Here is a 219,308-nt window from a genome sequence, read left to right on the forward strand (position 1 = left end):
GAATCTTCACCAAATGAACACGACCGTGCGATGAAATGTCCGGATAGAGGGCGGAACGCCGTGACTTGCTGACGTATCGTCAGATGTACGCATGGTGGTGGAGCTGCGCACACACCGTGCCGAACCTCCCCGGAGGGTCGGACCGCAGCCCTCAGTACCAGTTGTGCGACTGCCAGAACGACCACGCCGCACACGGGCTGCCGTACGTCTGGTTCATGTACTGCAGCCCCCACTTGATCTGGGTCGCCGGGTTGTCCCGCCAGTCCGCGCCCACCGACGCCATCTTCGAACCCGGCAGCGCCTGCATCAGCCCGTACGCACCCGAGGACGCGTTGGTCGCGTGCACGTTCCAGCCGCTCTCGCGCTCCACGATGTTGTTGAAGCACTGCAGCTGCCCGGCAGGCACGATCTGCGCCGCGATCTGCTGCGGCGTCCCGCTGTACGTCTTCGCGAGCGGCGGCGCGGACGCGGAAGCGGCGGGCTTGCCGGTCGGCAGCGCCTGGCGCTGCTGATCCCGGGACGCCGCCTCCGCCCGCGCCTTCGCCTCCGCCGACGCCTTGGCCTGCGCACTGGCACTGGCACTGGCGCTCGCCTCGGCCTGCGCGCCGGCACTGGCGCTCGCCTCGGCCTCGGCCCGGGCCTTCGCCTCCGCCTCTGCCTGCGCGCTCGCACTCGCACTGGCGCTCGCGCTCGCCTCGGCGGCGGCCTGCGAAGCCAGGGCGTCCGTCGCGAGCTGCTGGTCGCTCGCCGACGCGGGCCTGGCGGCGGCCTCGGCTGGGGTCGAGTGCTGCGGCAGGGCGACGGCCAGCGCCGAGGCGCCCGCGACCGCGAGCGTCGCCACACCCGTCACCACCGCGCGGCGGTGACGGCGGAACTTCCCCGAAAGGCTGGGCGTGCGGTGCTTCGGCATGGCGATCTCTTCTGGTACGGGCCGGACGGCCGGGGGACACGGCGGCCCGCCGACCGGCACCCGCTGCGCAGTCGTGGGGGCACGGCGCAGCGCGGCAGTCGGTCGACTGCGGCAGCAGGGCGGTGGCCGGCGGAACCGGCCGGACCGCCCGGCGGACGGGGAACATTCTTGGCAGATCACGGAGAGTGGCCCAAAAAGCCCGAAAACTATGGCCCGTAGTAGCCGGGACGGCGGCAGGCGGGCCGCGGACCGCCCCGGGCCGGCCTGCGACGGGCCCGGTGCGACGGTCGTCCGACGGCCACCGGATTGCCGCTGACCTGCGAAGTTGCGGTAGCCTTCGGTGGTCGGGCAGCGAGCCGCGAGCGCCACCCGACCGGCGCCTCGACCCACCCACTATCGAGGACCGTAGAAGCCCCCCGCGATGTGGGCGGGCTCACAGGAACCGAACGCGTCCGGGCACACCCCGCACCCGCCCGGCCACGCCCGGTGGACTGCACCGGCACCCCGGTCACAGCGCGCGATCACCACGCCCCGATACTGGCCGCATGGTGATCGCGGTGGTGGGGATTGCGGCGCTCGGCCTGCTCGGGGCGGCGCACTGGTACGTGTGGCGACGACTGGTCCGCGACGTCTCGACCCCGCGCAGCCGGTACCGGCGGGCAGGCACCGTGCTCGTCGTCCTGCTGCCCGTCCTCTCGCTGCTGGCCCTGGTCGGCGGCCGCGCCTTCCCGCTCGCCGTCGAACGCTGGTTCGCCTGGCCCGGCTACCTCTGGCTGGCCGTCCTGCTGTACCTGCTGCTCGCGCTGCTGGTCGGCGAGGTGCTGCGCCCGCTGCTGCTTCGCCTCCCGCGCCGCCCCTCGCGCGATCGCGAGGACCGGCCGGCGGAGGAGCTCGCGGCCGAGCCCTCGGACGAGCCTGCGGTGGAGGACGTCACGGTGGCCGACTCGGCGTCGCGGTCGCGGCGGCTGTTCGTCTCGCGAGTGGTGGCCGGGGCGGCCGTCGGAGTCGCCGTCGGGGTGGTGGGCAACGGCGCGTACGGGGTGCTGCGCGGGCCGCAGGTGAAGCAGGTGACGGTGCCGTTGGCGAAACTGCCGCGGGCCGCGCACGGCTACCGGATCGCCGTTGTCAGCGACATCCACCTCGGCCCGATACTCGGCCGGGCGCACACCCGGCGGATCGTCGACACCGTCAACGCCACCCAGCCCGACCTGATCGCCGTGGTCGGCGACCTGGTCGATGGCACCGTCCCCGAACTCGGCCCCGCCGCCCGCCCGTTGGCGGACCTGCGGGCCAGGGACGGCGCGTACTTCGTCACCGGCAACCACGAGTACTTCTCCGGCGCCGCGCCGTGGGTCGACTTCGTCCGCGAACTCGGCGTCCACCCGCTGGAGAACGCCCGCGTCGAACTGCCCTGGTTCGACCTCGCCGGGATCAACGACATCGCCGGCACCGCGCAGGGCCAAGGCCCCGACTACGAACGGGCGTTGGGCGACCGCGACCGCGGCCGCGCGGCCGTCCTGATGGCCCACCAGCCAGTGACCGTCCATGACAGCGTCCGCCACGGCGTCGACCTCCAGCTCTCCGGCCACACCCACGGCGGCCAGCTCTGGCCCGGCAACTACCTCGCCGAACTGGCCAACCCGACCGTGGCCGGCCTGGAGCGGTACGGCGACACACAGCTCTACGTCACCCGCGGCGCGGGCGCCTGGGGCCCGCCCGTCCGGGTCGGCGCGCCGTCCGACATCACGGTGGTCACGCTCGCCTCGCTCCAGGCCTGAGCCGCCGCCGGGTGGCCGGGCGGTCGGGCGGTCGGGTGGCCGGGTGGCCGGGTGGTCGCGCGGCGGAAAACCGTTGGCAGGGACGGTTGCCGGTTCGGCAGGATCTCCGGCATGGAACGAGAGCCGCAGCAGGAAGAAGGAGTGCCGGTCGACCGGCTGGCGTTCAGCGCGGAGCAGTGCGTGGCGCTGGTCGCCGACAACCACGGCCGACAGCTGGACTGGACGGCTGCCTCCCTGGCCGAACTCGACGCGGTCTGTGCCGAGTTGATCGCCCCCGAGCCGCTCGGCGAGGCGCGGATGGCGATGTGGTGGTCGCTGGTCGCCTGCTACACCGGCGAGGTGATGGTCCGCAGCTACGGGGGCGAGTGGATCGACGCCGGCGAGGACTCCGCCGGCCCCGCCGTCCGGGTGCTCGGCCTGACGGCCTTCCCCTTCAACACCGCGCACCGAGTGCTCAGCGGCGAAGAGGGGAAGAGCCTGGCGTCCTCGGTCGGCATGATCCCCGGGCTCTCCCGCCACCGCGGCCTCTCCGACTGACAGTGCGGCTCAAGGGTGCATGCGCGCACCCTTGAGCACCTTGTCGACCGCGTTGCGCGGCCCGTGCAGCGCCAGCCCCACCAGATCGAGCCCGGCCGTCGGCACCGCGCGGACCGCCGCCCGGTTGTCGCGGTCGTTGCCGGTGCCGAACAGCTCGGCCGTGAACACCGCCACCGGCAGCGAGCGGGACAGTGCCCGCGCATGGGCGGACGTCAGCAGCTCGCCGGCGCCCTCGAACACCAGCACCGGCTGACGGAACATCGGCAGGTACGCCGTCCCGTCCGCGTCCGCGTACGGCTCGCCGATCAACTCCGGTACGGCGGTGCCCAGTCCGCTCACCAGGAAAGCCGTCACGTTCAGGCGCTGCCAGGGCTGGAGGTCCTCGCGCAGCAGGACGGCGATCTTCGTGTCGAAACGGAGAACGGCCGGGGTGCTGGGGGCACTGGGCAGGGTGTGGGTGTCCATGGAGTGAGCGTGCCGTCCCGGGCGCGGCCAGGTCTTGTACGTTCTTTGCATGACAGCGGCGGCCCGGCAGGAGATCACCGCCTGGCGGCCGCGCGTCCCCGGCATCGTCGAGGTACTGCACGCGCACCTCACCGAACACCGCTACCCCATGCACGTCCACGACGCCTGGACGCTGCTGATCGTCGACGACGGCGCCGTCCGCTACGACCTCGACCGCCATCGCCGCGGCACCCCGCACGACACCGTCAGCCTGCTGCCGCCGCACGTTCCGCACAACGGGTCGCCGGCCACCGAGGCGGGCTTCCGCAAGCGCGTCCTCTACCTCGAACTCGGGCAACTCGGCGCGGAGTTGATCGGACCGGCGGTGGACGGGCCGGACCTCGCGGATCCGCTGCTGCGACGGCGGGTCGGGCAACTGCACGCGGCGCTCGGCACGCCGGGGGAGGAATGGGAGGCGGAGAGTCGGCTGGCGCTGATCAGTGCGCGGCTACGAGAGCTGCTCCGACCCCGAACGGCGGTGCCCGCCGCGCCCGTTGACCGCGGCCTCGCCCACCAGCTGCGCGACCTGCTGGACGCCCGGCTGACCGAGCGGACCACCCTCGACGAAGCCGCGAGGCGTCTCCACGCCCACCCCGCCCACCTGGTCCGCGCCTTCACCACCGCGTTCGGCCTGCCCCCGCACCAGTACCTCACCGCCCGCCGCATCGACCGTGCCCGCCACCTCCTCCTCGACGGCCACCCCCCGAGCACCGTCGCCACCACCCTCGGCTTCCACGACCAGCCCCACCTCACCCGCCACTTCCGCCGCATCCTGGGCACGACGCCCGGACGGTTTGCGCGCGGGGTGCGATAGGGGTCGGGGGTTGCGCTGCGCGCGGCCAGCCTGCGGCGCAAGGAGCCCGGACCCGCCCCGACGCAGGAGTCGGGCGAGGTCGTCGGGATCCTGTGGGCCCACGCCCTGCCCGGCGGCGCACTCCAGCACGTCACCGTCGTCTGCAAGGCCGATCAGGTCGACGTCCTGCTCTATCTCCTCACCCGGCATCCCGCCGACGGCCCGTCGACCTCCGTGTGCACCGCCCACTCCCTGCTCGCCCGCAGCTACCGGGCCTCACCGCTGCTGGCCTGCCGCTACCACCTGCCGACGCCGACCGGCTGAACTCCCGTCAGGGGACGGGTGGCCGACGTCGGCGGCCTGCCCGGTCATTCGCTCGGTGGGCCGGCCTCGCCGTGGCGGGCGACGAGGGCCCGCATGGACGTCAGGAAGCCCTGGACGGCGGCGAGTTCGGCGGGGGAGAGGCCGTCCACCAGGGTGGCGGTGTCGGCGATCAGCGGGCCGAAGTAGCTCTCGCCGAGGGCGACGGCCTGCTCGGTGACCTCCAGCAGGACGCGGCGGCGGTCGTGCGGGTCGCGGGTGCGGCGGACGTGGCCGAGGCGTTCCAGGCGGTCCAGGGCGGCGGTGGTGCCCGCCGAGTTGAGGCGCAGCTCGCGGCCGAGCAGGCCGGGGGTCGCGGGGGTGCCGGAGCGGGCGGCGTCCAGCAGGGCGATCAGGGCGCGCAGGTCGGTGGGGTGGAGCCGGTTGCGCCGGGCGAAGTCGGCGGCGAGCACCTCCAGGTCGACGGTGAGCGCACGGAGGTGATGGACCGTCTGCAGGCCGTGGCGGTCCGGGAGTTCGGCGGTCATGCGGTGCGGGCCTTTCGATGGGGTGCCTTCGGGGGCGGAGACGCACATGCATATTATCTCGCCGAGCGAGAGACTTGCTCAGCGAGAAAACCCTGCCAGCCGGAGGCTGCCGCCATGGCGTTCGACCGTTCCGCCTTCCTGTCCGCGTACGACACCCTGCTCGACCGCTGGCCCGTACCGGTCGAGCCGATCGACCTCGACACGCCGTACGGCACCACCCGGGTGAACGCCGCCGGGCCGACCGACGGACCGCCGCTGGTGCTGATCCACGGCGGCGGCTCCACCGCGGCGAGCTGGTGGGCGAACGTCGGCGAACTCGCCTGCGAGGCGCGGGTGTTCGCGGTCGACCGGATCGGCGAGGCGGGCCGCTCCGCGAACGCCGGCGACCGGCCGCTGCGCACCGTCGAGGACCTGCACGGCTGGCTGGACGCCGTCCTGGACGGGCTCGGCCTGACCAGGACCGACCTGTGCGGGCACTCCTACGGCGGCTGGATCGCGCTGAGCTACGCGCTGCGCCGCCCCGACCGGATCGACCGCCTCGCCCTGCTCGACCCCACCGGCTGCTTCACCGGCTACTCGCCCCGCTACCTCCTGCGCGCGGCGCCCATGCTGGCCCGCCCGACCGAAGCCCGCGCCCGCGCCTTCCTCGCGTGGGAGACCGGCGGCATCCCGCTCGACCCGGACTGGACGCGGCTCCACGGCCTCGCCGCGACCTTCCCCGCCGCCCGCCCGATCACCGGCCCCCGCCCCACCCCCGAGGCGCTCGCCACCCTGCGCGCCCGCTGCCTGCTGCTGGTCGCCGCGGACAGCCGCCCCCACGACCCGCGCACCCTCACCGCCCGCGCCGCCCGGCTGCTCCCGCAGGCCGAACTCCGCACCCTGGACGGCGTCTCCCACCACGCCCTGCCGTACACCCGGGCGGAGCGGCTGAACGCGGAGCTGACGGGCTTCCTGGCGCGTTAGGTGTACTGACCATGGAGGTTGGTGACAGGGTTCACGGTCGGGTGGTCTTGAAACGAGTGAGGGCCTTCTGGCCTGGTGTGGATTGCGACATCTGCACCGGCGACCAGAAAGGCCCTCATGCCACACCGTAACGCACCCCTGACCGAGACCGGACGCCTGCGCCTGGCCCGCTGCGTGGTCGAGGACGGCTGGCCGCTACGACGGGCCGCCGAACGCTTCCAGGTCTCACCGACCACCGCCAAGCGCTGGGCCGACCGCTACCGCGCGCTCGGTGAGGCCGGTATGGAAGACCGCTCCTCGCGCCCGCACCGCAGCCCGCGCCGGACCCCGACCCGAACCGAACGACGGATCGTCAAAGTCCGCGTCCTGCGCCGCTGGGGACCCGCCCGCATCGCCTACCTGCTGAACCTCAACCCGGCCACCGTGCACCGCGTCCTGACCCGCTACCGGCTCGCCCGCCTCGCCCACCTCGACCGCGCCACCGGCCGGGTGATACGCCGCTACGAGCACCGCGCGCCCGGCGAGCTGGTCCACGTCGACATCAAGAAACTCGGCAACATCCCCGACGGCGGAGGACACCGCGCCATCGGCCGCGAGGCCGGCCGCAGGACCCGCTCCGGCGCCGGCTACAGCTACGTGCACAACGCCGTCGACGACCACTCCCGCCTCGCCTACAGCGAGATCCTGTCCGACGAACGCAAGGAGACCGCCACCGCGTTCTGGACCCGGGCGAACGCGTTCTTCGCCCGGGCCGGGATCACCGTCCGACGCGTGCTGACCGACAACGGCGCCTGCTACAAGTCCCACCACTGGCGCGACACGCTGACCCGGGCCGGCATCACCCACAAGCGCACCCGCCCCTACCGGCCCCAGAGCAACGGCAAGGTCGAACGCTTCAACCGCACCCTGCTCGACGAATGGGCCTACGCACGGCCCTACCGCACCGAACAAGAACGCCGAGACGCCTACCCCGCCTGGCTCCACACCTACAATCACCACCGCGGACACACCGCACTCGCAGGCAAACCACCCGCCAGCCGCGTCCCCAACCTCACAGGACAGAACAGTTAGGGCCTGTCTGACAAGATCGGCCGGACGGGCCCCGGACCCCGCGGCTACCAGCTGGTGCGCAGGCGGTAGGAGGGGGTGAGGTCGCGGACCTCCGCGGAGCGGACCACCTCGCGGCCGAGGACGGGCCGCAGGTGCTTGTCGAGCAGGCGCAGCACCTCCTCGGACAGCCGGGCCTTCAGTCCCTCGGGCCGGCCCGGCAGCAAGCCGATCGCGATGTGCACGAAGGCCGTCAACTGGCCGTCGGCGTCGTCCACCCAGGTCTCCGCGGCCTGTCGGAAGAACGTCTTGCACACGCCCCGGGACGCCACCCACTCGCGCACCATCGGGTGCAGCTCGCGGACGAATCCGGGGCGGTCGAAGGAGTCGGCCAGCTGTGGCGAGTAGTCGACGGTGATGTGGGGCATGGCAGGACCTTCTTCGCGCAGATGCTTGGCTTCTACACCTGCCATTCAAGCCCCGCCCACCTCCGGGCCCGCGCCCGGGGTCCCACATGCTGGACGCGCCGGGGTGCGGTCAGTCGACGGCGGGCGCGGACCCGGCCGGGGTGTCGTGGATGCCCAGGCGCAGGTGCTCCACGTGGTAGAGGGCCTGGTCGAGGAGCTCGGCGACATGGTTGTCGTACAGCGCGTAGACGATCGAGCGGCCGTGGCGCTCGCCGGTGACCAGGCCGAGGTTGCGCAGCAGCCGCAGCTGGTGCGAGCAGGCGGAGGGCTCCAGGCCGACGGCCTCGGCCAGGTCGCCCACCGAGCAGGGCCCTTCCTGGAGCCGGGCCAGGATGTGCAGCCGGGAGGGGGTGGCCAGGGCCTGGAGGGTGGCCGCGACATCGGCGGTTCCGACGGCGTCCAGGCGTTCGCGGGTGGTGGCGCTGCTGGCGGTGTCGATTCCGTGGCCCATGGGCCCATCATACCGGTGACACCTGAAGACCTGTTCAGATGTTCCGGTATGGTGAAAGTGTCGTCCTCCCCATCGGCGAAGGGTTGCCCCGCCATGTCTTCCGTCCTGGACCGGCGCCCCGCGCCGCCCACCACAGGACCACGCCCGGCCCCGCCGAAACGGCGCACCCGCGTCCTGGCCCTGCCGGAGGCCCGGTGGGCGCTGGCCGCACTGGTGCTGTTCCTGATCGCCCTCCCGCTGGACCTGGCCGGCGCCCCCGCCTGGGCCTGGGGCCCGCTGTACGCCCTCGCCTACGCCACCGGCGGCTGGGAACCCGGCTGGGCAGGCCTGCAGGCACTGAAGGAGAAGACCCTCGACGTCGACCTGCTGATGATCGTCGCCGCGCTCGGAGCGGCCGCGGTCGGGCAGGTGCTGGACGGCGCGCTGCTGATCGTCATCTTCGCCACCTCCGGCGCGCTGGAGGCGATCGCCACCGCCCGCACCGCCGACTCCGTGCGCGGCCTGCTCGACCTGGCCCCCGCCACCGCGACCCGGCTGACCGCCGACGGCGAGCAGACCGTCCCGGTCGAGGAACTCGCCGTCGGCGACACCGTGCTGGTCCGGCCCGGCGAACGGATCGGCGCCGACGGCCGGGTACTGGACGGCGCGAGCGACGTCGACCAGGCCACCATCACCGGCGAACCGCTGCCCGTCGCCAAGCACCGCGGCGACGAGGTGTTCGCCGGCACCCTGAACGGCACCGGCGCACTCCGCGTGCGCGTCGAGCGCGACGCCGCGGACACCGTCATCGCCCGGATCGTCGCCATGGTCGAGGAGGCGTCCGAGACCAAGGCCCCCACCCAGCTGTTCATCGAGAAGGTCGAACAGCGCTACTCGCTCGGCATGGTGGCCGCCACCCTCGCCGTGTTCGCCGTCCCGCTGGCCCTGGGCACCGCGTTCACCGACTCGCTGCTGCGGGCGATGACCTTCATGATCGTGGCCTCGCCGTGCGCGGTGGTCCTCGCCACCATGCCGCCCCTGCTGTCCGCGATCGCCAACTCCGGCCGGCACGGCGTCCTGGTGAAGTCCGCCGTCGTGATGGAACGCCTCGGACAGATCGACACCGTCGCCCTCGACAAGACCGGCACCCTCACCGAAGGCGCCCCCCACGTCACCGACATCCGCCCGCTGCCCGACTCCGGCCTGACGGAGCACCAACTGCTCGCCCTGGCCGCAGCCGCCGAACACCCCAGCGAGCACCCGCTCGCCCGCGCCGTCGTCGACGCCGCCCGCGAGCACCGCCTCCCCCTCGCCACCGCCACCGGCTTCACCTCCACCCCCGGCGTCGGCGTCACCGCCACCGTCGACGGACGCACCGTCACCGTCCACGCCCCCGACCGCGACTGCCCCGCCACCACCGACCCGGTCTCGGAACTGGAGGACGCCGGGCGCACCGCCGTCGTGGTCGCCACCGACGGCACCCCCGTCGGCGTGCTCGGCCTCGCCGACCGGCTGCGCCCGGACGCCGCCGCCACCGTCCAGGCCCTGACGGCGCTGACCGGCGCCGCCCCCGTGCTGCTCACCGGCGACAACCCGCGCGCCGCACGACGCCTGGCCGAGGACGCCGGAATCGGCGAGGTCCGGGCCGCCCTGCTGCCCCAGGACAAGGCCGCCGCGGTCAAGGAGTGGGCGCGGGCCGGACGGAAGGTCCTGGTGGTCGGCGACGGCGTGAACGACGCGCCGGCGCTGGCCGCCGCGCACACCGGCATCGCGATGGGCCGGGCCGGCTCCGACCTGGCCCTGGAGACCGCCGACGCGGTGATCGTCCGCGACGAGCTCGCCACCGTCCCCGCCGTGGTGGCGCTCTCCCGGCGGGCCCGCTCGCTGGTGGTGCAGAACCTGGTGATCGCGTCGGTGTTCATCACCGTCCTGGTGGTGTGGGACCTGGTCGCCACCCTGCCGCTGCCGCTCGGCGTGCTCGGACACGAGGGATCGACCGTCATCGTGGGCCTCAACGGCCTGCGGCTGCTGCGCGACGGCGCATGGCGGCGCGCCCGTGCGGAGAGCCGCCGATGAGCCGCCGCGCCCGCGAGAAGGCCGCCGCCCCCGCCCCGCAGACCGCGGCCCGCTGCACCGTGACCGTCTGCCGCGGCTGCTGCTGCGGCACCCCGAAGATTCCCCGCCTCGACCACGCCGCCCAGCTCGCCGGCCTGCGGACCGCCCTTGCCGGAACGGCGAACGTCCGGCCCGTCACCTGCCTCGACGCGTGCGAGCACGGCAACGTGATCGTCGTGCAGCCCTCCGCGGAGGGTCGGAAGGCGGGCGGCCGGCCGGTGTGGCTCGGACTGGTCAACGACCTGGAGGCGACCGCCGACATCACCGCCTGGATCGAGGCCGGCGGCCCCGGCCTCGCCGAACCCCCGGCCGTGCTCGACCTGTACGCCTTCCAGCCCTCGCGCCGGGTCCGCGCCGAACTGGAGGACCGGTAGCGCCGCTCCGGCCGCTCCTGCGGGAGCGGCCGGACCGGCCCTCGGACCGCCCCCGCGATCGACATGATGCCGCGTCGAAAGCAGCACATCGGCGGGGCAAATCCGGGCGCGGCCGTTGGCCCGGCCGGAGCGGGGAGTGTAGGAATGGGCGTATGACCCGGTTTCGGGCAGCACCCGGCGGACCAGGCGCGGCGGGCCACACCTCCCCGCGCCGGACGCCCATGGGCCCCCACCCGGCGCCCCCGTCCGCAGTGACGTTCCCCCAGGTCGGGCGGTGCGGATGAGCCAGGAAGCGCACGGGAGGCGCCCGTCGGCGGGCGCCGAGGCGGCCGTCGTCCGGGAGGGCCTGCTGCTGATCGACGCCGACCGGCGGCTGCTGTACGCCAACGACGAGGCCCGCCGGCTGCTGAAACTGCCCGCCGACTGCGAGAGCCGCCCGCTGCGGGCGCTCGGCCTGCCGGCCGACCTGCTCGCGCTGCTGGACGGCGGACGCGACCTCACCGACGTGTCGGTCGCCGTGCCGGGCCGCACCCTCGGCCTCGACCTGCGCCACACCGACCGGGCCGGCGGCCCGGCCTGCCGGATCGCCACGCTGCGCGACACCGCCGTCCTCGCCGACCCCGACACCGCCCGCCGCCGCCTGGAACTGCTCTACCGGGCCGGCGCCTCCATCGGCACCACGCTCGACATCACCCGCACCTGCCAGGAACTCGCCGCCGCGCTCGTCCCGGCCTTCGCCGACTACGCCTGCGTCGACCTCTGCGAAGGCGTCCTCGACGGCGGCGAACCCCGCCCCGCCCGGAACGGGACGATGCACCGCGCCGCCCTCACCGGGATCACCGCGCAGCCGCCGCTGCTGCCCCCGGGCGCGTCCGTGCCGGTCGTCCCCGGCACCCCGCGCGCCCGGGCCGTCAGCACCGGCCACCCGGTGGTCGAGCCCGACCTGTCGGCGGCGCTGGACGTCTGGGACGACGTCCGGCCCGGCGCCGTCGACGCCATGCGCGACGAGCAGGTGCACACCCTGATCGCCGCGCCGCTCAACGTGGGTGACACCATGCTCGGCCTCGCCACCTTCTGGCGCGCCCGCCCCCGGCCCGCCTTCGACGAGGAGGACGGCGCGCTCGCCGAGGAACTGACCACCCGGGCCGCCGTGCTGGTCGACAACGCCCGCCGCTACACCCGCGAGCACACCATGGCCGTCGCCCTCCAGCACAGCCTGCTGCCCGCCGGACTGCCCGAGCAGCAGGCCCTGGAGGTCGCCTCCCGCTACCTGCCCGCGCAGGCCGGCGTCGGCGGCGACTGGTTCGACGTGATCCCGCTGTCCGGCGCCCGGGTCGCCCTGGTGGTCGGCGACGTCGTCGGCCACGGCGTGCACGCCGCCGCCACCATGGGACGGCTGCGCACCGCCGTGCACACCTTCTCCTCGCTCGACCTGGCCCCCGAGGAACTGCTCGGCCACCTGGACGCCCTGGTCAACCGCCTCGACCAGGAGAACCCCCGCCCGGACGGCGCCGAACGCCCGATCACCGGCGCTACCTGCCTGTACGCCGTCTACGACCCCGTCACCCGGCGCTGCAGCTTCGCCCGCGCCGGGCACCTGCCGCCCGCCGTGGTGCACCCCGACGGGCACGTCGAGATCCCCGACCTGCCCGCCGGGCCGCCGCTGGGCATCGGACAACTGCCCTACGAGACCGCCGAGTTGGAGCTCCCCGAGGGCAGCCGGCTGGTGCTGTACACCGACGGCCTGGTGGAGTCCCGGTCGCACGACCTCGACCACGGAATGAAGCTGCTGCGGGCCGCACTCGCCCACCCCGGCCGCAGCCCGCGGGAGACCTGCGACGACCTGCTCGACGCGCTGCTGCCCACCAGCCCCGCCGACGACATCGCCCTGCTGGTGGCCCGCACCCGGGCGCTGCCCGCCGACCACGTCGCCGACTGGGACGTCCCCGCCGACCCGGCCGCGGTCGCCCGGGTGCGCGCCGCCGTCACCCGCCGACTGGAGGACTGGGGCCTGACCGAGCAGGCCTTCGCCGCCGAACTCGTGCTCAGCGAACTGATCACCAACGCGATCCGGTACGCCAGCGGACCGATCCGGGTCCGGCTGCTGCGCGACCGCGCGCTGATCTGCGAGGTCTGGGACGGCTCGGCGACCTCCCCGCACCTGCGGCACGCCACCGACACCGACGAGGGCGGACGCGGCCTGTTCCTGGTCGCCCAGCTCGCCGAACGCTGGGGCACCCGCTACCCCGCCAGCGGCAAGGTCATCTGGGCCGAACTGCCGATCGGCCCGCGGTACGGCGGAGCGCCCGGCGAGACGTTCGAGGTGGGCGAGGCGCTCGACGGGGGAGAGCCGCTCACTCCTCGCACAACTCCTTGAACAGCTGCAGATCGGTCCGCACCGCCTCCTCCACCGCCCGGCTCTGCGCGAACCCGCGCGGACCGCCCAGCGACTCCTTCAGCTCCTCCGGGTCGTACTCCAGGCGCACCTGCACCTGCGTGTGCGCGGCGTCCAGCGGGCGCAGCGCGAACGTGCCGCGCAGCGGCGGGCCGTCCACGGTCTCCCAGCTCATCACCCGGCCGCGGCCGTGATCGGTCAGCTCCGCGTCCACCTGGTGCCGCTCGCCGCCGAACTCCACCTCCAGCTCCGCGTGCCGCCGCCCCCGCGCGCTGGCGTGCACCACCCCGCCGACGAACTCCGGGTACTCCGCCACCCGGTGCAACTGCGACCACGCCGTCCCCACCGGGGCGGTCACCTCGATCTGCTCCTCCAGGGTCCGCATCGCGCGCACCTCCGCATCCTCGACGCTCCTTCCAGCCTGCCAGCGTCGACCGCACACCGCCCCCGACGGGCGAGTGCTCGTCGGGGGCGGTGGCGGTTCGGAGGGGAGTGGTCAGTCCTGCGGGAAGGCGCCCTCGAACGCGGCGGCCAGCCGCAGGTACGGCACCGCCTCGGCGTGCCGGCCCTGGCGCTCCAGGACGCGGCCGAGGACGAGGTGCGCATAGTGCTCCACCGGGTCGCGCTCGATCACCTCGCGCAGCTGCTCCTCGGCGCGGCGCAGCTGGGCGGAGTGGTAGTACGCCCGGGCCAGCAACAGCCGCGGGCCGACCTGCTCCGGGGCCTCCTCGACCAGCTCGGCGAGGATCCGCGCGGCGTCCGCGTACGCCTTGGAGTCGAAGAACAGCTGGGCGCGCACCCAGCGCTCGGCGACCGTCCCCTCGTGGAGGCTCGCCTGCTCGGTCGGCAGGCCCGTGGTCCGGGGCCGGAAGTCGGTGGTCATGCCCTGCTCCTTCCCGTTCCCGGGGCCGTCGTCGGATCCCCGGTGCCGGGCCTCCGCGGCCCGGCAGGTGGTTGAACATTCACCTACCGAGGTCTATTCCGGGGTCGTTCCGGGGTCGTTCGGGGTTCCGCTCCGCGGCCCGGGGAGCGCGATCAGGGCTCCGCCGCCAGGTCCAGCATCCGCAGCATGAACTCCGCCGGCAGCGCCGGGTTCGCCGCGGCCGCCCCCGGACACGCCCCCGGCTCCAGCAGACCCAGCAGCACCTCCAACGGCAGCCGCGGATCACCGGCGGCCGCCCGCGCCACCGCCTCGTCCGGATCCTCCGCCAGTCGTGCCAGCACCTCCGGCGCCAACTCCGGATCCCGCAACGCCGCCAGCCGCAACGCCGGCTCCGGCCGCTCCGCCCACGTCGCCAGACCCGGCGCGGCGAACCGGTCCAGGGCCGGCAGCGAGGACGGACCCAACAGCTCCGCGTACACCGACCGCAGCAACGCGCCCGGCGCGTCCGCACAGTGCTCCGCCAGCGCGAGGCGCACCGCCGGCTCCGGATCCTCCGCCAGCAGCGCCACCGCCTCGCCCGGCAGGTGCTCCAGCGTCGCCACCGCACGCCGCACCAGCGGATGCGCCGAGCGGGCCAGCCGCAGCAACTCCGCCGGATCGCCCTGCCGTTCGGCCACCCACGGCAGCTCCGGCGCCGCGTCCGACGCCCCGAAATCCACCGCGGAACGCTGCTGCTCCGTCAGATCCGGCCGTATCGACACCGCCAGGCGCACCGCCGCGTCCGGGTCGACCGCCAGCGCCAGCGCCAGGTCCGTCGGCAGCTGCGGATTGCCCGCCGCCGCCCGGCGGATCCGCGGGTCGTCGTCCAGCACCAGCCACTCGCCGAGCGCCCGCTCGATGGCGGCCCCCGCCGCCGTGCGCTCCCGGCGCACCGGGTCGCTCTCCGCGATGTACCCGGCCAGCGTCACCGGCAGCGGACGCTCCACCCGCAGCGCGCGCTGCACCGCCGCCCGCACCGCCGGATCGCGGTCCGCCCGCAGCGCCGTGCGCACCCGGGCCGGCAGTCGCGCCCAGCTGTCCGCGCCCACCGCCGCCGCCCGCACCAGCGGCGAGCCGTCCTGCGCCAGGCCCACCAGCAGCTCCTCCGGCAGGCCCACGGCACCCGGCACCCGGCGGCGGGTGTCCGGATCGCGGTCGTCCGCCAGCGCCGTGAGGGTCCGCTCCGGCAGTGGCACCCGGTGCGCCGCCGACGCCGCGGCCCGGCGCACCCGGCGCTCGCGGTCCCCGGCCAGCACCGCCAGCACTGCCGGCGACAGCCCGGGCCGCTCCGCCAGTGCCGCCCGGACCCACCAGTGCGGGTGCCGCAGCGCCGCCTCCAGCACCCGGTCGGGCAGCTCCGGCCGACGCGCCGGCCAGCTCGCGCCCTCGCCCTCGGACGTGTAGTTCAACAGCCGGACCAGCACCTCGGACGGGGCCGCCGGATTGGTCGCCAGACCGGCGCGCCACGCCCTTCCCGGCACCGGGCCGGACAACGGACGCCAGACGGCGGCGGGCTGATGGGCGCTCAGATCGAGCACGTGTAGTACCTCCCCCGGAACGGCAAACGTCACCGAGCCTACCCGCGTGGTGGCGCTCCGTGCACGGGATCACACCAGGCCCACACCCTTGGAATGCGGGACAAATCCCAGGATGTGGGAAGTGTGTGCGCGATGCGGACCGCCGGGGGAGAAAGCGGACCGGCCGCCCCGCTTTCGTGGCACCCGGTGCCAGGAAAGAGGGGCGGCGGTGCGTCAGGAACGGGGTACCAGGCGGAAGGTGAGCACCCGCCCGCCCTCCTCGCTGGTCACCAGCTGCACCCGGGCTCCGATCGGCACCGCGCCCGGCAGCCCGCCGAGCACCGACGCCTGCACGGTGAAGCCCTCGTCCAGCACGATCAGGTACGGGCGCCCGAGCAGCGGGCCCCGGCGGGTCGGGCGCAGCAGGCGCTGCACCGTCCCCTGCCCGGACGCCACCGCCGGCTCCAGGTCCGCCGACCCGCACACCGGGCACAGCAGGCAGGTCACCGCGCTGGCCGAGTGGCACCAGTGGCAGCGGCGGTAGTGCAACTCGGTCTCGGCGGCCGGAAGTTCGGGCCGGCCCCGGAACGCGGACGGGGCGAAGTGCGAGCCGAACGGGTCGGCGGCGAGATCGAGGGGGCCGGGGGTGCCGTCGAGGCCGACGGTGATCGTCGGGGCCGTCGTCGGCGCGGCCGGGGCGAGCGTGGGGGTCATGGCCGTCTCCTTGCTGAGCCGGTGTGCGCCGCCGTACCGCCACCCGGGCGGGCGTGCGGTCGGGGCGGTCTGCCAGAAGGGACGGTATGGCACTCAGTGCCCCGTGTAAAGGTACCGAGTGCCAGTCGATACGTCAGATCATCGGTGTGACGGACGAGGCGCGCCCGGACGGCCGGCGGAGCGGCCGGTCACTGCTCCAGGGCCGCCTCGACGCCCTGCACCACCCGCCACATCGGTGTGCCCCGGCGGGCCACCATGACGACCACTTCTTCGTCCTGCGACTCCGACCGGCCCTCGGCCGCGCCGTCGCCCCAGGTGTCGACGACCAACTGCAGCGCCTCGTCCACCGCCGCGCCGACGTCGCCCTCGCCGCCCGAGCGCAGCCAGGACCGCAGCGCGAAGTTGTGCGCCGCGACCACCGCCGCCGCGATCACGTCCGCGCGCAGCGCGCCGTCCGCGCGGGCCGCGTAGCGGGTGCGCAGATGGCCCGCCAGGGTGCGCTCGTAGCGCCACACCACGGAGAGCTCGTGGGTGCGCAAGTTCGGTACCTGCTTGGTCAGTCGGTAGCGGCCGACGGAGAACGACGGGTTCCCCGCGTACATCCGCAGCACCAGGCGGGCCGCGTCGCAGACCTGCGCCACCGGGTCGCCCGACGGGTCGGCCTGCTCCAGGAACGTCGTCATGTCCGCGAGGCAGCCGTCGTGGTCCGGGAAGACCACCGCCTCCTTCGAGGGGAAGTACCGGAAGAACGAGCGCCGGCCGACCCCCGCGAGCGAGACGATGTCGTCGACCGTGGTCTGTTCGAAGCCCCGCTCCGAGAACAGCTCGAACGCCGCCTCCACCAGGGCGTCCCGCATCGTCGGCCGGGTCGCCGTGGTTCCGCCCTGCTCATGCACCTCGCTCATACCCGGACGGTAGCACCGACCCGGGCGGGAAGGCTGGGCGAGACGATACTCAGTGTGCATAATCGAGGGTACTGAGTGCCATCACCGAGGAGACTGCCATGACCCAGGACTTCGACCTCTACCGGCTGGGCGAGGAGCACGAGATGCTCCGTGAGTCGGTGCGTTCGCTGGCGGAGGCGAAGATCGCCCCGTTCGCGGCGGAGGTGGACGAGGAGGGGCGGTTCCCGGCGGAGGCGTTGGAGGCGCTCCGGTCGGCGGATCTGCATGCGGTGCACGTGCCGGAGGAGTACGGGGGTGCGGGTGCGGATGCGCTGGCGACGGTGATCGTGATCGAGGAGGTGGCGCGGGTGTGTGCGTCCTCCTCGCTGATTCCGGCGGTGAACAAGCTGGGTTCGCTGCCGGTGCAGTTGTCGGGTTCGGAGGAGTTGAAGGCGAAGTACCTGGGTGCGCTGGCCCGGGGCGAGGGGATGTTCTCGTACTGCCTGTCGGAGCCGGAGGCGGGTTCGGACGCGGCGGGGATGAAGACGCGGGCGGTGCGGGACGGGGACTTCTGGGTCCTGAACGGTGTGAAGCGGTGGATCACGAACGCGGGGGTGTCGGAGTTCTACACGGTGATGGCGGTGACGGATCCGTCGTTGCGGTCGAAGGGGATCTCGGCGTTCGTGGTGGAGAAGGGCGACGAGGGGGTGTCGTTCGGTGCGCCGGAGAAGAAGTTGGGGATCAAGGGTTCGCCGACGCGTGAGGTGTACTTCGACGATGTGCGGATCCCGGCGGAGCGGATGATCGGTGCGGAGGGGACGGGTTTCGCGACGGCGATGCGGACGTTGGACCACACCCGGGTGACGATCGCGGCGCAGGCGCTGGGGATCGCGCAGGGGGCGTTGGACTATGCGAAGGGGTACGTGAAGGAGCGCAGGCAGTTCGGGAAGGCGATCGCGGAGTTCCAGGGTGTGCAGTTCATGTTGGCGGACATGGCGATGAAGCTGGAGGCGGCGCGGCAGCTGACGTACGCGGCGGCGGCGAAGTCGCAGCGCACGGAGGGTGATCTGACGTTCTTCGGGGCGGCGGCGAAGTGCTTCGCGTCGGACGTGGCGATGGAGGTCACGACGGACGCGGTGCAGTTGCTGGGCGGGTACGGGTACACGCGGGACTACCCGGTGGAGCGGATGATGCGGGACGCGAAGATCACCCAGATCTACGAGGGCACCAACCAGGTCCAGCGCATCGTCATGGCCCGCAACCTGCCGTAAGCGGCTGACAGACTCTCAGGCGCCCGTCCGCGGGGTCGCTTCCACGTGCAGGTCACTGCACGCGGCGCGACCCCGCCGGCGGGCGCCTTCGTTCTGCGTCGGTGAGCCGCCGGAGTGAACGCGTCCAGCGTGTGGGTCATTGAGCGTATTTGACGGATTTTCAGACGAGATGCTCGATTGTATGGTCGCGGTGAGTAGCCACTCGTGTGCGCTGCGTGCGCAGACTCACCGTCAGATCGATCGAGAGGACCCGTCATGAGACGCCGTCGACCCCCCTGCGAACGCGCGCACAGACGTTATGGGCCGGCGGCGATCCGCAGCCGTCTCGCGCGGGCGTCAGTGCCGCTGGCCGTCGTGTTCGCCACGGTCTCGGCGTCTTTCGCGGGGCCCGCCACCGCGCACCCGCCGGCGGCTGCGAGTGGCCGTCAGCTGCCGGTGACGCTGTCCAAGACCGGAACCGACCTCGTCACCGGCAGCACCACCCAGACCGGGCACGGCGACACCGTCCGCTGGGTGGTCTCCGCGACGAATCCGGACGGCGCCCCGGTCGATGCCACGATCACCGACGTGATCCAGGGCGGACCGGGCAGCTCACCGCAGAGCCAGACATATGTGCCCGGCTCGCTTCAGGCGCCGCCCGGCTTCACCAAGCAGTGGTCGACCGACAACGGCGCGAGTTTCAGCGGCACCGACCAAGGCGTCGCGACCAACGTCGTCCAGGCCCGCAACCCGGAGCTCGCGTCGCCCGCGACCGGCCTGGCGGTATCGATCCCGCCGCCGTTCACGCCGATCAACACGGCCACCGGCGGCGACGGCTTCACCCCGATCCTGTACACCGCCACGATCAACGGCGTCCAGACGCCCGAGATCTGGAACATCTACCACCACGGTTTCGCCAACCCGGAGAGCGTGGTCTGTACCGACCTGCTCACCAACGGCCCCTGCCCCACCCCGGACGGAGCCCCCGCCACCTGGCCCCAGGCGCTGAACTCCTCGGTGCCCGGAGCGACCACCGGCGACCTCGGCAGCACCCGCACCCCGACCTACGTGCAGATCGGCTCCAAGCTGTACTACGCCGCGATCAGCCGGGACACGCTGGGACTGATCGGTGTCGGCTGCATCGACCTCCAGGCCCAGGCCAGCTGCGGCTTCACCGCGCTGCAAACCGGTTCCGGGCTGGTCGTGGGCGGTGTCGTCCAGGCGCCGAACCAGAACCTCTACGCGGTGTCCGGCACCGGCGAGATCCTCTGCTACGACGCCGCCGCCAACGCCCCCTGCGGCACCTTCGACATCGGCCTGCCGCCCAACGAGGGCCAGACCGCCTTCAGCGGCGACTACGCCGGCATCATGCGGACGATCGAAGGAAAGATCTACGTCACCGACAACACACTGGCCCCGGCGCCCACGGTGATGTCCTGCTTCGACCCGTCCACGAACACCGCGTGCACCGGCTGGGCCACCCCGAAGACCGTGGTCACCCCGACCACCGCCGACGAACCCGCCCGGGCCGACAACGTCTTCGAGGTGCACGACGCGGCGGGCACCGTCACCGGCGTCTGCACGATCGTCGGCGGCTTCTACCAGGAGGTCACCCCGCCGGTCGGCACCGTCGTGTGCTTCGACCTGGCCGGCAACCCCATCGCCGCACCCCCCGGCCTCACCACCCTGGTCGGCACCAACGTCGCACCCGGTGAGGCCAACTTCCAGGTGCCGCTCACCATCACCGCCCCCAACGGCCACCTGGAGACCGAGTTCCCGCTCTGGATCTACCGGGGCGTCACCCCGACCCTGAACAGCACCTCCTACTGCTACGACTGGACGACCCAGAGCCCCTGCTCCCAGTACGGCACGGGCGGCATCGTCAACGGCCCGCCCAACGTCAACGGCGGCAACACCAGCCCCTACGGCTACGCCTACGACGGCCAGTGCAAGTACAGCCTCGGCGACACCGGGTACCTGTTCTCGCTGGACCCCGTCACCGGCGCCTCGCCCTGCCAGAAGACCAGGGCGCAGGCCGTGCTCAACCCCGCCGCGTTCTACTGCGACGGGGCCACCGGACACGTCAGGTCCTACGGCGCGGTCAGCCTCCTCGGCATCGATCCGAGCACCGTCGACTTCACCCAGTCCTCGGTGACGGTGCTGGCGGCGGACGGCAGCACCATCGGCACCTTCCCGTTCGACCCCGCGACGGAGACGGCGGACATCTCCTCCGTCCCGATCGCCGACTCGCCGATCCAGGTCGTCGCCAACATCACCCTGCTCGGCGGAGGCTCGTTCCCGCCCGGCAGCAACCCGCAGATGCAGGTCACCTTCGTCGGTGACGCCCCGCAGATCTGCTTCGAGACGAAGGTGGCCGCCGACTGCTCCGTCACCGCCGTCTCCAACCAGGCCACCGCCGTCACCAACGGCCAGACGCCGGTGGCCTCCAACACCGTCACCCTCCAGGTGAACCCGGGCCCGGACTGCGCCCCGATGGTGAAGATCATCAAGGAGGTCTGCGCCTCGACCAACCCCGGCGACTGCGGCCCGGGCGGCCCAGGTCCATGGGGGAGCACAACCACCATCCCGCCGGGCGGCACCGCCTTCTGGCGCATCACCGTCACCAACCCCGGCCCCAGTGACGTCGCCGGCGTCACCCTGACCGACCCCGTCACGCCCTCCTGCGAGGCCGGCGGCCCGTTCGACCTACCCGCCGGCACCGACCACCAGATCTTCTGCGACCTACCCGGCGTCACCCAGGACACCGTCAACACCGTCTCGGCCACCTACATCACCCCGGACGGCACCGTGCACACCACGCCGCAGGCGGAGGCGAGCGTCGTGGTGGCCGGCGCCGGGGCGTTGGCCATCGAGAAGACGCCGGATTCCCCCGGTCCGTTCCGCGAAGGCGACACGGTCTTCTACACGTACACCGTCACCAACACGGGCACCGCGCCCGTGCACAACATCGTCGTGATCGACGACCACGTGCCGTCGGTGACCTGCGACCGGACGGACCTGAACCCGGGGGAGAGCACGCTCTGCCACGGCAGCTACCTGGTGACGGCCGCGGACGTGCCGGTGGGCCATGTGACGAACACCGCCCACGCGGAGGGCACCGACTCCGGGGGCCAGCACGTGGTGAGCCCGCCGGTCGAGGCGACCGTCCCGGTGGTGGGCGTGGCGAAGCTGACGATCGAGAAGAAGCCCGACAACCCCGGCCCGTTCCACCTGAACGAGGTCGTCGACTACACGTACACGGTGACCAACACGGGCACCGCGACGGTGCACGACCTGATCGTGAACGACGACCACGTGGCGTCGGTGACGTGCGCCCCGACCGTACTGGACCCGGGACAGATCGCGACCTGCCACGGCAGCTACGTGGTGACGCCCGAGGACGTGAAAGCGGGCCATGTGACGAACACGGCGCACGCGAGCGGTCTCGATCCGCTGGGCGAGACGGTGGAGAGTCCGCCGGCCGAGGCGACCGTCCCGGTGTTCGGCGAGGTCCTGCTGGTGATCGAGAAGACGCCCGACAGTGCCGGTCCGTTCCACCTGGGCGAGACGGTCTCCTACACGTACACCGTCACCAACACCGGAACGGCCCCGGCCGAGGACCTTGCGGTGATCGACGACCACGTGGCACCGGTGACCTGCAACTCGACGGTGCTGCTCCCGGGGGAGAGCACGCTCTGCCACGGCAGTTATGTGATCACGGAAGCGGATGTGAAGGCCGGGCACGTCACCAACATCGCCCATGCCGAGGCCACGGATCAGCACGGGCAGCGGGTGACGAGCCCTCCGGCGGAGGTCACCGTCCCGGTGGTGGGCGAAGCCGCGCTGGTCATCGAGAAGACGGCCGACAGCGCCGGACCGTTCCACCTCGGCGAGACGGTCCTCTACACGTACACGGTGACGAACACGGGCACCGCGCCCGTGCACGACCTGATCGTCAACGACGACCACGTGGTGTCGGTGACGTGCGACTCGACGGTGCTGGCCCCGGGTGCGAGCACGCTGTGCCACGGCAGTTACGTGGTGACGGCCGCTGACGTGGCGGCGGGTCAGGTGACCAACACCGCCCACGCGGAGGGGGTGGACCCGCAGGGCCAGACGGTGGTGAGCCCGCCGGCCGAAGCCACCGTCCCGGTGGTGGGCGAGGCCGTGCTGGCCATCGAGAAGACGGCGGACAGCGCCGGTCCGTTCCGACTGGGCGACACCGTCAGCTACACGTACACGGTGACCAACACCGGTACGGCGGAGGTGCACAACCTCACGGTGGTGGACGACCACGTCGCAGGCGTGGTGTGCAACACCGCGGTGCTGCTGCCGGGTGCGAGCACGCTGTGCCACGGCAGTTACGTGATCACGGCGGCGGATGTGGCGGCAGGGCATGTGACCAACACCGCCCACGCCGACGGAATCGACCCCCAGGGCCAGGGCGTGAAGAGCCCGCCGGCCGAAGCCACCGTCCCGGTGGTGGGCGAGGCCGTGCTGACCATCGAGAAGACGGCGGACAGCGCCGGCCCGTTCCGTCTCGGTGAGACGGTCCTCTACACGTACACGGTGACCAACACGGGCACGGCCGCCGTGCACAACCTGACTGTCGCGGACGACCACGTCGCGTCCGTGACCTGTGGCACGACGACGCTGAACCCGGGGCAGAGCACGCTCTGCCACGGCAGCTATGTGGTCACGGAGGACGATGTCCTGGCCGGGCACGTGATCAACACCGCTCATGCGGAGGGCACGGACCCGCAAGGCCAGACGGTGGTGAGCCCGCCCGCCGAGGCGACGGTTCCGACGGTCGGCAAGGCCGAACTGGTCCTCCAGAAGGCAGCCGACAGCGCCGGACCGTTCCACGTGGGCGACACCGTTCCCTACACCTACACGGTGACGAACACGGGCACGGCCGCCGTGCACGACCTCTCCGTCGCGGACGACCACATTCCGACCGTGACCTGTGACACGACGACGCTGAACCCCGGCGAGAGCACCTTCTGCCACGGTTCGTACGTCATCACCGCCGCCGATGTGACCGCCGGTTCCGTGACCAACACGGCCCACGCGAACGGCACCGACCCCGTGGGGCAGCCCGTCCAGAGCCCCCCTGGTGAAGCCACCATCGAGATCCTGGGCGACGCCCAGCTGACCATTTCGAAGACGCCGGACAGCGCCGGCCCGTTCCGTCTCGGTGAGACGGTCGTCTACACCTACACCGTGACCAACGCCGGGACTGCGGTGGTGAGCGCGCTCGTCGTGACGGACGATCACGTCGCGTCGGTGACGTGCGACTCGACGACGCTGGCCCCGGGTGCGAACACGCTGTGCCACGGCAGTTACGTGGTGACGGCCGCCGACGTGACGGCGGGCCATGTGACGAACACCGCCCACGCCGAGGGCACGGACCCACAGGGCCAACTGATCCAGAGCCCGCCGACGGAAGCCACCGTCCCCGTGGTCGGCATCGCGGAGTTGAGCCTCCAGAAGGCGGCCGACAGCGCCGGCCCGTTCCATGTGGGTGACACCGTCACCTACACGTACACGGTGACCAACACCGGTACGGCGGCGGTCAACTCCCTGACCGTTGCAGACGATCACGTCGCGTCGGTGACGTGCGACTCGACGACGCTGGCCCCGGGTGCGAGCACGCTGTGCCACGGCAGCTATGTGGTGACGGCCGCCGACGTGACGGCGGGTCATGTGACGAACACCGCTCATGCGGAGGGTACGGATCCACAGGGGCAGACGGTGGTGAGTCCGCCGGTCGAGGCGACGGTGCCGGTGGTGGGCGAAGCTCTGCTGACCATCGAGAAGATCGCTGACAGCGCCGGCCCGTTCCATGTGGGAGACACCGTTACGTACACGTACACGGTGACCAACACGGGTACGGCGGCGGTCCACAACCTCACGGTCGTGGACGATCACGTGGCCTCGGTGACGTGCGACGCGACGACGCTGGCGCCGGGTGCGAGCACGCTGTGCCACGGCAGTTACGTGGTGACGGCCGCTGATGTGTCGGCGGGTCATGTGACGAACACCGCTCACGCGGAGGGCACGGACCCGCAGGGCCAAGCGGTGGTGAGTCCGCCTGTTGAGGCCACTGTTCCGGTGGTGGGCATCGCGGAGTTGAGCCTCCAGAAGGAGGCGGACAGTGCCGGTCCGTTCCACGTGGGTGACACCGTCAGCTACACCTACACGGTGACCAACACCGGTACGGCGGTGGTGAATGCTCTCAAGGTCGCCGACGACCATGTGGTGTCGGTGACGTGCGAGACGACGACGCTGAACCCGGGTGCGAGCACGCTGTGCCACGGTACGTATGTGGTGACGGCCGCCGATGTGACGGCGGGTCATGTCACGAACACCGCTCATGCGGAGGGCACGGACCCGCAGGGCCAGACGGTGGTGAGTCCGCAGGCCGAGGCGACGGTGCCGGTGGTGGGCGAGGCGTTGCTGACCATCGAGAAGATCGCTGACAGTGTCGGCCCGTTCCATGTGGGCGACACCGTTACGTACACGTACACGGTAACCAACACGGGTACGGCGGCGGTCGGAAACCTCACGGTCGTGGACGATCACGTCGCGTCGGTGACGTGTGATTCGACGACGCTGGCGCCGGGTGCGAGCACGCTGTGCCACGGCAGTTACGTCATCACGGCCGCCGACGTGACGGCGGGTCATGTGACGAACACCGCTCACGCGGAGGGCACGGACCCGCAGGGCCAGCAGGTGGTGAGCCCGCCCGTCGAGGCGACGGTGCCGGTGGTGGGCGAAGCCCGGCTGACCATCGAGAAGATCGCTGACAGTGCTGGTCCGTTCCATGTGGGTGACACCGTCACTTACACGTACACGGTGACCAACACCGGTACGGCGGCAGTCAGCAACCTCACGGTGGCGGACGACCACGTTGTGTCGGTGACGTGTGGCACGAGGTCTCTCAACCCCGGCCAGAGCACGACGTGCCACGGCAGTTATGTGGTGACAGCCGCTGATGTGTCGGCGGGTCACGTGACGAACACGGCTCACGCGGAAGGTACGAACCCGCAGGGGCAGACGGTGGTGAGTCCGCAGGTCGAGGCGACCGTCCCGGTGGTCGGCGAGGCGTTGCTGACCATCGAGAAGATCGCCGACAGTGCCGGCCCGTTCCACCTGGGCGACACCGTGACCTACACGTACACGGTGACGAACACGGGTACGGCGGTGGTCCACAACCTCACTGTCGTGGACGACCACGTGGCCTCGGTGACGTGCGACGCGACGACACTGAACCCGGGTGCGAGCACGCTGTGCCACGGCAGTTACGTCATCACGGCCGCCGATGTGCAGGCCGGTCATGTGACGAACACAGCTCATGCGGCGGGTACGGATCCGCGGGGTCAGGAGGTGGTGAGTCCGTCGGTGGAGGCGACCGTCCCGGTGGTGGGCGAGGCGCAGTTGTCGATGGAGAAGAAGGCCGACACCGGCGGTCCGTTCCACGTCGGTGACACCGTCAAGTACACGTACACGGTGACGAACACGGGCACGGTGGTCGTTCACGGCGTCGTGGTGGTGGACGATCACGTTCCATCGGTCACCTGCGACGCGACGACGCTGGACCCGGGTGCGAGCACGGCGTGCCACGGCACGTATGTGATCACCGCCGCCGATGTTCAGGCGGGTCATGTGAAGAACGTCGCTCACGCGAGCGGGGTCGGTCCCGACGGCCAGTCGGTGGTGAGCCCGCCGGGCGAGGTGGATGTTCCCGTGGTGGGCGAGGCCCAGTTGTCGGTGGAGAAGAAGGCCGACACCGGCGGTCCGTTCCGGGTGGGTGACACGGTGCGGTACACGTACACCGTCACCAACACGGGCGCCGTGGTCGTTCACGATGTGACCGTTGCGGACGACCGTGTCGCGTCGGTGACCTGTGATGCGACGACGTTGAATCCGGGTGCGAGCACGGTGTGCCACGGCAGTTACACGATTGCGGAGGAGGATGTCGAGGCGGGTCATGTGACGAACACGGCCCGTGCGGGTGGTGTGGACCCGGAGGGTCGCCCGGTGGAGAGCGGGCCGAGCGAGGTGACGGTGGAGACCACTTCCGGTGCGTCGTCGCTGTCGATCGTCAAGCAGGCCGATGTGTCGGGTTCAGCGAAGGTGGGCGACACCGTGACGTACACGTACACGGTGACGAACACCGGGACGACGGTGCTGACGGATGTGTCCGTCAACGACGACCGGGTCGCGCACGTCACCTGCGATGCGACGACGCTGGAGCCGGGTGCGAGCACCACGTGCCGCGGCACGTACGTCGTCACGGCGGAGGACGCGAAGGCCGGTCACGTGACCAACACGGCGACGGCCTCGGGTCGTGACCCGCAGGGGCAGTTGGTGGAGAGCCGGCCGGTGTCGCTGTGCGTGACCGTGTCGGAGTGCCCGGAGAAGGAGAAAGGCGAGGGTTGCGTGAAGGTTCCCCGTCCGACGGTGCCGCCGAAGCACGGCGGTGGGGGCGGTCACCTGCCGGACACGGGTTCGCCCGCGGGTCTCGGCGCGGTGGGTCTGGCCGGTGGCGGGCTGCTGACGCTGGGCGGTGTGCTGCTGTACCGGGCACGGCGCCGCGCGAACGCGGACCGGTTCGTGGGGTAACACCCACGCAGTTACCGCTCGTTCGGTGAAGCGACCGCCCTCGGGGCCTTCGGGCTCCGGGGGCGGTTCGTGTCGTGGTGCGACCGGAGTTGACGCCGAGTCGGGGCGTGGCCCCGGTCACATCGTGGGGTGGGGTGGGGCGGTCGGGGTGGGGGTGAACTGGCGTGATGGGTGGGGAGGTTGGCCGAAATGTGTGGGGTGGCGGGGGAGGGGGCGGGTAGGGATGGTCTCGACCCCGGGGGATGGGGGACATAAGGTATGCCTTAGCTTACTGAGCGGCGCCGGGGAACAGCCTCGGGTGTCCGTGGAGTCCGCCGTACCTTCGTCCCTGGAGTGAGCATGCCCGCCCGCCGTACGACTGCCGCGACCTTCCTCGTTCTCGCCGTGGCGAGTGCCGCGTTGGTGGGGTGCTCGAAGAAGGACGACGGGAAGGTGTCCGCGGACGGCAGCGGGCCGGTGCAGGTGACGGCGACGGACAGCAAGTGCGAGCTGTCGAAGACCTCGTTCCCGGCCGGGCACGTCGAGCTGGCGGTGGCGAACAAGGGCAACAAGACGACCGAGGTGTACGTGTACGCCGAGGGCGACAAGATCGTCACCGAGCGGGAGAACATCGGCCCGGGCACCAAGGTGAGCATCAACGCGGAGATCAAGGCTGGCACCTACGAGGTGGCGTGCAAGCCGGGCATGACCGGTGACGGCATCCGGCAGAAGATCACGGTGACGGCGGCCTCGGGGGCGCCGGCGAAGACGGACGACCGGCTGACGCAGGCGGTCGCGGACTACCGGAAGTACGCGCAGGAGCAGGCGGACGCCACCATCCCGGTGGTGGAGCAGTTCGCGGCGGCGATCACCGCGGGTGACGTGGAGAAGGCGAAGTCGCTGTTCGCCGCGTCCCGCCTGGGCTGGGAGCGGACCGAGCCGGTGGCGGAGAGCTTCGGTGACATCGACCCGAAGACCGACGCCCGCGAGGACGCGCTGGAGGACGGTCAGCAGTGGACCGGCTGGCACCGCCTGGAGAAGGCGCTGTGGGCGGACGGCAAGATCGGTGACGAGGAGAAGACCCTCGCCGCCCAGCTGGTGACCGACCTGAAGGACTGGCAGAAGCGCGTCCCGAGCGCGGAGATCACCCCGACCGGCATGGCGAACGGTGCCAAGGAGCTGCTGGACGAGGTCTCCAAGAACAAGATCACCGGCGAGGAGGACCGCTACAGCCACACCGACCTGTCGGACTTCGCCGCCAACGTGGAGGGCGCCCGCCAGGCCTACGAGCTGCTGAAGCCGGTCGCCGCCGAGAACGACCCGACGCTGTCGAAGACCCTGGACGCCGAGTTCGAGAAGATCACCGGCCTGCTGGGCAAGTACCGCCAGGCCGACGGCACCTACACCTCGTACGACAAGGTGACCGAGGGCGAGCGCAAGACCTTCTCCGACGCGGTGAACGCGCTGAGCGAGCCGCTGTCGAAGCTGGCCGCCGCCGTCGTGGTCAAGTGACCGACACAGCCCACGTAGGCGAAGTAAGGGCAGCGTAAGCTAAGCCGCTGTCAGCAGGTCACTTCCGAGCAGGTCACTTCCGAGAGGGAACGTCAGAGATGGACGCCGAGAACGAGCAGCAGGCGGCTCCCGCCGAGACCGGTGGGGTTCAGCAGCGGGCCGGGCTCAGCCGACGGGCCGTCATCGGCTGGGCCGGCGCGGGTGTCGCGATCGGTGCGGCCGGGGTGGGCACGGTGGCTGCCGCGACCATGGGGAGCGACACGCCGGCCGCCGCGGCGCAGAGCCAGGACGTGCCGTTCTGGGGCGAGCACCAGTCGGGGATCTCGACGCCCGTTCAGGACCGGCTGCACTTCGCCGCGTTCGACGTGATCACCGAGGACCGCGACGCACTGGTCAAGATGCTCAAGGAGTGGACGAAGGCGGCCGCCTCGATCACCGGCGGCCGTGAGGTCGGCGGCGGCGCGGTCGGCGTGGTCCCGCAGTCGCCGCCGGACGACACCGGCGAGGCGCTCGGCCTGCCGGCGTCCCGGCTGACGCTGACCATCGGGTTCGGGCCGACGCTGTTCGAGAAGGACGGCCAGGACCGGTTCGGCCTGAAGGCGAAGCGGCCCGAGGCGCTGGTGGACCTGCCGAAGTTCAAGGGCGACCGGCTGGAGGCGAACCGCAGCGGCGGCGACATCTGCATCCAGGCGTGCGCGGACGACCCGCAGGTCGCGGTGCACGCGATCCGCAACCTGGCCCGGATAGGCATGGGCGTGGTGAACGTCCGCTGGTCGCAGCTCGGCTTCGGCAAGACCTCGTCGACCACGCCCGACAGCCAGACCCCGCGCAACCTGATGGGCTTCAAGGACGGCACGCACAACATCGCCGGGACGGACGCGGACGGGCTCGGCAAGCACGTGTGGGTGGCGCCCGGCGACGGCCAGGACTGGATGACCGGCGGCTCGTACCTGGTGGCCCGGCGGATCCGGATGACCATCGAGACCTGGGACCGCGCCTCGCTTCAGGACCAGGAGGACACCTTCGGCCGCACCAAGATCGAAGGCGCCCCGTACGGAAAGCAGAAGGAGCGTGACGCGCCCGACCTGGCCGCGATGCCCGCCACCTCGCACGTGCGCCTGGCCCACCCGGACAGCAACGACGGGCTGATGATCCTGCGCCGCGGCTACTCGTTCACCGACGGCACCGACGGTCTCGGCCGCCTGGACGCCGGCCTGTTCTTCCTGGCGTACCAGCGCGACACCCGCAAGGCGTTCGTGCCGCTGCAGACCAAGCTGGCGGCGAGCGACAAGCTGAACGAGTACATCACGCACGTCGGATCCGCCCACTTCGCCTGCCCGCCCGGAGTCCGCAAGCCCGGCGAGTGGTGGGGCCAGACCCTGTTCGGCTGACCCCCCGCCCCTATCACCCTCACGCCCCCACCGAGGAGAACCGCCGTGTTCGCCAACTACCTGATCGGCCTTCGAGAAGGCCTCGAAGCCAGCCTGGTGGTCTGCATTCTGATCGCCTACCTGGTCAAGACCGGCCGCAAGGACCGGCTCGGCCCGGTGTGGATCGGCGTCGGCAGTGCCGTCGCGGTGTCCATGGGCTTCGGCGCGGTGCTGCAGTTCGGCTCCAACCAGCTGTCCTTCGAGGCGCAGGAGGCGCTCGGCGGCAGCCTGTCGATCCTCGCGGTCGGTCTGGTCACCTGGATGGTGTTCTGGATGAAGCGCACCGCCCGGCACCTGAAGAGCGAGCTGCACGGCAAGCTGGACGCCGCGCTGGCGATGGGCACCGTCGCCCTGGTGGTCACCTCCTTCCTGGCCGTCGGCCGGGAGGGCCTGGAGACCGCGCTGTTCATCTGGACCGCCGTCCAGGCCACCGGCGACGGCTGGAACCCGCTGGTCGGCGCGATCCTCGGCCTGCTCACCTCGGCCGTGCTGGGCTGGCTGTTCTACCGCGGCGCGTTGAAGATCAACCTGGCGAAGTTCTTCACCTGGACCGGCGGCATGCTGGTGGTCGTCGCCGCGGGCGTCCTCGCCTACGGCGTGCACGACCTGCAGGAGGCCGGCTGGATCCCCGGCCTGCACGAGCTGGCGTTCGACATCTCCTCCACCATTCCGGTGGACAGCTGGTACGGCACCCTGCTGAAGGGCGTGTTCAACTTCCAGCCGAACCCGACGGTGGTCCAGGTCGTGATCTGGCTGCTGTACCTGACCCCGACGCTCTACTTCTTCTTCCGCAAGCCGAAGGCGACCGGCACCGCGCCGAAGCCCGCCCCGGCGACGGAGGCGAAGGCCGCCTGACGGTCGGCAGCCTCCAACAGAACCGCCCGGGTTCCGCAGACGATGCGGGGCCCGGGCGGTTCGGCGTTTCCGGGGGTGCTAGGAGACGGAGAAGACCGACGCCCAGTTCTGGCTGGCGGAGTTCGCGTTGGCGGTGTTGGCGGTGACCGCCTGGCCCGCGGTGGCGTTGCCGTCCAGGACGAAGCCGGTGGCCGGGTTGGTCACCGTGTAGGTGCCGACGGGGTTCTGGGTGACCGTCCAACGCTGGTTGGCGCCACCGAGGTTGATGGCCGTCAGGGAGATCTGGCCGCCGGGGACGGCCGGTGCGGTCAGGTAGAGCGGGATCGGGCAGCTGTCGAGGATCCGCACGGTGCCGTCGCCGTTGGCGACGAACTTCCAGCGCTGCGAGGCCATGGTGGTGTTCAGGGTGGCGAACACGGCCACCGACGGGATGCTGCCGCTGCAGGTGCCGTTGCGCTGGAGGGCGACGCCGCCGCCGTTGCTGAGCGCGTGGTAGCCGTTGTCACCGACCACGGTGGGGCCGTAGTTGATGGCGCTGCTGTCCAGCGCGGTCAGCGCGGCGCCGGTGGTGGAGAGCGGTGGCACGGCCGTCGGACGGACGTTCTTGAAGTAGTCGCCGAAGGTCGCGGGCGTGTGCGAGGTCAGGGTGGCGATCGTGCGGTCCCAGCTGCCGTCCACCTGGTTCCACAGCTGGAGCAGCGCGCCGTCCACGTTGCCCTGCACCTGGTCGCCGGTCTGCCAGCCGTAGGCGGCGGTGAACGGGTAGGACGAGCCGTCCGACCACACGTAGCGCTGGTCGCCCTCCAGGTAGGCGGCGACCGAGTCGGCGAAGCCCTCGGTCCAGGCGCAGGTGGCGGAGGACGTGTACTGGATGTAGTGCGGGTTGCAGTTGGTGACGGCCGGGAAGGTGCCGTTGTAGAGCCGCTGCTGGAAGAAGTGCCCCGTCTCGTGCAGCACGGTGTGCTCGGAGTCCGGGTCGGCGTCGGCCAGGTGCAGGGTGTTCGACAGGTCGTACCAGGCGCCGTCGGTGGAGCCCGCGTACCACTGCTCGGTCAGCATGGTGCAGGTGGCGGCGTTCGCCTCGCTCGTGGTCCAGCACGGGGTGGTGGAGTTGGCCCGGCGCGACCAGAGCAGGTTGACGGTGTCGAAGGCGTGCCAGGCGCGCTGCGCGGTGGTCGGCTTGACGGCGCCGAGGGCGACGCCGGTCGATATGTTCGACAGGGTCGGCGTGTTGAAGGTGTAGACCGTGCCGGTGTTGTCGGCGGTCCGCCAGACGTGGTTGTTCTGGGCGGCGAAGTGTACGTACAGGTGATCCATCGAGGTCGTGGTGACCGGGGTGTAGCAGAGGTTGAACGAGCCGTCGGCGGCGCCGGTCAGCTGGGTGTCGGTGTTCAGCTTGTGGTCGGTGTCGGTCGACTTCTCCCGGCCCCACAGCTCGACGGTGGCGTTGCGGGCGGCCTTGGTCAGGGTCGGCTTGGAGGTGCCCGCCTCGGCGGACTGGTAGTCGTACTGGAGGTTGCCGCTCAGGCAGATCGGCGACGTGGCGGAGGCGACTCCCGCCGTGAGCGGGACGATGCCGGCCGCGGCGAGCAGGGCCGGCACCAGGAGGCGCAGCGCGGTGGTGGGGCGGTGAGACATGGACGTCCTTCCAGGCGGGTTGCCCGGACCGCGGGACGGCGGAGCGGGCGCACGGAGTCCGGGTGGGGGCCCGGCTCCGGCCCGTGGCGCGCCGTGGGGTGACGAGGCGTCAGCGGGCCGTGAGCCATCGTCCTGTCAGCGACACGCCGTTCACCAGAGGCGTGCGGAATCACATATTCCGATTGTGGGCTCAGTGCGCGCGCCGGGCGCAAGACGGCTCGCGCGCACGCCGCTGAGCGAGCTGATGCGCCGTCAGGCGGCGGGCCACGTGTTCAGGGCGAAGTCGACGATGCGGTGCAGGTGTTCGGCCGGGGTGCCGTCGGAGGCGCGGACGGCGAGGCCGTGGGTGAGGGTGGTCAGGTAGTCGGCGAGCACGGCGGGGTCGGTGCCGGGCGCCAACTCGCCTGCCTCGGCGGCCTGTTCGAGGCGGGCGCGGAGTGCGGCGCGGCCCTCGGCGCGGCGGGCGGCGGTGTCGGCGCGGACGGCGGCGGAGCCTTCGCCGGTGGCCAGTGCGCCGTGCACCAGCAGGCAGCCCGGGCTCTCCTCGTGCGTGACCGCGGCGACGGTGCCGCGCAGCAGGTGTTCGGCGACAGCCCGGCCGGTGGGCTCGTCGAGCGCCTCCCGGACGTGTCGAGCCGGCCCGCGGTGGTAGTGGTCCAGGCACTGGCGGAACAGCGCCTCCTTGTTGCCGTACGCGGCGTACAGGCTGGGCCGGTTGATGCCCATGGCCGCCGTCAGGTCGGACAGCGCGGTGCCCTCGTAGCCGTGCCGCCAGAACACCTGCATGGCGCGCTCCAGCCCGTCCTCCAGGTCGAACGCGCGCGGACGGCCCGTCATGTCGCCCTGCCTTCCGTGGGTTTCGGTCGAGTTCTGTACCGATCGATATGATAGCGTCCCTGATGTGTACCGAGCGGTACAGATATCGGAGGGGAACCGTCATGACGCTCACCACTGCCACCTTTGCGCCCGACGTACTGGCCGGCCGCACCGCACTGGTCACCGGCGGCTCGCGCGGCATCGGCGCGGCCACCGCGCTGGCGCTGGCCGCGGCCGGGGCGGACGTGGCGATCAGCCACAGCGGATCGGCGCCGCGCGCGGAGGCGGTGGTCCGGGAGATCGAGGCGCTCGGGCGGCGGGCCGTCGCGTACAAGGCCGACCAGGCGGACCCGGCGCAGGTCGCCGAGCTGGTCGGCGCCGTCGCGGCGGACTTCGGGCGGCTGGACGTCCTGGTCAACAACGCGGGTGTGATCGCCACCGGCCTGGTCGACGAGCCGGTCGACGAGGAGGCGCTGGCGCGGCAGTACGCCATCAACGTGCGCGGGGTCGCGGCCGCGATCCGGGCCGCCGCACCGGTCATGGGCGACGGCGGACGGATCGTCACCATCGGCTCCAACCTGGCCGTCCGCCCCACCCGGCCCGGCACCGCCGACTACGCGGCCGGGAAGGCCGCCGTCACCGCGTACAGCCGGGCCGCCGCGCTGGAGCTCGCCCCGCGCGGGATCACCGTCAACGTGGTGCAGTCCGCCTCGGTGAACACCGAGATGAACCCGGAGGACGGCCCGAGCGCCGACGCCCAGCGCGCCCTGAACGCGCTCGGCCGCTACGGCCGCCCCGAGGAGCTCGCTGCCACTGTGGTGTTCCTGGCCACCCCTGCCGCCGCGTTCATCACCGGCAGCGTGCTGGCCGTGGACGGCGGCTTCTTCGCCTGAGCGGGCGCCCCGGCCCTGCCGCGTGGCGGTGGGGCCGAGGGTCCGTCAGGAGAGCTGGCCGGGCGGGAGGGTGGCGATGCCGGCGGCCAGGAAGGACATGGCGGCGTCCAGGTGGGCCTCGGTCGGGCGGAGGTAGAGCTCGCAGACGACGGCGGCGGCGGTGGCGGCGACCATGCGGGGGCCGAAGTCGTCGGGGGCGTCGCCGCGTTCGGCGGCGAAGATCCGGGCGCCCTCCTGGATCGCCTCGGTGAGGCGACTGTTGGCGACGGCGCGCAGCTGGGGGTTGCGGTCGAGCATGGTCTCCCAGAGTGCGTCGAACTCGCTGTCGCCGGGGTTCTCGGCGAGGTCGGCGCGCAGCCAGTGCTCCAGGGCCTCCAGCGTGGTGGTGCCGGCCTCGCGGTGGTTGAGGGCGTGGCCGAGGCGGTCGGTGAACTCGGCGAGGTGGGAGGTCGCCAGGTCGAGCTTGGTCGGGAAGTAGAGGGTGACGGTCCGGGCCGACACCTCGGCCCGGTCGGCGATGTCGGCGATCGTGGTCGCCTCGAAGCCGCGCTCCGCGAACAGCTGGTAGGCCGCTCGCAGGATCGCCTCCCGGCGGCGGGCCTTGCCGCGTTCCCTCGCTCCCTCGGTCATGCGAGGCATGGTAGCCGATTTTACCGGTGGCAGTAATTTTGCAGTCGACTGCAAAGTTACCTTAGGGTGCAAAAATCCACTGGTTCTGAGCACGAGGGGGCGCGATGGCGTCGGTCCTGTACGCATGGGGACGATGGGCGGTCCGCCGCCGAGGCCGGGTGATCGGCCTGTGGCTGCTGCTGCTCGCGGCGATCGGCGCCCTCGGCACCACCCTGGCCGGGCCCACCAGCACCGAGTTCACCGTCCCCGGCATCGAGTCCCAGCAGGCCCAGGAGCTGTTGGAGCGGAAGCTGCCGGAGTCCGTCGACGGCACCGCCCGCCTGGTGATGGCCGCGCCCGCCGGCCAGCGCCTGGACACCCCCGCCGCCAGGGCCGCCGTGGGGGAGAGCCTGCACCGGGCCGCCGGGATACCCGGGGTGGTGCACGTCGCCGACCCGTTCGAGAGCCACAGCGTCTCGCCGGACCTGCGGATCGCCTTCGCCGACGTGCAGTTCGACCGCCCCGCGCACGACGTCCCGCAGAGCGCCAAGGACGCGCTGACCGACGCGACCGCGCCGCTGCGCGAGGCCGGACTGCAGGCCGAGTTCGGCGGCAGCGTGATGGAACCGGCCTTCGAGGTCGGCGGCCCCGCCGAGGTGATCGGCGTGCTGGTCGCGTTCGCCGTGCTCGCCGTCGCACTCGGCTCGCTGGTCGCCGCCGGGCTGCCGCTGCTGACCGCGCTGGTCGGCGTCGGCATCGGCGTGCTGGGCGCCCAACTGCTGGCCAACGTGGTCGAGATGACCGGCACCGCGACGGTGCTCGCGCTGATGATCGGCCTCGCCGTCGGCATCGACTACGCGCTGTTCATCATCGCCCGGCACCGCGAGCAACTCGCCGAACCCGGCAGCGAGATCGAGGAGTCGGCGGCCCGCGCCACCGCCACCGCGGGCAGCGCCGTGGTGTTCGCCGGCGCCACCGTGATCATCGCGCTGGCCGCGCTCGCCGTCACCGGCATCCCGTTCCTGACCGTGATGGGCCTGGCCGCCGCCGCGACCGTGCTGCTCGCCGTGCTGGTCGCCGTCACCCTGGTACCGGCGCTGCTCGGCCTGCTCGGCGAACGCCTGCGGCCGCGGCCGAAGGCGAAGGCCGCCGAGAAGGCCGCCGCGAAGCCGGCTCGCTCCTGGTCGGCGGCCTGGGCGCGCGCCGTGACCCGCAAGCCGCTGCTGGTGCTGCTGGTCGGTGTGGTCGGGCTGCTCGCGCTCGCGCTGCCCGCCCGCGACCTGCGGCTCGGCCTGCCCGGCAACGCCTTGCAGCCCGCCGCCAGCACCCAGCACAAGAGCTACGACCTGCTCAGCGAGGGCTTCGGCCCGGGCTTCAACGCCACCCTGGTCGCCGTGGTCGACGCCACCGGCATCCCGGCCGACCGGCGCGAGTCCGCGCTCACCGAGCTGCACGCCACGCTCTCCGCCGACCCGGGCGTCGCCGCCGTCGGCAGGCCGACGGCGAACGCGGACGGCAGCACCGTCGCCGTGCCGGTCGTCCCCCGCACCGGGCCGGACGACCGGGCCACCAGCGACCTGGTCGACCGGCTGCGCGCCCACAAGGCGGACGTCACCGCGAGCGGCGGCACGCTGTACATCGCCGGGGCGACCGCCGCCGCGATCGACGTGTCCGGCAAGCTCGCCGACGCGCTGCCGCTGTTCGTCGGCCTGATCGTGGTCCTCGCGCTCGCCCTGCTGACCGTCGCGTTCCGTTCGGTGCTGGTGCCGCTGAAGGCGGTGCTCGGGTTCCTGCTGTCGGTGGCCGCCGCGCTCGGCGTCACCGTGTGGGTGTTCCAGGACGGCCACCTGAACGGCCTGCTCGACATCCCGTCCGCCGCGCCGGTGACGAGCTTCCTGCCGGTGCTGCTGATCGGCGTGCTGTTCGGCCTCGCGATGGACTACGAGGTGTTCCTGGTCAGCCGGATGCGTGAGCACCACCAGCACACCGGCGACGCCGCCGGGGCCGTCGCGCACGGCGTCGCGCGCAGCGGACGGGTCGTCACCGCCGCCGCGCTGATCATGGTCGCGGTGTTCGGCGGGTTCGTGTTCAACCACGACCCGATCATCAAGTCGATCGGATTCGCCCTGGCCGTCGGCGTGTTCATCGACGCCTTCGTGGTCCGGATGACCCTGGTGCCCGCCGCGATGGCCCTGCTCGGCGCCCGCGCCTGGCGTCTGCCGCGCTGGCTCGACCGGATCACCCCCGACGTGGACCTGGAGGGCGCCGGTCTGCCCGCCGCCGAGGTCCGGCCGGCCGCGAAGGTCGCCGAACGGGTCTGAAGGAGCAGAACACGGGCCGGGCCCGGGAGTCGCGACTCCCGGGCCCGGCTCACTGCTGCTCGGGTCAGCAGGGGACCACGGCGTTGACGGTGACCGGGGACGGGCCCCAGCCGAACTTGCTGACGCCGAAGGTGCCGCTGACGGTGGAACCGCAGGCGACGGTGCCGGTCGGGCCGTTGACGGTGACCGTGCTCGCGAGGAAGTTCACGTTCTGCGCGATCGAGCCGAGCGAGGAGCCGCCGACGACCGTTCCGGAGAGCGTGGTGGAGAGCACCTGGGGCTGCGGCGGGAAGTCGGGGGTGGGCGGGCCGGCCAGGGCGACCCGACCGAGGAACTGGACGCTGCCGCCGGTGATCGAGGCGCAGACCTGGGTCATCAGCCCGGACTGGAGCGACCAGGGGCTGCAGGTCTCCGTGGCAGTGGTCGTGGCAGTGGTGGCGGCCTGGGCGGGAGCGGCTGTCAGGGCGCCGACGGCGGCCATGCCTGCGGCGAGCAGGGTCAGTCCCTTGATCGAACGTCGGTTCATCGTGCGTTCTCCTCCATGTGGTGGTGCCCAGCTGAGGCACGTGGTAGTGAGGTATCGCATGTGATATTTCACATGCGCCATGACATAACCTGCCACAGGTTCGAATGCTGGCGATGTCATTCGGTGAGGAAATGGTGTGCTCGACCGGAAAATGACCTTCGATGGCGAGATTGCGCTGTGATTGCCGACACTTGGGGAAGCCTTGGCAGGGCCACCCCGAAATCTTCGGATACGAGCCGTCCCCCTCCGGGCACCCGGTCGGTCGATCCGACGACACGAGTGCCCGGAGGGAGTGGGAGCCGATCGGCGACTATGCCGCGGCCGGGCCGTACACCATGTGCACGGTGCCGCCGGCGAAGGCCCGGCAGGAGAGCAGCGTCAGCTCGATCGGGCCGGCGAGCTCGTCGAACAGGCGCATCCCGGCGCCCCGGGCCACCGGGTGAACGAACAGGTTCAGCTCGTCCAACAGGCCTGCGGCGAGCAGTTGGCGCACCACCGAGACCGAACCGGACATGCCGATCGGGCCGCCCTCCTCCTGCTTCAGCGCCGTGACAGCCTCGATCAGCCCGCCCTTCAGCTGCTCCGAGTTGCGCCAGGTGAAGGAGAGGTCCTGGCGCGAGACCACGATCTTGCGGGTGTCGCCGATCGCCTTCGCCATCCCGGCCTCCTCGCCGCCCGCTTCCTCGACGGCCGGCCAGGCGCCCGCGAACACGTCGTAGGTGGTGCGGCCCATCAGCACGGTGTCCGACGCGCCCAGCAGCGCCCCGACCGCCGCGCCCAGCTCGTCGTCGAAGTACTTGAAGTGCCACTGCTCGGGGGACTCCACGACGCCGTCGGCGGAGATGAACAGACCGGCGGTGATCTTCCTCATGGGGTGGTGCTCCTTGCTCGTTCTCGGTGTGTTGCTCGCTTACAACCGGTCAGACGGGGCCCGCGCACCGAACTCATCGGTCCCGGCGAAGAAATCCGAAAAAACTTTTCTCGGACCCGTCCGTTGCTCCACCGATGAGTCCGCGAGCGTCGACCGGTCATCACCGGCATGCACACCGAAGACACCGTCGAGTTCGACGTACCGCCGCAGCACGCCGCCCGCCCCTCGCTGGAGGAGCAGTTCACCGCGCTGCTGGACGCCCACCGCCCGCCCGCCCGGATCGCCCTGCTGGTCGGGAACGTACTGCGGCCCGCCCCCGGCGACCTCCAACGCCTCTGCAGGCTGGGAGTACTCGCACGGCGGGCGGGCCACCAGGTGGTACTGCGCAGCGTCGGCCCCCGGCTGAGGCTGGTGCTCGACCTCACCGGGCTGGCCGACACCCTCCACGAGGGCTGACGCGATGTCAGAGCCGCGGATCCTCCGTCAACCGCATCGGCAGACCCCACAGCGGGAACAGCCGCTCCACGTCCATGTGATTGCTCATCGTGGCGATCCGGCCGTCCACCACCTCCAGCACCGTGATGGCCCACGGCGTCCAGCCGTTGCCGTCCTCGGCCGACCGGTACTGGGCGAACGCGGGCGAGCCGTTCGCCTCCACCGGCAGCAGCCGCGAGTTCGCACACCCGCGACCCGGACCGCGCCACCACACTTCGAGCTCCTCGATGCCCCGCAGCCACATCCGGAACGGCGGCATGTTCAGCACCGCGTCGTCGTGCAGCACCCGCTTCAGGCCCTCGATGTCGAACGACTCGAACGCCTGCACGTAGCGGGCCAGCAGCGCCCGCTGCGCCTCGTCCAACGGCTTGAAGGTGTCACCCGCCGTCGCGCCGCTGTCCGCCAACGTCGCCCGGGCGCGCTGCAGCGCGCTGTTCACCGACGCCACCGACGTCTCCAGCAGCTCCGCCGTCTCCGCCGCCGACCAGGCCAGCACCTCACGCAGGATCAGCACCGCGCGCTGCCGGGCCGGCAGCTTCTGCAACGCCGAGACGAACGCCAACCGGATCGACTCCCGGCCCAGCGCCACCTCCGCCGGATCCCCCGCCAGCACCCGACCGTCCGGCACCGGACCCACCCAGATGTTCTCCTCCAACTGCGTCAGATCCGGCGACCCCGCCGGGCACGGCGACGTCAGATCCATCGGCCGCGCCCGCCGCTGCGCCGCCGGCCCCATGTCCAGGCACACATTGGTGGCGATCCGGTACAGCCACGTCCGCAACGCGGCCCGGCCCTCGAACCCGTCGAACTTCGACCAGGCGCGGACCATCGTCTCCTGCACCGCGTCCTCGGCCTCGAAAGCCGACCCCAACATGCGGTAGCAGTACGCCGTCAGCTCCCGCCGGAACGGCTCCAGCTGCTCCGCAACCCCGTCACGATCCATGATCACTGGCACGTCGGACACCCTAGACGGCGGCACCGACAATCCGGCGGCTGCGGCATCATGACCGGGTGGAACTCGACGCGCACCGCAGCGAACTGACGGTCCATTGCTACCGGATGACCGGCTCGTTCCAGGACGCCGAGGACCTCGTCCAGGAGACCCTGCTGCGCGCCTGGAACGCCCGCGACCGCTACGACCCCACCCGGGCCGATGCTGTACGCCCGCTACCGGCGCAGCTGAGCGGTCCGTCGTCGACCTGCGGGGGTGAGGAGTCCGTGGCAGCCTGGCACTGCCCGGAACCGTCCGATTGCAGGGAGTAATCATGGGCATGAGCGACAAGTTCAAGGACAAGGCCCGGCAGGCGGAGGAGCAGGCCAAGCAGCGTCTCGGTCAGAAGTCCCCGCAGGGCGACGACCAGCAGAAGGCCGCCGACCGGCAGCAGGGGCAGCAGGGCATGGACGAGCAGCAGGACGAGGAGCAGCAGTAAGCGCCTACGGGCACGTGCGAACCGGCTCCCGGCACGGTCTTCGTGCCGGGAGTTCGTGCGGGCGTCGAAGGCTCGCGTCCAGGCCGGGCATCGAGGGCTCGCGTCCAGGGCTGGTGTCGAGGGTCGGCGTCCAGGCCTGGTGTCGAGGGCTGGCCTGCGGCAGCGGTGCGGAGTAATTTAGTTCACATCAGCTAATTGTCATCTGGCTTCCAGGGGTGGGGCGGGAGATGGCCGACGTGACCAAGGGACCGGGCGGGCCGGGGCGGATCGGGGTGGAGCATCCGCGCTACAAGTGGATCGCGCTGTCGAACACCACGCTCGGCATGCTGATCGCCACCGTCAACGCCTCGATCGTGCTGATCTCGCTGCCGGCGATCTTCAACGGCATCCATCTGAACCCGCTGCAACCCGGCAACGTCAGCTACCTGCTGTGGATGCTGATGGGATACATGCTGGTCACCGCCGTCCTGGTGGTGACCCTCGGGCGGCTGGGGGACATCTGGGGGCGGGTGCGGATCTACAACGCGGGCTTCCTGATCTTCACCGCCACCTCGGTGATCCTCTCGCTCGACCCGATGGCGGGCGGCGGCGGAGCACTCTGGCTGATCGGCTGGCGGGTCGTCCAGGCCGTCGGCGGCGCGATGCTGATGGCCAACTCGGCGGCGATCATCACCGACGCGTTCCCGGCCCGGCAGCGCGGCATGGCGCTCGGCGTCAACATGGTGGCGGCGATCGCCGGTTCGTTCGTCGGACTGGTGCTGGGCGGCCTGCTCGCCGAGTGGAACTGGCGGTCGATCTTCTGGGTCAACGTCCCGATCGGCATCATCGGCACCGTCTGGGCCTACCGCTCGCTGCACGAGACCGGCATCCGCCGGCCGGGCCGGATCGACTGGTGGGGGAACATCACCTTCGCCGTCGGCCTGACCGCGCTGCTCGCCGCCATCACCTACGGCATCCAACCGTACGGCGGCCGCACCATGGGCTGGACGAACCCGTGGGTACTGACCGGACTCGTCGGCGGCGCCGCCGTGCTGGTCGCGTTCTGCGTCATCGAGACCAGGGTCGCCGAACCGATGTTCCCGCTGCGGCTGTTCCGCGACCCGGTGTTCGCCGGCGGCAACCTGGCCACCCTGCTCGGCTCCGTCGCCCGCGGCGGCCTGCAGTTCATGCTGATCGTCTGGCTGCAGGGCATCTGGCTGCCGCTGCACGGCTACGACTACGCGGACACCCCGCTGTGGGCCGGCATCTACCTCGTCCCGCTGACCGTCGGCTTCCTCGCGGCCGGCCCGATCGCCGGATACCTCTCCGACCGGTTCGGCGCCCGGCTGTTCGCAGCCGGCGGCCTGGTGGTGATGGCCGGCTCGTTCGCCGGACTGCTGCTCCTGCCCACCGACTTCGGGTACCTCTGGTTCGCTCTGCTGGTGTTCCTGAACGGCCTCGGCGGCGGCCTGTTCGCCGCGCCGAACACCGCGCTGGTGATGTCCAGCGTCCCCGCCGCCGACCGGGGCGCCGCCTCCGGCATGCGGGCCACCTTCCAGAACGCCGGCATGGTGCTGTCCATCGGCGTGTTCTTCTCGTTGATGGTGGCCGGTCTGGCCGGCTCCCTACCGGGGGCCCTGAGCAGCGGACTCACCGCCCAGGGCGTCTCCCCGGCGGACGCCCACGCAGTCGCCGGGCTCCCACCCGTCGGCACGCTGTTCGCGGCGTTCCTCGGCTACAACCCGGTCCGTGAACTGCTCGGCCCGCACGTGCTGTCCGCACTGCCCGCGTCCAACGCGCAGACACTGACCGGACGCGAGTTCTTCCCGCACCTGATCTCCGGGCCGTTCCACGACGGACTGATGGTGGTGTTCGCGCTGGCCATCGCGATGTCGCTGGTGGCCGCCGTCGCCTCGCTGCTGCGCGGCCGGGCGGCGGAGCGGGGAGCGGTCGCCCAGGACCCGGCCGTCGCGCGGGAGACGGCGTGAACGGATCGGCAGGGCACGGGAGTTCGGCGGTCGGGGGCGGGCTCGACCCGGCCGCGGTGGTCCGGCTGCGGCTGGTCGTCGCGCGCCTGCACCGGCAGCTCGCCCAGGCGTCCGACCGGCAGGACTTCACCTTCGCGCAGCTCTCCGCACTGGCCCGGATCGAGGCGCACGGCCCGATCCGGCTCGGCGAACTCGCCGCCCGCGAACGGGTCGCCGCCCCGTCGATGACCCGCACCGTCACCCCGCTGGTCGCCTCCGGCCTGGTCACCCGGCTGCCCGACCCGGAGGACGGACGCTCCGCGCTGGTCGAACTCTCGCCCGAGGGCGTCGAGTTGCTCGCCGAGATCCGCCAACGCCGCTCCGAGGTGCTGGCCCGTCGCACCGCCGAGCTCGACGCGCGGGAGCGCGCCGTGCTGCTGGAGGCGCTGCCGGTGCTGGAGCGGCTGGTGGCCTTCGAGGACTGAACGGGTCGTTGGTGCCGATGAATTGACATATCGCCAGGCCCGGCCCGGCTGTCGACGCGTCGTGGTGCCACGTCGGTCGGCGGGAGGTCGTCCGGCCCCTCGACAAGGCGAACGGCGATCCGCTATACCGGTCGGGTACGGATGTTCGCCACCTTCCGGAGCCGGAGAACCGATCCGATGCAGGCGCAGCTGCTGGTGCTGGAGCACGAGCCGAGACTTCGACACGCCAGTGCGGTGGGGATGTTCCTGTTCGTCGCCGGCCTGCCGACGCTGCTGGTCGCCGGTCTCCCCGGTGTCCCGACCACGGCGAGGGTCGTCGTCGGGCTGTGCTGCACGGCGATCGGGGCCTGGCTCGGGGTCCGGGCCGAACGGGCCGTCGTGGTCTGCGAGTCCGACGGGATACTGATCCGGGGGTTCGTCCGCAGTCGGTGCATACCGGTTCGCGACGTCGTCGGCCTGCGGGGCATCCACCTGTACTGGTGCAGCCCGCGCGGGCGGCTGCGGCGGAGCAGGCTCTCCAGTTTCGCCACTACCCATCAGGCTCCGCGCTCGGTCCACGACCGCAACGAGGCCTACCTGAACGAGCTCTCCCGGTGGCTCGACCACGCCGTGTACGGCGGGCTGAGGCGCCGGGCGAAGCAGGCCCGCCACCTCGACGACGACGCCCTGGCCAGGGAACTGCGACTGGCCACTGTCGCGCAGCGGTGGGAACGCCGACTCCTGCGCGGGCTCGACCTCTCGGAGTCGACGGTCTGGGACGACCTGGTGACGAGCGCCGCGACCGAGACGAAGCGCCGGGCACTGCCGAGGTGAGAGCCGGCCCGAGCCGCCGTGTCCACCCGAACCACCGTGCCCACCCGAACCACCGTGCCCGCCCGGCCGGCGAGGAACGGCAGGGCGGGACGGCGGGGCAGCAGTCACCAGCGTCGTGGCCGCGGCCGGGCCCCGGCAAGCCGGTTCGCGGGGAATGGCCGGGCGACCGTCGGCCTGGCCGGAGACATTCGCCCGGCTGCCCGAAAAGGGTGCCCGATCAGGACACCTGTGCGGCGATGCCGTCCAGCACGATCTCCAGGCCGGCCTCGAACTCCGCGCCGGGTGTGGGGTGTTCGCCCTCCACAATGAGCTCCGCCAGGCGCGGGTGGCGGCCCTCGTCCAGCACCCGCCGCAGGTACGGGGACATGGCATCCCGCCACTGCTCCTCCGAACGGCCCTCCGCCCGGTCTGCCTGACGCTCCGCCAGCTCGGTGCGCAGCGCCCCCACCAGGTAGGCGTGGAACGCGGCCGCGGCCCGGCGCAACGCGGCGGGGCGGCCGGTGAGGTTCGGCACGGTGCTCAGCACCGAGAGCCTGGCCTCCAGCGCGGCCAGGGCATGCGGCCCCAAGTGCGGTCGGCCGCCCAGCAGTTCCGGGAACCACTCGTGCCGCAGCGCGGCCCGCCTGGTGCGGCCGGCGATCAGGCGCAGGCCCGCCCGCCAGTCCGGCGGGAGGTGGGCGGCGGGTGGGACGATCTCGGCGTAGACCGCGTCCGCCATCAGGTCGAGCAGCTCGTCCTTGGTGTCCACGTACCCGTACAGCCGCATCGGGCCGACCTCCAGCGCCGCCGCCACCCGGCGGATCGAGACGCCCTCCAGGCCGTCCGCGTCCGCGAGTTCCAGCGCCGCGCCGACGATCAGCTCCCGGCTCAGCGGGTGCGGCGTCCGGCGGGCCGGTGGCTCGGGGCGGGCCCAGATCGGGGTGGACCCGGGATCGACGGGCTGACGGAGTGTCATGGGTTGTTCTCCGATCGGGCGGTGGCGGGCGGCCGGGCACTGTCGATACAGTGTATCGAGCAATACGGTGTATCAGCCAGCTTGGGGGAGAAGCATGTCCGCAGAGATAGCGACAGACATCGGCATCGTCGGAGGAGGCCCGGGCGGCCTGACGCTGGCCCGGCTGCTCACCCGGCGCGGCATCCCGGTCACGGTGTACGAACGCGATGCCGGGCCGGACGCCAGGCTCCAGGGCGGCACCCTCGACCTGCACCTGGAGACCGGCCAGCGCGCCCTGCGCGAAGCCGGCCTGACGGAAGCCTTCCGCCGCCACGCCCGCCCGGAAGGGCAGGACCTGCTCCTGCTCGACCACACCGGCACCCTGCTGTACCGCGAGGACACCCCCGCCCCCGCGCCCGGAGACACCCCGCCGAGGCCCGAGATCGACCGCACCGACCTGCGCGCGCTGCTGCTCGGCTCCCTGCCGACCGGCGCCGTCCGGTGGGCGCACACCCTGCGCCACGCTACGCCCGCCCCGGCCGGCGGCTGGCAGCTGCACTTCGCCGACGGCGGCACCGCCGAACACCGCGTCCTGGTCGGCGCCGACGGCGCCCGCTCCCGGCTGCGCCCGCTGCTCACCCCTGTCGAGCCGCACCACCTCGGCGTCAACACCGTCGAGGGCGTCATCCCCGCCGTCGACCGCACCCACCCCCAACTGGCCGCCGCCGTCGGCCGGGGCAGCTACTGGGTGATCGGCGACGGCCGGTCGGTCGCCGCACAGCGCTGCTCCGACGGCCGGGTCCTGGTCCACCTGTCCTTCCACGGCCCCGCCGACTGGCTCACCACCTGCGGCATCCCCTTCGACCGCCCCGCCGAGGCCCGCCCCGCGCTGCTGGAGCCGTTCGCCGACTGGACGCCCACCTGCCGCGCGCTGATCGCCGCCTGCGAGGGCGAGCTGACGCCCCGTCCGCTCACCGCCCTCCCCGTCGGCCTGCGCTGGCCGCACCGCCCCGGCCTCACCCTGCTCGGCGACGCCGCCCACCTGATGCCGCCCGTCGGAAACGGCGCCAACGCGGCGATGCGCGACGCCCTCGGACTCGCCGACGCCCTCACCGCCCACCCCGCCGACCCCGGGGTGGCGCTGCGCGCCTACGAGGACGAGATGTTCGCCCGCACCGCCGAGGTCGCCGCCGAGTCCGACCGGGTGATGAGGCTGATCCACTCACCGGCCGGCGCACGGGGCGTGGCCGCCTTCTTCAACGGCGAGGGCGTGGCGGACGGGTAGGCCGCTTCGGGCGGGCCCCGGCGGTGGTCCGGTCACTGGACCAGGAACCAGCTCTGGTAGGGATTGGTGCGATTGCAGCCCTCCTCGCGAAAGAGGTACGGGCTGTTGTTGCCGTTGTCCAAGCAGGAGCGGACGGCGAAGTTGAAGAACTGGGTGCCGATCGCCCCCTGCGTCATCGCCCAGATCTGGTACGGGTCCTGGCTGTTGCAGGACTTCATCTGCACCGTGGAGGCGCTCATCGCCCGGACGCAGCGGCCACTGCTGTCGTTGCGGAGCTGGACGTTCGGGTAGCCGGTGTCGGGGGCGGCGGACGCGACCTTCCAACGGCTGTTGGCCGCCGAGGTGCTGTACGTGGTCGAGCTCAACTCGTAGCTGCCGTAGACGCTGCCGAGGTGGTGATCGATGAACTTGCTGCTGCCGATGACGAGATTGTCCACGTTCACATAGGCGTTGGCCGTGCCGGAACCGGCGACCAGGGAGACGAGTGCCGCCGCCGTGCCGAGCGCGGCCGCGAGACGCAGCTTCATGCTCCGACCCTCCGTGGGGGATGGGGCCTGGACTTCCGCCTCCACGCTAGCCGCAGGCGACCCGCCCGCGGCAGCGGCGGGCGGGGCGTGGGCGGAGTGTTCGGCGCGGCGGAGCGCCCCGGGGGCGTGGAGGACGAGCGGCCGGATCTGGGATCCTTGCGGTATGAGCACACCTTCGAGCACGCCGCCGGACGGACTGCCCCGCTACCGCGTCCTGACCGGCCCCGACGACGCCGCGTTCTGCCACCGGGTCAGCGAGGCGCTCGCCCTGGGCTACGAACTGCACGAAGGGCCCGCCGTCACGTTCGACGGCGAGCGGGTCGTCGTGGCACAGGCGCTGCTCTGGCCGTAGCCGTCGCGGCAGTCCTGACGGGTTCAGCCGGCGGGCAGCAGACGACAGGGGTGGACCAGGTAGGGGCCGAGCAGGCCCTCGCGGTCGCCGTCCTTGTAGGCGATGGCGAACCCGGTCAGACCGTCGCCGTCGGTGCGGAGTTCCAGGCCGAACGACGGGCTGTTCAACCGGGCGTCGACGGTGGGGAGTTGGAGGTCGGCGGCGAGGCGGGCGTCCCAGCGGTGGGAGGCGGCCGCCGGGACGGTGACGGGCGGGAGATCGGCGAGTGCGACGCGGACCTGACGGTCCGTCAGGACGTCCAGGCGCAGCGGGATCTCGCCGTCCGGGGTCTCGATGCGGCCCGCCCAGCCGCCCGGGGCGAGCGTGAAGTCCCGGGCCCGCTCGGTGACCGGCTGGAGGTGGCCGGAGTCGAACTCCGGGGCGACGGCGTCCATCAGATGGCGGACCACGGCGTTGCGGGCGGACTTGTCGGTGGAGTTGGCCAGGACGGCGAAGGAGAGCTCGCGGTCGGGCAGGTCGATCATCATGGTGGAGACACCGCCCATGCCGCCGCCGTGGCTGGAGATCACCGAGCCGCCCTCGCGCTGGACGATCCGACCGAGACCGTAGTCGAGACGGTCGGTGATGGCCGGGCCGTCCAGCACCGCCGCGGCCGTGGCCGGCCGGAGCAGCCCCGCGGAGCGGCGGGCGAACAGCGCGATGTCACCGGCCGTGGCCCAGCCCGACCCGGCGGCCAGGTGACTGCTGCGGCAGTCGGGGTACGTGCGGCCGTCCGGGGTGTAGCGCCGGGCAACGGGCGCGGGGCCGGGGTGGACGTCGCCCAGCTCGAAGGACGTCAGACCGAGCGGCTCGGCCACGTGCTTGCGCAGGTGCGTGCGCAGGGACTGGCCGGAGACCTGCTCAAGGAGCTCGCCGAGCTGCCCGTACCCGAGGTTGGAGTACTCGAAGTCACTGCCCGGCGGGCGTACTTGGCGGAGGTAGGCGGCCGGGTCGATCGGTGACGGCTCGTCGCCGTAGTGGAAGTCGTAGTACGCCGGGAACCCGCCCCGGTGCTGCATCAGCTGACGCGGCGTCGGCACCGTCGCCCACGGGTGACTGCCGGGCACGGGCGCGTCCAGGTCGAGCAGGCCGCGGTCGGCGGCCAGACACACGGCCACGGCCGTGAACGCCTTGGTGATCGAGGCGAGACCGTAGGCGGTCTCGGGGGTGGCGGCGCGACCCGCCGCGACGTCCGCCAGCCCGTAGGCCCGCGCGAACACCAACTCCTGACCCTGCGCCACGGCCACGCTCACCGACGGACACCCGTGCGCCGCCAATGCCTGCTCGCAGAACTCGTCCAGCCCGTCTTCCAGCACGCTCATGCCCTCCCCGCCCACCGAAAACTGTTCCGGGACGGATGCTAACCGCCGGCCGCGGAACTGGTGCGAAGGGGTGGGCTGTTGGGGACCGAGGCGGGTGTTGTGGGGTGGGGTGGGGTGAGGGGCGGGCGGGTCAGGGGTGCGGGGTGGCGCGGAGGGCTACTTCGAGTTCGAAGCGGGTGTCGGGGGAGGAGAGGGACGGGCCGAAGAGGCGGTGGACGCGGTGGAGGCGTTGGCGGGCGGTCTGGGGGTGGATGCCGAGGCGGGCGGCGACCTGGGGGGCGGTGCCCCGGCCGGTCTGGAGCCAGGCGAGGAGGGTGGCGGCGAGGCGGTCGCGCTGTTTGGGGGTGAGCGGGGCCAGTGGGGCGAGGCGGCGTTCGGCGATCAGGCGGACCAGCGCGGGGTCGGTGAGCAGGAGCAGGTCCGCGAGGCGGTCGCGGCAGTCGACCGGCTGGTCGGGGGCCTGCGGGAGGGAGGCACGGACCAGGCGGGCCCAGCGCAGCGACTGCGCCGCCAGGGCGGGTGGCACCGGCGGGCCGATCACCGCGCCGCGGCCCTGGAGGGCGGCGGCGATCCGGGGGTCGGTCAGGGCGGTCGCCGGGTCGGGCAGCAGCAGGTGGGGCTGCGGGGCCTCCAGGTTGATCAGGACGTGGTCGGGCAGTCGGCCGCCGCCCGCGGGTCGGGTGCCGAACGAGGCGATCCGGGCCAGCGGTTGACGGGCCGTCGGAAGCGGCGCCGACGGGCCCGACGGGCGCGGGTCGAGCGAGACGCCGGCGAGCAGCACGGGCAGCGGCCAGTCCGCGGACTGTGCGGCGGCGGTGAGTTCGGCCGGATCGGCGGCGCCGGACAGCAGCAGGTCGAGCAGCCGGTGCCGGGCTCGGCCGAGCGCGCCCGCCCGGTCGGTGCGGGCGTCCATGTAGCCCTGGACGCTGGCCGCCGCGACCTCGTCGATGTGCGCGAACACCGCCTCGGCCAGCGTGACGAGCTGCTCCGGGTCGAGGCGGTGGCGGCGAGCCACCCGGGCGTAGCGGCGCCAGGCGATCCGGGCGCCGAGGCGGAACGCCGCCTGCAGGGCGTCCAGGCTGCGGCCCTCGGCGAGTTCGCCGCGGCCGAGCGCCCGGTAGACCCGGACCTGTCGCGGGCCGGCGGCGGGCAGCCCGGCGACCCGGTCGACGAACTCGGCGAGCGCGGTCTCCACGCCCTGCTGGATTCCGGCGCCGAATTGGCCGGAGAGCGGGCGGGCGAATTCGGGGACGGCGGACCTGATCTCCCGGATGATCTCGGCCGCCAAGGATTGCTGCTCCGCCCTGAGTTCGGCCGATAATTCGCGCGGAAGTCCCTCCCAGGGCCCAGCCAATTCCGATCCTCCCGGTAGCGATAATCCGTTCCAACGGGGGTCCCGTGCACACCCGGCGGCGGTCGACGACAGGGGGAGTATGCGGCGAGGCCACGCACCGGTCAATAGGTCCGGCGCAGTCGTGCGGGCCTCGCCGGGGACGCCGGACGGGCGGAAACGCTCGCCGTCGTGACAGTTCCGGAGGAGGACGGGCGCGATTCCTGGCACCCGTCGATGCCCTTTTCCCGGCCCGGAGGGCGAGAAGTCGGTGCATCGTCGGAGAAAGAGCCTGCCGGGCCGACCGTGGGCGATGGAATTCCGGGCCGGCCAGGAAGTACGGCCAGGGTGCGGAATGCGGGGAAAGCGGAGAGCGACGGGGCTCGTGAACTCACCTGCCAGGAAGGCGGGTTGGGGAGGATCAAAGGCCTTCGGCGCGAGCTGCGGGGGTGCGCAGGCCCGGTGCCAGCAGCAGGGTGACGGCGAGGGATGCGGACGCCAGGACGGCGATCGCGGTGGCCGGCGAGGTCCGTTCGGCGAGCGCGCCGGCCAGGGCGGCGCCGACGCCCTGCACGGCGAGCAGGCCCGAGCCGTGCAACCCGAAGGCCTGGCCGCCGAGTTCCTCCGGGGTCAGCGCCATCAGGCCACCGGGGCCGGCCTGTACCTGCTCGCCGCCGCCGTCGCCCGGTTCGGGCTCGCCGCCCGGCCGCCGCGCCTGGCGGGGCGCGCCTCGATCGCGGAGACCTGGCGGACCAACGCCCGGCTGTGGTCCTCGCGCCCCCGCCGGTCCGTCTACCTGGCGCTCTGGGTGCCCAACGGGCTGGTCGTCGGCCGCGAGTCGCTCTACGTCCCGTACGCGCCGGAGGACGCCGGGCTGCTGTTCGCCGCCGGTGCCGTCGGCATGCTGGGCGGGGACGTCGCGGTCGGCCGTTTCGTCTCCCGGGCGTGGCAGGCCCGGCTCGGCGTCCCGCTGTACCTGCTGCTCGCCGGCCGCGCCCTTCCTGCTGTTCGCCCTGCGCCCCGCGCTGCCCGTGCTGTTGGGACGGCTGCTCGGCCCGGCTCGGGCGGACGTCCTGGTGCTGCTCGGCGCTCCGAAGACCACCACCCAGCTGGTCGCGCTGACCGGACAAGGGCTGGGCTCGGTCGGGCGGCACCTGAAGGTCCTGTTCGACGCCCGACTGGTGCAGCGCCGACGCGCCGGACGGTCCGTGCTCTACTTCCGCACCGACGCCGGCGACGTCCTGGTGCGGGCACAGAGCGACGGCGGCTGACGGAACTGGCGCGTTCTCGACGGTGCCGGGCCGTGCGGGGCGGGTGGTTCGCGGTCAACCTGGGTTGCCGCGTGCCATCCGGATGCCAAACCGGACGGAGTCAGTCCCAATCCTGATGGGGCCAAGATTCACCTGATCGGGTGCACCCTCGGCTTCGTGCGAGGACTTGGGAGTGGCGAAGATCTACTGTTCGGGAGGCGGTGGGCGGCACGGCGACCAGAGGTCCCTCCGAACCCTCCAGCCACACCCTTTCTCTTTGCCAAGACCCCACCACACCCACGGATCTGACGGCATGTCAGCTCACGTGGCGAGACGAAGGAGAACCCGGCCCGATGTCCGTGGACAGCAGCCCGGAGACTCAGCAGGCGCAGCGCCAGCAGACCAGCCTCACCACCGCCGCCGCACGCAACCTGGCGACCACCACCAAGTCCGCACCGCAGATGCAGGAGATCACCTCCCGCTGGCTGCTGCGGATGCTGCCCTGGGTGCAGACCTCCGGCGGTACCTACCGGGTCAACCGGCGCCTGACCTACACGGTCGGCGACGGCCGGATCGAGTTCATCCAGACCGGCGGCGACGTCCGGGTCATCCCCCGGGAGCTCGGTGAACTCGCCCTGCTGCGCGGCTTCGAGGACGACGACGTGCTGTCGGCGATCGCCGACCGGTGCGTGCAGCGCGAGTTCCGGGCCGGGGAGACCCTGGCCGAGCGCGGCACCCCGTCCGACAAGATCCACCTGATCGCGCACGGCAAGATCAACCAGATCTCCACCGGCAAGTACGGCGACGACGCGGTGATCGGCGTCCTCGGCGACGGCGACCGGTTCGGCGAGAACGCCCTGCTGGACGCCGACGCCAGCTGGGACTACACGGCCACCGCCAAGACCTCCGGCACCCTGCTCACCCTCAGCCGGGCCGACTTCCAGTCGGTGCTCGCCCAGTCCGAGAGCCTGCAGGCCCACATCCGGGACTTCGCCAGCCTCCCGCTCCAGCGGCAGAACGAGCTCGGCGAGGCCGAGATCGCGATGTCCGCGGGCCACGAGGGCGAGCACCTGCTGCCCACCGCGTTCGTCGACTACGAGCTCAAGCCGCGCGAGTACGAGCTGTCTATCGCACAGACCGTGCTGCGGGTGCACTCCCGCGTCGCGGACCTCTACAACCAGCCGATGAACCAGATCGAGCAGCAGCTCAAGCTCACCGTCGAGGCGCTCCGCGAGCGCCAGGAGCACGAGCTGATCAACAACCGCGAGTTCGGTCTGCTCTCCAACTGCGCTTTCAACCAGCGGATCCAGACCCACTCCGGCCCCGCCACCCCCGACGACCTGGACGAGCTGCTCAGCCGCCGCCGCGACTCCGAGTTCTTCCTCGCCCACCCCAAGACCATCGCCGCGCTCGGCCGGGAGTTCAACTCCCGCGGCCTGTACCCGGACACGGTCGACCTCCAGGGCCACAAGGTGCCGGCCTGGCGCGGCGTCCCGATCCTGCCCTGCAACAAGATCCCGATCACCCCGGAGAACACCAGCTCCATCCTGGTGATGCGTACCGGCGAGCACAACCAGGGCGTCGTCGGCCTGCACCAGACCGGCATCCCCGACGAGTACCAGCCGAGCCTGTCGGTCCGCTTCATGGGCATCGACGACAAGGCCGTCATCAACTACCTGGTGACCGCGTACTACTCCGCGGCCATCATGGTGCCGGACGCGCTCGGCGTGCTCGAGAACGTGGAGATCGCCGTCCGCTGAGGCGGCGGCCGAGAACCGGCACGAGGAAGATCACGGCGGACCGCTGCAGGCCGTAACCAAACGGCGGTCCGATCGGTTGAGGGTGCGTCGGATTGATCATGCAGTTCCGTTTCTGCGACGGAACAGCATCGGTCTTCCGACGTGCCCTCGACTGCGCTCCGGCTCGAAAGCGGTGCCGGTTCGATCGTCCACAGCCACAGGAAGGTTGGACCATGCCCATGCAGCGGAACGACCGGCCGCCCGCGCACCGCGGGGCAGCGGCGGAGACCTTACCCACCCCGACGGCGCGCCGCGGCGTCCGGGCGGTGGGGCTGCGGACGGCCGGGGCGTTCGCCGGGGTCGCCGTGATGTGCGCGGTGCTCACGGGCGCCACCCGGACCGCCGCCACCGACACGACCGCCTACGAGCGGGACGACGGGCGGCGGTTGGAGATCTGCGTCCACGTGCACAGCTCCGTCGACGCTGCCGGAGTGCACGTCGAGGTGGACGCCGAGGGCGGGGCCGACGTCGCGCTCCCGCTGCACCCGCTGCGCGGGTCACAGGGGGACGAGGGGGGCCGGGGGAACCCGGGGGGACGAGGGAGCAGCCACGGGGGTGGCCACGGCGGGGGAGACGACCAGGGCGGGGACGACCAGGGCGGGGACGGGCACGGGCACCACTGCCACCCGCGGCCGACACCCACTCCTACGCCCAGCCCTTCGCGCAGTTGCTCGCCAACTCCCAAGCCGAGCCCGACAGTCGAGCCGAGCCTGACGCCGAGCCCCACGCCGACGCCGGCACCGAAACCCACGCCGGTGCCCACACCCACACCGGCCCCGCCGAAGCCGCAGCCCGCGCCCACCCGCAGCGCGGCGCCGATCGTGCCCGCGCCGCCCACCCCCGCAGCGACGACGCCCGCCCCGAGCCCCGTACCGAGTCGGCCCGTGCCGCAGGCGTCCGTCCACCTGCCGCCGCCGCTGGTGCACGCCGCACCGCCCACCCGCCACGGCAGTTCGACCACCACCCGGATGCTGGTGGTCACCGTCCCCGCGGTCATCGCCGTGGCGGCGTTGCGCCCGAGCGGGAAGTCCCGGGCCGCCGCCCGCCGCGGCCGTTCCTGACGAATCGTCAAGTCACGTTCATTCCAGTCAAGTTGTCGATGCAAGCAACAGGGAAGGACCTGTCATGTCCGAATGGGTGGCGCTCGCCATCGTGATGGCCGGGGCGTGCCTGGTCGTCGTCGCCGTGGTGCTGCTGAGGCACCGCAAGGTCGCTCTCCACGAGGACACCTCGGAGACGCCGGACGTCATCGAGTACATCACCATGATGATCGGCGTCGTGTACGCCATCGTGCTGGGCCTGGCGATCGCCGGCGTCTGGGAGTCCCGGTCGTCCGCGCAGGACGACGTGCAGCGCGAGGCCCAGGCGCTGCACGAGGTCAGCGCGCGGGCCGAGGTGTTCCCCGCGGACTTCCGGGCGACGGTCGACAAGGACGTCGACGGCTACGTCTCGTTCGTGGTGAACACCGAGTGGCACCACATGCGCACCCAGGGGGAACTCTCCCCGGAGGGCACCGACCTCCTGGCCAAGCTGCGAACCGACGTGGCCTCGCACGCCCCGCAGAACGACATCGAGGCGCAGGCCTACCAGGCGATGATGGACAAGATCGCCACCGCCGACGAGGCCCGCAACTCCCGTGGCGGCAACACCGGTCCGACCATGCCCGGCGTGGTCTGGTTCGGCCTGATCGTCGGCGCCGTGGTCACCGTCGGCATGCTGTTCGCGCTGCAGATCCGGCGCTCCGGGCGGGAGTTGGTGCTGGCCGGCACGTTCAGCGCGCTGATCGGCTTCCTGCTGTTCCTGATCTGGGACTTCGACGACCCGTTCGGGCGCGGCATGTCGGTCACCACGCAACCGTTCCTGGACCTGTTCCCGTCCCTCAACCAGTAGTCCGAGCGGTGGAGATGGAGAACATCCGGCCACTCCGGGCCGATTCGCACATTACGCTGGGGGCGGCCGCCCACGCGGGGACGGGGGAACGGTCCCGGGCGGCCGACGAGGAGGCCGCGCAGCGGGACGCCACGGGCGGAACGGGCGCGGCGGCACAACGCGCAACGGGGAGACGGGGCATGGGGGCGCAGGACACCGAGGGGTGGCGCCGCGGCGAATCGCATGCGGCGGCGACGGGTTCGGCAGGGGCGGGTGCGGCAGCCGGGAGCAGGTACGCGCGGGTGGAGCGGGAGCGCCGCTTCCTGCTCGCCCGGGTCCCCGCGCCCAGTGCCGTCACCTGCGCCCGGCTGATCACCGACCGGTACGTGGACGGCACCCGCCTGCGGCTGCGTCACGTCGAGCGGATCGACACCGGGGAGTGCGCCCACAAACTCACCCAGAAGATCCCGGCGCCGCCCGGTGCCACCGGCCCGGTGCGGGGTCTGATCACCAGCATGTACCTGTCGGGGGAGGAGTACTCCCTGCTGCTGGACGTGCTGCCCGGCCGGGTGCTGACCAAGACCCGGCTGAGCGTCCCCCCGCTGGGCATCGACGTGTTCGACGGCCGGCTGCTCGGACTGGTGCTGGCGGAGGCGGAGTTCGAGACCACCGAGGACGCAGAAACGTTCGTGCCCCCGGCGGGTTGTCTGGCCGAGGTCACCGACGACCCGCGCTTCACCGGCGGCTCGCTGGCCCACGCCGAGCGCGCCCAGGTGCGCGGCTGGCTGGCGGACTACGGGCTGCTGCTGGCCTGAGGTTTCCCGTCCCGGGCCGACTTCAGTCGCAGGGAAGGGAATTGACGAGTGTCGGGGCCGCTGGTCGGTTGTGCGAAGTGGTGTTTCGTGCCCCCTCCCGGAGGCCAGTACGGTCCGGTCCATGGACGTGAATTTCAAGTCGGCCGAAGAACTCACCGCTGCCCTGCGCGCCGGTGAGGTGACCTCGGCGGAGCTGACCGAAGCGGCGATCGCCCGCATCGAGCGGGACGACAAGCCGATCAACGCGATCTGCGTGCCGGACTTCGACCGGGCCCGGGCCGCCGCGCACAGGGCCGACCGGGCGCGCGCCCGCGGCGAGGACCGGCCGCTGCTCGGCATCCCGGTGACGGTGAAGGAGTGCTACGACATCGCGGGGTTGCCCACCACCTTCGGCATGCCGCAGCACCGGGACTTCGTGCCGGCCGAGGACGCGCTGCAGGTGTCGCGGCTCAAGGCCGCCGGCGCGGTGGTGCTCGGCAAGACCAATGTGCCCCGCGGGCTGCAGGACATCCAGAGCTTCAACGAGATCTACGGCACCACCAACAATCCGTGGAACCACGCCCGCACCTCCGGCGGATCCTCCGGCGGATCGGCGGCGGCCCTGGCGTCCGGGTTCGGCGCGCTGTCCATCGGCTCCGACCTGGCCGGTTCGCTGCGCACGCCCGCGCACTTCTGCGGCGTCTACGCGCACAAGCCGACGCTCGGGATGCTGCCGACCCGCGGCATGGTTCCGCCTCCCGGTCCGGCCCTGCCGACCGAGCTCGACCTCGCCGTGGTCGGCCCGATGGCGCGCACCGCCCGTGACCTGACGCTGCTGCTGGACGTCATGGCCGGGCCGGACCCACTGACGTCCGGCGTGGCGTACCGGCTGGCGCTGCCGCCCGCGCGCCACGAGCGGCTGGGCGACTTCCGGGTCCTGGTCGTCGAGGAGCATCCGTTCATCCCGACCGGGTCCGCCGTACGGGCCGGCCTGAACCGAGTGGCCGACGCGCTCGCCGCCGGCGGCGCCCGCGTCGACCGGCACAGTCCGCTGCTGCCCGATCTCGCCGACACCGCGGCCCTCTACATGCAGTTCCTGTTCTCCGGCACCGTCGCGCACTTCCCCGTCGACGAGCGCGAGCAGTTGCAGGCGCGCGCCGCCGCGCTGGGCGCGGACGACCGGAGCCTCGACGCGGCTCGGCTGCGGGGCATGGTGCTCAGCCACAGCGACTGGCTGGAGCTGAACTTCCGCCGCGAGGTCCACCGCCACGGCTGGCGGCAACTGTTCGCCGAGTACGACGCCGTGGTGTGCCCGATCACGCCCACGCCGGCGTTCCCGCACGACCACCACCCCCACCCGTTGGAGCGCCTGCTCGACATCGACGGCGTCGGGTATCCGTACTTCGACCAGCTGGTCTGGGCCGGCGTGGCCACCATGCCCGGGCTGCCGGCCACCGCCGTGCCGACGGGGCCGTCCCCCGAGGGCCTGCCGGTGGGCGTGCAGATCGTCGGCCCGATGTTCGAGGACCGCACTCCGCTGCGGCTGGCCGAGCTCCTGGAGCGGGAGATCGGTGGCTTCCGGGCGCCCAACTGAGGGGGGCTCTTCCCGGCCGGATGATGTACAGGCAAACTGTACCTTCGGCGGCCGGGAACCTACGCTGGCCCCATGAGTGAAGACCGGGAGGCCGCACCGTCCGCCGTGCAGGCCTCGCAGCAGGTGCGATCCGTGATCGGCCGGCTGCGCCGGCGCATCAGAGCCGCCGCCGGAACGGGCGACCTGACGCTCACCCAGGCGTCCGCGATGGGGCGGCTGCTGGACAGCGACGGACAGGGTCTGACCACCAGCGACCTGGCGGTCGCCGAAGGCATGCGCCACCAGTCGATGGCCACCACCATCGCCGCGCTCACCGCGCAGGGCCTGGTGGAACGCCGCCGCGACCCCGACGACGGACGCCGGATGCTCATCGTGCTCACCCCCGAGGGCCGCCGCCGCGCGGAGGACGGCCGACGGGCGCGCGGCGAATGGCTCGCCGCCGAACTCCAGGCCAAGTGCACCGAAGCGGAGCGGCAGACCGTGATCGCGGCCATGGCCGTCCTGGAACGACTCGGCCACGACTGACGGTCCGGCCCGGCTCCTTCCAGGGCCGTCGTCGACCTGCGTGCCGCGCCCGCCGGTCGACGGTCGACCAGGAGCGGCGCGTCGGCGAGACTGAGGGCCTGGCGCCCCTTGGAGGAGTTGTGATGCAGGTAGCCGTGGTCACCTTCGACGGTTTCAACGAACTCGACAGTTTCATCGCCTCCGCGTTGATCAACCGCTGTCGCAAGGACGGCCTGGAGGCCTTCCTCACCACGCCCACCCCCGTGGTCACCTCGATGAACGGGGTGGAGGTGACCGGGCAGCGCCCGATGGAGTTCGTGACCGAGGCCGACGTGGTGCTGATCGGCAGCGGGGTGAAGACCCGCGACGTGGTCGCCGACGACCGGCTGATCTCGCGGCTGCCGCTCGACCCCGCACGACAGCTGATCGGCGCGCAGTGCTCGGGCGCCCTGGTGCTCGCCCGGCTCGGCCTGCTGGACGGCATGCCCGCCTGCACGGATCTCACCAGCCGGCCCTTCGTCGAGGCCCGCGGCGTGACGGTGCTCGACACGCCGTTCCACGCCGAGGGGAACATCGCCACGGCGGGCGGCTGCCTGGCGTCCCAGTACCTCGCCACCTGGGTCGTCACCCGCGCGCTCGGGGAGAACGCCGCCCGCGACGTCCTCGGCTACGTCGCCCCCGTCGGCGAACAGCAGGAGACGATCGAACGCGCGCTGCGCGCCGTACGGGTCGGCGAGGTCGCACTGGGCTGACGAGTCGTGCCCTGTCCGGGCCGGCGACCCGACGGGCCGTCGGCCCGGACCCGACGGCTACCGGTCGGTGAACCCGCCGGAGACGGCGAGGCCGTCCATGTAGTCGCGGGCGTGGATGATCAGACCGTCGCGGACCCGGATCACCAGCAGCCCCGCGATCGCGAACTCGCCGTGTCCACCGGCGATTTCACCCCGCACCTGCTGTTCGACCACCAGCACCTCCGGATCGGTCGACCGGTGCACGGCGGTCTCCTCGATCTCCGTCGGCCGCGCCGGAGTCGCGGACCACGCCGCCCGGTACCCCGCCCGGATCGCCTCCCGCCCCTCGTACCGAGCCGGAAAACGGGGGAATCGGAACGGGAACTCGTGGACGCCGTCCGGCGCGTAGAGCTCGGCCAGCGCATCGGCGTCCAGATCGAGCATCGCCCGCCGGTAACGGGCCAGGATGTCCAACAGCGGTTCGGCCATGGCGGTACCCCCAGGTGTTCGTTCACGGGTGGATCGGTCTCGCACCCTACGCCTGCCTGACGAGACGTCACCCGAGAACCTGACAGCCGGACTCACGCGGTCGAGCGCCGGGCGGGCCACCGCCCCGGCGGTCGGTGAAATCCGGGTGCTTCCGGAGACGGCGCCCGGGACACTGACGCCATGACCGCCGCCGCGTCGCCCCGCCCGCTCCGCCCGCGTGCCCTGCGGCCCGGAGACCTCGTCGTCATCGCCGCGCTGTCCGGTCCGCTGTCGGCCGGGTACGAGCCGCACGTGGCGCGGACGGTGGCGGTGTTCGAGCGGATGGGGTTCCGGGTGCGCCGGGCGCCGCTGCTCGAAGTGGGACGCCGCCACTGGTGGAGCGCGGCCGCGCCGGCGGAGATCGCCGCGGAGCTCAACGGCCTGCTGCGCGACCCCGAGGTGCGCGCGATCGTCGCGAGCGACGGCGGCCAGACGGCGCTCGGCTACCTCGACCTGATCGACGTCGAGGCGATCCGGGCCGACCCCAAGCCGATCCTCGGCTACAGCGACATCTCCCTGCTGCACCTGGTGCTGCACGCGCGCACCGGCCTGGTCGGGTTCCACGCCGACATGGCCGTCCCCGGCTTCGGCGGACACTGGCGGTCCGCGCCCGCGGCGCGGCAGGCGGAACTCGAAAGGCTGTACGGCGCGTTGCTGACCAGCACCGAGGCGATCGGCGCGCTGCCCACGAGCCCGGGGTGGGAGTGCTGGCGCCCCGGACGGGCGGAAGGGCGGCTGATCGGCGGGGTGATCAACCGAATCGTGCTGGCGCAGGCGACGCCCTTCGCGCTGCCGCTCGAACGGTTCGACGGCGCGGTGCTGTTCTGGGAGGAGATGGGCGGCCACGCCTCGTACGTGTGGAGCTACCTGCAGGTGATGCGGCACTCCGGCATCCTCGACCGGATCGCCGGCATGGTCGTGGGCGTGCCGCGCGAGATCGCCGGACTCGAACCCGGCGCGTCCCCGACGCTGCGCGAGATCGTCCTCGACGTCCTCGGCGACCGCGACATCCCCGTCCTGGGCAACGTCGACATCGGGCACGCCGGCCCCAACCTGCCGATGCCGGTCGGCGTCCGCGTCGGACTCGACGCGCAGCGGCGGACGTTGGCGCTGCTCGAACCCGCGGTGGGCCGGGAGCCCGGGCCCTGACTGGCCGTCGGCGCGGCGGGTGGAGCAGGATGGGCGGGTGGAGATGCCCAGGACGGTGCCGGAGATCGCGGCGGAGAACGGATTCCGGCTGCGACGCTGGGAGCCGACGGACCGGGAACTGCTGCGGGAGGCCGCCACCGACCCGTACATCCCGCTGATCACCACCGTGCCCGCCCCGTACTCCGATGCGGAGGCCGACGCGTTCGTGCACCGGCAGTGGCGGCGCACCGAGATCGGCACCGGCTACCCGTTCGTCATCGAGGACCCCGCCGGGCGGGCCGTCGGCAACGTCGGCCTGTGGGTCGGCGAACTGCCGCTGCGCGGCTGCGCCACCGCCGGCTACTGGGTGGCCGGCGGCCACCGGGGCCGGGGTGTCGCGCTCGCCGGGCTGAACGCCGTCACCGCCTGGGCGTTCGGCGAACTGGCCGTCCCGCGAGTCGAGTTGTACGTGGAACCGTGGAACACCGGCTCGCTGCGCACCGCCGAACGGGCCGGCTACCGGCGCGAGACGCTGGTGCCCGCGCACCAGGAGGTCGGCGGCGAACCGCGCGACATGTGGCGCTTCGCGCTGCCGTAGCGGTGCGGGGCGTCACGCTCCCGACACGTTGAGGTAGTAGTGGTTGCGGGGCTCCGGCCGCATGGCCCGGGCCGATTCCGCGACCTGCCGCGCCTGGGCGGCGGACAGCCGGCGGGCCTCCCACAACAGCGCCGCGGCGTCCACGGCCTCCGGCGCCGCCGCCGGAGGCGGCTCGGGCAGCGCGACACCGGTCAGTGCGGACAGGTCCTGGGCGTCGATGCCCAGCAGTGCGGCGAAGTCGAGGACCAGCCGGGGCGTCAGCTCCGCCTCTCCGCGGCCGATCAGGCCGTAGGTGCTCGCCGCCAGATAGGAGGGCGTCAGCACCGCGAGCACGTGGGCCAGGCCGGGCAGCGAGAGGTTCCGGTGGCGGAACATCCGGATCACCCGTCCGCCCGGGCTGTCCGACTCGGCGCCGAACTGCGTCGGCCGGGTGTCCGCAGGGCGGTCCTGCTGAGGCAACGACCGTATGTGCTGCAGGAGTTGGTGCCGTTCGGCGGCCGGGAGGTGGACCCCGTCCTGCACGATGTGCGAAGCCGAGCGCCCGGCGGCAGGGTCGCACGCCGTCAGCTCGTCCGGGACGGACACCCCGGCGAGGACGAACAGGTCGACCGCGTGCAGCCCCAGCGCGCCGGCCAGCGGACGGAGCAGGCCCGCGTCCGGGGACGCGCCGGCGAGCAGCGCCCGGAGGTCCGACGTCGACAGCCCCGCGCGGTCGGCGAGAGAGGGGACGTCGAGGGCGCGGCGGTCCAGCAGACGCCGCAGGCCGGCGCCGAAGTCGAGGGGCTCCGTCATGGCCGGCAGCCTACGGGCGCGGCAGGGGCGACGGGCAGTAATTCGGATGAATGACGGGGGGAGTGCGGCTGGCATCCGCCCCATGACCGTCGAGCACGTCCTTCCCGCCCTCACCCTCGCACCGATCGACGTGGACGACGCGGAGTTGCTGCACGCCTGGTGGTCCGAGCCCGTGACGGCGCACGAGTCGGGCCACTGGCCGCGACCGCTGTCGGCGATCCGCGAGCGGATCGAGAGCGACATCGAGGACTCCGACCAGGACGGCTTCCTGATCCTGGCCTCGGACGAAACCCCGGTCGGCGCCGCCTTCCTGACGGATCAGAACATGTCCGACGGCGCCGCCGCTGTCCGCCTCCTCGTCGACCCGGACCATCGCGGCCGCGGCTACAGGCAGGCCGCCCTGCACGCCCTGACCGACCTGGCGTTCGGCGAACTCCCGCTGCACCGCCTCGAAGCGCTCCCGCACACCGACAACGCCCTCGCGCTCGGCGTCCTCGCCCGCGCCGGCTTCACCCACGAGGGCGTCCGGCGCGCCGCCTGCCTCCACCGCGGGCGGCGCTACGACCTCGCGATGCTCTCCCTGCTCCGCCCCGAATGGGAGGCCCAGGACCGGCCGCGGTCCTGGGAGCTCTGACGGGGCATCAGCCCGGAGGCCTCCGGCTGCGTCGGCTACTGTGACTCGGCATGACCGAATCCGAGAGCGAAATCGGCGAGGACCTGGTCCGCGCGCTGCTGCGGGACCAGCATCCGGACCTGGCCGAGCTGCCCGTCCGTGAGGTGGCGGGTGGCTGGGGCAATCAGATGTGGCGTCTCGGGCCCGAGTTGGCCCTGCGGATGCAACGGATGGACACCGGACCCGAGCCGCAGCTCAAGGAACGCCGGTGGCTGCCGATGCTGGCCGCGCGGCTGCCGCTGCCGATTCCGGTCCCCGTGCGGGACGGCGCGCCGTCCGAAGCCTTTCCCAAGATCTGGACCGTCATGACCTGGGTCGAGGGCACGCCGCTGGACCACGGCGTGATCACCCGCGACGACCACGCGGCCGAGACACTGGCGGCCTTCCTCCGGGCCCTGCACGTGGCGGCGCCCGCCGACGCGCCGCCCGCCGGCGACTTCGGCGCCCACCCGAAGGACTGCACGGGCGGCTTCGAGCACTTCCTCCAAGCCGCCGCCCCCGCCGACCTGGTCGACGAGATCCGTGCGGTGTGGGGCGAGGCGGTGGCGGCGCCGGGATGGGAGGGCCCGCCGGTGTGGGTGCACGGCGACCTGCACCCCGCGAACGTCGTCGTCGCGGACGGGACCCTGGCGGGTGTCGTCGACTTCGGCGCGCTCTTCGCCGGCGACCCGGCATGGGACCTGGCGGCCGCCTGGCTGCTGCTCCCCGCGGGCGGCGCCGCACGGTTCTTCGACAGCTACGCGCAGGCGGACGGGGCGGCGGTGCGGCGAGCACGCGGGCTGGCCGCGATGAAGAGCCTGTTCCTGATGTCGATGGGCCGGAACGGGGACCTCGGCCTGCCCGGTGGCAAGTCGAACTGGGGGCCCGTCGGCAGGTCGGCACTCGACCGCGTCCTTCAGGGCCTCTGACGTCGGTCCCTCACCGGAGCGGACCGAACCGGAGCGGACCGGCCGGGGGGCGGGCCGGGCGGGCCGGGCGGGCCGGGCGGGCCGGGCCGCAGGCGTCACTCCACCTCGGCGCTGCCCTCGCGGTAGATCTTCGCCGAGGCGATGCGGCCGTCGCGCAGCCGGTAGAAGCCCGCGACGGAGCAGACCCGCCGCTCGCCGTCGACACGCAGCGTCTCGACCAGCTGGCAGGCCGCGCGGTCGCCGCCCACCAGGAGGTTCTGCACCGTCAAGGTCGGCAGCAGGTCGGCCATGGCGGCGGCGAACAGCTCCGCCAGGGCGGCGCGGCCGCGGACGACCGTCGTGCCGGTGATCCAGACCGCGTCGTCGGTGAAGCCGGCCATGAGCGCGTCGACGTCGCGGTCGTTGAAGGCGCGCACGTGCTCGTCGATGGCGGCGGCGACAGCTGAATCGTTCACCGCCGCAGTGTGCCGCGGCCGCGCACCGTGCGTCGCGGGAATTTCCGGCAGCGGTCGATCCACGTGTTGCCCGGACCGGACGGTGCTGCGGTGCGTACCGTGGGAGCGGTGAACGAGGTGACGCCGACGCCCGAGCAGGCGGACGACATTGCGGCCCAGCTGCGGGTGCTGGCCGGAGCGCGGGACCGGCTGCAGGGGCTGCTGTCGGCGGTGCTGGCCATCAGCGGCGACCTGGACCTGCCGGCGGTGCTGCACCGGATCGTCACGACGGCGATGGAACTGGCCGGAGCGCGGTACGGGGCGCTCGGCATCCTCGCCCCGTCCGGGGACCGGCTGGAGCAGTTCGTCACCGCGGGGCTGTCGCCGGAGGAACGGGCGGCGCTGGCGGGCATCGACTTCCCGCGCGGCCGCGGGGTCCTCGGCCACCTGATCCATCACCCGGAGCCGCTGCGGGTGATGGACATCGGCGCGCATCCGGCGTCGGTGGGCTTCCCGCCCGGGCACCCGCCGATGCGCACCCTGCTGGGCGTCGCGATCACCGTCCGGGGCAAGATCTACGGCGACCTGTACCTGTCGGAGCGCCGGGACGGACTGCCGTTCGACCAGGCCGACGAGGCGGTGGTGCAGGCGCTCGCTGGCGCGGCCGGCATCGCCATCGAGAACGCCCGCCTGTTCGGGTACATGCGGGACAGCGCCGCGCAGTTCCAGCGGCTGCTGCTGCCCACCCTGCCCGACCTGTCGCCGTTCACCGGCGCCGCCGTGTACCGCACCGCCGCCGACCCCGCCGGAGTCGGCGGGGACTGGTACGACGCCGTGATCCTGCCGGACCGGGCCTGCGCGGCTGTCATCGGCGACGTGGTCGGCCACGACCTGAACGCCGCGGCCGCGATGGCCCAGGCCCGCAACATGCTGCGCGCCCTGCTGTACGACCGCCGCAGCCCGCCCAGTTCGGTGCTGAGCCAACTCGACCGCACCGTCCAGGACATCACCGACCTGCCGGTCACCACCGCCTGCCTGGCGCGGATCGAACCCGCCGACGGGGACGGCTGGACGGTCCACTGGAGCACCGCCGGGCACCTGCCGCCGCTGGTCCTCGACCCCGACGGGCGGACCTGGTACCTGGAGGGCGAGCCCGGCATCCCGATCGGCGTCGACCCCGACGTCCCCCGGCCCGACCACAGCCATCCGCTGCCCGGCGGAGCCACCGTGCTGTTCTTCACCGACGGCCTGGTCGAACGCCCCGACCGCGACATCGACGAGGGCCTCGACGCCCTCGCCGCGCTCGTCGCCGCGCACGCCGACCTGCCGCTCGACGAACTCGTTCGGACCCTCGCCGACCTGCACCCCGGCGACGGTCACGACGACATGGCCGTGCTGGCCGTCCGCACGCCGACCCGGACCTGAGGACTGACGGTCCGTCATGGCCGGCCGCCCCGGCGGGGAGCGGGCGACGGTCCGCCGGTAGCGTGCGTGGACATGCGGAAGAAACTGGTGGAGCAGGCGTTCCGGGCCGAGGCCGGGGCGCTCGGGGCGGCGTTGGCCGGGCTGGGCGCGGCGGAGTGGGCACGGCCCACGCGCTGCGAGCCGTGGACGGTGGTCGAGCTGCTGGCGCACGTCCGGGTCGCGGTCGGGCGGGTGGAGGCGATGCTGGCCGAGCCCGAGCCCGAGCGGGCGGAGGTGACGGCGGTGGGGTACTACCGGCCCGACGAGCGGTTCGACGCGGCCACGAACCGGGCGCGGATCGCGCTCGCCCGTGACACGGCGGGCGGCGACAGCGACCCGGTCGCCGCGTTCGAGCGGACCTGGCAGGCGGTGGCGGCCCGGTTCGAGGGGGAGACCGAGGCCCGCGTGGTGCGGACCAGGCACGGCGATCCGATGCTGCTCACCGAGTTCATGATCACCCGGGTGGTGGAGTCGGCCGTGCACGGCCTGGACCTGGCCGATGCGCTCGACCGCCCGGCCTGGCTGACGGACCAGGCCTCCGACGTGCTGGAGGAACTGCTGCTGACGGACGTCGACGGCGCGTCGGTGCGGGCGGCGCTCGGCTGGGACCGGGCGACGCTGCTGCGCAAGGCGACCGGCCGGGCCGAGCTGGATGCGGCGGAGCGGGCGGAGGTGGCGCGGGCCGGGATCACCTGGCTGACGCTGGGCTGAGCACGAGGAGTCGGGCAGTCAGCCAGTCAGCCAGTCGGGCAGTTCGGACAGTCGGGCAGTCGGCTGGAGGGGGCGGGCACGGCCTCCCGGGCCGCGGCGACGCTGCGCCGTGCCGGGAGGCCGTGCCGACGACGCGCCGCTACGCCCCGATGGGCTCCGCGTGCGGCCACCGGGCGGTGGGCAGCTCGGTCGCGGGGGCGGACGGCGCGGCGGGACGGTGGACGGTGAACTCGAAGTCCCGGTGCGCCTTGGCGCCCAGGCCCGGTGGCAGCACGATCAGGCCGTCGGCCGTCAGGCGCCGCACCCGGGGCCGGCTGAGGCCGAGCCCGATCATCAGCAGCCGCTCCACCCGGATCGGCGCGGGCAGGTCGAAGGCGACCCGGATCCGCAGCGGGGCGGGGGAGCCGAGCGCGTACAGCGGGGTGCGGGCGTCCGACTCCCAGGTGACGGACCAGTCGAGGCGGTAGCCGTTCTTCGCGGCCAGCGAGGCACTGATCGTCAGCTCCCGTACCACGGCCGGGTCGTTGGTCTCGTACGACACCAGCCGGGACGGCTCCAGCGCCGAGACGTGGACACGTTCGTGGACGGGGACCTTCGAGGTGCGGTCGCAGCCGGCGCAGCTCAGCAGCAGCCAGAGGTCGAGCAGTTTGCCGCTCGCGTTGACCCGGATCCTGCCGGAGGGGCGGTGCCGGGTGCTCGGGCAGTCCGGGCAGGGGCGGACGACGGCGGGCAGGGCGAACTGGCGCACGGCCCACCGGGCCTTGCGGGAGGTATGCATGAAGGTGTGATGGCTTTCAGGACTGGGCGGGAGCGCTCACCGGCCGGCGCGCAGGCCGGACCGGGCCCCCGCGGTTCGGCGGGTGCACACGAGGGCGCGAGTCGTGGCCCCGGGGCCCGGCAGAGGGCGGCGAGGTCGACCGCGCGACAGGTCGGCTGATAACTGCGTGGCATCCGCTAAAAGTCCATGCGGTGATCGTGATCCACGGCGGAGTCCGACGGCAACTCAATTTCCGTCGCCGAGCGGAGGGTTCGGGCGCGATGGATATGCTGAACGGATGATCGAATCGAGCAAGCCCGTCGAGCTGGTGATCTTCGACTGCGACGGCGTCCTGGTGGACAGCGAACGGATCGCGGTCCGCGTCCAACGCGAGGTCGGCGCGCAGCTCGGCTGGCCGCTCACCGAGGACGAGGTGGTGCGGCACTTCATCGGACGCTCGCACGCCGCCGGCCGGCAGGTGGTCGCCGAACGGCTCGGCGAGAGCACCGCCGCCGCCTGGGAGCAGCGGTTCGAACAGCGGCACCGGGAGCTGGTCGACACCGAACTGGAGCCGGTGGACGGCATCGTGGAGGCACTCGCCGAGGTCGCCGCAGCCGGCCTGCCGCACTGCGTGGCATCCAGCGGAACGCACGAGAAGATGCGGCACACCCTCGGCCGGACCGGCCTGTACGAGCGCTTCGAGGGGCGGATCTTCAGCGCCACCGAGGTGGCCCGCGGGAAGCCCGCACCCGACCTGTTCCTGCACGCCGCGCAGCGGATGGGCTTCGCCCCCGAGGTGTGCGCCGTCGTCGAGGACAGCGGCCCCGGCACCCGCGCCGCCCGCGCCGCCGGGATGCGGTGCTTCGGCTACACCGGCGGCCCCACCGGCGCGGACGCGCTCACCGGCCCCGGCACCGTACTGTTCTCCGACATGCGGCAGCTGCCCGAACTGCTGCGCACCAGCCACGGCTGACACCCCGTCGCCCCCACCGAAGGAGCCCGCTCCATGGCGCAGGCCGAACTGCCCGCCGGCTGCACCGCACGGCCGATCGACCCGGACACCGACCTCCCCGCCGTCCAGCACCTGGTCAACACCTGCGAGCGCGCGCTCGACGGCACCGCCACCACCGACGCCGGCGCGCTCGCCGCCGTCCTGGCCCGCCCCGGGCTCGACCCCGCCGCCGACACCCTGCTGGTGCACACCGGCGACGGCCGACTCGTCGGCTGGGCGTGGACGGACCGGCGCACCGACGCCGACGTACACCCCGAACACCGCGGCCAGGGCCTCGGCACCGCCCTGCTGCGCTGGATCGAACAGCGCGCCCGCGAACGCGGCACCGCCGAACTCGCCCAGATCGTGCCCGACCGCGACCCGGCCGCCACCGCACTGCTGACGGCCCACGGCTTCCGCCCCGACGTCACCAGCTGGCTGCTCGCCATCGACCTCGCCGACCTGCCCGCCGACCTGCCGCCCGCCCCCGAAGGCCTCACCGTCCGCCCCTTCCGGGCCGGTGACCCGGCCGACGAGCAGGCCGCGCACCGGCTCACCGAGGACGCCTTCGACGAATGGCAGCAGCGCCGCAAGGACTTCGACGAATGGGCCGCGAACACCGTGCGCCGCCCCACCTTCGCCGCCGACCGCTCCCCGCTCGCCTTCGCCGACGGCCACCTGGTCGGCGCGGCCCTCGCCCTCGACCTCCCCGACACCGGCGAGGGCTACGTGGAGACCGTCGCCGTCCACGCCGGCCACCGCCACCGCGGCATCGCCCGCCACCTGCTGCGCCACACCTTCCACGCCTGCCGCACCGCCGGCCTGCGCAGCTGCACCCTCTGGACGCACTCCGCGACCGGCGCGCTCGACCTCTACCTGAAGGCCGGCATGACGGTCCGTCACAGCTCGACCGTACTGAAGAAGACCCTGGCCTAGGCAGCTTCGTTCCCCGCGGCTGCCGCGTCGCCCGCCCGGAGATCATCCAGAAGCGGAGAGCACCGGCCGAAGCGCCGTTCCTACGTCGGATGACGGATGGGCGACGGCGCGCGTTTTTCATGCTTGTCAGGTTTCTGATTTAGCGTCAACCTTATTTTGGCAAAGGCGAGTTGATGGACCGGGGTGGTGCGGTGAGCCGCGCGCCCATGGGGGGACGGGGGGACGGAGATGGCTGTACGGCGGAAGGTCTTCCGGGGGGTGGCCGCGGGGGTGGCGGCCCTGTTGCTGGGGGCGGGGAGCGCGGTGCCGGCGGTGGCGAGCGCTCCGGAGGGGGTGGTGCAGGGGGCCGGGACGCCGGGGGCGATCGCCGGGAGCTACCTGGTGGTGCTCGCTCCGCAGAAGGCGGGGGCGACGGCGGAGGCGGTCGCACCGCTGGGGGCTTCACTGGCCGCCCGTTACGGCGGCGTGGTGGGGCGGACCTACGACACGGCGCTGCGCGGGTTCTCGGTGCGGCTCCCGGAGCGTCAGGCGCGGCGGCTCGCGGCCGATCCGGCGGTCGCGCTGGTGTCGCAGAACCACCGGGTCTCGGCGGACGGGAGCCAGGCGGGGCCGCCCTCCTGGGGGCTGGACCGGATAGACCAGCGGCGCCCGCCGCTGACCGACCGCTTCGACTACCCGGCCGGCGGCGGGAAGGGGGTGACGGTGTACATCGTCGACACCGGCATCCGGATCAGCCACGAGGATTTCGGCGGCCGGGCCTCGTACGGGTTCGACGCCGTCGACGGGGACGCCGTGGCCGACGACGGCCACGGGCACGGCACCCACGTGGCCGCCACCGCGGTGGGCGCGACGTACGGGGTGGCCAAGCAGGCCTCGGTGGTTGCCGTCCGCGTGCTGGACGACGGCGGGAGCGGCACGATCGAGCAGGTCGTCGCGGGCGTCGACTGGGTGACCTCCCACGCGGTCAAGCCCGCCGTCGTCAACATGAGTCTGGGCGGCGACCCCGACGAGGTGCTCGACACCGCCGTGCGCAACTCGATCGCCTCCGGTCTGACGTACACGGTCGCGGCCGGAAACCAGGGCCTCGACGCCTCGCAGCACTCCCCTGCCCGGGTGGCGTCCGCCATCACAGTGGGTGCCACCGACCTCGAGGACGACGTCGCCTGGTACTCCAACTACGGCCCGTTGGTGGACCTGCACGCGCCCGGCGACGAGATCACCTCGGCCGGGATCGCCTACGACGAGGACTCCGACGTCATGTCGGGCACCTCGATGGCCTCGCCGCACGCCGCGGGCGCCGCCGCGCTCTACCTGGCGGACCACCGCACCGCGACACCCGCCCAGGTCTCCACCGCGCTGACCTCGGCGGCCACCAGCGGATCCGTCGGCGCGCTGGAACCGGGCACCCCGGACCGGCTGCTGTACACCGGCACCATCCCGAACCGGCCGCCCGGTCCGCGGTTCACCAACGACACGGACACCCCCGTCGAGGAGGCACCGCTCCTGTCCGCCATCACCGTCACCGGGGTGGCCGGGCGCGGCCCGGCCAACCTCGACGTCGCCGTCGACATCGTCCACGACTGGCCGTACGACCTGGTCATCGATCTGATCGCACCCGACGGCACCACCTACCGCCTCAAGGACGCCGACTTCAGCGGCCCGTTCAACGACGTCCACCGGCTCTACGGCGTGGACGCCTCCGCCAGGATCGCGAACGGGGTGTGGCGGCTGCAGGTGACCGGCGGATCGGAGTACTTCGAGGGCTACCTCGACCGCTGGGCGCTGCAGTTCTGACACCCGGCGCGTCGGCGGCGAGGGCCGCGATCACCGGACGGCGGCGTCGAGCAGGGCCAGCAGCCGGTCCGCCTGGCGGGCCGTGGTGCCGGGCGGGTTGCGGGCCTCCGTCGCCGGGTCGGTGGACAGGAACACCAGCCACAGCAGGGCGAACAGGCGCCGGCACTCCAGCAGGCGGGCCCGCTCGGCGGGGGACAGCGCGAAGCGGGCCAGGAACGCCGCCGCGTTCAGGTCGGTGTCCACCCAGGCGGAGAGGTGCTCGACCAGCTCGGCCAGCTCGTACGGGCGGTCGCTGCGCCCCGAGTCCTCGAAGTCGACCAGCCGCACGTCCGCGCCGTCCCACAGGAAGTTGGCGAGGTTGCCGTCGGCCTGCCCGAGCACCGGCACCGCCGTCGCGGCGCCTGCCAACAGCCCCGCCTCCGCGCCCGCCAGCCAGCGCACGCCGGCCGCCAGCGCCGGCATCGAGGGCTGCACCGCGCGGCGGCGGATCGCGGCCACCGAGTCGCGGACGTACCAGCGCCGCTCCGGAAGAACGGCCGCCGCCCCGGGCGGGACTGCGCGCAGCAGGCGGTCGGTCGCGCGGGCCAGGGCGTCCAGTTGAGTGAGCGTCAACTCGGCCCCGCGCAACGGGACGCCGGGCAGCCTGGTCATGACGACGGTCCGTCCGACCAGGGACAGCGGGCGGGGCGCGAGGCCCGGCGCGTGCCGGTCGAGCAGGGTGAGGGCCAGCCACTCGCGGGCCGGGTCGCCGTCGGCGTCCGGGCGGAAGCGCTTGCGGACGGTGTCGGGGAGCAGCTCGACACCGTGGGTGGTCCACTGCGAAGTCATGGCGTCAGCTTCCGTGAGCGGCCGAGCGGCCGGTCGGGCAAGTAGCGTACGGCGGTCGGTGCGGGTCACTAGGGTAGAGGCCGGCGGCACACGGACGACGAGGGGCGGCACCGACATGGTGGGGACGGAACTGGCCGAACTGGCGGCCTCTGGCGCGACAGCACTGGTCGGGGCAGTGGCCACCGATCTCTGGGGACAGGTCCGGGACCGGGTCGGGCGGCTGCTCACCCGCGGCCGGGAGAGCCGGGTGGAGGCCGCCCGCATCGAGCTCGCCTACGCCGAGGTGCTGGACGCCGAGGAGAACGGCCGGCCGGAGATCCGCGAGACCGTCCGGCAGGACTGGGAGCACCGACTGCTCACCGTGCTGCGCGAAGACCCGACCGCCGTCGCCGAACTGCGCGCCCTGCTGGACGAGATCGCTCCGCAGGGCGACGGGCGGCGGGTCGAAGTGACCACGATCCACAACGAGATCAGCGGCGACGTGCACGGCATCGCCCTGCAGATCGGCCGGGTCGACACCAGCAATGTGACGATGCGACAGCCGGGTGATCAGACCTCCTGATCGTCGAGTGCGGCCAGCAGCTCCGGACCCGACCAGGACGGCGGGGTCGGCGCGGACTCGGCGGCCCGGACCAACTCCAGCAGCCGCCGGTTCGCGGGCGCGGCCAGCCCGTGCCGCGCGGCGAGAGCGAGCACCTCGCCCTGGAGCTCGTCCACCTCGGTACGGCGACCACGCTGCAGGTCCTCCCACATCGACGACCGGGCCTGCGCATCCACCCGCAGACTGGCCGCCGCGAGCTGCCGGAACAGCAGGTCCGGCAACCTCAGCACCGCGGGCATCCACCCCGCCGGCGCCGGCCCGAGACGCGCCGGCGCCAAGCCCGCCGCCCGCAACGCGGCCAGCCCCTCCCGCTGGCACCGCGCCAGCACCAGCCGGTACGGCCGGGAACCGAGCTGCTCACGCAGCGGCCGACCGGACAGCGCGTTGACCGCGTTGTTGAGGTTCATCAGCAGCTTGGCCGCCTGCACCTGCGGCATGTCTCCACGCAGCTCCACCGGGAGGCCGGCGGCCCGCGCGGTCTCGGCGAAACACTCGGCGGAGGGGGAGTGCGCAGCGGGCGGCTGTTCGGGGGTGACGGTGTGTTCGAGCATCAGGCGGCCGTCGGTGCCCTGGTGGAAGGCGGCCGGGCCGGTGCGGACCACGTTGTACGGGACCATGCCGGCCAGGACCCGGCGGCCGGGGAGGGCGGCGGCGAGCAGGCGGGCGTTGTGCAGGCCGTTCTGGAAGCTGATCACGGTGGTGCGGTCGTCCAGGTGCGGGGCGAGCTCGCGGGCCGCCTCGGCGGTGTCCGCGGACTTGACGGTGACCAGGACGTAGTCGGCGCCGGCCGCAGCCGCGGCGTCCGTGGCGGTGGCGGGCCGGGCGTGCAGCCGGCGGGTGCCCGGTCCGGTCAACGTCAGGCCGGTGCGGTCGAGTTCGGCCATCGCGGCCGGACGGCCGATCAGCGTCACGTCGGCGACGGAGGCGAGCGCGCCGCCGAGGCGGCAGCCGATGCTGCCCGCGCCGAACACGGCGATCCGCAACGGCGGCACGGAACGGTCTTCGGGCACCGGAGGCTCCTTCGTCGACGGCAACGGCCCCCGAGGTTACCGCTCGGTCACCTGCCCGGTCAGCGCCACTGGCCGCACTGAGGGAACGTCAACCCGGGGTGGCGCGGGGCCGGCCCGCTGCGCCGTCGTCGCTGCCCACCGGTGTCCGCCGAGTGTCCGACCCGCTGTCAGACCGCGGTTGCCCGGCCCGTCACCGCCGCAGCGGCCCCGACGGTGCGTCAGTTCGAGGGCCGGTCGTCCGCAGGAACGTGGCGGGTGGCGAGGAGGGCGGCCACGTCGTCGTCGGCGGGGCCGCCGGCGTAGTGGCGGAGGTCCCGGCGGAGGCTGTCGAGGAGGCTCGGGGAGGATTCGGCGGTCCAGCGGGCGAGGCGGTCGGTGAGGGGGTAGAACTCGCCGGTGCGGTCGCGGGTCTCGGAGACGCCGTCGGTGTAGAGGAGGACGCGGTCGCCGGGGCCGAAGGGGACGGTCTGGGTGCGGTAGTCGGAGGCGACCAGCGCGGAGAGGTTGAGCGGGGGCAGCGGCAGGTCGGGTTCCAGGAGTCGCACGCCGTGGGGCTGGATGAGACCGGGCGGCGGGTGGCCGCAGTTGAGCAGGCGGGCCTCGGGGCGGTCGTCGGGGATCTCCAGCAGGACGGCGGTGGCGAAGCGTTCGGCGGCGTCCGGGGACGAGGCCCGTTCGGCGTACCGGCTCAGGCCGGTCTCCAGGCGGCTGGCGAGCGCCGGCAGGTCCTTGGAGTCGTAGGCGGCCTCGCGGAACGAGCCGAGCAGGGCCGCCGCCATCTCCACCGCCGGCAGGCCCTTGCCCTGGACGTCGCCGAGGATGATCCGGACCCCGAACGGGGTGCGGACCGCCTCGTAGAAGTCGCCGCCGATCTGGGCCTGTTCGGCGGCCGCGTTGTAGTAGAGGTCGAGGTCGACGCCGTTGATCCGGTCCGGCAGCGGGCGCAGCACCACCTCCTGGGCGGTCTGCGCCACCGAGCGGACCATCGCGAGGTCGCGTTCGCGGTGCACCCGCTGCCCGGCGGTGTACGCGGCCGCCAGGGTGACGGTGACGGTCGCGGCGATGACCGAGGCGGCGGACGCGCCGACGCTGTGGTCCCGGATCAGGGCCAGCACCACTTCGGTCAGGACTGCGAGGAGGCCGATCATCAGCGTCCCCAGCGGGCCCCAGCTGGCGGCGGCGAGCGCGGGCGCGGCCACCACGAAGCGGTCGTAGCGCTGACCGGCCGGGGTCTCGGAGTCGGCGGCCGCCGCCAGGGCGATCAGCAGGAACGGTGACAGAAGGCTGATGGTGCTCAGGACCGGGCGGGGCCGAGCCGGATCCGGTTTGTCGGTGATCGTGGGCATGACCCGGTGAACGGTACCCGGGAGAGCCGCCCGGGTGTGGGAGGCGCGGGCGGGCGGCACCGCCCGGACGATCACCGGGAGGCGGGCTCAATGGTCGCCGTCACCATGCCCGTCGGCCCGCCGGTGGTGCGCCGGGCCATGGGCGGCCGTCCGGCGCGCGCCGATGATTCACGCCAACCGTGCTCGCCCACCCCCCACCCCGGTGCGAGCACACACCGAGAGCCATCGAGAGCGGAGCCCCCACATGGCACGACACACGAGCAGGGCAGGACGGATCGGACGCTGGGCGAAGGCGCTGGTGGCGGGAGCGGTGCTGACCGCCGGCATGCTGACCGGCGCGCCGCAGGCCTCCGCGGCCGGACTGGGACAGGTCACCGGGTTCGGCAGCAACCCGGGCAACCTGGCGATGTACAGCTACGTGCCGAGCGGACTGGCCACCGGCAGGCCGCTGGTGGTCGCGCTGCACGGCTGCGTCCAGAGCGCCACCGACTACTACAACAACTCGGGCTGGGCGCAGCTCGCCGACCGCTGGGGCTTCGCGGTGGTCTTCCCGCAGACCGGTGCGACCAACAACGCGCTGTCCTGCTTCTCGTGGTTCGACAGCAGCAAGGACACCCGGGGCCGGGGCGAGGCGCTGTCCGTCAAGCAGATGGTCGACAAGGCGGTGGCGCTGTACGGCAGCGACCCGTCGCGGGTGTACGTGACCGGCCTGTCGGCGGGCGCGGGGATGGCCGCCGATCTGCTGGCGGACTACCCGGACGTGTTCGCGGGCGGCTCGATCGCCTCCGGCCTGCCCGCGCAGTGCGCCACCGTGCAGTCCGCCGCGTCCGGCTGCCAGAACTCCGGCCAGAACCTGACGCCCGCTCAGTGGGGCGACAAGGTACGGGCGTCCAACCCGGGGTGGACCGGGCCGTGGCCGCGGGTGGCGATCTGGCACGGCAGCTCGGACACCACCGTCGCCCCCGTCAACGCGACCGAGCTGCGCGACCAGTGGACGAACGTGTGGGGCATCCCGCAGACCGCCTCCGTCACCCAGGCGCTGCCGGGCAGCACCACGTTGAGCGTGTACAACGACAGCACCGGCAGGCCGGCCGTCCAGCTGTACAGCGTGTCGGGGATGGGCCACGGACTGCCCGTCAGCCCGGGCAGCGGCACCGCCAACTGCGGCCAGGCCGGCGCCTACTTCCTGAACACCATCTGCTCGTCGTACTGGACGGGGCTGTTCTGGGGTCTGGACGGCAGCGGCGGCGACAACGGCGGCGGCACCCAGCTGCCCGCGCCGGGCGGACTGGCCGTCACCGGCACCACCGACACCACCGTCTCGCTGAGCTGGAGCGCGGTGGCCGGAGCGGCGTCCTACACCGTGTACCGGGGCGGCGCGCAGGTCGGTGCCGCGACCGGCACCGCGTACACAGACAGCGGCCTGGGCGCGGGTACCGGGTACACCTACACGGTGGCCGCGGTGGACGCCAACGGCGCGGTGGGGAAGGCGAGTTCGGCCGTCACCGCGACCACCACCGGCAGCGTCTTCACGCCGAAGTGCTGGACGGACAACAACTACAACCAGGTCGCCGCGGGCCGCGCCCACCAGAGCGGCGGGTACGCGTACGCCAACGGCTCGAACCAGAACATGGGGCTGTGGAACCTGTTCGTGGTTCACACGTTGAAGGAGACCTCGGCCGGCTTCTTCGTGCTCGCGGACTCCGGTTGCGCCGCGTGAACGATCGTTAACGCCACCTGACCAGCGGCGATGCGGGCTCCGTCGGATCCTGGGCGGGGCCCGCCAGAGTGTCAGGGGGGTGGCGAGACGTCTGACAGATTGAATGATTGTCCTTCGTCACAGTGGCGACCAGACTCGTGCACCTCACATTCGTGCCGACACCCGATTGCCAAGGTGAAAATGACCGCCATCCCCGTGGCCCCGCCGGAGACCCGGTGGGCAACGCCCAAGCGCGTGAGCCTGGTTCCCCTGGTCGCCCTGATCTTCTTCGGCGTCTCGGGCGGCGCCTACGGCATCGAGCCGCTGTTCTCGACGTCCGGGCCCGGCATGGGAATCCTGCTGATCCTGATCGCGCCGCTGATCTACAGCGTTCCGCATGCCCTGGTCTGCGCCGAACTCGGCACCGCCATCCCCGTCGAGGGCGGCTACTACCACTGGGTCAAGCGCGGCCTCGGTCGGTTCTGGGCCTTCCAGCAGGGCGTGCTGCAGTGGGTGTGCAGCTTCGTCGACATGGCGCTCTACCCGGTCATGTTCACCTCGTACCTGTCCAGTCTGATCAGTGCGGTCGCCCCCGGCGAGCACGTGCTGTTCGAGATCGCCGGGCTGAAGATCGACCTGAACTGGGTGATCTGCGTCGGCGTCATCGTGATCTTCACGCTGCTGAACCTGATGGGCGCGGGCTGGGTCGGCGACTCCTCGGTGGTGTTCGCGATCATCTGCCTCACCCCGATGCTGATCCTCACCGCGATCGGCGGCTACCACCTGCTGACCGACGGCATCAACCCGGTCTCCCAGCTGACCGCCGAGGAGGGCCAGTCCACCTGGAACGCCTTCGGCTCCGGCCTGTTCATCGTGATGTGGAACTACTCCGGCTGGGACTCGGTCTCCACCGTCGCGGGCGAGATGGAGAACCCGAAGAAGCACCTGCCGAAGGCGCTGTTCTGGGCCGTCCTGCTGATCATCGTCGGCTACCTGCTGCCCTCGCTCGGCGCCCTCGCGGTCGGCGCGGACGGCGACAACGGCTGGAAGAGCTGGAAGGACGGCGCGTTCTCCGACATCGCGGGCCAGCTGGCCGGCCCCTGGCTGCAGTACACCGTCACCATCGGCGGCCTGTTCGCCTCGGTCGCGATGTTCTCCGCGCTGCTCGCCTCCTACTCCCGGCTGCCCTCCGCGCTCTCCCGCGACGGCTACCTGCCCGGGTGGGTCTCCAAGGAGAGCAGGCGCTACAAGATGCCGATGGCGTCGATCATCGGATCGTCCGTCATCTACGCGCTGTTCTGCTTCTCCAGCTTCAGCAACCTGGTGATCTTCGACGTCTTCCTCACCAACATCGGCATCCTGCTGGAGGTCGCCGCGCTGATCATGCTGCGCATCCGCGAGCCCGAGCTGGAGCGCCCCTACAAGATCCCCGGCGGCTGGTGGAGCATCGGCCTGATCACCGTCAGCCTGACCGCCGTCAGCGTCTGGGCCGCCATCGAGCAGTACGACGAGGAAGGCGCCAAGGCCGTCGTCCTGTGCCTGATCGTGGTCGGCATCTCGCTGGTGCTCTACCCGCTGCTGTCGCTGCGCAAGGCCGCCAAGCAGTCCGCCGCGCTCGACCGGGCCGTCGCGAACGGGACGGTGCCCGGCGAGGTCTACGGGCTGTCAGGGTCGCAGCGGGACTCGGCACACAGTGACAAGGCCGCCACCGCCACCGGAACGGATAGCGTCGAGGCATGATCAACAGCTTCGCCCTGCACGTCCCGGACGCCGAGCTGGAGCCCGAACCGCTCGACGCCGAGCAGATCGTCTCCGGCACCCCCGAGGTCACCGGCAAGGTGGTCTGGGAGTCCGCCGACGGCCGCCAGATCCGCGGGATCTGGCAGATCACCCCCGGCGTGGTCACCGACACCGAGGCCGACGAGATGTTCGTCGTGCTCAGCGGCCGGGCCACCGTCGCCTTCGCGGACGGCCCCGTCCTGGAGGTCGGCCCCGGTGACCTCGCGGTGCTGCGCGAAGGCGACCGCACCACCTGGACCGTCCACGAGACGCTCCGCAAGGTCTACACCATCAACCTCGGCCCGGAGGCGGCCGAGAACGAGGACCGATAACCGCCGCACAACGGCACAGCTGCCGGCCCGACCGCCCCCACGGCCGGGCCGGCCACCCTCCCAAGGCAAGGAACCGAGAACATGGACCCCGTACACGCCCTGCGGGACGCCAAGCCCACCCCGTTCTGGCTGGAGGACCCCGGTCGTCCGCAGGCCAACTCGGCGCTCACCGGAGACGTCCGCTGCGACCTGCTGGTCGTCGGCGGCGGCTACAGCGGCCTGTGGACCGCGCTGATCGCCAAGGAACGCGACCCCGGCTGCGACGTGGTCCTGATCGAGGCCCAGGAGATCGCCTGGGCCGCCTCCGGCCGCAACGGCGGCTTCTGCGCCGCCAGCCTCACCCACGGCCTCGGCAACGGCTTCGAGCGCTGGCCGAACGAGCTCGCCGCGCTCGAACAGCTCGGCGCCCGCAACCTCCAGTTGATGGAGGAGGCCGTCACCAAGTACGGCATCGACTGCGACTGGGAGCGCACCGGCGAACTCGACGTCGCCACCGAGCCGCACCAGGTCGAGGAGCTCGCCGAACTGTACGAACTCGCCAAGGAGTACGGCGACTACGAACTGCTGGACGCCGACGCGGTGCGCGCCCAGGTGAACTCCCCGACCTACCTCGGCGCGCTGTGGGACAAGGACGGCGTGGCCATGCTCCACCCCGCCAAGCTCGCCTGGGGCCTCAAGCAGGCCTGCGAGCGGCTCGGCGTCCGGATCTACGAGCACACCAAGGCCACCGACATCGCCGAGGTCGGCCCCGGAATGGCCGTGCGCACCCCCTACGGCAAGGTGTTCGCCCGCCGGGTCGCGCTCGGCACCAACGTGTTCCCCTCGCTGGTCAAGCGGATCCGCCCCTACACCGTGCCGGTGTACGACTACGCGATGATGACCGAACCGCTCAGCGCCGAACAGCTCGCCTCGATCGGCTGGCAGGGCCGGCAGGGCATCGGCGACAGCGCCAACCAGTTCCACTACTACCGGCTGTCCGCCGACAACCGGATCCTGTGGGGCGGCTACGACGCGATCTACCACTACGGGGCGAAGGTCCGCTCCGAGTACGACCACCGGCCGCAGACCTACCAGACCCTCGCCCGGCACTTCTTCGAGACCTTCCCGCAGCTCGAAGGCCTGCGCTTCACCAACGCCTGGGGCGGCGCGATCGACACCTGCACCCGGTTCTCCGCGTTCTTCGACACCGCGTACCACGGCAAGGTCGCCCTCGCCGCCGGCTTCACCGGCCTCGGCGTCGGCGCGACCCGGTTCGGCGCCGAGGTCATGCTCGACCTGCTGGCCGGCCACCCCACCGAGCGCACCACCCTGGAGATGGTCCGCCGCAAGCCGCTGCCGTTCCCGCCCGAGCCCGTCCGCTGGGCCGGCATCGGCATCACCAAGTGGTCGCTGGACCGCGCCGACCGCAACGGCGGACGCCGCAACCTGTGGCTGAAGACCATGGACACCCTGGGCCTCGGCTTCGACAGCTGACGCCCCGACACCTCCGCCGGCCGCCACTCGCCCTCGCGAGGGCGGCCGGTGGCGTTGTCACTCCGGGACGGACTCGCCCGCGGCGCGGGCCGCCGCGCGGGCGGCCCGCTCGACCCGGTCGTGATGGGCGGGCCACCAGTCGGGGGAGACGTCGGGGAGGACCGGGTCGCCCGGGCGCAGGCCGGTGGCGCCGTCGAGGAGTTCGCGGACCACGTCGAGCTGGCCGGCGTGGCGCTGCGTCTCGGCGACCACGTGGAGCAGGATCCGGCCGAGCGCGAGCCGGCTGTGCGGGGGCCACGGGACCCGGCCGACGGCGTTGAGCGGGAGGGCGTCGACGGTGGCGTCGGCGTGCGTCCAGACCCGGCGGTACTCGGCGATCAGCGTCTCGCGGCTCTCCTCCGGGCGGGCCCACAGATCGGCGTTGGGCTCGGCGGCGCCCGCCACCCACAGGCCCGGTGCGCCCTCGAAGGGACGGTCGAAGGTCTCGCCGAAGTAGACGGCCTCCGCGCCCGTCAGGTGCTTCACCATGCCCAGCAGGTTCGTCCCCGACGGCGTCACCGGGCGGCGGACGTCGTACTCCGACAGGCCCTCCAGTTTCCACAGCACCGCCTCCCGGGCGTCCTGCAGATAGAGCTTCAGATCCCTTTTGGAGTCGTCCGGTTGCTTGGTCATGGGGCGGAGTGTGGCCAAGCCCGAAAGCCGGTCGCAAAGGGTTTTCACACTCCGGTAACGTTCGGATCATGGCCATCGACCAGGAACTCGTGGACGCCGCGATCGAGCTGACCAGCCGTCGCTTCCCCGGGCAGGAGTGGGCCGGCGCGGCCGCGCTGCGGCTCGACGACGGCACCGTGCTGACCAGCACCGCGCCCGAGCCGCCGAACAACGCGGTACGGCTGTGCCACGAGACCGGGGCGATCTGCGAGGCGTACAAGCTGGGCCGCCGGGTGGTGGCCTCGGTGTGCGTCACCGCCGCCGACGAAGGCCGCGGGTTCTGGGTGCTCGCCCCGTGCGGCGTCTGCCAGGAGCGGCTGTTCGCCTACGGGCCCGACGTGGAGGTCGGCGTGCCCGTCCCTGCGGACCCGACGCGGTGGACCACCATGCGGCTGCGCGACGTCCAACCCCACTGGTTCGCCCGGGTGTGGCCCGACGAGGTGTGGCCGTACGAGGGAGCGCCGTCCGCCGGCTGAGGGCCGCCGGTCGGTGACAGGCCGGCCGCCGCGGGGCCCGGGTGGTCAGTCGGTGATGGCGAACACCAGCAGCCCCTCCAGGGGCTCCGGGACCACCTCGACGTGCTTCACGACCGCCCGGGGCGGGCCGTGCCGCATCCAGGTCACCATCTCCGCCACCGGCGCGTCGTCCCCCTCGAACACCGCTTCCACCCGCCCGTCCGGCAGGTTGCGCACCCAGCCGACCACGCCGGCCTGCGCCGCCGCCCGACGACAGGAGTCGCGGAAGAACACGCCCTGCACCGTGCCCGAGACCAGCACCCGCCGCCGGATCACCCGCACCCACCTCGCCCCGCTCGCCGCCACTGCCCGCACGAGATATACCGCAGCCGGGGCGGCGCGCGGTGGCAGACAGGGCCGTCAGTTCGCGACGGCCGCACGCTCCGGGACGGCCCCGGCGGGCTCGTGGTCGTCGATGGAGCGGCTGAACGGGCGCCAGGCGAACAGCGTCAGCGCCGCCATCACCACCGCCGAGAACCAGAACGGGCCGGTCAGGCCGAAGGCACGGGCCAGCGGGCCGCCGATCAGGGCGCCCAGGGCCGAGCCGCCCACCGCGAGCGCCATGAAGACGCTCATCACCCGGCCGAACAGCTCGCTCGGCACCGCCCGCTGCACCAGCGTCCGGTCCACGCCCATCCACACCGCGCCGTGCACGCCGAACGCCGCCAGCACCAGGCCCGCCACCCAGGCCGAACCGGCCAGCGCCAGGCCGACATGCGTCAGCGTCTCCAGCACCAGGCCCACCCGCAGCAGCACCGAGGACGAGAACCGGGCCTGCAGGCGCGGCGCCAGCACCGCCCCCACGAGACCGCCCACCGCGCCGGACGCCATCAGCACGCCGTACCCGAACGCCGACAGGCCCAGGTGCTCACGGGCGTACAGCACCATGACGGAGAACCCGGCGATCAGCGTCACGTTCATCAGGCACAGCGCCAGCGTCAGCGTCCGCACCGCCGGCTGCCCCCACAGCCAGCGCGCCCCCTCGGTGAGCTGACGGCGCATCGGCAGCCGGGGCACGGCGGCCGGCGGTGCGGGCTCGTCGCGCGGCAGCAGGCGCAGCATCGACAGCAGCGCGGCCGCGCCGGCGAAACTCGCCGCGTCGACCGCCATCGGCAGGCCGGCCGCCACCCCGAACAGGGCCGCGCCCAGCGGCGGGCCGCACAGCTTGTTGAGCACCGAATAGGCGGCGAAGATCCGGGAGTTGGCGTGCGGCAGCTGCTCGGACGGGACGACAGCGGGCACCAGCGCGGAGGACGCGTTGTCGCCGAGCGCCGCGCAACTGCCCAGCAGCAGGCCGACGGTGTAGATCAGCGGCAGCGAGGCCGCCCCCGCGAACACCGCGCCCGCCAGCACCGCCGTCAGCGCGGCCCGCGCCGCGTTCATCGCCACCGTCAGCCGCCGCCGGTCCACCCGGTCCACCAGCACGCCGCTCACCGGGGCGAGCAGCAGCCACGGCGCCTGCTGGACGAACACCGCCAGGCCGACCAGCACCGGATCCCTGGTCAGCGACGTCACCAGCAGCGGGGCCGCCGCCGCGACGATCCCGTCCCCCAGCGTGGAGACCGCCGACGCCGACCAGAGCACCCCGAACTGCCGCCCCAGGCGACCTACCTGTTTCATCCCGCTCCACCCCGGATCGCGCCCGCATCCCGAAAACGCCCGACGCTAACCGCCGGGGCGGCCAGGGCGCACGTGGTTTTCCGGTCCGGCGGACGGCCCGGCGGTCGGCACCGTGGCCGGTGGAGTGCGGGCGGTGCCGCGGACGGCGTGCGGGCGGTGCCCGGTGGGGGGCGGGCACCGCCGGTCATGGGGGGTTACTGGCCGGTGCGGCCGTCGAGGCGTTCGCGGAGGAAGTCGGCGTGGCCGCAGTGGCGGGCGTACTCCTCGATGCGGTGGACCCACAGGCTGCGGGCCGGCTCCTGGACGCTGCCGATGCGGGCGGCCATGTCGGGGTGCTTGGCGAACTCGGCGTCGGTGGCGGCCTGTTCGCGCTCCAGGTCGGCGATGGCGCCGTCCACCGCGGACTGCTCGGGCCGCACGCCCTCGAAGTCGCCGTCCGGGTCGCCGTACAGCTTGGGCGCCGGTTCGCCCGGGGCGATCCAGTTGCGCCAGTCGCGTTCCACCTCGGCGAGGTGACGGAGCAGGCCGAGCAGCGACATCGTCGACGGCGGGACGGACCGGGTGGCGAGCTGCTCGGGCGACAGGCCGTCGCACTTCATCCGCAGCGTCAGCCGGTAGTTCGTCAGGTAGTCCTGGAACGTGGCGAGTTCGCCGTCCGGGCTCGGACCGGCCGATTCGCGGGGGTCGTCGTCCGGGTCCACCCACATGTCGGGATAGACGCCCGCCTTGGTCCAGCGCTCGGGAAGCTGTTCGTTCATCGTCCGGATGATTCCGGCCCGCCCCGCCGTCCGCAAACGAATTTCAACCCCCCCTCGGCCGACAGGGTGTCGGAGAAGTGCCCTAAGGTGCGCCAGTGATCTTCAGACGAGAGAAGTCCTCCGGCCTCGCCGACGCCCTGACCGAGCTGGAACAGGGCGTTGCCGCACGCGACGGGGACCGCACCGAGCAGGCGTTCGGCGCCGTGATCCAGGCCCTGCAGACCGCCGACGACCCGGCGGAGTTCGCGGCGGCCGGACCGCGACTGGCCGCGCTGCTGCCGCTGTTCCCGCCGATCGGGCCGCGGGCGATGCTGGCCACCACGGCCGGGTTCTGCGTCGAGCAGGGCGCCGACGCCGCGGCCTGCGCGGAGCCGATCCTCGCCCAGGTCCGCGACGAACTGGCCGCCGCACTGGAGTTCGCCGCCCGCTGGCGCGCCACCGGCCCCGACGAACTCCCCGAGCCCGACGAGGAATCGATCGACGAGGCGCTGCTCGCCCGCGTCGGCGACGACCAGTACCAGGCCCTGCGGCTCGCCCAGGCCTGGTGCACCGTCGAGCAGTGGCAGGCGCCCGCGCTGGCCGTGCTGGGCCGCAGCACCGAGGTCCGCCGCCGGCACGGAGCCGCGCTGCTGCCGCTCTCCCGGGAGCTGGAGGCGCTCGAACAGCACGACCTCAAGTGCCTGTCGTCCATGCTCGCCGTCCTGGACGACGAGCCCCTGCTGGTGCTGCACCGGCCGACCGGCACCGGGTACCAGGTCCGGATCGGCGGCCTCGGCGACAACTTCCAACTGCACACCCTGCTCGCACACGTGCTGATCGGCGGCGGCCACCTCCCCGGCACCGCACCGTCCGCGGACAGCGTCCACCTCGCCGGCGACCCCGCGCCCGCCGACGGCAGCCGCAGCGGCGCCGTCGCCACCGGCGCGTTCGAACTGTTCGGCGCCGACGGCACCCGGATCTGGAACGAGGGCACGCCCGACGACATCCCCGTGGTCGACGGCCACCGCCTGCTGGTGCTGGACGAGCCGAGCTACGCGCGCAGTTGGAACGCCGACCGGTTCTTCCCGATGCTGCCCGGCCGGGTCGAACTCCTCCGGGTGCTGCCCGCCGAGGAGACCCACGCCTGGCTCGCCCGCACCACCGGCTGACACCCGGGCGACAGCCGACCGTCGCCCGACCGCCACCGGGGCGGGCGACGGGGCCGGTAGGATCGGGTGGCGCTGACAACGTTGACATACCGTCGGCGCCACACCCGGCCAAGCCCGCCGACCCCGTCGATCCCCGTTGTGGAGCACCCCCATGCCCTTGGCGCTCGTCGCCCTCGCCATCACCGCGTTCGCCATCGGCACCACCGAGTTCGCCGCCATGGGCCTGCTCCCGCAGATCGCCGACAGCCTGCAGGTCTCCATCCCGAAAGCCGGCTGGCTGATCTCGATGTACGCGCTCGGCGTGGTGATCGGCGCCCCGCTGCTCACCGTCGGCGCCGCCCGACTGCCCCGCAAGGCCGTCCTGGTGGGCCTGGCCGCGCTGTTCACCGCCGGCAACCTGCTGTGCGCCGTGGCCCCCACCTTCGGCTTCCTCGCCGCGGCCCGGCTGATCGCCGGACTCCCGCACGGCGCGTTCTTCGGCGCGGGCGCCGTCGCCGCCGCCGAACTGGTCGCCCCCCACCTGCGGGCCCGCGCCGTCGCCGTGATGTTCTCGGGGCTGACCGTCGCCAACATCATCGGCGTCCCCGCCGCCACCCTGCTCGGCCAACACCTCGGCTGGCGCGCCGCGATGCTCGTCGTGGTCGCCATCGGCCTGCTCGGCGCCGCCGCCATCGCCCGCCTCGTCCCGCAGCTGCCCACCCACCCCGGCGCCGGACTGCGCAGCGAACTCTCCACCTTCCGCAGTGGACAACTCTGGCTCGCCCTGGCCACCGTGGTGTTCGGCTGCGCCGGACTGTTCGCCTGCTACAGCTACATCACCCCCACCCTCACCGAGGTGGCCGGCTTCGCGGACTCCTCCGTCACCCTGATCCTCGCCCTGTTCGGCGTCGGCATGACCCTCGGCAACGTCATCGGCGGCTACGCGGCCGACCGGGCGCTGCGCCCGTCGCTGTGCGCCGCGTTCCTCGCGATGTCGGGCGCGCTCGCGCTGTTCGCGCTCACCGCGCACGCCCGCTGGTCGGCCGCCGTGACGGTGGTGCTGATCGGCATGGCCGGGTTCGCGGCCGTGCCCACCGTGCAGACCCTGGTGATCCAGAAGGCCCGCAGGGCGCCGACGCTGGCCTCCGCGACTGTGCAGGGCGCGTTCAACCTGGCCAACGCGGGCGGTGCGTACCTCGGCGGAGTCGCGCTGTCGGCCGGTCTCGGCTGGACGTCGCCCACGCTGGTCGGGGCGGGCCTGGCGATGATCGGGTTCCTGATCGCCGCCGGGTCGTGGGCCGCCGACCGGAAGGCGCCCGTCGCGGTGGTTGACCAGTCGGTCGTGGCGGAGCCGGCTGGGGCTGCGCTGCACTGACAGGGCGTCGGCCGGGACACAGGACGGGGGCGTGGGGACGGACGGGGGACGGGGGACGGGGGACGGGGGACGGGGGACGGGCTGGCGGTATGATCACCGGATTTCCGTGCCGACGGTGGGGTTGTTGCGGCTGCCGTCGCGCGGACCCCCCTCGTGAGGAGCCTCGATGCCCGGTCCCGACACCGCCACCGCCCGAGGCCGGGTCGGCGTGATGCTGCCCCGCGACCTGCCCGCCCGCGACCTGATCCCGTTCGCGCGCCGGGCGGAGCAGCTGGGCTTCGACGAACTGTGGGTGGTCGAGGACCTCGGCTGGCGGGGCGGCGTCGCCCAGGCCGCCACGGCCCTGGCCGTCACCGAACGGATCACCGTCGGCATCGGCATCATGCCCGCCGGCGCCCGCAACGTGTGCTTCGCCGCGATGGAACTCGCCACCCTCGCCCAGCTCCACCCCGGCCGGGTGGTCGCCGGCATCGGCCACGGCATGCCCGGTTGGATGCGCGCCGTCGGCGCCTGGCCGGCCAGCCCCGTCACCCTGCTCAAGGAGTACACCACCGCGCTGCGCACCCTGCTGCGCGGCGAGCCCGGCCCGGCCGACGGACGCTACGTGCAGTGCGCGGGCGTGCAGTTGACGGAGCTCCCGGAGGTGGCGCCGCCGGTGATCCTCGGCGTCCGCGGCCCCAAGTCGCAGGCCGTGGCGGGCGAGGTCGCCGACGGACTGCTGCTCGCCGAACCCGCCGCCCCCGCGTACATCGAGAGCTCGCGCCGCCACCTCGGCCCCGGCGCCACCGTCGTCACCTACGACGCCGCAGCGGTTGACGAGGACGAGGACGTCGCGCTCGACCGGGTCCGCGAAGGCCTGGCCGCGGTCGGCGAACCCGACTGGGCCGCCCACCTCGCGCCCCTCCCGTTCGCCGCCGAACTCCGCGCCCACCGCGAGGCCGCCGCCGACGGCCCGGAGTTCGCCCGCACCCTGCCCGCCGACTGGGTCCGCGCCCTCGCCGTCGCCGGCACCCCCGCCCAGGCCCGCGCCGCCATCGCCGCCCGCCACGCCGCCGGCGCCACCACCGTCGTCCTCACGCCGGTCGGCCCCGACGCGCCGGGCTCCCTCGAGTCGCTGGCCCGAGCCCTGTGACGAAGCTGCGCGCCGTCGGCTACTGGTGGTCCGCGCAGGCACCGCACCTGCCGCACCCGGCCCGGATGGTGGACGAGAGCTGGGACGGGGAGGAACGGTCGCTGGTCGCCGAACGCGTTCGCGGTCGGCGGTGGCAGCTGCGGGGCGGGGGCGAGGCCGGTGACGTCGCGGGCCGGGTAGAAGAAGGTCAGCATCAACTCCCGTACGGGGACGGAGGAATCCCAGGGATCACGCCGGGACGTGTCGACGAGGTACACCGACCGGCACCCCACCGGGTGACGGCCGGTCGGCGCGGGCAGGGTGAGGACGACGTCACCGGGGGCCGCAGCCGCAGCGCGGGCAGGTCGGGCGCCGAGTCTCAGGGTCAGTGCGGCCGAGCCCAGGAGCAGGGAGCGTCGGCCGATCGGGAAGTCGGGGGTCATGCCCGGCATGGTGGCCCGCCGGGTCGGACGGCGGCGATCCTTGAGGCTCTGGGCTCAAGGATGGCGCCCGCCGACACCAAGGGGGCACCGTGATCCGGATCCACTTCGCGCCGGAGGACTTCACCCGGGTCCGCCTCGCGCCCAGGCCCGCGCCGCTCCAGGAACTGAACGTCGCACTCGGGATGATGTGCCGTCAGGACGGTGAGCTGCTCCACGGCGTCTGGCGACGACGGCTGCTGCGCACCCTGCCGCAGGCGGTTCTGCCGCTCGCGGACCTCGTCCCTGCCGGGCGGCCGCCGAGCTTCCTGGACGTGGTGACGGACTCGCTGCCGGACGCGCTGGAACAGCTCCGCTCGACGCCGGCCGAGGTGGTCGCCGCCGAGTTGGAACGTGTGTACACGCGAACGCCCGTTCCGGCGTGGATCGGTGAGCTGCGGCGCGGTGACGCCGGTGCGTGGCGGCTGGTCCTCCGGGCGCAGCGGGCGGCGTTCGAGGCGCTGCTCGGACCGGTGTGGGAGCAGGTGCAGGACCTGCACCGCGCCGAGTTCGTGCAGCGGGCCGTGCAACTCGCCGAGACCGGCACCGGTCCACTGCTGGCGGGGCTGCTACCGGGCACCCGGCTGAGCGGCGGAACCTGGGAACTGCCGGGCGCGCCAAGGGAGATCCGCCTCGACGGGCGCGGGCTGCTCCTGCTGCCGAGCTTCCACGGGGCCGGCGGGCCGCTGCTGTCGGACCTGCCGGACCGCCCGGTGGTGCTCACCTACCCGGCCGGGCCCGGCCTCCCGCCGCAGCCCGGCGGCCCCACGGGCCCGCAGGCGCTGGCCAAGGTGATCGGGCCGACCCGCACGGAGCTGCTCCACCAGCTGTCCGAGGACCGCACCACGACCGAACTGGCCCGCCGCCTGCGGGCGCCGCGACGGTCTCCGCCCACACCGCCGCCCTGCGCGGTGCGGGGCTGATCTCCACCGCCCGCGCCGGGAAGGCGGTGCTGCACCGCCGCACCGCGCTCGGAAGCCTGCTGGTCGGGGAGTGACGGCACGTCGGGGCGAGGACCGCCGGAAGGGCCGGCGGCAGGGGGAGCCGGGCCGGGTCGGCCCCGGCGGAGAAGCGTAGGACCTGGTCGGCGGCGACCGGGTGGGTCACCCCGGGGTCGGTGGCAGCGCCGTCTGCACCGCGGCGTGCCCGGCGCATGCCGCGTCAGGGGAGGAGTCCGGCATCAGGAAACCCGGCCCGGAAGGCGAACTCCCGTGCCCCGTGCGCCGCTTAGTCGAAGCCGACGCGTACGGCAGGGGAGCGGACCGGTTGGTGGGCAGAGTCAGGCAGGGGCGGCGCACCGGGTCGCTGCGGTGTCGATGGCGATCGGCTCGTGCCAGGAGGCCAGGCCGAGCAACTTGGAGCCCAGTTCGGTGAGTCGGGCGGTGGGGTAGCGGTTGGACTCGGGCAGGACCGGGTCGCCCACCAGCGTGCGGTTCCAGCGGGGGGTGTGCAGGTGGCGCCAGGAGTCGACGCGGGACTTGCGCAGCCGCTCGTGCTCCTCCAGCGCGGGCATCATCGACAGGTACTGCACGGCGCGCACGCCCTGCTCGGAGCGGTTGCGCGCGACACCGTGCGCCAGCAGGCCGTTCCAGATCAGCAGGTCGCCGGGGTGCAGGTCGGGGCGGACGACGGGCAGTTCGGCGCGGTCGATGTCGGGCCGGACGGAATCGCGGTCGGCCGGCTGGGCGAGCCTCCACGGCTCGAACTGCCGGAACAGCTCCGGGCTGCAGTGGAAGCCGCCGGTCTCCGGCGAGGTCTCGTTGAGCGCGATGATGCCCTGCACGCGCTGCGGCGGGACGCCGAGGGTGGTGTCGATGTCCCAGTGCAGTTCGACGTCGTGGCCGCGGCCGGCGGGGTCGATCAGCGCCCGGTCGCGGTTGCCGCGGTTGGGCGGGTTCAGGTTGAGCCGGTCCAGGGTCACCCACAGCTCCTCGCAGTCCCAGATGTCCACGAAGGCGTCGTAGACCCGCTGGTGCTGCCGGCTGTCCCAGAGCAGCTGGTGGTGGTACGCCTCGACGAAGCCGTAGACGTGCAGCTGCTGGTCGAGTGCGGACCGGAACGGGCGGTCCGTGAACCAGCTGTCCGGGTCCTCGGGGTCCAGGCCCTGGAACTGCCAGGCGAAGTCGAGCATCCGGCGGGCGTGCTCGGCCGGCACCGCCTCCCGGACGATGACGTAGCCGTAGGTCTGCCAGTGCGCGAAGTCCTCCCGGGAGAGCACGCGCAGCGGACGGGACTTGGCCAGTTCGCGCAGGGTGTGCTGGGCGAGGTACGACTCGCCGTCGGCGCTGAAGTACGGGCGGTCGCTCGCGGCCCGGAACAGGTGAGAGCGGCGGGACGGTACGGACATAGAGAGCCCCTCCAGGGAGCCGGGCGGAAGGAGGAGGAACGGGGGCCCCGCACGGGAAGGCGGGGCGGGATGCGCCCCGGACCGGGCACGGTGGCCGCCGCAGCAGGGCCGGGCAGGGGATGCGGCGGGGAAGGGCGGCGCCGGGAAGGCGTCGCGGCCGCTGCCGATCGCCACATTGGTCCAGACCACAAATCTTGTCAAGTTCCTGATCGGTAACCGGGGGCGACCACGAGGTCGAGTCCGGTCCGGTGACGGGTCGGTTCGGACGAGCGGCTCGGGACCGACCCAATGTCCCCTTCGGCTCCGCTCCCTGACGGAGCGTCGATCCGGGACCGCAGGTACGAAGCCCCGACCCGGCCCGTGCCTACGAGAGATGATCGAGGCTCGGCACCCCGCCGCACGCCGTCGCTCCGACCCGTCCGCCGGCAGGATGGCGGACGGGCCGGCCGTCCGCCGGAACCGACCGGGCCGGCGGAGTGCGATGCCCCGGCGACACCCCGGCCAGGCTCTCGCCGGGGTTTCGCGAGTGCCCGGAAAACGACCGACCCCCGTGCCCCGCGACGGGCACACTGAAGCGATGCTGACCGACCACTGGCCGCTCGCCGGACTGAGCGTGCGCACCCCGCGCCTGGAACTGCGGCTGCCCACCGAACCCGAACTCGCCGAACTGGCCGAGGTCGCCGCCCGCGGCGTAGTCAAGCCCGGCACCCGCCCGTTCCGCTCCACCTGGTCCTACGGCACGCCCGTCGAGCGGGCCCGCTCCGTCCTGAAGGCCCACTGGCGGTCCCAGGCCGACTGGACGCCCGAGGAGTGGGCGCTGGTCCTGGTGGTCTTCGCCGACGGCCGGCCCGTCGGCGTCCAGTCGCTGCGCGCCAAGGAGTTCGCGATCCGCCGCGAGATCCTGTCCGGCTCCTGGCTGGGCATCGAGCACCACGGCCGGGGCCTGGGCACCGAGGCCCGCGTCGCGATGCTGCACCTCGCCTTCGCCGGCCTGGCCGCCGAGTCGGCGATCTCCGCCTCGTTCACCGACAACGCCGCCTCCGTCGCGATCTCCCGCAAGCTCGGCTACCTCCCCGACGGCGTGGAACGCGAGAACCGCCACGGCGAACTCGCCCTCACCCAGCGCTTCCGCCTGGACCGCGCCGACTGGCAGCCCACCCGACGCCCCGACATCGGGCTCACCGGCCTCGCCCCGTGCGCCGAACTGTTCGGCATCTCCGCGGACGAGTGAGGAACTGCCGCTCCCGGCGCGGACGTTGGACGGAACGAAGGTCGGACGGACGACGGAGCGGTGATGCTGCCCTACTTGATCGCGCTGGCGGTGCTGGCCGGCGTACTGACCCTGCTCGGCCTGGCCGGGCAGGCCCTGCGGCGGCACCGCGGAGCCTCCGCCGCGGTGGGCGGCATGCTGGCCGCCTACGAGGAGGCGGTGCGCGGTACCTCCTACGCGGCGCACGCCGAACTGTTCGCCGAGGCAGACCGGAAGATGCCGATCGAGGTGCCCGGCGGCCGGTTCGAGGGCCGGGCGCTGCTCGCGGACCGGGCGGCCCGCCCCGCGCGGGGGCGGTGGCGGACCGTCAGGGCGTGGTGGCGGCGGGGCTGATCGTCAGGGTGCGGTGGCGGGGCTGATCGTCACATTGAGGTGCTTCATGATCGGCTGGTCGCTCTGGCTGCTGTAGTCGCCCAGTGCGCACAGCACGTTCATCTCCGGCATGTACCCGGCCGCGCAGCCGCGCGGCAGGTCGTAGGGGACGGCCAGGTAGCCGTGCAGCGCACGCGTCGAGCCGTCCCGGGCGGTCGCCACGATGTCGACCGGGTCGAGCTCGGCGAGCCGGCGCTCCCGCATGTCATGACGGTTCATGAACACCAGCGTGCGCAGGTTCTTGACGCCCCGGTAGCGGTCGTCGTCCGAGTAGATGGTGGTGTTCCACTGGTCATGCGAGCGCATCGTGCCCAGCACCAGCGTCCCCGGGCCCGGCAGCACGTCCGGCAGCGGCGCGGTGGAGAACTCCGCCTTCCCCGACGGGGTGAGGAAGACCAGCTCACGGGCCGGCTGCCGGATCCGGAACCCCAGCGGCAGCCGGACCCGGCGGTTGAAGTCCTCGAAACCGTCCAGCACCTTCGCCATCGTGTCGCGGATCCGGTCGTAGTCCTCCACGTACCACTCCCACGGCGTCGCACTCCCCGGCAGCGCCGATCGCGCGATCCCCGCGACGATCGCCGGCTCGGACAGCAACTGCGGGGACGCCGCCCGCTTCCGCATGCCCACCGACAGGTGCACCATGCTCATCGAATCCTCCACCGAGGTGGCCTGCACCCCGCTCCGCTGCCGGTCCTGCTCGGTGCGGCCCAGACACGGCAGGATCAACGCCCGCCGCCCGTGCACCAGATGACTGCGGTTCAGCTTCGTCGACACCTGCACCGTCAACTCGCAACGGCGCAGCGCCCGGTGGGTGAACTCGGTGTCCGGCGCGGCCATCGCGAAATTGCCGCCCATCCCGACGAACACCGACACCTCGCCGCGCGCCATCGCCCCGATCACCCCCACCGTGTCCAGCCCGTGCTCGCGCGGCGGATCGATCCCGCAGACCTTCGCCAACCGGTCCAGGAACGCCGGCGCGGGCCGGTGGTCGATCCCGCAGGTCCGATTGCCCTGCACGTTCGAATGCCCGCGCACCGGCGACGGCCCCGCTCCCTCCCGGCCCAGGTTCCCGCGCAGCAACAGCACGTTGAGGATCTCCCGGACGGTGTCCACCCCGTGCTCGTGCTGCGTCACGCCCAGACACCACGAGAAGATCGACCGGTCCGCCTCCCGGTACACCCGCGCCGCCTCCAGCAGCTGCGCCCGGCTCAGCCCGCTCTGCCGCTCCAACTCCTCCCACGGCGTCCGCTCGCACAGCTCCCGGTAGGCCGCGAACCCCGTGGTGTGCCGCTCGACGAACTCCTCGTCCAGCGCCCGCGGATCGTGCCTCGCCTGCTCCAGCAGCGCCTTCGCCATCGCCCGCAGCAGCGCGAAGTCCCCGCCGATCCGCACCTGCAGGTTGAGCGTGCTGGTCGCGGTCGCGCGCATCAGCGCCATGTTCGCGAACTCGTGCGGCACGATGGTCCGGGTCGCCGCCGCCTCCACCAGCGGATTGACGTGCACCACCTGCGCGCCCCGCCGGTGCGCGTCGGCCAGCGCGGTCAGCATCCGCGGCGCGTTCGACGCCGCGTTCACCCCCAGGACGAACAGCGCGTCGGCCGCCTCCCAGTCCTTCAGATCCGCGGTGCCCTTCCCGGTGCCGAGCGAGGCCGTGAGCGCCCGCCCGGACGCCTCGTGGCACATGTTCGAGCAGTCCGGGAGGTTGTTGGTGCCCAGCTCACGGGCCAGCAACTGGTACAGGAACGTCGCCTCGTTGCCCAGCCGCCCCGAGGTGTAGAACGCCGCCCGGTTCGGATCGTCCAGACCGTGCAGCACCCCGCCGACCAGATCGAACGCCTGCTGCCAGTCGATCGGCCGGTACTTGTCGGTCTCCGGGTCGTACACCATCGGCTCGGTCAGCCGGCCTTGGTCCTCCAACGCGAAATCGCTCCACCCCGACAGCTCGGTGACGGTGTGCGCCGCGAAGAACTCCCGCCCGACCCGCTTGCGCGTCATCTCCCACGTGACGTGCTTGATGCCGTTCTCGCAGATGTCCAGGTGCAGGCCCTTGTAGTCGTCCGGCCACGCACAGCCCGGACAGTCGAACCCCCCGTCCTCGTGGTTCATCCGCAGCACCGCCCGCGGCCCGTCCACCCACTCGCCCGTCCGCGCCAGCACCCGCGTCACCGACTTCGCCGCACCCCACCCCGCAGCCGGATGCCGGTACGGCTCCACCCGCGGCTCGGCCCGGTCCGGTTCCACCTGCGGTTCGGCCCGGGCCGGCTCCTCGGTAGCGGTCACGGCGGCACTCCTGGCTCTGCGAGAGGACAACGGCCCGGTCGATCCTGCCCTCCCCGCCCGTCCGAGCCGGCCGTCCACGCCAGGCCGCCCCCGCGAACCACCCGGGCGGCGGCCAGGATGACGGCACGAACGAAGCAACGCAGCCGACCGCCGCACCGTGGCCGCCGGCCCCGCCCGGCGCGCTCGACCGGCTGGTCGAACTGTGCCAGGACGACGGTCCGACCGGGTTCCCGGCGTCGGCGATGCCTGACGCCGCATGGGTGCTGAACGCCATGTACCAGCGCGAGGACGACCCCGGCCGGACAACCCGTGAGGACCGGGAGCCGCTCCTCGCCCCGCCGACCGACTGCACCGGCGGCGGACTCGGCCGCGCCGAACACCCCGCCGAGGCGGGTGGTGACGACGTGTTCGGTCCGGAAGTCGGCGAGGCCCAGCGCCACCGGGCTGTGTTGGGCCAGGCGGGGGTGTCTGTGGCCGCAGGACCGCAGCCTCCTCGCCGACCCCGAACTCGAGGCCCTGCGCCTGCCGTGGGACGACTGACCGCTGCGCCTGCCGCGGGCGGCCCGACCGGCCGTCACCACACCGGCGGCTGCACCAAGTCCCGGCCGCCGCGGTGCCAGGTCGGGACGTAGTCCTCCGGCGGGGACGGCAGGTTCGCCAGGCAGGCGTCCGAGCAGGCGTTCACCAGCAGGGGCAGCACGTCGGCGCCGGAGGCGTGCAGGGATATCCACGCCTGCCGGAGCTCCGCGACCGGGCCGTCGCAGACGCTGCACGCCCGGACCTCCGTCGCACCCCACACGCCCGGGTCCAGCGCCCCCGGCTCCATGCCGCCGACCGGCTCCGCCAGCGCCGGGAACCCCGGCCGGAACTTCTCATTGCCGTACAGCGCGCGGGTGCTGACGGTACTGCCGCGCAACGCGGGCAGCCGCGACAGCTCGTACGGGAACCAGTGCAGCCGGTACGAGGTGTACGGCTCGAACACCTCCAGGCTGCGCATCCCCCCGATCTCCGCCGGAATCCGCACCAGGTTCGACCGGTACAGCACCAGCTTCCGCACCTCGGTCAGCGTCCCGATGCTCGCCGGCAGCGTCACCACCTGCCGCCGCTCCTCCGCGGACATCTCCGTCAGCGGCGCGAACTCCTCCCGCCCGTCCGCCGCCGCCTCCTCGATCAACTCCAGCAGCCGCAACCACCCCGGTGCGGACGTGTCCTGACGCTCCGGATGGAACCACACCGACCGGCAGTCCAGATCCGCCCCGAGGCATCGGCACCGGTCGGCCACCGGCTGCTCGACTTCCCGGGCCACCCCGGGGAAGTGATTCGAAAACAGGTGCGGTGACTCTTCGGTGCTCATCCCCGCACCCTACTGCCGACCGAATCCCGGCCCCGACCTGTCCTGCCCCGGGTTCGGGCCGCTCGCCGGCACCGAGGTGCGGATCGCGGGCCTCTTCGGCGGCGGCCTCCACTCCACCAGCGAGGACTGATGGACCGTCGAGGTGGTCGGCCCGGACTGGCCGCACCATCGCGTCATCCTGTCGGTCGGACGAGCGCAGCCGGCGCTGATCGCAGGCGGCAGGCGGGGGTGCTGTTCAGGCGTGGGCGGGTTCCGGGGCGCGGTTTCGGGTTCGGGGGGTGCGTTCGTCGCGGGTGGTGGCTGCGGACACCGCGCATGCCGCCAGGGCGAGCGCTGCTGCCGCGAGCGGGAACCAGCGGCCGCCCAGGAGGCCGATCGCCGCCGAACCGGCGACGCCGCCGGCTGCTGTGCCCAGGTACAGGGCGCTGCTGTTCAGGGAGATCAGCAGCGGCGCGTTGGCCGGGTCGATGGACGCCAGGCGGTGCGGCAGCGCCACCGACACGGCCCATCCTGCGAGCGGGACCACCAGGGCGTACCCGAGGGCCCCCGGCATGGAGCGGCCCAGCCACGGCAGGGCCGCGAACGCGGCCGCCGCGGCCGCCGAGCCCACCACCAGGACCCGGCGTACCCCGAGGCGGTCGACCAGGCGTCCGCCCAGCCAGCTGCCGGCCACCGACATCACGCCGGAGGTCAGCAGGATCACGCTCAGTCGGCCGCTGTCGCCGCCGGTGGCGCCGGAGACGGCGGTGGCCAGGTAGATGTAGACGCTCTGGAAGGCGAGGAAGAACACCAGCGTGGTGGCTGCCGCGCCGAGGACCCGGGGTCGGCCCAGCGGTGCGAGGCGTGCCCGCAGGGTGGGGGCGGCGACGGGGGAGGGCAGGTCGCGCAGCAGGAGGGCCAGGCCGGCGAGCGCGGCCAGGCCGAGGGCGGTGACCAGCCACATCGTCAGTCGCCAGTCGGTGCGCCCGACCCAGGTGCCCAGCGGCACGCCCAGCGCGGTGGCCACCGTCATCCCGCCGAGCACGGTGGCCAGCGCCCGTCCGCGTCGCTCGGGGGCGACCAGGGTGGTGGCGACCGCGTTGGCGGTCGGCGTGTAGAGGGCGGCGCCGGCCGCCGCCAGCACCCGGGTGGCCAGCAGGAGTCCGTACGTGGGGGCGAGTGCGCTGAGCGCGTTGGCCGCGCTGAACACCGCGAGCGCGGTCAGCAGCAGGCGCCGGCGCGGCCAGCGGGCGGTGAACGTGGCCAGCACCGGGGCCAGCAGCGCGTAGCCGAGCGCGAAGACGGTGACCAACTGGCCGGCGGCCGGCACCGACACCTTCAGGTCGGCGGAGGCCGGGCCGAGGATGCCGGCCACCACCATCGAGTCGGTGCCGACGGCGAAGGTGCCGAGGGCGAGCAGGAGCAGGCGTACGGGCATGGGAAGGCCCCCCGGGGCGCAGGAAACGGTTCGTCGTGCGGGCGGCAGCACTGCTGCACGCTCTGTTGGATATGCATGCAACAGTTGGACGCTCGTCAAACATTCGAGGATGGGTGGATGATTGTCAAACCATTCCGATCCCGACCCCGGCCCCGGCCCCGGCCCCGAGGAGCACGCGCCACCATGAGCGACACCGAGCGGCTTCCCCAGCCCGCCACCGCAGACATCGACCTCGTCACCGTCCTGCACGCCCTCGGCGACCCCGTGCGCATGACCCTGCTGCTCAGCTACGCCGACGGCGCCGAACACTCCTGCGACCCGCACGGCCTCGGCCTGGACCACCTCCACAAGTCGACCGTCTCCCACCACATGCGCGTCCTGCGCGAAGCGGGCGTCACCACCACCCGGGTGGCCGGCCGCAACCGCTTCGTCAGCCTGCGCCGCACCGACCTCGACGCCCGGTTCCCCGGCCTGCTCGACGCACTCCTCCCGGCCGCGGCCTCCTGACCGGCCGGGCAGCGGGCACGCTTCGCCGCGCTCCCGGTCCGGGCGCGGCTTCTCAGGACCGCACGGCGCCCGGGTGCTGCCGCGCGCCGATCACCCCCGAAGGGTCGAGGCGTTCGAGTCGGGCCAGGCACTGCCCGATCGCGGCGGCCAGGTCCTCGGCGCTCACCGGGTACTCCTCGGGCCCGGTGGACAGCAGCTCCTCGACGTTGCCCTCGCCGTCCTCGACGGCGACGGTGGCCTGCAGGTCGGTGCCGGCGGCGCCGAAGTCGACGGACAGGTGGAGGAGCAGCGCCAGGCCGTCCGCCAGCTCGATCAGCAGGCCGTCCGTGTAGGAGGCCTCGTCCGGCCGGTCCGAGTACTGCCAGGCCGGGCCCAGCGGCCGGCGCCCGTGCACCGCGCCGGCGGGGGCGTTCTCCTCCCAGGCGCGGGCCAGTGCCTTCAGGCGGAAGTGGGCATCGCGGAGCGCCACTGCCAGGGCGACCGCGGCCTGCCCGCTGGTGTTCATCAAGTCCGGTCCCGTTCCTCGCTGTTGACGGTGGGCGAAGCGCACTGCCGGGTCCGGGAACGGTTCCGGTGCCGACGGTCTCCGCATGCCCGCGAGCATAGGGCGTCCGTCCCACCCGCCCCCTGGTCACCACGGGTGGTGCGGCCTCACAATCGGCAGGATGAATCAGACGCGTACGACCTCAACCGACTGGTCCGGCCTGGCCCGTGGGCTCGACGGCACTCTGCTCCGGCCGGGGGAGGAGGGGTACGGGGTGGCCCGGCTGCCGTACAACTCCCGGTTCGAGGTGCATCCGCGGGCGGTGGTGTTCGCGCAGGGGGTCGAGGACGTGCGGGAGACGCTGGCCTTCGCCCGGCGGCACGGGCTGCCGTTGGCGGCCCGCAGCGGGAGCCACAGCTACGGCGGGTGGTCCACCAGCCCGGGGATCACCCTCGACCTGGGGCGGATGAACGCCGTCGCCACCGGGGCCGGGACCGCGACGATCGGCGGCGGTGCGCTGCTCATCGACGCCTACGACGCGCTGCTCGCCGAGAACCTGAGCATTCCGGCGGGGAGCTGTCCGACCGTCGGCATCGCCGGGTTGACGCTCGGCGGCGGGCTCGGATCGGTGTGCCGGGCCTACGGGTTGACGTGCGACCGGCTGGTCTCGGCCGTGGTGGTGACCGCGGACGGCCGGATCAGGCAGTGTTCGGCGGAGCGTGAGCCGGAGCTGTTCTGGGCGTTACGCGGTGGTGGGGGCGGGAACTTCGGGGTGGTCACCGGGTTCACCTTCCGGACGCACCCCACGACCGAGGTGACCAGGGCTTCGCTGCAATGGAGTTGGCGCGATGCGGCCCGGGTGGTGGACGCCTGGCAGCGCTGGGCGCCGACCCGCCCGGACGAGGAGTGGTCCTGTCTGGGGCTGAGCGCCGAGCCGACCGGCGGGTGCACGGTGGCGGTGAGCCTGTACGTCCTCGGTGACGGGCCGGACGTCGCCGACACCCTGGTCGCCGCCGTGGGGGTCGAGCCGGTCGAGCTGCGCAGCGAGGTCATCTCGTACCGGGAGATGATCATGTCGATGACGGGCAGTCAGGGCACCGTTTCGCAGCTCCACCTGACGGGCCGGACACCGGACGCGGTGCTCGACCGGCCGCCGTTCGTCGCGGCGTCCAACTTCTTCCCGGTCCACCTGCCGGCCGCGGGCATCCACGCGCTGGTCGCCGCCGTCGCCCGCCGCGCGGCGGACGGCGGACCGGGCTACGTCCTGCTGGACAGCCTGCGCGGGGCCGTCGGCCGGGTGGCGCCCGACGCCACCGCGTTCGTCCACCGCGACGCGTTGTTCTCCGCGCAGTACCACTGCACGTTCGACCCCGGTACCCCGGCCGCCGCCCTGGACCGGGCGGCCCGCTGGCTGCGGGGCCTGCGGCGCGCGATGCGTCCGTGGGCCGGTGACAGCGCGTACGTCAACTACGCCGACCCGTACCTCGACGACTACGCCCGGGCCTACTACGGGGCCAACCTCCCGCGGCTCGTCGCCGTCAAGGCGGCCTACGACCCGGACGGGTTCTTCGACTTCCCGCAGGCCGTCCCACCTCGGCGGGCCGGTGCGTCGCCGAGGTAGGCTCACGGGCTGTGAACAGGCTGAACGAGGGCGGGAAGACGCGGCATCTGGTCCTTCATGACTACGGCATGGGGGGTCTGTGGTGGTGGGTGTGGGCGGGCTCGGCCGAGGAGATCGTCGAGGCGTGCGCCGAGGTCGAGGTGGTCACGGAACCGGACCTCGTGAAACGCGTCGAGACGTGGAGCGTGGCGGAGATCCACCTCGACGACCCGGAGCCGAATCCGCTGACGAGCTTCCGCGCCAAGCGGGACGCCCAGCGCGGGCAGCCCGGGTTCGGCGCCCTGGTGGGGCGGGACCGGGTCCATCTGCGCTCGCCGGAAGGCGAGGACGGCGAGGTCTACCTGGACGAGCTCGGGCCGGACGGGCGGCGCGTGCGCCAGATCGAGCTCCGCGCCGACGGCGATGCGATCAGGACGACCGTCGAGGACTGGCTGTTCAACCCGCCGTCCGACCTCTACGACCCGCAGTACGCGGCGCTGGAGATCGGCCGGGACGAATTCGAGGACGCGTGGCGACGGGCGCGCCGCGAGCCCGCGGTGTGAGCGACGGCCGGTCCGGGGCGCCGGCCGGGCCCCCGACGAGGGGCGGCCCGGCCGGCACCGGCTACTGACGGACCGGCATCACTTCAGGTGCCGGGCGAAGAAGCGCGCACCGGCGTCGAGTTCGAAGTGCGGGACGCCGGTGTGCCCGCCCATGTTGGCGTGCAGGGTCTTCTCCTCGGAGCCGAGGGCGTCGAACAGGTTCAGGGCGGCCTGCCGGTCGTTGCCCTCGTCGTCCCACTGCAGCAGGACCTGCAACGGGACGGTGACCCGGCGGGCCTCCTCGAACATCGCCCCGGGCACGAAACTCCCGGCGAACAGGTTGGCGGCCGCGATGCGCGGCTCGACCACCGCCAGCCGGATGCCGATGGAGATCACACCCCCCTCGTAGCCGACCGGGCCGCCGACCTCGGGCAGCGACAGACAGGCGTCCAGGGCGGCCTGCCACTCCGGGACGGCCTGTTCGACGAGCGGCAGCACCAGTGCGTCGACGATCTCGTCGCCGACCGGCTCGCCTGCGGCCAGCGCCCGGCGCAGGCTCGCGCGAGCCTGCTCGACGGCGGGCAGGAGGGGCCGCTCACCGCTGCCGGGGAGTTCGACGGTGGCCGCGGCGAAGCCGTACTCGGCCGCGTAGTGGCGGGCCCGCGCCGCGAGCCGGGGGTACATCCGGCGCAGCCCGAGCGGGGGATGGCCGATCAGGATCAGCGGCGCCGGTGCGGACGTCACGGCGGGCATCCACAGGATGCCGGGGATCTCGCCGAGGGTGAATTCGCGTTCGAGGACGCCGTCGTCGTGGCGCTGCTCGGAAGTGAAGTGCACGGTCGTGCCTTTCGGGAGTGCGGTTGAAACGGCGCTCCCGGACGACCTATCGTCCGACCGTGACCCCGGAGGGGAGCACCCACGTCGATATTGCGTTCACGGGTACCACCTCCACGTTCTCTCGCACGGCCTTCGGAAACCTAGCAGTGGCCCCGCCGCTCCGCCAAACGGTTTTCGGCCGCGGGCCGTGCGGGACCTCGGACGACAACCGGAGGCGAAGACCGTGCTGGTGTGGATCAACGGGCCGTTCGGCGGCGGCAAGACGCAGACCGCCCACAACCTGGCCCGCCGACTGCCGGGTGCCGCCGTCTGCGACCCCGAACAACTCGGCTTCGGCCTGCACCGCATGCTGCCGCCCGCGCTCCGCGGCGACTTCCAGGACCTGGCCGCACGGCGCGCCGGGGCCGTCGAGACGCTCGACCTCGCCGTCCGGCGCCACCTCGGCCCGGTGATCGTCCCGATGACCGTCACCGAGCCCGCCCACTTCGCCGGGACCGTCGGTCGCTTGCGCGAACTCGGCTACGACGTACGGCACTTCACCCTGCTCGCCGACCGCGCCACGGTGCTGCGCCGCCTCGCCGAACGCGAACCCGTGCACCACCTTCGCCGCCTCGCCGGGCTGCCCGCGCCGGCACGCGGTGAGAGCTTCGCCGTCGGCCGCCTCGACGACAGCCTGCGCCGCCTCGCGGACCCCGCCTTCGCCACCCACCTGCACACCGACCGACTGACCGTCACCCAGGCCGCCGACCGCATCGCCCACCTCGCCGGCCTGCACCCCGCGCCCGACACCGACACCGCCCTGCGTGCCACCCTCCGCCGAGCCGCCGTCAAGATCCGCCACCTGCGCCTCGACTGAGCGGACCTCGAACCGGGGCTTGCGGGTCGGCGAGGCCGATCCGGTGCGGGTCCGCCGGGCAGCGGGCGCGTGCGGGGCGAGCCGATCGGACAGGCGGCGCACCGACACCGGCCGCCGGGGACAGCGCCCGGGGCCGGTGTCGGAAAGCGGTCACCAGATGGGGGCGAGGAGTTCACCGGTGGTGGCGTGGTGGACGGCGATGGCCTCGACGGGGCACATCTCGGCGGCCTCGGTGAGGGTGTGGGAAGGGGCGGCAGTGGGGTGGACGGGGGTGGCCCGGCCGTTGGGGGCGAGGGCGAGGGCGTCAGGGGCGGTGCGGGCGCAGAGGCCGCTGCCGATGCAGCGGGTCTGGTCGACCGTGACGACGACTGGGTCGGGGCTCACCAGGCCACGTCCAGACGCAGGGGGCTGCGGGTGAGCAGGCCGGTGCGCCAGGCGATGTCCTCGACGGGGGCGGCCAGGCGCAGGTCGGGGAGGACGCGGGCCAGGTGGTGCAGGCCGAGTTCGAGTTCCATCCGGGCCAGCCAGGCACCGAGGCAGTGGTGCGGGCCGGCGCCGAAGGTCAGGGACGGGACGCCGAGGGGGGAGAACAGGTCGGTCGGGCCCGGCGGGTAGACGGCCGGGTCGTGGTTGGCGGAGCCGGCGTCGCAGGCGATGATCGCGCCCTCGGGGATCAGCACCCCGCCGATCTCCACGTCGGCGACGGCCCGGCGCAGCAGCCCGGGCGCGGAGGTGCGGTCGCCGAGCGGGACGGTGCGCAGGATCTGCTCGGTGGCCGCGGTCGCCGCCGACAGGTCCTCGCCGACCCGCCGCCAGGCGTCCGCGTGCTGCGGGTCGAGCAGGTACACCAGCGCGTTGCCGAAGCTGGTCATGGTGGTCTCGTGGCCGGCGATCACCAGGCCGATGGTCAGCGAGGTCAGCTGCTCCTCGGTGACCCCGCCGGTCTGGTCGGCGGCCTGCACCAGCGAACTCACCAGGTCCTCGCCGGGGTTCTCGCGGCGGGCCACCACCAGCTGGTAGCCGAACTCGCTGAACTCCCGGATGGCGGTGCGGATCTCGTCCGCGGTGTACGCCGTGGTGGACAGCGCGTGGTCGCTCCAGTGGCCGAGCCGGTCGATGTCCAGCCCTTCCAGCTCCATCAGCCGGCTGATCACCCGCACCGGCAGCGGCTTGGTGAGGGCGGCGACCACGTCCGCGGGCGAGCCGGAGGCGGCCAGCTCGTCGACCAACTCCCGTACCACGCCGTCCACCCAGGGTCGCCAGCGTTCGATCGCGCGGGGCGTGAACGCGCGTTGCACGGTGCGGCGGATCTGCTGGTGGTCGGGGCCGTCGCTGTTCAGCATCGACGCCGGGTCGTCCAGGATGTTCGGCGTCAGCGTCAGCGGCGGCGCGTCCGGCGCGTGCAGCGTGGCCCGGCCGAAGCCGGGGTGCGCCAGCGCCTGCCGGACGTCCGCGTGCCGGCTCAGCACCCACACCGGGGTGCCGGTCGGCAGCGCCGCCTGCCTCGGCGGGCCGGGCTCGGCGTGCAGCAGGCAGTGCAGGGGCACCAGCGGCTGCGCGTCGGGGGCCTCGGGGTGCGCGGCGGTGGTCAATTCGGTCCTCCTGGCGAGTGGCTGCAGGCTGCCGACCGGCAGCCACTCCCGACCGTATGCGGTGCACCGGCCCCGCAGCAGCATGGAAACCAGCCACCCCTGGAATCCCAACTGGTGGGCAGGAAACGGAAATTGGTTCGACAGGGTGAGGGGTCGTCAGGGAGCGACGACGGCCAGCGCCTCGATCTCGATCAGCAGGTCGGGCCGGAACAGCGCCACCACCTGCACCGCCGAACTCGCCGGCAGCCGCGCCGGGTCGACGTACGCCTCGCGGGCTTCCCGGATCGCCGGAAGGTACGCGATGTCGGTGACGAAAATGGTCAGCTTGACGACGTCCGCGAAGCCTGCACCGGCCGCCGTCAGGCAGCGGTCCAGGTTCGCGAACACCTGCCGGGCCTGCGCCCGCGGGTCGCCGTCGCCGACCACCCGGCCCTGCTCGTCGAGGGCGACCTGGCCGGAGACCTGGACCAGCCGGCCGGTGGCGGCGACCACGTGGGTGTAGTTGGCGGCCGGGGCGACACCCGGCGGCTCGGTGATGTGGGTGAGGTGCGAGGAGCTCATGGCGATCATCCTCGCCCAGCCGGGCCGCCCGGCGCACCCCGATTCGGGCCGCGTCAGTCCTCGACCTGCGGCAGCTCGCGCAGGAACGGCCGGTCGCTGCCGGGGAGTCGGTCGAGCGGGCCGGCCGCCCGCAGCACCACGTCCAGCACCGCGTCCGGGTCGCACGCGTAACCGCCGCTCGCCCAGGCCGCGTTGGCCTCCACCACCGCCCAACCGCCGGGCGTGCGGCCGACGTCCACCACCGCCGCGCTCGGCAGCGGCGCGCACTCGGCGGCGGCCGCCAGTACCTCGGCGGCGAACCCCGACAGCTCGGAAGCGCCCGACTCCGGTGCACCGACGGACAGTTCGCCGTCACGGGAGTAGCGGGACGCCGCCCGCACCGCGCCGTCCAGGACGAACAGCCGGTACTCGACGGCGAATCGCACCACCTCGCTGACCAGCACCGGCACGTCGCCGTCCAGCAGTTCCGGGCCCGGCAGGTCGCTGCCGCGGTCGTAGACCCGGGCCGCGAAGTGCTTGTCCGCCGGGGCCTTCACGAAGGCCGGCCCGGACAGCCGGCGGGCCGCCGCGAGGGTCGTCAACTCGACGGTGCGACCCGTCAGTTCACGGGGCAGCGCGGACAGCCAGTCGGCCGACGGCTCCAGCAGGCCCAGCCCGAGCGCCCCGCCGACCGCGTCCGCGAACAGCGGGCCGCCGTACAGGTGGACCTGCTGCCCGCTCAGCTCCTGCGGAGCCCGCCAGGAGGCCGCCGTGAACGCCCGCAGGCCGCGCCGGCCTGCGGCGGTGCGCAGCTGCAGGCCGGTCTCGTTGATCCGCGGCGCGAGCAGCAGAGTGGCGGTGGTGGAAGTGGTCATGGCGGCGATCATGACGTGTCGACAGGCCTCCTGGCCAGGGGATCTACCCGGCCGGGAGGTTCGTCGGAGCGGGCCTGACCGGGCTCAGCAGGCGGGCGGGCGCTCCGGGCAGTCCCAGTCGCCGGCGTCGACCGGCGCGCCCGCCCCGTCGGTCGGGTGGTGGCAGGCGCCGTGCGGCCGCACCGTGACCGAATCCGGCCGACGAGCGACCGAGAACAGTTCGTGCGGGCGGAGCGGGCCCGCCCACGGGCCGTCCTCGTCCGGTGCGGGGGCGACCAACGCGAACACCCCGCCCGGAGGAATCCAGCAGGCGTCCGTCCACGGCTCCACCGTCAACTCCGGCGCGGAACCACCACCGTCGTCCACCAGCAGCCGTGCCGTTCGACCCTCGACGGCCATGCTCGGTCCCCTCCCGCGTCCGGCCGCCCCGTGCCCCGGGACGGTGTGCCAGCCACCGGCGGCCGGGCGGGCCACCGGGGTGGCTCAGAGGGTACGGCGCATCGCCAGCCGCGGCCAGCGGTCCAGTCCGTGCGCCGCCTCCCGCGCCCGCACCTCGCGCAACTCCGGCCCGAGCAGGTCCTCCGGCACCGGCCGGAACCCGCAACGCTCGTAGTACGGCGCGTTCCACGGCACCTCGGCGAACGTCGTCAGCGTCAGCGCGGGCAGCCCCTCAGCCCGCGCCACCTCCGCCGCGTGCTCCAGCAGCGCCCGCCCGACACCCCGGCGCGCCGCGTCCGGATGCACCGACACCTGCTCCACGTGCAACGCGTCGTCGACCCGCTCGGCGATCAGGTACGCGACCGGACGGTCCTCGTCGTCCACCGCCACCCAGGCCTGCCCCGCCTCGACGAAACGCGTCAACTCCTCAACCGACAGCGGCTCGTCCTCCGCGATCTCCGCCATCCCCACCTGGTGGAACCACCGGCCGGCGGCCCGCTCGATCTCCTGGAGCACCGACAGTTCCGCGACCTGTACCGTTCGTACCTTCATACGCCCATTGTGCCCGGCCCCGACGCCCGCCCCCGCCCGCCCTGTTCCGTCAGGCCGGCGGCTCGGCGGCGAGGCGGCCGGAGCGGATCGCGGCGAGCAGGGCCGCGTGGTCGGCCTCGGAGCGGTCGGCGTAGGCGACGGCGAACGCGGCCAGGGCCTCGTCCAGGCGGTCGTCCTTGCCGCAGTAGCCGGCGATCAGGGCCGCGTCGGCGGTGTGGGCGTGGGCCCGGGCCAGCAGGGCGCCGGTCAGCCGGCCGTAGTCGTCCAGCTGGTCGGGCGTCAGGGCGACCGGATCCACACTGCCCTTGCGATTGCGGAACTGGCGTACCTGGTAGGGGAGTCCGGCCACGGTGGTCCAGCCCATCAGCGGATCGGACACCACCTGCATGCGCTTCTGCCCGAGCACCACCCGGCGGCCCTCGTGCCCGCCCTCCGCCGGCACCGGGAACCCGGCCCGCACCAGGTGCGGCAGCAGCACCGACGGGCGGGCCTCCTTCACCTGGAGCACCAGCGGCCCGCCCCGGCGGTCCGTCAGCAGCACCACGTACGAGCGGGTGCCGACACTGCCCGTGCCGACCACCCGGAACGCCACGTCCTGCACCCGGAACCGGGCCAGCAGCGGATGCAGCTCCGCCGGCACCGTGTGCCGGTACGAGGCCAGCGAGTCCGCTATCAACCCGGCCTGACGGTCCGTTAGTTCAGCCAGGATCGGCGGGGCCGGCGTGAACCGCCAACCCCCGTCCCCGGTACGGACGGTGGAGCGGGCCGCGAACTTCGCGCCGGTGTTGCGCAGCGCCTTCGCCGACACCGCCGCCAGCACCTCGCTCAGCTCGTGCGCGTCGGCGAACTCCACCAACTGGTGGTCCGCGATGGCGTCCCAGGCGTTCCACGCGTCCAGCGCCGGCAGCTTCGCCAACCGCCGCATCGTCCGCCGGTACGTCGCCGCCGCGTCGAAGGCCGCCCGGCGGCAGGCGGGTTCGTCCGCGCCCAGCTGGCGGCCCGCCAGCACCAGGCTCGCCACCAGCCGCTTCAGGTCCCACTCCCACGGGCCGGGCACCGTCTCGTCGAAGTCGTTCAGGTCCAACGCCAACCGGCCCCGGGCATCCCCGTACAGGCCGAAGTTGGCCGCGTGCGCATCCCCGCACAGCTGCGCCGTGACACCGCTCACCGGCGTGGTCGCCAGATCGTGAGCCATCAGGCCGGCCGAACCGCGCAGGAACGCGAACGGCGACGCCGCCATCCGCCCCACCCGCAGCGGCACCAGCTGCGGCAGGCGGCCCGCGTTCGCCGACTCCACCGCCGCCACCACCTCCGGCCGCGCCGACGACGAAACCAGCAGCGAGTGCGACTCCAGCGGCACCCGCTCGCGCAGCAGCTTCCCGCGCCGCTTCGGGCCTTCCGCCGACAGCGCCGGATCCACCTCCGCCCACTGCGCGGCCGGCTCCCGGCCCGGGAACGCGGAACCCTCCCCGGCGAATCCGTCCACCGTGAACTCCCGTGCGAACGACGAAAGTTGCCCGCCCTCTCCGACCTCCACCGCCGACACCCCGGACTCCCTCCGCCACCGTGCCACACCCGACAGGGACCGCCCCCACCAGCGGTGACGCTACCCGGCCCGGCCCGCACCCCCACCGGGCGGGTCCGTCGCCGGCCGCCGAACACCCGGCCGTACCATGCCGACATGGCACACGACATCCACAACCTCGACCCCGCGTACCTCGCCTTCTGGCGCGACTACCACCTGTGCACGCTCACCACGCTGCGCCCCGACGGCAGCCCGCACGTCGTGCCCGTCGGCGCGACCTTCGACCCCGGGACCGGGATCGCGCGAGTCATCAGCAGCCGGGAGAGCCGGAAGGTCCGCAACGTGCTGGCCGCCGGCGAGGCCGGGCAGCGGGTCGCCATCTGCCAGGTCGACCGGGCCCGGTGGGCCACCCTGGAAGGCCGCGCCGTGATCCGCCAGGACGCCGCCTCGGTCGCCGACGCCGAGCGCCGCTACGCCGAGCGCTACCGGCAGCCGCGCGAGAACCCCGAGCGGGTGGTCATCGAGATCACCGTCGACCGGGCCCTCGGCCGCGCCTGAGCGCCTTCGGGCTTGGGCGCCTTCGGGCTTGGGCGCCTTCGGGCTTGGGCGCCTTCGGGCTTGGGCCGGCGGACCGGAGGCCGTCAGGCCCGGGCGGTGACGACGTGGAAGGTGACGGTGGCCAGGAACGGGCCGGCGGCGAGATGCGCCAGCCAGCGGTCGGCGTCGGCAGCGGACAGGTAGCCGGCCGCGACGGCGCGGCGGGTGACCCGTTGCAGGCCGAGCACCCGGTCGGCGGTGGCCACCTCGCGGAACACCGGGGTCAGCGGGTGGACGTCGACCACCTCGAAACCGGCCTCGGCCGCCAGCCGGGGCAGTTGACTGCCGATCCGGGCGTTGCGCACCGCATGGTCGGTGACGTACCGGGTGTACGCGGCCGTCAGCGACGGCTCCGGGTGATCGACCGTCAAGGTCCCCCAGTCCGGCTCGCCCAGCACCAGCAGGCCACCGGGACGCAGCACCCGGTGGGCCTCGCGCAGGGCGAGCGCCGGATCCGCGACGTGCTGCAGCACCCGGTCGGCCCGCGCCCGGTCGCAACTCGCGTCCGCCATCGGCAGATCGTGCACGTCGGCGAGCCGCACCGCGACCTGGAACAGGTGCGCCGTCCGGTCGGTGGCCGCGTCCGCCGCCTCCCGGTCGTGGTCCACCCCGTACACGGTGCCCTCCGCGCCGACCGCCTCGGCCAGCGCCGCCAGATCCGTGCCCGGGCCGCACCCCAGGTCCACCACCGTGTGACCGCGCTCGGCGGCGAGCGCCGTGAGCATCGTCGCCTTGTAGTGCAGACCCGGATCCGAGACGGCCAGTCGATCCAGGTAGGCGATCGGGTCGGGCGGCACGGTCTCGAACACACGGGAGGTCATGACCGGAAGTCAATCAAACCCGGACCCACCAGGGGAAGCGTCTTCCCCCAGGACAAGGGGCGTACGCCGGGGAGGCCAGGGAGGTCGACGGGGGAGCGGCGGCGCGCTCCCGGCCCCGGCGGGACCGGCCTCAGGAACCCGACGGCAGGGGGACGGTGAGCTGGGTCTCCGAGTCGAACGTCCGCGCCGCGTCGAAGGTTCCCGTCAAGTCGGGGTGACGGCCCAGCAGTTCGTGCGCCTGCGCGAGCGCGGCCGGCTCCAGGCGACGGGTCAGACCCAGATGCGGCATCCAACGGCCGGGCAGATACCGCGGATCGGGATCCGGTGCGGCCGCCAGCAGCCGCCACACCTCGCGGTGCAGCTCCACCAGCGCCGGGCTCGGCACCACGCCCCAGGTCAGCACCCGTCGCCGGCTGCGCGCGGCGAACGACAGCAGACCGGCGAACCGCACCTCCAACGGCAGCGCGCCCGCCAGCAGTTCACCCAGCTCGGCGAGCCGCTCCGGCTCGATCGCGCCGCACGCCGCCAAGGTCAGGTGCGGCCGGTGCGCCGGATGCGGAAGGTCCGCCAACGAATCCACCCCGCCGTCGGCCAGCTGCCGCCACACCGTCCGTACCGCCCGGTCCAGCGCCGGTGCACAGGTCAACTCGATGGTTCGCATCGCCCCACGGTAAGGCCTGCCCCGGCCGTACCCGTGAGCGCCCCGTGTGATGGGCTGTCCGGATGCGCACCATTGACCCGTCCTCGCCGCACCGATCGTTGAACAGCCGTGAACTGATGGACCGTCGGGAGGGGTGGAAGGCCCGGGCCGGCTGGGTGTCGGCCGCCGTGGCGGTCCTCGGGTCGGGTCTGGTCGTCCCCGGCCTGCTGCCGGCCGCCGCCGGGGCGCTGCTCGGCGGTGCGCTCTACACCGCGCTGCTGCACACGCTGCTGATGGCCGCCGCGCCGCGCCTGCGGCCGTGGACGGCCGGCGCCGCCGCGCTCGCCGCCGGCTGGGCCGTCGAACTGTTCCAGCTCACCGGCGTCCCCGAGTCGCTCGCCGCCCGCAGCCGGCTGGCCCGGCTCGCCCTCGGCACCACCTTCGACGCCTCCGACCTGCTCGGCTACACCCTCGGCGCACTCGCCGCCGTTGCGGCCCACCTCGCCGCGCGCCGCCTCGCCCGGCGGATCGCCCGTCGGACAGCCCGACGCCCGGCGGCGGGGCGCGCCCGGCAGGTCGGGTAGCGGCAGGTAGGTCGGGTAGCGGCGGGTCGGGCAACGGCCGGGGCAAGCGCGGCGTGTCGGGCGGGCGCGCGGTACGACGCGCCCGAGGGCAGATGGGTACATTTGGGACATTCGGGAGCAGAATCAGGCTTCGCGCGTCCACGCACAGAAGGCCGAACCGCCTTCGGAAAGGGTCTCCATGTACCCCGCCCTCAGCCCCGCCGTCCTCGCCGAGCTGCGCCGGCCGCGCCCGTACCCGGCGGTGTCGATCCTGATGCCCACGCACCGGCGGGAGCCGGACAACGCGCAGGACCCGGTCCGGCTGCGCAACCTGGTGGCCGAGGCGAAGGAGCGGGTCCAGAACGACCCCGCGGTCGACCGGGCCGTCCGGATCGACGTCCTGGGGCAGCTCGACCGGGCCCTCACCGAGGTCGACCTGGTGCACGCCGAGGACGGCCTGGCGATCCTCGCCGCGCCCGGCGAACACCAGGTGTGGTCACTCGGCCGTACCGCCCCCGCCCGGGTGGTCCTGTCCGACACCTTCCTGACCCGCAACCTGGTCGCCGCGCAGATCGCCGAACGCCCGCACTGGGTGCTCGCCGTCGCCGCCGACCGGGTGGTGCTGTGGGGCGGCACCCAGGAACGCGTCACCGAGGAGAAGGCGTACGGCTTCCCGCTGGTCCGCGAGTACGACAACCCCGACCCGGAACGCCAGGAGCAGATCGGCGACACCCCCAGCACCTTCCGCGACGAGGAGACCAAGACCTTCCTCCGGCAGGCCGACACCGAGATCGGCAAGGTGCTCGCCGCCGACCCCCGCCCGCTCTACGTGGTCGGCGACGCGCCCGCGCTCGCCCTGCTGGACGCCGTCGGCCCGATGGCCAAGGAATCCAGCGCGCAGCTCCCGCACGGCGGCCTCGCCCAGGGCGGCGCCGAGACCGTCCGCCAGGTGGTCGAACCCGCCGTCCGCGCCCACGCGGACCAGGAGATCTCCGACGCGCTCGCGCAGCTCGACAAGGCGCGCGGCCGCAAGGCCTTCGCGGCCGGCCTGGACGAGGTCTGGCAGACCGTCGGCGAGGGCCGGATCGCCCTGCTGGTCGTCGAGGAGAACTTCCGCACCACCGTCCGCGACGACGGCGACCACCTGGTGCCCGCCGAGGCCGACCAGCCCGGCGCCCGCGAGGACATCGTCGACGAGGTCATCGAACGCGCGCTGGACGCGGGCGCCAAGGTCAGCTTCGTCCCGGACGGGACCCTCTCGGACGCGGGGCGGATCGCGGCGGACCTGCGCTACTGACGCTGCGAAACAGGGGCGCGTGGAGGGTATCCCTCGGGAGGTACCGCCACGCGACCCTGATGGTGCAGCCCCCAGTTGTGCAGCCCCCGGTTGTGCTCGCCTCTCAGAAAGTGTTGGGTAATTGATCAACTGCGCGTTGTGATGCGGTGGTGGTGATCTCCGTGGCGGCCGGTCCGCGAAGATCGCCGCCATGTGTGTCTGTGCGTGCAAGCCGTCCTACAACTCGTCGTTGACGGATGCTCAGTGGGCGGTGATCGAGCCGCTGCTGCCGGAGCGGGATCCGCGCCGGGCCGGTCGTCCGCTGAAGTTCCCGCGTCGGCTGGTGGTGGACACCGTGTTGTACGTGCTGGTCAGCGGCTGTGCGTGGAGGCTGGTGCCGCACGACCTCGCGCCGTGGGACGTGGCCTACCGGTGGTTTCGTGCGTGGACGGCGGACCGCACGTGGGACCGGGTTCACGACGTGCTGCGCGAGCGGGTCCGGGTGGCGGACGGCCGGGATCCGCAGCCCTCGGCGGCGGTGCTGGATTCGCAGTCGGCCCGCAGCCACCAGGGCGGCGAGGCGATCGGCTACGACGCGGGCAAGCGGGTGCGAGGCCGGAAGCGGCACTTGCTGGTGGACACCTGCGGGCTGGTGCTGCGGGCGGTCGTGCACGCGGCCTCGGTGCAGGACCGGGCGGGTGCGAAGCTGGTCCTGGCCGGTGTCCGGGAGTTGTTTCCGCAGGTCGGGCTGGTCTGGGTCGACGGCGGCTACGTGAACGTCGTCGATGCCGGGCTGGTCGGTTGGGCGGCGGAACGCGAAGGCCTGGAGCTCGTCGCGGTGCCGCGGAATGCGGATGTGAAAGGCTTCCGGGTGCTGCCCCGCAGGTGGGTGGTCGAGCGGACATTCTCCTGGCTGGGGCGGTGCAGGCGGTTGGCACGGGACTACGAGCGCAAGACCGCGCATGCCGAAGCGATGATCAAGGTCGCCATGATCCGTCTCATGGCCGCCCGCCTCGCCGGCGAGGAGATCGCACCGCGCGGCCCCATCGAGACCGAAGCAGCCCGCCGCCTCGCCGACGACCTCAAGAACGAGTGATCACCCGATTACCCAACACTTTCTCAGCCGGTGGACGCCCCGAGGATCGTGCCGACCGCGTAGGTCACGCCCATCGCGATGCCGCCGCCCAGGACGTTGCGCAGCACCGCCCGGCGCGGGTCCGCGCCGCCGAGGCGGGCGCTCGCCCAGCCTGTCACCACCAGGGCCGCCAGGACCGCGACCACCGTGATCCACACGCGATGGGTGGGCGGCGGCAGGACGATCGCCAGCAGCGGCAGCAGCGCACCCACCGTGAACGCGGCGAAGGAGGCCCACGCGGCGTGCCAGGGATCGGTCAACGCCTCGGGGTCGATGCCGAGTTCGGTCTCCGCGTGGGCGGCCAGCGCGTCGTGCGCGGTGAGCTGCACCGCGACCTGGTGCGCCAGTTCCGGGTCCAGGCCCTTCGCCTCGTACAGGCCGGCCAGTTCGGCGAGCTCCGCCTCCGGCGTCAGGTGCAGCTCCCGCCGCTCCATGGCCAGCGCCGCCTGCTCGGCGTCCCGCTGGGTGCTCACCGACACGTACTCGCCCGCCGCCATCGACAGCGAGCCCGCCAGCAGGCCCGCCAGACCCGCCGTCAGCAGTTCGGTGGAGGTGGCGTTCGCACCCGCCACACCCACGACCAGGCCTGCCGTCGACACCACGCCGTCGTTCGCGCCCAGCACTGCTGCCCGCAGCCAGTTCAACCGGTCGCCCAGCGCACCGCTGTGCGCCTCGCCGTGTTCGATCGGGCCCTGCCCCTGAGAAGCCGTCATGACCCCAGTCTGCCCGTCGACGCCCCGGCAGACCCGCAGCGGCGGCGGGACGCCGGGGAGCGCGTCGCGAGGAGGTGCGGAGTTCTCAGGCGGCGGACAGGCGGCGGGTCAGCTCGCGGTGCACCTGGCGGGTGGTGAGGCCCAGGGTGTGCAGGGCGAGACGGCCCGGTCCCGAGGCGTCCGACTCCAGGACGGCCAGCAGCAGGCGCTCGGTGAGCAGGCCCGCCCCGGCCGATGGGTCGGCGAGGCGCTGGTGGACCCGCGCCGCGCCCGCCGCGAACGGCGGGAACTCGCCGCGCGGCACCGGCGGCAACGGCCAGGCGTGGTCCTCCCAGGCCTGCACCAGCGCGGACTCCCACGCCTGCTGCGACACGCCCAGGCCCGCGAGCACCGCGGGCGCCGTGCCGTCGGCCGCCGTCAATGCCAGCAGCAGGTGGCCGGTGTTGGTCTCGCGGTGGCCCAGCAGCCGCGCCCGCTGCCGGGCCTCGTCCAGCAGTGCGTCCGTCTCGTCCTCCGCCGCCTGGGCCTCCTCGGAGCGGGCGCCGGCCGCCCCCGCCGGGCCCGCCGTCGCGAGGCAGTGTTCCACCAGTCGGTGGCCCAGCTCGGTCAACTCCCGTGCCAGCCGGTGCGCGTACGCGATCCGCTCGACGTCCGGGGCCCCGGCCGTCTCGGCGTCGACCCGGGCCACCCACCCCGCAAGATCCAGATCTGTCATGTCCACCAGGCTGCCCGGGGCCCCGCCGCCCGGTCAAACCGGCCGAGGAATGGTCAACGGCGGCTCACCGCAGTGCCATCAGAGCGTGGTCGGGTCCGGATTGCCCTGCGGGCTGCCGGTCCACCAGTTCCCCGGCGCCTGCGGATCGCTGCTGGTCCAGTACTCGACGATCGCGGTGACGAACTCCTCCGGGGACAGCGCGCCGTCGCCGTCCCGGTCCAGGTGCGCGAACGCGGTGTCCGCGTCGACGCGCCGCAGCTGCGGGAAGTGGCCGCGCTGGAAGAGGAAGAACTCGTCCTGGTCCACCACCCCGTTGCCGTCCGCGTCCGCCACCGCCAGGAACGCCCGGGCCAGCCCGCCGAGCGCCGCCTCGGCCACCGCCGGATCGTCGGCCAGCGCCGCGGTCGACTCCAGGAACTGCGCGCGTCTCATCGCCCGTGCCCCGTCGGGCAGTTGGGGCAGGTGCACCTCGCGCCAGATCGTCAGGTACGCGTCCACCACCCGCTTCTCCTGCGGCGACCCGGCCGGGTGGCCCAGCGAGCGCGCCACCGACTGGCCCATCAGGACGTGGTCCTGTTCGGTGAGCAGGCCGTCGCCGTCCGCGTCGAGGTGGTCGAAACCGTGGCTGATCTTGGCGATGAGCAGGTCCTCGGACACTGATGACCCTCCGCTGGCAAGGAATTGACGGAGAGTCAGTTTAGGGGCCGCGTCAACGGGCGGGGCGCGGAGGGCGTGATCGGCGCTTGACCTCAAGCGGACTTGAACTTCTAGGCTCGGCCGCATCGACCTGAGACCAGGGGAGGACCCGGCCGTGGAGTACACGCACAGCGACGCCGAACTGATCAAGCAGCCCATCGGGTACTGGAGTTGGGCGGCCTACAAGGCCGTCGTCACCCGCACCCGCGGGGCGTTGGCCGAGCTCGGCACCAACCAGCCGCAGTGGTGGGTGCTCGCCCAGCTCGCGCACGCCACCGAACCGCGCAGCCGCACCGAGATCTCCGACCTGCTGAGCGGCTACCTCGACGCCGGGCCGGAGGCGATGGAGGCCGAGATCGACCTGACCGTCGAGCGCGGCTGGGTCACCCAGTCCGCCGACGGCCTGCTCGCCCTGACGCCCGAGGGCCGGGCGCTGTTCACCAAGGCCGCCGCCCGCCAGGACGAACTGTGGGCCGAACGGCACCGGGACATCTCCGACGAGGAGTACCTGACCACGATGAAGGTCCTGCAGCGGTTCATCCACAACACCGGCGGCCGGGCCTGGCACCACTGACCGCCCGCCGCCCGCCGCCCGCCGCCCGCCGCCCGCCGCCCGCCGGTCGCCCGGCGGTAGGGTCGGACGGACCACACCGCCGTGCCCGGGAGCTGCCGATGCGTCACGCCGACGATCCGACCGACGCCCGGATCAGGACCCACGGGCGCGTCGCCACCGTGCTCGCCCTGCTCGGCGACCGGCAGCTGGGCGAACTGCTGGACGCCGCGGGCGAGTCGGGGCCCGTCGCCGCCGGGATCGGCGGTCGGGCGGGCGCGGTGGAGGTCGACGGCACCCGGGTCTTCGTCAAACGGGTGCCGCTCACCGACCTGGAACTCGAACCGGCCCACGTCCGCAGCACCGCCAACCTGTTCGAGCTGCCCGGGTTCTACCAGTACGGCATCGGCTCCACCGGCTTCGGCGCCTGGCGCGAGCTCGCCGCCCACGCCCTCACCACCCACTGGGTGCTCGACGGCGCCTACGAGGGCTTCCCGCTGATGCACCACTGGCGCGTGCTGCCCGACACCCCGCCGGCCGGCTTCATGGACGAGTTCGGCGGGGTCGACGGCGCCGTCGCCCACTGGGACGGACACCCGGCCGTGCGCAGGCGGCTGGAGGCGCTGGCCGGCGCCTCGCACAGCCTGGTGCTGTTCCTCGAACACCTGCCGCACACCCTCGCCGACTGGCTCCACGACCATCCCGATCGCACCGGCGCCCCGCAGCTGTGGGCGGCCGAGGAACTGGCCCGCGGCACCCGGTTCATGAACGAACGCGGCTTCCTGCACTTCGACGCGCACTTCCGGAACGTGCTCACCGACGGCCGCCTGATCGCGTTCGCCGACTTCGGCCTCGCCCTCGGCGAACGCTTCGACCTCACCCCGGCCGAGCGCCGCTTCCTCGCCGACCACCGCGGCTACGATCGGCACTACACCGCCGCCCACCTGCTCCAGCACCACCTGCTGGACCGCTACCGCGGCGAGCGCGAACGCACCGACTTCCTGCGCGCCTGGCTCGCCGGACACCGCCCCGCCACCGTGCCCGGACCCGCAGCCACCCTGCTCGACCGGCACGCCCCGACCGCCGTGGCGCTGGACGGGTTCCACCGCCGCCTGCTGAGGGAGAGCAAGCTCACGCCCTACCCGCGGGCCGAACTCGAACAGGCGGCGACCGACCGGCGAACCGTCAGGCCTTGACGAGCTCGCCGGACTTCGCCCAGTTGTCGTGCAGCCGGTCCAGGTACGACCGGGCCTCCGGGCCCGGGTTCGCGCCGCGCGCGAACGCCAGCATGTTGCCGGCGCCCGTGTTGTAGCCGAGCGCCATCAGCTCGTTCCGGTTGTACGACCCCGCCCACTTCGCGGGCAGCTGCGCCCCCAGGTCGTGCAGGTGCCAGGCCGCCGCCTGCACCGCCAGCGCCGGATCGTCCGGCAGGTCCTCCCACGGCCGGGCGGCGAACGACCGGTTGCGGCGGCACTCCTCGTACGCGGCGCGGTGCATGTTGGCGATGCCGAACGAGGCCTCCGGCTTCATCTTCTGCCAGGCCCGCTCGACGTCCGGCCCGTGCGGCTTGTACGACTCGTTGAACAGGATCGCCATCACCAGCTGCGGGTCGACCCCCGCCTCGGCGGCGTACTTGCGCACCTCCGGGACGAACCGCGGCGGCGAGTAGTCGGCCGAGCCGCGCGGCGTCGACGAGGAGTCGGGCGAGGGCGTGCCCGCCGACGGGGCCGGGGCGGAGGCGGCGGGCGGGGCCCCGGCCGCCGGGGCCGCGGAGTCGCCGCCGCGTTCGTACAGCCAGATGCCGAGCACCGCCAGGGCCAGCACCGCCCACGGCCATTTCGCGCCGCGCTCCGCCACTGCCGGGCCTCCTTCTGTCCGGGTCCGCCTGCCCGGCCACCGGTCCGTCGCCGACCGGCGGCCGTGTCCTGCCGACGGCCTGCTGCGTTCTGCCAGGTGTCGCCCGCGGCGGGCGGCCCGCCGCGACGACCTGGGGGTGAGCTTACGTACCCGGAATGAATTTGTATGCTTCGCTCCAACCTCTACATGCGTGTAGAGGAACCGGACGGCGTCCGGTGTGCGTCTGTCAGGCCGAACCGGCCGAACGTCGCACCGGCGACGCGGCAGTGGACAAGGGGTGACCATGACCGGGCGAAGGCCGGCGCGCTCGCGCGGCGCGACACCGCTGTGGCGGGACGAGTACGGGCAGCAGGCGCCGACGCCGACCCCCGGACCGAGCGGGACGTCCATGCCGGCGCAGCGGGCCGGACGGCGGCAGCCGGAGGGCGCGCGCCGCGCCTCCGGGCGGCAGTCGGATAGCGCTTACCGGGCGTCCGAGCGGCAGTCGGAAAACGCTTACCGCGAGCCCGGGCGACGCGTCACCGAGCAGCGCCGGACCGGGGCGCAGCGGCGTTCCGGCGAGGGGCGCCCGGCCGCGGCCCCGCGGGCCGAGCGGCGCCGGTCGGCGGCCGCGTCCTCGAACCGGATGCCCGCGGTGCTGCCGGCGCTCGGACTGCCCGTGCTCGGGGCGCTCGCCGACGAACTGTTCGGCGGCGGACTCGGCTGGCTCTACTCGACGTGCGCGGTGCTCGGCGCGGGCATGGCCGCGCTGGTCGCGACCCGGCGCGGCTGGTGGTGGATCGTCAGTGGCGCACCCGTGGTCACGCTGACGGTGGCCTGCGCCGTCGACTACCTGGCGCGCAGCGACCGCTACCAGGGCGCCGGACTCGCCACCCAGGGCCTGCGGCTGGTCAGCGGTCAGTTCTGGCCGATGGTCGCCGCCGTCGCCGCGGCGCTGCTCGCCACCGTCGTCCGCACCCGCCGCACCCGGAAGGCCCACCATGGCTGAGCAACGCAGTGCCCGACGGGGCGGCGCCCGCCCGTCCCGCCCCGCCCCCCTGGTGATCGCCGGCCGCACCGTCGCCTGCGGCGTCTCGCTGGCCGTGCTCGCCGTCAGCGGCTTCGCCTGGTACACCGTCAACGACCTGAACGGCGTCACCCGCTCGCACGCCCTGGACGAGGCGAAGAAGAACGCCCCCAAGCACCTCGACAAGTCCATCAACCTGCTGCTGATCGGCCTGGACAGCCGAAAGGACATGGACGGCAACGACCTGCCGAAGGAGTTCGTCCAGGACGAACTGCACGCCGGCTCCAGCGAGATCGGCGGCTACAACACCAACTCGCTGATCGTGCTGCACATCCCGCCCAGCGGAAAGGTGCAGGCGGTGTCCATCCCGCGCGACGACTGGGTGCAGACGTACGGCGCGGACGGCAAGATGCACAAGATCAAGGAGGCGTACGGGTACGCCAAGGACGCCGCCGAGCAGAAGCTGCGCGCCAAGGGCGTCAAGGGCGCCGACCTGGAGCACCAGAGCCGCGAGGCCGGGCGCTCCGCCACCATCCAGACCGTGCAGAAGCTGCTCGACATCCCGATCGACCACTTCGCCGAGGTCAACCTGCTCGGCTTCTACGACATCGCCAAGGCCGTCCAGCCGATCACCGTCTGCCTGAACAAGCCCGTCAACGACCCGATCGTCTCCCGGGTCACCGACAGCAAGGGCAACGTGATCAGGCCCGGCGGCGGCACCGGCCTGCAACTGCCCGCCGGCGAGAGCCAGTTGGACGCCGCCCAGGCGCTCTCCTTCGTCCGCCAGCGGCACAACCTCACCAACGGCGACCTCGATCGCACCCACCGGCAGCAGGCCTTCATCGCCTCCGTCGAGTACAAGCTCAAGCAGCAGGGCGTGATGGACGACCTCGGCAAGATGCAGTCGCTGCTCGACGTGGTCAAGAAGGACGTGGTGATAGACGACGACTGGCAGATCCTCGACTTCGCCCAGCAGGCGCCCAACCTGACCGGCGGCAACGTCGAGTTCAACACCCTGCCGATCGACAAGTTCGCGAACATCGGCGGCCAGGAGGTCAACCAGGTCGACCCGGGCAAGCTGCGACGCATCGTCAAGCAGCTGTTCGGCCAGGCCGCCGCCGACCCCGCGCCCGCGCCCGCCGCCACGACCGACGCACCCGACGCCGCGCCGCCCGCCAACGCCGCCGACACCACCGTCGACGTGCTCAACGGCTCGCCCGTCACCGGCGCGGCCGCCGACGAGTCCAAGGCGCTGACCGCGCTCGGCTACCGGGCCGGAAAGGCCACCAACTCCGACACCAGGCCGAAGACCACCACCGTCAAGTACGGCGCCGGGGCCAAGGACGCCGCCCAGCAGATCGCCACCCGCTACGGCGCCACCGCCACCGCCTCGACCGCCGTCCTCGCCGGCCACGTCCAGATCACCCTCGGCACCGAGTACACCGCCCCCGGCGGGACGCCCACCGCCGGCGCCGACCCCAACCCCGCCGCGACGCTCCAGATGCAGGGCCCGCCGGTCAAGGCCGGGGGAGTGCCCTGCGTGGACTGACACCCGCCCGGAGCCCGCAGGGACGAGAGAAGGCCCCCGCCGAAGCAGCGGGGGCCTTCGCGTCGGTCGAGGGGCGGGTTACCAGGGCGTGGCGGCCTTCGCCAGCAGCAGCAGCGCCACCGCCGCGTTCAGCGCGAAGACCGCGGAGGCCGCCGTGCCCGCCGCCGCGACCATCGCCGCCAGACCGGCCGGACTGGCCGGCGGCGGCCAGGACTCGCCCAGGGCCGGGCTGAGCAGGGCCGTCACCCGGCGGGGGACCGGGCCCGGGGCGGCGAACGCCGCGAACGACGGGGCCGGCCCCGCGGAGCGCGTCACCAGCGCCGCCCGGGCCACCGCGCGGGCCGTCAACCGGCGGTCGCCCACCGAGCCCGCGGCCTCCTCGTCCGCCCACCGCTCCGTCGCATAGCCGACCGCCTTCTGCAACGGTCGCAGGAACGGGTTGACGCAGCTCGCCAACTGCGCCGCCAACAGGTAGCGGTGGTGACGGTTCGCCAGGTGCGAGCGCTCGTGCGCCAACAGCGCCCGCTGCTCGTCCGCGTCCAGGCTGTCCATCATCGCCGTCGACACCACCACCCGGCCCGGCACGCCCGGCACCGCGTACGCGTACGGCTCCGGGTCCGGCAGCACCACCAGGTCCGAGTCCAGCGGCATCGGCGCCAGCGCCCGCTGCGCCCGCGCCCGGATCCGCAGATGACGGCGCAACGAGCGCGAACACGCCGTCAACACCGTCACCAGGCCGACGACCGCGGCCGTGCCCACCTCCTCGTGGAACGGCACCGCCGTCCGGATCTCCGGATCCGACCAGCTGTCCGGCAGCGGGTTGCCCGGAATCTGCGCGGTGCCCACCACGAACAGCAGCCCCAGCGCCAGTGTGCTGCACACCGCCATCGACACGCCGATCCAGCTCAGCAGCCGCACCGCGCGACGCGGGTGCAGATGGTGCTCCGCGAGCCGCGCGATCGGCCACGACGTCAACGGCAGCACCAGCGGGAGGAAGACGAAGAAGCCCATGGATCAGCCCCCGCCGCCCCGGCCCGCGCCGCTCCCCGGCGGGTCCGCCGCGTTCAGCAGCGACCGCAGCAGCTGCTCGTCCTCGGGCGTCAACGCCGTCACGAAACTCGCCAGCACCGCGTCCCGGTCCGGCTCGGTGTCGAGCAGCCGGCGCATCCGGCGGGCCGTCAGACCCGCCGCCGCGTCCGCCGCCGCCGACCACACGTACGCCCGCCCGACCCGGCTGCGCGACACCGCCTGCTTCGCCAGCAGCCGCGACAGGATCGTCATCACCGTGGTGTACGCCAGCTCGCCGCCCAGCTGCTCCTGCACCCAGGACGCCGTCACCGGCCCCGGCGCGCCGTGCAGCACCGTGAGCACCTCGGTCGCCAGCTCACCCTGGCCGCGGCGCCGCCGGCCGCCCTCCTCGCCGTCACCGGACTCGCCCATCTCCGGATCGGGGCCCGCCAACTCCATCGGAGACTCCCTCCGCCGCGGCCGCCCCGCGCTCGACTCGGACTGTTCACCCCCATCCTAGGGGCCGCCCACCCGGCGGGACGGAGCGGGAAAGCGTTTACCGACCACGAACAAACAATTGACCGAGGACCCGCTATGGTGTGCGGCACCTGCGGTGATCATGTCTCGCCGCGCCCTCCCCCCACCTCGTTCCGCCCTGTTCCGCCGTGTTCCGCCCAGGAGAGCCCCGTGTCGCACCGCCGCACCCGCGCATCGTCCCGCCGCCCCCGGGGCCGCCGTGCCGTCCTGCTCTCCGCCGCCACCGTCCTGGTCATCGGCAGCGGCGTCGCCGCCCTCGCCGCCACTGCCAAGGACCACCCCGCCCCGCGCGCCGCCGAACCCGCCGCGAGCGCCCCCACCGACCCGGACACCGCACCCGCGCCCGGCGACAGCGCCTCCCCGTCCGCGTCCCCCTCCACCGCGGCCTCCCCGTCGGCGTCCGCCTCCGCGAAGCCCTCCGGATCCGCCTCCCCGTCGGCCTCCGCCGGCGCCACCGCCCCCGCGGCCGCCCGCAACGCCGCACCGGCCGCCAAGCCCGGCACCGCCCCCGCGACGTTCACCGGACTCGCCTTCGACACCTGCACCGCACCCCCGCTCGCCACCATGAACGCCTGGTACGGAACCTCCCCCTACGGCGCCGCCGCCGTCTACATCGGCGGCAGGAACCGAGGCTGCGCCCAGCCCCAGCTCACCGCCGGCTGGGTCGGCTCCGTCACCAGCACCGGCTGGAAGCTCGTCCCGCTGTACGTCGGCGCGCAGCCCCCGTGCCAGACCGGCAACAGCCCCGAGAAGCTCACCGCCGACACCGCCACCACGCTCGGCACCAGCGACGGCAACGACGCCGTCGCCAAGGCCGCCGCCCTCGGCATGCGCGCCGGCAGCACCCTCTACCTCGACGTCGAGGCCTACAACACCGCCGACACCGGCTGCGCCGACGCCGTTCTCGCGTACACCCAGTCCTGGAACCGCGCCGTGCACAACTCCGGCTACTGGGCCGGGTTCTACGGCTTCGCCTCGTCCAGCGCCGCCGGCATCGCCCAGGCCGCCGGGGCCGGCGCCGCCGACCTGCCCGACGCCCTCTGGTACGCCCGCTACGACGGCGCCGCCGACACCACCGGCAGCTTCCCGTTCGCCGGCGGCCTGTACACCGGCCACCGCCGCGCCCACCAGTACCAGGTCAACCAGAAGGAGACCTACGGCGGCGCCGCCCTCACCGTCGACCGCAACGCCTGGGACGCGCCCGTCGCCGTCGTCGGCTGACGGCCCGTCGGGGCAGGGGAGCCGGCGATGCCGGGGTGCGCTAGCGTGCCGCTGTGAACAGCGAACCCACGGACCCCGGCACCCTGTCGGCCATGGACAGCACCGCCGGATACGCCGACGCCGCCGAAGCCCTGGTCGAACAGTACGAGAGCGTGAGCTTCGCGGAGGTCCACCGCGAAGTGCTCCACCTGTTCCCGACCCGGCCCGCCGCCGTGCTCGACATCGGCGCGGGCAGTGGACGCGACGCCGCCGCCCTCGCCGCCGCCGGGCACCGCGTCACCGCCGTCGAACCCACCGCCGCGATGCGCGAACTCGCCCGCGCCCGGCACGCCCGGCACGCCGTCGACTGGGTCGACGACGCACTCCCGCAGCTGCCCGAACTCACCGCCCGCGCCGACCGCTACGAGCTGATCCTGCTCACCGCCGTCTGGATGCACCTCGACGCCGAACAGCGCGCCGCCGCCATGGCCACCCTGGCCCGCCTGCTCGCCGACGGCGGCCGGATCATCCTCTCGCTGCGCCACGGCCCGGTGCCGCCCGGCCGCCGGATGTTCCCGGTCGGCGCACCCGAGACGGTCGCCCTGGCCCGCGCCAACGGGCTGGCGCCGCTGTACCTCGCCCACCGCGAGGACCCGCACGCCAGGGCCGGCGTCAGCTGGACCTACCTCGCGCTGCACGCCGCCGACGAGCCGTCAGCTTCCGTCCCCGGGGCGCGGGACGGGCAGGGCCTGGCGGGAGACGGCGTCAGCAGGTCGTAAGGTGGAGACGCCCGGCGCCCGGCGGGTCGGCCGCGCGGCGTCGGCACCCATGACCGGCACGGCCCCGACGGCCGAGCACCGAGGGAAGGACGACCTGCGCCATGGCAGCTGACATCCGGGTGGAGCCCCTGGGCGACCGCGAATACCTGGTCCGGGTCGAGCAGGGCTCGGCCCAGGCCTCCACCCAGGTCCGGGTCACCGACGGCGTGTTCGACCGGACCGGGCTCCCGGAGGTCGAGGAGGGGCGCGTGGTGCACGAGACCGTGGCGTTCCTGATCGAGCGTCAGCCCGTGATCGACATTCCTCCGATGATCGACCTGGACGACCTCGCGGACGCCTACGGCGACAGCTACCTGGAGGAGCTGGAGCGCCGCCTCGGCAGCCGCTGAACGGGACCCCTGGGCGGAGGCTCAGGCAGCCGCTGAGCGGCCCCCTGGGCTTCCGTCGGACCATCCCCGACGACGGCGCCCCGCCCGAATCGCAGGCGGCCACCGCCCTCCGGCGGCTGGCCCGGCAGGATCCCAAGCGGCACGCCCGGGTGGTCGCCGGGAGCCGGGAGCGTGCCGAGGAGCTCGGATACCGCTGGCCGTACCCGAACTGACCGGCCGTCATCTGTTCGGCCGCCGGGGTCGCCGGGGGCTGCCCGGATCCATCGGGATTGCGGGATTTGCGTAGATACCGGCAGGTCAAGCAGGCTCTACGCATGAGCACACCCGTGTACCGGGGCCCCGCCCTGCTGCTGGCCGACGGACTGGAGATCCCCGTCCAGGTGGAACTGACCGGAAACGTCCCCGAACTCGGCCTGCCCGGTTGGACCGGGGTGCTGGAGAGCGGGGACACCCGGTTCAGCGCGGGCAGCGTGCGCTCTGGGCGGTTGCGGCTGCCCGGCGGGTGGGAAGGCGGCTTCGCCGTGATGCGCCGCCTGCTCGGCGTCTCCACCGTGTGGGTGCGCGGCAACGACGTCGAGGCCTCCCCGGCGGACTGGCCCACCGGCTGACGGCGAGTCACCGGAAGAGGGCAGCGGCACGGGTCGACGGGGGCGTGCAAGGGGCGCGAGGTCGGCGCGGGGTGTCGTGGCGCGCGCGGTGGGTGCGCGGTCGGTGCTGCATCCGCGAGTGGTCCGACGGCGAACGGCTGTCGCTCACCGGGGTCGACACGCTACGGTCTGTGTTCTGGAGGTGGACGATGACCGAGCAGCAGACCTGCCCGGGCTGCGCCGGGGCGCGCGGCACGGAGAAGACCGAACACTCCGTGGAGACCGACGGCCAGGGGTGGCAGCAGCCCGTGCGGCGCACCTTCTGGTCGCCGTGCACGGTGTGCGCGGGCTCGGGGGTGGTGCAGCGATGAGGCTGGTCTTCGTCTGCCAGAGTTGCGGCTGCCACTACCTGGTGCCGCCCGCCCTGCACTACCCCGACGGCGGCCGGGCCAGCGCCGTCTGGTGCTCGGTGTGCCAGGCAGCGGCCGCCCGCAGCGGCACCGCCGAGCCCACCGAACTCGCCGCCGTCGCCGTCCTGCTGGCCGTCCGCGCCCTCAAGGCCGCCCTCGCCGGCCGTGAGCAGTCGCGCCGCGACCAGCCGCGCCGGGACCGCCGGCCGACCCGCCCCACCCCCACCTCCCGCGGGCGCACCCGCCCCACCGGAGCCCGCACCCGCCTGGCCTGACCGGCGCGGCCCGGGCGCCGGTACGATCCTGCGGCCGGCTCAGGCCCAGCGCCCGGCCGCGGCCGCCTCGCCGACGAACTGTTCGAAGGAGCGGGGCGGTCGGCAGAGGGCCTGCTGGACGCCGTCGGAGACGGTGGCGCCGCGGCCCTCGCGGACGTCCACCAGCAGGCCGGTGAGCAGCCGGGCGGTCGCCGCCGGGACGCCGTCCTCGGTCAGCCGGTCCGCGAACGCGGCGGCGGGGACGTCGAGATGACGGATCGTCCGGCCGGTCGCGGCGGCGATCACGTCGAGCGCCTCGCCGAAGGAGAGCGCGGCCGGGCCGGTCAGCCGATAGGTGCGGCCGCGGTGGCGATCCTCCGTCAGGGCGGCGGCGGCGACCGCGGCGATGTCCTCGGCGTCGACGAACGGGGTGCGCCCGTCGCCGGTCGGGGCGGCGAGCGTGCCGGAGCGGACGCCCGGCAGCCAGAACGACTCGCTGAAGTTCTGCGCGAACCAGTCGGGCTGCAGGATCGTCCAGTCGACGCCGGAGCCGCGGACGGCCTGCTCGGCCGACTTCAACGGGCGGCCGTCGTCGGCCCCGTCCACTCCGTACGCGGACAGCAGCACCAGCCGGGTCACGCCCGCCGCGACCGCCTCGGACACCAGGCGGGGAATGCGGTGCCGCCGGCCCGCGCCCGGGCGCAGAGCGGGCTCCAGCAGGTACATCGCGCCGACCCCGTCCAGCGCGGGCCCCCAGGTCGTCGGATCGTCGAGGTCGAACCGGACGTCGCCGCCGGTGCGGCACGCGGTACGGACGGGCAGGCCGTCGGCGGACAGCCGACGGGCGATGCGGCAGCCGGTCGTGCCGGTGCCGCCGAGAACCAGGATGCTCTTCATACCCCTCAGCCAACCGCGCCGAGTTCGGACGATCCATGGGAGATCGTCGCGCAGACCTTTGTGATCGTCTAACGTGGCATCACATGGACGTTCTGAGCGATCTGCTGCACCGGGCCCGCGCCACCAACGCGCAGATCCGGCAACTGATCCAGCGGCCCCCGTGGGCGACGACCTTCGCCGACGCCCCGCCGCTCACCGTCGTCGCCACCCTCGGCGGCCGGGCGAGCGTCCGGCTCGACGACGACCCGGGGGCCGCGCCCGTCCGGCTGGCCGCCGGAGACATCGCACTGGTCAGCGGCACCGCCCAGTACACCATCGCCGACTCCCCGGACACCCCGCCGCAGATGGTCGTCCGCGACGGGCGCAAACACCTGATCGACGCCGACGCCCCCGCCCAGCAGCCGCTCGCGCCCCGCACCTACGGCGACGGGCTGCCCGGCGCCACCACCCTGCTGCGCGGCGCGTACGAGATCCGCGGCGAGGTCGGCGAACGTCTGCTGCGCACCCTCACCCCGCTGGCCGTGGTCCCCGCCGGGCCGCGCACCCGCGCCGTCCTGGAACTGCTCGCCGCCGAGACCGCCCACGAGGCACCCGGCCAGGACGCCGTCCTCGAACGGCTGCTGGACCTGGTCCTGGTCCTCGCGCTGCGCGAGTGGTGCGCCCGTCCGGACGCCCGAGTGCCGTCCTGGCACCGGGCGTTGGCCGCCCCCGCGATCGGTGAGGCGCTGCGGCTGCTGCACGAGAACCCCGGGCACCGCTGGACGGTGGCCGAACTCGCCGCGAAGGTCGGGCAGTCCCGCGCCACGTTCGCCGCGCACTTCACCGCCGCCGTCGGCGAACCCCCGCTCGGCTACCTCACCGGCTGGCGGATGACCCTGGCCGCCGACCGGCTGCGCGACACCGACCGCACCGTCGCCGCCGTCGCACGCGAGGTCGGCTACGAGGACGCGTTCGCCTTCAGCACTGCCTTCAAACGCGCCCGCGGCGCCAGCCCCGCGCACTGGCGCCGCGCCCACCGCTCCGCCTGACGGCTGCTCCGGCTGACGGCCTGCTCAGCCGCCCGGCCGGCGGACGGTGCGCGGGCCCAGGGGAGTGGCGCCGAGCGCGGTGACGCGCTCGCGCAGGCCGCGGTCGGCGGTGACGACCAGGCACCGGCGGGAGGGCTCCCCGGCGACCAGTTCGACGATCCGGTCGTCACCGCTGCCGGGAGCGGACTCCACCCGGACACCGGGCGCCGACTCCACCCCGCGAGCGGCGCCCTCCACCACCAGAACGACCGTCAGCGGGCCCGGCAGCTCGGGGAGTCCGTCGCGGGCCACCGCTGCCAGCGAGTCGCGCAGGCGCTCCGCCGCGCCGCGCCGATCGCGCCACCAGCCGTCCGGGACCGAGCCGACCACGTTCGCGCCGTCCACCACCAGCAGGGGCGGTCGGGGATCGGCCGGGCCGTCGAAGTTCTCCATGGGCGTCAAGACTGCCACGGTGCGCCGGCGCTGTGCTCGGTGATGCGCAGGCCGTGGGGGAGGCGAAAAGGCGGTGTAAAGGCGGTTTTTGAGGGTTGGTACGAACCAGTCACTACTGGGCGGTATTGTCTGTGCGGCAATCCCGTACGAGCATTCGCTTTTCCCGATCGGACCCCCCTCTCATGAATCACGGCACCATGGCCCATCTCGACGGTTTTCAGTACGGGTGGGTGAACCCGGTCGTCGCGTATGCCATCGCGTGCGTGGGCGCGGCCATCGGGCTGCGGTGCACGGCCCGGGCCGTGACACTGCCCTCGCGGAAGCGGGCCGGCTGGCTGGCGCTGGCGGCCGGCGCGTTCGGTTGCGGAATCTGGTCGATGCACTTCATCGCGATGCTCGGCTTCATGGTGGACGCCTCCACCCTGGTCTACGACATTCCGCTGACGCTGCTGAGCCTGCTGGTCGCGGTCGTCGTGGTCGGCCTCGGCATCGGCTACGTCGGCTACCGCGGCAGCGGCACCGGCACCTTGCTGACCAGCGGCGTGCTGACCGGCTGCGGCGTCGCCGTGATGCACTACCTCGGCATGGCCGCCATGCAGGTCGAGGGCGCGGTCTCCTACGACACCCTGCTGGTGGTCGCCTCGGTCGCCATCGCGATCGCCGCCGCCACCGCCGCGCTGTGGATGACGCTGCACATCAAGGGCCTGTCGGCGGCGCTCGGCGCGGCGCTGATCGCCGGCGTCGCCGTGGTCGCGATGCACTACACCGCGATGGCCGCCGTCACCGTCACCCTGGACGGCCGCGCCGCCAGCACCGGCGTCCCCGCCTCGCAGTTCGCCCTGCCGGTGGCCGTCGGCATCGTGGTGGTGCTCGCCGTCGCCGGCCTGGCCGTCGCCTTCTCCCCGCAGGACGACGAGCCCGGCGCCGGCCCGGCCGTCGAGCCGATCCGGGTCGACCTGTTCGGCCAGGAACGCCGCTGACCGCAGCGCCCCCGCCGTACCCCGTCGCACCTGACGCCGCCCGACTCCCCGGGCGGCGTTCGGCGTTCCGGCCGTTCGGGGCGGCGGCCGGGAGGTCGGCCGGGCTCAGGGCGACGCGGTCGACGGCGCGGGCAGCCGGGCGTCCTCGGGTGTGACGGCCGTCGCGGCAGCCAGCCGGGCCGTGCCGAAGTGCCGCTGCGCGTACGCCGCGACGGTGGTCGCCGCGCCCAGGGCGAGCCAGCCCAGCGGGCCGGTGGAGAGCACCGCGCCGGTCAGCAGCAGCGGGCCCGCCGCCTTCTCGGTGGACTGGGCCATTCCGGCCACGCCGAGGTACTCGGGGCGGGCCCGCTCCGGGGCCAGCGCCACCGACAACTCCCAGGACACCACCGAGCGCAGCAGCTCCGCGAAGGTCACCAGCACCGCCGCCGCCAGCAGCAGCACCGAGGCGAGGACCGGCCCCGGGCCGTGCGCCGCGGCCGCCGCCGCACAGCAGCCGAGCACCGTGAAGCCGTACATCGGCACCGCCCGCACCGCCTGACGGGGCGTCCGGACCCGGGCGGAGACCCGCAGCTGCGCGACCACCACCAGCACCGTGTTGATCGCCAGGAACGCCGGGACCAGCGCGTGCGGCGCACGGGTGGCGTGGATCAGCCAGAGCGGCAGGCCGACGTTCAGGATCGCGTCGTCGATGGTCAGCGCGCAGTCCAGCGCGACGAACCGCAGGTAGCCGCCGTCCCGCCAGGGGCTCGGCCGGGCCGCGGAGCCGGCGTCCGGCGCCGGCTGCCCGGACCCGGCGACCACCCGGCCCTCGTGCCGCGGCTCCCGGACGCCCGCGACCAGGGCGGCCGACAGCAGGAAGGAGAGCACGTCGGCGAGCAGCAGCGCCCGGTACGCGGCCGGGGTGCCGACCGCGAGTCCGATCGCGGCCAGGCCCGCGCCCGCCGCGTACCCCGCGTTCATCGCCGTCCGGGACAGCGCTCGGTACACCGAACGCCGGTCGCCCGCCACGTCGGTGGCGAACAGCATCTCCATCGCCCGCGCCGCCCGGTCGCCCAGCGCGGTCACGGCCACCAGGCCCAGCAACGCGCCGAACGAGGAACAGAGCAGCACCGCCGCCAGCGCCACCGCCCGCAGCAGGTGACACCCGATCAGCACCCGCCGGCCCCCCAGCGACGCGGCCAGCCGTCCGGCGAGTGGCGAACCGGCGATGCCCGCCACCGAGGCGACGCCGAGCAGCAGCCCGACCTGTCCGGCTGTCAGCCGCTCCACCTCGGTGAAGTACAGCACGCACGCCGCCGCCCACACCCCGGACCCCGTCCGGTCCGTGAACACCACGGCCAGCATGGTCCGCCCGGCCGCCCCGCCCGGCGGATTCCGCAGCTGCGCCCACAACCCGGCCCCGCCACCGCGTTCCCTGCTCGCCGTCCCCACCGTCGCCACCCCGTTCCCACCGCTGTTCGATCCGTACCGGGAGCACTCTGCCCGAGAAATCTCTTGATATCAAGATGCTTGATGTCGAGATGAAAATCAGTGGTCAACCGGCCCCGGCGGGCGGCAGAATGCCCCGATGCGCACCCCGCACTCCTCCGACCCCGAGCTGTGCGGCGCGTTCAGCGCCGAGTGGACGCAACGGTGCCCCGGGCCGCAGTGGCCCGGGGCACCCGTGGTCGGCGGTGCTACTCCGGCAGTGCTACTCCGGCAGCAGGTTGTACTCGCTCAGCAGTTCGCCGATCTCCGACGTCTCCAGGCGGGCGTTCAGCCGCTTGCGGAGGACGTGCGGGCCGGGGAGGGACACCGGCTTGCCGTCGCGCAGGCGGCTGGCCGCGTTGAGGAGGGCGCGGACGTCGTAGGTCGAGCCGAAGACCTCGGGGACGCCGCGTTCGACGCCCAGCAGCTGGTAGGCCGCCTCCATGCCGGTGCGCACCGAGTACTCGGTGGTGAAGATGCAGTCGCGGGTGGTCTCCGCGAACTGGCCGATGAAGGCGAAGTTCACCGCGCCCGGCGGCACCACGTCCGGACGGTCACCGGCCTTGCGGGGCATGAAGAACGAGGTGACGTACGGCATCATCACCGGCACGCACTTGGCCGCCTCCGCCGCCAGCTCGTCGATCTGTTCGATCGGCACGCCCAGGTGGTACAGCCACTCGCGGGTGATCTCCTCGCCCGTGCACTCCTGCATCGGCTTCTTCACGTAGTCGCCGGGCACGTCCACGAACAGCGAGTACAGCCAGACCACGATCTGGTCCTTCGGCTGCTGCTTGAAGTGCGGCTGCCGGTTCACCGTCCAGCTCAGCAGCCAGGACGAGTCGCGGACGGTGACGATGCCGCCCGTCACCACTCCGCCCGAGAACGGGTCGCGCTTGCACACCTTCTGGATGTACTCGGGGATGCGGCGGTCCAGCGTGGTCACCGTCGCCGACTCCCACTTGGTCTGCGGGACGTGCGCGCCGAACACGTCCGGGCGGCCGAAGTCCGGGTGCTTGGCCGCGATCCGCCGCCACAGGTCCCAGGCCGGCGCCGGGCCCTCGTCCAGTTTCGCCGGGGTGTGCTGGTCGCCGTTGTCGGAGTTCTCGGTCAGCGAGCCGATGGTGGTGAACAGCAGGTCGTCCGCGGTCAGTTCGACGCCGCCCGGCTCGCCGCCGGAGATCCAGTGCAGCGCCGTCGCCTGCTTGCGGCCGTCCGCGAAGGAGAAGTCGACGTCGGTGACCTCGGTGTCGTACCGGAACACCACGCCGTGGTCCATCAGCCACTTCACCAGCGGCAGCACCAGCGACTCGTACTGGTTGTACTTGGTGAACTTCAGCGCCGAGAAGTCCGGCAGCCCGCCGATGTGGTGCACGAAGCGGTGCAGGTAGAGCTTCATCTCCAGGGCCGAGTGCCACTGCTCGAAGGCGAACATGGTGCGCCAGTACAGCCAGAAGTTCGACGCCAGGAAGTCCTCGCCGAAGACCTCGTCGATCCGCTTGCCCTCCATCTCCTCGCGCGTCGCCATGAAGACCTTCATCAAGTCCCGCTGCGCCCGGTCGGTCAGCGCGAACAGGCCGTTGGTGCCCGCGTCCCGGCCCTGCTGGTGGGTGACGCGCTGGAGGGAGAAGTTCGGGTCGTCCTTGTTCAGCCAGTAGAACTCGTCGAGGACGCTCGCCCCCTCGATCTCCATCGACGGGACCGAACGGAACAGGTCCCACAGGCACTCGAAGTGGTTCTCCATCTCGCGGCCGCCGCGCACCACGAACCCGCGCTCCGGCTCCTTGATGCCGTCCAGCGCGCCGCCCGGGATCCGCTGCTGCTCCAGGATCGTGATCCGCTCGCCAGCCATCTGCCCGTCCCGGACCAGGAACGCCGCGCCCGCCAGCGACGCCAGCCCGGAGCCCACGAACCACGCCCGCTTGTCGTCCACGCCGGCGGGCTTGCGGGGCCGTGCGAACGCCTCGTAGTTGCCGCTGCTGTAGTACATCGCGCGCTCCCTCATCCGTCGCTCCACAGGGCCGACCAAGATCGCCGGCCCCGAGGCCCACCCAACCCGTCCTTATGTCGGCGCGCACGGCGGGATGCCCGCATTGCGCCGTTCAGGCGAAATGGGCGGCCCGATGCTCCGGCCGGTTCCGCGCGGGGCATTGACACCCGCCGCGCCACTGCGCAGGGTCGGCAGCAGGCCCACGCCGACAGGAGGAGGACACCTCCATGACTGGTCCGACCGCCCTCACCACCAGCTGCGGCGCGCTCTACTTCACCGACCGCCACGGCCATCCCTTCCAACTGCGCTCCGCCCGCCACCCGGACCGCTGGCAACTGCCAGGCGGCGACAGCACCCCCGGCGAGACCCCCTGGCAGACCGCCCTGCGCGGAGCCCGGGAACACCTCCGACTCGACATGAGCGACGACGAGTTGACCGTCCGGCGCCGCCTGCTCGCCGTCCTGCACCACACCCCCGCCGCCGACCGCCCGCTGGCCAGGACCGGCTTCGTCTTCGACGGCGGCACCCTCGACGACGACCGACTCCACCGCATCCGCCTCACCGCCGAGCACACCGACTGGGCCGTCGACACCCTGTGGCGCTGGCGCAACCGGATGCGCCCCCAGGACCACCGCCGGCTGATGCTCGTCGACCGCGCCCGCCGCGCCCGCACCACCCTGTACGCCGAACACCCCGACACCGGCGCCGACGCCTTCGAGGGCGTCCTCGTCCTGATCACCACCCCCGGCCGCGACCGCGTCCTGCTCAACCTGCGCGACGACCACCCCGGCATCGCCTGGCCCGGCCACTGGGCCCCGATCGGCGGCTGGCGCGAAGGCCACGAGAGCGCGCACGACTGCGCCACCCGCGAGATCCGCGAAGAAGCCGGCATCACCGTCACCGCGCTGCGCCCGCTGCCCGCACCGCGGCACCCGCTGATCGCCGACACCACCACCGTGCTGCACGCCGTCTACGACGGGCCCGAACGCGCCCTCGTCCTCGGCGAGGGCCAGGCGATCCGGCTGGTACCCCGGGAGGAGATCCCCGCCCTGCGCACCCCGCCGTACGTGGCGCACTACCTGGCCCACCTCTGACCGTGCGCCGCCGGCCCCGCCGCGGATACCCGGACGTTCCTGACGTTCCGTCACGGTGGCGGGGCCGTACTGCCGTGGTGGATCAGGTAGTTGACGGAAAGTCAATGGTCGGTGTCCGGAGGTTCGGTGTGATCGGTGTGCCGAGTGGATAGGCTTGCCGACAGCACGGCCGCAGCGGCCGCTCCACCGAGGGGGAATCCACACCACAATGTCGTACCTGCGCACCTTCCTGCCCTGGATCGTCTTCGCCGTGATCCCGTCCTCCCAGTGGCAGTGGGCCGCCCTGGCCGGTCTGGTCGTCGCCGCGGCCGTCATCCTCCAGCAGCGCAGGGCCGGCGCCGCCTACGACGCGCTGATCATCGAGCTCGGCTCGGCGCTGTTCTTCGCCGTGCTCGCCGCGATCGCCTTCGCCGACCCGCACTCCGGCGTCCGCGACTACTCCGCGACGCTCTCCTCCGCCTGCCTCGCCCTCATCGCCGGCACCTCGCTGCTGATCGGCAAGCCCTTCACCCTCGGCATCGCCAAGCGCAGCACCCCGCCCGAGATCTGGCCGCTCAAGCCGTTCATCCGGGTCAACGTCATCATCACCTCGGTGTGGACCGGCGCGTTCGCGGTCACCGCCGTCGTGCTGGCCGTCCTCGCCCACGGCGGCCACGGCCACTCGCTCGCCTCGCTGCTGGTGCAGATCGCCGGCTTCGTCGTCCCGATGGTCTTCACCGTCCGCTACGTCGCCCTGGTCCAGTCCCGTCGACCCGACGGCCCGTCGGGTCAGCCGCAGTCCGGCCGGTAGGCGACGGTCGGCACCAGCCGACTCCACTCCTCGGGGGGCAGCGGGGCGCGCAGCACGGCACAGGCCCGCGCCACCGCCGCCTCGGGGTCGAGGCTCCACAGCGGGGCGGCGCCGTCGTCGCCGCCGACCAGCGCCCGGCCGTCGGGCAGGAACGCGAGGCCGTTCAGTGCCTGCGCCGGGCCGGTGAGGGTGACGACCGGGGCGTTCGGACGGGCGGGATCCCACAGCCGCAGCCGGCCCTCGCGGCCCACCGTGGCGAGGGGCCGGCCGTCCCCGGTGAACGCCAGCGCCAGCACCGTGTCGTCGTCCGACCGGTACGGGTCCGGCTCCCGCCGTTCGCCGGTGCGGGTGTCCCACACGTGCACCAGCCGGTCGTTGCCGGCGGTCGCCAGGTAGCGGCCGTCCGGGCTGACGGCCAGTCGGTACACCAGGTCCAGGTGCTCGAAGGCGCTCTGCCGGACCGGCCCGCCCGGATCGGCGACGGTGAGCAGCCGGACGCGCCGGGAGTCGCCGGTGAACGCCAACTCCCCGCCGTCGCCCAGGAACACCAGGTCGCTGACGCGGTCCTCACTGGCGGGCCGACGCACCCGCAGCGGCGAGCCGTCCGGCGGGCCGAGCAGCACCTCGCCGCTCCTGGTGCCCACCGCCAGCAGCGACCCGTCGGGGCTGAGCGCCACCGCCGACACCCGGCCGGCCACCTGCAGCGAGGCCCGCACCGCCCCGTCGGCCGCATCGCGGACCTGAACCGCCCCGACCGTGGCGCTCGCCACCGTGCGGCCGGCCCGGTCGAAGGCCAGCCCCGTCACCGCACTGCCCGACGGCCCCGAGACGGCGATCGGCCACGGCACCGGCCCGCCGACGTCCCACAGGGCGAACCGCCCGTCGGCCGTCCCGAGCGCCGCCCGGTTCCCGGCCACGGCAACGGCCGTGACCCGCGGACGCTCCGGCCACGGCGCCAGATCGGTGCCGCGCCGCAAGTCCCAGATCAGCACGCTGCCGGACGGCGCGGTGACGCCGGCCGAGGTGACGACCGTGCGGCCGTCGGCGCCGACCGCCACCCCCAGCAGCAGGGTCGGATGGCCGCGCAGCTCGGCCGCCACCCGGCGGGTCGCCACCTCCCACACCAGGGCCGTGCGGTCGGCGCCCGCGGACACCAGCGTGGCACCGTCCGGCGTCAGATCCAGCGCGTCCACCGGCCCGACATGACGGTCCGGCAGGTTGACGGCCTCCCACTGCTGCGGCGCACCGTCCGTACTCGGCCCGCCCGTTGACGGTGTGTCGGCGGGCGGGCGCCACAGCCGGATGCCACCCTGCTCGCTGCCCACCGCCAGCAGCCCGCCGCCCGCCGCGAACGCCAACGACCGGGGCGACGGCGAGCGGCCCGCGAACACCACCGGCGCACCATCGTCCGGGCGGGGCGGCGCGTCCACGTCCCGCACCAGCACCGCGCCGCCGACGTCCGCCGAGGCCAGCCGGCGACCGGCGCCGAACGCCAGGCCCTGGACCGCCCCCGCGTGGCCCGCCAGCGTCCGCACCGGCGGGGCCGCGCCCGCGTCCGTCCGCCACACCCACACCTGCCCCGGCAGCGCCCGGTCGCCCGAACCCGCCGCGAGCAGCGCGCCGTCGCGGCTGAACGCCAGGCGCTTGGCCTGGGCAGGCGCACCCCGGCCGTTCACCGGCATCACCGGGGCGGGCAGCGGAATCCGGTCGGCGACCCGCCACAGCAGGATCCGGCGCCGCTCGTCGCCCGTGAGCGCGGCGGCCAGCACCGCTCCGTCCGGGCTGAACTCCAGGTCCTGCACCGGGTGCCCGACCTCCCCCTGGAGCTCCACGACCCGGGCGGTGGTCGCGGTGTCCCACAGCGTCACCCGGCCCCGCGAGTCACCCGTGGCGACCAGCCGCCCGTCCGGGCTCAGCGCCAGCCCGTTCACGCCGAACCCGAACCCCGGGATCCGGCCCGCCAGGTACTGGCCCTGGGTGCTCAGCACCGCGTCGTCCGCCGCCCGGCGCAGCTCCGGGATGCCCGCCCCGGTGATCCGGCGCGCCGACACCGACTGCAACAGCGCCGCGTACGGATCACGGGTCGCACTGCGCTGCGCCTCGGTGAGCAGCGTCAGCGCGCTGCGGCCGTCCGTCGCCCAGACCGCCCGGCGGTGCTCCTGCCACAGCAGCCCGCCGGCCAGCACCGCGGTGACCAGCAGCAGGGCGAGCGCGCCCACCAGCCGACGGCGGGTCCGGATCCGGCGGCGCTCCGCCCGCCGCTCCCGGTCGGCGCGGTGCGCGGCGGCGGCCAGGAACTCCCGCTCCACCGGCGCCAGACCGCGCCCGCCGGCGGATGCCGCCCAGGCCCCGACCACCTCCAGTCGGCTGCCCCGGGGCAGCAGGGCGTCCTCCCGGCCCGACGCCGCCCACGACTCGGCGTCCTGGGAGAGCTGCTGATGCAGCCTCAACTCGTCCCGGCCCGCCTCGATCCAGCCGCGCAGCCGGGGCCAGGCCCGCAGCAGCGCCTCGTGGGAGAGCGTCGCACCGGACGCGTCCAGGGTGAGCAGCCGGTCGTCCGCGAAGGACGCCAGCACCCGCTCCACCCGCGCCGGGTCGGCGTCGGCCGCCGCCAGCTGCGCCGACTCGGCGCGCCGCCGCGCGACCTGACCGTCCGGGCCGAGATGGACCAGCCGCAGCAGCACCCGGCGGGCCGTCGCCCGGGCCGGCCCGTCCAGCCGCGACCAGGCCCGCTCGGCGGTCAGCGCCACCGCACCGTGCAGCCCGCCGATCGCCCGATAGCCTGCCAACGACAGTGCCCGGCCGGTGCGCTGCTGCCACATCGCGTGCAGCGCGTGCGCCAGCAGCGGCAGCGCCCCCGGGTCGTAGGCGGGCCCGTCCCGGGCGCCGTCCAGGCCCAGGTCCGCCAGCAGCACCTCCAGCAGGCCCGGCTCCAGCTCCAGCCTGGCGGTGCGGGCCGGCGCGGTGATCGCCCGGCCGAGCTCCTCCGCACTCATCGGCCCCAGCGCCAACTGGCCGCGCCGCACCGCCGCCAACACGCCCTGATGCGCCAACAGATGCCCGTACAGATCGGCCCGCAGGCCCAGCACCACCAGCCGGCCCCCGTCCGGCCCGGCCTCCTCGCACAGCCGGTCCAGGAACGTCCGCCGCTCACCGGGATCGGCGCACAGCGTGAACAACTCCTCGGCCTGGTCGACGATCCACACCGGGCAGGCGCCCCCGGCGAGCGCCGACAGCCGCGCCAACGGCTCCGCGGTGGGGGAGAACACCTCCGCGTCGACCGTGCCCAGGCCCGGCAGCGCGCCGCGCCGCAACGCCGGCACCAGACCCGCCCGCAGCAGCGAGGACTTGCCCGCACCCGACGGCCCCACCACCACGACCGGGCCGCCCCGGTCCGCCGACCGCTCGCCCAGCAGCCCCAGCAACTCCGCGCGCGCCCGGTCCCGGCCGTGGAACCAGCGCTCGTCCTCCGCCCGGAAACTCGCCAGCCCCGGATACGGGCACTGCCCGCGCACCGCCAACTCCAGCAGCGCGCCGCCCGTCCGCAACGCCTGGTCGCAGGCCCGGGCGAAATCCGCGGTGGGCGGCTTGTCGCCGCTCTCGACCTTGCTGATGTGGCTCTTGTCGTAATGCACCCGACGGGCCAGATCCCCCTGCGAGAACCCGGCCGAGCGCCGCCGCTCCCGCAGCACCGCCCCGAACCCGCCGCCCTCCGCCGGCGGCCCGCCCTGGCCGGGCACCCGCCCACGATCGCCCTCGGTGTGCACCGCAGACCCCGCCTCCGTCGACTCCACCCCACCCAACGAGCCCGCCCGACACCGGACACGCGACACCGCGACGGCCCCCCGGTTCGAGTGAAACCGCAGGCCGGAGGGGTTGTCGAGGTGCCGGGCCCGGAGGACAACAGGCAACCGGTGCGCGCGCGGCGGCCGGTGGGCAACGCTGTCATCGGGGCCGGGACAACCACCGGCCGCACCAGCCACCCTGACGCCCGGTCACCACTCCACGAGGAGAACCCGACGTGACGTCCACCCCCGCCACGCTGCGCCGCGCCACCGTCCTCGCCGTCGCGGCCCTCGCCCTGGCCCTCCCCGCGCTCGGCCCGGCCACCGTCGCCGACGCCGCGGACGGCCCGCAGGCCTACGCCGTCCACGGCTTCGACAGCTCCCACTACAACCACGAGACCAAGAACGGCGAACAGGCCTACGACTGGCCGGCGATCGTCCGCGGCGGCCGGCAGTTCGTCTACCTCAAGGCCACCGAAGGCACCGGCACCGCCGACCGCTGGTTCACCCCCGACCTGGACGGCGCCCGCTCCGTGCACCTGATCCACGGCGCCTACCACTACTACCGCCCCGACCAGGACGGCGCCGCCCAGGCCGACCACTTCCTCGACGCCCTCCGCGCCGCCGGCCACACCGGCGGCAGGCCCGGCGAACTGCCGCCCGCCGTGGACATCGAGGAGTGCGCCCGAGACGGCCACCCCCTCGAACCCGCGCAGGTCAAGGCCTTCCTCCAGCGCGTCGAACACGCCACCGGCACCGCACCCGCCGTCTACACCCGCAACGGCATCGCCGACCAGTGCCTGCGCGGAATCCAGGACCTCGCCACCCACCCCGGCTGGCTCGCCCGCTGGGGCAGCACCGAGCCCCGCCCGCTGCCCGGCGCCACCGCCTGGGACTTCTGGCAGCACAGCAACCACGCCGAGATCCCCGGCACCGTCGGCCACCCGATGGACGCCGACGTCTTCCACGGCGACCGCACCGCGCTGCGCCGCCTCGCCCACCAGAACTGACCGACCCGCAGCACCCCGCACCCCCGGAAAGGACACCTCGTCATGAACCGCACCCACCGCTGGACCGCCGCCCCCGCCCTCGCCCTGCTCGGCGCACTCCTCCTCGGCGCCCCCGCCGTCGCCGCCCCCGTCACCGACACCGGCACCGGCACCAGCCGGGCGCAGGGCCTGCGGGCCGCCGACGCCCCGAAGCTCAGCCGCGCGGAGGAGATCCGCCGCGCCAAGGTCTGGCTGACCGCCAACAACGGCAAGCCCGTCCCCTACAGCCAGAAGGAGACCTGGTCGGACGGCTACCGGCAGGACTGCTCCGGCTACGCCTCGATGGCGCTGCGCCTGCCCAAGTCCGGCCCGAACACCGTGGCGCTGAAGAACGACGGCTGGACCAAGGCGATCAAGATGTCCGAACTGCGGCAGGGCGACCTGGTCATCAAGGCCAACAGCAGCGACCCCGACCACCGGCACGTCGTCATCTTCGACAGCTGGGACAACGGCAAGCACACTTCGTACCACGCCTACGAGCAGGCCGGCGGCGTCGGTACCCGGCACGCCTCGCACACCTACGGCCTCAAGGACGGCGACAACTACCACGCCTACCGCCCGGTCAACCTGACGGACTGACAATCCGCGCACCGCGCCCGGCCGTCGGGGTCCCCGGCGGCCGGGCCCTTTTCGGTCCGGAATTCAAAAAATCTCGCAAAGGGGTGGTAGCGAATTCCACCCGAAGTGCCAAGAACAGGGATGCCAAGTTGAAAACTGTTGACGCCCCGAGGAGTCGGTGCTCGGGCCCGACATGCCGTGCCACCTGCGTGGACCGCGGTCCTGAGGATTTCCTTAACCGGCTCCATTGACTGCCCGTCAGCGGCTCTGCTTTGCTTCTGGCCGCGGACAGTCAGGAAATCGGCGCGGTGAATTCCGGTGCCGGTACCCGGTTCTGACCGTCCCGCTCCCGCCCCAGGTTTATCGGCCGCGCTGCGCCCCACCGAGGTGCGGGCGGCCGGAGGAGAGAGGCCCCCCACCCATGGGATTTTCCCCCACTGCCATGCGGTCGAGGCTGACGGCGCTGACCGGCGCCGCCTCGCTCGTGATCGCCGCCGCCGGAATAGCCGCTGCCGCGGCCCCGGCGAACGCCTCCACCCCGCAGCCGGCCGCCGCGTCCGCGGCGGTCTCCGGCCAGGCCCACCACGGGTCCGCCGGAACCGGCGGCATCTCGAACGAGTTCAACCCGTTCAGCCCGGCGCTCACCGACAGCACCATCCCGGGCATGAAGCAGTACGCGAAGCAGAAGCAGCAGCTCATCGCGAACCAGCCGCAGGCCGCGGCCACCGGCCAGCAGACCCTGTCGTACGGCGGCGGCGTCGACGGCATCGGCGTGCAGAGCGGCCACTCCAAGGTGTACCTGGTGTTCTACGGCACCCAGTGGGGCACCCAGGGCACCGACGCCAACGGCAACCTGACGTTCTCCAACGACACGGCGGGCGCCGCGCAGGCCGCGCAGAACATGTTCAAGGGCATCGGCACCAACGGCGAGACCTGGTCGGCCGACCTCACCCAGTGGTGCGACGGCCCGAACGTGGCCTCCGGCGCGGTCAGCTGCCCGGCGAACGCCGCGTTCATCCCGTACCAGACCGGCGGCGTGCTCTCCGGCGTCTGGTACGACAACGCGGGCGCCTCCCCGGCCTCCTCCACCGGCCACCAACTCGGCGTCGAAGCCGTCAACGCGGCCGCCCACTTCGGCAACACCACGGCCGCGGCCAACCGCGACGCGTACTACGTGGTGCTGTCCCCGAAGGGGACCAACCCGGACAACTACCAGAGCCCGACCCAGGGTTACTGCGCCTGGCACGACTGGAACGGCGACACCACGCTGACCGGCGGCGCCGTCAGCTCCTCGTACGGCGACATCGCGTTCTCCAACCAGCCGTACAACATCGACATGGGCTCCTCCTGCGGCGTCGGCTTCGTCAACTCGCCCGGAACCCTGGACGGTTGGACGATGACCCTCGGCCACGAGTGGCACGAGATGATGTCCGACCAGAACCCGGCCGGCGGCTGGACCAACCACGTCTCCGGCTCCTCGTACAACGGCCAGGAGAACTCCGACGAGTGTGCCTGGCTGCAGCCCGGCACCGCCGGTGGCGCCGCCAACGTCAGCTTCGGCTCCTTCGGCACCTTCGCCGAGCAGGCCAGCTGGTCGAACGACACCAACTCCTGCGCCATCACGCACGCCATCCTCACCCACGGCGGCGGCACCACCAACACCGTCACGGTGACCAACCCCGGCAGCCAGAGCGGCACCGTCGGCACCGCCGCCAGCCTGCAGATCCGCGCCACCGACTCGGCGTCCGGCCAGACCCTGACCTACGCGGCGACCGGCCTGCCGGCCGGCCTGTCCATCAACTCCTCGACCGGCCTGATCTCCGGCACCCCGACCGCCGCGGGCACCTCCTCGGTGACCGTCACCGCCACCGACACCACCGGCGCGGCCGGCTCCACCAGCTTCGGCTGGACCGAGGCCGGCAGCGGCGGCGGCACCTGCACCGCGGGCCAGCTGCTCGGCAACGCCGGCTTCGAGACCGGCACCGCCGCCCCGTGGACCACCAGCACCGGCGTGGTCGACAACTCCGCCTCCGAGGCCGCCCACAGCGGCTCCTGGAAGGCCTGGCTGGACGGCTACGGCTCGGCCCACACCGACACCGTCTCGCAGACCGTGACCATCCCGGCCGGCTGCAAGGCCACCTTCAGCTTCTGGCTGCACATCGACACCGCCGAGACCGGCACCACGGCCTACGACAAGCTGACCGTCCAGGCCAACTCCACCACCCTGGCGACCTACTCCAACGCGAACGCCGCCACCGGGTACGTCCAGAAGTCCTTCGACCTCTCGTCCTACGCCGGCCAGAGCGTCACCCTGAAGTTCACCGGCACCGAGGACGCCTCGCTGCAGACCAGCTTCGTGATCGACGACACCGCGCTCAACGTCTCCTGACGCGGCACCACCCCCCTCGGGGGCGCCGGGGCGGGCCCACTGCGGGCCCGCCCCGGCGCCGTTGCGCGCAGCGGATCCGACCGGGCCGCCGCCGCGTCCAATCCGCGCCCGCCCGCCCGACCCGTTCAGAGATCCGGAGCCCAGCCATGACACCGAAGCCCCGCAGAACCGCCGCCGCAGCCCTGCTCGCCCTCGTCGCACTGAGCGGCTGCGGGTCGGCTGCCACCGTCGCGAGCCCCGCTGCGCACCCCGCGCCCGGACTCGTGGTGCTCGACGAGTCCGCCGACCGCACCCGGATCACCGTCGCCCCCGGCACCACCGTCCGCACCGAACTCCACAACACCTACTGGTCGCCCGCCACCAGCACCGACCCCGGCCTGCTCGCCCCCGCCGGACAGCCCACCACCGCCGCCGCGCCCTCCTGCCGCCCCGGCAGCGGCTGCGGCACCGTCACCACCGCCTTCACCGCCCGCACCGCCGGCTCGGCCCGGCTGACCGCCCACCGCACCAGCTGCGGCGAGGCCCGACCCTGCCCGCCCGGCCAGCAGGACTACACCGTCGACGTGGACATCGCCGCCCGCTGACGACTACAGCGCCCGTCCGGGCTCGGTGACGGCCCGTCAGAGCAGCGGTTCGACGGGGGAGAGGACACCGAGCCGGTCCTCCAGCTGCTGGGCGGCGGCGAGACAGAGGTCCTCGCGGAACGGCCGGCCCACCAGCTGCACGCCCGTCGGCAGGCCGCCGGCCGGCCCGGTGGGCACGGCCACCGCCGGGGCGCCGACGAAACTGGTCAGCGAGCACAGCCGCATGGCGGAGGCGACCCGGTCCCGGCTCTCCTGGTCGCGGGACTCCAGCCCGGGCTCGACCGGCGGCTCGGTGAAGACCGGGCCGAGCAGCAGCGGGTACTCCGCCAGGAACTCCGCCCACGAGCGGCGGATGTTCATCCAGGTGCCCATCAGGGCGATCAGCCCGGCCGCGTCGAGCTGCGGCGTGCGGCGCATCGCGAAGTCGATGAAGCGGTCGCCGCCCTCGCCGAGCAGCTGACGGACCACCGGCCAGGACGGCGTGAACTCCGCGACGGTCAGTTGGTGGAAGGCGTCGTACGCCTCGTCGAACCGGGGCACGTCGGGCACCTCGCGGACGTCGTACCCCGCCTCGGCCAGCGCCCCCGCGGCCCGCTCGACCGCGCGCCGGACGGTCGGGTGCACGCCGCGCCCGCCCGGGTCGGCGACCACCGCGACCTTCACCGGACCGTCGACCGGACGGCCGTACAGCGGCGCGGGGACGGCCCGCGGATCACGCGGGTCGGGCCCCGCCAGGCACTCGAACGCCAGCCGCAGATCGGCCACTGTCCGGGCCAACGGGCCGTCCGTGACCAGGATCTGCGACGCCGGGCCGGGATCGTCCGGGCCCAGCATCCGCTGGTCGGCGGCGAACCGCCCCGCGGTCGGATTCAGCGCCGCGACGCCGCAGAACGAGGCCGGAATGCGGATCGAGCCGCCCGAGTCGTCGCCCAGCCCGAGCGCGGCCATCCCGGTGGCGACCGCCGCCGCGTCGCCGCCGCTGGTGCCGCCGGGCGTCCGCCCCGCGTCCCACGGGTTCAGCGTGTCGCCGTACAGCTCGTTGCGGGTGTGCATGCCGGAGAGGATCAGCGACGGCATGTTGCTGTGGCCGATCGGGACCGCGCCCGCGGCGCGCAGCCGGGCCACCGGAATCGCATCGGCCCGGGCCGTCAGGTCGGCGAACCGCCGGATGCCGAAGGTGGTCGGGTACCCCTCGACCCGGATGCACTCCTTCACCGTGAACGGCACGCCGGCCAGCGGCCCGAGCTGCTCGCCGGCGGCCCGGCGCCGGTCGATCCGGCGGGCCTCGGCCCGGGCCCGGTCGCCGAACATCTGGGTGACGGCGTTGATCCGCGGGTTCACCGCGGCGATCCGGTCGAGATGGGCGTCCATCACGTCGAGCGCGGACACCTCGCCCGCCCGGACGGCAGCGGCGAGCGCGCCGGCGGAGAGCTTCCACATGGTTCTGTCCTCCTCAGCCTTTCCGATGCGGTTGCATCGGAACAGGACCGCACCCTAGCCCACGAACCGATACACTCGCATCGAATAAAGCCGTCGCCCGGGAGGCCGCAGCAGATGCCCAAGCAGGTGGACCACGACGAACGCCGACGCCTGATCGCCGACGCCGTCTGCGCCCTGATCGACGAACAGGGCCTGGAAGCCGCCACCCTCCGAGACGTCGCCGCCCGCGCCGACGTCTCCATGGGCGCCGTCCAGCGCTGCTTCCGCACCAAGGGCGAGATGCTGCAGTTCGCCCTCGCCCACATCGGCCACCAGGTCACCACCCGCGCCCACGCCCGCCTGCGCGCCGCCCCCGCACAGTCCCCGGCCAGCACCGTCGGCCACCTCGCCCACGAGATCGCCCTGCTGAAGACCCGTCACCGCGCCCAGGCCCGCACCTGGCTGGCCTTCCTCGCCGCCGCCGCCGTCGACCCCGCCCTCGCCGCCGGCCTGCGCACCAGCTACACCGACCTGGAGACCCTGCTCACCGACCTGATCGCCGCCGCCGTCGACACCCCCGACCCCGCCCACCACGCCCGCACCCTGCTCGCCCTCACCGACGGCCTCACCGCCCACGTCCTGATCGGCCAGCGCACCCCCGAGGAAGCCGAACACCTCCTGCACGCCCACCTGTCCCGCCTCTGGGCCCACCCCGGCGAGTAGTCTCCCAACTCTCCGCCGCAGCACCGGAAAAGCCCGTGACACCCGCACGCGGCCCCCGGACGCCGGCCTGGCACCCGCATACCCGCCGACCCGGGAGGAACCACCGTGGCACTCGCCCGCAAAGGCGCCCGCCGCATCGTCGTCGACGGCGTCGCATACCGCTGGCACGTCAGCCGACGGCACCTCTGCTGCGACTACGAAGGCCACACCCTCGGCTACGTCGCCGAACACGCGACCCGCCCCGGGGCCACCCTCGTGGTGGAGACCGGCCGCCCGGCCCGCCTCCGGCCCGACCTCGTGCCCGCCGACCTCGTCCTGCCGCGCGAAGTCGCCACCGGAATCCGCACCGCACGCGCCCGGGGCTGGACCCCCACCGAGCCCGGCTCGCCGTTCACCCTGCGACTGTCCGGCATCGCTCCGGATCAGGATTTCTGATACACCGTCAGGACGACGGCCGCCTCGGGACAGTCCTTCTCGATGGTGACGGCGCACCGCAAGGTCGCGTGATGTTCTGGAACGGACCCGGCAGGCCCGGCCCCGGGCCCGCCCCGAACCAGGAGCACCTCGTGAACCCGCCACCGCCGTACCGCCGTTACGCCCTCCGCCGCTGCGCGGTCCCGGTCGCCGCCGGCGCTCTGCTGCTCGGCGCGCTCGCCCCGACCGCCGCTGCCGCCGCGCCCGCCACGGCCTCCGCCGAGGCCAGGCCGGCCGACATCGTCCAGCAGCGGCTGGACGCGCTGGTCGCCGGCGACAAGCTGCCCGCGGCGCTCGCGGCCGTCCGGGGACGCGACGGCCGGACGCGCGACTACACCTCGGGCGTCGGCGACCTCGCCACCGGGGCGAAGGTCCCCGTCGACGGGCAGGTCAGGATCGGCAGCAACACCAAGACCTTCGTCGCGGTCGTCGTGCTCCAGCTGGTCGCGGAGGGCAAGATCCAGCTGGACGCCTCCCTCGACACCTACCTGCCCGGCCTGATCCACGGCGACGGCATCGACGGAAAGGCCATCACGGTCCGTCAGATACTCCAGCACACCAGCGGGTTGGCGGACTACGTCCCGTTCGTCGACCTCGCCGGACCCGACCAGTACATCGAGCCGCGCGAGCTGCTCGACATCGCCCTCGCGCAACGCCCGGACTTCGCCCCCGGCGCCGGCTGGAAGTACAGCAACACCGGATACCTGATCGCCGGACTGATCGTCCAGAAGGTCACCGGACGACCCGTCGGCGAGGAGATCACCAAGCGCGTCGTCGACCGGATCGGCCTGCGCCACACCTACTTCCCCGCCCAGGGCGACATGACCGTCCGCGAGCGCCACCCGCACGGCTACGTGCTGCCCGAGGAGCCCGGCGGCCAGCCGTACGACATCACCGAGATGGACCCGTCCTGGGCCTGGGCGGCCGGTGCGATGATCTCCACCAACACCGACCTGAACCGCTTCTTCGCCGCCCTGATCGGCGGTCGACTGCTGCCCCCTGCCCAGCTCGCACAGATGCGCACCACCGTCCCCGCCGAGTACATGGGCCCCGGTGCGCGCTACGGCCTCGGACTCGCCAGCCGCCCGCTGCCCTGCGGCGGCCTGTCGTGGGGCCACGGCGGCAGCCTCCCCGGCTACGTCACCCGCGGCGGCGTCACGGAGGACGGCCGCGCGGCGAACATCGCGGTGACCGCGGCCCCGTCGCCCGAGGCCAGGCAGCGGGTGGCCGACGCGGTCGACGCGGCGCTGTGCCGCTGAGTCGCTGAGCCCGCTGTGCCTCTGAGTCTCTGAGTCGCTGAGCCGCCCTCCGGACCGAGTGGCTGCCGGCTCCGGACGCGCGTCGACCCGCGGTCGGCCGGCCGCAGGGGCCGTGACACGCGGGTCGACGAGTACGGGGGCGGGTCGGGCCGGCTGTCCGGCGGACGGGGGAGCCCGCCGGACACCCGGCCCGGGGCCGGTTCCTAGAAGTGGGCGCCGGAGTCGAGGAAGGAGCCCGAGACGCCGTTGTCGTCCGCCCAGACCCAGAAGGCGTGGTGCTCGACCCCGTTCTCGTCGACGAAGGATCCCGTGTTGGCGAAGCCGGCGCCGGACTCGTTCGCGATGAACTGGGACTTGTTGAAGTGGGCGTCGAAGTCATCGGCGGAGGCGAGTCCGGCGCAGCCGATCACCAGGGGGGCGGTGAGGGCGCCGAGGGCCAGGACACGCTTGACAGCACGCATGAGAAATCTCCTCCGAGTAGGTGTGCGGCGGCAGGACCCAGCGGCGGCCCGGCCGATTCCAGGACGACACGGGCCGCAGGGGCCCGCAATGCGGCCCTGCGCCCATGTGGTCCTGACGGAGAGTCAGCGTCCCCTGTGTCGACTGGGGAGGGGCGGGTCGAAGCTTCACCCCTGGGTGGCCGCTCGTCCGGCGCAGGCGGACGGTTCCCGGCAGATGATCCGACGACCGGTCAGTGACCCCCGAAGTGCTGGTCCCGCCACCGGTCGACCTCTCTCCGGTGCGCCTGACGGTCGGTCACTCGCCTCCGTCCCCTGATGCCGAGTCAGAGGGTCGGTGGCCCGGGCGGCATCCCGGGTTCGCGCATCCGAGCGATTCCCTAGGCCCACTAATAGTACAAACTGATAACCGTGCGTAGCGGCGGCACATAGTCAAGGCATGACGAGACCATTCCGCGGACCGGGGCGGCCGAGATCCCGCACGGCCCGCTTCATCAGTGCCGCAGCCGCAGTCGGCCTGGCCGCCGCAGGGCTGAGCACCTCATGGGGCGCCCAGGCCGTAGCGCCGACCCAGCACCGCGCCGCGCCGCCGGAGAGCGTCCGGGCCGGAGCCTCCACCCTGCTGGAGGAGGACTTCACCGGTGCGACCGCGGACCCGCGGTTCGTCGCCGTCGGCTCGGCCTGCCTGACCGGCGGACCCGTCACCACTCCGCTCCCGCCGGACGGCCGCCGGCTGACCGGCTGTCCGATCCCGGAGACGGGGCCGGTGCCGCCGCTGGACAGCGCACCCTTCGGCTACCTGCGGATCACCGATGCCGCCAACGACCAGAACGGCGCGGTGCTGTTCGACCAGGCGCTGCCGGCCAACGCCGGCCTGGACGTGCAATTCGACCAGTGGCAGTACGGCAGCACCACCCCCGCCACCCCGGCCGACGGAATCTCGTTCTTCCTGGTCAACGGTGACGTCACACTCACCCACCCCGGCGCGTTCGGCGGCAGCCTCGGCTACGCGCAGAAGCTGCCCGACGACAACCCCGCCAACCCGTTCCTGCCCGGCGTCGACAGCGGCTACCTCGGCGTCGGGCTCGACGTGCTCGGCAACTACTTCGGCGACTGGGAACACCGCGGCAACGGCTGTCCCCCCGGCGAGCGCTCCCCGTCCGGCACCGGCTTCCGCATCCCGGCGCCGGGCAGCAACATGGTCACCGTCCGCGGCCCCGGCGACGGCGTCGAGGGCTACTGCTTCATGACCGCGACGACGAGCAACTTCACCACCAACGGCCCGTGGCCGTCCACCCTGCCGGGCACCCTGCAGGGCCCGCTGACGTTCCTCCCGCCGGACGTGACGCCGCCCCAGGCCCAGACGCTGCTGGAGCCGTCCCGCCGCCGGGTGCACGTCCGCATGACCCCGGCGCCGTCCCCGGTGCTGACCGTCGGCGTCGACTTCAACGACGGAGCGGGCGAGCGCCAGGTGCTGACCACCCCCGCGCCGCAACCCGTCCCGTCGACCTACAAGTTCGGCTTCGCCGGGTCCACGGGCTCCTTCACCGACGTGCACCTGATCCGGAACGTGGTGATCGGCACCTCCGTGGCGCTGCCCTCGCTCAACCTGGTCAAGCAGGCCCACCGGCCGCTGCCCGCCAACCTGACGGTCGGCACCCCGGTCGACTACGACTTCGTCGTCACCAACTCCGGGAACGTGCCGATCGACAACCTGACGGTCAACGACCCGAAGATCGGCGGGATCAGCTGCCCGGTGACCACGCTGGCCGTGGGCCAGACGGTCACCTGCACGGCGACCTACGTGGTCACTCCCGCGGACGGGGCCGCCGGCCACATCGCCAACACCGCGCAGGCCACCGGAACCACACCCGGCGGCCCCGTGACGTCGCCACCGTCCTCCGAGGACATCCCGGTGGTGACCCCGCCGGGCATCGAGGTCGTCAAGCAGGTGGATGCCCCCGGGCCGTTCCACGCCGGTGACACCGTCCCCTACACGTACATCGTGAGCAACACGGGCGGCACCGGGATCACGGACGTCCACGTCCAGGACGACCGGATCACCAACATCACCTGCGACGTCACCACCCTCGCCCCGCGCGGCAGCCCCGGCGACGTGACCAAGTGCCACGGCACCTACGTGGTCACGCCGGAAGACGCGGGCGTGGGACAAGTCACCAACCACGCAACCGCGTTCGGCACAGCCGCCGGCGTGCCGATCAACTCCGTGGAGACCCAGGCGACGATCGACGTCATCGGCCCCTCCTCGATCGCCCTGGCCAAGGAGGCGGACACCCCGGGCCCCGTCCACGTCGGTGACACCGTGCACTACACGTACACCGTGACGAACACCGGCCGGACCGTGCTCGACAACGTCTTCGTCAGCGACGACCACTCGGCGGACGTCACCTGCGACACCACCACCCTCAACCCCGGCCAGAGCACCCTCTGCCACGCCGCCTACCTCGTCACCGAGGCCGACCTGGCACTCGGCAGCCTCACCAACAGAGCCCAGGCCGTGGGCAGCGAGCCGCTGGGCGAACAGGTCGTCAGCCCGCCGGAAGAAGTGACACTGCCCGTCGTCGGCGTCGCCGAGCTGGGCATCGAGAAGACGGCGGACTCCGCGGGTCCGTTCCGGCTGGGCGACACCGTCAAGTACACGTACACGGTGACCAACACCGGTACCGCGACGGTGCACAACCTCGGTGTCGTGGACGATCGCATCGCGCCGGTGACCTGCGACACGGTGGTGCTGAACCCGGGTGCGAGTACGCTCTGCCACGGTTCCTACGTCATCACCGCCGCGGATGTTGCGGCCGGTCACGTGACCAACACGGCGCACGCCGAGGGTGTGGACCCTGAAGGCCGGACGGTGCAGAGTCCTCCTGGCGAGGCGACCGTTCCGGTGGTGGGCGAGGCCGAGCTGGGTATCCAGAAGACGGCCGACAGCGCCGGTCCGTTCCACGTCGGTGACACGGTCGACTACACGTACACGGTGACCAACACCGGTACGGCGGCGGTGCACAGCCTGTCTGTCACGGATGACCACGTCGCTGTGGTGACGTGTGATGCGACGACGTTGAATCCGGGTGCGAGCACGCTCTGCCACGGGTCGTACGTCGTGACGGCGGCGGATGTGTCGGCCGGCCATGTGACGAACACGGCGCACGCCGAGGGCACGGACCCGCAGGGCCGGACGGTGGTGAGTCCTCCTGGTGAGGCGACCGTCCCGGTCCTGGGTGAGGCGCTGCTGACGATTCAGAAGGCGGCGGACTCGGCAGGTCCGTTCCATGTGGGTGAGACCGTGGACTACACGTACACGGTGACGAACACCGGTACGGCGGCGGTGCACGATCTGGCGGTGTCGGACGACCACATCGCTTCGGTGACGTGTGACGTGACGACACTGAACCCTGGTGAGAGCACGTTCTGCCACGGCAGTTACGTGATCACGGCGGCGGATGTGTCCGCGGGCCATGTGACGAACACGGCTCGTGCGCACGGTACTGATCCCGAGGGTCGGGATGTGCAGAGTCCTCCTGGTGAGGCGACGATCGACATCGCGGGTGACGCGGTGCTGACGATCGAGAAGGTGGCGGATTCCGCTGGCCCGTTCCATGTGGGTGACACCGTCAACTACACGTACACGGTGACCAACGCGGGTACCGCTCCGGTGCACGACCTGGATGTGAGTGACAACCTGATCGGGTCGGTGACGTGTGACAGGACGACGCTGCCGGCCGGTGAGAGCACGCTCTGCCACGGGTCCTACGTCGTCACCGCTGCGGATGTGCAGAACGGTCACGTGACGAATACGGCTCACGCGAGCGGCATCGATCCGGAGGGCCGGCCGGTGGAGAGCCCTCCTGGTGAGGCGACCGTTCCGGTGGTGGGCGAGGCCGAGTTGGCCATCGAGAAGGTGGCTGATTCTGCGGGCCCGTTCCATGTCGGTGACACGGTTTCCTATACCTACACGGTGACGAACACCGGCACCGCTGCGGTGCACAACCTCACGGTCGCAGATGACCACGTCGCGGTGGTGACGTGCGATGCGACGACGTTGAACCCGAGTGCGAGCACGCTCTGCCACGGTTCGTACGTCGTCACGGCGGCGGACGTCTCGGCGGGACACGTGACCAACACGGCGCACGCCGAGGGCACGGACCCGCAGGGCCAGACGGTGCTGAGCCCTTCGGCGGACGCGACCGTTCCGGTGGCGGGCGAGGGTCGGCTGACCATCGAGAAGACGGCTGACAGCGCCGGCCCGTTCCACGTGGGTGAGACCGTCACCTACACGTACACGGTGACGAACACCGGTACGGCGGCGGTGCACGGTCTGACCGTGACGGACGACCATGTCGCTGTGGTGACGTGTGATGCGACGACGTTGAACCCGGGTGCGAGCACGCTGTGCCACGGTACATATGTCGTTACTGCTGCTGATGTTCAGGCCGGTCACGTGACCAACACCGCTCACGCGAACGGCACCGATCCCGAGGGCCAGCGGGTACAGAGCCCGCCGATCGAAGCGACCGTCCCGGTTGTGGGCGAAGGCGAGCTGGCCATCGAGAAGACGGCCGATGCCACGGGTCCGTTCCATGTCGGTGACACCGTGAACTACACGTACACGGTGACCAATACGGGTACGGCGGTCGTCCACAACGTCACGGTGGCGGACGACCATGTTGCGTCGGTGACCTGTGGCACGACGACGCTGAACCCCGGTCAGAGCACGCTCTGCCACGGCAGCTACGTGATCTCGGCAGCCGATGTGCAGGCCGGCCACGTGACGAACACCGCTCATGCGGCCGGTACCGGCCCTGAAGGCCGGACGGTGCAGAGCCCTCCCGGTGAGGCCACTGTTCTCGTGGTGGGCGAGGCGCTGCTGTCGATTGAGAAGACGGCCGATGCCACGGGTCCGTTCCACGTGGGCGACACCGTCAACTACACGTACACCGTCACCAACACGGGTACGGCGGTCGTTCACAATGTGAGCGTCGCGGACGACCACGTCACCTCGGTCACCTGCGACGCGACGACGTTGAACCCGGGTGCGAGCACGCTCTGCCACGGCAGTTACACGATTGCGGCGGCGGATGCCGCAGCGGGTCACGTGACGAACACGGCGCGCGCGAACGGCACCGATCCCAATGGCGGGGCGGTGCAGAGTCCGCCGGCCGAGGCTACGGTCACGGTCGTGGGCGAGGCGCAGTTGTCCATCGTGAAGAAGGCCGACAGCGCGGGCCCGTTCCGGGTGGGTGACACGGTCGACTACACGTACACGGTGACCAACACCGGTACGGCGGCGGTGCACAGCCTGTCTGTCACGGATGACCGTGTCGCGTCGGTGACCTGTGATGCGACGACGTTGAATCCGGGTGCGAGCACGGTGTGCCACGGCAGTTACACGATTGCGGAGGAGGATGTCGAGGCGGGTCATGTGACGAACACGGCCCGTGCGGGTGGTGTGGACCCGGAGGGTCGCCCGGTGGAGAGCCCGCCGGGCGAGGTGACGGTGGAGACCACGTCCGGTGCGTCGTCGCTGTCGATCGTCAAGCAGGCCGACGTGTCCGATTCCGCGCGTGTGGGCGACACCGTGACGTACACGTACACGGTGACGAACACCGGGACGACGGTGCTGACGGATGTGTCCGTCAACGACGACCGGGTCGCGCACGTCACCTGCGATGCGACGACGTTGAATCCGGCTGCGAGCACCACGTGCCACGGCACGTACGTCGTCACGGAGGAGGACGCGAAGGCCGGCCACGTGATCAACACGGCGACGGCCTCGGGCCGTGACCCGCAGGGGCAGCTGGTGAAGAGCCGGCCGGTGTCGCTGTGCGTGACGGTCTCGGAGTGCCCGGAGAAGGAGAAGGGCGAGGGTTGCGTGAAGGTTCCCCGTCCGACGGTGCCGCCGAAGCACGGCGGTGGTGGTGGCGGTCATCTGCCGGACACGGGTTCGCCCGCGGGTCTCGCCGCGGCGGGCCTGGCCGGCGGCGGGCTGCTGACGCTGGGCGGAGTGCTGCTGTACCGGGCACGGCGCCGCGCGAACGCGGACCGGTTCGTGGGGTAACACCCACGCAGTCACCGCTCGTTCGGTGAACGACCGCCCCCGGGGCCCACGGGCTCCGGGGGCGGTCCCCTGCCATGCGAGGTTGGGGGCGCAGTGTTGGATCGGTGGTCGAGTGCCGGTTCGCGGCCGTCCGCGCCGGATCGCGCGGGGGTGTGCTGCGCTGGTCGGGTCCTACTCGCTTGTGGGTCAAGTCCCGGTGGGGGATGGGGTGTTCGGAGGGGATGGTGCGGCTAGGCGGTGGGGCGGGGATAGCCGGAAGGGGTGACTTGTGATCTAAACCCTGGTGGGGGCGGGCAGTTCATTGGCGGGTTGTTTCGTATGGAAGCAATTGCCGGTGCCGTCGGCCGCGCGGTCGCGTGTGGGGCGCGGTGGGCGGGACACGAGCGGAAGAGGCAGAAGCCATGGCCATGGTTCAGACCGGTAGGTTGCAGCTGAACTCCACGCATCCCACGGAGGTGACCGGTGGGAACACGTCGACCTTCACCCAGGTCACGTTCCCCTCGCCGTTCCCGGCCGGTGCGAGTGTGATCGTCGTGCCGTTCGTGCAGACGTTCAACGGCCCTGACACGCCGGGCCTGCGGATCGCCGATGTCACCGTCACCGGCTTCAAGATCCGGATCAACGAGCTCGTGGGCTCGGGCAGGGCGTTGTCCGACGGTCCGCACACCACCGAGACCGTGGGCTGGATCGCCAGCACCGTGTGATCCCGCGACCCGACCGCCCGTCCCTCTCGGTGGCCGTCCCCTCCTGGCGGCCGTCGGGAGGGACGGGCTTGTTGTGGTGTCGCGTCGCGGTGTTCGGGGGCCGGTTGTGGTGCGTCCGGCGGCCCTGGCGGGTGGGTGGGCTGTCAGTCCTGGGCGCCGGTCCGGCTGACGATGCGTTCTTCGAGGGCCGCGGTGGAGTAGACGGCCTCGGGGTCGGCGGCGATCTGCTGCGGGGTGGGTTCGCCGGTCGGGGGAGTGCCGTCGGGGCCGACGGCGGGGAGGTACTTGAGGAGGACTTCGCGGATGCCGAGGTAGGCGCCGGTGGTGGAGTCGAAGATCAGGGCGACGCGCTGGGTTCCGTTCATGCCGACGACGGCGACGCCCGTGCGGCCGGTGGCGTCGACCTGGTCGGTGACGATCGAGGTGCCGGGGAGTTTCGCGGCGGCCTTCATCAGGGCGCCGGCCACGGCCGGGGGTGCGGAGACGTTCTGGAAGATCTGCTGGATGTCGCCGAAGGCGAGCTGCGCCCGCATGGTGTCGGTCATGTCGGAGGGCGGCGAGACCTGCTTGGTGCGGTCGGCGTCGAGGAGGAGCTGCTTGATCCGGTCGGGGTCGGTGGGCAGGGAGGCGACGAAGCGGTAGGTCTCGCGACCGGGGAATCCGGCTTCGACGCGGGTGCCGTCGATGACGGGGAGTCGGGCAGGGAAGCGCTGGAGTCCGTCCGGGCCGCTCTGGCCCAGGCCGGTCATGGTGGGGTCGACCACCGCTCCGTCGGCCTTGCCGTCGACGGACCACCAGATCTTCCGTTCGTGACGGGGGAAACGGCCGCCGTCCTGGATCTCCCGGGTGTAGGTGAACTGTCCGTCCCCGGCGTGCGGGTCGGGGCGGGCGGCGACGGCGTCGGCGGCCCGGGCGAAGAGGGTGGCGGCGTCGCTGTGCTCCGCCTGCGACGCGCCCGAGGGCGTCGGGGCGGTTGCGGGCGTCGATGCGGCTGCGGTGTCGCCCGTTGCGGGGGAGAGGGGCGTGCTGCGGGTGCCGGACTGCCCGGGCAGCAGGAGGGCGGTGGCGGCCACGGCGCCGGCGGCGATCGGCGAGGCCACCATCCAGACCAGCTTCCGGCGCGGCTTCGGCGCGTGTTCCGCGCGGGCGATCTCGTTCATCAGGTGCTCCTTCAGCAGCCGGTGGCGGTCGGCGGCGAGCATCTCGGGCTCGGCGTTCATCGGATGTCTCCCTGCGTCGACCTGGCCGCGACCAGGCGGCCGTCCGGTACCTGTCCGCGGCCGGCGGCCGGTTCCCTGTGATCCGTCAGTTCCTTCTCGGCGAGGTCGCGCAGGCGGCCGCGGGCGCGTGAGAGCCGGGAGCGCACGGTGCCGACGGGCACCCCGAGCGCCTGCGCGGCCGAGGCGTAGTCCAGGCCGGCCCACACGCACAGCCCGAACACCTCCCGCTCGCTCCGCCGCAGCCGTCCCAGTGCCCGGCGGACGGCGGCCGGCTTCTCCCCGTCGTCGAGACGGGTGACCAGCTCCTCGGCGAAGTCGGGCACGATCTCCTGCGCGGGCAGCCGAGCCATCGCCGCGCGGTGGCGGCGTCCGGCCCTGGCGGTGTTGCGCAGCACGTTGGTGGCGATCCCGAACAGCCAGGGCCGCACCGAATCGCCCTCCTCGTGCAGCGAGGTGCGCAGCCGCCACGCCTCCAGGAAGGTCAGCGACACCGCGTCCTCCGCCGCCGTCCAGTCCCCGAGCGCCCGCAGCGCGTACCCGTACACGGCGCCGGCGTGCTCGTCGAAGAGCTCCCCGAACGCCTCCTGTGCCCCGGCGCGCAACCGCGCCCGCATCGAGAGTTCCACACCCCCACCTGTCCGCAGGCGCACCAGGGTTCCACCTTTTCCCCGACCGGTGCTCGCGGGGTCCTGACGCACCGTCGGCAGGCCCCGGGGCAGCGGCCGACGGACCGTCCGGTGGGGTCAGCGTGTGTCGTCGCGACGGAGTCCGCGGTCGGGTGCGCTCATGTCGCCGGTGCGAGGGGTGCCGTCGGCGAGGGCGTAGCGGAGGTGGACGGTGCCGGCGGGGGCGGCTGCCGGTGGGGTCAGGAGGGTGAGGTTGGTGGGTACCGCGCCGGTGTCGAACACCTTCTTGCCGACGCCGAGGACGATCGGGTGCACCCAGAGGTCGAGGCGGTCGAAGAGCTTCTCGCGCAGGAGGGTCTGCACCAGGTTCAGGCTTCCGACGACCTTGACGTGCTGGTGCCGGTCGCGGATCTCGTGCACCGCCCGGGCCAGGTCGGCTCCGAGCAGGGTGGATCCGGCCCAGGGGAGGTCGGGGGTGCCGCGGGAGGCCACGTACTTTGGGACGCTGTTGAAGAGTTCGGCGATCTCGCCGTCCTTCTGGTGCGGCCAGTAGGCGGCGAAGAGGTCGTAGGTGCGCCGGCCGAGCAGGAGGGCGTCGGTGCCCTCGTACGCGGCGCTGATCTGCGCGCCGGTGACGTCGTCGAGCAGGGGCGCCTGCCAGCCGCCGAACGGGAACCCCGACGGGTCCTCGTCGGGTCCGCCCGGCGCCTGCCCGACGAGGTCGAGGGTGGCGAACAGTTCGATGTGGATCAGGCCCATGGCTGCACTCCCGGTGAGAGGTTTCGGTCGCCCCCGTCGAGATGTAGACCCGGCGGGGCCGGAAAGCCCGGCCGCCACGCCGACACCCGCCGCCCCGCTGCCGGGCGGGCCCGTCACAGGCCCGCCCGGCAGCCCGTTCCCGAACGCCGGTCAGCCGGTCAGCCGGTTCCGTCGGGGTTGTGGACGGTGAGCTCGCCGTAGGCGGACAGGGCTCCGGCCGGGTCGCCGGGGGTGGGTTGCAGGACGGCGTCGAGGAAGGCGAGGGTGGCGGCGGCCGTGGTGCGGGGGCTCTCGGTGCGGCCGAGGGAGCCGACGAGTGAGGGCAGCGGCGGCAGGTAGAGGGGGCTGTCGGTGAAGCTGAGGTGGGCGGTGCGGGGCACGGTGAGGCGGTAGCTGGTGGCGGTGTCGAGGGTGAGGGCCTCGGTGAGGCGGGGCAGGTAGCGAGGGTCGGTGTCGGGGGTGGGAGCGGAGGTGAGGGCGAGGGCGGGCTGGTGGAGGGCGGGGGCGGTGGGGCCGTGGGGGTAGCCGTCGAGGTCGACGACGGTGCCGATGCGCGGGTCGTGCCGGGCTGCCTGGAGAGCGGCGGCGCCGCCCATGGAGTGGCCGGCTGCCGCGGTGCGGGCGGTGTCGAGGCGCCCTGTCAGCGGGTCGGGGACGGTGCCGCGGTCCAGGTTCTGCAGCTGGGTGAGGACGAAGCGGAGGTCGTCGGCGCGGACGGCGGTCCAGTCGGCCGCGAGGCGCTCGTCGGTGTCCCGGTCGCCGCTGGAGGTGGTCGCGGAGCGGATGGTCCGGCCGTCCTCGAGGACGACGGCCGCGCTGTCGTAGGGGTGGTCGAGGGCGGCGACGACGTAGCCGTGGCTGGCGACCTCCTCCGCCCAGGCGGTGTTCTGGGTGCGGGCGCCGCCCGAGCCGGGGGAGAACAGGACGACCGGCCAGCGCCGGTCGCCGTCGGCGACGGGCGCGTCGGTGCGGGCGTGGGTGCGGGCGCGTGTCGTGCCGTCGAGCAGGAAACCGGGCAGGCCTGCACCGTGGGCGAGGGCGTCGGCGACGGTGCGGGCCTCCTGCTGGGTGCGTCCGAGGTAGCGGGCTCCGGGCGTGCTCGTGGGGCTTTTCCGTGCGGGGTACCAGAGTTGGACGACGACGGTGCGCCGGTCGGCGGGGTCGGGGGTGAACGTCTCGGCGCGGTCCGGGTCGGACCACTGCACCACCCGGGTGCCGACCGCGAAGGGGCCCGACGGCGCGGGGAACACGGGCACGGGGAACGCCCACGCGGCGATCGGCCCCGAGGCGATCAGTGCGGCGCAGGCCGCCGAGGCCGGCACCGCCAGCCACCACCTGGCCCGCCACGCCGGTCGGCCGGGACGGCGCCGGCGCGACGCCGGCAGGAGACGCGAGAGACGCAGGAGGGGCGAGAGCGCGAACGGCAGCGTCGCCGCGGCGCCGGCCAGGACCGGCAGCAGCTGCCAGCGGACGCCCACCGCGCCCAGCACGGCCGCGGACACGGCGAGAGCCGCGGTCGCGGCGATCGCGGTTCGCCCACGGGCGGCGGGCGGCAGCCAGCGCGCCGCGACGAGCGCGAGGGCGCTCAGTACGGTGAGCAACTCCAGTGGGGACATGGACAGTTCGGGGATGATCTCGGTCACCCCGTCATCGTCGGGGCGGCGTGCACCGCGGCACATCCGCCGCCGGTCGCCGCCGGATGCCTCCCGCGGTCGCACGCGGACCCGCCGCCGAGCAGCCGTCTTGCGACCCGGGGAGCAATGCGGACTCCTCCTCGGGTCGTACCCGGGCGCGGCGCTCTCCCGCCGGGGGATCATGTGCGCGGCCGCGCCTGCGTCCTACCGTGGCCCCAACGCACCGGTGCCGAAAGGGGCCCGGGGCCGCTGTACGGCAGGGCTGACCGACGAGGGGGACGCGTGGTGGGGACCGAGACGGTCGAGGGACCCGGCAGCAGCACCCGCCCGGCACGCCACCGGACGGGCGAGCGGCCGACAACGGAGCCCGACCCCGACGGTCGCCGCAGCCCCCGGCTGCCGTCCGCCGCCCGCGTCCTGCTGTCGTCCGTCGCGCCCGGTTCGCTGCTCGTGCCGCTGTTCCTGGTCCTGCTGCTGCTTCATGTCGTCCTCACGTACGGCCGGGGGGAACTCGTGGTGGCCGCGGTCCTGACCGTCGCCCTGGTGCTGCCGCTGGTGTGGCTGCGCCGGGCACCCGGGGCGGTGTTCGCGGCGGTGGTGGCGGCGGCGTTCGTCCAGTGGTGGGCGGGTGTCCAACTGCCTGCGGACGCCGCCCTGTTGGTGGACCTGTACGCGGTGGCCGCGGACGCGGGGCGGCGTGCCGTGTTCGTGGCGTGCGCGGTCGTGGAGGGCGGGGCGCTGCTGGCATGCCTGCGCTGGGCGACGCCGGGCGCGTTCCTGGCGCCCTTCGCGGCGCTGACCGCGGCGGTGGTGGCGGCCGCCGCGCTGGGTGTGAACGCGCGGACCGCCCGCGCCTTCCTCGTGGCGTCGCAGGAGCGGGCCGCGCGTCTGGAGCAGCAGCGGGATCAGCAGGCGCGGCTGGCGGTGGCCGAGGAGCGCAGTCGCATCGCCCGGGAGATGCACGACATCGTCACCCACAACCTGTCGGTGATGGTCGCGCTCACCGACGCCGCCCTCCATGCGCGGGACCACGCGCCCGAGGCCGCTGCCACGGCGATGCTCCGCGCCTCCGAGACCGGCCGACAGGCCCTGGTGGACATGCGGCGCTCGCTCGGCGTCCTGCGCACCGACGGGCCGGGCGCCGACGGGCCGGGCGCCGAGCGCCGTCCGCTGCCCGGCATCGGTGACCTTCAGGAGCTGACGGAGCGGATGTGCGCCGCCGGGCTGCCCACCGTCCTCGACCTCCGCGGCGCCCACGACCGGCTGCCCGCCACCGCCCAGCTGACCGTCTACCGCCTGGTGCAGGAAGCGTTGACCAACACCCTCAAACACGCGCCCGCCGGTGCCCGCGCCGAGGTCCGCCTCCAGTGCCGGGCCCGGTCCGTCACCGTGGACGTCACCGACAACGGCCCGTGCACCACCCCGCCCCGTCCCGAAGCCGCGTCGGGCCACGGGATCCCCGGCATGCGGGAACGCGCGGCCGCCTACCGCGGGACCCTGCGCGCCGGACCGCTCCCGGGCGGCGGCTGGCACGTCCACGCGCGCCTGTTCCTCGACAGCGCGGAAGCGGCGACCGCATGACGATCCGCGTCCTGGTCGCCGACGACGAGGCACTGCTGCGGATGGCCTTCACCACCATCCTCGACGCCCAGCCCGACATGACCCCGGTCGGCGAGGCCACCGATGGCGCCCACGCGGTGCGCCTGGCCCGGGAGTTGCGCCCCGACGTCGTCCTCATGGACATCCGGATGCCGGGGATGGACGGCATCGAGGCGACCCGGCGGCTCACCGACGCCTGCCCGCTGAGCAGGGTGCTGATCCTGACCACGTTCGACCTGGACGAGTACGCCTTCGCCGCGCTGGACGCCGGGGCGTCGGGCTTCCTGCTGAAGAACACCAGGCCCGACGAGCTGCTCGCGGCGATCCGCAGCGTGGCGGCGGGCGACGCGGTGCTCTCCCCACGGATCACCCGCCGCCTGCTGGACGACGTCCGCCCGCACCTGGCCGGGGCCGCTGCGGCCGGCCGTCACGAGGAGCGGCTGGGGCGGCTCAGCGCTCGCGAGCGGGAAGTCCTGGTCGAGGTGGGCCGGGGCCTGTCGAACGCGGAGATCGCGGCCCGCCTCCATCTCGCGGAGGCGACCGTGAAGTCCCACCTGGGCCGGATCCTGCACAAACTCGAACTCCGCGACCGGATCCAGGCCGTCGTCCTCGTGCACGAGAGCGGCCTCGTCCCGCTGCCCTGACCCGGTGTCACTCCCCGTTCCGGTCGAGGACGGCGAGCTCGGCCACCACCGCGCGGTGGTCCGTCCCGGCGAGGGTGTACTCGGCGACCGACACCGCGCGCAGCGCCCGGCCGTGCAGGACATGGTCGATCTGGATCACCGGCGGCAGGCGGGGGAAGTCCCGGTTGTGCTCCGGCCAGGTCGGCATCAGCCCGGTCCCCAGCTCGGCGTGCGTGTCGGTGAGCCCGGTCGCCAGGAGGCTTCGCATCGGCGCGTGGTCGAGCGTCGCGTTGAAGTCGCCCAGCAGCACCGCGTCGCCGCTGCTGCGCCCGGCCGCGGCGTCCCGCAGCTCGTGCATGCCCGTCGCCCACCGGCGGGCGTCGCCCAGCGGGTAGTAGGTGTGCACCGCCACCAGCTGCACCGGTCGGCCGCCCACCGCGACCGTCACGTTGACGGTCGGCCACGCCGGATCGCCCGCCCCCGTCACCGGCAGCCGGGTGAAGAGCGCCGTGTCGGACCCGGCGGGCATCTCCCGGTGGGGGAGCAGCTCGCGGATGCCCGCCGCGTCCAACGCCTGCGCCGCCGAGACGCTCAGCTCCTCCACCGCCAGAGCGTCCAGGCGCTGCGTGCGGACCAGGTCGACGAGCGCCGTCGGCGAGACTCCGCCCAGGTAGGCGTTGCTGGTGGCCACCCGCAACCGCGGTGCGCCGGCCGGTGCCTGCGCCCCGTCGGCGACCACGCGCGGGAGCAGCCACCACAGCTGCAGCCCCACCAGGAGCACGGCCAGGGCCGTGAGGACCCAGCGGCGCAACCCGGCCAGCACCGCCGCCGCCGGCACGGTCAGCAGCGCCGCGTACGGCAGGGCCGCCATCGGCAGGGCCAGGACCGTCCCGTCGTCCAGGCCCAGGACGCGGACCACGGCGAGCGCGGCCGGCCCGAGCAGCAACACGACGCACAGACCCGTCAGGGCCGCACGCCACCGCCGCCGCCGGCGCGGTGTGCCCTCACCGGTCTCCGACGTGCCGTCAACCACGATGCTCCTCCTGCGGGATGCCGGTGGCGGCCGTGATCACCGGCCGCCGTCGTGGGGAGAGGACGACGGCGGCCGGAGCGCGGTTGCGGGCCGGGTCGCCGGGTGAGTGGTTGGCGTGCGATGTGTTCCTGGTGTGATGTCATACTGGCGCGTCCGGGAGGCTGTTCGACTCGGCGTTGCGTGTGGGGTGCGTGAGGGACGGCTGTCGGCCGCGACGGCCCGGGCGGCCGGTCGGGCGACCCGGCGAGGTCGTTGCGGCCGTGCCCGGGCGAGAGCTCCGCGCTCCGATCGCAGAGACCGACTCAACGACCAGGTGAGGGCAGTGACTGCAACCGATCGAGCCGGGCAACGGTCCTGGCACTGGTACGGCGTGGCCGGGCTGGCCTCGGTCGTCGTGCCGGCGGTGTTCCTCCGGGCGCTGCGCCTCGCCGAGTGGCAGGTGAGTCACCCGGTGATCGTCCCCGACGACGGCTCTCCCGGGGGCGGGAACATGGGGAGCGTGGTGGCCGTGCCGATCCTCGGCCTCGCGCTGCTCGCCGGGCTGCTCATTCCCGTGCTGTGGGGTGCGGCGGCCGTCCGGGCCCGGGGAGGGAGAACCGTCGGGACCCTGCCGACGCTCACGATGGTCCTCCAGGGCGTCGGTCTGCTGTTCGCCTTCGCGGCCGCCCGCGCCCTGCCGCACGGTCTGCCCTGGGGCGCGGCCCTCGTCGCCTCGGGACTGCTCGCGGTGGCCGTCGTGCGAGTGCCTCGTCGGCCCGGCCGGACCGCGGCCGTTCAGTAGGGCCTCCGCGCCACCGGCCCGCGGGCGGTGCACCCGACGCGCGGTCACCTGCGAGGATGGGCAGGCAAACCCGCAAATCAGCACAGCGTCAGAAACGAGACGGCCTTGTCCAACGTCAAGCTGCACACCAACCACGGCGACATCGTGATCCGCCTCAACGCGGAGAAGGCTCCCGCGACGGTGGAGAACTTTCTCCAGTACGTCACGGACGGCTTCTACAACGGCACGGTGTTCCACCGCGTGATCGACGGCTTCATGGTCCAGGGCGGCGGAATGGAGCCGGGCCTGCGTCGCAAGGAGACCCGCGCCCCGATCCTCAACGAGGCCGACAACGGCCTGAAGAACACCCGCTACTCGGTGGCCATGGCCCGCACCTCGGACCCGCACTCCGCCACCGCCCAGTTCTTCCTGAACGTCGCCGACAACGCCTTCCTCGACCACACCGCGAAGTCCGGCCCCGGCTGGGGCTACGCCGTGTTCGGCGAGGTCGTCGAGGGCCAGGAGGTGGTCGACGAGATCAAGTCCGTGCCCACCACCTCCAAGGCCGGGCACGCCGACGTCCCGAAGGAGGACGTCGTCCTGGTGAGCGCCGAAATCGTGGAGTGACCCCCGGGGCGCGGCCGCGCCCGCCCTCGGGGAGCGGCGGACTCCCGTGGCCCGCGCCCCGGTGAGACGTCGGGTGTCACCGGACGTGATCCTGCCGGGGCGCCGGGGTTCGGGCCCGAACCCGGACTGCGGAGCCCGGTACACAACGGACTGCCGCCACCGCTGCGCCGCGGGTCAATGCCCGTCCGGAGACGGTGGGAGCGCCGGCGAGGTGCGGGCCGAGGGCCTGGCCGACGGCGGTCGCGTCCCGCCATGCCCTGGTCGGGTCTCCCGGAAGCAGCGCCCAGCCTCGATCGGTCAGTGCCGTCGAGGTGGATGTGGGCGCTGAGGGTGGGGGCGAAGGTCCCGGGGACGCATTCCATGACGACGAGGACCTGCTCGGACAGGCCGATGGCGCGGGCCGGGTCGCCGGTCGCCCGGTAGGCGTTCGCGCGGTTGTTGGGCGGTGCCGGGATAGGGGCGTCGCTGAAGACGCGTTCGCTGCCGAGCGCAGCGCATCCGAACAGGTCGGTGTCGCGGTCCAAGTCGCCGGCCGCGTCGGTGCCGGCGGGACGGGAGAACGCCTCCCGCCGCCGCTGCGCCGCAGGCCCGCCGCCCACCTGGGGCACCACTGGCCGGAGTCGAGCCGCGGACTGTCCTTTGCCTGAGCGGTGGGAGGGCGCGGACGGGGCCGGCGGCGTCAGTGGAGCCTCCCAGCGGCTGCCTGAGGACGTGCACGTGCTGCGGCCTTCGCGCCGCCGGCCTTCCCGCGCGCCGCGCCGGCGGCGTCCGTGGAGGCACCCGCCGGTGTCCAGGGCCGGGAGCGGCCGGGCACATTGCTCGCGGGCCTGCCCGACCGGGCAGCAGGCGCGGAGTCGATGGCGCGTCACTGGAGTCCCGCCTGCTGTCCGTCCGCGGTGTCCGGTGGCGTTGCCGGAGGGACGTCGACGCTCTCCGGCCACCCGGGGGAGCGGGAGCGCGGTGGTTGCCCGCCGCGTCCTGCCGGCGCGGCGGGTGCCCGGTGACGTCGCGGGTGGGTCCCCGATGCCGTGACCGCCGGGGTAGCAGGAGCGCCGGTGTGGCACGCTGTGGCCGGCGCGGGCCTGGTGCCGTCGGTGGGATCCGGGGGCCCGCCGCGATCCTCCTGGCCCTCTGCCTCCGGTCTCCCGCTTGCTGCCTGCTTGCCCGGCCCAGGGTCGTCCTGGCACTGCCGGGTGGGAGTTGGGTGCTGCGGTGGTCCCTGGCCCTCCCGCTGGTTTCCCGCTTGCTGTCTGTTTGCCTGGCCCAGGGTCGTCCTGGCACTGCCGGGTGGGAGTTGGGTGCTGCGGTGGTCCCTGGCCCTCCCGCTGGTCTTCCGCTTGCTGTCTGTTTGCCTGGCCCAGGGTCGTCCTGGCACTGCCGGGTGGGAGTTGGGTGCTGCGGTGGTCCCTGGCCCTCCCGCTGGTCTCCCGCTGCCTGCCTGCTTGGCCTGCCCGGCCCAGGGTCGTCGAGCATCGCCGGTGGGGCTTCGATGCCCTGGCTGCCCGGGGGAAAGAGGGCCTCGGAGCGGGCTCGGTGCCGTCGGTGGGACTCGGCGCGGTCCTTCCCCCGCCCACCCCGGCCTTTGCTCCGGGTATCCCGGGCCCTTTGTCTCCTGCTGTCGTGGCGGTGTCAGCGCTCAGTGCTCAGTGGTGTGTTGGGCCAGGCGGGCGGTGAGGCCGTCGAGGATGGCGTGGAGTCCGAAGTGGAAGGTGTTCTCGGGGGCGTCGGCGTAGCCGGTGGTGCCGATGCGTTCGCGTAGGCGGGGGTAGGGGGCGGCGATCCGGGCGGCGTGGGTCATGGTGTCGGCGAGTGCTTGTCGGGCGTCGGTGCCGTTGCGGGTCAGGCGGCGGGTGAGGGCGATTTCGGAGGCGGGGCCGAGGGCGGCGCCGAGGGTGAAGAGGAGGAGGGTGGCGGCGGCCTGGTCGGCTTCGGTCGGGGTGAAGCCGGCGCGTTCGTGGAGGGCGAGGGTGTGGTCGTCGACGCGGGCTTTGTTCGGTCCGTAGAGCAGGTGGCTGCCGAAGGCCTGGCCGAGCCAGGGGTGGCGGGTGAGCATGGCGTGGGTGGCGGTGGCCATCGCGGTGGTGGCGGTGCGCCAGTCGGTGGTGTCGAGGTCGGGCAGGGCGATCTCGTCCCAGACCGCGTCGCCGGCGAGGCGGACCAGTTCGTCCTTGGTCTTGATGTGCCAGTAGATCGCGGTGGCGGCCGAGCCGAGGCGTTTGCCGAGGCTGCGCATGTTGAGTCCGTCCAGGCCCTCCTCGTCGAGGAGGGCGATGGCGGCGCGGACGATCTGGTCGGCGGTCAGGGTGTCCTTGGGCATGCCGCTCACCCTACTAGTGCTTGAACTTAGTTCAAGAAGTGCCTTGCGAGCCCCTCGAAGCGCGGGCTAACGTCCCACTTGAACTTAGTTCAACTCGGAAGGGGAGCAGAGATGCAGCAGATGACACAGGGCCGGCTTTCCGCGTTCACGGCGAGGGCGGCGCAGGAGTTCGGCATCCCCGGGCTGGCAGTGGGCGTCCTCGTCGAGGGCCGGGAGAGCTACGCCTCCCACGGGGTGACCAGCGTCGACAATCCGCTGCCCGTCGACGAGCGCACGCTGTTCCACCTGGCCTCGGTGACCAAGACCTTCACCGCGACGGCCCTGGTGCGGCTGGCCGCCGAGGGCCGGGTGGACCTGGATGCGCCGGTGCGCCGCTACGTTCCCGAGCTGCGGCTCGTGGACGAGCGCGCCGCCGAGCGGATCACCGTGCTGAACCTGCTCAACCACACCGGCGGGCTGGACTGGAACCTGATCGACGGTGACGACGACGACGGCTCGCTCGCCGGGTTCGTCGCCCGGATGGCCGACCTTCCGATGATCGCCGAGCCCGGCACCCGCGCGTCCTACAGCCAGGCCGGCTACAACCTGGCCGGGCTGGTGGTCGAGAAGGTCTGCGGCATGCCCTTCGAGAAGGCCGTGGCCGAACTCGTCATCGACCCCGCCCACTTGACGGACACCGTCTTCGACGAGGCCGACGTGATGGTCCGCCGCTTCGCCGCCGGCCACAACCGGGACGAGGACGGGACGCTGCGCACCGCCCGGCCGTGGAAGGCGTTCAGGCCCGGCACCCGCGGCAACAACCCGGGCGGCGGCGCCGTGTCCTCGGTGGCCGACCTGCTGCGCTGGGCCCGCTTCCACCTCGGGGACGGCGCGGGCGCGCTGCCCGTCGAGGCCCTGCGCGGGATGCGCGAGCAGACGGTCGCGCTGCGGGCCAGCACCCTGGGCGACGGCTTCGGCATCGGCTGGTTCCTGCGCGAGGTGGGCGGCCTGCAGGCGATCGGCCACGGCGGCTCCGGCAATGGCCAGTTCGCGGAACTGCTGATCGTGCCCGAGCGCGACTTCGCCGTCGTCTCGCTGTCCAACGCCGGCCCGCAGGGCTACCCCTGCAACCAGGCGGTCGTGCGGTGGGCCCTGGAGCAGTACCTGGGCGTCGTGGAGAAGGACCCGGAGCCCGTCCCGTTCGACGGGCGGCGGGCGCGCGAGGTCGCCGGCCGCTACGAGATCGACGCGATGAACCTCGACGTCGCCACCGACGGCGGCCGACTCACCCTCGCGGTCGGCATCAAGCCGGAGATCCGCGCCGCGTCCGACACCGAGATGCCCCCGGACCACCCGGCCGCCGCGATCGGCTTCCTGCCCGGTGACGGCGACGAGTACGTCATCACCGAGGGCGGCCTGAAGGGGCAGCGCGGCTTCTTCGGCCGGGACGCCGACGGCACGGTGACCGGCATCGACCTGGCCGGCCGCCTCTTCGGCCGCACCCAGGCCGGCTGACGGTCGGCAGGGGTCGCCGTCCAGGGGGTGCGGCGGCACGGAGGGCGACCCGGCTCAGTCGACGTCGGCGTCGCCCATGACGTGGAGGAGGCGGGACAGGACCCGGAGGCAGGCGTCGATCTCGGTGTCGGTGAGGTCGTCGGCGGCCCGGCGGAGGACCGCGCGTTCGCGGTCGAGCACCGCGGTGATGGCGGCCCGGCCCGGTTCGGTCAGCCGGATGAGGGACGACCTCTGGTGGGCCGGGTTGGGGACGGGTTCGACCAGGCTTCTCGCGGCCGCGTCGTTGACCATGCGCTGGACGAACTGGCGGCTCAGCGTCTGGGCCCGCCCCACGACCCGGACGCGATGCGGCAGTTGGCCGTCCACCCGAACCGGTGGATCCGCCGCAGCGTGGCCCGCGCGCCCCGGCTGCCCGCCGACGTCGCAGCCCGGCTCGGGCGGGACGAGGACCGAGTGGTGCGGCTGTTCCTCACCGAGTCCTGCGCCGACGCCCCCGCCGAGACCCTGCTGGACGTGTGGAGTTGGTGGCCGGGCAGCTTCTCCTTCCCCGGCCGGCCCCGCAACCACCCCAACTTCCCCCGCGACGGCCTGCGCCGCCATGCCCACGACCCCCGCCCCCGGTTCCGGCTGCTCGCTCTGGACGACCCCGCCGCACCGACCGCGCTGGCCGTCCTCCTCGCCGCCGACCCCGACCCGGCGGTCCGGGCCCGCGCCGCCGAGGACCCGCGCCTGCCGTCGGCCACCGTCCTCGCCCTGCTCGACGACCCCGACCTGACGGTCCGTCAGGTCGCCGCCCGCCACCCGGCACTGCCCGCCGCGACGCTGGCCGCCCTGCTTCGCGACCCCGCCACCGCCGAGGACGCCGCCCGCAACCCCGCCGTCCCACTGCTGGTAGCCCTGCGGATGGCCGCCTGCTGAGGGGGTCGCGCCCGTCCGATCGCATCGCGCCCGTCGCCGAACGGCCGTCGGCCGCCCGGGACGCGGGCAGCGTCGGCGGTTCGAGGAGGTCCCCGGCTGCGGGCTTCAGCGGAGGATGCCGACGAAGCCGTCTCCTCCCTCCGAGCACGCGAACGTGCCCGTGCAGCACGGTTCCCATCCGGTGGCCGCGTCGAGCAGGGTCAGCTGTGACCACCGGTCGACGGGCCGGGGGTTTCGGCGGAGCCACAGGCCCAGCTGGGACACCGTCAGGTCGTCGGCGGTCGGCGAGGACGGGCGGGTGGGGCCCGGCAGTGCGGCGGCGACGTCCTGGGCGGGGTGTCCGAACAGGTCGACGCCGTCCCATGCCACCGCGTGCGTCGCGGGCGTGTCCGGAGACGTGTCGGCCTCGACGGTGATCAGGGTGAGACGGTCGGCGCGGTCGGGGCCTCCTGCCGCGACGGTCACCACGATGTTCCCGAAGGCGGCGACGGTGTTCCAGCTCCGGTCGAAGAGGATGCCGCAGAGCCAGGCGTCGTGGGCGTGCCGCAGCTGCTTGTAGTCGGCGCGGGTCAGCGTCATGCACTGTCTGCTTCGGTGGCTTCCGGGCACCGCTGCGAGCGTCATGGCGGCCTCCTCGGCCGTCGCCCCGAACCTGAGCGTCCCGGCTCCGGCCGGCAGGACCACGCCGATCCCCGGCAGCAACTCCAACATCGGCCCATTGTGCCGTCCAGTGCTCCGGGCCTTGACGGGGGTGGTGGCTGTCGACGCGGCACTGCCTCGGCAGCGCAGACCGAAGGTGTCCGTGTCGGTCCGCGCGAACCGGCGGCAGAATGCGGCGTGCTGCGCACATCCTGCCTGGTCGGGCCGCCACGGATGCGGGAGGAGAGCCCGAAAACCCTTCGCGTCGGGCGGTGTCCACCCGACAGAGTTGATCTCGTCCGGTTCGCGGACATTCCGAGAAGGGGAGGACGAAACCGCCATGTCCACACTGCGGGTGACCGCCGAGCGCCTGACCATCCTGGAGCACCCGAACGCAGACGCCCTGGAGCTGGCGCAGGTCGGCCTCTACCGGGCCGTCGTGGCCAAGGGGGCGTACCGGACCGGGGACTTCGCGTGCTACATCCCCGAGCAGTCGGTCCTGCCGTCCGAGCTGATCGAGGAACTCGGGCTGACCGGCCGGCTCGCGGGCAGCAAGGCCGACCGGGTCAAGGCAGTGCGGCTGCGCGGCGAGCTGTCGCAGGGCATCGTCTGCCGCCCCCGAGCCCTGGCCGAGGTCGACCTGCCCCGGGCGGCCGAGGAGGGCGTGGACTTCGCGGAGCTGCTCGGCGTCACCAAGTGGGTGCCACCGGTGCCGACTTCGATGAGCGGCGAGGTCGAGGCGGCGCCCGACCTGCTGCCCTGGGTGGACATCGAGAACCTCAAGCGCTTCCCCGACGTCTTCGAGCCGGGCGAGCCGGTGGTGGTCACCGAGAAGCTGCACGGAAGCTGCTGCCTGCTCACCTTCCACGCCGACACCGGTACGGTCCAGGTCTCGTCCAAGGGGATCGGGGCGCAGGGGCTCGCGCTGAAGGAGGACGGGCGGAACCTCTACTGGCGTGCCGTCCGCGCCTACGGCATACCGGAGTTGGCCGCCCGGATCGCCGACCGGCTGGGGGCGAGCCGGGTCGGGATCTTCGGCGAGGTCTTCGGGGACGGCGTGCAGGACCTCGGTTACGGTGCGAGCAGCCGTACCGAGCAGCCGCCCGGGTACGCGGCGTTCGACGTCTCGGCGGTGATCGACGGTCAGCTGCACTGGCTGGACGCGCCCCGACTGCTCGCCGGCGAGCTGCCGGTGGTGCCCGAACTGTGGCGCGGACCGTTCGACGCGGAACGCGTGCTGGAGCTCGCCGAGGGCCGCGAGACCGTCACCGGGCGGCACCTGCACACCCGGGAGGGCGTGGTGGTCCGGCCGGCGGTCGAGCGCCACAGCCCTGTCCTGGGCGGCCGGGCGATCGTCAAGGCGGTCGGTGGCGGCTACCTGACGCGCAAGGGCGGCACCGAGTACGAGTGACGGGCCGCGCAGGACGAACGGGGGCGAGGCTTCGGCTCGACGGCTGAAGCCCCGCCCCAGTGGGCGTGACGTACTGGGTTCGCTCCTCGGTGCCGGTGCCGGTGCCGGTGCCGGTGCAGGGGCCGCGGCGCTCCGGAGAGCGGACCTGCGGGGTGATCGTCGGATCGAGCGGGGTCAGGTCAGCAGCGCACGGTGGCGCCGCCGTTGCTGAGGTAGGCGCCGTACACCTTTCTCGATTCGGGCGGTCTTCCGGCCCGGGGGAGCTGCTGTGTCCCGCGGTCCCCGGCCCGTCAAGCGTCGTCGCGACCGCGCCGCCGCCCTGGCCACCGGCGTCGCGCTCGCAGTCGACGGCGTGCCGGAGCGGTCGCGGGTGGCTGGACCTCGGGCGGGGCCGTTGGGCGGGGACGTCAGGGCGCCGGGTGCTCCGGGCCCTCGACGTCGGCGAGCAGTTTGCGCAGGAGCCCGTCCAGGGTGGCCTGCTCCTCGCGCGAGAGGGCGGAGAGCAGCGCGGTCTCGTTGGCCGCGTGGTCGGTGAAGGCGGCGTCCACGAGGGTGCGTCCGGCCGCGGTGAGGGCGATGCGGACGCTGCGCCGGTCCGCCGGGTCGGTGCGGCGTTCCACCAGGCCCGCCGATTCCAGCCGGTCGATCCGGCTGGTCATGCCGGCCCGGGACATCAGCAGCAGCGCGGCGAGTTCGGAGGGCATCAGTTCGTACGGCGCGCCGGAGCGGCGCAGGGTGGCGAGAACGTCGAACTCGCCGCGCTGGAGGCCGTGTTGCTTGAACACCTCTTCGACGACCCGCCCCGCGAGCAGCGCGAACCGGCCGAGGCGGCCGACGGTGCCGACCGCCGTCAGGTCGAGGTCCGGGCGCTCCCGGCTCCACTGGTCGAGCATGACGTCCACGTGATCCATAGGGGCATGTTATTCGATGGGAGATAGTTAGACGTAGTACTATCAGCCATGGAATTATCAGAGCGCTCACTGTGGGGAGAGGCCAATGACGTTGATCGGACCGGAAGCCGTGGTGGTGCGGGGCGACGAAGCCGAGACCGTCGGAATGCTCGGCGGCAAGGGGCGGCTGCTGGCGGACTCCAGCGCCACCGGCGGCGCCCTGAGCACCCTGCGCGTCACGCTGGGGCGCGGCAAGGACGGCGCCACTCCGCACTACCACGGGGGCTCCTCGGAGCTGTTCTTCGTCGTCGACGGCTCGGCCCAGGTGCTGGTCGGGAACGAGGTGGTCACCGCCCGGAGCGGCGACCTCGTGGTGGTGCCGCCCCATCTGCCGCATGCCTTCGCGGCGGCGCCGGACTCCGGGGCGGACCTGCTGATCGTGATCACCCCCGGGGTGGAGCGCTTCGACTACTTCCGCCTGCTGGAGCGGATCCGCGCGGGCGAGGCGACGGTCGAGGAACTGCTCGCCAAGCAGGACCTCTTCGACAACCACTTCCTGGAGTCGCCGAGTTGGCGCGACGCCCGGGAGGAAGCCGCCCGGTCCGAGCCGTAGACCGCCCGGCACCGAACTCGGCCCGACACCAGGGAAGGAACCCCGTGACCGACACCCGCACCATCACCAACCCGCCCGGCCTGCACGACCCGACACCGTTCGGCTACAGCCACGCCGCCTCCGCGCCCGGCGAACCGGTGTTCATCGGCGGCCAGTACGCCTCCGACGCCAGCGGTCAGGTCGTGCCCGGCGACTTCGCCGCCCAGGTGGAGCTCGCCCTCGCCAACCTGCGCACCGCGCTCGCCGGGGTCGGCCTCGGCTTCGAGCACGTGGTCCGGCTCGGCTCGTACATCGTCGACCACGACCTAGAGAAGCTGGCCGTCCTCGGCAAGGCCCTGGCCGGGGCCTGGGGCGACCGGCTGCCCGCGCAGACGCTCAGCGGGGTCGCCTCGCTCGCCCTGCCGGGGATGCTCTTCGAGGTCGACGCGGTCGCCGTCCGGCCGACGGCGGGCGCAGCGGGCTGACCCACCCACGCGCAGGGGTCCCACCGACCGGTGGGACCCTTCGTCGTACCGCCGCCGTTCGAGCCGGCGCGGACCGCTCACATGGCCCGGGTCGCCGCGCACAGCCGTCGTTCCATGATGTGGGGGCCGTCGCTGAGGAACTGCACCCGCAGGAACGGACCCTCGCCGGTGGCGGCCGTGTCGAGGGAACGCCGGCGTGCGATCACCGGAGCCTCCCTCGTCGCTCCGGTCCGCGCCGGTGCCAGGTTCGAGAACGGCGTCCTGGTCGAGCACGGGGAGGCCGGTGCGGGCGGCATGACGGGCCCCTGCCCCGGCACTCGGCCGGTCGACGCGGCACCGCGGATCGGGGCCGGGCAGTACCGCGGGTGGGGGGCGTTGTCAGCGGCCGCCCGCTGCGGGGGCGAAGGGGCCGTCCAGGGCCGCCCATTGCAGGAGCAGGATGGTCTTGCCGTCGATGATGCGGCCGTCGCGGGTCATGGCAAGGGCCTCGGCGAAGGGCAGTTCGAGGACCTCGATGTCCTCGCCGTCCTCCTCCAGCCCGCCGCCGGTCCCGGTCCGGTCGGCCGGCGTGTAGGGGGCGGCGAAGAAATGGAGGCGTTCGGTGACGGAGCCGGGACTCATGTAGGCGTCGAGGACGTGGATGAGCGGGCCGAGGGTGACGCCGAGCTCCTCGGCGCTCTCGCGGCGGATGGCGGTGGCCGGGTCGTCCGTGTCGAGCAGCCCTGCGGCGGCTTCGACGAGCATGCCGTCGGGGTGGTCGTTGACGTAGGCCGGGTAGCGGAACTGGCGGGTGAGCAGGACACGGCCGCGTCCGGTGTCGTAGGGCAGGACGACGGCGCCGTTGCCGCGGTCGTAGGTCTCGCGCTGCTGGGCTTCCCAGCGGCCGTCGCGCCGGCGGTAGTCGAAGGTGGTGCGGCGCAGGACGTGCCAGCCCCGGGAGGTGAGTTCGACCTCGCGGACCCGGACGTCGGGGTTGCGGTCCAAGCCGCGTCCGGCCTGGTCGAGGCCGGTGCGGCCGCGGTGGTCGGGGGCGTCGATGCCGGGGCGGCTCGTCACACGCTCTCCCGCTGGGTGCGGCGGGGGATCTCGGCCACGTCGTGGTAGACGGGCAGGCCGCGGCGGCGGGCGGTGGCGACGTCCTGGTCGGCTCCGGCGGAGGCGCCGGGCAGGCGCAGCACGGCGTCGCAGTGCGCGAGCAGGCGGTCGGCGGTCGGGTAGAGCACCTGCTCGGCGAGGGGGTCGGTGGGGCCTGCGCCCGCAGAGCGCAGGACGGGCAGCGCGATCCACTCTCCGATCACGGGGAGGTGCCCGGTGGCGAAGACGGGCCACGCGGCGGCTTCGAGGCGGGCGAGGTTGGCGGCCATGGCCTGCGGGTCGCCGTCGGTACCGGAGCGGTAGGGGCCGGCGATCAGGATGAGCATGGGCTCGCCGGCTACGGGCTTGTCGGTCATGGGCGCTACGATACATGCAGAAACGTGCAAGAACAGGAGAGATTACGGATGCTGGCTGCTGAACGGCGCGACCACCTGCTCGGTCTGCTGGCCCGCGAGGGCAAGGTCGTGGCCAAGGACGTCGCCGCGGACCTGGGGATCTCCGAGGACAGCGTGCGGCGCGACCTGCGCGATCTCGCCGCCGAGGGACTGTGCCAGCGGGTCTACGGCGGCGCGCTTCCCGTCTCACCCGCGGTGGTGGACTACGCCGCCCGGCAGAGCGTGGCCCAGGACGGCAAGCGGAAGGTCGCCTCGGCGGCCGCCGCCCTGGTGCGGCCGGGCGGCACGGTGATCCTCGACGGCGGCACCACCGCCCTCGCCGTCGCCCACGCGCTCCCGCGGGATCTGACCTGCACCGTGATCACCCACAGTCCGACGATCGCCGCAGCCCTGCTCGACCATCCGCAGGCGGAACTCTTCCTGCTCGGCGGCCGGATCTTCAAGCACTCGGCGGTCGCGTGCGGCGCGGCCGCGGTCGAGGCCGCGCAGAACGTCTCCGCCGACCTCTGCCTGCTCGGCGTCACCGGCGTGCACCCGGAGGCGGGGCTGACCACCGGCGACGCCGAAGAGGCGGCGATGAAACGCGCCCTGGCCGCGCGGGCCGCGGACACCTACATCCTCGCCTCCTCCGAGAAGATCGGTACGGCCTCGCGGTTCCGGGTGCTGCCCTGGGAGAAGACCAGCGGCCTGATCACCGACGCCGACCCCCACGACGCGGTCGTCGAGCAACTGAAAGCGCTCGGCCTGGAAGTCCTGCCGGCCAACTGACAGCTGCGAGCCACCACGGGATCGCGGGCCGGCCGGGCCCTCGACAGCGCCCCCTACCGGGTCGCGATCGGGTGGGTGGACCGAAGCCGGAGGTCGAACAGGTCCGCCTGCCTGCCGTTCGGTCCAGGCCGGCCGCCCACCACACCACGAGGGTGCGGCCGCCCGTCGCGTCCTGGTCCACCGGCACGGTCAGCGGCGCGCCCGCGAGGCCGATCGCCACGGCCGAACGCCGGTCGCGCCACGGCCGCCCCGCCCTGCGCCCGGACGGCACCAGCCGCGCCGAGCAGCTGCCGGGCGGCGACCGCCGACCGCCGGCCTTTCGGCGGGTGGCCTCCGCGGCGTCGAGCTGCCGCATCAGCAGAGCGACCTGTTCCTCGGCCGCACGCACACGGGCCCTCGCCAGGAGCAGGAGCAGGAGCAGGAGCAGGAGCAGGACCAGGGGCAGGAGCAGGACCAGGGGCAGCACGGTCGCGACCCATGCGCTTCAGGTGCCAGCACGTCTCCTCGGCCCTCCGAGCTCGTGGGCCGTCGCCGCCCGGGTGCAGCCGGTGTCCGCAGCCCGTTCGCGGGCTCGCCCGGGCCGGAGTTCCCCGCCGCATCGGCCGGGAAAACCGCTGTCGGGCGAAGGGATCACGGTGGTAGAAGTACCGCCGTGCACAAGACTCCGGAGTTTCCCGATCTGCTGCGGCTGATCGACGAACGCGCAACCGCCTTCCGCGCCGCGATCGCCGTCGCGCCCAGCCTCGACCTGCCCGTGCCGACCTGCCCCGGGTGGACGCTGTTCGACCTGGTGCAGCACATCGGCGAGGCCCGCCGTCGCTGGGCCGCCACCGTCGCCGCCGGGCCGGACGCCACCTCCAGGACCCCCGCCCAGGGTGACGCGGTCGCGCCGCAGGAGCGCGAGGACGTGCTGGCCTGGCTGGCCGCCTCGACCGAGCTGTTGCTGGCGGCCCTGCGGGAGGCCGGTCCGGACCAGGGCTGCTTCACCGGCTGGGGTGTCACGCAGACGCCGCACACCGCCGGCGGCGTCGCCCGGCACCAGGTCCAGGAGATCGCGGTGCACACCTACGATGCCCAGCTCGCCGTGGGCGACCCGGCCCCACTGCCGGTCGAGGTGGCGCTCGACGGTGTCGAGGAGAGCCTGTTCATCGCCAGCTTCACGAGGAGTGCCTGGCCGCACAAGCCCACCGCCTTCGACTTTCACGCCACCGAGGGCCGCTCCTGGCGCCTCACGGTCGACGGGGACGGCGCACGGACCACCCGGCTGCCCGCCGTCGGCGAGGCCCCGGAAGCGGCAGGCCTCTCCATCCGCGGCACGGCCAGTGATCTGGTCCTCTGGCGGTACGACCGCATTTCGGCGGACTCCCTGCAACTCGACGGGGACCCGGAGCTGCTCGACCTGCTCTTCGCCTGGGAACCGGAGGACTGGGCGTGACGACGGGCCACCACGTACGAACCTGTCGCTGAATCGCGAACGGAATCTGCCAGGCGCAGGGCTCCCGCCGGGGTCGGCAGGACGGCGCCGTCGACATGCGGTTCGACGGCAGCGAGCACCGGGTGCCGGGGTGCGGCGGGCCCCGGCGCCTCGACCTCCCACCCGGACGGGCCGGGCGGGGGCGAGGGGGTACTCGCGGGCGAGGGCGGGCAGGCGGGGGGTCGCCGGCCTTCCCCCGACGGAGGGATCCCGAACGTTCTCCCGCTCGGCACCGCGCGGGACATGGCAGCTCAGCCGGCGCGCGCAGTCCACTTCGGCGGCGTCCACAACCGGGCACTGGCGCTGCCGACCTGGATCAGCGTTCCGGTATGCCGGTCCTGACGTGTCGGGCGGAACCCGTCGATCGCGAACACCTGCCGTCCGCTGGTGATGTCGACGCCCTGCAGACCGGCCTCGTCGGCGATCAGCAGGTGCTCCCCGTCGGTGAAGAAGCCGAAATCGCCGACCGGCCAGGGGAACGTCGCGACCGCCTTGATCCATCGGACGCCCGGCGAGCGCAGTTCGGTCGAGGTGGGGTCGAGGACGTGGACGGTACCGCTGCCGGCATCGTCGCGGTCATGCACCGCGATCCGCCCGTCGTCGATCCACACCACCGGCCGGTTCCACTCCGAGACCTCGGGATACACCGCATAGCTGGGCCCGTCCTCGGACTCGTACGGGTTGTCGTGCAGCCACGCGGTCAGGCTCCACACCGCCGGCATCCCCCACGGCTGCCACACCCAACCACCGTCGTAGACACGAGTCCCGTCGGGACTCAGTGACAGCGCGCCGTGGAAGTAGTCGAGGTCGTGCTCCGCATCCTCCTCGTCCCTTTCCGGGCTGTCCCGCGCCGTGAGCACCTCGCCGGACGCGGGATCGGTGACGTCCAACCGGTTCCAGTCGGTGCGATGGACGGCAACCGTCCGGCCGCCGTGTTCGGCGAACGCCAACGCGAACGGGACGGTCTCACAGCAGTAGTCCCCGCCGTCCAACTCCAACGCCGGCGAACCGGTGGTGAGATCGACGACGGTGCCGTACCGACCGCGGTCCTGAACCACCGCCGCCCAACGGCCGCATCGGGACACATGAAGCCGCAGTCGAACGCCGCCACCGCACTCGGACGCCGGCCCCTCCTCCCGATACCGGGCCACGTCCCGCACCTCGCCGGTCGTCGGCGTCCACCGCGCCAGCCGCCCGCCCTCGGACAGCACCAGCCACGCCGACCCCGCGTCACCGAGGACCGCCGGCAATGCCGCCACATCCACGACCGGCCGCAACGCGTCGGGAACGGCCACCTCCACCGTGATCGCCGCCATACTGATCCCCTCGGTTCGCCCGTGCGGCCCCTCGCGGCAACGTGAACAGCAACGATGCGGCACCTCATCGGCAAAGCCGGCGAGCGCCACGATGCCGGTCACGGCAGCGAGACCAGCACGGATCTGGTCCAAATCGGGCTCATTCTCGCGCAGGTCCGCCCCGGTGCCGTCCGGCGAGAAGCCCCCACCGGCCGTCATGACCGGACCGACCCCACCGAGCACAGCCCCCGACAGGCCCAGAAGAGCCGAACCGCCCGGCGAACATCCGGCCGGGCACGGCAAAGGCCCGGTTCCTCCTCGCAGTGGAGCCGCGCTCTCGCGCTTCCCCGCCGAGGCCCTCACTTGACACCTTCGGCTCGGCCACGGCGGCGGCCCCCGCGGCCACCGGCCCGGCGTCGGCCCGATCCCGATCGTGACGAGGAGGTCCCGCCGGTCCGCCTCCGGGTCCGGCCGGCCGACACGCTGCGCCCGCACCCACCGGCCGAGCTGCTCGCCCCCGCACACCGTGTCCAGCGGCAGCACGGTCCAGCCGGCCAGGCCGTCGGCCCCGAGCCCTCGTCGCGACCCGTGGCACCGCGAAGGTCTCGCGGGTGCGCACAGCGGTGCCTGCGACGGCGACCTCGCCGGCGTCGAGCAGCGCCCGGCGCAGCAGGCGTATGGGCGATGTCGGCTCGCGTGGGGTGGTGCGACATACGAGGCTTCTCATCACAACCTCGCTGCCTCGAAGTGATCGGATCGGGGTGTCTGCTGGGGTTTGTCATGAGTTGCCGTCAAGTGTCGTGTCGCACTTCCGGGTTGTCGCGTGAGAGTGCGGGGCGCTTTGTTGTGAGGAGAGGTGAACCCGCGAATGAGTGCTCGTACGCGTGGACAGGGCGATCTGCCGTGGTACCGGGTCAGCCGTCAGTGGCCCGTGGCCGTGTTCAACAGGGCCACGGCCGGTGGGACGATCCCGGTCGGTGCCGGCGGTCCGTCCGACCCGGTCGGCTCGGGCGGACGGCGCGGAGAGCGCGCTGCGGGGGCGGTGTCGATGGGGGGCGCCCTGCTGTCCGGCATGGCGCTGTTGGCGGCCGCGGCTCCACCGGTGGCCGCCGCGCCGGCGGAGGCCGTGCCGGTGCGAGCACAGGAGGCCGATCCGTCGCAGACCTTCACCTTCACCGGCGCTTCGCAGACCCTGACGGTTCCGGCGGCGGCGGTGGTGACGATCACCGCGGACGGCGCGGGCGGCGCCGACAACACCGGCACCCCCTGTTCCGTCACGGGGACCGGTGGGACAGGGGCGCGAGTGGTGACCACCCTGCCGCAAACCACCACCCCGACGACCTTCACCGTCAACGTCGGCGGCACCGGCGGCAAGGGCTGCAACGGTACCGGGACGGGAGGTGCCGGCGGGTTCAACGGCGGCGCCCCGGGAGGGGGTTTCCCGCTCACCGGTTTCAAGTTCGAAGGTCCGGGCGGGGGCGGGGCCTCCAGCGTCAGCACGGGCGGCTCCCTGCTGGTGGTCGCCGGTGGCGGCGGCGCCTCCGGCGGCACCGGAGCGGGCTCCACCGGAGGCAACGGAGGCAACGGCGGGACGACGCCGGATGCCACCGGCGGTACCGCGGGAAGTGCCACCGGCCCCGGGGCCTCACCCGGGCAGGGCGGGGGCGGCGGCAGCACCAGCACCAGCACCGGGGGCACCGGCGGGGCCGCCGGCACCGCTCCACCCTGTGCCGCGCTGTCGGGCGGACCGGGAAGCGGGTTCCTGGGCGCCACGGTCGGCACCGCCGGCACCGGCGGCACCTTCGACGGCGGCTGCGCCGCCTCTGTCATCGGTACTGGCGGTGGCGGCGGGGGCGGGTACTTCGCCGGCGGGGGCGGCGGCAGCGGCGGCGTCAACAACAGAGGCACCTCGGCGGGTGGGGGCGGTGGCGGTGGAGGCAGCAGCTTCGCCACCCCCACGGGTACCGGCACGAGCTACACGCCGTCGACGATCGGGACGGCGAACCACAACGGCCAGGTGACCATCTCCTACGTCGTCCCGTCCTTGACCATCACCAAGACCCACACCGGGCACTTCACCCAGGGACGGGACGGCCTCTACACCATCACCGTCGGCAACGCCGCCGGGGCCGCCCCGACCGACGGCACCACAGTCACCATGCAGGACACCCTCCCCGCAGGGCTCAAGGCCGACAGCATCAGCGGCACGGGCTGGACCTGCGACCAGAGCACACTCACCTGCACCCGCAGCGACGCCCTCCCCGCCGGGAGCAGCTACCCGCCCATCACGCTGCAGGTCGATGTCTCCTGCAGCGCCGACGACGACGTCACCAACGTCGCGGTCGTCACCGGAGGCGGCGACACCACCCCCCACACCGCCACCGACCCCACCAGGATCAAGCACCACCGGCACGACGAACACGACAAGTACGACATGCGCTGCGACCGCCACGAGCACTGGTAGACCAACCGACCCAGGAGCCCGCGTCATCCTCGACAACCACCGGAACAGCGCCCCGGACGGGCTCACCGCCCTATTCAACGAGGACCACGAACCAGGTGCGGCGCCCACCAGTGCCGCACCGCTTCACACCCGCATGCTCCCACCCAGGTCACACCGCCGCCCCACCAACAGCCCCACAGAACACTGCCGGCCGACCCCGCACGCCGCGAGGTCGGCCAGCAGCATCCGACGGAGCGACAGGCCGTCCACACCCACCCGACGCCGCGCCCGGCGAGCTGCACGAGCCGACCTGACGTCACTTTCGGCTCTCGGGCCTCCTGGTTGTCGAGCCAGGCGCCCAGCGCATTCCCAGCCCGGTGAGGCGTTCTGTCCTGTGTCAGTGAAGTTCGGCCGGTCTCAGCGGAGTTCGACGGGGCCGATTTCGTCTCATCGAACTTCGACCGTCGTCGGGTCAGGAGTCTTGTCGGGGCCGGGACTTAGGGTGCCGGGCTGTGGACGCCGAAGATCTCGGAAGGCCGGGATCGCTTGTCAGGGGCCACGCCCGGTGCCCGGCGCCACGCAACCCCAACCGCCTGCCGTCGGACTCTGACCAGGGCAGCTCATCCGACCCGGAGGACCTCGCTGCGCAGTGCGCGCGAGCAGTGCCGGGGCGCCCTGGTCGTCGGTGTTGGTAGCGGCATCGGCGCCGCTATCGGTGGACGTGTGGATTGCCGGCGGGACGGGGCGGGCGACCGGCTTCGCATCGGCGGGGCCGTCGCCTGCGAGAGCGGCTCGGCTGTGCGGGGCGCCGGTCGGGCGAAGACCGTGCGGGTCGGCGGGTCGCTGCCGATCCCGGCGACCGGCCGGCCTGTCCCGTCGCAGTCCGCGGTGGCGTCGATGCCGGATACGGTGATCAGGACGCGGTGGGGCGCGTGCTGCCGGCCGGCGGCGGGCGCTCGCCGGCGCCGCCCGCCACGATTCCCAGGACGTCGCCATCGCCCTCGACGGCGGCCTCCAACCAGTGCCCGCAGGTGCTCGTCGCCGGTCTGCTCGACGTCCACTGCCGCAGAGCAGAACAACGCCCGGAAAACGCGCCGGGGTCTGCCGGGCAGAAGGGGCGGTCGATCGGGCTTCCTGGACCGGATCGTGGCGGACCGGCCCTGGCCCGCCCCCTGGGGTCGCAGGCGCTCAGGCCGGCTCGCGGACCGGCCGGGCGATTCTGAGCCACCCCGCGGCGGTCGGGCTCGGCGGTGAGGACCGACCGGTCGAAGACCGGGGCGTCGGCGGTCGGCTGTTGGCGGGGCCGGAGGGTCAGCAGACGACCATGACAGTGAACGGGCGGTCGTCATCGACGGTCTGGCTCCCACTCGAAGACGGCGTCGCCGTGCGGACGAAGATGTGCATGGCATCCGTCCAAGTGACCATGATGGACGCGCTGCCGGGCCCCGGATCGGAGGAGCCGTTCGAATTGACTGTGCCGATCAGGCCGCATGCGTTGACGTCGTTCTCCGTCGTCAGGAGGTAGCGGCCGATGCCGGAATGTTCGACTTCCGTGACGCCGCTCGCCCGGAGGAGATTCCCGTCGCCATCGACCTTGGCGTACGTCGTGACGACCGGCAGTGCCTGCTCCTTCTTCGCCGGCTCAGCCGACGCCACCCAGCCCCCGGCCACGAGGGCGACGGGCAACGCCCCCAGTGCAACTTTCCTGAACGCGTTCATCTTGGCTCTCCTCGAAGCGGGTTCGGCAATGCGACACGAGGAGATGTCACCGACCCGAGCCCGGATGAAAAGGCCGCCGGCCGTTGACCACTCCAACGGGTCTTGAGTTCCAGCCTCCGAACCGTTCGGTAGGACCCCCGAGCAGTCAGGCGTACGGTCTGCCGCCCGACCTGCTCGCCCGGGAACGGGGCTGCCACTGGCCCGGGACGCCGGGACGCCGGGACGCCGGGACGCCGGAACGCCGGGATGACTGGCCCGAAGCCTCGCCGTTTTCGAACGCGCTGGTCAAAGCAGGGCCGGCGCGACAGTCCTCCGCGGCGCCGGACGGTGTCCGGGCGGAACTCCGGGCGCTCATCGAGCGGCCGCGGCCGGCGTGCCGGGATCGTGCCGAACGACCGCGCCCGGGAAGGCGGCGTCGCGGCCGGTCCGGCGGTCAGCCGCAGTCGGGGCCCGGTCGGCCGTGACCTCCCGGTCGACCACGACCGCGCCCGCCTCGTCGCCGAAGCCGCTCGCACTCCGACCGTGACCCGCTTCCCGCGTGAGGCGGAGCCGCATGCCCGCCCGCCCCCGAACTCCGGCACTCTCGCCCCGCCGCGCCCCTTCCCGTCCTGTCATGTCCGGTCGCGCGGACCTGCGCCGATCGAAACCGCGCGGCTCACCCCTCGGTCGGGAGCAGACCCGGCCGCCGCCCGGCCGGCGTCATCCGGACCGCGGTCGCGTTCACCGCCTCGCACAGGCGGCGGCCGACTCACATCCTTCGGCGCGGGCCGCCCCCACTCCATCAGCATCGGCTCGACGAGCTGCCACTGACCGCCCCTCAGGCCCCAGGGACACCTGCGTCGTTCCGTCCCGGTCGAGGAACAGCGCGGACACGGCCCGGCCGACACGAGGTCGTGGAACCGAGTCCGTACTGTCACGACCACAGCCGGACAGCCGGGGCAATCTCCTGTCGAACGCCCTCTTACTGGGCGTTTCACCCGTAGTTGGGATGGTGCATCCCGATTTTCGGGGAGCTCGGGCTGCTGGTGTTCGGTGACGCTTGGGGTCCTGGTGGCAGGAGTGCCACTGTTGCACCTATGTCCGCCGGAACTGCGCGGTTCCTCCTGTCTCGTCCCAAGAAGTCGAGCGCACTGGCTTTTGTCCCTGGGATGCCGCGAGTCCTGGGAAGTGCGTCGATTCCGCAGTATGCCGTTGTCATGACGGATCGTCGACCGTATCCGAGCGACCTGTCCGACGCCCGCTGGGCCCTGGTCGAGCCCACCCTCACCGCCTGGCGCCGGGCACGCACCGAGCGCGCCCTCGCGTTCGGCCGGCCTCCCGAGCACGAACTGCGCGACCTGCTGGACGCGATCCTCTACGTCGACCGCACCGGCATCCCCTGGCGCTACCTCCCCCACGACTACCCGCCCTGGGAAACGGCCTACGCCTACTTCGCCCGATGGCAGAAGGAAGGCGTGTTCGAGCATCTCAACGGTCTGCTGCGGCGTCTGGTCCGCACCGCCGAGGGCCGCGATCCGGAGCCGACGGCGTGCATCGTCGACTCGCAGAGCGTGAAGACCTCCACGAACGTCCCCGCCTTCTCGCAGGGCGTCGACGCCGGCAAGAAGATCGTGGGCAGGAAACGCAACATCGTCACCGACACGATCGGCCTGCTGCTGATGGTCCTGGTCACCGCCGCGAGCGTGCAGGACGGCACCGCCGGCAAGCAGTTGCTGACCGCGGTCGCCACCGAGCACCCTGCCGTCCGCAAGGCCTGGACGGGCATGGGCTACAAGAACGCCGTCGTCGAACACGGCGCCACCCTCGGCATCGACGTCGAGATCGTCCGCCGCGACCCCTCCACCAAAGGATTCGTCGTCCAGCCCCGTCGCTGGGTCGTCGAACGCACCTTCGGTTGGCTGATGAACCACCGCCGTCTCGCCCGCGACTACGAAGCCCTCCCCGCCCGTTCAGAAGCCATGGTCCACGTCGCGATGATCAGCCTCATGACCCGCCGACTCACCGGCGAAAACACCCCCACCTGGCGCGGAACCTGACCATCGGAATCCGGGGTGAAACGCCCAGTTACTGCGTCACTCGAGCCGCGGCCCTCGCCAGGCGTGTCGTAGCCTGACCCGCACGCGGGCCACGGCGCACCGCCGGCCTGTGGTTCTACCAGCCGTTCATCGCCCGGACGTCTCCGGAGAGGGCGTAGCGGCGGCAGGCGAGGATCTCCTCGGTGGTGATGCCGATGTCGTTCGCGAGACGGGCGAGGCCTGCGTCCTCGGCCTGGCGGTCGCCGATGTAGGCCGGTACTACCTCGAGGGCGAGCGCACCGATGCCGAGCTGGGCGGCGCGCTGCTGGGTGGCCAGGTCGTGGCCGGCGTCCACTTGGCGGCGCCAGGCCTCGGCGGTGATGCCGTTCGGGACGGGGCGCTCATGTCTGATTGGGTGTTTTGGCATGTCTGGCCTGGTAAAGGGTCATGGGGGTGATGAGGGACTCAACGGAGTCGTCGATGTGGATATGCCCCATGAAGTAGAGGACCACGGTCAGACCCCAGAGGGCGCCCAGGGACAGCATGAGGGAGAACTGAGAGACTCGCTTGATGCGCATCGCCAAGGTCGTCGTGTCTCTGGCCAGGAGCAGGGAAGCAGCCACGGTCACAGGGATCAGGAGGGCGACGACATCTCCCCCGTTCATCGGGTGATCGCAGTCGTAGGTGGCAATGCCGAAGTACACGATCAGGGAGAGTGCGGCGAGAGTGGCAGCGACCACGCCGCGGGTTGTCCATCGGCGTAGGAATGGCTGGCGTAGACGGCACTCGATCCAGATTCTTCCGTCTCGCTTCTGCCTCGAATCGTAGCGGGCGTACTGCTCGTCGGTCTTGTGTTCGGCGTCGGGGGTTTGGAGACGATCCTCTTCCCGTTCAGCGACAGCGATGGTGGCGCTGGGTTTGAATTCGACGCTGCTGTCCGAGATAGATATGTGGACGTGATTCGTGGCGGCGTCGTGGAAGGTGAGGTAGGTAACGGCTGTGGGGCGCAGCCATCTGCGGTTCCACGGGGGTGCGGTCGGGTCTCCGGCTTTGCCGAATGAAATTTCGCGCCGCTCTTTGATGTCGATCACGAAGGGTTCATTGATCGGGACCCTGCAGCTTGCCATGATTTCCCATCGTGTCCCGCAACCAAAGTAGTAACGCAGCGCTTGTTCGATTTCTGGCTCTCGCTTTCTGCTATGTGCCGTCCGGATGAAATCTTCGAGCTTTCTCATCGTACTGAGTGCCCTGTCTTGGTCGAGTTGATAGTCCCGCATGAAGTTGGGAATGACCAGTAGGGGATGCTCGGCGGAGCTGGTGCGATCACTGCGGACGTATTCCTTGGCGCAAGATCCGATCGACTTCGAAAGATTCCTGAGCTTGAGGAAGGCGTTTCCGTCGACTTGCTGTCGGGGACCGCGTAGTTTCTCCTGAAGGTAGTAGTCGTCTAGCGGGTCAGAAATTCGCTTGAGAAGCGTATGGCGATATCTGTGATGCTTGAGAGTCTCTTTCAGAGTTGCTGGATTGAAGAGGAAGATCGCGGCGAGGAGATCTTCGAGGTCGTCGTCGATCAGATTCGACGGGCATAGGTCTCGTAAGTATTTCGCCTGGATGCGGCTAACTTCCCCGCGAGGGAGGCGGTGCGCGGCTTCCCCCGCCGCTTCGATGGTGAAGTTGACAGACGTTACCTTCGGCATATCAATGATGGGTAGAATCAGCCGCGCTTTACCGTCATCGCCGAGAGGGGCAGGGAATCCGTTCAGTTGCTTTAGTGGCCGCACCAGGACCTCGCGCTCCCGTTCGGACCATAACGCGCTGGAGAGGGAGATACGGACCACCGATCTGGAGCGCCAGGCTGGCTGGTTCTTGAGTAGCCAGAAGGTGAGCGGCTGGAAGTCCTTGACGTCGCTCCAGACCGGATGCCACTCGACGCTCGGCCTGTCCGGAGGCTGCGGGGGTAGTGCCCACATAAGATCCCCCATCCTCGTCTGCTTGGGCAGTGGAGCTGTGTTCGACCCTGCGCCCTTCGTTCGTGCACCGCATCTCGGCGCGCCTGCGCACTCATCTGCTGGCGACGCCTCAACAATCCACCCTCGTGATCGTGTTACGAGTTCGTAGCGCGCCGTCAGGGTGCCGTACTTGCCGAACTCGCGGCCTTCGGGGTTCCGGCCGAAGTCGGTGAGGTCAAGCATCCGGGTCTCGTTGCGGCGCACGCCGTACGCGCAGGCGGGCACCGCACCTGTTGCACTCGCAGCAGGCTGCTGGAGGCTGCGGTCGACCTGTACGTCGACCGGCGGGTCCTTGCCGCGGTGCTCGCCGAAGAGCGCCGCCAGTGTGAGCGGCTGGCCCGTTTCGTCAGCCGCTGGTAGCCGAACCGGCGAAGTTGGGTTGATATACCCCAGTTTGTGACCGAGCACGCTAGTTTGCGAACGGCTGGGCAGTAGCGGTTGGTCCGGGCAGCGACAGAGCAAGCTGGTTTGCGAGTCTGGAGCACAGTAGTTTGCGAGCGTGGGCTTGGTTTCGTCACTGTTTGTGATGCATGGGGTGTCGTCGTTATCTGGGGTTGAGTTCGTCGGCCATCGCCGTCCACCAGCGCAGCAGCACGCCGCGGACCAGGTGGGCGAAGATTGCCAGGGTCATCGGTAGGTCGGCCGCCAGCCACGTCGTGTCCCCGGATCCGTGCAGGCCCTTCGCGAAGTGCTCGGCCGGCAGGCCGTCGTCGGCAACGGGCGGCGGGATGAGCAGCGGCCAGGGGAAGGCGACGCCACCGTGCAGGCGGGAGGATCGGTGCCCATACACGGTGTTGAGGGCCTTACTCATCTTCGTCCAGGACCAAGGCAGTTGAGCGCCCGGATCGGCCGTGCGCCCGGGCGGGGGCTCGGGGAGGAATGCCTTGGTAAAGGCGAGGAAGCGGCTGGTAGCGCCGATGAGGTGGCCGAACTCCGTGGTTGCCGCCTCGACGAGCAGCTGCTCGCCGCCGGAGGCGAGCAGGGCCTCTGAGGAACGGGGGAACTTCGCCTTCACGAGCAGGGCGTAGTCCACTGTTGCGGCCTGGTGGGCGGCCGCGGCGACCTCGACCGCGCTGACGAGCATCAACCAGGCCAGCTCTGGCTCGCCTTCGGCCATCCACAGGGCGTCGGCGTACTGCCGGGCGGCCCGAACCAGGTCGACGGTCTGCTGCGGTTCCAGGCGGGGCAGCGACTCCAGGTATCCGCGTACCGGCGCGAAGTCGGCTTGGGCGTCAGCCAGCCCTGGGAGGACCGGCGATGCCCAGGGTGAGGCAGGTGCGTTCGGCGCGATCCGCCCGGCCACCTTGTAGGTGTTGATGCACCCGTCGGGGAGGCGGCGACGAATTATCGGGTCATCGCCGCGCAGCCTGATTCCGAGGATCAGCGACAGCAGCGCCGTGATCTCCTGGTGGATCGACAGGCCGGTCCAGGCCTTGCTGTCCGAGACTGAAGATTCCCCTACCGGGTCGCGGAACCAGCTGGCCAACTCCAGCACCGGGCGAAGCTGGCCAGCCTCGTGGCCGGTGGGTGTTGCGAGTGCGGTGATGATGGCGCTCTTTGAATTTGGCTCTGACCGGAGTTCCGTGAAGCTCATGGTCGGGTGAGGATCCGGGTCCGGAGGAGTCGGAAGGAGGCCCGGCCGTACATGGCTCTTTTGAGTGTTTTGACCCGGTTCACGTTGCCTTCGACCTTGCCGGAACTCCATTCGAGGGTGAGGCCGGCGGTGACGGCGGCGAGGTCCTGGCGGAGGAAGCCGGCGAACGAGCGCACCGGCGCGGGGGCGTCCTGCTCGGCCTGGTCGATCCAGTCCGGCAGGAGGGCGCCGAAGCGGTTGGTCATCAGGTCGTGGAAGCATCGGGCCAGGTCGTAGGCCCTGGCGATGTCCGGGCAGGCGATCCTGACGTCCAGCAGCCTGTCCTGCTCGCGCTCGGTGAGGGTGCCGGTCGGCCGCATGATCCAGGAGGTGATCCGGCGCGGGCTGGGGATGTCGGCGCGGACGGGTTCGGCGGTGCCCTCGCGCAGGGAGGCGACGTAGCGGCGCACGGCCAGGACGCTGCCGCGGTAGCCGCGTTCGGTGATCTCGCGGAACAGTTGCTGGGCGGTGGTGCACCCGGCGGTGAACCGGCTGTTCAGGTAGGGCTTGAACGGGTCGAGCAGCCCCTGCTTGCTCGCACCGAACTCCCTTGCTGAGACGAGGAGTTCGTCCAGCGGGGTGGTCTTGAAGCGGCGGACGGTCTTGCGGTCGAGCCCCAGGTGGCGGGCGATCGCGCTGATCGTCCACTTCTGGTCCAGCAGGCGGTGGACGTCCGCGTGGCGGTCGCGGGTGCGCTCGACGATCGGGGTGCGGGGCAGTTGCAGGACCGGCAGGTCGATCGCCGGTGGCTCCGGAGGCGCCTCCTGTTCGGCGTGTTTGCGCAGGCAGGAGCGGTGCTGGTGGCAGGTCTTCTCGACCGCGGCGGACAGGTTCTGCAGCAGGTGCCACCTGTCGGCGACCTCGACCGCGCCGGGCGCGGCCTCTTTGATCGCCCGGCTGTAGGCGCTGGCGCGGTCGCGGCAGAAGATCTCGGCGCCGGGGTGCTCGCGCAGCCAAGCGGCGAAGGTCTCCGAGGTCCGGTCGGGCAGGACGTCGACGACGCGGCCCGTCTCGACGTCGACCAGCAGGGTGCCGTAGGTGCGGCCCCGGCGGAAGGCGAACTCGTCGACGCCGAGCACCCGCGGCGCCCGCTCCGGCACTTCGGGGGCCGACAGCAGTCCGAGCAGCCGGGTGCGGCCGGCCGCGACGCTGAGCTTGCGACACAGCCGCTCGCCGGCGCGGCCTCCGAGTTCAACGGCGACGGCCCGCAGCCACTCCTTCAGTCCGGTGCTGGAGCGCAGGTGACGCTCGCTCAGTCCCCGGACCTGCTCGACGAACGTTCTCCGCCTGCACCGGAGGCGGTCGCAGAAGTACCTGCGCACGCGCAGCCGTATCAGCAACTTCCTTCCTGCCAGAGGGCGTTCGGCCACCGTGCGCCAGTACGTGGAGTGGACCCGCCGCCCCCGGATCCCGCAGTCCGGGCAGCGGACGGCCGGACCGCACGCGGCGACCTCGACCAGCACCAGGTCCAATCCGGCGGTCACCCGCTCCAGTTCAACATCGACTCCGGGGAACAGCACGTCTTCGATCGAATCGAGAGCCACGTGAAGGTCATCCCGCAGCGAAACGATCCTGCATTCACGCCGATGACCTGGTCTTTCACGGAACTCCGGTCAGAGCTAAATTCAAAGAGCGCCATCACGGGCTACTACACCGCGCTCGCCGCGGCCGAGCGGATGCTCATGCGCGGCTTCACCACCGTCCGGGACATGGCCGGCGACGTCGCCTCGCTGCGGCAGGTCCTGGACGCGGGGACGTTCCCCGGCCCGCGCATCTACCCCAGCCAGGCCGCGATCTCGCAGACCTCCGGGCACGGCGACTTCTCCGACGTCTACGAGAACGCGAGCACCTTCTCCTGCGGCGTGCACGCCCGCGCCGAGCAGATCGGGTTCCTGCGCGTCGCCGACGGCCGCGACCAGGTGCTCGCGGCCGCACGCGAGCAGCTGAAGAAGGGTGCCTCCCAGATCAAGGTCATGGCGGGCGGCGGGGTCGCCTCCGCCTACGACCCGCTGGACGTGCTGCAGTACACGCCGGACGAACTCAAGGCCGCGGTCGAGGCCGCCACGGACTGGGGCACCTACGTGGCCGCGCACGTCTACAACGACGAAGGCGTCCGCCGCGCGATCGCCGCCGGGATCAAGTCGATCGAGCACGGCCACCTGGTCGCCGGCGCCGAGACCGTCAAGCTGATGGCCGACAGCGGGGTGTGGCTGAGCACCCAGCCCTTCCTCGAAAACGACCACGAGTACCCCAACCCGGAGAGCACCGAGAAGAACAAGCAGGTCTGCGAGGGCGTCGCGAACTCCTTCACGTGGGCGCGGGAGCAGGGCGCGAACATCGCCTTCGGCACCGACCTGATGCTCGAACCGGAGAAGGCCGGACTGCAGAACGAGATGCTCACCCGGCTGTCCACCCACTTCGACTTCAAGCCCGTCGAAGCGCTGAGGATCGCCACCTCCGGCAACGCCGAACTCTTCCGGCTCGCCGGCGAGCGCGACCCCTACAAGGCGGCCCCCCTCGGCCGGATCACCGAGGGCGCCTGGGCCGACGTCCTCCTCGTCGAAGGCGACCCCACCCAGGACCTCACCGTGCTCGGCAACCCGGACAAGAACCTCGCCGTGATCATCAAGGACGGCCGCATCTACAAGAACACCCTCGGGTGACGACCTGGGGCCGGGAGCGCCGCATCGACGGCAGCTGGTCCGACGGGTTCAAGGTCGACCTCCCGCGCAACGGCTGACAACTGCCCGCCGGCCGGCCCGTCCCACTACTTACGGGGATGGGCTGGGCCGGCCGGTGGCCGAGGCAGCCAGGCCGGCAGCTGGCTGGGCGGCGTACCGGTCGGCGCTGCGGCGTCCGGTGAGCGCGGCGTTGGCCTTCAGCAGTGCGGGTACCAGCCCGTAGACGGCGGCGGGGACGAGGATCGCCGTCAGGACCAGGGTCCGCAGGTAGACGGGCAGCGGCGCGAGCACCGGCCCGAGCAGGACCGACAGCAGGGTGATGCCGGGGTAGATCGCCAACCAGGTGATGAGGGCCCGGCGGTGCACGGAAGGGGGGTTCACGACTGCTCCTCGGAGACCAGGGGAGCCCAGGTGGGCTTCCGGGTGCCTGTGCCTGCGACGATGCAGCCGACCGGGCCCGGCGGGCAAAGTCCTTTGCTCTTCTGTCAAAGTGGGAATCATGGACGGCAGCGCCGATCGCCCCCTGGACACCGTGGGGCCCCGGCTGCGTGAACTGCGTCGACGGCGAGGCACGACACTGACCGCCGTCGCCGAGGCGACGGGGATCTCTCCCAGCACCCTCTCCCGACTGGAGTCCGGCAAGCGGCGCCCCACCCTGGAGATGCTGCTGTCCCTGGCCCAGGCGTTCGATGTCGCTCTGGACGACCTCGTCGGAGCCCCGCCCACGGGCGACCCACGGGTCCACCTGCGCCCGCAGGCCGTCGAGGGGATGACCGTCGTCCCGCTCACCCGCCGCCGGCCGGGCGGAGGCATCCAGGTCTTCAAGATGCTCATCGCCCCTGCCTCGCGCGCCCCTGCGCCGCGCACCCACGAGGGCTTCGAGTGGCTGTACGTCATCGAGGGCCGGCTGCGTCTGGTCCTGGGCGACCGTGACTTCGTCCTGGCGCCCGGCGAGGCGGCCGAGTTCGACACCCGCACCCCTCACTGGTTCGGCACGGCCGACGGCCGGGCCGTGGAAGCCCTCTCCATGTTCGGCGGCCAAGGCGAACGCGCTCATCTGCGGACCAGCCATGACAACGGGCCGCCCCGCGGTGCGGAGCCGCATCGGGCACGACCTCCGGGAGACCGGCCGGCCGGTTGACCGGCGTCCCGGTCGACGCGGTGACCTCGGCGTCGGATCAAGCGAGGCAGCAGACGGCCGCGCGTCTGCCGGGGGCTGGGCGCGCGGCCGTCGGCATCGCGTCAGGACGCGGGGACCAGGACGCAGTGGGTGCCGCTGAAGATGGTCGGCATGCACTTGTTGCAGTGGATGCACAGCGACGGGGTGTCGCGGTCGGCCTGCATGCGCGTCAGCAGGTCGGGTTCGCGCAGCAGTGCGCGGGCCATCGCGACGAATTCGAAGCCTTCGTCCATCGCCCGGTCCATGGTGTCCCGGGTGCTGATGCCGCCGAGCAGGATCAGCGGCAGGTCGAGCGCCGCCCGGAACTGGCGGGCGCTGTCCAGGAGATAGGCCTCCTCGTAGGGGTAGCTGTGCAGGAAGTGCTTGCCGGCCAGTTGGATGCCGAGGCGCATCGGCTGCGGCATCGCCGCGGCGAACTCGCGCAGCGGGGCGTCGCCGCGGAACAGGTACATCGGGTTGAGCAGCGAACTGCCTGCGGTCAGTTCGAGCGCGTCGACGGTGCCGTCGGCCTCCAGCCAGGACGCCACTTGCAGGCTCTCGTCGAGCCAGAAGCCGCCCGGGACGCCGTCGTCCATGTTGAACTTCGCGGTCACCGCGATCCGGTCGCCGACCGCGTCGCGGACCGCCCGGCAGACGTTCCGGGCGACCTTGGCGCGGTTGGCGAGCGGGCCGCCGAAGCCGTCCTTGCGCTTGTTGATCCGCGGGCTGAGGAACGAGCTCGCGAAGTAGTTGTGGCCGAGGTGGATCTCCACTGCATCGAAGCCGGACTCGATCGCGTACTTCGCGGCGTCCGCGTGCGCGGTGGTGATCCGTGCGATGTCCGCGGCCGACGCGGCTCGGGTCAGGCCCCGGGCCTGCGGGTTGACCGACAGGCTCGGGGCCAGCGCGGGCCGCCGGTTGGACCGGCTGTTGGCGACCGGGCCGGCGTGCCCGATCTGCGCGCTGACGGCCGCGCCCTCGGCGTGCACCGCGTCGGTGAGCCGTCGCAGGCCGGGCAGCGCCTCGGGGCGCATCCAGATCTGGTCCCGCTCGGTGCGGCCTTCGGGGGCGACCGCGCAGTACGCGACGGTGGTCATTCCGACGCCGCCGGCGGCGTGGGATCGGTGAAAGGCGATCAGTTCGTCGCTCACCAGGGCGTTCTTGGTCATTCCTTCGAAGGTGGCGGCCTTGATCACCCGGTTGCGCAGGGTCAGCGGGCCGAGCTTCGCGGGGGCGAACACCTCGGGGGTGGTGGACATGCGGGCTCCGGTTCGGGAGGGCGGTGGGGGAAGTCCGGATGGGGCCGGTCAGAGCGTCAGGGCCGTCGGCTGGCCGTCGGGGCGCATTGCCGCGTCCGTGCCGCCGTCGACGTACAGCGTCGCGCCGGTGGTGAACCGGGCCTCCGGGCGCAGGAACTGGTGCACCCAGAACGCGATGTCCTCCGGGGCGCCGAAGACGCCCAGCGGCATCGGGGTCGGGAACTTGTCCGCGTCCAGGTCGTCGGCGGTGCCGGTGGAGCCCAGCATCAGCGGCGTCACCACCGCGCCCGGTGCGATCACGTTCAGCAGCACGCCCTCGCGCGCCCACTCCGGTCGCACCGCGGTCCGCCGCACCCATCGGGCCAGCGCGAACTTCGACGTCGCGTACGCCGAGATGCTCGGCGAGGTCGCCGCCAGTTCGGCCGGCACGCCCTGCTGTGCGATCCGGGCGTGCTCGCGCGCCGTCTCCTCGTCGCCCGCCAGTAGCAGGTCGACGAGCGTCGGGTCGATCATCGGTACGGTGCTGGACGAGTTGGAGCCGATCACCACCGCTCGCGGTGCCCGGGCCCGCGCCAGCACCGGCCGCAGGCCCTCCAGCAGGGCCGTCGGGCCGAAGTAGTTGATCGAGGCGACCGCCCCCGCGTCCTTCATCGCCGGCCCCACGCCCGCGACCGCGGCGACGCCGTCCAGCGTTCCGCAGCTGGCCGCGGTGATCTCGGCCACGGCCGCCGCCCGGCCTTCCGCCGTGCCGAGATCGGCCAGGACGTCCGCGTCGCGCAGGTCGACGCCGATGACGGTGTGCCCCGCCTCTCGGATCACGGCGGCGCTGGCGGCGCCCATGCCGGAGGCGGAACCGGTGACTGCGTAGATACCCATGGCGCGGGCCTTTCGAGGTGGTGCGGATCGGACCGGGCGATGGCGGTCGAAGTGCCTCGCCCAATCGACTTTCAATCAATGATTGGACAGTAGCTCAACTGAGCCGGAACGCCCAGCGCCTGCCGCCGCACCTCACGAACGGTCCCGGCTTCGCCGCGCCAACGCCGGTTCCGTTGCGGCGCGGACAGTTGCCGTGGCGTGTCAGCCGCCCTCGGCGAAGCCGTTCTCCGCGGCGTACTTGTCCTGGAAGGTGCGGTCGGGGTCGTACTTGCCCTGGAGGTCCTGCCAGGTGCCGGGGCGGTTGTGCGTCAGGTGGGTGATGACCGTGGTGGCGCCCTTGGCCTGTTCTGCGGCGCAGTCGCGGCACGGTCCGTCCAGGGCTTCCGGGATGCCTTGCTTCAGGTCGGTGGCGGAGGGGCTGCAGGGGCCTTGGTCGAGGAGGCACTTGACGTGCGCGTCGGCATCGCGGTCGCCGGGTTCGGTCGAGAGCGCGTCGTAGCGGGCGTTGCCGCTCGCGGCGGCGGCCCGGTGGGGTGAGGGGGGAGGGTCCTGGTGGGGCGCGAAGGCGGTCACGGTCGCGAGGACGGGGCCGGCGAGGGCCGTGACGAGGAGGGCGCTCTTCAGTGGCATGGGGGCTCCGTTCCGGGGCGGTGTCAGGTGCGGGTGACGGTGAACTCGGCCGGCCCGTCCTGGGTGGCGACCATGCCGGTGATGGAGGTGACCCGGGTTCCGCTCGCGCAGATCAGGTTGGTGCTGACGCCCTCCCCGGAGTAGGAGCTGAAGAAGATCTGCCCCCGCCCTGTCGTGTCGGTCCGCACCTCGAAGTCGGCGGTGGTCTGACGGCTCTGTCCGGCCGTCACGATCTCCACGCTGAGCATGTTGTCGTTCACCTTGACCGGGGCGACGGTCATGGCCCTGGAGACCCCGTCCAGCACGGCCGAGCCGACGAACGGCGTGTCCAGGACCAGTGCTCCGACGTAGTCGGTGTAGAGACCCCCGCAGCTGTAGGTGACGGCGGACGCCGGCGCGGAGGCGGTGGTGGTGGCGAGCGCGAGCGCGGCGGCCGCGCAGCACGCGGCGCCCGTCAAGACACGGTGCATGGCGGGTTCCTTCCTCGGGTTTTCGCGCCGGTGGCGCGGATCCGATGTCCATCGAAGGCCGATCCTCGCCGAGGCGCAGGGCTGTGAGGGCCGAATGGCGGAGGGGCGGAACGGGCGCGGTGACGGTGCCGGCCGGTCGGGCGCGCGGCGGTGTCGCCGTTGCGGTGGGCACCGCCGCGATGCGGTGAAGGGCGCAACCGGGAACCGAGACCTAAAGTGACGCTCAGTCACTGAAAGTGACAATCAGACGATAGGAGAAGCACATGAACGGATCAGTTCGTATCGCGGGGATTCCGCTCGGGCTGGCCTCGCTGGTCGCCGCCTGCACCGGAATCTCCGCCGTCGCGCCGGCCGCCGCGGCGGACCTCACGAGGACGGAGGTCGTCTGCACGGCCCAGGCCGAGGAGAACTACAGCCCTGCCATCACCAGCGCCGTCCATGACAGCGCGATCACCGGAACCATTAAGCTCCTCAGCTGCACGGAGAGCCTCATCGACGTGGACACCGGGGCCACCATCTCCGCGACCTCGCACACCGGAACCCTCGCGGACCCCGTGGCCCTCGGCACGTTCGACAACGTGGTCCTCGCCAACGGCACGTGCACCAGCCTGCCGGTGTCGCCGCCGACCATCAGCGGCCAGGTCGACTTCACCTGGTACGACCCGACCGGCGGTACCGGCGTCCTGCAGATCAACAACCCGCTGACCAGCACCGTCAACGGCGACATCGTCTTCGCCGCTACCCACGACGACTTCACCGCCACCAGCACCCGGTACCCGGGGTACCACATCGTCGCCGCCGGACTGGGCGACCCCGTGCATCAGGGCTCCTGCGCTCCCGGCCAGAGCGGCGTCACCCAGGTCACCGGAGCCATCCAGTTCACCTTCACCTCGCCCTGATCCTTCCGCCGTTTCCGTGCGGGTCGCCCGGGCGACCCGCACGGAAACGACAGGTGCGGGCAGGCCTTCCCACCTTCGTGCCGTCAGCAAGCCCGGGCGTGCTGGCGGATGGCGGCCCACACCTGGTCGACCGTCGCTTCGGTCGCGTAGGGCGATCCGAACACGGCCCGCAGCAGGGGGCGCCCTTCCACCTCGGCGGGGGTGCACACCAGGCCGATATCGGCGGCGAGTCGGTCGGCCAGGGCGCGGGTCTGCTCGTCGGTGCCGTACCGGAAAGCCACCAGAGCCAACTCGTGCGACACCAGCTGGAATCCGGGTTCCCGGTCGATCGCGCGGGCCAGACGGTCGGCCAGGCCCACGTCGTGGCGGATGGCGGCCCGCAGGCCTTCGAGGCCGTAGGCGCGCATCACGTACCAGAGCTTCAACGCGCGCATCGGGCGTCCCAACGGGATCTGCCAGTCCCGGAAGTCCACCACGGCACCGGACTCCGTGGCGGGGTTGCGCAGGAAGGCCGGACGGATCGCCATCGCCTCGGTCAGCGACGCCCGGTCCGATGTCCACAGGACGTCGCAGGGAGTCCCGGTGCGCATCCACTTGTGCGCGTTGACGGCGTAGGAGTCGGCAGCCTCCAGACCGTCGTTGAGCGCACGGTACTCGGGGCACAAGGCGGCGGAGCCGGCGTAGGCGCCGTCGACGTGCAGCCACACGCCGTACCGGCGGCAGACGTCCGCGACGGCGGGCAGGGGATCGAACGCGCAGGTGGCCGTCGTCCCCGAGGTGGCGACGACCACGGTCGGAACGAGGCCCGCGCGGCGGTCCGCATCCAGGCGGGCCGCCAACGCGTGGGGGTCCATCGCGCCGGTGCCCGCCGTGGTGGCGATCTCCACCGGTTCGCCGAGCCCCGCGATGCGAACCGCCTTGGGGACACAGGAGTTGGCCTGGCCGGTGCAGTAGGCCCGGTAGCGGCCGTCCACACCGTCGGTGCGCCAGCCGCCCCCGGAAGCGCGGTGCAGTGCGGCCACGACCGCGACCAGGACCGCGGACGACGCCGAGTCCTGGATCACCCCGCCACCGGTGCCGCCGCTGTGCAGGAAGGACTCCGGCAGGCCCAGCGCCTTGGCCAGCCAGTCCACGACCACCTGCTCCAGCTCGGTGGCCGCCGGCGAGGTCGACCACATCATGCCCTGCACTCCCAGCCCCGCGGTGACCAGTTCGGCCAGCACCGAGGCGGGCGAGTTCGCCGTGGGGTAGTAGCCGAGGAACGCGGGGTGCTGCCAGTGCACCAGGCCCGGGACGACCACCGACCAGGTGTCGGCGAGGATCCGCTCCAGCGGCTCGCCCCGCTCCGGCGCCGAGGCGGGCAGCGCCCCCGCCGTGACGCCCGGAGCATGGGCGGGCTCCACCGGAAGGGCCAGCGACTCCAACGCCGCCCAGTGCGCGGTCAGCCGTGCCACGGCCTGGGCGGCCGCCGACTCGAAGTCTTCACTCACAAGGCCGACCGTAGGCGAAGAACAGCGGTTCCTCCTGTTGTGTCGGAGCCATGGAACAACCCGCCCTGTGCCTCGCACCGCCACACCTCCTGCCCCCCTCCCTCCAGGCCCTGCGCAGCGCCGAGCCCGGTGGTACGCCCTGCACCGGTGCACTGCACGAGCCACTGGCGGACAGTCAGGAGGCGAACTACGACGCCTTCTTCGGGATCGTCCGCTGCGGCGAGGCACCGGCCGCCCGTCTCCTCACCGCCCTGGAACGGACGCTGGCCACCCTGCTGCCGCTCACGGACGGGACAGCCGCAGGGCGCTTCGAGCGGGCCATGCGCAGTCTCGGCCGCCCCCTGCCCGCCCCCGCCGGGGACGCGCTCACGGCGGAGGCCGGCCCCCAGGCCCGGTGGATCCACGGACACCGCCTGTTCCTGACGCTCACACAGGCGGCCGTCGTCGGCCTGCAGCACGCCGCCGCCGCACCCGCACCGTGCGCGGCGGACGGCGTCGAAGTCGCCGCGGCCTTCCTGCGGGCGAGCTCCGCGGCACTGCGGCTGACCGCTTCGTTCACCCCCGACGACTACCGGAGGACCGTGCGCCCCTCGATGGCGCCGCCGCAATGCCCCGCGCCCGGTTTCAGCGGGCTCTGGTCGGCCGACCACCGAGCCCTGGTCGACCGGCTCCGCTGCTGGGGTGAGACACCCGCCGTGCCCGGGGACGGGCGGAGGCGCGCGGACCCGGCCCTGAAGGCGGCCCTCGACGAGGTCTACCGCTCGCACATCGGCGTGTGCGCCCGCTTCGTCGGCACCGCACCCTCGCTCCTGGGCGGCTCGGACGACTCGCTCGCGACCCTCGGCAGGCTCGCCCGCGCTCGGCGCAACCTCCTCGACGCTCCGGGGCGGCCCCCCGGAGGCGGGCGTCGACACCGGTGGTAGGGGCGGCCCCCGGGTCGGGCATTCCGCGGACGCGTTCGTGCCCACCCCGGAGCGGGGCGGGCACGGGCCGGGCGGGTTCGTCAGGCGATGCTGAAGTCGTTGGTGGCGCCGAACACTTCGGTGGTGTCCCGGTTGCAGCCGCTGCCGACCGGGTCGAACAGGGTGCTTCGGGTGACCGTCTTGCCGAGGCCGCTTCCGGCGGTGACGACGCCGTTGCTCTTCATCCGGGTGCGGATCAGGTTGCCGCGGGCCTCGTGGGTCGCGACCACCTGGCGGTACTCCACGGTGGTGGTGTCACCGGTGTCCCAGGTGTAGGTGACCGTCTCGGTGCTGAACCCCGGGAACGGGTCCTGGCAGGTGGAGTCCCAGATGACGGGGGCGTTCTGGTTGAGGGTGCTGCTCGCGCTGCCCGAGCAGCCGCGGTAGCTGATAGTGGGCAACGGCGCGGACACCGGCACAGCCCAGCGATCGAACAGGTGCGCCGACGACGGTGACCACGGCGGTCCGCCGGAACGTGAATGGACCGCCTGGCCGGACCGAGGCAGAAAAGCGGCCTTCCCACAGGGTGAAGTAAGGCCGAGGACCGCTTTCAGCGTCGACCTGCTGCTCGAACCGGGAAGGCCGGGCAGCCAGACGAGATGCTCGTCTGGCTGCCCACCAGACGTCAAGCGGCTTCCGCGGCCCGATGACGGTCAGCACCTTGTTGGGCCACCGCCGCGCTCCCAAGGTGCGGCATGGCCGGCGAAGCGCCCGGCGTATTCAGCCTCCAACCTGCTGCTTCGCTGGGACGGCGCGGTCGAGCCGCTGGCCGGCTTTGCAGCTGTGGACGCCGAACCGGACGACGTTCAGGGGATCGAGACCCCGGGCGGTGCGTCGGTGCTGCCGGAACGTCGAGGGCGCCGCACGGGCCGGGACGCCTCCCGGGAGGTCGATCGGGGTTCCGGCCATCGGCTGACGCTCGCACCTCCATCGGCGTGTCCTCGGAGCGCAGCGACCGATTCGATTCGGTGTGCGACCACGATGGGTCGGTGCCCGATATACGAGCTTTCTTCCGTCGTCCGCCTGTCGCCGTACCTGTCCTGGCACTCCTGAGTGCCTCGACGGTCGCCGCCGCCCCCTTCGCCGGCCGCGCGGTGCCACCGCCCGGGGTGGAGACCTCCGTGGTGACGGTGCGGACCGGCGGGGACCGGACGGCCGCGCAGGCGGTGGCCCCACTGGCCGGCGTACGGCTGGGCCTGTACGCGGACGAGGCGTCCGACGTCCCGGTGGATCCGGGTTGGGGCGTCTGCGTCGCCGACGCGGACGGGGACTGCTCCTTCGTCGTGCCGGACACCGCAGACGGCGGGGCCAACGCGGGCGCGCGCTTCTGGGTGCGGCAGCTCCCGGACGGCGTGCCCGCCGGGTGGTTCGCCAACCCGGTGCTGCGCACCGGGCCGGGCAGCGGCAGCGACTCGATCGCCTCTGTTTACACTTTCCGGACTCCGGCCCTGGCGGCCGGCCGGACGTACGCGTCGACCGAACCGGCCCCGACGGCTTCATGATCAGTGACGTCTACGGCACGAACTACACCGCCTCCGGCGGCGTGTGGCAGGACTCCCGGACCAACCCCGTCCCCACCGTCGGCTGCGGCCTGGACGTCGCCGTGGTGCTCGACCTGTCCGCCTCCGTCGGCAGCGCGCTCCCGCAGCCATCCAGCACCTCCGCCGAAGAGGCGACGTTGGGCATGCGATTTGCCCGGAAGCTCTTTGGGCTGAATTCGTTCCGAAGAATACAGAATGACTATTCAGCTACTTTTAGTAACGATTGTGCACTACCTGGTAGTAGGTGTGGCGCAGGTCACATGCAAGCTGGGACGGTCTTCACGGCCCAACCGCCTGACGCCACAGGAGAAACCATGTCCCTGCGCCTTGTCGCCACCGGTGCCGCCACCTCCACCTACTCCCCGGGCATCACCTCCACCGCCTCCAGCCAGACCGTCAATGTCACCGCGGCTTTCGTCGGCGCCGTGTGTGCGGACAACGCGCTGCTGTCGCTGCTCACCGACTCCATGTCGGGTTCCTTCACCACTTCGTGCGCCGGTCCCACCAGCAGCGTCTCGCTGACCGGCACCCTCACCTGGTCGGACCTGAGCACGTCCACCTATACGATCAGCAGCTTCACCCGTGAGACCGTCTCCGGCCACTCGGTCGCCCACTACTCCGGCACGGTCGACGCCGGGTGCGCGCACTACGCGGGCAAGCAGATCGATCTGCTGAAGATCCGCCTTGCCGCCCAGCTCACCGCCTGCTTCTCGGGCGGCAGCGTGACCTCCAGCACCGGCACCGACATCGTGCAGATCTCGGGCTGATCCCCGCATGTTGCCCGAGGACCTGCGCACCGTGGTCCTGGCCCGGTTGGACGCGCTGGAGGCCCGCGTGCGGAGCCTGGAAGTGATGCTCGCCGCAGTGGACAGCAAGGTCGACCGCAACCACCAGGAGCACCTCACCGCCGCGCACCGCTTCCGCACTGACCTGGACCGTGTCAGGGAGAGGACGGAGATCTGACATCACTGCAGCAAGGTCCGGATCTCGACGCTGTCGGGATTCCTGGGCCGGCCTCGCCCCGTCGAGCACGAGCTCGGCGGGGCGAGGCGCTGTCACGGGGCCGGGGCGGCCCGGGCCCGGAACGTCGTGGTGAGGGCGGCCGTAGATGACGGTGAGCGGATCGCGGCACCCGCGAGGGGCGCTGCGGGTCATCCCGGGTCCGGCTCGCCTCGGCGGCGCTTCAGGCGCCGGCCGGCTCTATGGGCAGGACCTTCAATATCCACGACCGGAACGCACATTGTCACCGAGGCGACCGGCCTGGTCTGCGGTGCTTTGGCGATCGAACCGCGCTGCCGCACCGCCGTGCCGAAGCCGGCCGCGTGGAGCGCGGGCGTGCGGGAGGTTCACGGGAGGCAAGGCAGGACTTACCGGTGCGGAGGTCATGGCGACGGGGCGGGGCACGAGGCCGGGATTCACGCGCGGTACATCTGGGTCGCAGAGGTGATCCGGCCCTGCTGGTCGAACTGCACGGTGAACTGGTTCGCGTAGCAGAAGTACGGGGCGGGCGCGGTGTGGGCGCTGCCCTTGCAGCCCTGGACGATCTTGACGAGGTGACGGAGGCCCTGCTCGGGCTTGGTCTGGTTGAGGACGTATGCGGTGGCGTCCGGGGCGAACTCGTACGTCTCGGTGCGGCCGGTGGCCTCGAAGTAGGGCTCCCCGGGGACGTTCGGACCGCAGACGCGGTGCACAAGCAGGTGGGTCAGGACGTGGTGCGTGCGGACGCTCTGACCCTGGCCGGTTTGTGCAGGAAACATCTACAAGGGCGGGATCGGCAAGTGGGCCGACTCCGCCCGCCACCTCGACGGCGACACCTGACTGGAGAAGACCGCCGGATCCTGGACCTACCGCCCGGAGATCCGCTTCCACATCATCGGCCGCCCGGATCGCCGCCCACCGCCGCCTGCGCCAGACCTTCCTCCTCGCCGGCCGGGCACCGTTCGCCGTCAACGTCGACTCCTACCTCTACACCACCGACCAGCCCACCCCGCTGGAACTCCTCCCGATCAAGGACGACGGCACCCCGGTACCGGGCGCGCTGCGCCTGGGCATCGCGCCCGGCTCGCACAGACACGAAGCGTCCATCCCGCTCCAGACCGCCGTCGAGGCGATGGAGCGCCGCGAGCACCCGTCCCGGCTCACCCGCTCCTACGCCATCGACGGCACCGAGAAGACCGACACCGTGAACGACGGGCAAGAAGGCGGGCGTTGATGACCAGCTCCACGCGCATGTTCGGGCGGGTCCGCGAGGCGCTGTTCCCCTCGCGGAAGGCACCGGTGCAGTCGACGACGCAGGCCGGGCACGTGCGCGAGCGGAAGTACGGCGGCAGCACCAAGGCGATGGCCGCCGCCTACGGCGTGTCCCCGCGCACTGCCCTGCGCTGGATCGACGGCACCCGCCGCCCCGCCCCGACCCACCTCGACAAACTGCGCCTGGACGCGGTCGAGGTGCATACCACCGGGCACGGCCGCGAGCGCAAGGCCAAGCAACTGGCCAGGCTCGGCGCGTACTCCGGGATCAGCGCCCGGGCGGGGCGGACCCGCAGCTTCGACATCCGCGGCTCGGACGCCGTCCGGGCCCGCGATGTCCACCTCAGCCTCACCGGCGACCAGGCCGCCGCCCTTGCTCGCGCCCAGGACGAGGACGAGATGCGCGAGATCATCGGCGAAGCCCTCGCCGACTACTTCAACGGCGGAGGCGGCTACGCCGGCTTCAGCGCCGACGACTTCGACCTGAACTGACCCGAGCACCGTCCGGGACCGGGGACGACGGACGCCCCGTCAACCCCGGGGCCGCCGCGAGGAAGTCGGACAGCGGGCCGGGACGGCGGACTGTCCCGGCCCGTTCGTCCAGGTGGCGGTGGTGCGGGCCAGACCGGTACCCGCCCGGGACGGGTGGGTACCGGTGCGAGCGGGGGCAGACTGGGGTCCATGACTGCCCGCCGCCGGCTCGGTGCTGGCTACCTCTGGAGCCGGACGCCGTCCACGCCGTCCCTGCCGCTTCCACCGGTCGGCGCCGACTCGGCCTCGGCCACCTCACCGCTCAGGACCCCTCCACCGACGACCGCCCCGGCCCGCCCCGCTGTGCAGGCCACTGACGGCCGATCAGCACCCGTCCAGCGCCTCGATGTGCGCCCAGGCTCCCCGGCAGGGCGTCAGTGGTGCCGCTGCGCCCCGGCCCCCCCGGGGCCCCCACTGTCCTCAGGGGCGCTGAGAAGCCGTCAGCGGTGTCGCTGACGGCTTCTCGCGTGTCCCGGCGCGCTTCGAAGCCGGGCTAGACGAGTAGTTCCGAAGTCGGTTGGGTTTGCCGGTTCTGCTCCGGGCATGCAGGGAGGGTGTCCAACATTCGGGTTGTGACGACCGAAGAGCTGGACACCCTCCTGACCGCACTCTACGTGCAAATCGACGATCACCTGCCCCGAACACGGGGGTTGGGCCGCCCGCCGCGGCTGACGGACTCCGAACTGGTCTGCCTGGCCGTGGCCCAAGTGCTGCTCGGATACCACTCCGAGGCCCGCTGGATCCGATTCGCCCGCACCCACCTGCGCGGCATGTTCCCGAACCTGCCCCAGCGCCCGGCCTACAACAAGCGCCTGCGTGCCGCCCGGCCCCTGCTCCAGCAGGCCGTCCGCGACCTCGCGAAGGCCACCGACCTGTGGGCCGACCCGGTGTGGATCACCGACTCCACCCCGGTCGAATGCGGCCGCTCCCGCGACACCGTCCGACGCTCCGACCTCGCCGGATGGGCCGGCTACGGCTACAGCCGATCCCACTCCCGCTGGTTCTGGGGCCTGAAGCTCCACCTCGTGTGCACCCCGGCCGGACTGCCCGTCACCTGGGCCCTGGCCGGCCCGAAAGTCGACGAACGCGAGGTGCTGGCCGCGTTGATCGAGACCGAACCCGACCTCGTCCGCGAACGGCCCGGCCTGCTGATCCTCGCCGACAAGGGCTACGTCTCCGCCGAACTCGACCGCTTCCTCGACCAGCACGGCGCCCACCTGCTGCGACCGTCCTACCGGACCAGCCCCCCACGCCCCGGCGAACACCTGCTGAAGTCCGTCCGTCAGCTGATCGAGTCCGTCAACGACACCCTCAAAGGCCAACTCGGCCTCGAACAGCACGGCGGGCGCACCATCGAAGGCGTCGGCGCCCGGGTCGGCCAGCGCCTGCTAGCGATGACCTGCGCGATCTGGCACAACCGCACCACCGGCCGACCCGTCACCCGCTCACTGATCGCCTACGACCACTGACCGACTTCGGAACTACTCGTCTAGGGGGTTGGGGTCAGTTGACGTGGAGAGTCAGGTTCCTCGGCCAGCCGGCCCGGTCGAGGCGGGAGAAGAGGTCCTTGATGTCGGTGGGGGTGAGCTTGATGCAGCCGAGGGACTGGTAGTCCATGTCGCCGTTCCACCGCCAGGGGTCGTCGTCCTTGAACGGGAGGTCGGGAGCCTGGGCGCCGTCGCTTCCCATCTCGCTGTGGATGAACAGATTGGTGCGCGTGACCGGCTTCTGGCCGGGCTTGGGCTTGCAGGCCTTGTCCTCGAGCTGGATGGCGTAGCCCCTGACCGCGGTGAGGAGGGAGCCGGTGCCGCGGTCGGTCTCGTGGCCTTCGACCTTGTAGGTGCCGCTGGGCAGCCATCCCTCGCTGCCGGCGCACTCGTCGGTGGATCCCTTTCCGGATCCGGCCCGGTAGCTCTTGAGGACCCTGCCGTCGTGGACGAGGGAGAGCTTGGACCACATGGGGTTCTTGGCGTTCTTGTCGAACTGCAAGTAGTACCCGGCCTTGCCGATGCTGTGGCCGGCGGTGAGGAGCGCGGTTCGGGTGTCGGAGCCGGCGGTGCCGTCGGCCTTCAGGCCGTGGGCTCGCTGGAAGTCCCGCAGGGCGGCGGCGGTCTTGGGGCCGAAGATGCCGTCGACGGCCAGGCGGTGGCCCTGCGTGTTCAGTTGCCGCTGCAGGTCCTTGACGCTCTTGCCGCGGTCTCCCTGCCTGGGGGAGGAGTGGTCGGCGGCCGCGGCGGTGGTGTGCTTGGTGCGGCGGGCGTCGTCGGCGTGGGCGGCGACGCTGGCCCCGGTCAGGGCGAGGCCGATCAGGAGGGTGGAGGCGATCGCTCGGGCGGCGCGGTGCTTGGGCAGGGGGAGCTTCATGGCGGTGACTCCTTAGGCGTTGTGGTCGGTGGTGGGGCGGCTGTGCCGTACGCGTGCGAGGAACGAGGGGTACTGCGGGGTGCGGGGCCTGCCGCCCCGCGGGGGCCGGTCGAGGTGCCGGCCCCTGCGGGCGGCTGGTGTCAGTTCTTGGGCCAGCCGCAGTGGACGTGGGTGTTGTGGTCGCGGTCGCCGGGGCCGAGGACCTGAGTGGCGCCGAGGAAGCTGCAGGCGCTCTGGAGGCGTTCGGCGAGTTCCCTGCCCTTGCCGGACATGGCGACGTGGACTCCGTCGATCTCGTTGGCGTCGAAGGTGGTCCCGGTGTAATGCCAGGACGTCTTGCTGTGGTCGCCGCCGGCGAGCTCGGTGATGTTGAGTGCGAACCCGTGGTTGGCGTTGAGCTGCAGAAGGCCGCGCAGCATGTCCGTGTCCAGGTCCACGTGCTTGCCGTGGGCGTCGCCGTACCGGCTGGTCAGCGCGCTCTTTCCTGCCGCGGTGTCGCGGATGTTGCTGCGGGCGGACGACTGGGGGTCCTGCCCCTTGTGCTCGGAGTGGAAGTCGTCCGCCGTGATGCCGGGGCGGCGGATGATCTGCTGGGCCAGCTCGGTCCGGTTCCCCGTGATCCGCAGGCCGGGCGCCGCCGCCAGCGCGGCCCGGGTGCGCGGGCCGACGAGTCCGTCGACCTTCAGAGCGTGGGCGCGCTGGAACCTCTTGACCGCCTTCTGGGTCGCGGCATCGAACACGCCCGTCACCTTCGTGGTGCTGCTGCCCAGCAGGACCAGGCGGCGCTGGAGTTCGCTGACGGCCTCGCCCTTCGAGCCGGCGCGGAGCGTCGCGGGCTTGGAGATGTCGACGGTTCGCCGGGCGTCCGGCGCGATCCGGTCGGCCCACGAGGAGAGCGAGGAGGAGCCCGCGGCGTTCGCGCTCGCGGTGGCGGCGGCCAGCAGCAGGCCGGCCGCGGCGATGACGGCCTTCCCCCGGCGGCTGCGGGCGAGGGTGCCGACACCGGCACCGGAGGTGGTTTTCTCGGAGCGCCGCAGGAACGAGGCGAGGCTGCGGGCGGTGTGCTCGGTCATGATCGGTCCTTCAAGAAAGCGGGCCACACCGGGTGTGGCGAAGTGGGGTAAGACGGGCCCGGCGGCGGTGTGCCGGGGCCGAACGGGACGTGGGTGCGGGGTGTTCGGCCGGCTTCAGCGGCGGGAGCGGTTGAACCAGGCGACGGCGTCGGGGCGGGTGGCGAGGCAGACGAGCAGGGCGCCGGGTGCGAGGGCGATCAGCGCCCGGACGACAGCGCTTCCGCTGTTCTCGCCGCTGACGGCGAGGGCCAGGGAGCCCAGCAGGCACTGCCAGCCGCCGAATACGACCAGCGCGGCGCGCACCGCGTGGCCGCCCCGGCCGGCCCGCACCGCCAGGGCGACGGCGACAGCGGCGTGGGCGACGGCCCACACCAGGCCGAGTTGCGCGAAGGTCACACCGGCCTGCGCGGCCTGCGCCTGGCTGCTGATGGCGCCCGCGAACCAGGCCTTGCGGTACGGGGTGAGCGAGTCGAGCAGCGCCTGGGCCTGCAGGAGCGCCACCACGGCCAGCACCAGGTTCAGCGCGGTCGGCGCGATCAGGGTGATCCGGGCGAGCTTCACCGACCGCGGCATGCCGGCGGCGGGAGCGGCGGACGGCTGCGCCTGTTCGAATTCCGGCGCAGGGGCGAACGGGGGAGGCACGGGCCGCGGCGGCACGGGCCCGGACGCAAAGGGGGTGAGGCCGATGCAGGCGTTGTTCTGCTTTCCGTTCTGCACTGTCATTCCTTCGGGTACGCGTCTGCGATCGGGCAGTGACATAGCAGGCCCGGCAGGCATTGGATGGGAGGTCGCCGGGCTGTCCTCACCGGCTGACCATCACTCTTGCATGACGGATCGTCAGGTCTCTACGCTGTGGCCCCCGTTGGCCCATGCGGAAGAATCCGTGTCTATACATGGGCTATGACCTGCGACTATGCGCAGATCGAGGCGAAGGGTGGTACACAGCAATGCCGCACAGCCGAGATGCCGACGAGTCCGAGCTGCCCACCACCGCACGCGTGCAGTTGGCCGAACTGCTGCGCAAGTGGCGCCTCGGAGCTCTGGACGAGCCCGCCCAGGGAGCGGTGGCGAGGAAGGTCGGTCTGGCCCAGCCGACACTGTCCCGCTATGAGACCGGTGCCCAGGTTCCGCCACGGAAGGTCGTTCGCCTCCTCGCCGAGCACTACGGCCGGTCTGCGCCCGATCTCGAGTACGCGCTCGGCGTCTGCGAGAGGGCCGAGCAGGAGGCCCGCGGCGGCGAGAGGGGCGAGCAGGTCGAACCCGGGGCACGCGCCGAGGCCCCCCGCCCCCCTGCACGCCGACAGCGGCTGCTGTGGCTCGGAGGCGTCCTTGCACTCGTCGCCGCCGGCGGCGGTGCCTATGCGGTGTGGGGCACCTCCGACCCGGCGGGGCACACGAACCAGGCGGCCCCGCCTGCCGGCGCGTCCGCAGCGCCGTCGCCGAGGGCAACGGCATCCTGTTCCGGCCTCGCCTGCCTGCACAAGGACCCCTCGAACACGATCTGCCAGTACGACGCCGTCACCACCGCCGACGGGCGGGACTTCGGCGTGTACGTCGAACTGCGCTACAGCCCGTCCTGCCGGGCGGGCTGGGCCCGAATGGACGGCGGATCACCGGGAGACAGGATCCAGGTGTTCGGGACCGAGGGCAGCCCGCCCGAACTGGAGGAGTACGGCCAGCAGTCCGGACACACCGCCCACACCAAGATGGTGCAGGCACCGGCACCCGCCGGCGCCCGAGCCTGCGCAGTGATCCAATCCAGAGGAACTGCCTGCTCGACCCCCCTCCCCGCCACCCCCGGTGCCCAGTCCAAGGCGACCACCCAGAGCGGTTGAACTGTCAGACACCACGCAGCAGCCAGCCGGACGGGCGCGCTCGCGGGCACAACGGCGCGTCAACTCGAAGCCCTGAGGCTCGGCTTGCTGCCCGTGCGCCCTGTCTGATCCGGGAAGCTGTCGCTAGATTCGCACTCGCACTATCACGGAGTGTCCGCCGTTTGGGCGGCTTGGAGGGAGTACGAATGCCTTGGAACCCCCGGTCAGGAGTCCTTCGTCGTGCGGCCGTGCTGATGGCGGCGGCTGCGTGGCTAGGCGCCGTGCAGGTCGGGCCGGCATCAGCGACTGTGGAGACGTTCCAGACCCAGATCACGCACACCCAGTCCGGGAAGTGCCTGGACGCAAGCGTGTCCCAGGGCGTCCGCCTCGTCACCTGCGACGGCGGGACGTACCAGCAGTGGATCGTAAGCGTTTCGCCGTCCGCCACGATCAAGCATGTCCAGTCCGGGAAGTGCCTGGACGCAAGCGTTTCTCAGGGCGTCCGCCTCGTCACCTGCGACGGCGGGACGTACCAGCAGTGGAGCACAAACCTTCCCGGGTACACGGTCGGACATGTTCAGTCCGGGAAGTGCCTGGACGGAAGCGTGTCCCAGGGCGTCCGCCTCGTCACCTGCGACGGTTCGAACTATCAGGGCTGGCTCTTCTAGCCCACGGCAGACCGCGGCCGGCGCCTCCGGCAGCACCAGCGAGGCCCGCCACCCCGCAGGGTGGCGGGCCGTTTCGCGGGCGCACCGCGCCGGCCACTCGAGCAGCAGGCCGCGTCCAGCGAGGGCGCCGATCTGATCCGGGCTCACCGAGCCGGGGCCCCTCCAGCTCCCCAACTTCACCGGGGTTTCGGTGGTTTCCACCGCGTCGGGGCCGACCACCATCCGCTCCAGCAACCTCCACGTGGGCCCGGGGGACGGGCTTGTCCCGGCCTTTCCCGGCGACGAACTGGGCGAGCGCGGCCACCCCGAGCGCGAACCGGTCCGCCTGCGAGACCGGCTCCTTCTTCGACCGGCCCGCACTGGACGCCTTTCCGGGCCTTCGTCACCGCGGCCGCGTCGCCAGCACCGTCCGGGCCCTCCTCGATGCCGATCGCAGTCAGCAAGTCCTCCTGTCGCTCCTGCTCCAGGTCGGCGAACACCCCGCGCTGCGCGGCGACCCAGTGGCCCGAGCTGCTCGTCTTCGAAGACCGCATCGGCTGGCAGCACCGCCCGTGGACCCGGCCGTCGGACTCCTGCCACGAGGTGCTCCGGCCGCAGAGGCGGCTCCGGTCGGGGGCGGGCTCGGGCTGGATGCGGGCATGGGCGAGGCCTCCACCGTGCTGCGGCAGGACTCGCAAGGTCCCGCCGGTCAGGAGCGGCGTCGACGTGCCCGGCTCGTTCGACTCCCGCCGGGTCCGCGCCGTGGTGCCGTTACGCCGAGTCAGAACCGGCAGGGTGTCACCGCGCCGGACCAGCGGGGTGCGCTCTGCCGCAGCCGTCCGGGGGTCCGTGGGCAGCAGATTTCTGCGGCGGACCGCTGCCGGCGCCCGCAACGCGCTCGGCGGCACCTCGCAGCGGATTGGTTTTTCCAAGTAGCCACTTGGAAAAACCAACTGACGGCCGATAGGCTCCGCTTTCATGAGTCAGCACCGACAGGACGGCTACGAGCTTTCCACCGCGCCCGAACGCCTCGACATCGCCTTGGTCCATCACTGGTTGTCCACCGATGCCTTCTGGGCCCTGGGGCGCAGCCTGGGGACGGTCGAGCAGTCGGTGCGGGACTCGCTGAACTTCGCCGTCTACGACCCGGCCGGGGCGCAGGTCGCCTACGCGCGTGTGGTCACCGACCGGACGACCTTCGCGTGGCTGTGCGACGTGTACGTCGCCCCCGCGCACCGCGGGAAGGGGCTCGGCACGTGGATGGCCTGCGCCGTCCGCGACCATCTCGCCCCCTACCGGCTCAAGCGTGTGCTTCTCGCCACCCTCGACGCCCACGGGGTCTACTCCAAGGCGGGTTTCGTTTCCCTTCCGAACCCGGAGCAGTTCATGATCCTCCAGCACGGGTAGCTGCACGGGGCCCCCGGGCCTCTCCGTGGCAGGAGAGCAACGGCGGCCGCTCGCGCACCTGTGCGGGCGGAGCCGGAAGCGCCCCGGGGCCCGGGCGTGTCGCTGCGGCTGCCCCGGGGCGTCCGGGAGCGCGTTGAGCCGGCCGTCGTGGCGGGCATCACGGCCGGCGTCCCGCCGGAGCTTCCTGCGCGCACGGCGCCCCCGACTTCTCCGTCGCCGGAGTGCGGACACGCGGCCGTGTCGCTGCGGACCCGTGGGTCGGTGCTGGTATGCGCAGTTGCCGGGGGGACGTCAGCCGTCCTCGGGGCCGTCCTCTGCGGCCTGCGGGGCGCGCGGTCGTGCTCGTCGGCGGCCGGAAGATCGCCGTGCCGGACCCGCCCGCGCCGCAATTCGGGGGCTGAAGGCGGCTCGCAGCTGACCAACTGCCGGGTGCCGGGTGGGGAGGGGGTGGACTCGGTGAGCGCCCGTACCCGGGACTTCGCCCTACGCACAGTGCCCACACGCTACGAAGGCGCCACCCACGCCCGTGTCCCGCTGGAGGACCTGCCGCATGCCCTGCACGACCGGGAGCGGGGCTGCGACGACCGCGGCGAGTGGGGCGTCGCGCCTCGACCTGCGTCTTGTCCGGACTGCCGTCGAAAGACGCTCCCCGGCGTCCTGGCGGAGCGTGGGGGATAGCTGGCGGGGGCCGTCCGGTGCTGCCGGCCGGCCCCCGCGAGGGGGGATCAGGTGCGCGGGTCGGGTCGGCCTGCCGCGTGGTCGTCGCCGGAGGGGCGCGACCAGGTGTGGGACGGCTCGGGGCTCGGGCACGGCGTGGGCGTGGGCGAGGGAGTGGGGGTCGGTGTGGGCGTCGGCGTCGGGGTGGGGAGCGGGACGGGGAGCTTGACGCACAGCACGACGTTGGTGACGTGGGCCGTCAGGTGACGGTCCGTCAGCAGCGCGGTGTGGGGCAGGCGCAGCGCGGTGCGGGTGTCGTCGAGGGTGGTGATGAGGGCGAAGGCGAGGGCGCAGCGCCGGTCGGTGATGCTGGTGGTCTCGTCGATGGTGACGGTCTGTCCGACCTGGTAGCCGGTGCGGGGCACGCCCCAGGGTTGGGGGGTGGCGGGGGCGGTGCCGGGGCCGGTGAGGGTGAGGTCGGCGGTGAAGCCGTCCGGCTGGCTGCCCTCTGCGTATTCGATTCCGTTGATGCGCCAGCTCTTGGTGACGGTGACGTCGGCGGTGTCGGTGGCGGTGGGCCTGTTGTAGAGGATGCAGCTGACGGCGTCGGTGCTGGTGAGGTCGACGGTGAAGCCGGGTGCGGCGGGGGTGCCGGTGTTGGCGGTGTCGACGGGTTGTCCGGTGTCGAGGTCGGTGCAGGTGGCGTTGCGTCCGCCCGGGGTGACGAGTTGGTATCCGCTGTGCTGCTGTTCCTGGACGGTGATCTGTCCGCTGGTGGTGGCGGTGAAGGTGGGTTGGAAGGCGACGGAGCCGGTGCCGTCGTCGGTGGTGGTCTCGCTGGCGGGCAGTCCGGTGATGCCGCTGGTGGTGGTGGTCGCGTCGAAGGTCCAGCCGGCGCCGGCGGGTGTGGCGCCGGTGGTGTCCTCGCCGGTGGTGGCGGCGGGGACGAGCTGTTTGACGACGGAGATGCTGCCGCGGCAGCGGGTGAGGACGAAGTCGTGGAGCTGTTGGCCGGCGGCCTCGAAGTCGGTGGTCTGGAAGTAGTCGGCGGTGGTGAGGTTGGTGCCGTCGTAGCCGGTGGGGCCGGAGATGGCGCGGAGGTTGAGGCCGGAGAGGCCTTCGACGCCGCGGCCGACGCCGAGTGCGATCACCCGGGAGTCCTCGGCCTTGACGGCGTTGGCGGAGAAGATGCCGTTCTCGACGTCCCGGAAGTGGGTGTTGGAGCCGTCGCCCTGGGCGTTGTCGGCGAAGCGGGTCGGGTTGCCGTCGGTGATGACGAAGACGGCCTGGTAGTGCTCGGGGGCTTCGGCCACGGCCCACAGGCCCTGGTCCCAGTTGGTGCCCTTGCCGAGTGTCCAGTCGGCGTAGAGCTGTTTGAACGCGTCCGCGCCGGCCTGGGTGGAGACCGGGTGCAGGTCGGGGTGGTTGGCGAGCACGCTCGTGGACGGCGATGCCTGGTCGAAGGAGAACAGCGCGAGCCGGGAGGGGGTGCCGGTCAGCGCGTTCACCAGGGTGTCGGTCGCCGCCTTGAGCTGGGGGAGCGCGGAGCCCACGGAGGCCGAGAGGTCGAGGAGGATCGCCGCGTCCATGCCGCAGCCGGCCGGGGGCTCCGGGTTGGTGCGCGAGTTCTGCCACACGCCGCCGGACGCCGGGTAGTTGGTGCCGTAGGTGTTGCTGAGCATGAAGCCGTTCGGGCCGGTCTCGGTGGAGGAGTAGGTCTGGTCGGCTGCCAGTGCGGGCGTTTGGAAGGCGTAGGTCTGGGCGATGGATCCGCTGCCGCTGCCGGGGCCGGTGCGCAGGACCGGGTTGGCGTACCAGCCGGCGGGGGCGGTGCCGGGGAGCTGCTTGACCCAGAAGCTCCGGCCGGCGTTCGCACCGCCTGCGGCGGTGTCCGGGACGACGAAGCTGCAGTCGCCGGCGGCGTCGGACAGGCACTCGGCCCAGCTGGTGTTGACCGGCGAGGTGTCGGACTCCGCAGCGAACAGGCCCAGTTCCACACCGGCGAGCGGGCCGACGGTACGGGGGCCGGTGCGGTCGCCGCCGACCCGTACGGTGACGACCGAGGTGTCTGCCGTGGGCGCCGGCACCGCCCGTGCGGCGGCCGTACGGCCGGTCGGTGCGGTGTCGGGGCGGGCCGCCGCGGGAAGGGTCAGGCCTGCGGCGGCGGTCAGCGCCGCGGCCAGCGCGGCGGTTGCTCTCATCATGCTTCCAGCAAGCCACCCCGCCGCCCCGCACCGGCCGCGGCACACGGTGAGCGCGTGAATCAAGCACTCTTTCGAACCAGGCAACACCAGGGGCGCGGCCGGCTCGGTTCTCTGTGTTGAGCAGTCGGGCCGCAGCCGGTCCGGCTGGCGGCCGAGGTCGGCGACCGGGTCGGTGGTGTATCGGCGGCATGGTCGTACTTGTCGGCTGCCGGATCCAGGCCGAGCAGCATCGCGCGCCGGCCCGGCCGACAGCCATCCACCGCGCGGAGCGGGAGTTCGGCGGGTGGACGTCGTGGTGAACTCCGCCGGCCGGCTCGCCCTGTCGCCGATCGCCGACCTCGACCTCGCCGTGCTCGACGCCCTGCACCGCACCAACATCCGAGGCGCCTTCGTCGTCGCGCAGCAGGCGGCCCCCTGTGTCTCCTCGCGCTCCGAAGGCGGGTTTTCGCCCTGGGGCAGGGCTGAGAGGGCCGACCGGCCGGGGAGTGCGGTGCCGGGCCTGGTCCGGAGCCCGCGCCGGAGGTGTCTGGTGTGGGCTCCGGACCGAGACGGCTTGTGGTCGTCCGTTGCCGGCAGGGTGCGGGTGCCGAGGTCAGGCGCGGTACATCTGGGTCGCGGAGGTGATCCGGCCCTGCTGGTCGAACTGCACGATGAACTGGTTCGCGTAGCAGAGGTAGGGGGCGGGCGCGGTGTGGGCGCTGCCCTTGCAGCCCTGGACGAGCTTGACGAGGAAGTCGACGGAGGCCTGCTCGGGCTTGGCCTGGTTCAGGACGTACGCCTTGGCGCCCGGGGCGAACTCGTACGTCTCGGTGCTGCCGGTGGCCTCGAAGTAGGGCTCGCCGGGGACGTTCGGACCGCAGACGAACTTGGTCGGACGGGCTCTCAGGACGAACTTCGCGCCGGCGGTGGCTTCGACGGCCTCGACGACGGCGCCGCCGTCCACCACGCCGCCCTTCCGGGAGCAGTCGTCGGCGGGCGCGCCGGTCGGCTTGGCGGAGGTCCCGCCCGCGGGCTTACCGGTGCTGGCGGCGGGGTTGGGGGAGGCGGCGCCCGCGTTGCCTGGTGCGGTGGGGTTCTGGCCGCCGTTCGCAATGCTGGTCGCGGTGGCGGAGGGGGCTGCGGAGGCCGGGGCGGCGGCACCGGTGCCGGAGCTGTCCGGCTCGCAGGCGGTGAGGGCGAGGGCGGAGGCGGCCAGGGCGGCGGCCACGGTCAGGCGGTTGAAGCGCATGCTGATTTTCCCCAAACGGGTAGCGGTGAACATGGGGACCCTGGCTGTGAATCGGTCGACGCCCCCGCGGCCCGACCTTCACTTCCAAGATCCAATGGATGGACATCCTGCCCGATCCAATGAACCGCATTACGCCAATCCGGCCCTTGACGGTTCCACTTGAAACCAACCCGTGACGGTGATTGCATACCCTGCCCGGTATATCGCGGTCAGGCAACGGGTCTGTCCCGACACCCGCCGGGGTATCCGGCGAACCGGTTCTCTCCCTCAGCACACCGACCGACGTGCCGCCAGGACGCGCCGTAGAGCAGGCTCCTCGCATCGCACCGATTGTGAGGGCGGGTGGCGGTATGTCGGCGGCGCCGGGCTGAAGAAGGCCGGGTTCGAGCCGTGGACTAGCTCGAACATGAACGCGGGCAGGATGTGGACAGGAGCGGAGCTTCCGCTGGAGATGACGGTCTATCACCGCTACGGCATGGTGCCCCGCTTCGCGATCGACCTGTCCGGCAATCAGGACGGCACCATCCTCACCGCCTATGCCGCAGAGCTACCTGACGTGATGGATCTGATCGCGCGCTGGGCGCCGGCCGTGCAGGCCCTGGCCGCAGCCGCAGGCCGGGCAGTGGATCCTGTCCTCGGTGGGGGTCATGGGTTCCTCCTTCCTGGGCGCTGTGGGCGCGCCCCGCCTTCGAACGTAGGAGGCCGTTTCGACGAATCGGCCTGGTCGTCGCCGCCCGGCGTGTCGCACCGGCCGAATGGGTGACATGCCGTCAGTACCACCTGCCAGCGTGGTGACGGAAAGTCATTCCCCGTCACTGGAGGTGCAGTATGGACTATCGGCGGATGTCGCCCGAGGCCAAGGCCGCGTTCCTCGCCGAGCGCCCGTGGTGCGAGTTGCGCTGTGGGCGGCCCTCGGTCCAGGTGGATCACGACCACATCAGCCACGAGGCTCGCGGTGCCCTGTGTCGGCGGTGCAACTCGCGCCTGGGCTCGCTGGAGGCGGCGCTGCGCCTGCCGGAGCGGTTGTTCCAGAGTCTGGCGGGGGACCTGCATCACGAGTTCTGGAAGAACGGGTCGGTCAACCTGGCCGCCTACCGCCGGGACCTGGGTTACCTGGGGCTGACCGCGAAGCAGTACGCCGCTCGCCTGCGCCGGGTGAACGAGCAGCTGGTGCTGCCCCACGTCTACTGGACCGGGGTGGCGGCCAGGCCGCCCGGGCGGGACACGCTGTGGACGAAGATCGGCCCGTTGTGCGACGACGACGAGGCCCGTCGCCACTTGGAGCGGATCGCCGCGACCGCGCCGCCCACCCAGTTGTGGGTGCAGATGACCCGGGAGCCGGACGACGGCGTGAACAGCCCGGCGCCGCGCTGCCTCATCACGGCGACCAGATCCACCGAAGGTGCGAGGGAGGCCTACCTGGCGCTGCACGCGGCTCTGCCCGACACGAGCGGCTACGAGGCCAGGGACCGCGCCTTCGCCGAGTTGGCGGTGCCAGTGCTGCTGAGTCGGCCCCTGACGGCGGAGCAGTTCCGTGCTGCGCATTGGCGCGACGACGAGCAGCTGCCGGCGACCGACCGGGAACTGCGGGAGCTGTTGCTGCGCTACGGCTACATGGCCGGCTGGATGGACCTGGCGGTGCGCATCGTGCTGGAGGACCTGGCCGGGGACCTGCCGGACGCGCGGTGGGCGGTGTTCAGCCGGGCCCGGCACCACTGGCTGGTGCTGTTCGCCCACTGGCGGGAGCGGCGGGGCTCCCCGTCGGCGGCCTGAGAGGCGCGCCCGGGGTGCGGGGCGGCGCCGTATGCGGGCTTCCTGACGTCGAGTCTGCCGAGGTGGCTCGGGGGGCCGCACCGGGTTGTCTCCGGTGTGGCCCCGCGGGTGCCTGCCGTGTGCCGTAGGTCGGGCTGCGGCGTCGGCCGGCCTTACAGCTGCTTGAGGGCCTCGTCGGTCGTGGCGGCCTGGACGAAGGCGTTGATGTCGAGGCCTTCGGGGAGCGGCTCCTGGCTGCCGCCGCCCCAGATGATGTTCGAGGCCAGCCAGCCGGCGGTGAAGGTCGTCGGGATCTCGAACTGCCCGCGGGCGCTGAAGGCGATCACGCCGTAGGTGACGGAGGCGGTCTCCGGGTGGCGGGCGAGCAGCCACCGCAGCGTGGAGGCGAGGTTCACCGAGGCGTCGGGGGCGATGATCCGCGCCCTGTCGTAGGTGGCTTCCCCCTGCTCCCAGCGGCCCCGGGCATCGGTGGTGATCTCGTCCGTCAGGGAGAGGATCGCGGCGTCCTGGACGAGCTCGCGCAGCGTCTCCCGGGGGATCTCGACGATCTCCTGGTCGAAGAAGGAGTGCGCGAAGTGGCGGCCGATCATGTGCTTCTCCGATCTCGTTGTCCGGTGGTGCGGGGTTCAGTCGCGCTTCCAGGCCGCGGTGAACTCCTCGGCCTCTTCCGGGGTGCGGGGGAAGCGTTCGGCCACGACGGCCTTGAAGGCGGCAGCTTCGGCGGCTTGGATCCAGAGTTCGCCGAGCCGCAGCGCGTTCCCGGCGTGGAACTCCAGGCGCTCGCCGATCAGGCGGGCCACGTCGACCCGCTGTTCGGCGGTGAGCTCGGTCAGGCCCGCGAGGAGGCGGCCGGCGAGGGCGGTCTCGACCGAGCGCATCAGCGTCAGCTTCACGCCTTGGGGCAGGTTGCCCGGGTGCAGGTCCAGGGAGTTCGATGCCTTCTGGATCGCCCACCAGAACTCCGAGTCGTCGGGTTCGGGGAGCACGTTCAGCAGCGCCAGGAGTTCCTGGTTGGCCGCGTACACGGTGGGCCTGGCGGACACCAGCGCCGCGATGTCGCCGATCCGCTCGACGCTGAGTTGGCCGGCCTCCAGGTCGGGCGGGCAGTTGAGGTTCTTCTTGACGGCCGCCGCGCGCAGCTCGTCGCCCTCGTCGACGTACCTGGTCAGCATGGGTGCCCCCTCCTCGGTGGTGTGTGATCGCGGTTCCCCATCACGGTCGGTGTGCGGGTGATCACGCGATCCGGCCCAGGATGGCAGCGCTGCGGTGATGTCGGCGGCGGTTCGTGCAAAGCCGTCTTGTTTGCGATCGTGCGGGGCCGAGGAGCGGACCCGTCCTCGGCCGACCACCGGCCACGTTGGTAGGACTTACTCGAAAGACATGGACAGTGTCGTGGGGGAGGCGTAGAGTCCTCCTAGTTCTTTTAGCTAGTTCGATAGGCGTGGAGGTTGTGGGTGTGTTCGTGACGACGGGTCAGGCCGCGTCGGCCCTGGAGTGCTCGATCCCCACGGTGAAGAAGCTGATGTCTACCGGTGCGGTGCCCGGCGTTCGCGACACCGGCCGGCAGGTGTTCCCGCTGGCCGCGCTCCAGCAACTGGCGGCCCGCCCGACCGCGGACCTGACCGCGCTCGGCGCATCCGAGATCGCGGTGCTGCGTGTGGCCGCCCCGGCCCGGGTCGAGGAGCCAGGCCGGGAGTGGATCGGCTTCGGCGCCGCGCTGGACCGGGACCAGCTGCTGGCCGCGCTGTCGGGCTGGTGGCGTTGTGATCCGGCTCGGGTCGCCGCCGGCGGTGTGCTGCCGGTGACGGTGGCCGGGTTCGTCGTCGCCGTGCTGACCGGCCTGGAGCCGCCGTGGGAGTCGGACGGCACGGTCGGCACCACCGCCCGCCACCGCTTCCCGGCCGCCCGCCTGGCCGGCTACCTGACCGACCTCACTGCCCCCGCCAACGCCGCCGAACCGGCAGGCGCGGACGACGCCCGCCTCGCCGAGCTGCTGCTCGGCACCCGCCTGCCGTCCGTCTCCAGCGGCCCGATCGCCTACGTCACCACCCACCCGACCACCAGCACCGACGAGGAGGAGTAGACCCGATGTCCGACGAGCTGTTCGAGTCCGTGGACGCGCTGCTCGCCGCCGTGAGCACCGGACTTCCGGCCCCGGCGGAGCGCAAGCGACTGCGCCTGGCGGCCGGGCTGACGCCCGCGCAGATCGCCGCGGCGCTGCGCGTCAACTCCGCTCTGGTGTCGCAGTGGGAGGACGGCAGCGCCCACCCGGGCCCGGACGTCGCCCCCGCCTACATGCGCCTGCTGGAGGGCCTGGCCGCCCGCTTCCCCGCCCCCGAGCAGCCCGCCGCGCCCGCCCCGGCCACGTTCGTCGCGCCGGTGCAGGGGACGGTGCTGGACCAGCACCCGGACGGTTCGCTGGTGACGGGCCCGGCCGAGCCGTGCGTGCAGTGCGGACAGCCCGCGATCTACCGCGTCCAGGGACGCCCGATGCACCTCGGTGGTCTCTGCCGCCCCGCCGCTCCCGCCCCGGCCGAGACGGAGGTCGAGCAGCAGGCGCCCGCGGCCACCGCCCCGGTGGCCGACGTTCCGGCCGCCCAGGCCGAGTCCGTCGAACCGGCCCCTCCCGCCCCGGCTCCGGCCGCTGCCCCGCCGTCCCGGCCCGCACCGTCGGCGGCCCCTGCTCCGGCGCGGTCCAGTCAGCGCCCGGCTCCGGCCCGTGCCCAGGGCCGCCCGGCTGCACCGCGCGCCGCCGCTCCAGCCGCCGGTCCGGCCGCGCCGACGCCGGGGCGGTGGGTGCCGGTGGTGGCGCTGGACGCCGACCCGGACGGCGGCTGGGTGCTGGACGTCCCCGGCTTCCCGGCCCCGGCCGGGCCCAAGCTGGGCGACTGGTTCGCGTGGCTGGGCACAGGGCTGCCGCTGCGCGTTGAGCGCGCCCACCCGCAGGGCCGCGGCGGGGACGGCGCGGTCTGCCTGACCGCCGCCGCCCTCAAGCAGCTCGGCCTGCCCGCCACGCTCCCGAGCACCGACAAGACGCTCAACGCGCTGCAGGCGAAGCTCGCGAAGGCCGCCGCGACGGTCGGCATGGAGATCAGCGAGAACATCGGCCCGGTCTTCCGGGCGTTCCGCCGCGCCGGGTCGGCCGGCGGGCCGAAGACCTCGCTGCAGATCACCGTCGCACCGTGGCTGGGACAGGGCGACGCCCGCCAGCAGGCCGTCAGCGCGCTCGCCGCCCCGCTCGCCACCGCCCCCGACCACGCCCGGGACGGAGCGACGTTCGCCCGCCGCTACCGGGCCTTCACCGCCGACCTCGGCGTCGCCCCGGGCGCGACCACCGCCTCCACCGCGATGCTGCTCCTGGACGCCGTCCGCCCCCGGGTCGAGTGGGTGAAGGACGAGGCGACGGGCGAGTGGTCCTCGCACCTGCGCGACGGCGCCCTCCCGGCCGGGGACCGGTGCGTGCCCATCGCGGCCGGCGCCCGCCACCCCCTCACCCGCGAACTCCTCTCCAAGGGCCGGGCGGTGTGCGAGGAGGAGGACTACAAGTGGTGGGCACGCGAGCTCACCGACGACGAGGCCGGCCGCTCGTTCGCGGTCGCGGTCGACGTCTGCGCCTCCTACCTGTCCGTCACCGACTCCCTGCCCCTGCCGATCGGCGAACTGGAGCACGTCACCAACCCCGCGTGGGGCAAGGGCAAGACCGCCGGCCTGTGGCTTTGCGACTTCACCGGCATCGAGGTGGACGAACCGCTGCCGCACCCCGCGACCTTCCACGGCCGCCCGCCGACCGGGCCGGGCTGGTACGCCACCCCCACCGTCGCCTACATGGCCTCCACCTACGGCTTCGACCCGGCAACGATCACCGAGGCGTATCTGTCGACGCACACGGCGCCGCTGCTCAAGGAGTGGACCACGCGGATCCGCGCCGGCTACAAGCGCGCCTACGCCGACCTCGGCCTCACCGACGGCCAGACCCCCGAGGAGTTCCTCGCCGCGTACGCGGTGCACAAGGACGTAGACCAGGATCCGGTGCGCGCCGACGCGCTGACCCTGGCAGGCCTGTACAAGAACATCTACAAGGGCGGGATCGGGAAGTGGTCCGACTCCGCCCGCCACCTCGACGACGAGCAGTGGCTGGAGAAGGTCGCCGGGTCCTGGTCATACCGGCCCGAGATCCGCTTCCACATCATCGCCGCCGCCCGGATCGCCGCCCACCGCCGCATGCGCAAGACCTACCTGCTCACCGGCCGGGCCCCGTTCGCGGTCAACGTCGACTCCTACCTGTACGCCGCCGACGCCCCGTCCCCGATCGAGCTCCTGCCGGTGAAGGACGACGGCACCCCGGTGCCGGGCGCGCTGCGCCTGGGCATCGCGCCCGGAAGCCACAAGCACGAGGCCTCGATCCCGCTGCAGAAGGCGGTGGAGGCGATGGGTCGCCGCGAGCACCCCTCCCGGCTCACCCACGACTACGCCACCGACGGCACCTACACCGGCCCGGAACCGGCCGTTGAGAACGCCGACACCGACACCGACGAGCAGAAGGAAGGCGAGCGCTGATGGCCGGCGGATTCAGGGGCATGTTCGGACGGGTCCGCGAGGCGCTGTTCCCCTCCCGCAAGGCCCCGGTGCAATCCACCACCCAGGCCGGGCAGGTCCGCGACCGCAGGTACGGCGGCAGCACGAAGGCGATGGCGGCCGCCTACGGCGTCTCGCCACGTACCGTCCTGCGCTGGGTCGACGGCTCCCGCCACCCTGCCGGGCGCCACCAGGAGAAGCTGCGCCTGGACGCGGTCGATGTGCAGACCACCGAGCGCGGCCGCGAGCGCAAGGCCAAGCAGCTGCAGAAGCTCGGCGCGTACTCCGGTGTCACCGTCCGGGTCGGGCGCGCCCACACGTTCGACATCCGCGGCTCGGACGCGGTCCGGGCCCGCGACGTCCATCTCAGCCTCACCGGCGAGCAGGCCGCGGCCCTGGCCCGCGCCAAGGACGAGAGCGAGATGCGCGAGGTGATCGGCGAAGCGCTCGCCGACTACTTCAACGGCGGCGCATACGGCGGATTCACCGCCGATGACTTCGAGTACGACGTCGACGACTTCGACCTGAACTGACATCGTCCTCGGGGAGGCCCGCACCAGGGCTTCCCCGAGGCGTGATGCACTCAACCATCTTGCAGCAACAGCAAGTTGTCGAGAACTCTGCGGCTGCTCTCCGGGCTTCGGAGCTCCGTTTCCGCTGAGGCCCCGTCCAACCTCCGCTGATCTTGCGACCGGCTGACGGTGCCAACGAGCCGAGGAACCCGCCTAATCCCAGGCCGAAGGAACCATCGGTTCCATGCCGGGGCGGAGCACATCCGAGCCGCCTACCGGAATCCACGTGCCGCAGAAGAATCCCATCCGGGCATATTCCGGAGCGGACCGGACGGTGGAAAAGAATTCCTTGCAACAGACACTTCCCCGCCGAATTCGGCTACACCACTGTCGGCCAGAAACCGGACACGGTCGCCGCCCTGGAGATCTCCCGGCCCATCATCTTCGGCGCGCCGAGTGAGCCGCGAGGATCGCCTCGCCAGCTCCAACCAGCGCCTACGAACAGCGACGTGTCCGAGGTGGACCGTAGCGTGGTCGGCCAGGTCGCACTGCGCGCGGCCTGCTTCCGGAAGAGAAGGGAGTCGACCGTGGCGATCAGCATCGTGCGGGCGGCCTGGGTGCCGGACGACGATCCCGAGCGGGACTCGGAGTTGGCAGCCGACCTGGCTGTGTCCTGGATACGGCGCGAGTGTGCCGAGCAGCGGACTTCGGGCGTTCTCGTGCTCAACGCCTTCGGCGTGGAGCAGCAGGTTCCGTCGTTGCGCTCCTTCGCAGCCGAGCACACCGTTACGACTCCACGCGCCTCCCGCGATCGTGTCGGACGCGGTACCGGACCCGTACTGGCCTACCTGCCCGACGAGAAGACCCTCGACTTCGCTACGCACCTCGCTCGCGGGTCGTCGTTGGCCGTCGTGGAGAGCACCCAGGACTTCGCGCTCCGGGGCTGGGCGAGCGCGCTCGGGGCCATCGACTTGACCAAGCCCGACGAGCGCCCGGAAGAGGCCAGTCCCGGATTCGCCAAGGCCATCGACCGGCTGGACCTCTACAAGAACAACGGCTTCGGCGACCCGTTCGGCAAGCAGCAGGCCCTGCACATCCTCCAGGACCTGGTCCGCTCGGAAGGGCTCGACCCCGAGGCCGTCCTGGGCGCCCTGGCTGCCCGGGGCGCTTCCAGCCGAGCTCTCCGCAACCTCGCGAAGCTGATCGACGGGCTCGGCCAGCGCTGAACGCACCCCTGAGCGAAGGGCGGGAAGTCCGCCGCTCAGGACTCGATGAAGGGCAGCGAGACGGCGGCCAGCTTGGTCTGCAGGTTGAGGTCGCTGGTGACCACGTACCAGGCCGAGCCGGGATGACGGGACTGCAGCAGCAGAGTGGAGGCCACGAACCGGTCGTCCGGGACGTCCAGGTCCAGCCAGGCCGGCAGGGCGTCCGACTTCGGCTCGATGTGCTCGAAGACCGCGTGCACGTCGCCGGCGACCCGGACGCCGCGGGTCACGTCGCCGCCGTTGCTGCGCAGCCCCTTGAGCCGCCGGTCCGCCTTCTTCGCCGCCTCCCGCAGCTCCGGCGTCCGGCCGCCCCGCTTGTGGTCGTCGACCTCCCTCAGCACCACCGGCAGCAGGTGCGCGATGTACCGCGGGCCCGCCTCGGCCGTGTACGCGGCCAGGTCCGGGTTGTCGATCAGCGCGTTGGTGTCCACCACCAACCGCACCGACCACTCGTCCTCAGGCAGCAGTTCGGTCAGGCCGCGCAGCTGCACCGCGGTGGCGTGCAGCACGTCGACGGCCTGGTGGACGTGCTGAGGAACGGAGTGGTCGTAGCGCTTCTCCGGGCGGATCAGCCAGCGCTGCAGGAGGCCGAGGTTCTCGTCGAGCTTCTTGGCGGTCTCGGGGGTCGGGTGGGGGAACAGGAGCCGGAAGCGCGGCTCCCAGTCCCGCAGCCGGCCGAGCAGGGCCATCCGCTTCCGCTCGACCTCGGGCGTGCTGGGGCCCCAGCCCCAGTTCGCGGCGCCGAAGGTGTGCATCATCGAGCCTCGACGGTTGGGGTTCACGTAGTGGATGGTCGACGCTTCGAGGACGGCGACGAAGTCCTCCTCGATCGCGGCCAGTTGTTCCAGGAGGCGGTCGCTGTAGGTCGGCGGGAGCGGCTTGCGGTTCGACATCCCCTGATGATGTCCGACGGCTCCGACACCCATCACCCCGTTTACGCGATCTCTGTCCGCAGGCCGCCGAGCGAACGCCGGCCCGGTGACAGACCCGACAGGCGACACCAACTCCAGCCTGGTGCCCGGCGCGTACGGGCGCCGTCGCCGCCAGATCCAGCGCCTGGTCGACGGCGGCCGGCTGAACGACCTTGCTCCCGAGCCCGGTGACGAACGCCTCCTGGACGTGCTGACTCGCACGGGTCACCGCGCCGCCCTGGACGTCCAGGGCTGGCTCACCAGGACCTACCTGGCCGGGACCGGCTGCTACGCCGATCCGGCCGTCCGAGCGGTCTTCCGGCTCCCCGCC

General features: G+C 72.7%; 208 protein-coding genes and 4 pseudogenes. 118 read left to right on the top strand and 94 right to left on the bottom strand.

The window, feature by feature from the left end; translation table 11 throughout:
- Positions 1–151 precede the first annotated feature (151 nt).
- On the bottom strand, positions 152–910 hold the full coding sequence (locus tag ACI1MP_RS36060; protein ID WP_380338537.1) for a lytic transglycosylase domain-containing protein: 759 nt from the start codon (positions 908–910) through the stop codon (positions 152–154).
- A gap of 545 nt (positions 911–1,455) precedes the next feature.
- Between ACI1MP_RS36060 and ACI1MP_RS36065 the strand changes: the two genes are divergently transcribed.
- Complete coding sequence (locus ACI1MP_RS36065) at positions 1,456–2,688, top strand: metallophosphoesterase (RefSeq protein WP_380338540.1); 1,233 nt, start codon at positions 1,456–1,458, stop codon at positions 2,686–2,688.
- A 111-nt stretch (positions 2,689–2,799) separates the two neighbouring features.
- Positions 2,800–3,225 carry a hypothetical protein gene (locus ACI1MP_RS36070; protein ID WP_404870605.1) on the top strand — a complete coding sequence of 142 codons (426 nt, stop codon included), beginning with the start codon at positions 2,800–2,802 and terminating at the stop codon, positions 3,223–3,225.
- A gap of 9 nt (positions 3,226–3,234) precedes the next feature.
- Here ACI1MP_RS36070 and ACI1MP_RS36075 read toward each other — a convergent pair whose 3' ends face one another.
- Positions 3,235–3,690, bottom strand: a complete 456-nt coding sequence (locus ACI1MP_RS36075) for a DUF2000 family protein (RefSeq protein ID WP_404870606.1) — start codon at positions 3,688–3,690, stop codon at positions 3,235–3,237.
- A 49-nt stretch (positions 3,691–3,739) separates the two neighbouring features.
- On the opposite strand from ACI1MP_RS36075, the gene ACI1MP_RS36080 reads away from it, so the two are divergent.
- Positions 3,740–4,543 (top strand): AraC family transcriptional regulator, encoded by an 804-nt coding sequence (locus tag ACI1MP_RS36080; RefSeq protein WP_404870607.1) that lies wholly within the window; start codon positions 3,740–3,742, stop codon positions 4,541–4,543.
- A gap of 347 nt (positions 4,544–4,890) precedes the next feature.
- Here ACI1MP_RS36080 and ACI1MP_RS36085 read toward each other — a convergent pair whose 3' ends face one another.
- A complete protein-coding gene (locus ACI1MP_RS36085; protein WP_404870608.1) occupies positions 4,891–5,370 on the bottom strand; it encodes a MarR family winged helix-turn-helix transcriptional regulator in 480 nt (159 codons plus the stop codon).
- 114 nt (positions 5,371–5,484) lie between these two features.
- Between ACI1MP_RS36085 and ACI1MP_RS36090 the strand changes: the two genes are divergently transcribed.
- Positions 5,485–6,333: an alpha/beta fold hydrolase gene (locus ACI1MP_RS36090; RefSeq protein ID WP_404870609.1), complete on the top strand. Its 849-nt coding sequence runs from the start codon at positions 5,485–5,487 to the stop codon at positions 6,331–6,333.
- Positions 6,334–6,450: 117 nt separating this feature from the next.
- Positions 6,451–7,404: an IS481 family transposase gene (locus tag ACI1MP_RS36095; RefSeq protein ID WP_404870610.1), complete on the top strand. Its 954-nt coding sequence runs from the start codon at positions 6,451–6,453 to the stop codon at positions 7,402–7,404.
- A 44-nt stretch (positions 7,405–7,448) separates the two neighbouring features.
- Here the strand turns inward: ACI1MP_RS36095 and ACI1MP_RS36100 are convergent, their stop codons facing one another.
- Both ACI1MP_RS36100 and ACI1MP_RS36105 read right to left on the bottom strand, forming a co-directional pair.
- Positions 7,449–7,808: a 5-carboxymethyl-2-hydroxymuconate Delta-isomerase gene (locus ACI1MP_RS36100; RefSeq protein WP_404870611.1), complete on the bottom strand. Its 360-nt coding sequence runs from the start codon at positions 7,806–7,808 to the stop codon at positions 7,449–7,451.
- A 109-nt stretch (positions 7,809–7,917) separates the two neighbouring features.
- A complete protein-coding gene (locus tag ACI1MP_RS36105; protein WP_380338558.1) occupies positions 7,918–8,298 on the bottom strand; it encodes an ArsR/SmtB family transcription factor in 381 nt (126 codons plus the stop codon).
- Positions 8,299–8,391: 93 nt separating this feature from the next.
- On the opposite strand from ACI1MP_RS36105, the gene ACI1MP_RS36110 reads away from it, so the two are divergent.
- From ACI1MP_RS36110 to ACI1MP_RS36120, 3 genes are all read left to right on the top strand, one after another.
- Complete coding sequence (locus ACI1MP_RS36110) at positions 8,392–10,353, top strand: heavy metal translocating P-type ATPase (protein ID WP_404870612.1); 1,962 nt, start codon at positions 8,392–8,394, stop codon at positions 10,351–10,353.
- On the top strand, positions 10,350–10,766 hold the full coding sequence (locus tag ACI1MP_RS36115) for a (2Fe-2S) ferredoxin domain-containing protein (protein WP_363482969.1): 417 nt from the start codon (positions 10,350–10,352) through the stop codon (positions 10,764–10,766). The genes ACI1MP_RS36110 and ACI1MP_RS36115 overlap by 4 nt, the downstream gene beginning before the upstream one ends.
- A 280-nt stretch (positions 10,767–11,046) precedes the next feature.
- Complete coding sequence (locus ACI1MP_RS36120; RefSeq protein ID WP_404870613.1) at positions 11,047–13,143, top strand: SpoIIE family protein phosphatase; 2,097 nt, start codon at positions 11,047–11,049, stop codon at positions 13,141–13,143.
- Here the strand turns inward: ACI1MP_RS36120 and ACI1MP_RS36125 are convergent.
- From ACI1MP_RS36125 to ACI1MP_RS36145, 5 genes are all read right to left on the bottom strand, one after another.
- Positions 13,121–13,546, bottom strand: coding sequence for an SRPBCC family protein (locus tag ACI1MP_RS36125; protein ID WP_043907341.1), 426 nt, complete (start codon positions 13,544–13,546; stop codon positions 13,121–13,123). The genes ACI1MP_RS36120 and ACI1MP_RS36125 overlap by 23 nt on opposite strands.
- Positions 13,547–13,657: 111 nt before the next feature.
- Entirely contained in the window at positions 13,658–14,044 is a 387-nt protein-coding gene (locus ACI1MP_RS36130) for a M48 family metallopeptidase (protein ID WP_043907339.1), read from the bottom strand.
- Between the two features lie 152 nt (positions 14,045–14,196).
- On the bottom strand, positions 14,197–15,621 hold the full coding sequence (locus ACI1MP_RS36135) for a hypothetical protein (RefSeq protein WP_404870614.1): 1,425 nt from the start codon (positions 15,619–15,621) through the stop codon (positions 14,197–14,199).
- 213 nt (positions 15,622–15,834) lie between these two features.
- Positions 15,835–16,314: a Zn-ribbon domain-containing OB-fold protein gene (locus ACI1MP_RS36140; protein ID WP_100588392.1), complete on the bottom strand. Its 480-nt coding sequence runs from the start codon at positions 16,312–16,314 to the stop codon at positions 15,835–15,837.
- 188 nt (positions 16,315–16,502) lie between these two features.
- Positions 16,503–17,219: a TetR family transcriptional regulator gene (locus ACI1MP_RS36145; RefSeq protein WP_043907338.1), complete on the bottom strand. Its 717-nt coding sequence runs from the start codon at positions 17,217–17,219 to the stop codon at positions 16,503–16,505.
- A 98-nt stretch (positions 17,220–17,317) separates the two neighbouring features.
- Between ACI1MP_RS36145 and ACI1MP_RS36150 the strand changes: the two genes are divergently transcribed.
- The 5 genes from ACI1MP_RS36150 (at position 17,318) to efeU (ending at position 30,852) form a co-directional block, all read left to right on the top strand.
- Positions 17,318–18,469, top strand: a complete 1,152-nt coding sequence (locus tag ACI1MP_RS36150) for an acyl-CoA dehydrogenase family protein (RefSeq protein WP_404870615.1) — start codon at positions 17,318–17,320, stop codon at positions 18,467–18,469.
- Positions 18,470–18,904: 435 nt separating this feature from the next.
- Positions 18,905–27,076 (top strand): hypothetical protein, encoded by an 8,172-nt coding sequence (locus tag ACI1MP_RS36155; protein ID WP_404870616.1) that lies wholly within the window; start codon positions 18,905–18,907, stop codon positions 27,074–27,076.
- A 339-nt stretch (positions 27,077–27,415) separates the two neighbouring features.
- Positions 27,416–28,567 (top strand): iron uptake system protein EfeO, encoded by a 1,152-nt coding sequence (gene efeO / locus ACI1MP_RS36160; RefSeq protein ID WP_100588400.1) that lies wholly within the window; start codon positions 27,416–27,418, stop codon positions 28,565–28,567.
- A gap of 98 nt (positions 28,568–28,665) precedes the next feature.
- Positions 28,666–29,958 carry an iron uptake transporter deferrochelatase/peroxidase subunit gene (gene efeB / locus ACI1MP_RS36165; RefSeq protein ID WP_043907332.1) on the top strand — a complete coding sequence of 431 codons (1,293 nt, stop codon included), beginning with the start codon at positions 28,666–28,668 and terminating at the stop codon, positions 29,956–29,958.
- A gap of 45 nt (positions 29,959–30,003) precedes the next feature.
- Positions 30,004–30,852: an iron uptake transporter permease EfeU gene (gene efeU / locus ACI1MP_RS36170; protein WP_380337465.1), complete on the top strand. Its 849-nt coding sequence runs from the start codon at positions 30,004–30,006 to the stop codon at positions 30,850–30,852.
- 78 nt (positions 30,853–30,930) lie between these two features.
- On the opposite strand, the gene ACI1MP_RS36175 is transcribed toward efeU, so the two are convergent.
- Both ACI1MP_RS36175 and ACI1MP_RS36180 read right to left on the bottom strand, forming a co-directional pair.
- Positions 30,931–32,490, bottom strand: a complete 1,560-nt coding sequence (locus ACI1MP_RS36175; RefSeq protein ID WP_404870617.1) for an RICIN domain-containing protein — start codon at positions 32,488–32,490, stop codon at positions 30,931–30,933.
- A 252-nt stretch (positions 32,491–32,742) separates the two neighbouring features.
- A complete protein-coding gene (locus tag ACI1MP_RS36180) occupies positions 32,743–33,327 on the bottom strand; it encodes a TetR/AcrR family transcriptional regulator (RefSeq protein WP_404870618.1) in 585 nt (194 codons plus the stop codon).
- 101 nt (positions 33,328–33,428) lie between these two features.
- Between ACI1MP_RS36180 and ACI1MP_RS36185 the strand changes: the two genes are divergently transcribed.
- Positions 33,429–34,199: an SDR family NAD(P)-dependent oxidoreductase gene (locus ACI1MP_RS36185; protein ID WP_380337471.1), complete on the top strand. Its 771-nt coding sequence runs from the start codon at positions 33,429–33,431 to the stop codon at positions 34,197–34,199.
- Between the two features lie 45 nt (positions 34,200–34,244).
- Here the strand turns inward: ACI1MP_RS36185 and ACI1MP_RS36190 are convergent, their stop codons facing one another.
- Complete coding sequence (locus tag ACI1MP_RS36190; RefSeq protein WP_380337474.1) at positions 34,245–34,829, bottom strand: TetR/AcrR family transcriptional regulator; 585 nt, start codon at positions 34,827–34,829, stop codon at positions 34,245–34,247.
- Between the two features lie 104 nt (positions 34,830–34,933).
- Between ACI1MP_RS36190 and ACI1MP_RS36195 the strand changes: the two genes are divergently transcribed.
- Positions 34,934–37,129, top strand: coding sequence for an MMPL family transporter (locus ACI1MP_RS36195; protein WP_404870619.1), 2,196 nt, complete (start codon positions 34,934–34,936; stop codon positions 37,127–37,129).
- A 64-nt stretch (positions 37,130–37,193) separates the two neighbouring features.
- On the opposite strand, the gene ACI1MP_RS36200 is transcribed toward ACI1MP_RS36195, so the two are convergent.
- A complete protein-coding gene (locus ACI1MP_RS36200) occupies positions 37,194–37,655 on the bottom strand; it encodes a hypothetical protein (RefSeq protein WP_380337478.1) in 462 nt (153 codons plus the stop codon).
- A gap of 310 nt (positions 37,656–37,965) precedes the next feature.
- Complete coding sequence (locus ACI1MP_RS36205; protein WP_380337480.1) at positions 37,966–38,526, bottom strand: dihydrofolate reductase family protein; 561 nt, start codon at positions 38,524–38,526, stop codon at positions 37,966–37,968.
- Between the two features lie 168 nt (positions 38,527–38,694).
- Between ACI1MP_RS36205 and ACI1MP_RS36210 the strand changes: the two genes are divergently transcribed.
- On the top strand, positions 38,695–38,982 hold the full coding sequence (locus ACI1MP_RS36210) for a hypothetical protein (protein WP_380337483.1): 288 nt from the start codon (positions 38,695–38,697) through the stop codon (positions 38,980–38,982).
- Positions 38,983–38,989: 7 nt separating this feature from the next.
- On the opposite strand, the gene ACI1MP_RS36215 is transcribed toward ACI1MP_RS36210, so the two are convergent.
- Entirely contained in the window at positions 38,990–39,976 is a 987-nt protein-coding gene (locus ACI1MP_RS36215; protein ID WP_380337486.1) for a sigma-70 family RNA polymerase sigma factor, read from the bottom strand.
- 56 nt (positions 39,977–40,032) lie between these two features.
- On the opposite strand from ACI1MP_RS36215, the gene ACI1MP_RS36220 reads away from it, so the two are divergent.
- The 5 genes from ACI1MP_RS36220 (at position 40,033) to ACI1MP_RS36240 (ending at position 43,695) form a co-directional block, all read left to right on the top strand.
- A complete protein-coding gene (locus ACI1MP_RS36220; RefSeq protein WP_380337489.1) occupies positions 40,033–40,284 on the top strand; it encodes a sigma factor in 252 nt (83 codons plus the stop codon).
- A gap of 8 nt (positions 40,285–40,292) precedes the next feature.
- Positions 40,293–40,451 (top strand): hypothetical protein, encoded by a 159-nt coding sequence (locus ACI1MP_RS36225; RefSeq protein WP_404870620.1) that lies wholly within the window; start codon positions 40,293–40,295, stop codon positions 40,449–40,451.
- A gap of 236 nt (positions 40,452–40,687) precedes the next feature.
- Positions 40,688–42,418 (top strand): MFS transporter, encoded by a 1,731-nt coding sequence (locus ACI1MP_RS36230; protein WP_404870621.1) that lies wholly within the window; start codon positions 40,688–40,690, stop codon positions 42,416–42,418.
- Entirely contained in the window at positions 42,415–42,882 is a 468-nt protein-coding gene (locus ACI1MP_RS36235) for a MarR family winged helix-turn-helix transcriptional regulator (protein ID WP_380337497.1), read from the top strand. Before ACI1MP_RS36230 ends, ACI1MP_RS36235 begins: the two co-directional genes overlap by 4 nt.
- Before the next feature lie 177 nt (positions 42,883–43,059).
- On the top strand, positions 43,060–43,695 hold the full coding sequence (locus ACI1MP_RS36240; RefSeq protein WP_404870622.1) for a hypothetical protein: 636 nt from the start codon (positions 43,060–43,062) through the stop codon (positions 43,693–43,695).
- Positions 43,696–43,912: 217 nt separating this feature from the next.
- Here ACI1MP_RS36240 and ACI1MP_RS36245 read toward each other — a convergent pair whose 3' ends face one another.
- Complete coding sequence (locus ACI1MP_RS36245; protein WP_404870623.1) at positions 43,913–44,650, bottom strand: TetR/AcrR family transcriptional regulator; 738 nt, start codon at positions 44,648–44,650, stop codon at positions 43,913–43,915.
- A gap of 94 nt (positions 44,651–44,744) precedes the next feature.
- On the opposite strand from ACI1MP_RS36245, the gene ACI1MP_RS36250 reads away from it, so the two are divergent.
- On the top strand, positions 44,745–45,914 hold the full coding sequence (locus ACI1MP_RS36250) for an FAD-dependent oxidoreductase (RefSeq protein WP_404870624.1): 1,170 nt from the start codon (positions 44,745–44,747) through the stop codon (positions 45,912–45,914).
- A gap of 32 nt (positions 45,915–45,946) precedes the next feature.
- Here ACI1MP_RS36250 and ACI1MP_RS36255 read toward each other — a convergent pair whose 3' ends face one another.
- Positions 45,947–46,441: a ricin-type beta-trefoil lectin domain protein gene (locus ACI1MP_RS36255; RefSeq protein ID WP_363479076.1), complete on the bottom strand. Its 495-nt coding sequence runs from the start codon at positions 46,439–46,441 to the stop codon at positions 45,947–45,949.
- Positions 46,442–46,604: 163 nt separating this feature from the next.
- Between ACI1MP_RS36255 and ACI1MP_RS36260 the strand changes: the two genes are divergently transcribed.
- Complete coding sequence (locus tag ACI1MP_RS36260; RefSeq protein WP_380337511.1) at positions 46,605–46,793, top strand: DUF1737 domain-containing protein; 189 nt, start codon at positions 46,605–46,607, stop codon at positions 46,791–46,793.
- Positions 46,794–46,816: 23 nt separating this feature from the next.
- On the opposite strand, the gene ACI1MP_RS36265 is transcribed toward ACI1MP_RS36260, so the two are convergent.
- The 3 genes and pseudogenes from ACI1MP_RS36265 to ACI1MP_RS36275 all read right to left on the bottom strand — a co-directional run.
- Positions 46,817–48,154 carry a serine hydrolase domain-containing protein gene (locus tag ACI1MP_RS36265; RefSeq protein WP_404870625.1) on the bottom strand — a complete coding sequence of 446 codons (1,338 nt, stop codon included), beginning with the start codon at positions 48,152–48,154 and terminating at the stop codon, positions 46,817–46,819.
- Between the two features lie 130 nt (positions 48,155–48,284).
- A complete protein-coding gene (locus tag ACI1MP_RS36270; RefSeq protein WP_380337516.1) occupies positions 48,285–49,442 on the bottom strand; it encodes a helix-turn-helix domain-containing protein in 1,158 nt (385 codons plus the stop codon).
- Positions 49,443–49,905: 463 nt separating this feature from the next.
- Positions 49,906–50,127: pseudogene (locus ACI1MP_RS36275) on the bottom strand (MFS transporter); the annotation flags it as partial.
- A gap of 385 nt (positions 50,128–50,512) precedes the next feature.
- On the opposite strand from ACI1MP_RS36275, the pseudogene ACI1MP_RS36280 reads away from it, so the two are divergent.
- From ACI1MP_RS36280 to ACI1MP_RS36315, 8 genes and pseudogenes are all read left to right on the top strand, one after another.
- Positions 50,513–50,755, top strand: a pseudogene (locus tag ACI1MP_RS36280) (ArsR/SmtB family transcription factor); the annotation flags it as partial.
- A 332-nt stretch (positions 50,756–51,087) separates the two neighbouring features.
- Complete coding sequence (locus ACI1MP_RS36285; RefSeq protein ID WP_380337519.1) at positions 51,088–52,494, top strand: family 2B encapsulin nanocompartment shell protein; 1,407 nt, start codon at positions 51,088–51,090, stop codon at positions 52,492–52,494.
- A 794-nt stretch (positions 52,495–53,288) separates the two neighbouring features.
- Entirely contained in the window at positions 53,289–53,594 is a 306-nt protein-coding gene (locus tag ACI1MP_RS36290) for a hypothetical protein (RefSeq protein ID WP_404870626.1), read from the top strand.
- 64 nt (positions 53,595–53,658) lie between these two features.
- The gene (locus ACI1MP_RS36295; RefSeq protein WP_100588425.1) at positions 53,659–54,423 is read left to right on the top strand and encodes a DUF4239 domain-containing protein; all 765 of its coding nucleotides are present in this window, start codon (positions 53,659–53,661) and stop codon (positions 54,421–54,423) included.
- Positions 54,424–54,602: 179 nt separating this feature from the next.
- Positions 54,603–55,217, top strand: a complete 615-nt coding sequence (locus tag ACI1MP_RS36300; RefSeq protein WP_404870627.1) for a hypothetical protein — start codon at positions 54,603–54,605, stop codon at positions 55,215–55,217.
- A gap of 121 nt (positions 55,218–55,338) precedes the next feature.
- Positions 55,339–56,790, top strand: coding sequence for an amidase (locus ACI1MP_RS36305; protein ID WP_404870628.1), 1,452 nt, complete (start codon positions 55,339–55,341; stop codon positions 56,788–56,790).
- Positions 56,791–56,862: 72 nt separating this feature from the next.
- Positions 56,863–57,315 carry a MarR family transcriptional regulator gene (locus ACI1MP_RS36310; RefSeq protein ID WP_100588428.1) on the top strand — a complete coding sequence of 151 codons (453 nt, stop codon included), beginning with the start codon at positions 56,863–56,865 and terminating at the stop codon, positions 57,313–57,315.
- A 122-nt stretch (positions 57,316–57,437) separates the two neighbouring features.
- Entirely contained in the window at positions 57,438–58,046 is a 609-nt protein-coding gene (locus ACI1MP_RS36315; protein ID WP_380337531.1) for a DJ-1/PfpI family protein, read from the top strand.
- A 57-nt stretch (positions 58,047–58,103) separates the two neighbouring features.
- On the opposite strand, the gene ACI1MP_RS36320 is transcribed toward ACI1MP_RS36315, so the two are convergent.
- The gene (locus ACI1MP_RS36320; RefSeq protein WP_404870629.1) at positions 58,104–58,514 is read right to left on the bottom strand and encodes a nuclear transport factor 2 family protein; all 411 of its coding nucleotides are present in this window, start codon (positions 58,512–58,514) and stop codon (positions 58,104–58,106) included.
- A gap of 180 nt (positions 58,515–58,694) precedes the next feature.
- Here ACI1MP_RS36320 and ACI1MP_RS36325 point away from each other — a divergent pair, with 180 nt between their 5' ends.
- Both ACI1MP_RS36325 and ACI1MP_RS36330 read left to right on the top strand, forming a co-directional pair.
- Positions 58,695–59,702, top strand: a complete 1,008-nt coding sequence (locus ACI1MP_RS36325) for an LD-carboxypeptidase (RefSeq protein ID WP_404870630.1) — start codon at positions 58,695–58,697, stop codon at positions 59,700–59,702.
- Positions 59,703–59,745: 43 nt separating this feature from the next.
- Complete coding sequence (locus ACI1MP_RS36330) at positions 59,746–60,279, top strand: GNAT family N-acetyltransferase (RefSeq protein ID WP_380337868.1); 534 nt, start codon at positions 59,746–59,748, stop codon at positions 60,277–60,279.
- 12 nt (positions 60,280–60,291) lie between these two features.
- Here ACI1MP_RS36330 and ACI1MP_RS36335 read toward each other — a convergent pair whose 3' ends face one another.
- Entirely contained in the window at positions 60,292–61,071 is a 780-nt protein-coding gene (locus tag ACI1MP_RS36335) for a hypothetical protein (RefSeq protein ID WP_404870631.1), read from the bottom strand.
- Between the two features lie 82 nt (positions 61,072–61,153).
- On the opposite strand from ACI1MP_RS36335, the gene ACI1MP_RS36340 reads away from it, so the two are divergent.
- Both ACI1MP_RS36340 and ACI1MP_RS36345 read left to right on the top strand, forming a co-directional pair.
- Positions 61,154–61,705 carry a GNAT family N-acetyltransferase gene (locus ACI1MP_RS36340; protein WP_404870632.1) on the top strand — a complete coding sequence of 184 codons (552 nt, stop codon included), beginning with the start codon at positions 61,154–61,156 and terminating at the stop codon, positions 61,703–61,705.
- Positions 61,706–61,755: 50 nt separating this feature from the next.
- Positions 61,756–62,652: a phosphotransferase gene (locus ACI1MP_RS36345; protein ID WP_404870633.1), complete on the top strand. Its 897-nt coding sequence runs from the start codon at positions 61,756–61,758 to the stop codon at positions 62,650–62,652.
- 95 nt (positions 62,653–62,747) lie between these two features.
- Here ACI1MP_RS36345 and ACI1MP_RS36350 read toward each other — a convergent pair whose 3' ends face one another.
- Positions 62,748–63,107: a nuclear transport factor 2 family protein gene (locus ACI1MP_RS36350; RefSeq protein ID WP_404870634.1), complete on the bottom strand. Its 360-nt coding sequence runs from the start codon at positions 63,105–63,107 to the stop codon at positions 62,748–62,750.
- 108 nt (positions 63,108–63,215) lie between these two features.
- Between ACI1MP_RS36350 and ACI1MP_RS36355 the strand changes: the two genes are divergently transcribed.
- Positions 63,216–64,511 carry a PP2C family protein-serine/threonine phosphatase gene (locus ACI1MP_RS36355; protein WP_404870635.1) on the top strand — a complete coding sequence of 432 codons (1,296 nt, stop codon included), beginning with the start codon at positions 63,216–63,218 and terminating at the stop codon, positions 64,509–64,511.
- 72 nt (positions 64,512–64,583) lie between these two features.
- On the top strand, positions 64,584–65,261 hold the full coding sequence (locus tag ACI1MP_RS36360) for a maleylpyruvate isomerase N-terminal domain-containing protein (protein ID WP_404870636.1): 678 nt from the start codon (positions 64,584–64,586) through the stop codon (positions 65,259–65,261).
- 139 nt (positions 65,262–65,400) lie between these two features.
- Here ACI1MP_RS36360 and ACI1MP_RS36365 read toward each other — a convergent pair whose 3' ends face one another.
- Positions 65,401–66,039: a DUF1062 domain-containing protein gene (locus tag ACI1MP_RS36365; protein ID WP_404870637.1), complete on the bottom strand. Its 639-nt coding sequence runs from the start codon at positions 66,037–66,039 to the stop codon at positions 65,401–65,403.
- Between the two features lie 277 nt (positions 66,040–66,316).
- Between ACI1MP_RS36365 and ACI1MP_RS36370 the strand changes: the two genes are divergently transcribed.
- From ACI1MP_RS36370 to ACI1MP_RS36380, 3 genes are all read left to right on the top strand, one after another.
- A complete protein-coding gene (locus ACI1MP_RS36370) occupies positions 66,317–66,991 on the top strand; it encodes an HAD family hydrolase (RefSeq protein WP_404870638.1) in 675 nt (224 codons plus the stop codon).
- A gap of 33 nt (positions 66,992–67,024) precedes the next feature.
- Entirely contained in the window at positions 67,025–67,945 is a 921-nt protein-coding gene (locus tag ACI1MP_RS36375) for a GNAT family N-acetyltransferase (RefSeq protein WP_404870639.1), read from the top strand.
- Positions 67,946–68,173: 228 nt separating this feature from the next.
- A complete protein-coding gene (locus ACI1MP_RS36380; protein WP_404870640.1) occupies positions 68,174–69,739 on the top strand; it encodes a S8 family peptidase in 1,566 nt (521 codons plus the stop codon).
- Positions 69,740–69,769: 30 nt separating this feature from the next.
- Here the strand turns inward: ACI1MP_RS36380 and ACI1MP_RS36385 are convergent, their stop codons facing one another.
- Positions 69,770–70,567: a phosphotransferase gene (locus tag ACI1MP_RS36385; RefSeq protein WP_404870641.1), complete on the bottom strand. Its 798-nt coding sequence runs from the start codon at positions 70,565–70,567 to the stop codon at positions 69,770–69,772.
- Positions 70,568–70,682: 115 nt separating this feature from the next.
- Here ACI1MP_RS36385 and ACI1MP_RS36390 point away from each other — a divergent pair, with 115 nt between their 5' ends.
- Positions 70,683–71,129 (top strand): hypothetical protein, encoded by a 447-nt coding sequence (locus ACI1MP_RS36390; protein ID WP_100588439.1) that lies wholly within the window; start codon positions 70,683–70,685, stop codon positions 71,127–71,129.
- Here the strand turns inward: ACI1MP_RS36390 and ACI1MP_RS36395 are convergent.
- Both ACI1MP_RS36395 and ACI1MP_RS36400 read right to left on the bottom strand, forming a co-directional pair.
- Entirely contained in the window at positions 71,117–72,178 is a 1,062-nt protein-coding gene (locus ACI1MP_RS36395) for a 2-dehydropantoate 2-reductase (protein WP_380337568.1), read from the bottom strand. The two genes, ACI1MP_RS36390 and ACI1MP_RS36395, sit on opposite strands and share 13 nt — an antisense overlap.
- A 218-nt stretch (positions 72,179–72,396) precedes the next feature.
- Positions 72,397–73,524, bottom strand: a complete 1,128-nt coding sequence (locus tag ACI1MP_RS36400) for a PP2C family protein-serine/threonine phosphatase (RefSeq protein ID WP_380337571.1) — start codon at positions 73,522–73,524, stop codon at positions 72,397–72,399.
- Positions 73,525–73,768: 244 nt separating this feature from the next.
- Between ACI1MP_RS36400 and ACI1MP_RS36405 the strand changes: the two genes are divergently transcribed.
- The 4 genes from ACI1MP_RS36405 (at position 73,769) to ACI1MP_RS36420 (ending at position 78,807) form a co-directional block, all read left to right on the top strand.
- A complete protein-coding gene (locus ACI1MP_RS36405) occupies positions 73,769–75,244 on the top strand; it encodes a PHB depolymerase family esterase (RefSeq protein ID WP_380337574.1) in 1,476 nt (491 codons plus the stop codon).
- Between the two features lie 234 nt (positions 75,245–75,478).
- The gene (locus ACI1MP_RS36410; protein WP_380337577.1) at positions 75,479–76,963 is read left to right on the top strand and encodes an APC family permease; all 1,485 of its coding nucleotides are present in this window, start codon (positions 75,479–75,481) and stop codon (positions 76,961–76,963) included.
- Positions 76,960–77,334 carry a cupin domain-containing protein gene (locus tag ACI1MP_RS36415; protein WP_380337580.1) on the top strand — a complete coding sequence of 125 codons (375 nt, stop codon included), beginning with the start codon at positions 76,960–76,962 and terminating at the stop codon, positions 77,332–77,334. Before ACI1MP_RS36410 ends, ACI1MP_RS36415 begins: the two co-directional genes overlap by 4 nt.
- An 81-nt stretch (positions 77,335–77,415) precedes the next feature.
- A complete protein-coding gene (locus ACI1MP_RS36420; protein WP_404870642.1) occupies positions 77,416–78,807 on the top strand; it encodes an NAD(P)/FAD-dependent oxidoreductase in 1,392 nt (463 codons plus the stop codon).
- Positions 78,808–78,864: 57 nt separating this feature from the next.
- Here ACI1MP_RS36420 and ACI1MP_RS36425 read toward each other — a convergent pair whose 3' ends face one another.
- Positions 78,865–79,479 (bottom strand): DinB family protein, encoded by a 615-nt coding sequence (locus tag ACI1MP_RS36425; protein ID WP_380337586.1) that lies wholly within the window; start codon positions 79,477–79,479, stop codon positions 78,865–78,867.
- 68 nt (positions 79,480–79,547) lie between these two features.
- Here ACI1MP_RS36425 and ACI1MP_RS36430 point away from each other — a divergent pair, with 68 nt between their 5' ends.
- Positions 79,548–79,994 carry a cytidine deaminase gene (locus ACI1MP_RS36430; protein WP_043907269.1) on the top strand — a complete coding sequence of 149 codons (447 nt, stop codon included), beginning with the start codon at positions 79,548–79,550 and terminating at the stop codon, positions 79,992–79,994.
- 45 nt (positions 79,995–80,039) lie between these two features.
- On the opposite strand, the gene ACI1MP_RS36435 is transcribed toward ACI1MP_RS36430, so the two are convergent.
- The 3 genes from ACI1MP_RS36435 to ACI1MP_RS36445 form a co-directional block, all read right to left on the bottom strand.
- On the bottom strand, positions 80,040–80,309 hold the full coding sequence (locus ACI1MP_RS36435; protein ID WP_404870643.1) for an acylphosphatase: 270 nt from the start codon (positions 80,307–80,309) through the stop codon (positions 80,040–80,042).
- A gap of 84 nt (positions 80,310–80,393) precedes the next feature.
- A complete protein-coding gene (locus ACI1MP_RS36440; RefSeq protein WP_380337592.1) occupies positions 80,394–81,653 on the bottom strand; it encodes an MFS transporter in 1,260 nt (419 codons plus the stop codon).
- Between the two features lie 194 nt (positions 81,654–81,847).
- Complete coding sequence (locus ACI1MP_RS36445) at positions 81,848–82,411, bottom strand: DinB family protein (RefSeq protein ID WP_404870644.1); 564 nt, start codon at positions 82,409–82,411, stop codon at positions 81,848–81,850.
- 95 nt (positions 82,412–82,506) lie between these two features.
- Here ACI1MP_RS36445 and ACI1MP_RS36450 point away from each other — a divergent pair, with 95 nt between their 5' ends.
- The 4 genes from ACI1MP_RS36450 (at position 82,507) to ACI1MP_RS36465 (ending at position 87,426) form a co-directional block, all read left to right on the top strand.
- Positions 82,507–83,559 carry a hypothetical protein gene (locus tag ACI1MP_RS36450; RefSeq protein ID WP_404870645.1) on the top strand — a complete coding sequence of 351 codons (1,053 nt, stop codon included), beginning with the start codon at positions 82,507–82,509 and terminating at the stop codon, positions 83,557–83,559.
- A gap of 151 nt (positions 83,560–83,710) precedes the next feature.
- The gene (locus ACI1MP_RS36455; protein WP_387997497.1) at positions 83,711–84,913 is read left to right on the top strand and encodes an MFS transporter; all 1,203 of its coding nucleotides are present in this window, start codon (positions 83,711–83,713) and stop codon (positions 84,911–84,913) included.
- A 166-nt stretch (positions 84,914–85,079) separates the two neighbouring features.
- Positions 85,080–86,045, top strand: a complete 966-nt coding sequence (locus ACI1MP_RS36460; RefSeq protein WP_404870646.1) for an LLM class flavin-dependent oxidoreductase — start codon at positions 85,080–85,082, stop codon at positions 86,043–86,045.
- Between the two features lie 511 nt (positions 86,046–86,556).
- On the top strand, positions 86,557–87,426 hold the full coding sequence (locus tag ACI1MP_RS36465; protein ID WP_404870647.1) for an ArsR family transcriptional regulator: 870 nt from the start codon (positions 86,557–86,559) through the stop codon (positions 87,424–87,426).
- Between the two features lie 356 nt (positions 87,427–87,782).
- On the opposite strand, the gene ACI1MP_RS36470 is transcribed toward ACI1MP_RS36465, so the two are convergent.
- Positions 87,783–88,850, bottom strand: coding sequence for a phytanoyl-CoA dioxygenase family protein (locus ACI1MP_RS36470; protein ID WP_404870648.1), 1,068 nt, complete (start codon positions 88,848–88,850; stop codon positions 87,783–87,785).
- A 577-nt stretch (positions 88,851–89,427) separates the two neighbouring features.
- On the opposite strand from ACI1MP_RS36470, the gene ACI1MP_RS36475 reads away from it, so the two are divergent.
- Positions 89,428–90,081: a GNAT family N-acetyltransferase gene (locus ACI1MP_RS36475; protein ID WP_404870649.1), complete on the top strand. Its 654-nt coding sequence runs from the start codon at positions 89,428–89,430 to the stop codon at positions 90,079–90,081.
- 63 nt (positions 90,082–90,144) lie between these two features.
- Positions 90,145–90,453, top strand: a complete 309-nt coding sequence (locus ACI1MP_RS36480; protein ID WP_404870650.1) for a hypothetical protein — start codon at positions 90,145–90,147, stop codon at positions 90,451–90,453.
- A gap of 3 nt (positions 90,454–90,456) precedes the next feature.
- Here ACI1MP_RS36480 and ACI1MP_RS36485 read toward each other — a convergent pair whose 3' ends face one another.
- Together ACI1MP_RS36485 and ACI1MP_RS36490 are read right to left on the bottom strand one after the other, a co-directional pair.
- Complete coding sequence (locus tag ACI1MP_RS36485) at positions 90,457–92,733, bottom strand: FdhF/YdeP family oxidoreductase (protein WP_404870880.1); 2,277 nt, start codon at positions 92,731–92,733, stop codon at positions 90,457–90,459.
- A gap of 613 nt (positions 92,734–93,346) precedes the next feature.
- Entirely contained in the window at positions 93,347–94,006 is a 660-nt protein-coding gene (locus ACI1MP_RS36490) for a leucine-rich repeat domain-containing protein (protein ID WP_380337614.1), read from the bottom strand.
- A gap of 112 nt (positions 94,007–94,118) precedes the next feature.
- Between ACI1MP_RS36490 and ACI1MP_RS36495 the strand changes: the two genes are divergently transcribed.
- Positions 94,119–94,256 (top strand): hypothetical protein, encoded by a 138-nt coding sequence (locus tag ACI1MP_RS36495; protein ID WP_404870651.1) that lies wholly within the window; start codon positions 94,119–94,121, stop codon positions 94,254–94,256.
- A gap of 105 nt (positions 94,257–94,361) precedes the next feature.
- On the opposite strand, the gene ACI1MP_RS36500 is transcribed toward ACI1MP_RS36495, so the two are convergent.
- On the bottom strand, positions 94,362–95,543 hold the full coding sequence (locus ACI1MP_RS36500; protein ID WP_380337617.1) for an MFS transporter: 1,182 nt from the start codon (positions 95,541–95,543) through the stop codon (positions 94,362–94,364).
- 183 nt (positions 95,544–95,726) lie between these two features.
- Here ACI1MP_RS36500 and ACI1MP_RS36505 point away from each other — a divergent pair, with 183 nt between their 5' ends.
- The gene (locus ACI1MP_RS36505) at positions 95,727–96,050 is read left to right on the top strand and encodes a helix-turn-helix transcriptional regulator (RefSeq protein ID WP_043907255.1); all 324 of its coding nucleotides are present in this window, start codon (positions 95,727–95,729) and stop codon (positions 96,048–96,050) included.
- A 52-nt stretch (positions 96,051–96,102) separates the two neighbouring features.
- On the opposite strand, the gene ACI1MP_RS36510 is transcribed toward ACI1MP_RS36505, so the two are convergent.
- The gene (locus tag ACI1MP_RS36510) at positions 96,103–96,555 is read right to left on the bottom strand and encodes a hypothetical protein (protein ID WP_404870652.1); all 453 of its coding nucleotides are present in this window, start codon (positions 96,553–96,555) and stop codon (positions 96,103–96,105) included.
- Positions 96,556–96,715: 160 nt separating this feature from the next.
- Here ACI1MP_RS36510 and ACI1MP_RS36515 point away from each other — a divergent pair, with 160 nt between their 5' ends.
- Both ACI1MP_RS36515 and ACI1MP_RS36520 read left to right on the top strand, forming a co-directional pair.
- On the top strand, positions 96,716–98,155 hold the full coding sequence (locus ACI1MP_RS36515; protein ID WP_404870653.1) for an FAD-binding oxidoreductase: 1,440 nt from the start codon (positions 96,716–96,718) through the stop codon (positions 98,153–98,155).
- Between the two features lie 11 nt (positions 98,156–98,166).
- Positions 98,167–98,697 (top strand): hypothetical protein, encoded by a 531-nt coding sequence (locus ACI1MP_RS36520; RefSeq protein WP_380337626.1) that lies wholly within the window; start codon positions 98,167–98,169, stop codon positions 98,695–98,697.
- Between the two features lie 78 nt (positions 98,698–98,775).
- On the opposite strand, the gene ACI1MP_RS36525 is transcribed toward ACI1MP_RS36520, so the two are convergent.
- Positions 98,776–99,513 (bottom strand): alpha/beta hydrolase, encoded by a 738-nt coding sequence (locus ACI1MP_RS36525; RefSeq protein WP_404870654.1) that lies wholly within the window; start codon positions 99,511–99,513, stop codon positions 98,776–98,778.
- Between the two features lie 223 nt (positions 99,514–99,736).
- Between ACI1MP_RS36525 and ACI1MP_RS36530 the strand changes: the two genes are divergently transcribed.
- Positions 99,737–100,369, top strand: a complete 633-nt coding sequence (locus tag ACI1MP_RS36530; protein ID WP_404870655.1) for an AAA family ATPase — start codon at positions 99,737–99,739, stop codon at positions 100,367–100,369.
- Between the two features lie 150 nt (positions 100,370–100,519).
- On the opposite strand, the gene ACI1MP_RS36535 is transcribed toward ACI1MP_RS36530, so the two are convergent.
- The 7 genes from ACI1MP_RS36535 to ACI1MP_RS36565 form a co-directional block, all read right to left on the bottom strand.
- Positions 100,520–100,753, bottom strand: a complete 234-nt coding sequence (locus ACI1MP_RS36535) for a ferredoxin (protein ID WP_380337632.1) — start codon at positions 100,751–100,753, stop codon at positions 100,520–100,522.
- Positions 100,750–101,961, bottom strand: coding sequence for a cytochrome P450 (locus tag ACI1MP_RS36540; protein WP_404870656.1), 1,212 nt, complete (start codon positions 101,959–101,961; stop codon positions 100,750–100,752). Before ACI1MP_RS36540 ends, ACI1MP_RS36535 begins: the two co-directional genes overlap by 4 nt.
- A gap of 156 nt (positions 101,962–102,117) precedes the next feature.
- A complete protein-coding gene (locus ACI1MP_RS36545; RefSeq protein ID WP_380337638.1) occupies positions 102,118–102,522 on the bottom strand; it encodes a RidA family protein in 405 nt (134 codons plus the stop codon).
- A 53-nt stretch (positions 102,523–102,575) separates the two neighbouring features.
- Positions 102,576–103,376, bottom strand: coding sequence for an ATP-grasp domain-containing protein (locus ACI1MP_RS36550; protein ID WP_404870657.1), 801 nt, complete (start codon positions 103,374–103,376; stop codon positions 102,576–102,578).
- An 84-nt stretch (positions 103,377–103,460) separates the two neighbouring features.
- Positions 103,461–103,775, bottom strand: coding sequence for a hypothetical protein (locus tag ACI1MP_RS36555; RefSeq protein WP_404870658.1), 315 nt, complete (start codon positions 103,773–103,775; stop codon positions 103,461–103,463).
- Positions 103,776–103,859: 84 nt separating this feature from the next.
- Complete coding sequence (locus ACI1MP_RS36560; protein WP_100588466.1) at positions 103,860–104,366, bottom strand: GNAT family N-acetyltransferase; 507 nt, start codon at positions 104,364–104,366, stop codon at positions 103,860–103,862.
- A 49-nt stretch (positions 104,367–104,415) separates the two neighbouring features.
- Positions 104,416–105,852 carry a DUF2252 domain-containing protein gene (locus ACI1MP_RS36565; protein WP_404870659.1) on the bottom strand — a complete coding sequence of 479 codons (1,437 nt, stop codon included), beginning with the start codon at positions 105,850–105,852 and terminating at the stop codon, positions 104,416–104,418.
- 195 nt (positions 105,853–106,047) lie between these two features.
- Here ACI1MP_RS36565 and ACI1MP_RS36570 point away from each other — a divergent pair, with 195 nt between their 5' ends.
- Complete coding sequence (locus tag ACI1MP_RS36570) at positions 106,048–106,449, top strand: pyridoxamine 5'-phosphate oxidase family protein (RefSeq protein ID WP_100588553.1); 402 nt, start codon at positions 106,048–106,050, stop codon at positions 106,447–106,449.
- Positions 106,450–106,532: 83 nt separating this feature from the next.
- Here the strand turns inward: ACI1MP_RS36570 and ACI1MP_RS36575 are convergent, their stop codons facing one another.
- Together ACI1MP_RS36575 and ACI1MP_RS36580 are read right to left on the bottom strand one after the other, a co-directional pair.
- On the bottom strand, positions 106,533–107,309 hold the full coding sequence (locus tag ACI1MP_RS36575) for a methyltransferase domain-containing protein (protein WP_380337650.1): 777 nt from the start codon (positions 107,307–107,309) through the stop codon (positions 106,533–106,535).
- A gap of 130 nt (positions 107,310–107,439) precedes the next feature.
- Positions 107,440–107,970, bottom strand: a complete 531-nt coding sequence (locus ACI1MP_RS36580) for a 2'-5' RNA ligase family protein (protein ID WP_380337653.1) — start codon at positions 107,968–107,970, stop codon at positions 107,440–107,442.
- Between the two features lie 62 nt (positions 107,971–108,032).
- Between ACI1MP_RS36580 and ACI1MP_RS36585 the strand changes: the two genes are divergently transcribed.
- The 3 genes from ACI1MP_RS36585 to ACI1MP_RS36595 all read left to right on the top strand — a co-directional run bounded on the left by ACI1MP_RS36585 (position 108,033) and on the right by ACI1MP_RS36595 (position 110,884).
- Positions 108,033–108,533 carry a DUF2809 domain-containing protein gene (locus ACI1MP_RS36585; RefSeq protein ID WP_404870660.1) on the top strand — a complete coding sequence of 167 codons (501 nt, stop codon included), beginning with the start codon at positions 108,033–108,035 and terminating at the stop codon, positions 108,531–108,533.
- Positions 108,534–108,711: 178 nt separating this feature from the next.
- Positions 108,712–109,809 (top strand): chemotaxis protein, encoded by a 1,098-nt coding sequence (locus tag ACI1MP_RS36590; protein ID WP_189274038.1) that lies wholly within the window; start codon positions 108,712–108,714, stop codon positions 109,807–109,809.
- 190 nt (positions 109,810–109,999) lie between these two features.
- On the top strand, positions 110,000–110,884 hold the full coding sequence (locus tag ACI1MP_RS36595) for an IS5 family transposase (protein ID WP_404870661.1): 885 nt from the start codon (positions 110,000–110,002) through the stop codon (positions 110,882–110,884).
- 23 nt (positions 110,885–110,907) lie between these two features.
- Here ACI1MP_RS36595 and ACI1MP_RS36600 read toward each other — a convergent pair whose 3' ends face one another.
- From ACI1MP_RS36600 to ACI1MP_RS36610, 3 genes are all read right to left on the bottom strand, one after another.
- On the bottom strand, positions 110,908–111,636 hold the full coding sequence (locus ACI1MP_RS36600; RefSeq protein WP_100588471.1) for a VIT family protein: 729 nt from the start codon (positions 111,634–111,636) through the stop codon (positions 110,908–110,910).
- A gap of 85 nt (positions 111,637–111,721) precedes the next feature.
- Positions 111,722–112,351 carry a Clp protease N-terminal domain-containing protein gene (locus ACI1MP_RS36605; RefSeq protein ID WP_404870662.1) on the bottom strand — a complete coding sequence of 210 codons (630 nt, stop codon included), beginning with the start codon at positions 112,349–112,351 and terminating at the stop codon, positions 111,722–111,724.
- Positions 112,352–112,429: 78 nt separating this feature from the next.
- The gene (locus ACI1MP_RS36610) at positions 112,430–113,008 is read right to left on the bottom strand and encodes an EF-hand domain-containing protein (protein ID WP_380337665.1); all 579 of its coding nucleotides are present in this window, start codon (positions 113,006–113,008) and stop codon (positions 112,430–112,432) included.
- A gap of 154 nt (positions 113,009–113,162) precedes the next feature.
- Here ACI1MP_RS36610 and ACI1MP_RS36615 point away from each other — a divergent pair, with 154 nt between their 5' ends.
- Both ACI1MP_RS36615 and ACI1MP_RS36620 read left to right on the top strand, forming a co-directional pair.
- On the top strand, positions 113,163–113,621 hold the full coding sequence (locus tag ACI1MP_RS36615; protein ID WP_404870663.1) for a MarR family winged helix-turn-helix transcriptional regulator: 459 nt from the start codon (positions 113,163–113,165) through the stop codon (positions 113,619–113,621).
- A gap of 98 nt (positions 113,622–113,719) precedes the next feature.
- Positions 113,720–114,793 carry a protein kinase gene (locus ACI1MP_RS36620; RefSeq protein WP_404870664.1) on the top strand — a complete coding sequence of 358 codons (1,074 nt, stop codon included), beginning with the start codon at positions 113,720–113,722 and terminating at the stop codon, positions 114,791–114,793.
- Here ACI1MP_RS36620 and ACI1MP_RS36625 read toward each other — a convergent pair.
- Positions 114,783–115,454: a transglycosylase SLT domain-containing protein gene (locus tag ACI1MP_RS36625; protein WP_232734165.1), complete on the bottom strand. Its 672-nt coding sequence runs from the start codon at positions 115,452–115,454 to the stop codon at positions 114,783–114,785. The genes ACI1MP_RS36620 and ACI1MP_RS36625 overlap by 11 nt on opposite strands.
- A gap of 283 nt (positions 115,455–115,737) precedes the next feature.
- On the opposite strand from ACI1MP_RS36625, the gene ACI1MP_RS36630 reads away from it, so the two are divergent.
- The gene (locus ACI1MP_RS36630) at positions 115,738–116,442 is read left to right on the top strand and encodes a DUF6542 domain-containing protein (protein WP_404870665.1); all 705 of its coding nucleotides are present in this window, start codon (positions 115,738–115,740) and stop codon (positions 116,440–116,442) included.
- Positions 116,435–118,009, top strand: a complete 1,575-nt coding sequence (locus ACI1MP_RS36635) for an LCP family protein (RefSeq protein ID WP_387997558.1) — start codon at positions 116,435–116,437, stop codon at positions 118,007–118,009. Before ACI1MP_RS36630 ends, ACI1MP_RS36635 begins: the two co-directional genes overlap by 8 nt.
- Before the next feature lie 78 nt (positions 118,010–118,087).
- Here ACI1MP_RS36635 and ACI1MP_RS36640 read toward each other — a convergent pair whose 3' ends face one another.
- Together ACI1MP_RS36640 and ACI1MP_RS36645 are read right to left on the bottom strand one after the other, a co-directional pair.
- Positions 118,088–119,020, bottom strand: a complete 933-nt coding sequence (locus tag ACI1MP_RS36640; protein ID WP_404870666.1) for a M56 family metallopeptidase — start codon at positions 119,018–119,020, stop codon at positions 118,088–118,090.
- Positions 119,021–119,023: 3 nt separating this feature from the next.
- The gene (locus ACI1MP_RS36645; RefSeq protein WP_189274025.1) at positions 119,024–119,476 is read right to left on the bottom strand and encodes a BlaI/MecI/CopY family transcriptional regulator; all 453 of its coding nucleotides are present in this window, start codon (positions 119,474–119,476) and stop codon (positions 119,024–119,026) included.
- 228 nt (positions 119,477–119,704) lie between these two features.
- On the opposite strand from ACI1MP_RS36645, the gene ACI1MP_RS36650 reads away from it, so the two are divergent.
- The 6 genes from ACI1MP_RS36650 to ACI1MP_RS36675 all read left to right on the top strand — a co-directional run bounded on the left by ACI1MP_RS36650 (position 119,705) and on the right by ACI1MP_RS36675 (position 123,194).
- Positions 119,705–120,775: a glycoside hydrolase domain-containing protein gene (locus tag ACI1MP_RS36650; RefSeq protein WP_404870667.1), complete on the top strand. Its 1,071-nt coding sequence runs from the start codon at positions 119,705–119,707 to the stop codon at positions 120,773–120,775.
- A 53-nt stretch (positions 120,776–120,828) separates the two neighbouring features.
- Entirely contained in the window at positions 120,829–121,533 is a 705-nt protein-coding gene (locus tag ACI1MP_RS36655; protein WP_404870668.1) for a class I SAM-dependent methyltransferase, read from the top strand.
- Positions 121,534–121,634: 101 nt separating this feature from the next.
- Complete coding sequence (locus ACI1MP_RS36660) at positions 121,635–121,922, top strand: hypothetical protein (protein WP_100588482.1); 288 nt, start codon at positions 121,635–121,637, stop codon at positions 121,920–121,922.
- Positions 121,923–122,236: 314 nt separating this feature from the next.
- The gene (locus ACI1MP_RS36665; RefSeq protein WP_157815728.1) at positions 122,237–122,530 is read left to right on the top strand and encodes a hypothetical protein; all 294 of its coding nucleotides are present in this window, start codon (positions 122,237–122,239) and stop codon (positions 122,528–122,530) included.
- A gap of 188 nt (positions 122,531–122,718) precedes the next feature.
- Positions 122,719–122,880, top strand: coding sequence for a hypothetical protein (locus tag ACI1MP_RS36670; RefSeq protein WP_404870669.1), 162 nt, complete (start codon positions 122,719–122,721; stop codon positions 122,878–122,880).
- A complete protein-coding gene (locus ACI1MP_RS36675; RefSeq protein WP_404870670.1) occupies positions 122,877–123,194 on the top strand; it encodes a hypothetical protein in 318 nt (105 codons plus the stop codon). The genes ACI1MP_RS36670 and ACI1MP_RS36675 overlap by 4 nt, the downstream gene beginning before the upstream one ends.
- A 39-nt stretch (positions 123,195–123,233) precedes the next feature.
- Here the strand turns inward: ACI1MP_RS36675 and ACI1MP_RS36680 are convergent, their stop codons facing one another.
- Positions 123,234–124,070, bottom strand: a complete 837-nt coding sequence (locus tag ACI1MP_RS36680; protein ID WP_404870671.1) for an NAD(P)H-binding protein — start codon at positions 124,068–124,070, stop codon at positions 123,234–123,236.
- Positions 124,071–124,153: 83 nt separating this feature from the next.
- On the opposite strand from ACI1MP_RS36680, the gene ACI1MP_RS36685 reads away from it, so the two are divergent.
- Complete coding sequence (locus ACI1MP_RS36685) at positions 124,154–125,098, top strand: AraC family transcriptional regulator (protein WP_380337700.1); 945 nt, start codon at positions 124,154–124,156, stop codon at positions 125,096–125,098.
- Between the two features lie 24 nt (positions 125,099–125,122).
- On the opposite strand, the gene ACI1MP_RS36690 is transcribed toward ACI1MP_RS36685, so the two are convergent.
- Positions 125,123–125,530: an NTP pyrophosphohydrolase gene (locus ACI1MP_RS36690; RefSeq protein ID WP_380337877.1), complete on the bottom strand. Its 408-nt coding sequence runs from the start codon at positions 125,528–125,530 to the stop codon at positions 125,123–125,125.
- A gap of 302 nt (positions 125,531–125,832) precedes the next feature.
- Between ACI1MP_RS36690 and ACI1MP_RS36695 the strand changes: the two genes are divergently transcribed.
- The gene (locus ACI1MP_RS36695) at positions 125,833–126,510 is read left to right on the top strand and encodes an MHYT domain-containing protein (protein WP_404870672.1); all 678 of its coding nucleotides are present in this window, start codon (positions 125,833–125,835) and stop codon (positions 126,508–126,510) included.
- Positions 126,511–126,615: 105 nt separating this feature from the next.
- Here ACI1MP_RS36695 and ACI1MP_RS36700 read toward each other — a convergent pair whose 3' ends face one another.
- Positions 126,616–127,854 (bottom strand): MFS transporter, encoded by a 1,239-nt coding sequence (locus ACI1MP_RS36700; protein ID WP_404870881.1) that lies wholly within the window; start codon positions 127,852–127,854, stop codon positions 126,616–126,618.
- 346 nt (positions 127,855–128,200) lie between these two features.
- A complete protein-coding gene (locus ACI1MP_RS36705; RefSeq protein WP_380337706.1) occupies positions 128,201–129,979 on the bottom strand; it encodes an oleate hydratase in 1,779 nt (592 codons plus the stop codon).
- A 212-nt stretch (positions 129,980–130,191) separates the two neighbouring features.
- Between ACI1MP_RS36705 and ACI1MP_RS36710 the strand changes: the two genes are divergently transcribed.
- Positions 130,192–131,058, top strand: coding sequence for an NUDIX domain-containing protein (locus ACI1MP_RS36710; RefSeq protein WP_404870673.1), 867 nt, complete (start codon positions 130,192–130,194; stop codon positions 131,056–131,058).
- Between the two features lie 208 nt (positions 131,059–131,266).
- Positions 131,267–131,848 carry a hypothetical protein gene (locus tag ACI1MP_RS36715; protein ID WP_100588493.1) on the top strand — a complete coding sequence of 194 codons (582 nt, stop codon included), beginning with the start codon at positions 131,267–131,269 and terminating at the stop codon, positions 131,846–131,848.
- Here the strand turns inward: ACI1MP_RS36715 and ACI1MP_RS36720 are convergent.
- A complete protein-coding gene (locus ACI1MP_RS36720; RefSeq protein ID WP_404870674.1) occupies positions 131,827–135,588 on the bottom strand; it encodes a helix-turn-helix domain-containing protein in 3,762 nt (1,253 codons plus the stop codon). The genes ACI1MP_RS36715 and ACI1MP_RS36720 overlap by 22 nt on opposite strands.
- Positions 135,589–135,869: 281 nt before the next feature.
- On the opposite strand from ACI1MP_RS36720, the gene ACI1MP_RS36725 reads away from it, so the two are divergent.
- The 4 genes from ACI1MP_RS36725 (at position 135,870) to ACI1MP_RS36740 (ending at position 140,213) form a co-directional block, all read left to right on the top strand.
- The gene (locus tag ACI1MP_RS36725; protein ID WP_404870675.1) at positions 135,870–136,643 is read left to right on the top strand and encodes a glycoside hydrolase family 25 protein; all 774 of its coding nucleotides are present in this window, start codon (positions 135,870–135,872) and stop codon (positions 136,641–136,643) included.
- A 42-nt stretch (positions 136,644–136,685) separates the two neighbouring features.
- The gene (locus ACI1MP_RS36730) at positions 136,686–137,261 is read left to right on the top strand and encodes a hypothetical protein (protein WP_404870676.1); all 576 of its coding nucleotides are present in this window, start codon (positions 136,686–136,688) and stop codon (positions 137,259–137,261) included.
- Positions 137,262–137,682: 421 nt separating this feature from the next.
- Entirely contained in the window at positions 137,683–139,629 is a 1,947-nt protein-coding gene (locus ACI1MP_RS36735) for a putative Ig domain-containing protein (protein ID WP_404870677.1), read from the top strand.
- Between the two features lie 146 nt (positions 139,630–139,775).
- Entirely contained in the window at positions 139,776–140,213 is a 438-nt protein-coding gene (locus ACI1MP_RS36740) for a hypothetical protein (RefSeq protein WP_404870678.1), read from the top strand.
- A 36-nt stretch (positions 140,214–140,249) separates the two neighbouring features.
- On the opposite strand, the gene ACI1MP_RS36745 is transcribed toward ACI1MP_RS36740, so the two are convergent.
- Positions 140,250–141,653: an amidase gene (locus tag ACI1MP_RS36745; RefSeq protein WP_404870679.1), complete on the bottom strand. Its 1,404-nt coding sequence runs from the start codon at positions 141,651–141,653 to the stop codon at positions 140,250–140,252.
- Between the two features lie 114 nt (positions 141,654–141,767).
- Here ACI1MP_RS36745 and ACI1MP_RS36750 point away from each other — a divergent pair, with 114 nt between their 5' ends.
- The 3 genes from ACI1MP_RS36750 (at position 141,768) to ACI1MP_RS36760 (ending at position 144,088) form a co-directional block, all read left to right on the top strand.
- A complete protein-coding gene (locus tag ACI1MP_RS36750; RefSeq protein WP_404870680.1) occupies positions 141,768–142,355 on the top strand; it encodes a TetR/AcrR family transcriptional regulator in 588 nt (195 codons plus the stop codon).
- A gap of 105 nt (positions 142,356–142,460) precedes the next feature.
- Positions 142,461–142,790 (top strand): hypothetical protein, encoded by a 330-nt coding sequence (locus ACI1MP_RS36755; RefSeq protein ID WP_404870681.1) that lies wholly within the window; start codon positions 142,461–142,463, stop codon positions 142,788–142,790.
- A gap of 131 nt (positions 142,791–142,921) precedes the next feature.
- Complete coding sequence (locus ACI1MP_RS36760) at positions 142,922–144,088, top strand: serine hydrolase domain-containing protein (protein ID WP_404870682.1); 1,167 nt, start codon at positions 142,922–142,924, stop codon at positions 144,086–144,088.
- Positions 144,089–144,291: 203 nt separating this feature from the next.
- Here the strand turns inward: ACI1MP_RS36760 and ACI1MP_RS36765 are convergent, their stop codons facing one another.
- Complete coding sequence (locus ACI1MP_RS36765; protein ID WP_157815731.1) at positions 144,292–144,549, bottom strand: hypothetical protein; 258 nt, start codon at positions 144,547–144,549, stop codon at positions 144,292–144,294.
- A gap of 1,339 nt (positions 144,550–145,888) precedes the next feature.
- Between ACI1MP_RS36765 and ACI1MP_RS36770 the strand changes: the two genes are divergently transcribed.
- Together ACI1MP_RS36770 and ACI1MP_RS36775 are read left to right on the top strand one after the other, a co-directional pair.
- Positions 145,889–150,622, top strand: a complete 4,734-nt coding sequence (locus tag ACI1MP_RS36770) for an LPXTG cell wall anchor domain-containing protein (RefSeq protein WP_404870683.1) — start codon at positions 145,889–145,891, stop codon at positions 150,620–150,622.
- Between the two features lie 401 nt (positions 150,623–151,023).
- On the top strand, positions 151,024–151,326 hold the full coding sequence (locus tag ACI1MP_RS36775; protein ID WP_404870684.1) for a hypothetical protein: 303 nt from the start codon (positions 151,024–151,026) through the stop codon (positions 151,324–151,326).
- 143 nt (positions 151,327–151,469) lie between these two features.
- Here the strand turns inward: ACI1MP_RS36775 and ACI1MP_RS36780 are convergent, their stop codons facing one another.
- From ACI1MP_RS36780 to ACI1MP_RS36795, 4 genes are all read right to left on the bottom strand, one after another.
- A complete protein-coding gene (locus ACI1MP_RS36780) occupies positions 151,470–152,546 on the bottom strand; it encodes a CU044_5270 family protein (protein WP_404870685.1) in 1,077 nt (358 codons plus the stop codon).
- Complete coding sequence (locus ACI1MP_RS36785; RefSeq protein ID WP_380337744.1) at positions 152,543–153,172, bottom strand: RNA polymerase sigma factor; 630 nt, start codon at positions 153,170–153,172, stop codon at positions 152,543–152,545. The genes ACI1MP_RS36780 and ACI1MP_RS36785 overlap by 4 nt, the downstream gene beginning before the upstream one ends.
- A gap of 117 nt (positions 153,173–153,289) precedes the next feature.
- Positions 153,290–153,931, bottom strand: coding sequence for a dihydrofolate reductase family protein (locus tag ACI1MP_RS36790; protein ID WP_404870686.1), 642 nt, complete (start codon positions 153,929–153,931; stop codon positions 153,290–153,292).
- A 158-nt stretch (positions 153,932–154,089) separates the two neighbouring features.
- Positions 154,090–155,610, bottom strand: a complete 1,521-nt coding sequence (locus ACI1MP_RS36795; RefSeq protein ID WP_404870687.1) for an alpha/beta hydrolase family protein — start codon at positions 155,608–155,610, stop codon at positions 154,090–154,092.
- Between the two features lie 237 nt (positions 155,611–155,847).
- Here ACI1MP_RS36795 and ACI1MP_RS36800 point away from each other — a divergent pair, with 237 nt between their 5' ends.
- Together ACI1MP_RS36800 and ACI1MP_RS36805 are read left to right on the top strand one after the other, a co-directional pair.
- Positions 155,848–157,146 (top strand): sensor histidine kinase, encoded by a 1,299-nt coding sequence (locus ACI1MP_RS36800; RefSeq protein WP_404870688.1) that lies wholly within the window; start codon positions 155,848–155,850, stop codon positions 157,144–157,146.
- Entirely contained in the window at positions 157,143–157,808 is a 666-nt protein-coding gene (locus ACI1MP_RS36805) for a response regulator (protein ID WP_404870689.1), read from the top strand. Before ACI1MP_RS36800 ends, ACI1MP_RS36805 begins: the two co-directional genes overlap by 4 nt.
- Before the next feature lie 7 nt (positions 157,809–157,815).
- Here ACI1MP_RS36805 and ACI1MP_RS36810 read toward each other — a convergent pair whose 3' ends face one another.
- A complete protein-coding gene (locus tag ACI1MP_RS36810) occupies positions 157,816–158,820 on the bottom strand; it encodes an endonuclease/exonuclease/phosphatase family protein (RefSeq protein ID WP_404870690.1) in 1,005 nt (334 codons plus the stop codon).
- 322 nt (positions 158,821–159,142) lie between these two features.
- On the opposite strand from ACI1MP_RS36810, the gene ACI1MP_RS36815 reads away from it, so the two are divergent.
- Positions 159,143–159,601 carry a hypothetical protein gene (locus ACI1MP_RS36815; RefSeq protein WP_404870691.1) on the top strand — a complete coding sequence of 153 codons (459 nt, stop codon included), beginning with the start codon at positions 159,143–159,145 and terminating at the stop codon, positions 159,599–159,601.
- A 105-nt stretch (positions 159,602–159,706) separates the two neighbouring features.
- Positions 159,707–160,207, top strand: a complete 501-nt coding sequence (locus ACI1MP_RS36820; protein WP_189273978.1) for a peptidylprolyl isomerase — start codon at positions 159,707–159,709, stop codon at positions 160,205–160,207.
- Positions 160,208–161,843: 1,636 nt separating this feature from the next.
- Here ACI1MP_RS36820 and ACI1MP_RS36825 read toward each other — a convergent pair.
- Positions 161,844–162,524 carry a TetR/AcrR family transcriptional regulator C-terminal domain-containing protein gene (locus tag ACI1MP_RS36825; RefSeq protein WP_387997617.1) on the bottom strand — a complete coding sequence of 227 codons (681 nt, stop codon included), beginning with the start codon at positions 162,522–162,524 and terminating at the stop codon, positions 161,844–161,846.
- A 111-nt stretch (positions 162,525–162,635) separates the two neighbouring features.
- Here ACI1MP_RS36825 and ACI1MP_RS36830 point away from each other — a divergent pair, with 111 nt between their 5' ends.
- Positions 162,636–164,018 carry a serine hydrolase domain-containing protein gene (locus ACI1MP_RS36830; protein ID WP_404870692.1) on the top strand — a complete coding sequence of 461 codons (1,383 nt, stop codon included), beginning with the start codon at positions 162,636–162,638 and terminating at the stop codon, positions 164,016–164,018.
- A 54-nt stretch (positions 164,019–164,072) separates the two neighbouring features.
- Here the strand turns inward: ACI1MP_RS36830 and ACI1MP_RS36835 are convergent, their stop codons facing one another.
- Positions 164,073–164,351 carry a MarR family winged helix-turn-helix transcriptional regulator gene (locus ACI1MP_RS36835; RefSeq protein ID WP_380337768.1) on the bottom strand — a complete coding sequence of 93 codons (279 nt, stop codon included), beginning with the start codon at positions 164,349–164,351 and terminating at the stop codon, positions 164,073–164,075.
- A 12-nt stretch (positions 164,352–164,363) separates the two neighbouring features.
- Between ACI1MP_RS36835 and ACI1MP_RS36840 the strand changes: the two genes are divergently transcribed.
- Positions 164,364–164,936 (top strand): hypothetical protein, encoded by a 573-nt coding sequence (locus ACI1MP_RS36840; protein ID WP_404870693.1) that lies wholly within the window; start codon positions 164,364–164,366, stop codon positions 164,934–164,936.
- Positions 164,937–165,041: 105 nt separating this feature from the next.
- On the opposite strand, the gene ACI1MP_RS36845 is transcribed toward ACI1MP_RS36840, so the two are convergent.
- The gene (locus tag ACI1MP_RS36845) at positions 165,042–165,647 is read right to left on the bottom strand and encodes a hypothetical protein (RefSeq protein WP_404870694.1); all 606 of its coding nucleotides are present in this window, start codon (positions 165,645–165,647) and stop codon (positions 165,042–165,044) included.
- A 268-nt stretch (positions 165,648–165,915) separates the two neighbouring features.
- On the opposite strand from ACI1MP_RS36845, the gene ACI1MP_RS36850 reads away from it, so the two are divergent.
- Positions 165,916–166,986 carry an RNA ligase (ATP) gene (locus ACI1MP_RS36850; protein WP_404870695.1) on the top strand — a complete coding sequence of 357 codons (1,071 nt, stop codon included), beginning with the start codon at positions 165,916–165,918 and terminating at the stop codon, positions 166,984–166,986.
- Between the two features lie 407 nt (positions 166,987–167,393).
- Here the strand turns inward: ACI1MP_RS36850 and ACI1MP_RS36855 are convergent, their stop codons facing one another.
- Entirely contained in the window at positions 167,394–167,897 is a 504-nt protein-coding gene (locus ACI1MP_RS36855; protein ID WP_380337777.1) for a MarR family winged helix-turn-helix transcriptional regulator, read from the bottom strand.
- A gap of 85 nt (positions 167,898–167,982) precedes the next feature.
- On the opposite strand from ACI1MP_RS36855, the gene ACI1MP_RS36860 reads away from it, so the two are divergent.
- Both ACI1MP_RS36860 and ACI1MP_RS36865 read left to right on the top strand, forming a co-directional pair.
- A complete protein-coding gene (locus ACI1MP_RS36860) occupies positions 167,983–168,489 on the top strand; it encodes a cupin domain-containing protein (protein WP_063352400.1) in 507 nt (168 codons plus the stop codon).
- A gap of 44 nt (positions 168,490–168,533) precedes the next feature.
- The gene (locus ACI1MP_RS36865; RefSeq protein WP_380337780.1) at positions 168,534–168,953 is read left to right on the top strand and encodes a RidA family protein; all 420 of its coding nucleotides are present in this window, start codon (positions 168,534–168,536) and stop codon (positions 168,951–168,953) included.
- 77 nt (positions 168,954–169,030) lie between these two features.
- Here ACI1MP_RS36865 and ACI1MP_RS36870 read toward each other — a convergent pair whose 3' ends face one another.
- The 3 genes from ACI1MP_RS36870 to ACI1MP_RS36880 form a co-directional block, all read right to left on the bottom strand.
- A complete protein-coding gene (locus tag ACI1MP_RS36870) occupies positions 169,031–169,159 on the bottom strand; it encodes a hypothetical protein (RefSeq protein WP_404870696.1) in 129 nt (42 codons plus the stop codon).
- A 172-nt stretch (positions 169,160–169,331) separates the two neighbouring features.
- The gene (locus ACI1MP_RS36875) at positions 169,332–170,009 is read right to left on the bottom strand and encodes an NUDIX domain-containing protein (RefSeq protein WP_404870697.1); all 678 of its coding nucleotides are present in this window, start codon (positions 170,007–170,009) and stop codon (positions 169,332–169,334) included.
- A complete protein-coding gene (locus ACI1MP_RS36880) occupies positions 170,006–170,404 on the bottom strand; it encodes a DUF4406 domain-containing protein (protein ID WP_380337789.1) in 399 nt (132 codons plus the stop codon). The genes ACI1MP_RS36875 and ACI1MP_RS36880 overlap by 4 nt, the downstream gene beginning before the upstream one ends.
- A 48-nt stretch (positions 170,405–170,452) precedes the next feature.
- Between ACI1MP_RS36880 and ACI1MP_RS36885 the strand changes: the two genes are divergently transcribed.
- Together ACI1MP_RS36885 and ACI1MP_RS36890 are read left to right on the top strand one after the other, a co-directional pair.
- Positions 170,453–171,211, top strand: a complete 759-nt coding sequence (locus ACI1MP_RS36885) for a DeoR/GlpR family DNA-binding transcription regulator (RefSeq protein ID WP_404870698.1) — start codon at positions 170,453–170,455, stop codon at positions 171,209–171,211.
- A gap of 652 nt (positions 171,212–171,863) precedes the next feature.
- Positions 171,864–172,646 carry a maleylpyruvate isomerase family mycothiol-dependent enzyme gene (locus ACI1MP_RS36890; protein ID WP_404870699.1) on the top strand — a complete coding sequence of 261 codons (783 nt, stop codon included), beginning with the start codon at positions 171,864–171,866 and terminating at the stop codon, positions 172,644–172,646.
- Positions 172,647–172,936: 290 nt separating this feature from the next.
- Here the strand turns inward: ACI1MP_RS36890 and ACI1MP_RS36895 are convergent, their stop codons facing one another.
- Positions 172,937–174,199, bottom strand: a complete 1,263-nt coding sequence (locus ACI1MP_RS36895; RefSeq protein ID WP_404870700.1) for a hypothetical protein — start codon at positions 174,197–174,199, stop codon at positions 172,937–172,939.
- A gap of 829 nt (positions 174,200–175,028) precedes the next feature.
- Here ACI1MP_RS36895 and ACI1MP_RS36900 point away from each other — a divergent pair.
- Positions 175,029–176,444, top strand: a complete 1,416-nt coding sequence (locus ACI1MP_RS36900) for a hypothetical protein (protein WP_404870701.1) — start codon at positions 175,029–175,031, stop codon at positions 176,442–176,444.
- A gap of 1,290 nt (positions 176,445–177,734) precedes the next feature.
- Here ACI1MP_RS36900 and ACI1MP_RS36905 read toward each other — a convergent pair.
- Entirely contained in the window at positions 177,735–178,142 is a 408-nt protein-coding gene (locus ACI1MP_RS36905) for a hypothetical protein (protein ID WP_380337804.1), read from the bottom strand.
- A 1,196-nt stretch (positions 178,143–179,338) separates the two neighbouring features.
- Here ACI1MP_RS36905 and ACI1MP_RS36910 point away from each other — a divergent pair.
- Complete coding sequence (locus ACI1MP_RS36910) at positions 179,339–180,178, top strand: IS5 family transposase (protein WP_404870702.1); 840 nt, start codon at positions 179,339–179,341, stop codon at positions 180,176–180,178.
- A 115-nt stretch (positions 180,179–180,293) separates the two neighbouring features.
- Here ACI1MP_RS36910 and ACI1MP_RS36915 read toward each other — a convergent pair whose 3' ends face one another.
- From ACI1MP_RS36915 to ACI1MP_RS36930, 4 genes are all read right to left on the bottom strand, one after another.
- Complete coding sequence (locus ACI1MP_RS36915) at positions 180,294–180,584, bottom strand: hypothetical protein (RefSeq protein WP_404870703.1); 291 nt, start codon at positions 180,582–180,584, stop codon at positions 180,294–180,296.
- A complete protein-coding gene (locus tag ACI1MP_RS36920; RefSeq protein WP_404870704.1) occupies positions 180,559–182,574 on the bottom strand; it encodes a hypothetical protein in 2,016 nt (671 codons plus the stop codon). The genes ACI1MP_RS36915 and ACI1MP_RS36920 overlap by 26 nt, the downstream gene beginning before the upstream one ends.
- A 136-nt stretch (positions 182,575–182,710) precedes the next feature.
- Positions 182,711–183,760 (bottom strand): hypothetical protein, encoded by a 1,050-nt coding sequence (locus ACI1MP_RS36925; protein ID WP_404870705.1) that lies wholly within the window; start codon positions 183,758–183,760, stop codon positions 182,711–182,713.
- Positions 183,757–185,283: an ISL3 family transposase gene (locus tag ACI1MP_RS36930; RefSeq protein WP_404870706.1), complete on the bottom strand. Its 1,527-nt coding sequence runs from the start codon at positions 185,281–185,283 to the stop codon at positions 183,757–183,759. The genes ACI1MP_RS36925 and ACI1MP_RS36930 overlap by 4 nt, the downstream gene beginning before the upstream one ends.
- Before the next feature lie 102 nt (positions 185,284–185,385).
- Between ACI1MP_RS36930 and ACI1MP_RS36935 the strand changes: the two genes are divergently transcribed.
- Positions 185,386–186,462 carry an amidohydrolase family protein gene (locus ACI1MP_RS36935; RefSeq protein ID WP_404870707.1) on the top strand — a complete coding sequence of 359 codons (1,077 nt, stop codon included), beginning with the start codon at positions 185,386–185,388 and terminating at the stop codon, positions 186,460–186,462.
- Positions 186,463–186,570: 108 nt separating this feature from the next.
- Here the strand turns inward: ACI1MP_RS36935 and ACI1MP_RS36940 are convergent, their stop codons facing one another.
- Positions 186,571–186,861 (bottom strand): hypothetical protein, encoded by a 291-nt coding sequence (locus ACI1MP_RS36940; protein WP_404870708.1) that lies wholly within the window; start codon positions 186,859–186,861, stop codon positions 186,571–186,573.
- 118 nt (positions 186,862–186,979) lie between these two features.
- On the opposite strand from ACI1MP_RS36940, the gene ACI1MP_RS36945 reads away from it, so the two are divergent.
- Positions 186,980–187,621 (top strand): helix-turn-helix domain-containing protein, encoded by a 642-nt coding sequence (locus tag ACI1MP_RS36945; RefSeq protein WP_404870709.1) that lies wholly within the window; start codon positions 186,980–186,982, stop codon positions 187,619–187,621.
- A 101-nt stretch (positions 187,622–187,722) separates the two neighbouring features.
- On the opposite strand, the gene ACI1MP_RS36950 is transcribed toward ACI1MP_RS36945, so the two are convergent.
- The 4 genes from ACI1MP_RS36950 to ACI1MP_RS36965 form a co-directional block, all read right to left on the bottom strand.
- The gene (locus ACI1MP_RS36950) at positions 187,723–188,898 is read right to left on the bottom strand and encodes an NADH:flavin oxidoreductase (RefSeq protein ID WP_404870710.1); all 1,176 of its coding nucleotides are present in this window, start codon (positions 188,896–188,898) and stop codon (positions 187,723–187,725) included.
- A gap of 48 nt (positions 188,899–188,946) precedes the next feature.
- The gene (locus tag ACI1MP_RS36955; protein WP_404870711.1) at positions 188,947–189,774 is read right to left on the bottom strand and encodes an SDR family oxidoreductase; all 828 of its coding nucleotides are present in this window, start codon (positions 189,772–189,774) and stop codon (positions 188,947–188,949) included.
- A 201-nt stretch (positions 189,775–189,975) separates the two neighbouring features.
- Positions 189,976–190,404: a hypothetical protein gene (locus ACI1MP_RS36960; RefSeq protein WP_404870712.1), complete on the bottom strand. Its 429-nt coding sequence runs from the start codon at positions 190,402–190,404 to the stop codon at positions 189,976–189,978.
- 23 nt (positions 190,405–190,427) lie between these two features.
- Complete coding sequence (locus ACI1MP_RS36965) at positions 190,428–190,874, bottom strand: hypothetical protein (protein ID WP_404870713.1); 447 nt, start codon at positions 190,872–190,874, stop codon at positions 190,428–190,430.
- A 263-nt stretch (positions 190,875–191,137) separates the two neighbouring features.
- On the opposite strand from ACI1MP_RS36965, the gene ACI1MP_RS36970 reads away from it, so the two are divergent.
- Positions 191,138–191,773, top strand: a complete 636-nt coding sequence (locus tag ACI1MP_RS36970; protein WP_404870714.1) for a hypothetical protein — start codon at positions 191,138–191,140, stop codon at positions 191,771–191,773.
- Positions 191,774–191,856: 83 nt separating this feature from the next.
- Here the strand turns inward: ACI1MP_RS36970 and ACI1MP_RS36975 are convergent, their stop codons facing one another.
- Positions 191,857–193,263, bottom strand: coding sequence for a pyridoxal phosphate-dependent decarboxylase family protein (locus tag ACI1MP_RS36975; protein WP_404870715.1), 1,407 nt, complete (start codon positions 193,261–193,263; stop codon positions 191,857–191,859).
- Between the two features lie 50 nt (positions 193,264–193,313).
- Between ACI1MP_RS36975 and ACI1MP_RS36980 the strand changes: the two genes are divergently transcribed.
- Positions 193,314–194,186, top strand: coding sequence for a hypothetical protein (locus ACI1MP_RS36980; RefSeq protein ID WP_404870716.1), 873 nt, complete (start codon positions 193,314–193,316; stop codon positions 194,184–194,186).
- Positions 194,187–194,266: 80 nt separating this feature from the next.
- Here the strand turns inward: ACI1MP_RS36980 and ACI1MP_RS36985 are convergent, their stop codons facing one another.
- Positions 194,267–194,626: a hypothetical protein gene (locus tag ACI1MP_RS36985; protein WP_404870717.1), complete on the bottom strand. Its 360-nt coding sequence runs from the start codon at positions 194,624–194,626 to the stop codon at positions 194,267–194,269.
- A gap of 720 nt (positions 194,627–195,346) precedes the next feature.
- Between ACI1MP_RS36985 and ACI1MP_RS36990 the strand changes: the two genes are divergently transcribed.
- From ACI1MP_RS36990 to ACI1MP_RS37000, 3 genes are all read left to right on the top strand, one after another.
- Positions 195,347–195,727 carry a hypothetical protein gene (locus ACI1MP_RS36990; protein WP_404870718.1) on the top strand — a complete coding sequence of 127 codons (381 nt, stop codon included), beginning with the start codon at positions 195,347–195,349 and terminating at the stop codon, positions 195,725–195,727.
- 353 nt (positions 195,728–196,080) lie between these two features.
- Complete coding sequence (locus tag ACI1MP_RS36995) at positions 196,081–196,533, top strand: hypothetical protein (RefSeq protein WP_043907124.1); 453 nt, start codon at positions 196,081–196,083, stop codon at positions 196,531–196,533.
- Positions 196,534–196,540: 7 nt separating this feature from the next.
- On the top strand, positions 196,541–196,729 hold the full coding sequence (locus ACI1MP_RS37000) for a hypothetical protein (RefSeq protein ID WP_404870719.1): 189 nt from the start codon (positions 196,541–196,543) through the stop codon (positions 196,727–196,729).
- Between the two features lie 452 nt (positions 196,730–197,181).
- Here ACI1MP_RS37000 and ACI1MP_RS37005 read toward each other — a convergent pair whose 3' ends face one another.
- Positions 197,182–197,523 carry a hypothetical protein gene (locus ACI1MP_RS37005; RefSeq protein ID WP_404870720.1) on the bottom strand — a complete coding sequence of 114 codons (342 nt, stop codon included), beginning with the start codon at positions 197,521–197,523 and terminating at the stop codon, positions 197,182–197,184.
- On the opposite strand from ACI1MP_RS37005, the gene ACI1MP_RS37010 reads away from it, so the two are divergent.
- From ACI1MP_RS37010 to ACI1MP_RS37020, 3 genes are all read left to right on the top strand, one after another.
- Entirely contained in the window at positions 197,511–197,978 is a 468-nt protein-coding gene (locus tag ACI1MP_RS37010; protein ID WP_404870721.1) for a hypothetical protein, read from the top strand. The genes ACI1MP_RS37005 and ACI1MP_RS37010 overlap by 13 nt on opposite strands.
- Positions 197,978–198,508, top strand: coding sequence for a hypothetical protein (locus tag ACI1MP_RS37015; protein WP_404870722.1), 531 nt, complete (start codon positions 197,978–197,980; stop codon positions 198,506–198,508). Before ACI1MP_RS37010 ends, ACI1MP_RS37015 begins: the two co-directional genes overlap by 1 nt.
- A 611-nt stretch (positions 198,509–199,119) precedes the next feature.
- Positions 199,120–200,016 carry an IS982 family transposase gene (locus ACI1MP_RS37020; RefSeq protein ID WP_404870723.1) on the top strand — a complete coding sequence of 299 codons (897 nt, stop codon included), beginning with the start codon at positions 199,120–199,122 and terminating at the stop codon, positions 200,014–200,016.
- Between the two features lie 34 nt (positions 200,017–200,050).
- Here the strand turns inward: ACI1MP_RS37020 and ACI1MP_RS37025 are convergent, their stop codons facing one another.
- The 3 genes from ACI1MP_RS37025 to ACI1MP_RS37035 all read right to left on the bottom strand — a co-directional run bounded on the left by ACI1MP_RS37025 (position 200,051) and on the right by ACI1MP_RS37035 (position 202,701).
- Positions 200,051–200,911 (bottom strand): peptidoglycan-binding protein, encoded by an 861-nt coding sequence (locus tag ACI1MP_RS37025; protein WP_404870724.1) that lies wholly within the window; start codon positions 200,909–200,911, stop codon positions 200,051–200,053.
- 140 nt (positions 200,912–201,051) lie between these two features.
- Positions 201,052–201,984: a peptidoglycan-binding protein gene (locus ACI1MP_RS37030; protein WP_404870725.1), complete on the bottom strand. Its 933-nt coding sequence runs from the start codon at positions 201,982–201,984 to the stop codon at positions 201,052–201,054.
- Positions 201,985–202,098: 114 nt separating this feature from the next.
- Positions 202,099–202,701, bottom strand: coding sequence for a hypothetical protein (locus ACI1MP_RS37035; protein ID WP_404870726.1), 603 nt, complete (start codon positions 202,699–202,701; stop codon positions 202,099–202,101).
- Between the two features lie 230 nt (positions 202,702–202,931).
- On the opposite strand from ACI1MP_RS37035, the gene ACI1MP_RS37040 reads away from it, so the two are divergent.
- From ACI1MP_RS37040 to ACI1MP_RS37050, 3 genes are all read left to right on the top strand, one after another.
- The gene (locus tag ACI1MP_RS37040; RefSeq protein WP_404870727.1) at positions 202,932–203,819 is read left to right on the top strand and encodes a DUF2690 domain-containing protein; all 888 of its coding nucleotides are present in this window, start codon (positions 202,932–202,934) and stop codon (positions 203,817–203,819) included.
- Positions 203,820–204,004: 185 nt separating this feature from the next.
- On the top strand, positions 204,005–204,466 hold the full coding sequence (locus ACI1MP_RS37045; RefSeq protein ID WP_404870728.1) for an RICIN domain-containing protein: 462 nt from the start codon (positions 204,005–204,007) through the stop codon (positions 204,464–204,466).
- Between the two features lie 957 nt (positions 204,467–205,423).
- A complete protein-coding gene (locus ACI1MP_RS37050) occupies positions 205,424–205,852 on the top strand; it encodes a GNAT family N-acetyltransferase (protein ID WP_404870729.1) in 429 nt (142 codons plus the stop codon).
- A gap of 725 nt (positions 205,853–206,577) precedes the next feature.
- Here ACI1MP_RS37050 and ACI1MP_RS37055 read toward each other — a convergent pair.
- Positions 206,578–208,713, bottom strand: a complete 2,136-nt coding sequence (locus ACI1MP_RS37055; RefSeq protein ID WP_404870730.1) for a hypothetical protein — start codon at positions 208,711–208,713, stop codon at positions 206,578–206,580.
- Positions 208,714–208,973: 260 nt separating this feature from the next.
- Here ACI1MP_RS37055 and ACI1MP_RS37060 point away from each other — a divergent pair.
- Positions 208,974–209,125, top strand: a pseudogene (locus ACI1MP_RS37060) (3-ketoacyl-ACP reductase); the annotation flags it as partial.
- 180 nt (positions 209,126–209,305) lie between these two features.
- Here the strand turns inward: ACI1MP_RS37060 and ACI1MP_RS37065 are convergent.
- The gene (locus ACI1MP_RS37065) at positions 209,306–209,941 is read right to left on the bottom strand and encodes a hypothetical protein (RefSeq protein WP_189278509.1); all 636 of its coding nucleotides are present in this window, start codon (positions 209,939–209,941) and stop codon (positions 209,306–209,308) included.
- 451 nt (positions 209,942–210,392) lie between these two features.
- Between ACI1MP_RS37065 and ACI1MP_RS37070 the strand changes: the two genes are divergently transcribed.
- Together ACI1MP_RS37070 and ACI1MP_RS37075 are read left to right on the top strand one after the other, a co-directional pair.
- Positions 210,393–210,704, top strand: a complete 312-nt coding sequence (locus ACI1MP_RS37070) for a hypothetical protein (protein ID WP_404870731.1) — start codon at positions 210,393–210,395, stop codon at positions 210,702–210,704.
- A gap of 80 nt (positions 210,705–210,784) precedes the next feature.
- Complete coding sequence (locus ACI1MP_RS37075; RefSeq protein ID WP_404870732.1) at positions 210,785–211,714, top strand: endonuclease domain-containing protein; 930 nt, start codon at positions 210,785–210,787, stop codon at positions 211,712–211,714.
- Between the two features lie 152 nt (positions 211,715–211,866).
- On the opposite strand, the gene ACI1MP_RS37080 is transcribed toward ACI1MP_RS37075, so the two are convergent.
- A complete protein-coding gene (locus ACI1MP_RS37080) occupies positions 211,867–212,304 on the bottom strand; it encodes a hypothetical protein (RefSeq protein WP_404870733.1) in 438 nt (145 codons plus the stop codon).
- A 36-nt stretch (positions 212,305–212,340) separates the two neighbouring features.
- Entirely contained in the window at positions 212,341–212,886 is a 546-nt protein-coding gene (locus tag ACI1MP_RS37085; RefSeq protein ID WP_404870734.1) for a hypothetical protein, read from the bottom strand.
- A 290-nt stretch (positions 212,887–213,176) separates the two neighbouring features.
- On the opposite strand from ACI1MP_RS37085, the gene ACI1MP_RS37090 reads away from it, so the two are divergent.
- The 4 genes from ACI1MP_RS37090 (at position 213,177) to ACI1MP_RS37105 (ending at position 218,027) form a co-directional block, all read left to right on the top strand.
- On the top strand, positions 213,177–213,797 hold the full coding sequence (locus ACI1MP_RS37090; protein WP_404870735.1) for a DNA-binding protein: 621 nt from the start codon (positions 213,177–213,179) through the stop codon (positions 213,795–213,797).
- A 5-nt stretch (positions 213,798–213,802) separates the two neighbouring features.
- Complete coding sequence (locus tag ACI1MP_RS37095; RefSeq protein ID WP_404870736.1) at positions 213,803–216,271, top strand: helix-turn-helix domain-containing protein; 2,469 nt, start codon at positions 213,803–213,805, stop codon at positions 216,269–216,271.
- Positions 216,271–216,822 carry a hypothetical protein gene (locus ACI1MP_RS37100; RefSeq protein ID WP_404870737.1) on the top strand — a complete coding sequence of 184 codons (552 nt, stop codon included), beginning with the start codon at positions 216,271–216,273 and terminating at the stop codon, positions 216,820–216,822. The genes ACI1MP_RS37095 and ACI1MP_RS37100 overlap by 1 nt, the downstream gene beginning before the upstream one ends.
- Before the next feature lie 488 nt (positions 216,823–217,310).
- Positions 217,311–218,027, top strand: a complete 717-nt coding sequence (locus ACI1MP_RS37105; RefSeq protein ID WP_404870738.1) for a hypothetical protein — start codon at positions 217,311–217,313, stop codon at positions 218,025–218,027.
- Positions 218,028–218,062: 35 nt separating this feature from the next.
- On the opposite strand, the gene ACI1MP_RS37110 is transcribed toward ACI1MP_RS37105, so the two are convergent.
- Positions 218,063–218,959 carry a PIN domain-containing protein gene (locus ACI1MP_RS37110; protein ID WP_404870739.1) on the bottom strand — a complete coding sequence of 299 codons (897 nt, stop codon included), beginning with the start codon at positions 218,957–218,959 and terminating at the stop codon, positions 218,063–218,065.
- 85 nt (positions 218,960–219,044) lie between these two features.
- Between ACI1MP_RS37110 and ACI1MP_RS37115 the strand changes: the two are divergent.
- A pseudogene (locus ACI1MP_RS37115) lies at positions 219,045–219,308 on the top strand (hypothetical protein); the annotation flags it as partial.

The sequence above is a fragment of the Kitasatospora griseola genome (genome assembly GCF_044999035.1).
Lineage (GTDB): Bacteria > Actinomycetota > Actinomycetes > Streptomycetales > Streptomycetaceae > Kitasatospora > Kitasatospora griseola.

Coding starts and splice junctions, on each gene's coding strand:
- ACI1MP_RS36850 (WP_404870695.1), top strand. CDS start 165,916: ATGTCCACACTGCGGGTGACCGCCGAGCGCCTGACCATCCTGGAGCAC.
- ACI1MP_RS36130 (WP_043907339.1), bottom strand. CDS start 14,044: ATGACCACCGACTTCCGGCCCCGGACCACGGGCCTGCCGACCGAGCAG.
- ACI1MP_RS36400 (WP_380337571.1), bottom strand. CDS start 73,524: ATGCCCACGATCACCGACAAACCGGATCCGGCTCGGCCCCGCCCGGTC.
- ACI1MP_RS36305 (WP_404870628.1), top strand. CDS start 55,339: ATGGACGTGAATTTCAAGTCGGCCGAAGAACTCACCGCTGCCCTGCGC.
- ACI1MP_RS37015 (WP_404870722.1), top strand. CDS start 197,978: ATGACCAGCTCCACGCGCATGTTCGGGCGGGTCCGCGAGGCGCTGTTC.
- ACI1MP_RS37095 (WP_404870736.1), top strand. CDS start 213,803: ATGTCCGACGAGCTGTTCGAGTCCGTGGACGCGCTGCTCGCCGCCGTG.
- ACI1MP_RS36640 (WP_404870666.1), bottom strand. CDS start 119,020: ATGGGCTTCTTCGTCTTCCTCCCGCTGGTGCTGCCGTTGACGTCGTGG.
- ACI1MP_RS36480 (WP_404870650.1), top strand. CDS start 90,145: ATGCTGCCCTACTTGATCGCGCTGGCGGTGCTGGCCGGCGTACTGACC.
- ACI1MP_RS36285 (WP_380337519.1), top strand. CDS start 51,088: ATGTCCGTGGACAGCAGCCCGGAGACTCAGCAGGCGCAGCGCCAGCAG.
- ACI1MP_RS36195 (WP_404870619.1), top strand. CDS start 34,934: ATGGCGTCGGTCCTGTACGCATGGGGACGATGGGCGGTCCGCCGCCGA.
- ACI1MP_RS36425 (WP_380337586.1), bottom strand. CDS start 79,479: ATGACCAAGCAACCGGACGACTCCAAAAGGGATCTGAAGCTCTATCTG.
- ACI1MP_RS36500 (WP_380337617.1), bottom strand. CDS start 95,543: ATGCCCGTACGCCTGCTCCTGCTCGCCCTCGGCACCTTCGCCGTCGGC.
- ACI1MP_RS36335 (WP_404870631.1), bottom strand. CDS start 61,071: ATGACGGAGCCCCTCGACTTCGGCGCCGGCCTGCGGCGTCTGCTGGAC.
- ACI1MP_RS36405 (WP_380337574.1), top strand. CDS start 73,769: ATGGCACGACACACGAGCAGGGCAGGACGGATCGGACGCTGGGCGAAG.
- ACI1MP_RS36315 (WP_380337531.1), top strand. CDS start 57,438: ATGCAGGTAGCCGTGGTCACCTTCGACGGTTTCAACGAACTCGACAGT.
- ACI1MP_RS36455 (WP_387997497.1), top strand. CDS start 83,711: ATGCCCTTGGCGCTCGTCGCCCTCGCCATCACCGCGTTCGCCATCGGC.
- ACI1MP_RS36420 (WP_404870642.1), top strand. CDS start 77,416: ATGGACCCCGTACACGCCCTGCGGGACGCCAAGCCCACCCCGTTCTGG.
- ACI1MP_RS36995 (WP_043907124.1), top strand. CDS start 196,081: ATGTCCCTGCGCCTTGTCGCCACCGGTGCCGCCACCTCCACCTACTCC.
- ACI1MP_RS36680 (WP_404870671.1), bottom strand. CDS start 124,070: ATGAAGAGCATCCTGGTTCTCGGCGGCACCGGCACGACCGGCTGCCGC.
- ACI1MP_RS36240 (WP_404870622.1), top strand. CDS start 43,060: ATGCAGGCGCAGCTGCTGGTGCTGGAGCACGAGCCGAGACTTCGACAC.
- ACI1MP_RS36080 (WP_404870607.1), top strand. CDS start 3,740: ATGACAGCGGCGGCCCGGCAGGAGATCACCGCCTGGCGGCCGCGCGTC.
- ACI1MP_RS36095 (WP_404870610.1), top strand. CDS start 6,451: ATGCCACACCGTAACGCACCCCTGACCGAGACCGGACGCCTGCGCCTG.
- ACI1MP_RS36105 (WP_380338558.1), bottom strand. CDS start 8,298: ATGGGCCACGGAATCGACACCGCCAGCAGCGCCACCACCCGCGAACGC.
- ACI1MP_RS36070 (WP_404870605.1), top strand. CDS start 2,800: ATGGAACGAGAGCCGCAGCAGGAAGAAGGAGTGCCGGTCGACCGGCTG.
- ACI1MP_RS36950 (WP_404870710.1), bottom strand. CDS start 188,898: ATGTCCACCACCCCCGAGGTGTTCGCCCCCGCGAAGCTCGGCCCGCTG.
- ACI1MP_RS36745 (WP_404870679.1), bottom strand. CDS start 141,653: ATGTGGAAGCTCTCCGCCGGCGCGCTCGCCGCTGCCGTCCGGGCGGGC.
- ACI1MP_RS37065 (WP_189278509.1), bottom strand. CDS start 209,941: ATGCGCTTCAACCGCCTGACCGTGGCCGCCGCCCTGGCCGCCTCCGCC.
- ACI1MP_RS36700 (WP_404870881.1), bottom strand. CDS start 127,854: ATGCTGGCCGTGGTGTTCACGGACCGGACGGGGTCCGGGGTGTGGGCG.
- ACI1MP_RS36365 (WP_404870637.1), bottom strand. CDS start 66,039: ATGCATACCTCCCGCAAGGCCCGGTGGGCCGTGCGCCAGTTCGCCCTG.
- ACI1MP_RS36295 (WP_100588425.1), top strand. CDS start 53,659: ATGTCCGAATGGGTGGCGCTCGCCATCGTGATGGCCGGGGCGTGCCTG.
- ACI1MP_RS36830 (WP_404870692.1), top strand. CDS start 162,636: ATGCAGCAGATGACACAGGGCCGGCTTTCCGCGTTCACGGCGAGGGCG.
- ACI1MP_RS36590 (WP_189274038.1), top strand. CDS start 108,712: ATGTACCCCGCCCTCAGCCCCGCCGTCCTCGCCGAGCTGCGCCGGCCG.
- ACI1MP_RS36780 (WP_404870685.1), bottom strand. CDS start 152,546: ATGAACGCCGAGCCCGAGATGCTCGCCGCCGACCGCCACCGGCTGCTG.
- ACI1MP_RS37045 (WP_404870728.1), top strand. CDS start 204,005: ATGCCTTGGAACCCCCGGTCAGGAGTCCTTCGTCGTGCGGCCGTGCTG.
- ACI1MP_RS36715 (WP_100588493.1), top strand. CDS start 131,267: ATGTCGTACCTGCGCACCTTCCTGCCCTGGATCGTCTTCGCCGTGATC.
- ACI1MP_RS36075 (WP_404870606.1), bottom strand. CDS start 3,690: ATGGACACCCACACCCTGCCCAGTGCCCCCAGCACCCCGGCCGTTCTC.
- ACI1MP_RS36670 (WP_404870669.1), top strand. CDS start 122,719: ATGACCGAGCAGCAGACCTGCCCGGGCTGCGCCGGGGCGCGCGGCACG.
- ACI1MP_RS37070 (WP_404870731.1), top strand. CDS start 210,393: ATGACGGTCTATCACCGCTACGGCATGGTGCCCCGCTTCGCGATCGAC.
- ACI1MP_RS36560 (WP_100588466.1), bottom strand. CDS start 104,366: ATGAAGGTACGAACGGTACAGGTCGCGGAACTGTCGGTGCTCCAGGAG.
- ACI1MP_RS36385 (WP_404870641.1), bottom strand. CDS start 70,567: ATGACTTCGCAGTGGACCACCCACGGTGTCGAGCTGCTCCCCGACACC.
- ACI1MP_RS36470 (WP_404870648.1), bottom strand. CDS start 88,850: ATGTCCGTACCGTCCCGCCGCTCTCACCTGTTCCGGGCCGCGAGCGAC.
- ACI1MP_RS37000 (WP_404870719.1), top strand. CDS start 196,541: ATGTTGCCCGAGGACCTGCGCACCGTGGTCCTGGCCCGGTTGGACGCG.
- ACI1MP_RS36375 (WP_404870639.1), top strand. CDS start 67,025: ATGGCGCAGGCCGAACTGCCCGCCGGCTGCACCGCACGGCCGATCGAC.
- ACI1MP_RS36190 (WP_380337474.1), bottom strand. CDS start 34,829: ATGACCGAGGGAGCGAGGGAACGCGGCAAGGCCCGCCGCCGGGAGGCG.
- ACI1MP_RS36960 (WP_404870712.1), bottom strand. CDS start 190,404: ATGCCACTGAAGAGCGCCCTCCTCGTCACGGCCCTCGCCGGCCCCGTC.
- ACI1MP_RS36430 (WP_043907269.1), top strand. CDS start 79,548: ATGGCCATCGACCAGGAACTCGTGGACGCCGCGATCGAGCTGACCAGC.
- ACI1MP_RS36175 (WP_404870617.1), bottom strand. CDS start 32,490: ATGTCTCACCGCCCCACCACCGCGCTGCGCCTCCTGGTGCCGGCCCTG.
- ACI1MP_RS36340 (WP_404870632.1), top strand. CDS start 61,154: ATGACCGTCGAGCACGTCCTTCCCGCCCTCACCCTCGCACCGATCGAC.
- ACI1MP_RS36510 (WP_404870652.1), bottom strand. CDS start 96,555: ATGAACACCAGCGGGCAGGCCGCGGTCGCCCTGGCAGTGGCGCTCCGC.
- ACI1MP_RS36180 (WP_404870618.1), bottom strand. CDS start 33,327: ATGACGGGCCGTCCGCGCGCGTTCGACCTGGAGGACGGGCTGGAGCGC.
- ACI1MP_RS36505 (WP_043907255.1), top strand. CDS start 95,727: ATGAGCGACACCGAGCGGCTTCCCCAGCCCGCCACCGCAGACATCGAC.
- ACI1MP_RS36475 (WP_404870649.1), top strand. CDS start 89,428: ATGCTGACCGACCACTGGCCGCTCGCCGGACTGAGCGTGCGCACCCCG.
- ACI1MP_RS37055 (WP_404870730.1), bottom strand. CDS start 208,713: ATGATGAGAGCAACCGCCGCGCTGGCCGCGGCGCTGACCGCCGCCGCA.
- ACI1MP_RS36740 (WP_404870678.1), top strand. CDS start 139,776: ATGACACCGAAGCCCCGCAGAACCGCCGCCGCAGCCCTGCTCGCCCTC.
- ACI1MP_RS36605 (WP_404870662.1), bottom strand. CDS start 112,351: ATGACAGATCTGGATCTTGCGGGGTGGGTGGCCCGGGTCGACGCCGAG.
- ACI1MP_RS36885 (WP_404870698.1), top strand. CDS start 170,453: ATGCTGGCTGCTGAACGGCGCGACCACCTGCTCGGTCTGCTGGCCCGC.
- ACI1MP_RS37100 (WP_404870737.1), top strand. CDS start 216,271: ATGGCCGGCGGATTCAGGGGCATGTTCGGACGGGTCCGCGAGGCGCTG.
- ACI1MP_RS36910 (WP_404870702.1), top strand. CDS start 179,339: ATGACGGATCGTCGACCGTATCCGAGCGACCTGTCCGACGCCCGCTGG.
- ACI1MP_RS36600 (WP_100588471.1), bottom strand. CDS start 111,636: ATGACGGCTTCTCAGGGGCAGGGCCCGATCGAACACGGCGAGGCGCAC.
- ACI1MP_RS36730 (WP_404870676.1), top strand. CDS start 136,686: ATGAACCGCACCCACCGCTGGACCGCCGCCCCCGCCCTCGCCCTGCTC.
- ACI1MP_RS37075 (WP_404870732.1), top strand. CDS start 210,785: ATGTCGCCCGAGGCCAAGGCCGCGTTCCTCGCCGAGCGCCCGTGGTGC.
- ACI1MP_RS36690 (WP_380337877.1), bottom strand. CDS start 125,530: ATGGAGAACTTCGACGGCCCGGCCGATCCCCGACCGCCCCTGCTGGTG.
- ACI1MP_RS36060 (WP_380338537.1), bottom strand. CDS start 910: ATGCCGAAGCACCGCACGCCCAGCCTTTCGGGGAAGTTCCGCCGTCAC.
- ACI1MP_RS36140 (WP_100588392.1), bottom strand. CDS start 16,314: ATGACCCCCACGCTCGCCCCGGCCGCGCCGACGACGGCCCCGACGATC.
- ACI1MP_RS36955 (WP_404870711.1), bottom strand. CDS start 189,774: ATGGGTATCTACGCAGTCACCGGTTCCGCCTCCGGCATGGGCGCCGCC.
- ACI1MP_RS36085 (WP_404870608.1), bottom strand. CDS start 5,370: ATGACCGCCGAACTCCCGGACCGCCACGGCCTGCAGACGGTCCATCAC.
- ACI1MP_RS37005 (WP_404870720.1), bottom strand. CDS start 197,523: ATGTTTCCTGCACAAACCGGCCAGGGTCAGAGCGTCCGCACGCACCAC.
- ACI1MP_RS36900 (WP_404870701.1), top strand. CDS start 175,029: ATGGGGGGCGCCCTGCTGTCCGGCATGGCGCTGTTGGCGGCCGCGGCT.
- ACI1MP_RS36460 (WP_404870646.1), top strand. CDS start 85,080: ATGCCCGGTCCCGACACCGCCACCGCCCGAGGCCGGGTCGGCGTGATG.
- ACI1MP_RS36860 (WP_063352400.1), top strand. CDS start 167,983: ATGACGTTGATCGGACCGGAAGCCGTGGTGGTGCGGGGCGACGAAGCC.
- ACI1MP_RS36345 (WP_404870633.1), top strand. CDS start 61,756: ATGACCGAATCCGAGAGCGAAATCGGCGAGGACCTGGTCCGCGCGCTG.
- ACI1MP_RS36515 (WP_404870653.1), top strand. CDS start 96,716: ATGAATCAGACGCGTACGACCTCAACCGACTGGTCCGGCCTGGCCCGT.
- ACI1MP_RS36845 (WP_404870694.1), bottom strand. CDS start 165,647: ATGTTGGAGTTGCTGCCGGGGATCGGCGTGGTCCTGCCGGCCGGAGCC.
- ACI1MP_RS36805 (WP_404870689.1), top strand. CDS start 157,143: ATGACGATCCGCGTCCTGGTCGCCGACGACGAGGCACTGCTGCGGATG.
- ACI1MP_RS36585 (WP_404870660.1), top strand. CDS start 108,033: ATGCGCACCATTGACCCGTCCTCGCCGCACCGATCGTTGAACAGCCGT.
- ACI1MP_RS36735 (WP_404870677.1), top strand. CDS start 137,683: ATGCGGTCGAGGCTGACGGCGCTGACCGGCGCCGCCTCGCTCGTGATC.
- ACI1MP_RS36320 (WP_404870629.1), bottom strand. CDS start 58,514: ATGGCCGAACCGCTGTTGGACATCCTGGCCCGTTACCGGCGGGCGATG.
- ACI1MP_RS36840 (WP_404870693.1), top strand. CDS start 164,364: ATGCGGCAGTTGGCCGTCCACCCGAACCGGTGGATCCGCCGCAGCGTG.
- ACI1MP_RS36440 (WP_380337592.1), bottom strand. CDS start 81,653: ATGAAACAGGTAGGTCGCCTGGGGCGGCAGTTCGGGGTGCTCTGGTCG.
- ACI1MP_RS36980 (WP_404870716.1), top strand. CDS start 193,314: ATGGAACAACCCGCCCTGTGCCTCGCACCGCCACACCTCCTGCCCCCC.
- ACI1MP_RS36110 (WP_404870612.1), top strand. CDS start 8,392: ATGTCTTCCGTCCTGGACCGGCGCCCCGCGCCGCCCACCACAGGACCA.
- ACI1MP_RS36825 (WP_387997617.1), bottom strand. CDS start 162,524: ATGCCCAAGGACACCCTGACCGCCGACCAGATCGTCCGCGCCGCCATC.
- efeO (WP_100588400.1), top strand. CDS start 27,416: ATGCCCGCCCGCCGTACGACTGCCGCGACCTTCCTCGTTCTCGCCGTG.
- ACI1MP_RS36595 (WP_404870661.1), top strand. CDS start 110,000: ATGTGTGTCTGTGCGTGCAAGCCGTCCTACAACTCGTCGTTGACGGAT.
- ACI1MP_RS36185 (WP_380337471.1), top strand. CDS start 33,429: ATGACGCTCACCACTGCCACCTTTGCGCCCGACGTACTGGCCGGCCGC.
- ACI1MP_RS36705 (WP_380337706.1), bottom strand. CDS start 129,979: ATGAGGGAGCGCGCGATGTACTACAGCAGCGGCAACTACGAGGCGTTC.
- ACI1MP_RS36685 (WP_380337700.1), top strand. CDS start 124,154: ATGGACGTTCTGAGCGATCTGCTGCACCGGGCCCGCGCCACCAACGCG.
- efeB (WP_043907332.1), top strand. CDS start 28,666: ATGGACGCCGAGAACGAGCAGCAGGCGGCTCCCGCCGAGACCGGTGGG.
- ACI1MP_RS36660 (WP_100588482.1), top strand. CDS start 121,635: ATGGCAGCTGACATCCGGGTGGAGCCCCTGGGCGACCGCGAATACCTG.
- ACI1MP_RS36125 (WP_043907341.1), bottom strand. CDS start 13,546: ATGCGGACCCTGGAGGAGCAGATCGAGGTGACCGCCCCGGTGGGGACG.
- ACI1MP_RS36380 (WP_404870640.1), top strand. CDS start 68,174: ATGGCTGTACGGCGGAAGGTCTTCCGGGGGGTGGCCGCGGGGGTGGCG.
- ACI1MP_RS36795 (WP_404870687.1), bottom strand. CDS start 155,610: ATGTGCCGCGGTGCACGCCGCCCCGACGATGACGGGGTGACCGAGATC.
- ACI1MP_RS36750 (WP_404870680.1), top strand. CDS start 141,768: ATGCCCAAGCAGGTGGACCACGACGAACGCCGACGCCTGATCGCCGAC.
- ACI1MP_RS36580 (WP_380337653.1), bottom strand. CDS start 107,970: ATGCGAACCATCGAGTTGACCTGTGCACCGGCGCTGGACCGGGCGGTA.
- ACI1MP_RS37025 (WP_404870724.1), bottom strand. CDS start 200,911: ATGAAGCTCCCCCTGCCCAAGCACCGCGCCGCCCGAGCGATCGCCTCC.
- ACI1MP_RS36370 (WP_404870638.1), top strand. CDS start 66,317: ATGATCGAATCGAGCAAGCCCGTCGAGCTGGTGATCTTCGACTGCGAC.
- ACI1MP_RS36775 (WP_404870684.1), top strand. CDS start 151,024: ATGGCCATGGTTCAGACCGGTAGGTTGCAGCTGAACTCCACGCATCCC.
- ACI1MP_RS36145 (WP_043907338.1), bottom strand. CDS start 17,219: ATGAGCGAGGTGCATGAGCAGGGCGGAACCACGGCGACCCGGCCGACG.
- ACI1MP_RS36925 (WP_404870705.1), bottom strand. CDS start 183,760: ATGAGCTTCACGGAACTCCGGTCAGAGCCAAATTCAAAGAGCGCCATC.
- ACI1MP_RS36100 (WP_404870611.1), bottom strand. CDS start 7,808: ATGCCCCACATCACCGTCGACTACTCGCCACAGCTGGCCGACTCCTTC.
- ACI1MP_RS36665 (WP_157815728.1), top strand. CDS start 122,237: ATGAGCACACCCGTGTACCGGGGCCCCGCCCTGCTGCTGGCCGACGGA.
- ACI1MP_RS36120 (WP_404870613.1), top strand. CDS start 11,047: ATGAGCCAGGAAGCGCACGGGAGGCGCCCGTCGGCGGGCGCCGAGGCG.
- ACI1MP_RS37030 (WP_404870725.1), bottom strand. CDS start 201,984: ATGACCGAGCACACCGCCCGCAGCCTCGCCTCGTTCCTGCGGCGCTCC.
- ACI1MP_RS36965 (WP_404870713.1), bottom strand. CDS start 190,874: ATGCACCGTGTCTTGACGGGCGCCGCGTGCTGCGCGGCCGCCGCGCTC.
- ACI1MP_RS36250 (WP_404870624.1), top strand. CDS start 44,745: ATGTCCGCAGAGATAGCGACAGACATCGGCATCGTCGGAGGAGGCCCG.
- ACI1MP_RS36225 (WP_404870620.1), top strand. CDS start 40,293: ATGAGCGACAAGTTCAAGGACAAGGCCCGGCAGGCGGAGGAGCAGGCC.
- ACI1MP_RS37040 (WP_404870727.1), top strand. CDS start 202,932: ATGCCGCACAGCCGAGATGCCGACGAGTCCGAGCTGCCCACCACCGCA.
- ACI1MP_RS36790 (WP_404870686.1), bottom strand. CDS start 153,931: ATGGGCCTGATCCACATCGAACTGTTCGCCACCCTCGACCTCGTCGGG.
- ACI1MP_RS36555 (WP_404870658.1), bottom strand. CDS start 103,775: ATGGCCGTCGAGGGTCGAACGGCACGGCTGCTGGTGGACGACGGTGGT.
- ACI1MP_RS36255 (WP_363479076.1), bottom strand. CDS start 46,441: ATGAAGCTGCGTCTCGCGGCCGCGCTCGGCACGGCGGCGGCACTCGTC.
- ACI1MP_RS36205 (WP_380337480.1), bottom strand. CDS start 38,526: ATGAGGAAGATCACCGCCGGTCTGTTCATCTCCGCCGACGGCGTCGTG.
- ACI1MP_RS36300 (WP_404870627.1), top strand. CDS start 54,603: ATGGGGGCGCAGGACACCGAGGGGTGGCGCCGCGGCGAATCGCATGCG.
- ACI1MP_RS36710 (WP_404870673.1), top strand. CDS start 130,192: ATGACTGGTCCGACCGCCCTCACCACCAGCTGCGGCGCGCTCTACTTC.
- ACI1MP_RS36895 (WP_404870700.1), bottom strand. CDS start 174,199: ATGACGGCCGGTGGGGGCTTCTCGCCGGACGGCACCGGGGCGGACCTG.
- ACI1MP_RS36065 (WP_380338540.1), top strand. CDS start 1,456: ATGGTGATCGCGGTGGTGGGGATTGCGGCGCTCGGCCTGCTCGGGGCG.
- ACI1MP_RS36310 (WP_100588428.1), top strand. CDS start 56,863: ATGAGTGAAGACCGGGAGGCCGCACCGTCCGCCGTGCAGGCCTCGCAG.
- ACI1MP_RS36905 (WP_380337804.1), bottom strand. CDS start 178,142: ATGAACGCGTTCAGGAAAGTTGCACTGGGGGCGTTGCCCGTCGCCCTC.
- ACI1MP_RS37080 (WP_404870733.1), bottom strand. CDS start 212,304: ATGATCGGCCGCCACTTCGCGCACTCCTTCTTCGACCAGGAGATCGTC.
- ACI1MP_RS36880 (WP_380337789.1), bottom strand. CDS start 170,404: ATGACCGACAAGCCCGTAGCCGGCGAGCCCATGCTCATCCTGATCGCC.
- ACI1MP_RS37050 (WP_404870729.1), top strand. CDS start 205,424: ATGAGTCAGCACCGACAGGACGGCTACGAGCTTTCCACCGCGCCCGAA.
- ACI1MP_RS36260 (WP_380337511.1), top strand. CDS start 46,605: ATGAGCACACCTTCGAGCACGCCGCCGGACGGACTGCCCCGCTACCGC.
- ACI1MP_RS36855 (WP_380337777.1), bottom strand. CDS start 167,897: ATGGATCACGTGGACGTCATGCTCGACCAGTGGAGCCGGGAGCGCCCG.
- ACI1MP_RS36330 (WP_380337868.1), top strand. CDS start 59,746: ATGCCCAGGACGGTGCCGGAGATCGCGGCGGAGAACGGATTCCGGCTG.
- ACI1MP_RS36265 (WP_404870625.1), bottom strand. CDS start 48,154: ATGAGCGTGCTGGAAGACGGGCTGGACGAGTTCTGCGAGCAGGCATTG.
- ACI1MP_RS36765 (WP_157815731.1), bottom strand. CDS start 144,549: ATGCGTGCTGTCAAGCGTGTCCTGGCCCTCGGCGCCCTCACCGCCCCC.
- ACI1MP_RS36970 (WP_404870714.1), top strand. CDS start 191,138: ATGAACGGATCAGTTCGTATCGCGGGGATTCCGCTCGGGCTGGCCTCG.
- ACI1MP_RS36360 (WP_404870636.1), top strand. CDS start 64,584: ATGCGGAAGAAACTGGTGGAGCAGGCGTTCCGGGCCGAGGCCGGGGCG.
- ACI1MP_RS36645 (WP_189274025.1), bottom strand. CDS start 119,476: ATGGAGTTGGCGGGCCCCGATCCGGAGATGGGCGAGTCCGGTGACGGC.
- ACI1MP_RS36200 (WP_380337478.1), bottom strand. CDS start 37,655: ATGAACCGACGTTCGATCAAGGGACTGACCCTGCTCGCCGCAGGCATG.
- ACI1MP_RS36115 (WP_363482969.1), top strand. CDS start 10,350: ATGAGCCGCCGCGCCCGCGAGAAGGCCGCCGCCCCCGCCCCGCAGACC.
- ACI1MP_RS36390 (WP_100588439.1), top strand. CDS start 70,683: ATGGTGGGGACGGAACTGGCCGAACTGGCGGCCTCTGGCGCGACAGCA.
- ACI1MP_RS36245 (WP_404870623.1), bottom strand. CDS start 44,650: ATGACACTCCGTCAGCCCGTCGATCCCGGGTCCACCCCGATCTGGGCC.
- ACI1MP_RS36150 (WP_404870615.1), top strand. CDS start 17,318: ATGACCCAGGACTTCGACCTCTACCGGCTGGGCGAGGAGCACGAGATG.
- ACI1MP_RS36415 (WP_380337580.1), top strand. CDS start 76,960: ATGATCAACAGCTTCGCCCTGCACGTCCCGGACGCCGAGCTGGAGCCC.
- ACI1MP_RS36635 (WP_387997558.1), top strand. CDS start 116,435: ATGGCTGAGCAACGCAGTGCCCGACGGGGCGGCGCCCGCCCGTCCCGC.
- ACI1MP_RS36945 (WP_404870709.1), top strand. CDS start 186,980: ATGGACGGCAGCGCCGATCGCCCCCTGGACACCGTGGGGCCCCGGCTG.
- ACI1MP_RS36550 (WP_404870657.1), bottom strand. CDS start 103,376: ATGACCACTTCCACCACCGCCACTCTGCTGCTCGCGCCGCGGATCAAC.
- ACI1MP_RS36090 (WP_404870609.1), top strand. CDS start 5,485: ATGGCGTTCGACCGTTCCGCCTTCCTGTCCGCGTACGACACCCTGCTC.
- ACI1MP_RS36545 (WP_380337638.1), bottom strand. CDS start 102,522: ATGAGCTCCTCGCACCTCACCCACATCACCGAGCCGCCGGGTGTCGCC.
- ACI1MP_RS36445 (WP_404870644.1), bottom strand. CDS start 82,411: ATGAACGAACAGCTTCCCGAGCGCTGGACCAAGGCGGGCGTCTATCCC.
- ACI1MP_RS36915 (WP_404870703.1), bottom strand. CDS start 180,584: ATGCCAAAACACCCAATCAGACATGAGCGCCCCGTCCCGAACGGCATC.
- ACI1MP_RS36210 (WP_380337483.1), top strand. CDS start 38,695: ATGCACACCGAAGACACCGTCGAGTTCGACGTACCGCCGCAGCACGCC.
- ACI1MP_RS37085 (WP_404870734.1), bottom strand. CDS start 212,886: ATGCTGACCAGGTACGTCGACGAGGGCGACGAGCTGCGCGCGGCGGCC.
- ACI1MP_RS36935 (WP_404870707.1), top strand. CDS start 185,386: ATGACCTGGTCTTTCACGGAACTCCGGTCAGAGCTAAATTCAAAGAGC.
- ACI1MP_RS36620 (WP_404870664.1), top strand. CDS start 113,720: ATGCGTCACGCCGACGATCCGACCGACGCCCGGATCAGGACCCACGGG.
- ACI1MP_RS37110 (WP_404870739.1), bottom strand. CDS start 218,959: ATGTCGAACCGCAAGCCGCTCCCGCCGACCTACAGCGACCGCCTCCTG.
- ACI1MP_RS36630 (WP_404870665.1), top strand. CDS start 115,738: ATGACCGGGCGAAGGCCGGCGCGCTCGCGCGGCGCGACACCGCTGTGG.
- ACI1MP_RS36675 (WP_404870670.1), top strand. CDS start 122,877: ATGAGGCTGGTCTTCGTCTGCCAGAGTTGCGGCTGCCACTACCTGGTG.
- ACI1MP_RS36575 (WP_380337650.1), bottom strand. CDS start 107,309: ATGACCTCCCGTGTGTTCGAGACCGTGCCGCCCGACCCGATCGCCTAC.
- ACI1MP_RS36325 (WP_404870630.1), top strand. CDS start 58,695: ATGACCGCCGCCGCGTCGCCCCGCCCGCTCCGCCCGCGTGCCCTGCGG.
- ACI1MP_RS36570 (WP_100588553.1), top strand. CDS start 106,048: ATGGCACACGACATCCACAACCTCGACCCCGCGTACCTCGCCTTCTGG.